Below are 230,686 nucleotides of genomic sequence, written 5' to 3'. Positions count from 1 at the left end.
TGCTCAGTTCGATCACCGGCGTGCTCATTCGCCCGCCGCCTTGACCTTGGCTCCCGCCCGCAGTTCGGAGCTTTTCACCTCGACCCGGCCGCCTGAGAACATGCCCAGCTCCACCTTCACCAGGTGAGTGCCGGAGCCATCGACCAGCTCCACCGCGTAGCCGCCCTCGGCCAGCGCGAGCAGTGCGCTGACCGGCACCGTGAGCACGTTCTCCTTGCGCTCACTGGTGAACGAGACCCGCACCGGCGAGCCGTCCAGGGAGCCCGCGATGCCAGGGTCGTCCAGCCCGACCACCACGTCGATCGTCGGCGTGCCACTCGGCTGGTTCGGATCGGGCTTGTTCACCACGGTACCCACCGAGATCACTTTGCCGCTGCCGTGCTGCCCGTTGGGCAGTGACACGTCCACCTTGGCGTCCACTGAGGCGAGCTTCTGCTTGGTGACGGACAGCTTGACCACGACCCGCCTTCCGGTACCCGTGGCCCCGATCAGCTTGCCCTGCGCTGGTTGTCCCAGCACTCCGTCCACAGTAGCCACACGGATGTCCACAGGTAGAACCACGGCGTCAGCCGGATCGACCACGCCGGTCTGCGTCACCCCGAGCGCCTTCTGCCAGCGCTTGACCGCCGCCGCCGTGGCGTCGGTGAACTTCTCGCCCGGTACACCGTAGAAGTAACCGAGGTCCTTCAGGTTCTGTTCCAACACCTTGACATCCGGACCATTGTCCATTCCGGACTTGAGTGGACGCCAGAACGGTACGTCGCCGCGGAACAGTGGCACCGAGTGGCCGTTGACCGAGTACACGGCCTTGCCCTGTGCGATGGTCTGCCCCGCGTTGGGCAGCCAGGTGAGTACTCCACCGCCCGCGCCCATCACCTGGTAGCCGCCCGCGTATTCCAGCGTTCCGTCCACTGTGTCCTGTTGTACCAACTGCTGTCGTGTCACCTCGGCCGTGGACGCTGGTGCGGGTTTGTTGGCCGTGGCGTCCGTCCCGCCGTTCTGGCCAAAGGCCGCCACGGCGCCTACGCCGATCGAGGTCGCGGCGAGTACGGTGATCCCGGTGATGACCACTCCGCGCTTGTTCACTTCGAGGGCACCTGCATGCCGCACGCCTCAAGCGCCTTCCTGGTCTTCTCGTCATCGGCGTTGAGCATTTGGCCCTGGCCGGAACCCGGGTCGGGCGTGTCCACACCGTGTTCGCGCATGCACTTGGCGAACTTCAACTCCTTTTCCTTGACCTTCGGGTCGTTCGGATCGATGTCCCCGACGGGGGCGTACTTCTTGCAGGCGTCCATCGCCTTGTCCGCGGCTTCGCTGGCGTCCGCGGGCAGCGCGGGCATCATCATTCCGCCACCGCTGCCGGGCTTCGGGTCGGGCACGTCCATGCCGTGCTCGCGCAGGCACTGCGCGAACTTCAGTGCCTTCTTGTCCGGATCGGTGGGCACGTCGGAGTCGGCCGCCTTGCCGGTGCTCGTCACCTTGCTTCCGTTGAGGCTGGCCACCCCGTTGTCCCCGGTGCCGCCGCCGCACCCGGCAAGCAGGCTCAACACGAGCAGCGGCCCGGCGAGCAGCATCGTTGAAGTCCTCATGGCTGACTGTTCTAGTCGGCGCCCGGTTTCTGAGATGTTGCTGTGAACGGAAACCTTTCGGAAACCTGGTTCGGCGCATCCTCGTTGGTCGGGTCGAGGAGAGGAAACCGAATGCGAGTACTCGTCGCCGAGGACGAACACGTCCTCGCCGATCTCGTGGCGTCCGGCCTGCGGTCGGAGGCCATGGCCGTCGACGTCTGCTACGACGGGACAGCAGCGCACGAACGGTTGCTGGTCAACGACTACGACGTGGCTGTGCTGGACAGGGACCTGCCCGGCGTGCACGGAGACGACCTGTGTGCCGAGCTGGTCGCGCGCGGTGCCCGGACGCGGGTGCTCATGCTCACCGCCGCCGCCACGCTCGACGATCGGGTGGGTGGCCTGGACCTGGGTGCGGACGACTATCTGACCAAGCCGTTCGAGTACCCCGAACTGCTGGCGAGAGTGCGCGCGCTGGGCCGCAGGACACAGGCCCCGCTGCCGCCGGTGCTCACCGCTGCCGGGATCGAGCTGGACCCGGCGAACCGGCGCGTCACCCGGGACGGCAGGCGGGTGGGCCTGACCCCCAAGGAGTTCGCGGTGCTGGAGGTGTTGCTGCGGGCGGAGGGCACCGTGGTCAGTGCGGAGCAACTGCTCGCCAGCGCGTGGGACGAGTACGCCGACCCGTTCACCAACGCCGTGAAGGTGGCCATGTCGAAGCTGCGGGCCAAGCTCGGCGAGCCGCAGGTGATCGAGACCGTACCCGGCGCCGGTTACCGGATCTGATCATGGGGCTCACCGTGCGCGCCAGGATCACCGCCCTGTACGGCCTGCTGTTCGTGGTGGGCGGGCTCGTGCTGGTGCTCGTGGTGTACCTACTGGTCAAGGTCAACCTGGTGAGCCAGGTCGCGACGGCCGTGTCGGCGGCCCTGCCGGTCAACGACGATGCGGTGACCCGGACCATCCCGACCGACATCGCGGCGGTCTCGCAGGACATCGCGGTGGTCTCGCAGAACACCGTGCTGACAAAATTGATCATTGTGTCGGTGGTTTCCCTCGTGGTGCTGGCGGTGCTGGCCGTTGCCGTCGGCTGGTGGATATCCGGCCGGGTGCTGCGGCCGTTGCACCGGATCAGCGCCACCGCGCAACGGCTGTCCTCGGAGAACCTGCACGAGCGGATCGCGCTGGGCGGGCCGCCTGACGAACTCACCGAGCTGGCCGAGACCTTCAACGACATGCTGGATCGGCTGGCGGACGCCTTCGAGAGCCAGCGCAGGTTCATCGCCAACGCCTCGCACGAACTCCGCACTCCGCTGTCGATCCAGCGTGCACTTGTCCAGATAGGACTGTCTGAAAAGGACTTTGACAAGGTTTCGATCGTGCGTGAGCAACTGCTCGCCGCGAACCGACGCAGCGAACGGCTGATCGACGGCCTGCTGGTGCTGGCGCGCAGTGATCGCGGACTGGAGAACCGGGAACCTGTTGCCCTGCATGAGGTCGTGGCTCATGAGCTGGCCGCCGCCCCGGTGGGTGCGCTCGAGGTGCGGACGAGCCTCGACGACTGCTGGGTGCTCGGCGATCCGGTGCTGATCTCGCAGCTCGTCAGCAACCTGGTCGGCAACGCCGTGCGGCACAACGTCGACGGTGGACAGATCCGGGTGCACACCCATGCCCGTACCGGACTGCTGATCAGCAACACCGGTCCCGAGGTGGACGCCGCACGGCTGCCCGAACTGTTCGAGCCGTTCCGCCGGGGCGCGGAGCGGACCCGCGGCGCCGAGGGCTCCGGCCTGGGGCTTTCCATCGTGCGATCGATCGTGCGGGCACATGGTGGTGCCGTGCACGCCTACCCGCGACGGGGCGGCGGGTTGGAGGTGTCGGTGACACTGCCTACGGCCGTGCCCGCCCTGTCGTGACGTACGGCTGTACCAAGCTCGGCGTGCGGTGCAACTGCGGGTCCAGTCCGGCATGCAGTGGCCGATCGGCAGACCCGGTCAGCGCGCCAGCAGGTCGTTCAGTTCGTCCTCGAAGAGCAGGGCGGGGTCGAATTCCATGCCAGCGAAGTGTCCGGCGAGTTCGAGCGAAAGGGCGCCGTGCAGGCGGGTCCAGAAGGACAGGGCCCAGTGCAGGGCCGCAGGTGGTGCGGGGTGGTCACCAGCCCATTGGCGGTGATTTTCAAGGTGGGCGTCGAACGGTGTCGCCGAGGTCCGCGGGGACACCGCGGTGTGGACGGTGATCAGCACGGTCATGATCTCGAACGAGATCTTCTTGGTCTCCTCGGGTGCGTGGTAGCCGGGAACGGGCGTGCCGTAGATCAGGAAGTACCGATGTGGGTCGTCGAAGGCCCATGTCCGGATGGCGTGGGCCAGCCCGGACACGTCGGCACCGGAGTCGAAGGCCGCTCGGACGGTGTCGGCGAGGCTTCGGTAGGCGTCGCGGATGAGTGCGGTGATCAGCTCGTCGCGGCTGGCGAAGTAGCGGTACAGCGCGGGGCCGCTCATGCCCATGCACTTGGCGATCGCGTTCAGGGACAGCGCGCACACACCGGTCGTGGCCAGCTGCTCCCACGCGTGTCGCTTGATCTCCGCGTGCACCTGGGCCCGGTAGCGCTCCCGTTGGCTCGTCCCGCCCGTGTCCATCGCCAGTCATCCTCCAGCCGCTACGATGCTCCACTTAAGTTAGAGGCTATCACCTTCCCTATTGACACTCACTGGATGCTGTTATAGGTTTTAACTACTGCGAGAGCCGATAGCTTGGCTCGTCCGCGCTCCGCCTTGGCCCCCAGGAGAAGACAATGCTCACCACGACACCGTCCACCGCAACGCCGCCCCGCAACCGCGCCACCTGGCGGCTCGTCACCATCTCGGCCTGGGCCACGCCAGTCCTGATCGTCGGCCAGTTCGCCATGGTCGCTGTCGTCCCGGTCGCACTCGTGCTGATCGGTGTCCTGCGCGACACCCGCCTCCGGGCACTCCGCTGGTGGGCCGCTGCCCTCGCCGTGGCCTACGCCATTCCGTTGGCCCTCTGGGCGATCGGACCGCACCGCGCGCCGAGCCTGTCCAAGGACATGAACCCCATCTTCGCCGTACTCATCGTCGGCACAGCCATCGCGACCGCGATCGCCAGCCACCTCCTCCGCAGGAAGTCCCGGCCGACCGTCCAGGAGTGAACCGCCGATCTGGTGCCGGTCGGTGTGCCGCCTGGCTCAACCAGTTCCCGGCGGTGCAACGCAAAGCCCGCGTCCCGGACGACTTGGTGTGCCTCGGCACTGCTGGACCTCACACGACAAGCCTCTGTAGCCTTGATGGAGGTGGGCAGAGGGCAAACTGCTGATATGTGCACGGCGTCGGCTATGCAGCTGTCGGTCGTGAAAGATCCCGGGAGTGCTGACAACATGTCTGTCGTCGTCCGACGCGCCGATCTCGTTGCCGAGGCCGAGGAGATCACCAAGCTCCTGGTGGACTACATGACGACGGCCCAGCAACAACTCCTGACAACGTTTGGCATCAAGGACGCACCTACCGATGTTTCCGGCATGCGCGCGTCGCTTCAGGAGTACGGTGATCCGTCCAAAGTGCTGCTTGTAGCGGAGGACTCGAGCGGCACGTTGGTGGGAGTGGCCGGGCTGCGGGTCATCGAGCCCGGCGTTGTAGAAGTGAAGCGGATGTACGTGGTGCCTGAGTGCCGCGGCCTGCATGTCGGCTCGCGTCTGCTCGACTGCCTGCTTGGCGAGGCCGCACGAATGGGGGCGTCGACTGTGCGGCTCGACACCGCCCGGTTCATGGTCGATGCCCAACGTCTGTATCGCTCGCGCGGATTCGCCGAGAGGAAGCCCTACCAGCAGACGGAAATACCGCAGCACCTCCAGCAGTACTGGATCTTCTTTGAACGAGGCATCGGTCCAGCCGAGGAGCGGTGAGCAGCGGGCGCAGCCACTTCGAGCGGTCCAAGCCCGGAACCGGCACGTGGCGCCGCGAACAAGGAACGGACAAGTGGTACGTGTACACCTTCGTCGGCAAGTAGCCGATCCGATCGGGCAAGCCGAAGGTGCATGCCCTGACCCGCAAGACGTCACAGCAGGACCTGAGCTTCGTGCTGCACCGGCTCAACAATGGCCAAACGCGACCTGGCTGCGGCGGCGGCACTTGAACCTCGTCACGTTGAACAGGTACCGCTCGATTTGCTGATTTGGCAACAAAACTCACGGCCCGGTGCTGGTTGTGGTCCACTGCCCGGCATGAACAGCCAGAGTGCCCTTCTCCCGGCCTCGTTGGTCACCACCGGTTGGCTCGCACAACACCTCGGCGAGCCCGATCTGCTCGTGCTCGACGCCTCGGTCCAGATGGTCCCCACCCCGCCGCACCGGGTGCCCATGCGTGAGGCCTACCGCGAGGCGCACCTCCCTGGCGCGGTCTTCGCCGACCTCGTCAACGACCTCAGCGACCCGGACAGCCCGTTGGCCATCACCCGGCCCTCCGCGCACCGAGCCACCACGGTGTTCGGTCAGCTGGGCATCGGTCCGAGGACCCGGGTCGTCGCCTACGACTGCGAGTTCGGCCAGTACGCAGCACGCCTGTGGTGGCTGCTGAAGTCCGCGGGCCACGACGCGGTCGCGGTCCTCGACGGAGGCCTGCGAAAGTGGACCGGGGAGGGCCGTGCGGTCGAGTCGGGCGAGGTGGAGCCGGTCCCTGCCGCGTTCGCAGCGTCCCCCAGGCCCGGGATGTGGGCGGACAAGCAGCAGGTGATGGCGGTCGTTCGCGACGGAGTCCAGGCCACGCTGGTCAACGCGGTTCCAGAGCTCCCTGCCGACACCTCGTTGCTTCCCGAGGAGGCTGTCCGGGTCATGTCCACCACCATCCCGGGCAGTGTCAACGTGCCCTACCCGTCCCTGGCGCAGCCGGGCACGTCGATGCTGCGGGCCTCCGAGGATCGTGCGCAGTTCCTTGCATCGGTGACCAGGGGTAGGCCCGCGATCGTGTACTGCAACTCCGGTTTGAACGCGCCTCTGGTCGGGTTCAGCCTGCTCGCCGCGGGGCATGACGAGGTGATGGTCTACGACGGTTCCCTGGAGGAGTGGCTGGGAGATCCTCACGCCCCAGTCGAGCGCCGCACCATTCCCGGCTGAGAGCCCGCCCAGGCTTACCGGTGCCGCAGCGGCGGGTTCGTTCGGTACTGCGGCGGCGGGGGAGTGCAACTGCTGCTCAGTCCACTGCTTGGATCTCCGCGGAATGATTTGTCATTGGTGTTGCTTCCAGGTCGGCACGGCGAGGTGGTTGCGGGCGGCGATCCCGCGATATCCCTTAGCCGACACGCCCTGCTCAGCGCGGGTGACTGGCGCTGCCGCCGGATGGCTGGCCTACGGATTCCGCCGCGATGTCCTCGCCACCGCGAACGCCGAGGCCGACCTGGCCGTCCGCCGACCAGCTGGCGAGCAGCCGCAGCGAGTCCTGGGTCGGTGAACCGGGCTTGACCGTATAGACGCACAGGGTCTGTTCCGGTTCGCCGGGAAGCTGCAACGCCTCGTAGTCGAAGCTGAGCTCGCCTACGACGGGGTGACGGCAGCGTTTGGTGGCATGGCTGCGCTGGCGGACGTGGTGACTGGCCCACCAGCCGTTGAACTCGGGCACGCGCAGCATGAGCTCGCCAATGAGGTCCGCGAGCCGGTGGTCGTGGCGGTGGCGCCCGGCCTCCATGCGCAGGACGGCCGCGGTGTCGGCTGCGATTCGTTCCCAGTCACTGAACAGCGGCCGGGCCGCGGGGTCGAGGAACAGGAAGTGCGCGAAATTCCTCTTCCTGGCAGGAAGTGCGGAGAAGTCGGTGATCAACGCCCGGGCGAGTTGGTTGCTGGCCAGCACGTCTGTCCTGCGGCCGAGGATGAACGCGGGAACGTGGCCAAGGGTGTCCAGCAGTTGCAGGAGCCCGGGCCGCACCTGCTGAGGACGGCTGACGCCGTTCCTGCGTGGGCTGCCCCCAGCGCACAGGTCATCCAGGTGGGACCGTTCGACCTCGTCGAGCAGCAGCGCGGTGGCGATCGCGTCGAGGATTTCGCGGGAGATGTTGCCTGCCCGCCCCTGCTCCACACGGGTGTAGTACTCCGTGCTGATCCCTGCGCTGCGGGCGAGTTCTTCGCGTCGTAGCCCCGGTACCCGTCGGATACGCCCGTCCGCCACCAGTCCGACGTCTTCCGGACGCAGACGTGCACGTCTGGTGCGCAGGAAGTCGGCGAGTTCGGCATTGCGTTCCACGGTGGACATTCTGCCCGCGAAATCGCTGTGGTGGTCGGCTCAGGGTGGCCCTGGGAGAACCAGGTACAGCGGGGCACGGCCAACGGCCCTGCGATGGTCGGTGACCTGCTGAGGTGGTGGCATCGCACTCGAGCAACTGGAGGAAGCACGATGTCGGAGCGCGTTCTGGTTCCAGCCCTGGCTGGGCGTGTCGGTGTCGTGACCGGCGCGTCCAGCGGGATGGGGGCAGCGACTGCCGAACTGCTCGCCGCCCAGGGCGTCAAGGTCGCTTTGCTGGCCCGCCGCGCGCACGAACTCGACGCGCTCGCCGAGAAGATCACCACCGCAGGTGGCACCGCGTTGAGCGTTCCGCTCGACCTCACCGACGTCGCTGCCGTGCACGCGGCTGCCGCGCAAGTGCGCACGCGGTTGGGGCGGCCCAGCATCGTGTTCAACAACGCCGGGATCATGCTGCCGTCTTCGGTCGAGGGCCTGCACGACCAGCGCTGGCGCCGGCAGATCGACCTGAACGTCACCGCCGCGGTGACCACTGCCGCCGCGTTCGTCACCGACCTGGTGGCCGCCGCAGCGGAAGGTGGCCCGGCCGATCTGATCACTACCTCGTCGGTCGCCGCCAAGAGGATCGTGCCGAGCTTCGCCGTCTACAGCGCCACCAAGGCATTCCTCACCCACTTCACTCACCAACTGCGCGCCGAACTCGGCCCCAGGAACGTGCGCGTGTCCGTGATCGAACCGGGTATCGTGAGCACCGAACTGTGGTCCACCGGCGCCGACCGGACCACGCAAGAATGGTATGCGAAAGCTAGTGAACACATCGAACCGCTGCGCCCGGCTGACATCGCCGAGATCGTCGTCTACACCGTGGGGCTCCCCAAACACGTGAACCTCCAGCAGATCGCCGTCATGCCCACCAGGCAGGCCTGATCATGTTCCGAGAGTGCCGAACACGACGATTGAGTGGACAGGTGACGTAATGCGATTCGTCTTCCTCGGGGCGGGAGCCATCGGTAGCGCGCTCGGCGGCCTGCTGGCACAGCGGGGAAGCGAGGTCCTGTTGATCGCGCGCGGTGATCACGCCCGGTCGGTGATGGCCAACGGAGTGACCGTGCGGTGCCCCGACACGAGGTCGACTGTTCACGTGCCGACGGTGACCGGGCCTGACCAGGTGCGCTTGACCGACCGCGATGTGCTGGTGCTGACCACGAAGACGCATCAGGCCGAGGCGGCCGTCGAGCAGTGGGCCGATGTGCCGGTGCACGACCGTGATGGCACCGTTCTCGGCAGCGCCGCCGAACTGCTGCCGATTTTCACCGCGTTGAACGGGGTCGCCAGCGAGGAGATCGCGCTGCGCTACTTCGAGCGGGTCTTCGCGGTGTGCGTGTGGTTCCCGACGGTGATGACAGAACCCGGAGAGGTCATCGTCCGAACACTGCCACCGCGGGGCATCTTCCACGTTGGTCGTTACGGCGTGTCATCCGATCCCGCTGCTGACACGAAACTCGTGGCAAGCATCGGCGAAGAGTGGGCAGCAGCTGAGTTTCAGGTCATCCGGTCGGAGGACGTGCTGAGGTGGAAGTACCGAAAATTGCTCGCCAACGTGGGCAACGTGTTGCAGGCCCTGCTCGGTGACACCGCCGGCGCGGAGGACCTGCGGCGCGCGGCCGAGGACGAGTGCCGCGAGATCTTCGCAAGTGCCGGGATCGCGTTCGCCGGCGACGAGGAATCGCAGGCCGCCTGGGGCGCCCTGTCCATCGAGCCAGTCCCCGGCGAACCAGCCCAACTCGGCAGCTCCAGCTGGCAGTCGCTCGTCCGCGGACACAGCACGATCGAAACCAGTTACCTCAACGGGGAGATCGCGCTGATCGCCCGCAGGATCGGGCGGTCGGCTCCGCTGAACGCCAAGCTCACCGCTCTGGCTCGCCGCGCGGCCCGTGAAGGACTCCGACCAGGTTCACTTGGTGTCGAGGACCTTCGGGCACACCTGGGGCGTGTCTGACAGTGTTTTGTCCAGGTGATCACGACCGGTGCCGAACTCCCGACGGACGGCGTCGCCTCCGAGTTGTCGAACCACACCTTGCATCCCCGCGTCGGGTGCTACCTCTGGGTCAGTCGCGGGGGGTCGTAGCGTGACGAGTCGAAGGTCCGGGGAGTCAGTCGCGGAGGGTCGAAGCGTGACGGATCAATGGTCTGCGGGGAATCGTGGGTGGCCGACGGGGCGCGTTCGATCGTTGTAGCAGGCGGGAGGTAGGTCCGCTGGACCGATGTGGTCGACGCCGGGGTGTTGTTGGCGGAGGACGAGTGGTCGGCGAAAATGCCCAGGATGGCCGTGGCCGGCAGGACCAGGGAAAGGGTGATGGTCAGGCCAGCCCTCTTCCGCTCGTGCGTCACCTTGATCTCGACCATAGGAAGTCCCCCCGCTCCTAGGAATCCCCAGGGTACCCCGCTCGATGGAACGGGAAACGGCACAAGCTCACGGTTGCTCTGGCCGTCACACTGTTGGCGTAATCATCGGTTCCTCTGCCGGGAGTATCCGGTATGACGATCCCCATCGCGGACCGGTGGCCCGGTTGCCGCCCCGACTCGGGCCAGTACAGGACACGGGGTGACCTAATCCCCGCCTAACGTCGCTGCTGGCAACCGACATCGGCGGAAGGATCGTGATGCCCGAGCAGACCAACGCCGCGCCGGCGGGCTACACCACCGTGGCGCCCTGGGTGGTCACCGAGGACACGGGGGCGTTCCTCGACTTCGTCTCCCAGGCGTTCGGGGGTGAGGAACTGGGGCGGGTGCCGACCGAGGATGGTGCGATCGGCCATGGTGAGATCCGAGTCGGCGATACCGTCGTGTTGGCCTTCGACCGGCACGCGGACTGGCCCGCCATGCCGAGTCTTCTCCGCGTGTTCGTCACTGACGCCGACCAAGCCTTCTCCCAAGCGGTCGCAGCTGGCGGCCATGTCCTCACTCCTCTGGCCAACGACGCCTTCGGACAGCGCGGGGGCCGTATCAGGGACCCCTTCGGCAACATCTGGTGGGTGGTCAGCCACGTTGAGGCCGTCTCTGAGGACGAGATGTGGAAGCGGCTTCAGGACCCCACGTACGCCGAGGTCATGCGCGTGGCTCAGGAGACACTCGACGCCGAACTCAGCGGTCGGCACCAGGGACGCAGCAGTGCTCCTGTCAGGACAACCAGTTGACCGTGCTGGTCGGGGTTGGCTTGACCGCACCGACGATGTGGACTGCCGTGACCTGCGGCTGACCTCTCATTCTCGGACCAGATACCGGTCCAGGCGAACCGCGCGGTTCATTTCGTTGGTGACGATCGCCAAACCCTCGTCGACCCCCATGCCAGGCTTGACCAGCATTTGGGTGGCTCCGGTCGCAATTCCGATGTGCGTGGTCGCGCGGGCCGACAGATCGGTCTCGGAGCAGGATCCGCCGACGAACGCACCGGCGCCGTTGGCATGGCATGCCAACACGGCTTCGACGGCGTGATGAATGGAGCCCAGGTCCGGTGTCTTGACCTGAATGTGATGTACCGCTCCTGCTGCGGCAAAAGCCACGATGTCCTCCAGAGTGTTCGCCCACTCGTCGACGACGAGTTCCACCTGTGATCCTCTGGCGGTCAGCACCTCACGCAGCTGGCACAGCACCTCGATCTGGGCATCTCGCGAGCCGGCGTCCATGGGGTGCTCCACCCGCAGCGTGTGCGGACCCGCTGCCTCCTCCATTCGCACGAGAATGTCGGCGGTCCCGACAACGGAGCCTGCTGCTTCGCTCCCGAGCATTCCGTAGACGTCGAGATGGATGATGGGCACATAGCTCTCGTCGCTCGAAAGTTTCCTGGACCTCTGTCGAATCCAGTGAACGTAATCGACAAGAGCGCGACCCCCAGGGCCGACCAGTGCGGGCCTGTTGATCAGACCGTGCGGCAGCACCGGAACCTGCTTAATGATCATCTTGTCGACATTGTCATACCGGTCGTCGCCGCTCTGGGCGTACAGCGGGACCGCGGTGAGCAGCCCTGGAAGCTGCCATTCGTCCTTGATGACCCGTCCCATGAGGTGGTGGCCGGCCGCATGTGACGCCGCATCCAGCAGGGCTTGCGACACGCCGTACGACGCTGCTCGGCCCAAGCCCGCAATTCCGCTGACGAGTTGCTCAGCGTGAGCCGCCGACCTGCGAAAAGGGGTCACATCCAGCCCGCGAAGCTTCGGAGCCAACTCGGACTCGATCAGGGCGGCTATCTCGGCCGCGTGGAATCGCGGTTCTCGGCCGCCAACTCCGGAGTATTGCACGCTCGCGCAGTCGCCACGCGCGACGTATCCGTCGCTGAGCACGAGCATCACGCATACCGATTCAGCCGGCTCGCGAACGGACTCGTATCCTGCGGTCACTCCCGCGCCCGAGTAGAAATTCCCGTCACGCTGTGCGCCGTATTTGATGGCCACCTGATCATCGAAGAAGAATCCGCCCAGGCCTGGCGATGCGATCGTGTCCTCGATTGTCAGCGGCGACAAGTCGTTCACGTCGTGGTCCTTTGGGTAGAACATGAAGAGGCGATCATGACCCCGCGGTCCGGGAGGTGCGCTTGCCAACGTGCTCGACAGCGAGGTCATCGGTGGGTTGCAGGCGACGTGCGGTGTCGTCTGCGGCAAGGTGCAGGGTTGCCGAGGCGGGTGTCGCGCGATCGAGCAGGGCTTGAGCGCGCAGGAGTAGCGGGCGATCGATCATCTGTCCCGAGACGGCCCTGGCCGCGCCATCCGCAGCGGCGTCGACGACCGCGCGCGCCCATCTGGCCTCACTCTCCGATGGGGCGAGGCTCCCGTGGACAACCGGGACCTGGCGCGGGTGGATGCACAGTTTTCCGGTGAACCCGAGGGCCCGAGCCTCTGCCAGATCGTCGAGCAGGGCTGTCCTGTCGTCGAGTGCCGTCGTAACGCCGTCGATCGGTCCTGGGAGGTTCGCGGCGGCACACGCCAGGACCAGCATGGAGCGCGCGTGACGCAGCGCGCCACGGGCCGTGTGCTCGATGCCCAGTTCAGTCGCGAGGTCGACGCTCCCGAAGGCTGGCCGGACGACCCCGGGCGCGCGACAGACCTCCGCCGCTCCCAGGATTCCGGCCGCAGTCTCGACCAGTGGCAGCACCGGAATGCCGGTCGGCAGCTGCGTGATGTCGGCGGCGGTCTGCGCCTTCGGAAGCATCAGCGCCGGAGCGAGGCCGGCCATGGCGAGCAGGTCGTCCTCGAACCATGGCGTGCCAACACCATTGACGCGGACCACGGCCCGGTTGCCGCCGCGCAGCCATGCCGACACGTGCGCGCGTGCGGCGTCTTTCGCCGTCTCCGCTACCGCGTCCTCGAGATCGAGCACCACAACGTCCGCACTGGACTCGCGGGCCCTGTCGAAGCGATCGGGGCGATCGCCGGGAACGAACAGGAAGCTCCGAGCCGAGACCAGCAGGTCGACGTAGGTCACCATGCTTCACCTCCGCCCGAGAATCATGCATTATCGTCTGGATGATGCATGAACCTGCCCTGGTGTGTCAAAGTCGGGAGCGCGGCGGTCACAATGGGGCGATCATGTCCGCTGGGGCGAGGAGGGCCGCCACCGTGACCACGTCATCGGCAACCAAGCGAGATCAGATCGTCGACGAGCTGCGGCGACTCATCCTCACCGGTGAACTGGCCCGGGGCGCCCGGATGCCGCAGGACGAACTCGCCCAACGGTTCGGCGCGAGCATCACGCCCGTCCGTGAGGCCATGCGCCTTCTGGAGGCCGAAGGTCTCGTCGTCGCCGAACCGCATCGCGGGGTCCGAGTGGCCGCCGTCGACCTCGAGCGCGTCAAGGGCATCTACGTTGTCCGGCGACTCGCCGAGAGCTACGCCATGCGGCGGGCGGCGTCCCGGATCTCGCGGCGTGACCTGGCGGTGGCTCGTGAGTTGCAGGAGCAGATGACCGCGGCAGCCCGGCGCGACGACCGGGCTGCCGTGCGGGAGTTGAACCGCGAGTTCCATTTCCTCTTCTACGACCGCTGCGGCATCCCCGCTCTCAGGGATCAGATCCGGGGAATGTGGCAGGCTTTTCCCTGGGACGTGATGCTCGACTCCGAGGAACGCCTCGCCGCCTCGCACCAGGAACACCTCGAGATCATCGATGCGCTCGACTCCGGCGACGTGGACGCGGTCGCGGAGGCGACCGAGCGCCACATCTGGCACGGGTTCGCCGCGATCACCGAACGGTTGCGCGGCAACGTCTCGCCGGACCCGTTCGACCTCGACGTCGACTGATCCTCTTGTTACGGGTAGCGGACATCTTTGCTTGGGGGTCGCCCGAGTAGCTGTGCGAGGCCCTCCTCGCCGGGACCCCTTCGACTGGGGGCCTGGAGCACCTCCTCAACCATCCCCAGACGAAGAGTGTCACGATCGGAGAGCGATGAGTTCCCTACCGCTGACCGGAATCACCGTCGTCTCGTGCGAGCACGCTGTGGCGGCGCCCTTCGCAACCCGGCAACTCGCCGACCTGGGCGCGCGCGTCATCAAAGTAGAACGCCCCGGCCGCGGTGACTTCGCCCGGGACTACGACGAAACCGTGCGCGGGCTTTCCAGTCATTTCGTCTGGTTGAACCGCTCCAAGGAGAGCATCGCCCTCGACCTCAAACAGCCCCACGGCAAGGAGGTGATGCGGCGGCTCGTCGCCGAGGCAGATGTGTTCGTGCAGAACCTCGGGCCCGGCGCCGCCGAGCGCCTCGGTCTCGGCTCGGCCGAGTTGCGCGCGCGGCACCCGCGACTGATCACGTGCTCGATCTCCGGGTACGGGTCGAGCGGGCCTTACCGTGATGCCAAGGCGTACGACCTGCTGATCCAGGCGGAGGCGGGATTGGTGTCGGTGACGGGCAGCGCCGACGCACCCGCGAAGAGCGGCATCCCGGCGGCGGACATCGGCGCCGGCATGTACGCCTTCTCGGGCATCCTCTCGGCGCTGTACGAGCGAGAGAAGACAGGTGCGGGTACCTCGCTGGAGATCAGCCTGTTCGATTCGCTCGTCGAATGGATGGGCTACCCGCTGTACTACGCCGCATACGGCGGCACACCACCGGCTCGGACCGGAACGAGCCACGCGGCCATCGCGCCGTACGGGACGTTCGCGGCCAAGGACGGTACCGAGATCGTTCTCGCCGTGCAGAACGAGCGAGAGTGGCGATCGTTCTGCGAGCAGGTTCTGGAGCGCCCGGAGTTGACAGCGGACGCGAGGTTCGTCACCGGCAGCCGGCGGGTCACCAACCGTGGCGAGCTGGAGTCCGAGATTGCCGCAGTCCTCGGCCACATCACCGGTGACGAACTGGAACAGCGGCTTGCGGCCGGCAACATCGCGCACGCGCGCCAGCGTGAAGTGCGAGAGGTCATCGAGCACCCGCAGCTGGTTTCCCGCAACCGACTGACCACAGTGGACTCGCCGATGGGAAAGCTGACCGCCATCCTTCCAGCGATCACCGTGCCTGGGCGAAAACCACGCATGGACCCGATCCCGGCCGTGGGCGAGCACACGTCCGCGATCGTGAAGGAACTGGGATTCGGTGCGGACATCCAGCAGCTGACCCGGACCCAGGCAGGCTTCTAGCGTGTGTCCCGTGGATCTGGCTGGTGTGGCTGACAATCCGCGGACATGGACGAGGACTGGCTGAAGCGGCACGGCCTGTCCGAGACAATGCCGTCAGGGCGCGGTGGCACCGGATGTCACCACGCCCTGACGGCGGTGGCCGCGGGGTGAGTCAGGCGGAGGTTCTCAGCCCATCGCCACGGTGTAGTCCATCTCGGCGTACACCTTCAGGACCTGGAACTCCTCGATCGCCTTCAGCCCGCCCAGGTAGCCGTATCCGCTGCCCTTGACGCCGACCTGCTCGAAGTGCTCGGTGAGCAGCCCCCAGGTGTTGATCCACATCCCGCCGGCCCGCACCTGGCGGCCGACCCGGCGAGCCTGAACCGGATCGGCGGTGAAAATCGAGGCGGCCAACCCGTACTGGGTGGCGTTCGCCCTGCGCACGGCGTCGGCCTCGTCCTCGAAGACCTCGAAGGTCTGCACCGGCCCGAAGACCTCCTCCTGGACGATTCGGGCCTCGGTGTCGGTGACCTCCACGAGGCTGGGCCGGTAGAAGGCGCCGGACGAGGACAAGGGACCCTCGGTGACCTGCCCGCCGCGGACCAACACCGTGCCGTACGAGCCGGCCTCCTCGACGAGGGCGTCGACCCGCTCCGCCGAGGCGCGGTCGATGAGCGGACCGAGCTGGGCCGTCTCGTCGTCCCAGGTGCCAAGGCGAACCTGCGAGAGCGCATCGGTGAGCGCCGTGCGGACCTGGTCGGCGATGTCGCGGTGGACCAGGACGCGGGAGCCGGTGCAGCAGAACTGCCCGTTCATGAGAGTGGCCGCGCGGAGCAGGTTGGGGATGGCGATGTCGAGGTCGGCGCTGGGGAAGATGATGATGGGTGTCTTCCCGCCCAGCTCGAGGCCGAGCCGCTTGAGCGTGGCCGCGGCAGCGGCGGCGATCTGGCGGCCCACCGGAGTGCTGCCGGTGTAGCTGATCATGCTGACCTGCTCCGAGGCGACGAGATGGCGGGCCACCTCGCTGCCGGTCTCGGTGAGGATGTTGACCACCCCGGGCGGGATCTCCGCCACCGAGGCAACCACCTGGGCGAACAGCGCGTTGGTCAACGCGGTCTGGGCAGGCAGTTTGATCACGACCGTGCAGCCAGCGGCCAGCGCCGGACCCAGTGCCCGGACAGTCAGGATCACCGGGGAGTTCCATGGCGAGATGATGCCGACCACACCGGCCGGTTCCGGCATCGAGTGGAAGTACTGTCCCGGAGCCACTTCGGCGGCCCGGCCAGCGATCTGCGTGCGTGCACTCGCCGCTGTGTAGCGCAGCCACGTCGCGGCGGCGCTGACCTCCCACATCGTCTCTCGGAGCAGTTTGCCGTTTTCCTGGGAGAGGGTGGCGGCGATCTCGGGAACACGCGCCTCCAGAGCGTCAGCCAGCCGCTCCAGGGCGGTGGCCCGCACATGGTGGACACGGCCCCAGTCGGTCGAGGCGAAGGCGTCCGCGGCAGTGTCAACGGCCGCGCGTGCCTCGGCCTCGCCACCGTCGTAGAAGGTTCCGACCACCGCACCGGTGGAGGGATTGAAGGACTCGCGGATCTGTGTGGATTCCGTCCACTTGCCGCCGATCCAGTGGCGTGCGGGGGCGTTCGTGTTCTTGGACATGGGGGACCTTTCGTCTAGGCGAATTGGTGAGTTCGATCGGCGACGGCTCGCGAGATCACCGGTTGGTTCGGATGGCGCCCGGGAGGACAAGCGCCGAACTCCTCCACCGCGCGGCGCAGCGGGTCGCTGACGGCCGCCATGGGGACGCCAACGTCGAACTGCCGTCGCCATTCGTCAGCCCGTTGAGGTTCGCCAGGCCATCGGCGAGGTTCAGTCGGTTCACGTCCTCCAAGATCCAGCGCCGGAACTGGCGGTGGCAGCCAAGGATCGTCCTGGTACAGCTGGTACCAGGCGGCGGCCAGGAGTTGTGCGGGAGACTGAGTGGATGAACAACCTAGGTGCCGAGCTCCGTGCCTGGCGAGATCGGCTCGACCCCCAGGCGATCGGGCTTACGCACAACTCCCCGCGCCGTGCTCCTGGGCTGCGGCGCGAGGAGTTGGCCGTTCTGGCTGGCATCTCGATCGAGTACGTGGTCCGGCTCGAGCAGGGCCGGGCCACGACCCCGTCGGCGCAGGTGTGCTTGGCACTGGCCCACGCGCTGCAGCTGTCCGACGAGGAGCAGGCCCATCTCATGCGCCTCGCCGGTCACGCGGCGGACCCCAACCGCATACCGCGGCTGATCCCAGGAAGCGTGCACCGGATCATGGACCAGCTCTCCGGGCACCCACTGGCGGTCTATGACGCCACTTGGCAGTTGCTGCACTGGAACCCGCTGTTCGCAGCGACCTTCGGTGACCCCACCGCGCTGTCCGCCGATGACCGGAACATGCTGCTGCGGCAGTTCGAGGACAAGCCGAACCACGCGAAGTTCACACCGGCCGAGCGCTCCGCGTTCGAGGAATCCCTCGTGGCGGACCTGCGCGCCACCACCAGTCGGTACCCGAACGACCAGGATGTGCGGGCGCTGATCGTGCGGTTGAAGCGCAGCGCACGTTTCCGCGAGCTGTGGGCACTGGGCGCGGTGGCCCAGCACCAGAGCGGGCACAAGGTCATCGACCACCCGGAGGTCGGAACTGTCGATCTGGACTCCGACACACTCACCACGCAGGGCTCGAACCTTCGTGTGGTCGTGTACACGCCCCGTCCCGGAACGGATGCCCGGAGCAAGCTCGACCTCCTCGCTGCGATCGGCACCCAGAAACTCGCTCCGCGGGGCAAGTGAGCACTCCACCTTCTGAGTGCCCGTTGCTGAACTGGGCCGGGTGTGGACGTGGTGACGAGACGGGGAACTCCTGGTAGAGCGGACGTTGTCGAAGCGCCGTTCCACCAGGTGTTCCGTTGCTGCCCGACCCCACCTGGCACCAGGGCCGAGGCGGACGTCACGAGAAGCACTGCCGTCGGGTCATCGTGGACGCGATCTTGTACCTGATGGACAACGGCATCAAGTGGCGCGCCCTGCCCGACGGTCTACAAACGGTTCGCGATCTGGGAGAAAGCCGTTGCGACGCAACGGATCCTGGATGGACTGCGGGACCGTGTCCGGCTGGCGGCGGGAAAGCCGTCAGCGCCCTAATGATCAAGTGCTCACGCGCCGAGCGGGCACGACATCCCATCAGCGATCAACCTTCCCGGCCGTCGGCGAGGGCACGATCTTTGAACAGACCTTTGAGGTCTGGGGGAACGAGTGCTCACCCACCGGCTGCTACCGGACCGAGCCTGCCGCACAGCCGGCGCGAAGCACTCATCAGGGGGGACCGCACCGGCACACACCCCGGTCGACCGCCGTAAGCCCGGCTCACAGCACCACCTGATCACCGACACCAGCGGCGTCCCGCTCGCGGTGACGCTGGCCGACGGACATCGCAACGACGTCACCCAACTCCTCCCGCTGGCCGGTGGAGCGAACCTTCCGCTTGGCTCAAGGGTTTCCGGCGGCTGCTGGTTCGAACCGAGCGACGGGCTGACGTCCACCAAGCCATTCTCAACCTGGCCTGCTCGGCCTCGACCTGGCGTCGGACGGCCTGAACCCAACTGTGCAGCGGTGTACACGCTGATCCCCAGATCCCGCGCGACCCGGGTAACCGGCTTGCCGGTCTCGACCACAATGCGCACCGTACCCGCCCGGCACTCCTGATCAAGCCGGCGCCTTGTGCTTCCCACGACCTGATCACCTCTCACTTGGTTCAGGTCTCCACGCTACGAGGGGACGCGCACTCTTGACTTTCGGTGGGTCGGCTCGGACACTTGCCCCGCAACCTTAGTTTGGCCAATGAACGAACGAAGTAGTAGCAGGTCAGCTGCTCATCTCGGGGAGGTGGCCCGCGCATGCGATCGGTGACCGGCTCTCGCCGTGCCGTCGGTGTGGCACTCGGGCGCCGGTGGCCCGTGACCGCACTGCCCGACCCCCTGGCCTCCTCCGTCGACGCCGCAACGAGAGGATCGCAATGGCACGGAAGACAACCCTACGATTAGGGATCGCGGTCACCGCGGCCCTGGCGCTGGTGACGACTGTCGCCAACACCGCGGAAGCCGCCACATACACCGTGACCGCGGGTAACCCCGGCTCCTGGAGCCACGCCGATGACACCCCTGCGGGGCTGTTCACCGACAGCAACGGCCAGTTCTACTACCAGGAATCGCACTCTCTCTACGGCGCGAACGACAGCCGCAAGTGGAGTTTCTACACCGGCAGCAACTTCGACACGGCCAGCCTCGCGTCGATCAGCAACAGCGGCACCAACGCCGACACGACAACGCTGTGCAACAACAGCCCCACTGGCGTGGAAGCCACCTACACATCCGGCTCCGGTTACTCGCAGCGAAACTACTGCGATCTGATGGGCGTGTGGGTCGATCCGGACAGCGGCGCCTGGTACGGCCTGATCCACAACGAGTTCACGCCGAGGCCGTTCGGTGACGGCCTGCACTACGACTCAATCGACTACGCCACATCCCAGGACCAGGGCAACTCCTGGACCATCCAGAGCCACGTCATCACCTCACCGTTCAGCACCGTGCGCAACGACACCGCCCAGTTCCCCAACCAGACGTACTACTACGGCGACGGCGATCCACGCCTGTTCGTGGACAACGCGTCGGGCTACTTCTACGTCTTCTACGGCAGCAGGGTGCTGGACAAGAGCGGCGGCGGCAATATGTGGCTGGAGCATGTGGCTCGTGCGCCCATCTCGCAGAAGATGGCACCGTCGTCGTGGACAAAGTGGTACAATGGCGCGTGGCAGGCCCCCGGGGTCGGCGGGCAGGAAAGCAACATCGTTCCCACCAGCCAGTCCAGCACCGGCTACACCTCCGTCAACTACGACCCCACCCAGTCGGGCACGGTCGCACAGCAGCAGTCCACGGGCACCCTACCCGGCGGTGACTCGCCGCTGGCCCTGATGAACATCGCCTGGGACTCCTACCTGAACATGTACATCGGGACGCCGCAGAACCAGCCCCCCGGCCAGCACCCGCCGCTGCACATCTATGCCACGGACGACCTGTCCACCCAGAAGTGGACCGACATCGGCAGCATCCCGGCCAACAAGCTCAGCGCCTCCTCGTGGTACCGGTGGTTCGTGGACTCCGCCACCCTGACAACCTCCAACACAGTGGGCAAGACGTTCCGCACCTACTGCTCCTTCTTCTGCACCGCCAGTTCCAGCGCCACCTACGTGCCGACCACGATCGTACGGGCGTCGCGGTTCATGGACTCACCGCTCGCGGCACCAGTTGACAGCACCACCTCCTACCAGATCACGGCCGCCAACGGACGACAGTTGGCCCAAGGCAGTGCGGGGAACTTCGCCGCCGCCAGTTCCTCGCAATCCCAGCAGTGGAAGCTGATCCCCACCGGCGACGGCTTCTACACCGTCACCAACAAGGCCACCGGCCAAGCTCTGGGCGTGGCCGGCAGCGGCGCGGCCGGCCGAGCCTGGGGCACTGCCGTCACCGCGGCACCGGTACTCGGCACCGAAGTCCGGCAACAGTGGTCTCTGCGGCCGGTCGTTACTGACTCGGGTACCAGCGGATCGTCCCGTGCCACCGGAACCTACCGCCTGATCAACCGCTACAACGGGTTGGCTCTGAGCGTCACCGGCCAATCCCTGGTGACCACCCCGCAACGCAACTGGGACAACACCAGCAGCGCCTCCGGTGGCGATCGCACCCCCTCGGCGGCGCAGGTGTTGACCTTCACGCGAGTCGCAACGCAGCTTTCCGCATCGAATCGCGCGCAGTGACCCTCATGCCGACCACATGAGCGCGGAGTCCCGGGGTTGGCGCGGCATCCGGCCGCGGCAACCCCGGGCACTCGGCTGGACCCTCCGCTCCAGCGAGGATCCCTTTGCCAGCCAACCGAATCCGGCCCAGTTCGGAAACGTCTGAGAACATCGGCTGGACGAGCCTCAGCAGGTGTTTGAGTTGGTCGGACAGCACGGCAGGAGGCCCGGTAGGTGACACCACGTCATGTTTCCCATGACTGAGCACGATTTCGCAGAGGCTGGCCTTGGAACGCGACGACTGCTCGCACCTTCACGCGCCAGCGGCTACAGTAGCGTCAAACAGTTCAAGCGTTAGTTCGCATGGGTTCGGCTATCGCGCGCGATGTGGGAGGTGATCACGGTGCACCCGGTCTTATGACAGCCCCAGCCTGGGGCGTCACGGAGCCGAAAAGGTGACCGTATGAGCAAGACCGACAAGACCCGACCCTGGTGGGTGCGGATCGCCGACGAACCGATGGTGACCTGTGTACCCGCGCACAATCACAGGTTTGGGCCGTGCACGCTGCCGGATGAGATCACCGCTGACAGTGCGTCCCTGTGGCCGCTGCCGAGCGGCTGTTACTGGCTTGCCACCGACCATTTCCTGTTCGATTGCGGCGGCACCAGCGGAGGCCGGGAGTGGTACCACTTCCGTCGCCAGGAGCGTCGTCGCGACCGTCGCCAGGCGCGACGCGAACTGCGCGCCTACCACGGCCAAAGCTGCAAGAGCCCAAATGGTCAGGATTGACCAGCCCGATGTCTCACGCTGACGCCGAGATCATGGACCGGTTCACGCTGACATCTCCGCGATGAAGCGCAGCAGCCGGGCGTTGACCTCCTCCGGTGACTCGGCTGGCAGTGAGTGCGTGGCGGTGGGCCACAACTCGGCCTGCACACCGGGGATCAGCGCCCGAGCCCGGGTGTAGGCGGCCCGCGGATGGTGCATCACGCTGCGGCCGGCGACCAGGACCAGCGCCGGGATGTCGATCGACCGCAGTTGGGCGTCCGTGGGGTACTCGGGCACCGCCATGGCCATCCGAAAGGTCCGCATCCCGGCGTCGATCACCGCCGCGAGCGGGTCGTCGGGCGGGGCAGGCACGCCGCCGTTGACCCAGGTCTGGAACGACGGCCGGCCCCACCGGGAGACCACCGGCAGGGCCGCCAGCGAGGCGCGGAGCAGCAGCTGCGCGGGGAACCGGCCCAGGGTGGACACCGGGTCGAGCAGGCTGACTGAGGCCAGCCGGCTGGAGTCCCGCGCGGCCAGGTTGGCCGCGAGCCAGCCGCCGATGGAGTGGCCGACCAGGTGCACCCGGTCCAGACCCAGACCGGCCAGCGTCTCGCCCAGCCAGGCGGCCTGGTCGGCTCCGCCGCGCAGCGGGGCCGTCTGCTCGCTGCGGCCCGGTTCGCCCAACGGCTCGACCGTGTACACCGGGTGCCGCGCGGTCAGCCCAGCCAGGTTCGGCTGCCAGATCACGCTGGTGCTGGCCCGGCCGGGTAACAGCACCAGCGGTGCGGCGTCAGCGGATCCGAACCGGTACACCCGGACTGTGCCGAACCCCGTGCGCACGTCACGCGTCTCCGTCGGCTCCGGCAACAGCGCCATGCCGGCCCGGTAGGCCGCGTCGAACTCGGCGCGGGCCGCCGGCGAGACGAACCTGCCCATCCCCATGGGCACCTCCTCCACCTGATTTTGCGATACGATCGGATGGTAAAGATTCACGGGATCGTTTGCAATCCGATCGGCTTGCGAAAGGGGTGTCGTGCCCAAGCAGGTGGACCACGAGCAGCGGCGGCGGGAGATCGCCGCCGCGCTGTGTCGACTGGCCAGTGAGCGCGGCCTGGAGGGGGTCAGCCTCGGCGAGGTGGCCGCCGAGGCCGGTGTGTCCAAGGGGCTGGTCCAGCACTACTTCCGGAACAAGGACCTGATGCTCAGCTACGCCACCGGCTACCTGCGGGAACGCGTCGAGCAGCGGATCGCCGCCCGGACGGCTGACGCGCCAGCGGGGCCGAGGGCGGCGCTGCGTGCGGCGTTGCTCGCGCTGCTGCCGTTGGACCCGGACGGCCGCACGGAATCCCTGGTGGCCAACGCGTTTCTGTTCCGCGCGCTCAAGGACCCGGCCATGGCCGAGCGGTTCCGGGAGGGCCACGCGCTCCTGCGCGACGCCGTCGCCGGCTGGGTCGAGGCCGCGTACCCGACCGGCCACGCCAACCCGGCCCAGGAGGCGGACCTGCTGCTGGCCGTGGTCAGCGGCCTCGCCGACGCCGTGCTGCTGGGCCACCACACGTCGGAGGCGGCCGTGGCCATCCTCGACCGCCAACTCGACCGGCTGGACCGCGCGCCACGGGAGACATAGCCACTCGTTGACCCGGCGACGGCCGGTGCTTGAGGGGCTGACAAGCGAGCACCAGATCGCCGCGTGACCGAGTCGGGCCGGTGGTCCCGGTCAGCGCGTCTTCACCGCGTCGCCGATCGCCTCGTCGAGGATCGAGAGGCCGAGTGAGATCTCGTCCTCGGACGCGGTCAGCGGCGGGGCGATCCGGAACACGCCGCCCATTCCGGGCAGCTGCACGATGTTCATGTGCAGCCCGAGTTCCAGGCAACGACGGGTGACCCGCGCGCCCAACTCGTCCGAACTGCGCTTGGTTTCGCGGTCGACCACCAGTTCCAGCCCGGCCAGCAGGCCCCGGCCCCGGATGTCGCCGGCCACCTCGTGCCGGTGCGCGATCTGCTCCAGGCCGTGCCGGAGCAGGCCGCCGAGGTGCTGCGCACACTCGTCGAGCCGGTCGCGGATCAACACGTCGAGCACGACGTTGCCGACCGCCGCGGGCAGCGGGTCGGAGACGTGCGTGGTGAAGAACAGGAACCCGCGTTCGTGCGCCTCCTGTTCGATCTCGGCGCTGGTCAGCACCGCGGCCAGCGGTAGCCCGGCACCGAGTGTCTTGGACAGTGTGAGGATGTCGGGGACCACGCCGTCGCGCTCGAAGGCGTACCAGGTCCCGGTGCGGCAGAGCCCGGTCTGGGCCTCGTCGAGGATCAGCAGCATGCCGCGCTCCCGGCACTTCTCCAGGAGCGCGGCGAAGTAGCCGGGCGGCGGCTCGATGATGCCGCCGGAACTGAGGATCGGCTCGACGATGCACGCGGCCAGGCTGCCGACCGACTGTGCGTCGATCAGGTCGAACCCGAAGTCGAGCTGGCGCCGCCAGTCCAACCGCCCGTCGGCGTCGGTGAAGTCGGGCCGGTAGCGGTTGGGCGCGGGGAGGGCGAGGTTGCCCGGCGCGGCCGGGCCGTAGCCCTTGCGGCCAGCACTGTAGGTGGCGCCCGCCGCGGCCTGGGTCATGCCGTGCCAGGACCGGGCGAACGAGACGATCTCGTGCTTGCCGGTGACGAGCTTGGCCATCCGGATGGCCGCCTCGTTGGACTCGGCGCCGGTGGTCAGCAGCAGGGCCTTCTCCAGCGGCGCCGGGAGCGTCTCGGCGAGGCGGCGGGCGAGGTCGACGACCGGGCGGCTCAGCATCCCGCTGAACAGGTGGTCGAGCGTGGCTGCCTGGCGCCGCACGGCGGCGACGATCTCCGGGTGCGAGTGTCCGAGGATGGCGCTCATCTGGCCGGAGGTGAAGTCGAGGATCCGGCGGCCGTCCTCGGTGAAGACGAAGCTGCCCTCGGCGCGGGCGATGATCTCGCGGGTGAAGTCGGCGGCGCCCGCGTAGCGCACGAGGTGCCGGTCGGCATCGGCCCAGAAGGCGGCGGAGGTGGTGGCCATGCGCTCGACCGTAGGGTCGTGCGGTGCGGCAGGTCCATCTCACAATTCCGGCTTGTTTGTTCGGTTTTGCCGAACAACGATGGCGGGATGCTGAACCCGTGGCGCCTGGGCCTGCTGAGCCGGCTCGACACGCTGGGCACGATCCGCGCCGTCGCGCAGGACGCGAACATGAGCGCTTCGAGCGTGTCGCAGCAGTTGGCCGTCCTCGAGGCGGAAACCCGCACCCGGCTGTTGGAGCGCACCGGCCGCCGGGTCCGCCTGACACCGGCAGGGCTCCTGCTGGCGCGGCGCGCACGAGCGATCCTCGACCACATGGACACGGTCGAAGCGGAACTGCGCGGCCTCACCGAGGATCCGGTCGGCCTGGTGCGGCTCGGGGCGTTCCAGAGCGCGATCCACACCCTTGCGGTGCCTGTCGTGACGCGGCTGGCAGGCGCCTACCCGCATCTGGAGGTCCAACTGCTGGAACTGGAACCGCACGAGAGCATCCCGGCTCTGCGCGGCGGCGATGCCGACGTCATCATCACCGCCACGGACTTCGTCGAGCTGCCGCTGGGGCCGGACCTCGAGATCGTGCCGCTGGCGACCGACCCGATCGTACTGGTCGCCTCACCGGACCGTCCTGTGCCGCGCGGGCCCGCGGTGTTGTCGGCCTACGCCGGTGAGCCGTGGGCGCTGGACGTGCCGCAGTCGTACATGGCGAACCTGACGCTGCGGCTGTGCCGGGAATCGGGGTTCGAGCCGAGGGTGGCGTGCCGGTTCAGCAACTACCTGATGACGTTGCAGCACGTCGAAGCGGGCCTGTCGATCGCGTTGCTGCCGGACTTGGCGGTGGACCGGCGGTACCGGGTGGTGACGCGGGAGCTGGCGATGCCGGTGAACCGAACGATCGCGGCGGTGGTGCGCCGGGGTTCACCGCTGCGAGCCGCGGTGAACCTGGTGCTCACCGCGTTGCGGCAGCAGCCGGACGCCCCGGCACTGGTGGATCGGCCAGCCCAGGAGGCGGACTGATCCACCGGATTCGGCGGCAGCGGACTTGACCGCCGTCCTCCCGCCGGACAACGCCAGGTACCTCGAAGCGCACCGCGACGCCGACAGGGCTCAGTAGCCGAGCTGGTCGCCGAGCCTTAACCGCAGCCACAGCACCAGACGCTGGTCCGGGTCCGCGAGATCGAACCCGAAGATCTCCTCGGCGCGGGAAAGCCGGTACCGGATCGTGTTCGGGTGCACGGACAGCCGATGTGAGGCGGCCGCGATATCGCTGTTGGCGTCCAGGTAGGCGAGGATGGTGGAGGCATAGGTGGTGCCGTGCTGGAGATCGTGGGCGCGGACCGCCGGCCCGAGCCTGCGGGGCAGCGCCTCCTGCGCGGCCAGGATCTGGGCCAGCGCGGACAGCGTCGCGCTGGCCCAGACCTCGTCGATCGTGGCCACCTGGCACGGGTTCGGGTTACCCAGCCGGTCGGTGAGTGTGCGCAGGACAAGATCCGCGTCGGCGCGTGAGCTCGCGATCGAGCGCAGCCCCTGGACGAGCGAGCCGAGTCCGGCCTGGACCGGCACCCGCAACGCGCTGTGGGCTCGCCGGGCGATGTCGGCGACGAGTTCGCGGTGCGCGTTGGGCAGCAGCGCATAGACCGTTCCATCGATCAACGCGCAGCCGTGCCTGCCGTAGTGGGCCTCGCAGTGCAGGCTCACCAGGTCGGCGAGCCGAGTGGCCGCGTGTGCCGCGAGAACCTCCTCGGCGTCATTGGCGGCGACGGCGAACGCGGCCACCGCGACGGGCAGGTTCGGGTCCAGGCCGAGCTGTGGGGCCACCGCGGTGACGCTGCTCGGGTCGGCGAACAGCCGCCGCAACAGCTCGGCGCGCCTGCGCCGGACGCCGTGGACCGCGGTACGGGCCGCGAGCAGGTGCAGCGAGACGATGTCCGCCACCTCGGAAAGGGCCTGTTCGGCAGCGGAGTCAAGGCAGTCCTCGGCGTTGACGACCCAGATCGAACCCAGTTCCTCGCTCCCCGCGCGGACCGCGACACCGAGCCGAGGAAGACCGCCGGGAACGGCTGGGAACCGGCAGGTGCGCCCTACCTGGGCGAGCACGCGGTACTGCTCGTCGTAGTAGTCCGGGGCCACGGGCACCTGAAGACCGAGGATGCCCTGGCGTCGGCCCTCGTCGATGGCCTGGCCGGGCAAAGTCGAGTACGCGAGGATTCGTCGGTGCGGGTCCTCGATCACGGTGGCACCTCCCACCATCCCCGCGATCGCGTTGGCCAGGGCGAACAGATCGCCGACGGCCGGGGCGCCCCCGGCCTGCGCGCAACGCGCCGTGGAGGCAAGGGCTGAGGAGATCATGGCGTCCAGGTGGTGCCAGGCCACGGCCTCGTCGGCGGCGAGCAGCACGATGCCGGACCGCTGCGCGGCTGCCACCAACTCGGTGACCGGCTCGCCGAAACTCTTCACCACCAGGCAGGCGTATCCGGCCTCGGCCGCCGAACCAACGAGCTCCTTCGCCTGTGCCTCGGCCGACCCCACGCCGACGGCGAGCAGGATCGCGTCCCTGACGGGGGGAAGCGGGGCTCGCCGCTCGAAGATGAGCACGCCAGAGACCGGTACCGGCCTGTCCGGCAGCACGGTCAACGGCCGCAGCATGGACGAGCCCAACGCGTCGAGGACTTGTCCAAGATCGGGTACCGCCGTGTCGAGCATCCTCACCTCTTTGGCCAGACGCACAAAACTTTCGCGGATTCTCTGGACGGGCAACGCATGCACGTGCCCAGTGCGGGCGCGAGGCTGTCAGCATGCGCAGTACAGCAAGCGTGCCGCGGGCAGCCCCAGCGACCGTACCCGCCTCGGCCCAGGCGAGCGCAACCGAAACCGCCACGCGCGCCGCGACCCGTGCGGGTGTCCGGTTCCACCTGGCCGAGGACCTCCCCACGCTCGAGCCGGTATCACGATTCCTCGCCGGTGTGTGGCAGACCCCCGAATCCCAACCACCGTTCGCACCCGATGTGCTGCGGGCCTTCGTGCACGCTGGCGGCGCCGTACACTACGCAAGCGACGGGGACGGCGTCGCCGCCGCAGCCGTACTGCTCTTCTGCTCGCCGAGTTCCCGTGCCGTCTACTCGATGATCGCAGCCGCCCGCACCAGCGATCACGGAGTCGGGTTCGCCCTCAAGCAGGCGCAGCGGGTCTGGGCGCTCGAACGCGGCGCGACCGCCATGGTCTGGACCTTCGACCCACTGGTGAGCCGCAACGCCTACTTCAACCTCGCCAAACTCGGTGCGACCGCCACAGAGTACTCGGTGGACCTCTTCGGTCGGATCGACGACGGCGTCAACGGGCATGACGAGACCGACCGGCTCACCGCCGTCTGGCCGCTGTGCGATCCCCATCCCGTCCGCCTCGCAGGACCCGATCTCGAGAGTGCGGAACTCGACCCACAGCCCGCGCCGGACGGCGCGCCGTTCAGCGCACGCGACGAAAGCGGGCACTGGTGCCGAGTCCCACTGGACATCCTCACCACGCGTCGCCAGGACCAGCCGCTCACCGCCAAATGGCGGGCAGCCGTACGCGATGTCCTGCTCCCGGCCTTCGACGCGGGCTTCACCGCGACCGGGTTCAGCAGGTCCGGCTGGTACCACCTGACCAGGAAGGAACAGTCGTGAAGATCGAACTCATCGAACTCGTCGAGATTCGCCTTCCCCTGGTCCGCCCGTTCCGTACCTCGTGCGCGAGCGATACCGAACGGCACACCTTCCTGCTGCGTGTGGTGACGGACGCCGCCGAGGGCTGGGCGGAATTCGGCGGCGACCCCGAACCGCTGTACAGCGCGGAGTTCGCTGTCGGCGCCGAACGCGTCCTGCTCGATCACCTCGTGCCGAGGGTCACCGCGCTGCACCGGCCGAGTGCCGCCCGGATCGCCGCCGCGTTGTCCCCGGTCAAGGGGCATCACATGGCCAAGGCGCTGCTGGAAACGGCGATCCTCGACGCCGAGTGCCGCGCGCACGCGATGCCGCTGGCGACCTACCTCGGTGCGGTGCGCGACCGCGTCCCCGCCGGGGTGTCCGTGGGGATCACGGACACGATCGCGGAACTGCTGAAATCGGTCTCCGGCTACCTGGAACAGGGATATGTCCGGATCAAACTCAAGATCGAACCGGGCTGGGACGTCGAGCCCGTTCGTGCGGTCCGCCGCGAGTTCGGTGACGAGCTGGCGTTGCAGGTCGACGCGAACACCGCCTACTCGCTCACTGATGCCGAACACCTGCGCGGCCTCGACGAGTTCGGACTCGTCCAGATCGAGCAACCGCTCGGCGAGGACGACCTGCGCGGCCACATCGAGCTTGCGAAGTTGCTGCGCACGCCGATCTGCCTCGACGAATCGATCCGCTCGGCGCGCGAGGCCGCCGCCGCGATCGCACTGGGCGCCTGCCGCATCATCAATATCAAGCCCAGCCGGGTCGGCGGCTACCTCGAGGCCCGGCGGATCCATGACATCTGTGCCGCACATGGGATACCCGTCTGGTGCGGCGGGATGCTCGAGACCGGTATCGGTCGTGCGCAGAACCTCGCACTCGCCGCACTTCCCGGCTTCGTGCTGCCGAGCGACATCTCGGCCTCCAGCCGTTACTACGCCGAGGACCTCACCGACGCGTTCGAGCTCGACAACGGTTGCCTGTCTGTTCCGGACGGGCCAGGTAGCGGCGTGACGGTGCGACCCGCAGCGCTCGGCCGATACGCCGTCTCGACGCGGAAGCTGTACAAGCGGGGCTCGACGCGGTAGCGGCCGCATTCCCAAGCGAGAGGCGAAACCAGTTACGCCGCAAGCAGTAGTCTTCTGGAGGAAGAAATCATGCGAGGTAAGGTGAGTGCTGTCGTGGCCTTGGCGGTCACGGCCTCTCTGGCGGTGGTGCCAGTCGCATCGGCCGCGATACCACGGTGTGACACCAAGCCCATCCAGACAGCACTGGAGGCGCTGAAGAGTGTCGGCGCCTCAGGAATCGCCATGACGGTGAAGAGTCCGCGCTGCGGTGTCTGGAACGGCGGCGTCGGCCTTGCCGACCGCAGGACGGGCCGCAAGGTCCTCGGCGATGAGCACAGCCGTATCGGCAGCGACACCAAGACCTGGACGGCCACGGTCGTGCTCCAGCTCGTCGGTGAAGGCAGGATCAAGCTCGATGGCACCGTCGAGGACTATCTGCCGGGTCTCATCCGCACCGAGCTCTACGACGGGCGCAGGATCACGATCCGGCAGCTCCTGCAACATACCAGTGGCCTGCCCGACTACCTGGACGCGCCGTTCTGGCGCAACGAGGAGGCGCACCGCTGGGATCACATCGAGCCCTTGCAGACGGTCCAGCAGGCGCTGACCCTGCCCCCGCCCGATGACCGGGCTCCGTCCGGCTTCGCCTACGCCAACACCAACTACAACCTGGCCGGACTGATCGTCACGAAGGTCACCGGCCGCGGCATCGACACCGAGATCGACCAGCGGATCATCAAGCGCCTCAATCTTCGCGAGACCTACTGGCCCGGCGACCGGACCACGATCCCCAAGCCGGACCTGCGGAGCTATCTGAAGCGGGCCGGGACCTTGGTGGACAGGACGGAATGGAACACCTCCGAGGCCGACGCCTCGGGTGAGCTGATCTCCACCGGTGCCGACACGACCGCCTTCTGGACCGCGCTGTTGACCGGGAAACTGTTGGCCCCGGCCCAACTCGCCGACATGAAACGGACCGTTGCGGACAACTTCGGCGAGGACTACGGCCTGGGAGTCGAACGCAATCGGCGCGCCCCAGGCCTCGTCACCTGGGGACACAGCGGCAGTATGGCCAGCGGCCACAGGTTCAGGAACGCCGTCACCGATGACGGTCAACGGGCCGTGACCCTGCTGATCGGCACGGACACGTACAACTCGGACAAGGTTGACTCCGTCATCGGCAAGCTCATCCGCGACCTCCGCTGACCGGAATTCTCCTTCGCCACCAGGAGGCGCGGCGGATTGGTGCGGCGGGGGAGAGTTGGGGCTGCCGTGGGGCGGCGTTGCGCGGGGCATTGTGCTCGACCGGGGCCTTTACAGCGTGTCATGCGCCGGATGCATACGAGTGATCCGCAACTTGCGTTGGTGAGCACCCGGTCCGTCGTGGACGCTGAATTGCATGACGCAATACGAGGGCATCACCAGACGTGGACTGCTCGGTCTGGTCGGTGCCGCGGCCGCCGCCGTCCCGCTGGGCAGCGGAGATGCTGGGGCGCAGGCCGCGTCTGGGGAGGTCACCGTGTGCATGACCGTCAACGGGTCGGCCCCCTCGCTGACCGTGGACCCGCGCCCAACCCTGCTGGCCACGCTGGACGGCGCGTCCGTGACCACGATCGAAGGACTGGCCGACGGCGATTTCACTCATCCGCCGACTCCCTGGCTCGGGACTTGTTTGCCAGCATCAAGTCTGGGCGTCGTTTCTTGGTGCTGTCAACGAAGCGGTCGTGGCGTGTATCGGCGAGCATGGTGCTCCGTTCGGCCGGACCGTGGTGCCCAGTGTGGTCGGCTTTCTAGGCAAGCACGTGCCGGTCAGCGGGTAACTGGAGACCGCTCATCCACTGGGAGGATTCAATGCGCTCCCGCGCCCTGACAGCGTTACCTTCCGCCCCCGGCGGTCCCGGTGGCTCGGGCATCGACGAGTACACGCTCAATAACGAGATCCCCGCGGACAGTCCGTCCGAACTGCCGCGCGGTCAACGAGGTGGTCACTGCGAGACCAGGGCGTTGAGTTCGTCGGCGATCAGCAGGTTGGGGTCGAACTTCATGCCGGTGAAGTGGCCGGCGAGTTCGAGCGAGAGCACGCCGTGCAGGCGGGTCCAGAAGGACAGCGCGCGGTGCAGGGTCGCGGCCGCTGCCGGGTGGCCGTTGGCCCACTCGCGATGGGTTTCGAGGTGGGCGTCGAACGGTGTTGGCGGTGTGTCCGCCGACAGCGCACCGCAGGCTTCGAGCAGTACCGTCATGACCTCGAACGTGATGGCGGTGGTGTCGTCGGGCGCGTGGTAGCCGGGGACGGGTGTGCCGTAGATGAGGAAGTACCGCTGCGGGTCGCTCCGAGCCCAGTCCCGGATGACGTGGGCCAGTCCGGCCAGGTCGGCTCCGGAGTCGTACGCCGCCCGGACGGTGTCGGCGAGGCTTCGGTAGGCGTCGCGGATGAGTGCGGTGATCAGCTCGTCGCGGCTGGCGAAGTAGCGGTACAGGGCGGGGCCGCTCATGCCCACCTGTTTGGCGATCGCGTTGAGCGACAGCGCGGGCACCCCCGCCGCGGCGATCTGCTCCCACGCGTGTCTCTTGATCTCCGCGCGCACCTGGGCCCGGTAGCGCTCCCGTGGGCTCTGCCCGCCCGGGTCCGTCATCGGCAACTCCTCCCGGGTCGGCGCGACCACCATGGACTCTAGTTAGAGTCTATCACTATCCCTATTGACTCTCGAGCTCGCAGCGTTATAGCTTCTAACTAGAACGAGGACTACTAACTATCGGTCGCCGAGCTGTCCGTGAGGAGGGGAAGAGTCGTGATCAACACCAACCCGCCCACCATGCCGATCCTGCTGCTGGGCTCCTCGGTGCCACCGCCGGCCGGAGCGCGGTGTCCGGCTACGCCACTCATCCGGTTCGCTGACCTTTCAGGGCAAGGAAAACGATCTCTTCGATCCTGGATCTGGTGACAGAGGACGCAACTCGCCAGAGTGTCACCCAGTGACGTCCTGGCGGCGAGTGAGGAGTGCTGCTGTGGTGGGGGCGTCGACGAGTGATCACAGGCCAGGGGGAATGAGTGAGCGCTGGAGCAGGCGGCTCCGTGTCCAGGCCATGATGGCACCCAACGGGTTCCCGCTGTGGGGCTCCGATGTCGAGCCCGGCTCGGTTCATGTCCCTGACCGCCACTGGGATCGGTGTGCTCACTCCGGCCGGGCGGGTCCCTGATGTGGACACGCGCGGATACAACGCGCTGGTGTGCGGTCTACGTTGCTGACCGGCCGCCGACGATCGGTGTGGCAGCTCACCGCCGGTCCTTGCGGGATCGGTGGCCTCGGCGGGGCGGCACCCGGGCACACGCATGTCGAATGGGTTCGACTCCCATGAAGTTCTGTGAGATCAGCTTACTGGCGAGCGGGGGGCGCGCGACTATTCTGGGGATATTCGATGCATTTCTTCCTTCTCGGGTCGCTGGAGGTAACGGTCGGCGATCGCACGCTGCAGTTGGGTGGGGTCAAACAGCGCCTGGCCCTGGCTCTGCTGCTGTCGCGGGCCAATGAACTGGTACCGGCCAGCCAGCTGATGCTGGCGCTGTGGCCGGACGAGACCCCCATCTCCGCCCGGAAAATCCTGCACAACGCGGTATCGGGGATCCGCAAACTCCTGGCCGTGGCCGACAGTGGACCCGACGCGCCGCAACTACTCACCAAGGCCCCCGGCTACCTGTTGCAGGTCTCGCCGGAGCAGGTCGACCTGATGCGTTTCCAGTTGCTGGTCCAGCAGGGGCAGGGCGAGGTCGCCGCTGGCCAGTGGGCCCAGGCCGCGGAGGTGCTGGGGCAGGCGCTGGGATTGTGGCGCGGGCCGATGCTGTCGGATCTGCTGGAGGCGGGCGCGGACTGGCCGGAGATCGGCCTGGCCAGCACGGTCCGGTTGACCGCGATCGAGGACCGCACCGAGGCCCTCCTGCGTCTGGGCCGGGGCGGGGAGTTGCTGGGGGAGTTGGAGGCGTTGGCGGAGCAGGAACCGTTGCGCGAGCGCTTGTGCGGGCAGTTGATGCGCGTGCTGTACCAGCACGGTAGGCAGGCCGAGGCGCTGGCCGTCTACCGCCGTACCCGTACGGTGCTGGCCGAGCAACTGGGACTGGATCCCAATCCCCAGTTGCAGGAGCTGGAGCGAGCGATCCTCAACCACGACCTGGACACCCCGCCTACCGAGGTGCCCGAGTCGGTCCCCGAACAACGTGAGGTCGCGGCTCTGTCGTCGCGGGAAAGTCTTGAGCTGGAGGAGATCCAGCAGATCAGTACCGTGCTGGTGGTCGCCAGTGCCCCGCCGGGTCAGTCGTTGACCGCCGAGGGCCTCGACCTGGTCCGCGACTACGTCGGTGCCGTCCTGGCCCAGCAGGCGCGGGATCGGGAGGTGGCGTTGCTGGAGGAGCCCGAGGCTGACCTCGGGTCGTTCCTGGCGGAGGTGGGCGCGGGCTGGCAGGACGCCGGTGATGGGGGTGGGTCGGTGCTGTGGTTGGCCTCGACCGGGGTGCGGGAGGTGCGGGAATTCGATACCTGGCGGGCGGTGCGGCTGGCCCGGGGCGTGCACAGCCAGCTGACGGTGGATCGGGGCGGGCTGCCCGGCGGTGGGGGTGTGCCGCCGTTTGAGGTGCGGATCGTGGTCACCACCGGCAACGCCCGCGTCCGCCGTGGCAGCGCGGAGGGCGCACTCGCCTGGCCGTGTCCGGAGCAGGATCTGCTCCGCCGGTGTCTGCGGCTGCTGACCGACGACAGCAGGGCACCAGTGCGGATGTGTGCCACCACCCTGGAGGCGGTGAGCATGCTGGACCGGGCCGAGCACCTGCCGTTCGTGGCACGCCAGGATGAGCTGGGGACCCTGGACTGTCTGCTGGAGGCGACTCGGGCCAAGCGGCAGCCGCACCTGGTCACGGTGTTCGGTCACGCCGGGGTGGGGCGCAGCCGGTTGATCGGGCAGTGGCTCGGCCGCGTCATGGCGGATCCGGGGGTGAGCTGTGTGGTGGTGCGGTCCCAGGCTCCGATCACGCGCAGCTCCCCGACCGCGGAGTTGGCCAGTCTGGTCCGTGCGGCCGCGGGGGTGGAGGCCGGTGCTCGGGCCGCGGTGGTCGATATCAAGGTCGCTGACCTGGTCGAGCGGGTTGTGGACGAGCACCGGTGTTCCTGGGTGCTGGCCCACCTGAGCACGCTGCTCAATCCCGACCGTGGTGGGGACCCGTTGGCGGAGGCCGCGGTGGAGGCGTGCGCGGTGTTGTTCGAGGCGCTGGCGGGGTGGCGTCCGCTGGTGTTGGTGGTGGAGGACCTGCACTGGGCTGATACCGCGGTGGTGGACTTCCTCAACCTGATGGTGACGCGCCTGGGTGGGGTGCCGTTGCTGGTGGTGGCCACCAGTAGGCCGGAGTTGCTTGACCGGCATCCCGTGTGGGGTGCGGGGTGGTCGCGTAGTTGTTCGTTGTGGTTGCAGGGGTTGTCGGATGAGGAGACCCTGCGTGTGCTGTGGAACTCCTACGCGGCCCCCGGGGAGAAGTCTCGTGGGCGCGGTGGGCGGTGGTCGCCGGAGGACCTGCGTGTCATGGTGGCCCCATTGGGGGGTAACCCGTTGTTCGCGGTGGAGTACGGGCGGGTTCTGCGTGAGTCGCCGACCGGGGCGACCGTCGCGGAGATGGCTACCGCGTTGCCGTATTCGGTGCGTTCCAGGTTGGCGTTGTTGTTGAACAGTCTGCCCACTCCGGCGCGGGTGGTGCTCTATGACGTGGCGTTGTTTGAGGGTGGGGCGACCGAGTCGGTGCTTGGGGTGCTCGCGCGGCAGGGTGGTCAGCCCGTGCCTTATCGGTGGCTGCGATATCTGGAGCATCGGGACATCCTGCGGCGCGTTACCGGGTCGGGTGGTCAGGGTGAGGCGGAGTACGTGTTCGTCAGTGCGCACTTGCGCGCGGTGGCACGGGCGCGGGTCCCCGAGGCGGTACTGGCGCGTAAGCGGTGCCTGATCGCGTCACCAGCCAACCAACCCGAAATCCTCACCGGTTAGCCGCCAGTTACCGGGTGGCGGCTCGACGCGCCGCCGCCGCCCGGTAACTGGCGGTCGGATTACCGGGCGCTTGCCCGCCCCGATCTACGCTCGCCCTCGTTTCAAGACCGTTGCCAACCAACAAGGTGGAGCACGCGATGGCGAAATCCGATTTCGACCTTGCCCACCAGTACCGTGGGACCGACGCGCGCTCCCCGGCCGATCCGTGGCGCACCGCGGTGGCCGTCCTCGCCGCACACGCGCGGTCCCGGCCGGATGCGCCCATGCTGACCGCTGTCGCGCCGGACGGTGCCCAGACCACCCTCACCTACGGCGTGGCGGACCTGGCCACCCGTCGGCTGGCCGCGTGGTTGCAGGCGGAGTTCGGGACGGCGCCGAACACGGTGCTCGGCCTGGCGCCGGTCAACGACGTCCCGTCCGTGCTGGCCGTGCTCGCGGCCCTGCGCGCCGGCCACGGCGTGCTGATGCTGGGGCCCGCCGATCCGCCGGAGCGGCACGCGGAACAGGCCGCCGCGCTCGGCGTGCGGGCCGTACTGCGGACCCCGGACGGCGGCACCGGCACGGTCGTCATGCCGCGCTGGGAGGACCTGCCCGAGGCCGTACCGGTCGACCCTCGGATCGATCCGATGACCGACGCGCTGTTCTTCGGCACCTCCGGTTCGACGGCGGCCGCCAAGCTGGTCGCGCAGACCCAGGGCAACCTGGTCGCCAACGCGGCGGGCCTGGGCCGCCTGCACGGGTTGCGCCCCGGTGACCGGGTCCTGGGCTGCCTGCCCATCCACCACGTCAACGGGCTGCACTTCACCGTGCTGGGCACGATGTTCGCCGGCGCTCACACGATCCTCGCCCACTCGTTCACGCCGTTCGGCTACCCGGCTCTGGTGCGGCAGTTCCGGCCGCGCATCGCCAGCGTGGTGCCCAGTGTCCTGGAGGCACTGGTGGAGACCTGGCGGGCCCCGTCGCTGCCCGCGGAGTTCGACTACTTCGTCTCCGCCGCGGCCCCCTTGCAGGCCAGCACGGCGCGCGCGGTGGCTGACCGGCTGGGCGCGCGTGTGCTCCAGGGCTACGGGCTGTCGGAGACCACGAACTTCTCCGCGACGATTCCCCCGAACCTGTCCGAGGACGCCTACCGCGCGCTGCTGCTGGACACCGACATCCCCTCGGTGGGCGTCGCCTTCCCCGGCAATGAGATCGCGGTGCTCGACGAGCACTGCGCGCCGGTCCCCGCCGGTCAGGTCGGCGAGGTGTGCATGCGCGGCCACAACGTGATGTCCCGCTACGCGGGCAATCCCCAGGCCACGGCCGAGGCGTTCCAGGGTGGCTGGTTCCACTCCCAGGACCTCGGGTTTCTCCGCCACGACGAGCGGAGTGGCCGGGACTTCCTGGTCCTCACCGGGCGGTTGAAGAACATCGCCAAGGTCGCCGGGGAAACCGTGTCGCTGGAGGAGATGGACCGGGTGCTGCGTGCCCTGCCCGAGGTGCGCGACGCCGCCTGCATCGCCACCGCGGACCGGTTCTCCGGCGAGCGGATCGTGGCCGCCGTCGTGCTGGCCCCCTGGGCGGACCAGGCGTGTCTGGACGCCCCGCTGCGCGCCCGTTTCTCCCCGGCGGTGCTGCCCAGCCGATTCGTGCTCGTGCCGGAGATTCCGCGCACCTCCACCGGGAAGGTGCTGCGCCCACAGCTGCGAAGCGAACTGGTCGGGATGCCCGACCTGTGATCCACCGCGGGCGGCCGGGGCACCCGGCCGGCCGCCCGCCAGTCGAAGGAGACAGATGCTGATGGCCGAGCGTGCGACGACCCTGGTTGACCCGCGCACCGGGCGCCCCAGGGGCAAGTCGCCGATCAGCGACGAGGTCGATGTGGCTGCCGTGGTGGCCACAGCCCGCGAAACGGCGGTCGCATGGGCCCGGTTGACCCCACGGGAGCGGTCCGGCCGACTGCTGGAGCTGGCGGTCGTCATCGAGCAGCACACCGAGAGCTACACCCGGGCCGAACAGGCGGGTACCGGCAAGCCCGAGGCCGAGGCGCGGGTCGAGGTGGGCAACTGCGTTGATGTACTGCGGTTCTACGCGGGCGCGGCCCGCGCGGAGACCACGCCGGGCTCCGGCCGTCGGATGGCGGGGCTGGAGAGTTGGGTGCGGTGGGAGCCGCTGGGCGTGGTCGCCGCGATCGTGCCGTGGAACTACCCCCTGCTGATGGCGATGTGGCGGCTGGGCCCCGCGCTTGCCGCGGGCAACACCGTGATACTCAAGCCCGCGGAGACCACCCCGGAGTCGGTGCAGCTGCTCGCCGAGCACGCGACGCCGATCCTGGGCCCCGACGTGATCTCGGTGCTGCCCGGCGACCGCGCCACCGGACAGCACCTGGTGAGCAGTGGGATCAACGCGGTGGCCTTCACCGGCAGCCTGCAGGGCGGTCTGGACGTGGTCAGGCGTGCCGGTGTGCGCAGGGTGAGCCTGGAGCTGGGCGGCAACGGCCCCGCGCTGGTCCTGCCCGACGCGCCCGCGGACACCGCGGCCGAGCTGGTGGCGGCCTGCCTCTACAACGCCGGGCAGAGCTGTGCGGCCCCGGCCCGCGTGATCACCCTGCGGAAGAACTACGAGCAGACCGTGCACGCCCTCGCGGCGGCGATGGAGAAGCAACTGGCCGGACGCGACTTCGGGCCCCTGAACAACCCCGACCAGCTCGACCGGTTCGACTCGATCCTGGCCCGCAGCGGCGCCGGTTTCCGTTACGAGTCTGGTTTGCGGCTCGCCGAGGACGAGCAGGACGGGTTCTGGCGTGCCGGGCAGATCCTGGCCGACCTCAGCCCGGACGACCCGGCCGTGGTGGAGGAACTGTTCGGCCCGGTGCTGACCGTGCAGTCCGCCCCCGACCTGGCTGGTGCGGTACGGCTGGCCAACTCGGTGCCGCAGGCGCTGGGGGCCAGCGTGTGGGGGTCGGACGTGGGCACCGTGCTCACCGTGGCTGGCGAGGTCAACGCGGGCGAGGTCTGGGTCAACTGCCACCTCAAGCAGACCGCGGAACTCCCGCACGGCGGCCGCGGCCAGTCCGGGACCGGCACCGACCTGAGTGTGCTGGCGCTGGCGGACTACCAGCGTCCCAAGACCGTCACCGTCCGGGCGGCGTACTGATGGCCGCGCACACCTGGGAAGTCGCCTCGAACCCGGACGAGGTGCACGAGCTGCTCTGCACCAGCGACCGATTCCAGGCGGGCCGGTTCGACTCCCCAGTGCCGACACGCAATCCGGCCACCACAGCCAAGCGGGTGGCCGCCGGGGTCGTGCACCTGCTGCGGGTGCACGACCAGGCAGCGGCCATGTTCACGCTGACCTGGGAACCCGCGTTCGAGGAGCCCTCCGGCGTGTTCCCGGCGGCTCGTCGCCCGGCCTACCTGGGCCGCCTCGCGGTACGCCCCGATCTGGCCGGGACGGGTTCGCTGGCGGGTGCGCAGTGCGTGCGACGAGCACTGTCGCTGGCGCGCGAGCAGGGCGCGGACATGATCCGCGCCGAGGCCAATCCCGACCTCGAAGCCACCGTGGACATGTTGGTGGTATTGGGTTTCACGCGATGTGAGCAGGTGTTCGCCGACGACACGGGCCGCAGGCGTGTCCATCTGTACCAGTGGCTGGGGGACACGCCTGCGGCCTGATCGGTCGGTCAGGGGCGCACGGCCTTGAAGACGGTGCGGCACGGGGTGCTGGTGCGGGAGCAGGACCCCGAGTCGCATTTCAGGTCGGCGCCCCCGAACTCGTGGGTCGCGGGCTCCAGCCCGGCCGAGAGCAGCGCGCTGACGACGGTCTCGTGGTCGTAGTACCAGCTGGTCAGGGTCTGGTCCACGCGCTCAACGCGGTCGCCGCCGTTGTACACGCCGGAGACTCGCAGCATGCCCGAGCGTGCCTCAGGATCCCACGCACCCCGCTTGACCACGACCGCTTCCGGGGTGTCGGTGACGGTGACGTGGTTCCAGTGCAGGAAGTGGGACTGCTCGAACAGGTCGAACACGAACACCCCGCCCGGCGCCAGGGCCGCGTGCACGGCGGCGAAGCACCGCTCCAGCTCCGCGGACGAGGGCAGGTGGTTGAGTGCACCGTCGAGGCTGAAGCAGGCCGATACCTGCTGCGGCAGGGTGAACTCGCGGGCGTCGCTGACCACCAGTCGCAGTCGGCCCTCCTGCTTGGCCTCGCTGTTGCGGGTGCTGGCGATGTCGAGCATCGCCTTGGATCCGTCTACCCCGACCATCTGCCACCCCGCGTCGAGCAGGTAGGAGGTGGTGATCCCGGTGCCACAGCACAGGTCCACCGCGGTGTGCGGGAGCTGGGTGGTCCTCGTGAGGTGCTCGGCCAGTCGCGGGGAGAAGCGGTGCACCCAGCCGGTGTAGCTGCTGTCGAAGAAGGACGCGAATCCCGCGCCGTAGTAGTTGCCCATCTGATTGTCCTCTCTCAGCGGCAGCTGAAGTGGTGAACGGTGCGGTGCCGGTGGGTGTGCCCGGGGTCCAGGCGGACCGAGGGAAACTCCGGGCGGTTGGGGGCGTCCGGCAGCGCACCGGTCTCCAGGCAGATCCCGGCCCGGGGGCGTTGGCTGAAGAAGTCGCCGGTGTACACGCCGACCGCGGGCTGATCGGTGCTCACCCGCATGGTGCGTCCGCTGCCGGGGTGGGACAGCTCCGCTACGCGGGACTCGTCGCCAAGCAGGTAGCAGTTGTCCAGCTTGGTGCCAGCCAGGCTTCGCGCGGTGGTCAAGTCCAACCCCGTCCCGCGTACCTGGGCGGGGGGACCGGGCAGCGGAATGACCTCCTCGTCGAAGCGCACGGCCTCGGTGGCGTCCAACCGCAGCCAGTGCTCGTCGATCGTGCCGCGGCCGGCGAGGTTCCAGAAGGTGTGGTTGGTCAGCCCTACGATGGTGGGCGCCGTGGTGCGCGCGGAGTGCTCGATGGTCAGCGTGCAACCCGGCTCGAACCGGTATGTCGTGGTGACCTCCACCTCGCCGGGATAGCCCTGGTCCCCGTCCGGGCTGGTGAGCGAGAGCCGCACTTCCAGCGCGTCACCGTCCCGCCCCGCCTCCGCCGACCAGACGCGGCGGTCGAACCCGTCGGAGCCGCCGTGGACGTGGTGGCGCCCCTGGTTGCGGTCCAGCTCGTAGCGCAGGCCGTCCAGCTCGAACTCCCCGCCAGACACGCACCGGCAGTAGCGCCCGACGGTGGCGCCAACGTAGGGGTTGCTCGCCTGGTCGAGGTAGGCGGGCAGGTCCGGCAGGCGCACGCACACGTTGTCCACCTGCCCGCCCCGGTCAGGTACCCGGACCTCCACCAGCGTCGCGCCGTAGGTCCATACGGTGACGCCCCACCCCTGGCCAACCTCGAGTGAGTACGACTCGACTTCGGCCGCAGGGCGGCCTTCGCACGCGGGCGCGGTACCGACCGCGGTGCGCTCGATGCGAGGACTTGTGGCCATGGTGACTCCTCTCAGGTGAATCGGCGGCGAAGTTCCGGCACGACCTGCTCGGCGAACAGGGTGACGGTCAGCCAGTCCACCGGCGGGCGGGCGCCGAGCACAAAGTCGGTGACGCCGAGCCGGACGTAGGGCACCAGGGCCTCCACGCACTGTTCGGGTGTGCCGAACACCAGGAACTCCGGCCATACCGGAGAGTCCGGCGGGTAGGAGCGCCGCAGCTCGGCCAGCCGCGCTGGTACCTCCGCGAGGTTCTCGGCCAGCAGCACCCGGAACGTCATCGAGTGCCGGATCTCCTCCGGCGCGCGCCGCACCTCGGCGCAGTGCCCGCGCAGGGACTCGCACCGGGCGCGGTACACCTCCTGCGGGGCGACCAGGCTGTTCCACACGTCGGCGTGCTCGGCGACCACCCGCAGCAGCCGCGGCCCGGCGCCGCCGATCACCAGCGGCACCCTGGCCTGCAACGGTGCCGGTCGCAGGTGGGCGTCGGTGAGCTGGACGTGCTTGCCCTGGAAGGAGAACCGCTCTCCCGACCACAGGCCGCGCAGCACGCGTGCGGTCTCATCCAGCAGTTGCAGGCGCTCTGCCGCCGAGGGCCACGGCAGACCGTACTGTTGGTAGGCTAAGTCCCCACCGCCCGAGCCGATACCCAGTTCCAGACGCCCGCCGCTGACGTGGTCGATGGTCGCGGCCGCCGCGGCGAGCATCGCCGGGTGCCGCCAGGCCACCGCCGAGACCAGCAGCGCGCACCGGACCCGGCTGGTGTGGGCGGCCAGTGCCGAGAGCAGGGTCGTGCTCTCGAAACACGGCCCGTCCGGCCCGCCCATCGGCGGTCGCAGGTGGTCGAACACCGAGCACCAGTCGTAGCCCAGTTCCTCGGCGCCCCGCCACAGCGCCAGGCACTCCTCGAACGCGTGGTTCTGCTGTCCTGAGTGGACACCGAAGCGCAGGCCGCGCTCAGTCGGCGGGGTCATCCGCTGCTCGGGGAGGACGCCGAGCGGACCGCGTCCGCCATGGTCCGGACGCTGCCGAAGGTCTCGGCGGTGACCAGGTCCGGCGGGAACTCCAAGCCGAAGCGCCGTTCCAGGGCGACCAGCAGGGCGACCGAACCCAGCGAGGTCAAGCCGACCTCGCTGAGTGGGGTGTCCACGCCGACGCCCGCGGCGCCGGGCAGTTCCCCGCGCACCAGCTCCATCACCTCTTCAGTGGTGGCGTCCACCGCTCACTCCTCGGGTCGAAGCGGACGCTGGGTTGCACGTCCTTGTCGGGCGGCGCGGTCATGGACCTTGGCCTCCTACTGATGGTGGTTGGAGTCAGCCGGTGACGAGGTCACCGAGGAAGGGGCGGCGGCCGAGTTCGTCAGCCACCGCTGCGGCCAGCAGCGGCGCGAAGACCGAGTGGACCAGTGGGGAGAACTCCTCGCGCGGCACCGTGGCCGTGGGCAGCACGGTCCCGGGCGCGAAGTCGGTGTCCTGGGCGCGGGTCACCGTCAGCACCCGTCGCCCGATGCCGCTCGCGCGCTGGGCCAGGGCCACCGCGCGGGCCCTGGTGGGGCCGGGCTGGGCGATCTGGATGATCGGCATGTCGGTGGGGCGGCAGAAACGCTCCACGTGCCACCACTCCTCGACATCCTGAGCGAAGCTGGGCGCCCCCGCGGCCTCGACGAGCTTGGCGGCCGCGAAGGAAGCGGTCCCGAACCCGGGGCCGGTTCCGAGCAGGAAGCGCACGGGCGCGGCGGCGATCTCCGCCGCGGCAGCCCGGCACACCGGGCGGACCAGTTCCGCGGTGTGGTCCACGGCGCGCCCGGTGTCGGCGAGTTCGCGGGTCAGTTCCCGTGCGGCCGCGCCGTCGATGGCGCCGCGCGCCTGCGCGAGGTGGACGGCAGCCACCAGGAGGGCGAGCAGGTTCGCCTGATGTGTGCGCACCCCGGGGCCGGGGCGCAGGCCGGGGAGTACGGGGATGACCAGGTGCTGCGCGGCCTGCGCCAGTGCGCTGTCGCGGTTGCCGGTCACCGCCAGCGTCGAGGCGCCCAGCGTGGCTGCCGCCGCCAGGGCCTCGACCACGCGTGGGCTGCTGCCGGACACCGAGATCCCGATCACCAGCGTGCGTGGGGTGATCCAGTCGGTGCCGGGGTAGTCGGCCAGCCGCTGGGCGCAGCGGGCTGTGCACCGCAACCGCGCCATGGAGGTGAAGGCCAACTCGGCCGCCATGCAGGCGTGCAGGGAATCGCCGTTGCCCGCCAGGACGACCTGGTCGGCCTCGGCCAGGCTGCTGAGCGCGCCGAACTGCTCGGCCAGGGCGGGCACGAGCTCACGCACGTCCGCGCCGAGCCGCCGCACCTGCTCCTCGATTGCCGCCGTGCCGGTCATGTCGCCTCCCCGTTCACCCGAGCGAGCGTGCGATGGCCGTGTACTCGCTGACGCGGCGCTGGTCGATCTCCCCGCCCCAGCCGCCGCTTTCCAGGCAGGAGCCCACGAACGCGCCGTCCGCGGCGGCCAGCAGGCGGGCGGCGTTGCCGTGGTCGCTGCCGCCGGCCAGGAACACCGGGACCTTCGGGGCCGCCTGCCGGATGGAGGCGATCATCGCCAGGACCGTTTCCTCCTCCGCGTGGCTGACGGCCACCGCGTCCGCACCGGCGGTGGCGGCGGCCCTGGCCACCTCGCCGACGGACCTGGTCCCGCCCAGCCACGAGTAGTGCATCGAGGCCACGTCGGCGACGATCCCGAGATGGCTGGCGTCCAGGGACCGCCGGTAGGACATCACCGCCAACGGGTTGGCCTGCACGATGCCCTGCGGTGTCTGGGTGGCGCCGACCAGGGCACCGACCCGGACGTAGGAGCCGCCGGCGACCGCGGCCACGGCCAGCGAGGCGGTCACCGCGTTGCGCATCATCTGCACACCGACCTGGAAGCCCGGGCCGGTTGCCTTGACGACCTCCGACACGATCAGCGCCATCGCCGCGGTCCTGGCCGGGTCGGACTCGTCGGCGGCGGTGTAGACGCGGTCCACCGTCTGCACCAGGCAGCCGTCCGCGCCGCCCTCGTGCAGCGCCCGCGCGGAGCGCACGGCGGTCTCGGTGATCCGGTCCAGGCTCCCCGCCTCGTGGAAGGGCGTACCGGGCAGCGGCTGTAGGTGGACCATGCCCAGGACCTGCTTGTGCCCGCTGCCCCAGTGGTGCTCAGGCATCGGCGGTTCCCGCCATCGAGCCCAGTGCCACGTGCAGCCGGTCCGCCGCCGCCGACAGCTCGTCCCAGGGCCGGGCGGTGGTCACGCGCGCCACGCCGCCGTTGAAGCAGAAGTTGAGGATGCCCGGGTACACCGCCACGCCGGTTTCCCGCAGCAGGTCGCGGAAGCAGAGGTAGCTGTCGTCCCACTCGGGGAAGGTGATCGCCGCGTTGATCGAGTAGGCGGGCACGGTCACCTCGGCCAGTTGGCCGAGCCGGTGGCAGGTCGCCGCGCGCAGCGTGGACAGCGCGTCCTCGCGCGTGTCCCGCTCCGTCAGGTAGGCGTGGAAGGCCCGGTTCAGCCGATCCGCGGTCAGCCCGTAGCTGGGCTCGAACTCGGCCAACTCGGCGATACCGGCGTCGGACAGGCCGGTGATCCGCCAGCGCTCCATCCTGGCCAGCACCTCGACCACGGTGTAGAGGAACGAGGGTGGCCCGCCGAACATGGTCGAGGCGTGCTCGTAGTACTCGTCGATGAAACCGCGGTCGGCCAGCATCCACCCGGTCTTCATGCCGGGCGCCGACCAGTTCTTCGACAGGCTCGACACCCGCACCACGTTGCGCGCCGCGCGGGCGACCGATCGCAGCCGCTCGGGCCCCAGCCATTCGTGGCACTCGTCGAGCACGATGGTCGTCGTCGGCGAGGCCGTGTTGATCAGCTGCGCGAGTTCCGCCTCGTCGACCAGCGCGCCGGTGGGATTCGCGGCGGTTTGCAGCAGCACCAAGGGGGTTTCCGGGGTCAGCGCGGCGATCAGCGGTTGCAGCGAGGTCCGCCCGGCGGTGCTCGGCAGCGGCACCAGACGCACGTCGCGGCGCCGGGCCACCGCCTCCACCAGCGGCGGGTAGTTGGGGATGCCGCACAGGGCCTGGCCCGCCGCCGCCGTGGTGCCGGAGAGCACGAAGTCCGCGAGCGTGCTGACGGTGAACGTGCCGCCGAGGGTGATCGCCACGTTGCGCTCGTCGTACACCGGGCGTTCCATCAACGCGTTCTCGTAGGCGGCGACGGCCTCGCGCGCGGGGATCCGGCCGCGCGAGTCGGAGTACCCGTACCAGTCTCGCCGCAACGCGAAACGCAAGCACTCCTTGAGGGTCTCGGGCAGCCCCCAGTGCTCCTCGTCGACCGAGCCGCTGGACAGCAGCAGCGCCCGCTGCTCGGCGAGATCGCCGTACAGGTCGTCCCGGAAGAACCAGTTGAACAGTTCCTTGACGAACCGCACGGTCGACCGGGAGGAGAGCACCTCCTCGGCGGTCACCTCCCGCCACAGCCGTGAACGCCGCCACTGCTCGGCCAGTTCGGGGCGCCGCGACCGCGTGCCGAGTTCGTGCTCGACCCGGCCCAGCCAGAGGTCGCGCAGTTCGAGTGGGTCCAGCGGGTTGCGGGCGCGGGCGACCACGTCGAGCAGCCTCGCGTCTACGTCCGGCAAGAACGTGCGCACGTCCTCGGCGACTGGGCGCGCGCACGCTGCCGCGGCACGGGCGTCCGGCTGCACCGTCGAGATGCGCCGCGCTCCTGCGAAATCCTGGAAAAGGCCCATGAATGACTTACCGTTTCTGCACGAGTCCGACGCGATCGCGTCAGCGGATTCGAAGGCGCTTGAGGTGGCGGGGGTTGCGGACCGAGACCAGTCCTGCGGTCCTGCCGTGGAAGTGGCGCGTGTTGTCGATGACCACCATCAGCCCGCGCCGCCAGTGCACGCCGGCCGCGCCGGGCGCGTACATGGCGGCCAGCAGGGCCCCGATGGCCGCGTTGACGGTCTCGGGGTCGTCGTCCTCGTCGTTGATCCAGTCCAGGCGGTCGCCGAGGAAGTCTCGGAAGGAGAACACGGGCTGGCTCGTACCGAGTCGCACGATCGTCTCCCCAGCGGGCAGGTGTGCGTACCGCGTGCGCGAGAGCACCTTCACCTGCTGGGCGGACAGTCGAGCGGCCACGTCGGCCATCGAGATCAGCACCGTCTGCGAGGAGGTTGGGTCGTCCCCGGGGTGGCAGCACATGAGCACGATGTAGCGGGGCTGCTCAGCGGCGATCCGGCCGCTGCCCTCGGAGTGCAACGACAGCGAGTTCTCAGCGAAAGGTTGCAGTGAGACGTCGTTGGTGTGGTGGTGCTTGCCCAGCAGGTTGAGGATCACCCCGTCAGTCACGAACGGCTGCACCGCAGGGTCGGTCTCCTCGGTGGCGGTGCCCAGGCCAGCGCCGAACTCGACGAAGTCGTTGTCGCTGAAGGGTTCGTCCAGCTGTACGGCCGCCACGCCGTGTGTGCTCAGGTCCGTGGCGACCAGGGCCAGCACTTCCTTCGGGCGCGGTGCGCACGCCCGAACCGCACCGCCCAGCGGCGAGGGCAGCACCTCTCCGGCGTCCAGCAACTTGTGCCGCCATGGCACGTGTTCGTGGTGGTCCTGCTCGGTGTAATGGTTGGTCCGCACAATGAACTCCACCCCTCCCGGCATCGGCCGGGAAGCAACTCATGGCGTGCACCCGGGAGTGCGTGGTCGTCAACGGTGCCAGCTGCTTCCTGCGTCCGGCCGGGTCCTGTCGCCGTGCACCGGGGAAAGCCACGAGCTCACGCCGCGAAGAACGGCAGCAGCTGGGAAACTTCCTTTGGTCGTCAAGATTTGACATCGAGACATTAGCTGCCGCGGGGTAACCGAGAGGTAACTGTTGTCCTCGGGGATTAGGTCGTGGGCGAGTGGGATCGCGATTACCGTCCAACGCGGGCGTGCGCTGTAACCTGAAGTCGAGTGCTACTCATTCGAGGTGTGTCGGACAAGCCACCGCGGTGCGAAAACGAAAAGGACGGGTGAGACATGGACGGTCGTGCCGCGTTGACCGAGGCCGCAGTGCGGGATCGCCTGAGCTCATGCCTCGCCGAGCTGCTGCTCATGGAGAGGGTACCGGACGACTTCGACCTGATCTCGAACGGAAGTCTCAACTCCTCCATGTTCCTGGCGCTGCTCGTCGAACTGGAGGAAAGGTTCGACATACAGATCTCAGGCACTGACATGAACCCCGAGAACTTCCAGACCCTGGATCGCATGACCCAGTTCGTCTGCGCGAAGCGAACGGAAAGCTGACGTGGGCGAGCCCTTCTCGGTCACGGGCTGCACCCCGGCCGACTACGCCGACATCGCCGACATCCAGGAGGGACTGTTGGCGGGCGGTCGGGACGGCAACCTGGCGTACCTCAAGTGGAAGTACGGTGCGAACCCCTATCTGGACGACAGGTACACCGTGCTGGCCAGGTCGGGTGGAGCCGGTGGCGGCGACCTGATCGGAATGGTCGGGGTCTTCGGCTCGTGCTGGGAGGCTGGCGGGCAGCGCTTCGTCCTGCCCTGCCTCACCGACACCATCGTGGCCCCCGAGTACCGCAACAGCTCGGCCTTCCACGACATGGTCGACACGGTGCTGGAGCTGCTGCGCCGGGATGGCGTGCCGTGGCTGCTGGACTTCGGCGACCAGGGCACGATCCCCTCGATGCTCGTCCGTGGGTGGCGGATGGTCGGCCCGTGGGCCCAGTCCGCGCTCACCAGGCCGGAGGGCTTCCGGCCTCCCGCCGCGTGGGAGGAGGTCCCGCCGAGCAGCGGCGCCAACTCCGGGGTCCTGCTGCGGGCCACGCCCGGCGCGGACCTCGATGCCATGGTCGCGGTTGCCCGCGGCGTGCCCCAGGACGGGCGCGTGCGAGTCGTGCGCGACAGGGCCTACTTCACTTGGCGCGCGGCCAATCCGCTGGCCCGGTACTACTACCTGGTCGCGGGCGGGGAGGAGCCCCAGGGCTACCTGGTCGCGCACCGCTCCGGGGTCGACACCGACGAGGGCCCCACGCCGACCACGATCGTCGAATGCGAGGCCAGGACCGACGAGGTGTTCGCCGACCTGGTCCTGGCCGCGCACGAACGCCTCCCTGGCAGGCGGGTCGTCATGGGGACCAGGGACGTGTGCCGGGCCGGGCTCGACGTGCTCACCAGTCTGGGAGCCGACATCGTCCAGCCCACGGGACGGTTCACCCGTGACCGCCCGCTGCCCAACCTCATCATCCGGGACACGGGCACGGCCGGTGTCCCTGCGGAGTTGGCGGGGCTGCTCGAACCCGAGGTGTGGGATTTCCGCGGTGTGACCGGCAGGGGATGGCGCTGAGCGCGACCGCGTCCCGACCAATCCGCCACCGGACGACAACGAGGGGTAACTGATGGTTGGCCAGCAAGCGGGCGAATTCTTCGGCGCCACCCTGATCGGGGAGACGCGCACACTGCTCGCGCCCTCGGTGGTGCACCTGATCCAGTGGTACGCCCGCACCACCCCGGACGCCCCGGCGCTGCACTGCGGCGACACCGTGACCACCTACCGCCAGCTGTGGGCGCGCAGCACGGCCGTCGCGCAGCTGCTGCGGGAACTGGACGTGCAGCCCGGCGAGGTCATCGGAGTGGTCGCCCACCGCAACGCCGAGACCGTGGCCGCGATGGTCGCCGTCATGGCGCTCCGCGCGACCTACCTGCCGGTCGACCCGAGCAACCCGGTCGAGCGGGTGCGCGTCATCCTTGAGCAGGCCAAGCCCCGGGTCGTGCTCTGGGACGGGACCGGCGACCCCGGCTGCACACTGGGTTTCCCCTCGGTGGACACCTCGCAGGCACCCGATCTGCCCGAGGGGGCCGACCCCGGCTGGCCGCTGCCCCACCAGGTGCCCGGCCTCGACGACGTGGCCTACATCGTGTTCACCTCCGGCACCGCGGGCGTGCCCAAGGGGGTCATGGTCGAACACCGTTCCCTGGTCAACTACATCGGCTGGGCCGAATCCCTCGCCCTGCCCGGCGCGGGCGGCGCCGCCTGCCCGGTGTTCGGCAGCCTCGGGTTCGACCTCGCCCTCACCACGCTGTGGGTGCCGCTGGGGCACGGGCGCGCCATCGTCATGATCGACAGGTCCTGGGACTACGCCGCGCTGTTCGCCGAGCGCCCCACTCCGTACGACTTCGTCAAGGCCACGCCCAGCCACGTCCGGCTGTTCGAGCGGATGCTGCGGCCCTCCTACCAGTCGGTGATCAAGACGCTCATGATCGGCGGCGAGCCGCTGGAACCGGCCATGCTGGCCACCATGGCCGACCGGCTCAACGGCGTGCAGGTGGTCAATCACTACGGCCCGACGGAAGCCACGATCGGCTGCTGCGCCCACAAGTTCCTGGTGTCCCAGCTGCCCAGGACGCCGACCGTGCCGATCGGCCGCCCGGCGTGGAACACCGCGGCCTACGTCGTGGACGAGGGCGGCAACCCGGTCAAGCGTGGCGAGCCGGGTGAGCTGATCATCAGCGGTTTCGGCATCGCGCGGGGGTACCTCAACGGCGACGGCGGGCGCTTCCTGCACGCGGCCGAGTTCGGCGGAAAGGCATACCAGACCGGCGATATCGTCGAGGTCCTCCCAGAGGGGGTCCTGCTGCACCTCGGGCGCCGGGACAGCCAGCTGAAGATCAACGGGTACCGGTTCGAGCTGGCCGAGCTGTGTGACTACGCGCTGGCGCTGCCGCAGGTGGTCGACGCCGCCTTCGACATCATCCGCGGCGGCACGCTGGACGTGGTGGAGGCGTTCGTGGTGTTCGACGAGCACGCCCCGGCCGCACCGCCCTCGGAGTTGGAGATGCGCTCACGGCTGGCTTCGTTCCTGCCGACCGAGCTGGTGCCCAAGCGGGTGCACGCGGTGCCCGAGATCAAGGTCGACGCCAACGGCAAGCGTGACCTGCGCGCCACCAGGGCGCTGCTCGACGCGTTCGGCGCCAGCTCGCAGTCGGCAGGGGAGCGGCCGTGATGTCGGACCCGGTACCCACCCAACACCGTCCGGCTCCCCGAAGGAAGTGATCGAATGTGCGGCATCACCGGATGGGTGGCCTTCCACCGCGATCTCAGTCGAGAGCAGGGCGCACTGGAGGCGATGACCGGGACCATGGCCAACCGGGGCCCGGACGCCTCGGGGACCTGGGTGGACCGGCAGGGCGGCCACGCCGCCCTCGGGCACCGCCGACTGGCCGTGGTGGACGTCGAGGGCGGTGTCCAACCGATGGCCGTGGACACCCCGACCGGGACCGTGGCGATGGTCTACAGCGGGGAGGTCTACAACTACACCGAGCTGCGCGAGGAACTGCGCAGGCGCGGGCACACCTTCCGTACCGCCAGCGACACCGAGGTCGTGCTGCACGGCTACCTCGAATGGGGACGGGCCGTCGCCGAACACCTCAACGGCATGTACGCCTTCGCCGTGTGGGACGCCCGTGCTGCCGCGCTGGTGATGGTGCGCGACCGCATGGGCGTCAAGCCGCTCTACTACTACCCGACCGACGACGGCGTCCTGTTCGGCTCCGAACCCAAGGCGATCCTGGCCAATCCGTTGGCAGCGCCCGTGGTCGACCTCGACAGCCTGCGCGAGCTGTTCGGGTTCATCAAGAACCCGGGACACGCCGTGTGGGCGGGTATGCGTGAGGTCAAGCCTGGCACCGTGACCACAGTGGACGTCAACGGGATCCACGAGGCCACCTACTGGTCGCTCCCGGTCATCGAGCACGGCGACGGGCAGGACGCCACGGTCGCCCACGTGCGCGAGCTCCTGGAGGACATCGTGGCCCGGCAGTTGGTCTCGGACGTGCCGCGCGGGGCACTGCTGTCCGGCGGGCTGGACTCCAGCGCCATCACGGCGCTGTCCGCCGAGCACCTGGCCGTCGCGGGGGAGAAGCTGCACAGCTTCGCCGTCGACTTCACCGGGCAGGGCGAGAACTTCGCCCCGGACGCCGAACGCCACACCCACGACATGCCGTTCGCGCACGAGGTGGCGGCCCGCGCCGACACGGTGCACACCGACATGGTCCTGGACTCGGGTTCGCTCGCGGTACCCGGGATCCGGCGTGCGGTGATCACCGCGCGGGACGTTCCTGCCGGGACCGGGGACACCGATACCTCGCTGTACCAGTTGTTCCGCGAGATCCAGCAGCACGTCACGGTCGCGCTGTCCGGGGAGAGCGCGGACGAACTGTTCGGCGGCTACCGCTGGCACCACGAGCTCCGCCTCGAGGAGGCCGCGACGTTCCCGTGGATCGCGTTCAGCGGCCACCACCACGGCCGGGACGGCCACGTGCTGCGCCCCGAGCTGCGTGCCGCGCTCGACGTGCAGGGCTACGTCCGCGACCACTACGCCACCGCCGTGGCCGAGGTCGAACACCTGCCCGGCGATGACGAGCAGGCCCGCCGCAGGCGGGTGGTCAACCACCTCGGGCTGACCCGGTTCCTCCGCATGATGCTCGACCGCAAGGACCGGCTGAGCATGGCGGTGGGCCTGGAGGTCCGCGTGCCGTTCTGCGACCACCGCCTGGTCGAGTACGTCTACAACGCGCCGTGGTCGATGAAGACCTTCGACGGCAGGGAGAAGAGCTTGCTGCGGGCCGCGGTCCGGGACGTGGTGCCCGCCTCGGTGGTGCAGCGGGTCAAGAGCGCCTACCCCTCCGTGCAGGCCCCCGACTACCTGGCGGCGGTGCGCGGGCAGGCGGCGCGCCTGCTGCACGAGCGGGACCACCCCGTGTTCGAACTGGTCCACCGGCTATGGCTGCGCGCCGCGGTCGAGGCGGACCCCGGCCAGGTCGACGTCACCACGCGGTCCGGCCTGGAGCGCTGCCTGAACCTGGCCGAGTGGCTGGAGGTCTACCGACCGCGGCTCAGCCTCTCCTGACCACCGCGGCCCGGCAATGTCCGGTCCGAATGGTCGGCGTTGATCGCATTGGCGATTCACCCCAACGGCATTGCACTTTTGTGCACCCATTGTCGGGTAATCACCCAGGAAGGCGTGACAGAGGCCGGTAATCGGCAAGCAATCGGCGAGCTGGATTACCGTGCGATGAGAGCATCGGGAGTCGTCACTGTACATCGATTAACCGGTGTCGTACGATCGATTACAGCCCGGATTTCTGGTGGACTCCCACGGCCCGGAGCAGTTCCTTGTGCTATACGACCAGCGCTCGGTCGAGTCGCCGTTCATTGCCGGAGTCAGGTCCGGAAACACTGAGGAAAAGGATTTGTCGATGGATGCCATGAACCCTGCCATGAAGCACGCGCCGGATGAGGAGAACGAGGTCCAGGACCTCATCGGTTTCCGTGACCCGGCGCAGAACCGGGTCATCCCGGTGGCGCAGTTCCCGGCCGACATCGCCTTCGCGGTCGTCGACCGGCTGGCGTCGGTGGTGCGCGAGGCGCACAAGTCCGCGGAAGCCACCACCGCCGACGACGAGGGCATCGTCCGCGCCCAGACGTTCGAGGAGGGCGACGTCTACATGCTGGCGAGCCCGTTCGACGGGTACTTCGCCGACCGGTACCTGATGGACTTCTACGACGTCGAGGAGCGGGACATCTGTTCCCGGATGCACCTGCACACCGGACTGCGCTTCGTGCGCATGATGACCGGTCCCGGCACCCGCATCCGCGTGTCCAGCCTGTCGCCGTTCATCGTCTCCGACGTGCGCGGGGTGACGCCGTTCTCCCCGGACACCTTCGAGGACGATCTGCCCGGTACTCCGGAGGGGCACCAGCGCACGCGGTACAACCTGATCGTGCCGGAGAACTCCTGGGTGGACATGCAGATCCCGCGCGGGACCTCGCACCAGTTCAACGCGATCGGCCCGAACGCGGTCATCGACTCGGTGCATCCCGAGGAGTCCATCGAGGTGTTTCGCGAGAGCATGCGGAACTACAAGATGATGGCCCAGACCATCTTCCTGGCCGAGGAGAAGCAGGGCGCCGAGACCTGCGCCGCCCTGCCGCAGTGAGCGGAGGCAGAGGGACCCGGGGCCCGGAGCCGTCAAGCGAACGGATGTGCCCGGATTCCGGCCCCGGTCCGGGCGCTCTCGCATGGTCACACCCTGCTCAGCTCGATCCCCAGCGACGAACTTGCGGGTCTTCTCGATACCAGCAGGTCTGCTTCGGTCCCGCCGAGACGGGTGCGGCACCCCTTCGCCTGTGACGGGGGTGGGTGCGGCGCTCCTACCCCGGTGGCCCCGCGCCGCGCCTACCGTGGCCGCATGGATGACTCAGCCGCGAAGCCGCTTGCGGACTTCCTGCGGGCTCGGCGGCAGCAGGTGTCCCCAGAGCAGCACGGTCTCGCGCCCGGACCGGACCGGCAGGTGCCGGGGCTGCGCCGGGACGAGGTGGCGATGCTGGCCGGGATCAGCACCGACTACTACGTCCGCCTGGAGCAGGGGCGCGAGCGGAGCCTCTCGCAATCCGTGCTGGACGGGCTGGCGACCGCGCTGCTGCTGGACCGCACCGCCGCCCGCCACCTGCGCATGCTCGCCACGGGTGAGCCGGCCGACGAGGGGGAACCAGACCCGTCGCGGCTTTCCGCGGTGCGCGTGCTGCTCGGCGCGCTGACGGTACCGGCGCTGCTGGTGAACCGGCGGCTGGACGTCGTGGCCGCGAACACGTTCGGCACACGGCTGCACGCCGGCCTTCAGCACCGCGAGAACTACGCGCGCATGGTGTTCCTGTCCCCGGGCGCGCGGGAGTTCTTCACCGAATGGCCGGAGCTTGCCGAATGCGTCGTCGCCTCCCTGCGCGCCGCCACGGGCACGCCCGGGCTCGCGGACCTGGTCGGCGAACTCGCCGTGGCCAGCGCGGAGTTCAGCACCGCATGGGCCCGGCACGGGCTGTACGAGAAGGCGCTGGACCACAAGCTGTTGCGGCACCCGGTGGCCGGATCGCTGACCTTCGACCAGCACGTGCTGGAACTGCCGCGAACCGGCGGGCACCGGATCTGGGCCTACTACCCGGCCGACGAGGCGACCTCGGCCGCGCTGGGGCGCCTGGCCGGATACGCGGACCATTCCTGAGACGAGAGGACCTCATGTACGCCATCACCGGAGCGAGCGGACGGACCGGCCGGTCCGCCGCGCTGCACCTGCTGGAGCGCGGGCACGCCGTACGTGTCATCGGACGCAGCGCCGAACGGCTCGCCGACCTGGCCGACCGCGGTGCCGAGGTCCGCGAGGCCGATCAGACCGACCCGGACCGAATGACCGCCGCACTGCGCGGCGCGACGGCGGCCTACGCCGTGGTGCAGCCGAACTACCTGCCCGAGCATCCCGATTTCGGCGCGTTCCAGGACGCGGTGTCCGCCTCGCTGGCGCAGGCGGTGGCGGACTCCGGCGTGCCGCGGGTGGTCGGGCTGAGCAGCTGGGGCGGGGCGCACGCCACCGGTGTCGGGCCGGTGGCCGGGCTGCACCGGTTCGAGGAGCGGCTCAGGGCCGTACCGGCTGTGCGGGTGCACCTGCTGCGGCCCGGCTACTTCATGGAGAACCTGCTGGGCTTCGCCGACCAGGTGCGTGCCGAGCGGCGGATCTCCGCCCCTTTCGACCCGGACGTGCCGTTGCCGCTGATCACCACTGGTGACGTCGGCGTCGCGGCGGCTGAGGAACTGGTGAAAGGCGACGGCCCGCCGGTGCGCGAGCTGCACGGCCCGCGGGACGTGCCGATGTCCGAGGTGGTCGCCGTGCTCGGCGCGTTGCTCGGCCAGCCTGTGGCCTACGAGCGGATCGAGGTCGCCGAGTTCCACACGCGGCTGCTCGCGGCGGGCATCGCCGGCAACGTCGCGGCGATGATGGCCGAGGTCCCGGCCGCGATGAACTCCCGGCACCTGCGGACTGAGCAGCCGCGGAGCGCGGAGACGACGACGCCGACCTCGCTCGAGGAGTTCCTCCGCGCGGAATTCCTGCCGCTGCTGGGTGCGATGCCAGCGACCTGACAACTGGTTGCAGAACGACTGGGGCAGTTTGCGGTAGCAGATCAAGAGGCAGGCCAGCCGGGGGAGACCGTGGTGGATGCCGGCACGATGCGGCAGCGCGTGCCGGTTCGCGCGCAGCGTGGCCCGCACCGCCGACGGCCGGGCCTGGGTGTGTTACGAGGGCCCGCCGACCGCGAACGGCATGTCCGGCACGCATCACGTGGAGGCCCGGGTGTTCAAGGACATCCTGCCCCGCTACCGCACGATGAAGGGCTACTCGGTGCCGCGCCGGGCCGGCTGGGACTGCCACGGCCTGCCGGTGGAGCTGGCGGTCGAGAATGAGTTGGGGCTCAACGGCGAGCTGGACATCGAACGGGTCGGGGTGGCCGAGTTCAACGCCCGCTGCCGGGAGTCGGTGCTGCGGCATGTCGGCGAGTTCGAGACGCTGACCGAGCGGATGGGCTATTGGACCGACCTGGCCGACGCGTACACCCGATGTCGCCGGAGTACGTGGACAGCGTCTGGTGGGCGCTGCGGCAGATCCACCTCGCCCGGACGTGACGAAGTGGGCGGCCCCGTGCGCGCGGGGCCGCCTTCACATGCTGGAACCTCAGGCGGTGGAGGGGGCGACGCGGTTGCGGGTGGCCCAGTTGACGGCGGGGCCGATGGCGAGGCCGGCCAGCACGAAGACGCCGCCGAGCAACAGCCAGCCGGGGGTGCCCCACTGGATCAGCAGGAACACCAGCACGGTCGGCGCGACCATCACCGACGCCGCGTAGCCGGTGAAGAAGAAGCCCTGGTACTGGCCCTGGCTGTCGGCGGGCGCGAGCTCGTAGCTGATGGTCCACCCGGCGGCGGAGACGACCATCTCGCCCCAGACGTGCACGACCCCGGCGGCGACCAGCACGATGCCGGCGACCACGGCGTCCCCTGTGGACGATGCCGCGAACAGCACGCAGGCAGCACACAGGATCAGCCCGGCGAGCCGGGAAGCGCGCACCCCGGTGGTCATGTCGTGCACCCTGGTCGCGACGCGGACCTGGAACAGCACCACGCTGATCGTGTTCACCACGAACAGCACCGTGACCATCGCGACGGGCGCGTGGGTGTGGTTGATGATCCACAGCGGCACGATCACCTCCAGCAGCACGGTGTGCAGTGAGAGGAGGCCGCTCAGCGCGGTGAACACGGCGAACGGGGCGTCCCGCAGCACGGCGAGCTTCGGGGCGCCGGCCGGCTTCGGTGGGGCCGGCGGCACGGACGGCAGCCCGCGCAGCACAAGAGCCGAGGCGAAGAAGCTCAACGTGTCCAGCACGAGCACGGCGGAGAAGGCCCACGTGGTGCCGATCTGCAACGCCACACCGGCCAGCAGCGCGCCGACCGCGACACCGAGGTTGTTCACGGACCGGATCACGGCCCGTGTCCGCACCAGCTGATCGCCCTCCAGCAGGCCGGCGATCAGCGCCTGCAGGGCCGCCCGCGATCCGCGTTCGGACACCACGAACACCGAGGCGATCAGCACGAACGCCGGAAAGCCGCGCACCAGCAGGTAGCCGGCGGCGGCCACACCGTTCAGCGCCACCAGTGCCGCGGCGACCTCGCGCGGCCCGCGCCGGTCGGCCAGGTGCCCGAGCGGCACGCCGGCCAGCAGCCCGACCGCGCCAGCGACGGTCAGGCCCAGCGCGAGCGTGGTCGGTGTGAGCCCGCCGACCTGGGTGAAGTACAGAGCCGAGCACGTCATGAACGCGCCGTTGCCGGCGGTCATCAGCAGGCTGGCCAGCGCCAGCCGGCGCGGCGGCCCCGGCGGCACTGGAAATCGTTTCAGCATACCCCGAAAGGTAACAGATTCCGGTAATTGACCGGTCATTCCTGCACAATTCCGTCGGCGACCAAAGAATTACCGTTCTGATTCGGCGAGGAGCTTCCGGCTATGGGGTATCCGAATGGCGGCTCGGGCGGCGTGCCGGCGCGGCCGAATTTCCCCGACATCGAGCTTGAGGTGCTCGACCACTGGCGGGCCGGCGACGTGTTCGCGAAGTCGGTTCGGCTGGATCACCCACGGCCTGCCGGCCGAGCTGGACGCCGAACGGCAGTTGGGAATCACCACCAAGTCCGACATCGATCGGATGGGCATCAAGGAGTTCAACGAGGTCTGCCGCGGCACGGTGATGCGCTACACCGAGAGCGTGCTGTGGGCGTTCAAGACACTGTGGGACAAGGGACTCATCTACCAGGGGCACTCGATAGCCTGGTACTGCGCGCACTGTGAGACGCCCCTGGCCAACAACGAGAGCAACGGCCGGATGTACGGCGGCGACACGCTCCGCGAGGTCGCAGGCATCGCGGTCGTCGTCACCGTGCGGCTGGACACCGGTGAGCTGCTCCGGGTCGCGACCGAGCACCCGTGGGCGCTGCCCGGCATGGTCGCCGTGGCCGTCCACCCCGACGGCGAGTACGAGCTGGAATCCGGCCGGAAGGTGACCGGCGCGCTGCGACTCCACCCTTGTGCAGCAGGCGATCCCGTACCACGACCGCGCCATCGTCGGGCTTGATCGACCGCCGTGCTGGCATCTGACGCGGCCACCTGTCGCTCGCAACTCCCGCGTCAGCTCCGCCGAGCTGACTCCCCGGGCGAACCGCTCAGCGGCCACCAGCCGTACCCGTTCTCGTCGCTGCCGATCCGCGGTGCTTGCAGCCGCCACCCGAGGCATACTCCGACGATCACAGGCTGTCAGCGACCAGCTGAACGACACGAGTTGAAGACCACTAGCCAGGAGGCTCCAGCTGACGACTCACGGCACTGGGCATTCTTCACAGGCGGTATCACCCAATAGAACCGACGATGTTGGAGCAATGCCGTGATTGTCGCCGAATTACCGGGCGGTTGCCGGGCGATGACCGGGCGACCGCAAGGCCGCTGCTAGTGTGGTTCCACACTGAATTATTCCCTTGGTCGGGACTATCGTGGACTCCACTGGGTACGCCCGATTTTGGCCGGTACACCGGACACGGATGACCAGTACCGCCGCGTATGGCCGTCGCGCACCAGCGCCCCGCCGCGCGATCCAGGCCAACCTCGGCGACGAACAGGATGGTGAGATTCTTGGGGCACACTCCGCGAGCGGCAGCCGACGGGCCGGGCGCGCAGGTACGCACCACTTTCAATCCCTCGCCCATCGGTCCGCCCAGCATCGGGCTGATCCGGGCGGCAGTGTACAACTGGGCCTTTGCCCGCCATCACGGCGGGCGGTTCGTGTTGCGCATCGAGGACACCGACCTGGACAGAAGGCAGGCCGAGTACTACCAGCCACTGCTGGACGTCCTGCGTTGGCTTGGCCTGGACTGGGACGAGGGCCCGGAAGTGGGCGGCCCGCACGGGCCGTACCGGCAGAGCCAGCGCCGCGAGATCCACCTCGACGTCGCCCGGCTGTTGCTGGCCGCAGGCGAGCTGTACGAGTCGTTCTCCACACCCGAGGAGATCGAGGAGCGCAACCGCAAGGCGGGCCGGCACCCCCGCCTGGGCTACGACAACGCAGACCGCGACCTCGCCGAGCGGCAGAAGGCCGCCTTCCGCTCCGAGGGGCGCGTGCCGGTGTTGCGGCTGCGCATGCCTTCGACCGAGGCCGTGTTCGACGACCTCGTCCGCGGCCAGATCGTGTTCCGGCCCAACAACACATCCGATCCGGTTATGGTACGTGCCAACGGCGATCCGACGTTCGCACTGGCCAATCCGGTGGACGACGCGTTGATGGGCATCACCCACAGCCTGCGCGGCGATGACCTTCTCGCCTTGATACCCCGACAGTTGGCGGCGTACGCCGCGCTCAGGCGGATCGGTGTCGCCCAGTTCACCCCCCGCTTTGGCCACATCTCCTCGGCGGTCGACGATGAGGGGCGCAGGTTGAGCAGGGCGGTCCCGGCGGCCCACGTGTTGAGCTACCGCGACCAGGGGTTCCTACCCGCCGCGATGGTCAACTACCTGGCCTGCATGGGCTGGTCGCACCCGAGCGCGGGCGAAATCTTCTCGATGGCCGAACTGGTCGAAGCGTTCGCCCCACACCGGATCAGACCCCGACCGGTCAGACTGGACACGAAAAAGGCGCTCTCGATCAACGCCGCCCACCTGCACGCGCTCGACCCGGAACGGTTCGCCGCCGCACTGCTGTCGTTCGCCGCCGGGACCGGCGTGCTGCCCGCGCAACCCACCGCGGACCAGCGAGAACTGCTGCTGCGCGCCGTGCCCCTTGTCCGCGACCGGGTCAAGACTCTGGGCGAGGCGGCCGACGCTATCGCGTTTCTGTTCCAGCCGGACGAATCCTTCGCACCACAGGCCGGCGTGCGGGCGCTCGAACTGGACCGGCCCGCGCTGCGGGCCGCCGCCGACGTGCTGACGGGGCTTGCGGACTGGACGCAGGATGCGCTACAGGTCCAGTTGAAGCAGGGCCTGGGCGAGGACGTCGCTTTCACCCGCTCCGCATTCGCTGCGCTGCGTCTGGCCGTCACCGGGCGCCTGGTGACCCTGCCGCTCTACGAGTCACTGGCGCTGCTGGGCAAGGACAGCAGCCTGCGACGGATCGAGTACACCCTCGCGTCCACCTGGCAGTCAGGAGGAGAGAGACGACATGTTGTAGTAGCGCCGGATGGGTCGCCTTCGACCCGTTGTGGGTGAGCACGCGCTGGACGGCAATTCCGTTGCAAGTGAAGAAGACCTGAGCACGCTGCCGCCTGCCGCCATAAGGATGAGACGGGCACCTGGTTCGCGGCCGGCATCGTGCTGGAGCCCGGTGAGTACGAGGAGCGGGTGGTGGCTGACGGTGCGGACGCGGTGACCGCGTTGCCGGATGGCACCGGATTGTTGTTGCTGGACACCGTTGTCGCCAAGCAGCTCGCCGACGAGGGGTTCGCCCGCGACCTGGTTCGTGTCGTGCGGCAGGCCCGCAAGGCCGCCGGGTTCGACGTGGGCGAGCCAGCTTCGCTGATGGTTGAGCTGGACGGAGAGCACCTAGCGCGGATGCGTGCGCACCGCGACCTGGTGCTGGCCGAGACCTCCGTGGAGCGGCTGGAGTTCGGCCCGGTGCCGGACGGCTTCGCTGGCCGGATCGGCGACGGCGCTGCCGTCCGGGTCGGCCTCACCAAGGTCGGGAGCGCGACCTGACCCGGCTGGAGGTGCTCGTCGGCGAGCAGGCGGCGCGGACGTCGGATGCGATCGCGGTGGTGGACGGGGACCGCGCGGTGACCTACCGCGAGCTCGGCCTCGCCGCCAACCGCACGGCGGACGTGCCGCCGACCGGCTGTTGACGGCCCGGTTTTCCTTACCTGGTAACGGTGTTCGGCCACGCCGGAGTGGCGGTGCAGGTACTTTGCTGTTCCAGCAACAATTATTGTCCCGGTGTTGGGTGCCAGTGCACCCTCGCGGCGTGAGTACCCATGACGTCGTCATCATCGGTGGTGGGCCAGCAGGTCTGGGCGCGGCCGCGACCCTGTCCCGTGCCCGGCGCGACGTGCTTGTCACCGACGCGGGCACTCCCCGCAACGCGGTCGCCGTGCACCCCTTCACTCCAGAACTGGAACGAGAAGTCACTGAGCGGGTACTCGGCGCACGCAGGAACGGCCTGACGCCTTGAGTGCTGCTGAAGGTAGATATCAAGGAGTCCCACGATCCGATCATGAACACGGGAAGGGAAAGTGCCCCGATGACTGAACATCGCCACCAGCTCACCGAAGACGAAGCGGCCGCCATGTTCGAGCCGTCGGGCTGGGACGAGAGGTATGCCGACCAAGAGAAGTTCTGGAGCGGAGACCCAAACCCGCAACTCGTCGCCGAGGCAGCCGAACTGACCCCCGGCAGCGCACTCGACGTCGGCTGCGGCGAGGGCGGTGACGTGATCTGGCTGGCCCGCCAAGGCTGGCGGGTCACCGGCGCGGACTTCTCCGTCAACGGCCTGGCACGTGCCGCCTGGCACACCGAGAAGGCCGGCATCGCCGATCGGGTTGACTGGTGGCGGGTCGATGCGCGGGTCTTCGCGGCGGCCGGTCGGTCATACGACCTGGTGACCAGCCACTACCTCCACGCGCCGGACGGCGGGATGGTGGACGTGACCCGCCGGCTGGCCACTGCCGTCACGCCCGGGGGACATCTGCTCGTCGTTGGCCACGCACCGTCCGAGGAGTTCACCCAGTTGGCCGCGAGCCAGCGCAGGGCCATGTTCCTCGCCGAAGACTTGCTGCCCGGGCTGCCGGAGGACTTCGAAGCTCTCGTGGTCGAACAGCGGCCACGGAAGCTGACCCGTGACGGAACTACTGTCAACGCTCACGACTCCACGCTGCTTGCTCGCCGTCGACCCTGATCCAGGCCGTTCTCTGCGGACCACCTCGCTGACCAGGCGTTGAGGGCAGCGAGGTGGATTTCGGTGCGGCGGCGCCAGCCCCTGGCCGGTTCTGGGCCTACACGTGTTCGGTGAACATGTCGATCAGGCTTTGGGGGACGTTGTCGCCGAACAAACTCTCGATGAGGCGGGTGCCTTCGATGGCGGCTTCGCTGCTGCGGGAGAACATGGCCTGCTCGTATTCGGTGAGGGCGGTCTCGAGGTCGTCGGGGTGTGCGGCGAGGGCTTGGCCGAGTTCGGCGCCGTCGAGCATGGCGAGGTTGGCGCCTTCGCCGTTGGGTGCCGTGAGGTGGGCGGCATCGCCGACCAGGGTCACTCCCGGCACTCGATCCCACCGGTGCCCGATCGGCAGGGCGTAGTGCGGGCGCAGGACCGGCGCGGTGTCGCCGTCGGTGATCAGCGCGGTGAGTTCCGGTGCCCAGCCGTCGAATTCCTGTGCGATTCGTGCGGTGGCCGCGGCGGCGTCGGTGAAGTCGATGGCGGCGAACCAGTCCTGTGACCTGGTGAGCATCACGTAGGTGTGCAGGGTGTCGCCGCTTTCCCGGTGGGCGTTGATTCCCTTGTCCCGCGCGGGGGCGATCAGTGACCCGCCGCCGACCGCTTTCGCGGTGGCGGGGTGGCGGGTGTCGGCCTCGAACAGGTAGGTCTCGACGAACAACGTGCCTGCGTACTCGGGCGTGGCCTCGGACAACAGCGGCCGGACCTTCGACCACGCGCCGTCCGCGCCGACCAGCAGGCTCGTGACGACGGTGCTGCCGTCGGCGAAGCTCACCTCGTGGCGGCCTTCGCCGAGGGCACGGGTGCTGCTGACCTTGTGCCCCCACCGGACGGTGCCGGCCGGGAGCGAGTCGAGCAGGAGCTGTCGCAGTTCGCCGCGCTGCACCTCGGGGCGTCCACCCGTGCCGTCGTCGGCCTTGTCGAACAGAACGGTGCCGTCCGGGTCCAGGATCCGCATTTGCTGGCGGCCTTCCAGGATCAGGCCGCGGAACTCGTCCATCAGGTCCGCCGCCTTGACGGCGAGCTGCCCGTTGTAGTCGTGGATGTCGAGCATCCCGCCCTGTGCTCGTGCCATCGGTGAGGACTCCGCCTCGTAGACCGTGGCCGGGATGCCGTGGACGTGCAGGACGCGGGCGAGCGTCAGTCCGCCGAGTCCGGCGCCAATGATCGTGACGGGAGTGTGCATGGTGGCTCCTTCGGGATCGAGGCCGCCCGGTGAGGTTCGGCCGGCCTCTCTGGTGCGTCGTTCCAATATTGGAACAGTGCTCCATGTTGGAACTGCGCTCCAAACATGTCAAGATGGCAGCATGGCTACGCGGACGCGCCAGTCACAGCGGCGCACAGAGGCGCTCTCCCGTGAGCGCATCGTCGAGGCTGCCGTCGAACTGCTCGACGCGGCCGGTGCGGGCGGGCTGACGGTCCGGGCGCTGACCGAGCGCCTCACCACCGGGCCTGGGGCGATCTACTGGCACGTGGGGAACCGGGGTGAGCTGCTCGACGCCGCGACCGACGCCGTCGTCGCCGCCGCTCTGGCCACCGAGTCCGCCGAGGCTCCGGACACGCCCCAGGACGAGATCCGCGCCGTCGCGCTCGGCCTGTTCGACGCGATCACCGAACACCCGTGGCTCGCCACGCAGCTCGCCATGCAGCTGTCCCGCAGCCCTCTGGGGTCGGTGACGCCGCGGATCTTCGAAAGCATCGGTCAGCAGGTCCGCGCGCTGGGCGTGCCCGAGCGCAACTGGTTCACCGCGACCTCGGCGCTGGTGCACTACATCCTTGGCGCCGCAGGCCAGAACGCCGCGAACGCCCGCGTTCTCGGGCCCGACGTGGACCGCGCCGAGTTCCTCGCCGCCGCGTCGAGGGCATGGGAGGAGCTCGACCCCGAGGACTACCCGTTCACCCGGGCCGTCGCGGACCAGGTGCGCGAGCACGACGACCGCGAGCAGTTCCTCGCCGGGATCGATTTCGTCCTCACCGGCATCACCACTCTCCACCCGCCCACCGGACCGCAGTAGAGGTCACCCGGTCAGTACGAGGCAGCGGCCACGTCGAGCCTTCTCACCCGGCTTCTGGTGCGCCGCAGGAGAAGTCGTACCCGGTGAAGTCGGCGACCGGGACGTATCCGATTCGCTGGTAGAGGGCGTTGCTGGTGGGATTGGCGGGGTCGGTGAACAGCACGACCTCGGTCGCGCCCGCGGCCAGCGCGGCCCGGCTCACCTCGACCGTCACGGCGCCCGCGTAGCCGCGACCCCGCAGGCGGGCCGGGGTGTAGACGGGGTCCACCCGGACCATGCCGCCGACCATCGAGGTCGAGCCCGCCAGGGAGACGGGAGTGCCGTCCGGGGTCTCCCAGAACGTGAAGTGCTTGTCGGCGAAGCGCGAGCCGGCCCAGGAGTCGGCGTCCAGGGAGGGGGCCTCGCCGACGTCGGCGGCGAACTCACCGCACCAGCGGATGAGGTCGTCCTGGTCCCGCGCGTCCAGGACTCGGCCCCGGCCCGCTGGGCGCGGCTCCGGCGGGGTGAGCGTGCCGAGACGGTAGAGGCGGCCCCGCCAGCTGGGTACCGGCGCCGCGCCTGTTCGCCGCTGCCATGCCTCGGCGAAAACGGTGGCGGTGTCGTGGTCCGCGGTGACGCCGGAGAGGGAGTGGCCGAGGTCGGCCAGGCGGGCGGTGAGGGTGTCAGCCTGCTCGGCGGACAGGGGAGTGAGGGTCAGGCGGTGGGACGGACGGCGGTAGAAACTGGCGCGGACCTTGCCCCCTGACTCCAGCCAGCCGAAGACGGTGGCCTCGGCGCCGTGCGTCCGCAGCTTCTCGGTCACCGTCAGCGGCGTGGTGTGCAGGGCGGGGCGTGAACGCAGGAAGTCTCCGGCTCCGGCGAGAAACTCGTGGATGTCTTCGGTGAGGTGCCAGTCATCCGAGCGCATGCTTCATGATCTCTGATCTACCCGACCCGGGGAAGCACTCGCCCAGAGAGCGGGACTGCCGTGCTCGCTGGCGATCTGCTCAGCTGGCTGGCTCGTCGAGCATGCCCGGACCGAACACCTCATACCGGATCCGTTCGGCAGGCAGCCCACGCCTCAGCAAGCCGTCGCGGACGTGCCGCATGAACGGCAGCGGCCCGCACAGATAGGCAGTTGCCCGCTCCGGCAAGGGAATCGCGTCGACCTCGAGCAGGCCGGTGCGCGCCGGGCCGTCGGCGCCGGTCTCGTACCAGGTCTGCTGGCGGAAGCTGCGCAGCGCACCCGTCAGGTGGGCCACCTCGGCCCGCAACGCGTGCCGCTGCGGTGACCGGTCGGCGTGTGCGGCGACCACCTCGCGGGTGGGCTGGCTACGGGCGATCTGGTCGAGCATCGACACCATCGGGGTGATGCCGATCCCGGCGCTGACCAGCACCACCGGGTCATCACCGCCAACCAGGGTGTTCTCGCCCGCCGGCGGGCCCAGCAGCACGACATCGTCGTTGTCCACCCGTTCGTGCAGCCAGGTGGACACAGCACCGCTCGGCGCGTTGCCGGTGCCGCGGACCCGGCGGACGGTAACGCGCAGCGCGCCGCGACCGGGTCCCTGTGACAGCGAGTACTGGCGGATCTGCCGTCGGCCGCCGGGCAGGTCGACCGCGAGGGAAATGTACTGGCCCGGCAGGAAGTCGGGTACCGTGCCGCCGTCATCGGGAACGAAGGTGAACGACACGGCGTCGACGGCCTCGTCCTGGCGCTTGGTCACCCGCCAGCGCCGCCACACCCCAGAAGAATCCACCCCGCTGCGCTCGTACAGGCGCGCCTCGGCGGCGATCAGCTGACAGGCCAGCAGCCAGTACGCTTCCTGCCACGCGGCGACGACCTCGTGGGTCACCGCAGCGCCAAGCACCTTGCGCACGGCGTTGAGCAGGTAGTGCCCCACCAGTGGGTACTGCTCGGCCCGGATGCCCAAGGACACGTGCTTGTGCGAGATGCGCTGACAGAACGGGGCGAACTCGGAACTGCTCTGATCGAGCAGGCTCTCGGCGAACCTGACCACTGCCGAGGCCAGCGCGAGCCGTTGCCGGCCACTGGCCTGGTTACCCTGGTTGAACACGTCCAGTAGCTCGGGATGGGCGGCGAACATCGAGGAGTAGAACTCCGTGGTGATCTCCACGGCGTGCTCCCGGACCGCGGGCAGCGTCGAGCGCAGCACCTTCGCCGAGGCGGCTGACAGCGCAGGGTTCTCCCTGGCAGGCGGGAGGGGAATGGTTGTGCTCACGCCCTTCAGCTTCGGCCCCGCCGCCCATCGCGACCAGGGGATCATGGCGGCACGGGTCCAGGACCTACGTCCCGGCCCGGCAGGACACCAGACCAGTCGACGGCACCCCGCCCCGGATCGCCACAGGGCGGCTGGCCTGCCCGATCTCGGACGAGGCGGAGTTCGGTGACGCGGTGGACCTCGGTGCTCATCCGATTCGCAGGGTCGCGCCGGTCATAGTCGTGTAGAGCGGGTCTTCGGTGAACTCCGGGCCGGTCTCCTCGCCCACGTACAGGTCGATGTGCTTCGGGCCGCCCAGCCCGGGGGTGAAGGCGTCGGTGATGGTCCACGTGGCCGCGCTCAGCCGGGCGCACACGGCCGCGGTGGCGCCCCGGCCGCACCTGGTGAGCCGGACCCGTTTCCCCTGGGGGAGGTCGTCGGCCGCCGCGCTGCGGAACGGCCGCAGCACGTTGCCGTTGGCGTCCCGTGGTGCGCTGTCCAGCCAGAACCCGTTGTCCGAGGACCAGTTCAGGTACTGCCGTCCGCGGTGCGCCCGGTGCCCTCGTCCCGCACGGCGTCCACGAAGTCGGCCGGGAAGCTGCTCAGGCCATCCAGCGATCGGGGTGGTCCGTGGTGGTACGCGGCAACGGCCGTGTACTACACGGTGACCATCCAGCCGCCGGACTCGTTGGCCGCCGCACAGACCGTCACGAGCAGGATCGCGGCGAGCAGGAGTTGGGGTGGCCTCGTGCGCCCGCCCGCCCCGGACCGCCTCATCCGGCAGCCACCGCGTCGGCCGTGGTGAAGGCGTAGCCCATGCCCCGCAGACCGGTGACGAGCTGCTGGGCAGCGTGGACCTGGGCGGCAACGGCCAGTTCGTCCGGCTCACCGACCTGATGCGGTTCGGCGACAGCCCGTGGTCCTGCTGCCTGGTCGAGGACCTGGAACTGGGACTGCGCCTGCACCTGGCCGGGGCGCGGGTCCGGTACGCGACCAACGCCGTGATCACCCAACAGGCGGTGGTCGACCCGAGTCGGCTGGGGCGCCAACGAACCCGTTGGGGCCAAGGGAACCTGCAGTGCCTGCGTTACCTGCCGCGACTTGTCCGGTCGGCCAACGTGCGGGTGCCGGCGCTGCTCGACTTCGCGTACTACCTGCTCGCGCCCTGGCTGGTGGTGCCGCTCGCGGTGCTGGTCGCCGTGCTGCTCGGCACCACTGTGGACGGTTGGTTGACCGGGAACACCTTTGGTGGCCGGGTTTCCAGCTGGTCCGACTCGCCGATGGCGGTGGCACTGTGGTTGACCGCACTGATGTCGCCCGGGGTGTTGTGGGGTGTGGTGCACCGGTTCCGGTTGCGTGACGAGCCGCTGTGGCGAACCGTGCTGGTCGGCCTGGTGTACCCCGGGTTGCTGATGCTGGGGGCGCTGGCCTCGGCGAAGGCGCTGGGGCGGCACCTGGCCGGGCGCGACTCGTGGAGCAAGACCGAGCGCCTCGCGGAGGATCAGGGCCGGAACCCAGCCCACCTCCCACGGGTTCGGCTGCCCGGATCGCAGCTGTGTCTTCGCTGTCGATGCCGGTCGAGCCGTGGTCGGTGAACACCGAGCGCCGGTTCCTGTGCTCGCCGCCCTCCGGCAGGGGGCCTGTGCACAGGTGGGGGCGGCCACGGCGCCCAGTCGGCCCCGTAGGGGCTTGATCTGGCTACAACGGCTGCCTGGTGACCGGAACCGGTCCCCTGACAGGAGACGGCTCCGCGCCAGACGTGCCTTCTTCGGGTTCGCGATGAGCTCCGCTGACTCCCTACTCGTCGGTGCTACGGCGCTCGTGCTGCTGGACTCGGTGGATTGCCGGCTCATCGCAGAAGAGGGTGTAGTCGGGGTCTGTCGGTTTCGAGGTTGCCTGCACGGATTTTCACGCTCGGCTGCACTCCTGTCCGGGCGCGGCGAGACGTGCGCCGGGGAACGAGCTATGCGCCGTCGTTGCCCTCGCGCAGGGAATGGATCATGCTCTGTAGGATCCGGAACGCGCCTGCCTGCTCGGTCTCGGTCATGCCGGCCAGCATTCTGACCTCGACGGACCGGACCGCTACGGTCGCCTTCTCCAGGCTCCGTCGGCCGCGAGGCGTGAGCCGCGTGGGAAGAACCTTCCCGACGGGTGCCTCCGCAGGCCTGGTCACGTGGCCCTCTCGTTCCAGGGCCTGGAGCAGGACGTTCATCGTCTGCCGTGTCACGAACGCGCCCCGCGCGAGCTCGGAGTTCGACAAGCCCGGTCGTTGCGCCAGCAGCTCGAGGCAGGAGTAGTGCGTCACGCTCATCCCGAGCGGCCGCAGCACCTCCTCCATGGCTGCGCGCAGGACGCTCGACGCCTCTTTCAGCAGGTAGCCCAGTGACGTCTTCAGGTCGACGCCGACACCGTCTTGACTCATGTCAGAATTCTGACATAGGTTGACCCGTGTCAGAAGACTGACATGAAAAGAAGGAGCATCATCATGCCCGTCACCGGCCCCGACTTCATCTCGCTCCAAGCCCGCGACCTCGACGCTTCGCGGGCGTTCTACGAGCACTACCTCGGCCTTGTCCGCTCGCAGGCCGGACCTCCGCACGCCGTCGTGTTCGAGACGAAGCCGATCGCGTTCGCGCTCCGCGACGTCGTTCCCGGCACCGATCTCGCATCCGTTGCCCAGCCCGGCATCGGTGCCGCGATCTGGCTCCACGCCACAGACGTCCAGGCCATTCACGATGCTCTCGTCGCCGACGGTCACACCATCGTCTCCGCACCGATCGACGGCCCCTTCGGTCGGACATTCACCTTCGCCGACCCCGACGGCTACCAGGTCACTCTCCACGACCGCGCCTGATAGGCCAAGCGTCACCGGACGATCACCGGCCCCCGCAGACCGCGGTTGCGCCCGAGACTCGAGAATCCGGGCGACGTTTGCTTACCCCGGGGTGATCACCTGTCCGGCTCTTCACACTTGGGGTGGATGGAGTGACGTCGGGCCGGGCGGTCGTGGTTCAGTGACGGCACCGGGCCGGCGCGGCTGCTGGACAGGGTCGAGGGCCGTTCCAAGCAGGCGGTCAGGACCTGGCTGGCCGAACGACCCACGGCTTGGCGTGACAGGGTCGAGGTCGTTGCGGTGGACGGGTTTACCGGCTTCAAGACCGCCACCGCCGAAGAGCTCCCTGACGCGGTCGCGGTGATGGACCCCTTCCACGTCGTGCGGCTGGCCGGTGAGGCGCTCGACCAGTGCTGGCGCCGGATCCAGCAGGGCATCCATGGCCACCGCGGCCGCAAGGACGACCCGCTCCACCGGGCACGGCGGACCCGGCACACCGGCGCCGACCTACTCACCGACAAGCACAAGGACCGCCTCGCCGACCTGTTCGACGCCGAGAGCCACGGCGACACGCACGTCGAAGTCGAGGTGACCTGGGTGGGGGATCCACCAGCAGATGATCGCCGCCTACCGCGAACCTGACCGCAAGCTTGGCAAGGAGGTGATGGAGAAGTTGATCGACTCCCTCAGCGCCGGCGTCCCGGCTGCCCTCACCGAGCTCGTCACGCTCGGCCGGACACTGAACAAGTGCGCCGACGACGTGCTCGCCTACCTCGACCGCCCCGGCACCAGCAATGGACCCACCGAAGCGATCAACGGACGACTCGAACACCTACGCGGCTCCGCTCTCGGCTTCCGCAACCTCACCAACTACTCGCCAGATCCCTGCTCGAGACCGGCGGCTTCAGGCCGCGACCACACCCTCGTCTGCGAAGAGCCGGATTACCCGGAAGAGGTTTACCCCGGAGATCGTGTGCTCTTTTCGGTGCGCCATTGGCTGGGGCTGCAACCGAATCGTTCCCGGAACCAGCGAGAGAAATTGCTCGACGAGGAGAAGGAGAGAAGGGTGGCGACCTCGGTCAGGGAGTAACGTCGGCTGCCCACCATCTGCTCGGCCAGTTCGATCCGTACCGAGTTCAACACCGACGAGAACGTCTCGTTCTCATCGGCGAGGTGCCGGTGGACGGTTCTGCGGTCGACGCCGAGGCTACGGGCTATCTGCTCGACGGAGCATCGGCCGGTTGGCAGCAGAAGCTCGACGAGTTCCCGGACCCGATCCAGGGTCGTCGTTTCCTCTGGGAATCCGAGGGAGTCGAGGAACTGTCGGGCATAGGTGCGAAACTGTGGGTCCGACGTCTTGTTCGGTGTGTCGAGGTCGGTCTCGTAGAAAACGATCCCGTTGAATTCTCGCTCGAACGTGAGTGTGGGGCCGAAAAACTTTCGATGGGTGCTCGGGTCCGCTGGCGCTGGGTGTGTGAAGCAGACGGTGAGCGGCTGCCGCCGGGTGCCGAGGAAGTCGCGCAGCAGCCGGTGGAGTGTGCCCACCGCGAGCTCGGTCGCCTGCCGGGTTTCCGCGGGTTCGCCGAATTCGAAACCAATGCGCACGGTTGTCAGCCCGTTTGTGACTGACATGTGTATTCGCAGGGACTCGTTGTACATGTTTCCGTGGCGGATCAACGTTCTGAGGGCGCCGCGGAGATCCGGCTCCTCGCGGATGACCAGGCTCAGGGGACCGAGGTTGGCCAATCGTCGACGTTCGGCCAGTTTCAGGCCGAAGTCCTGGCACCCGGATGTCACCGCCGACCGCTCGAGGAGCCTGGCGATCGCCACGGCGGGAATCCAGCGATCCGGAAGGACCAGGCTGGCAGGGTCGAGGCCGACTCCTCTCATCAGTCGTGCGGGGTCGATGCCGACCGATTGACTGACCTCGACGTAGCTGTTCAACGCGGCGTAGCGGGCGAGGGCTTTCATGACCATGTCCCGGATTGAATATTCTGCTGTCACCTCAGGATAAGCATCGGAGGTCGACGCTGCCTACTGTCTGTGCTGTACGTGGCTGATAAGCGTCACCCGAGGAAGATCCGAGGAGAACGCCGTGGCAAACGCGGTTCGCTGCTACGAGACCGGTGGCCCGGAGGTCATGCGGTGGGAAGCCGTCGAGGTCGGCGAACCAGGTCCGGGCCAGGTCCGGGTCCGCCACGAGGCGGTCGGGCTGAACTTCGCCGACACGTACTTCCGCTCCGGTCTCTACCCGGTCGAGTTGCCCGCGGGCATGGGCGTGGCAGCGGCCGGCGTGGTCGAGGCCGTGGGACCAGGGGTGACGCATGTGCGGGAGGGCGATCGCGTCACCTACACCGGCAGCCCACTCGGGGCGTACAGCACCGAGCGCGTGATGCCCGCCGCGCCATTGATCGCGCTACCGGACGCGATCGCGTTCGACACCGCCGCCGCGATGACCATGCGCGGTCTCACCGCGGCCTACCTGCTCCGCCGGATCCACCCGCTGAAGCCGGGGGACACCGTTCTGCTGCACGCGGCCGCTGGCGGCGTCGGCCTGATCTTCACGCAGTGGGCGAAACTCCTGGGTATCACGGTGATCGGCACGGTGTCGACGGAGGAGAAGGCCGAGGTAGCGCGTGCCCACGGGTGTGACCACGTGGTGGTCTACCCACGCGAGGACGTGGCCGGACGGGTCCGGGAACTCACCGGTGGTGCCGGTGTGCCGGTCGTGTTCGACAGCATCGGCCGGTCAACCTTCTCGGCTTCCCTCGACTCGCTTGCCCGGCGCGGGCTGCTGGTGTGCTTCGGGACCGCGTCGGGGCTCGTCCCGCCGATCGACGCCATGCAGCTCGCCGTCAAGGGCTCGCTGTTCGTCACCCGCCCGGCCCTCGCCGACTACATCGCCGACCCCGCGGAGCGCGCTGAGCTGGCGGGAGAGCTCTTCGACCATGTCGGGTCGGGCCGGATCAAGATCGGCATCAATCAGCGTTATGCCCTGGCTGATGCTGTGCGGGCTCATCGCGACCTGGAGGCGGGCGGCAGCATCGGCTCCTCCGTCTTCTCGCTCTGACCCGCCACACGGAACCCAACCCGGAGGATGGTCATGACCAATACCGCTGAGTCGGTGGACTCGATGCCCTTCAGGTCGTCAACGATCAGGTTCGAGCCGCTCACCTGCACTATCGGTGCCGAACTGTTCGGCGTGAACCTCGGCGAGGTCGCCCGGGACGACGTGCTGTTCGCCGAACTGAAGGCGCTGCTGCTCAAGTACAAGGTCCTGTTCCTGCGCGACCAGGACATCAGCCGCGCCGAACACGTGGCATTCGCCCGGCGTTTCGGCGAGCTCGAAGACCACCCGGTGGCCAGCAGCGATCCGGATCATCCGGGCCTGGTCCGGATTTACAAGGATCTCGACAGCCCCGCCGAGCACTACGAGAACGCCTATCACTGTGACGCCACCTGGCGGGAGAAGCCGCCGATGGGGTGTGTGCTGCGCTGTGTGGAGACGCCGAGGATCGGTGGCGACACCATCTGGGTGAACATGGTCGAGGCGTACGTGAAGCTGCCAGAGGACATCAAGGCACGGATCGAGGGGCTGCGCGCCAGCCACAGCATCAGGGCCACATTCGGCGCGGCGCTGCCGACGGAACAACGCAACCGGTTGAAGGAATGCTTCCCCGACGCGGAGCACCCGGTCGTGCGCACCCACCCGGAAACCGGGGAAAAGGTCCTCTTCGTCAACGGGTACGCCACGCATCTAGTCAACTTCCACACCCCGAAGAACATCCGCTGTGGCATCGACTACGCCCCTGGCAGCAGTAACCTGCTCAACTACCTGATCAGTCAGGCTTCGATCCCGGAGTACCAGGTCCGCTGGCGGTGGACCCGCAACAGTGTCGCGATCTGGGACAACAGGTCCACGCAGCACTACGCGGTCCAGGACTACTGGCCTGCGGTCCGCAAGATGGAGCGGGCCGGAATCATGGGTGACCGGCCGTTCTGACTCCTCCGGCTCAATCCTTTCCCTCTCGATCGGAGAAAGCCATGAACTTCCTCGACGACTCGCTGTTTCCCGAGAACCAGGAGAAGCTGGTCATCACGGCGGCTCCCTACGGACCGGAATGGGAACCGGCCGACTTCCCCGAAGACCTGCCGCTGACCATGGACGAGCACGTCCAGCAGGCTGTCGACTGCTACAACGCGGGCGCCACGGTGCTGCACATCCACGTCCGGGAGCTTGATGGCAAGGGCTCCAAACGACTGGTGCGGTTCAACGAGCTGCTCGGCCGGCTGCGTGCGGCCGTCCCCGAGATGGTCCTGCAGGTCGGCGGCTCGATCTCCTTCGCACCGGAAGGCGAAGGGGCGGACGCCAAGTGGCTCAGCGACGAGGCCCGCCACCTGCTGGCCGCGCTGGATCCCGCACCGGACCAGGTGACCATCGCCATCAACACCTGCCAGATGAACATCATGGAGCTGATGACGGCGGACGACATCGCGGGCACCTCGTTCACGCGACCGGCCGTGGCGGAGGCATACCACGAGATGTTCGTACCGGCCGGTCCGGCTTGGGTCGAGGAACACCTCAGGCGGCTGCAAGCCGCGGGCATCCAGCCGCATTTCCAACTGGCCAACATCCCGCAGTTGGAAACCGTCGAGCGGCTGATCCGGCGGGGCGTCTACACCGGCCCGCTCATGCTGACGTGGGTCGGCATCGGAGGCGGGTTCGACGGCCCCAGCCCGTACAACATGATGGAGTTCATCCGCCGTGTCCCCGACGGTGCGGTGCTCACGCTGGAAACCCTCATGCGCAGTGTCCTGCCGATCAACACCATGGCGATCGCGATGGGCCTGCACGCCCGCTGCGGCAACGAGGACACGTTGTGGGGCAAGAAGGGCCAGAAGATGACTTCGGTCCAACAGGTCGAGCAGCTGGTACGCATCGCCGGCGAACTCGGCCGCGAGGTGGCCACCGGCAAGGAGGCCTTCGGGATCTACAAGATCGGCCAGCGGTACGCCGACGCCGACGAAACCCTGGCCAAGGTCGGGTTCGCGCCGAACCGTCGACCGGGGCAGGTGGGCTTCACGCACCACGCCTGACGCCACTGTCCTTCGGGGACGATCAGGGTGAAGGTTCGCGCCGAAAACGTCCAAGTCCGTCTGGAAGTTGCCATGGGACCACAAGCTGAGCCTGCCGAAGACCCTGACTCCGTGCCAGGAGGGCGAAGAACCTACCCCTGGGTCGTGTTCGGCCTGACGTTCGCACTGCTGTTGTCGGACTACATGTCACGGCAGGCCCTCAACGCGGTTTTCCCGTTCCTGAAGGAGGAGTGGGCGCTGTCCGACTCCCGGCTCGCCGCCCTCAACAGCGTCGTCGCGTTGGTGGTCGGGCTACTCACCTTTCCGCTGTCCCTGTTGGCGGATCGGTGGGGGCGAGTCAGGAGCCTGGTCCTGATGGCGACCACCTGGAGCATCGCGACCCTTCTCTGCGCCCTCGCCGCTGACTACGGCCAACTGCTTGGCGCGCGTGTCCTCACCGGGGTGGGTGAGGCGGCATACGGCAGTGTGGGCATCGCGGTGGTGCTCGGCATGTTCTCGCCCCACCATCGTGCGTCGCTCAGTGGTGCGTTCATGGCCGGTGGATCCTTCGGCTCGGTGATCGGTGTCGCGCTCGGTGGCGTCATCGCCGTGCAGCTGAGCTGGCGCTGGTCGTTCGCGGCCATGGCGATCTTCGGGCTACTCCTGGCCGTACTGTTCCGGGTGTTCGTCTCCCAGGCGAAGGTGGATCGGTACCAGCGTGGCGATACGACCGCGACCGGCGGTGAAACGACAACGGGTGCTGGATATCGTGCTCCGGTCTCCAGCCTGTTCTCCGTCGCGGCGGTGAACTGCGCCTACATCGGCAGCGGCCTACAGCTGTTCGCCGCTGCGGTCCTACTGGCCTGGACGCCCAGCTTCCTCAATCGCTACTACGCCATGCCTCCGGACCGGGCCGGTGCGGTCGCCGCGGTCCTTGTGTTGGTCATCGGCGCTGGCATGATCTTCTGCGGCCTCGTCACCGACCGGCTCAGCCACGAGCGACCAACGCGCAGGTGGACTACGGCCGTCTCCTACGGTCTTCTCGCGGCGGTGCTGCTCATCGTTGGCTTCAACCTCGATGTGAGTGGGCTCCAGCTCGTTCTGGTCGGAGCAGGCGCGTTCTTCTCGGCCGGCGCGTCCGGCCCGGCGGCCGCCATGGTCGCCAACCTCACCCACGATTCCATCCGGGCCACCGGCTTCGGATCACTCACTCTGGTCAACAGCCTGCTCGGGATGGCCTTGGGGCCCTTCGTCGTCGGCGTGCTGGCCGACCGTCTTGGACTGTTGGCAGCACTGCGTCTGGCGCCGTTGGCCTATGTCGGAGCCATTGTCGCATTGCTGATCGGCAAACGCTGCTACCCCGCGGGACTGGCACGACTCGCGAAGCTGGACCAGCGTCTTTCGACCTGACCGAAGCAGTAGGGCTGGTGCTCACACGTTGTAGGTGTCTTCGAGTACCAGCCGTCCCGGTGTTGATGTTGTCCCTGAATGGGGCGTCAGCAGGTCTTGCGGACGTAACCGGACGCACCCGCCGGGGCGACGCCGTGGTCACGGCGGACGATGCTGAGCGAGCCGCCCCAGCGATCGCACGCGGTGCGCAGGCCCGCGTCGGTGTACTCGATGACGATCACGTGGTCGCCGAACGCGGGGGTGTACTCGCCACACTTGTTCTGGTCGCCGCATTCTTCTGCGACGGCGAAGTCGAGCCCGTTGGCCTGGCGCTGCCCGGCCAGTTCCGAGGTGTTCTTCTGTCCGACGGCCAGGCCCTTCTTGTGCGCGTGGGCGGACAGCACGCGAATGTAGGCTTGGGCGTCGCTGTCGGACAAAAGGCCTTTGGAGCGCGTGAAGCTGTCGTAGTTGTCCGGCTCGATCGCCTGAAAGCCCTTCGTCGCGCAGTCGTCGACCCAGACGTTCACCTTCGCCGCCACGCGCTGCCGCTTGTCCGCGGTCCGCAGGTCGAGCAGACCCTCGCCCCAATCCTCGTCCATCACGACATTGCCGTTCGCGTCGCGCAGCAGGAGGTCGCCCCACTCTCCCTCGGCGCCCGGCTGGGCCTGGAAAGCGTTGACGTAACAGATGTTGTAGAGGCCCGCGGCCGGCTGGGCAGTGTGGTCACGGCTGACCACCCGCACCTGTGATGGCGGCGTGTACGCGCCGCCGATCTGGTAGTCGAAACCGGCCGTGACCGGCGGTGCCGTAACCGTGGCATGTGGCGGTGCCGTACCTGTGGCCGCCGGCGATGCGGACGACGAGCACGCGGTGCCACCGACGAAGACGGCGACCAGGGCGGCGCTGACACGGAACTGGACACGCGAATGGGACATGAATCAAACTCCGGATGATGGTGGGCATGACCCGCCTCGGACCACGAACACGTCCTGGCGACTCAGCCTGAGCTCGCGGCGAAGACCGGAGCGGGGCCGGCGATAGGTCCTGCGCTTCTCAGGACACCTGTGCGCGCTACGCGTGGCCAGAGTCAGCCAGCACGTTGAGGACATGGTCAATTGCTGATTCGGCGTGAGCGGCCGACACCTGGAGTCGCAGTCGCGCCGCACCGCGGGGCACGACCGGGTAAGTCAGCGCGGTGACGAAGACACCCGTGCGGATCATGTTCGCGCTGAGCTCCTGCGCTGCGTGCTCGTCACCGATGACGACAGGAACGATCGGGTGTTTGCCGGGCCAGGTGGGCAGTTGCAGGGCGATGACCCCGGAGCGCAGTTGTTCGACACGTGTGCGCAGGGTGGCGAGGGGCGAGTCATGTCCTGCCAGGACATCGAGGGTGGCGTGTGCCCCGGCGACGACCGACGGTGGCGGGTTGTTGGAGAAGGTGTAGGGGCGGGACATGGACCGCAGCGTCGAGGTCAGCGCGCGTGGCCCCGCGACGAAGCCGCCGATCGCCCCGCCGAGTGCCTTTCCGAGCGTCCCGGTGATCACGTCGATCCGGCCGAGAAGCTGCTGGCTCTCAGCGGTTCCCCGGCCGTGCGGGCCGACGACTCCGTTGCCGTGTGAGTCGTCCACGACCAGCAGGGCGCCGTACTCCTCCGCCAGAGTCCGCAGGGCCCGCAGGGGAGCCTGATCGCCCTCCATGCTGAATATCCCGTCAGTGACGATGACCTTGACGGCGTCCGTCGGGACAGTGGTCAGACCGTGACGGAGGTCGTCGAGCCCGGCGTGATGGTCGTAGAGCACCAGGTGGGCTACCGCTGACCGCTGGGCACGGATGCCGTCGATGATGCTGGCGTGATTGAGGCGATCGGAGAAGACGGCCAGGGGCCGGCGGGCCTGGTTGGCGAGTACGGTCAGGGTGGCGAACACCGCCGCGTTGGCCGCCCAGCACGATGAGTGAAGAACGGCGTCCTCGCAGCCGACCCATGAGGCGAGGCGGCGTTCGAAGTCGCGGTGGAGCACGGTGGTCCCGCTGAGCGCGCGGCCGGCGGCAGTGCCCAGCCCCCAGTCGTCCAGTGCGTCGTGCGCTGCCCGGACCACGGCGGGATGCCGCGCGAGTCCGAGATAATCACAAGATGCCATGTTGATGAGCTCACGGTGACCCATCGAGATGCGGCCCGGCGCGCCGGGCCGCACGCTGAACTCCCGGTCTCCGGACTCCAGCCTCGCATCGAGGGTGCTCACCAGCGGGGGAGGAATCATCCGAAGGCCTTCGCCGCGAACATCGCGTAGACACCGGCGCACCGACGCATGGCGGCCTCGTCGATGTATTCACCTGGACCGTGGGACACGTCGAGTCGCCCGGCGCCGTACCCGAAGGCAGGGACACCCAGCTGTGCGTACCAGCGAGTCTCGAGAATTCCGGGGCACAGCTCGAAGGTCGGTGCGGTTCCTTCGATCTCGGCGACGCTGGCGGCGAGCTTCTGCGCGATGGGGTGAGCCTGGTCGACGCTTCCGGAAGGCTGACGCTGCAAGATCTCGATCGAGGCGCTGGTGCCCGACGCCTCGGCCGCGGAGTTGATGATGGTGGTCAGCCGCTCGATCTCCTCGTCGACGTCCTCCTCGGGATTGAACCGGCGGTCGATGGAGAACCAGGCGGAGCCGGGGACTGCGTTGAAGTTCACGCCGCTTCCGCTGGCTCCACCAACGACCATCATCGATCCCTTGGCGGTTTCGTCCTCCATCGGGAACGCGGTCCGCTTCTTCAGCAGTTCGCCTGCAAGCTCGTTGAGTGGGGCGGCCACGTTGATCATGTGTTGGAACGCGTTGTCGCCGAGATGAGCCTGCCCGACGTGTGCCTCGGTTCCCTTGAGCTCGACCCGCATCGTGAGGGCGCCGCGACTGGCGTGCCAGATCGTGCCGGCTGTCGGTTCTCCGGTGACCATGGCCAATGCGGAGGTGTCGATGAGGCCAGCCCGCTGTAGGTGGCCCGAGCTGGCGTCGCTCCCGGTCTCCTCGTCGCACACGAGGTGGAACACGATCGATCCGTCACCGAGCAGGCCGAGGTCGCGGGCAGCCGCCGCCCCATAAAGCATGGAGACGATCCCGCCCTTCATGTCGGCTGCGCCGCGGCCGAACAATCGTCCGTCGCGCCTCTCGGCCGTGAACTGGGACCGGCTTTGGGCGGGCACGACGTCGAAGTGGCCGTGGAAGTAGATCAATCGTGCGCCGCTGCCGACCCGACCGCGGACGACGCAGGGCTCCTCGAGCTGGTCGTGCGGGGCCAACGGAATGATCTCCGGCGCGAAACCGAAACGCTCCATGACCTCGTGCAGATACGCCGCACATCGACCGAGCCCACGGCCTGGAGGGTTCTCGGTGTCCATGGCCACAAGCTTTTCCAGCAGGGAGGCCATCTCCTCGGCGCGCGGCTCGATCCACTCATGGATACGGGTCGTGAGGTTCATTCGTCTCCTTCGACACTGACGTTGGGCGCTGGGCCAGCGTCACATATATGGTCCACTTTGACAAGTACATGACACGCTGATGGCTCGCGCAAGCCGGCGGCAACCTCGTGCTCCGAGTGGTCGACGTAGCCATGACTGGCTGAGTGGGTCTGGAAAGTGCAGGTCAGGAGCCTGTGTCGGGGTGCGGGATCGCCTGGTGACGTTCGCGGGACGCCGACCGTTGGGGAGACGCTACGATTGGCAACCGGCACGGCTGGGTCACGGTTCGTAAACTATGAGGAACAGATGCAATCAGAGGACGACTCGTTTCCGGCGCAGATGATGGTGGATCGCATGGCCCGTGCGCTCCGCCGTCACCGCGAGCTCAACAACCTGTCCCTCGGTGACCTGAGCAAAGCCACCGGCTTGTCGAAGACGAGCCTGGCGAGGCTGGAGGCCGGTGAGGGAAATCCGTCGCTTGAGACCTTGTGGCGGCTTGGCCGAGCGCTGGGTTTGAGCGTCGGCCAACTGCTGGACGCCGCGGAAACCGGGGAAGCCACCGTCCTGCGCCATGGTGACGGACCCGTGGTCGTCTCGGGTTTCGGGATGCGCGGCCGACTGCTGCACACCGATCACAGCCGGCACCGCACGGAGATCTTCGAACTGGACCTGCCGCCGGGTTCCGAGTTCAGGGGAGAAGCTCACGAGGCGGGCACCAGGGAGGCGGTGTACTGCCTGGAAGGCCAGGTCCGTTGTGGCCCTGCCGAACAGCCCTTGACGCTCGAGGTCGGTGACACCGCCTACTTCGACGGCAACAACGTGCACGTCTACGCGGCCGGTCCGGGAGGCGGTCGTGCCCTGCTGATCATGAGCTACCCCGCCTGACGGACCGCGCGCGAAGGCCTGCCGGTGGCCACCAGCAGGCCCTCGTGCGCCGTGCGCGGTTACGGCGTGGGCAGTGGCAGGCCGGGGAGGTTCTGGTCCTGCGGCACGACACCGTCCACCAGGTAGTCATCGACGACCTTGTTGACCGCCTTGTTGTCTCCCGCGTAGATGCCGTGATCGCCTTCGCCGGTGACGGTGAGCATCCGGGAGTTGCGGAAGGCGGCGTGTGCCCTCCTGGCTCCTTCGACCGGCGTGGCGGGGTCGTTCTCGGACTGGACGATCAGTACCGGCGGAACGCCCTCGCCGTTCATCACCGGCAGCGGCCGGGGCTGGTTTCTCCAGAAGGCACACAGCTGGAAAGGCATCCAGATCGAGCTGTAGAGCGTCACACCGCGGTCGATGTACTCCTGCGATCGCCGGATCAGCGAGTGGCGATCGCCCGTCCACACTCCCTCACCACACAGGGTCGTAACCAGTGTGGCCGCCATGGCGTCGGAGGCGCTGGCAGCGGTCGCCGGTACTTGCGGCGGGCCGGACGACCTCGACTTCGACAACGTGGCTTTGAGCGCCGCGCGGGCATCGACCTTGGCCTGTGCCGACGCGCGGCCATCGGTCAGCGTCCTGGCCCGGACCAGGCTGTCGGCCACCGCGGGGAATTGCTTCTTGGACTTCAGCGCACCGACGATGTAGTTGTCCAGCGCGACCGGTCCGACCTGCGCACCGTCGAGATCGACCGGGCCGCTGCCCAAGGCGGACCGGACCTTCTCGTAGGCCTGGAGGACCTCCTCACCGCTGGAGCCGAAGTGGTACTTGGCGTCGTAGCGCGCCATCCACGGCAGGAAGTCCTGCCGCCAGCGCCGCTCGACCGCAAAGGGCTGCGAGTCGAACGAGTTCTGCCAGGTGCCGGTGAACTCGGTCGAGGAGTCCAGGACGAACCGGCCGGTGCGCTGCGGGAATTGCTGGGCGTAGTGCGCACCCAGCCAGGTACCTGCGGAGTACCCGATCCAGTTGATCTTCTCCCGGCCGAGCAGAACCCGAAGCAGGTCCAGGTCCCTGACGTTCTGGAACGTGGTGATCAACGGGCCTAGGTCTCCGGCGGCCTGTCGGCAGGCCGCCGCGGCATACCTGACCGAGTCCACGATCAGATTCAGGTTGCGCGGGCTGCGGTCGAGCGGGTCCAGCTCGGCGCCGTTGCCGCCGGCCGCGCCGCCACAGGTGACGTTCGTGCTCCGGCCGGTGCCGCGGGTGTCGATGCCGATGATCTCCTGGTGCGCGCGCAACCTGCTCTGACCACGGAGCGAGGCTGGCAACGAACGGCCAGGCCCACCGGGGCCGCCGGGGTTGGTGAGCACCGACGCCGTGGTCGCGCCTGTGGATTGGAGCCTGCTGACCGCGATGGACAGGTCACGGCGCCCGTCTGGACGTTCCCAGTCTCGGGGGGTGCGGAACGTGGCGCACTCGAGGCCTTCGATGTCGGTCTCCGGCGGCAGATCGGCCAGTTCATCCTTGGCGCAGGCATGCCAGATCATCGACTGCCCGGCATAGCGGTCTGGAATGTTCGTGGTGTTCAGCGACACGGCGGCAGGGGTTGCCAACGCCGGCGTCATCCCAGCGAGCAGCCCGCCCGCTACTGCCGGAATTACCGCCGCAAGGCGCGGCTTTTTCATGTATATTTCCGTTCTCGAGCTGTCAAGATAATCTGTGTCCGTGTGGCACGGCAACTCACTCAGTGCTCGTTGGGACTCGGGCTCAGATGAAGGTCCGTGCGGGGCTCCTGTGTCGCGGCCCAGCTCGCGAGCATCCGCAGGGCGTCTTCGGAGGTGGAGCCGACTTCGGCGATATAGGCCAGCATTGTGAGACCGGGGTTTACGCCGAGGTCCATGGATACGAACGTCAATGCGAGATCGCCGACGACGGGATGGTGCAGGCGCTTCGTTCCTGTGCAGTGGAACCGGACGTTGTGTGCCGCCCAGCGGGTCGCGAAGTCATCGCTGCGCGCCAGGAGTTCGCCGATCAGGCTCGAGAGCTGATGGTCATCGGGGTTGCTGCCGACGGCGGAGCGAAGAACCGCGACGGCGTCGTCGGCGGTCTTTTCCCAGTCCGTGTAGAAGCCCCTTCCACGGGGGTCGAGGAACGCGAAGCGCGCGAGGTTGGCCGGCTGCTCGGAACTGCTGAAGATGTCGGCGAACAGCGCGCGTCCGAGCTGGTTGGTCGCCAGCAGATCCATCCGGCGGTTCAGGATCGCGGCCGCGGCCCCCGGCATCGCGCCCAGCAGGAGCTGGTGAGCCGGACGGACAACCTGAGGACTCGCGCTACGTCGCACGGCGGATGTAGCGTTCGCGGCGCGCGCGAGGTCCCTCAGGTATGCGTGTTCGGCTTCGTCGAGCTGCAAGGCACGTGCGACCGAGTCCAGCACGTTCACTGACACTCCCCGGAGGTTGCCGCGTTCGAGGCGGTTGTAGTAATCGGTGCTCACACCCGCCAGCAATGCGACTTCCTCGCGACGCAGGCCTGCCACGCGGCGGTTTCCACCGTAGACCGGAAGGCCCGCGTTCTTCGGTGTGATCCTGGCGCGACGGGAGGTCAGGAAGCTACGCACCTCGTTCTCCGGTCCCATGAGCCGAGACTAGACCGGGAACAACCACTTGAAGGAGGCACTGGCATTACCCCTCAACCTCGGTCGCGTCCGCACAGCCTGCTTGGGCTATGTGCGACCTCTTGTGGCGGGACCAATCCTCGGCGGATCGGGTCGACCCTGCTCAGATCCCCATCGTGGATCCGCCATCGACCTGCCAGTTCGCGCCGCTGACGTATCGCGACAGCGGGCTCGCCAGCATCGCCACGATGCACGCGACGTCCTCAGGCGTTCCGATCCGCCCCACGTCGTTCGGCACGAAGTCGCGAAGTGCGCCCTGTTCGATCTCCTCCCATGTCTCACCCCAACCGAAGTCGTCGCGGGTCGCGCGGAACATGTTCTCCAGCGAGTCCACGCGAATAAGGCCCGCGGTGAGGATGTTCGACGTGACGCCGGTGCCCCGCAGGTGGCGCGAGAGCGAGACCGTCATGTTGAGCATCGCGGCTTTGGTCGCACCGTACTGTGGATACCCCGCAAGGGGCTGGTGGCCAGTTCCCGACCCCATCTGGATGATGCGTCCCCAGCCACGGCGCTTCATGTCGGGCAACAAGGCCTGGATCATTCGCACGGCGGAGAGAACGTTGGACTCGGTCGCACGGATCCAGTGGTCCGTGGTCTCGGTGTCCCATGAGCTGGTCTCGTAGACGCCAGCGTTGTTGACGAGGATGTCCACCGGGCCGACCTCGCGGACTTTCCGCGCGACCTGCGCTGCGCCGGCGTCGGTAGCGAGGTCGCCGGTGACGACGCGCGCGGTTCCACCCTCCGATTCGATCGAGTCGGCGACTGCCTGCGCCTTCGATTCGTCACGGCCATGAACGATCACGGCGGCTCCCTCGCGAGCGAGTGTAGTCGCTACCGCCGCTCCGATCCCTGTGCTCGACCCCGTTACGAGTGCTCGCTTGCCTTTGAGTTGCAAGTCCATCTTCCGCTGCCTTTTCGCTTCTTGGTATCCGATGAGTACTGATCGCCGACACTGCGGCGCTGTGCAAGGGCATGCACCGACGGCGTGCCTCCTGCGGAGCGCGCTGTCACGCTTCGGGGATCGTCCAGTTGCTGTTTTCCGGCGTGACGGCCTCAGGGGCGGGGCCGTTGCGGACGCCCTTGTCGAGGGCGTCGAGGGCCGACAGCTCGTCGGTGCTGAGCGCGATGTCGAAGACGTCGAAGTTTTCGGCGATTCGCTCGGGCTTGACCGACTTCGGGATCGCGGAGCGGCCCTGGTGGAGGTGCCAGGCGAGCATCACCTGCGCAGCGGTCTTGCCGTGGGCCTCGGCGATGCCGAGGATCACCGGTTCGGTGAGCGTGCTCGTGCGGTTCGTGGCACCCCAGCCAATGGTGTCCGGGTAGAAGGTCACCCCGCCAATGGGCGACCAGGCCTGCGTGAGGATGCCGTGCTCGGTGGCAACGTGTCGCGCGTCGCGCTGGGTGAAGTAGGGGTGCAGTTCGATCTGGTTGACGGCCGGCACGATCTCGGTGCGATCGAGCAGAGTCTCGAGGTGTTCCGCGGTGAAGTTGGAAACGCCGATCGAGCGCACCTTGCCGTCGGCGAGCAGCGTTTCCAGCGCCTTGTAGGAAGCGATGGTCCTTTCGAAGGCGACGGGCAGCGGCTGGTGCAGGATCAGCAGGTCGATCTGGTCGACGCCCAGCTTCCCCGCGCTCTTGTCGAACGCGTGGAGGGTCTGCTCGTAGCCGTAGTCGCTGACCCACACCTTCGTCTCGATGAAGACCTCGGACCGGTCGATGCCGGAACGACGGATGGCTTCCCCGACCTCGCGTTCATTGAAGTAGACGGCCGCGGTGTCGATGTGGCGATAGCCGGTGGCAAGCGCGGTTTCCACCGCTGTGACGGTCTCATCCGGTGCGCTCTGGAACACACCGAACCCGAGTGCGGGCAGCGTGACACCGTTGTTCAGGGTGAGCAGGGGTGTAGCGGTCATGGCGATTCTTCTGCCTTCAATTGGGGAGTCGAGGTGAGCTCCTCTCGAGGTGGAGCTCATGTATTCACTGAACACCGCGTCTCGACGCTGCGGGAGGACGGCCTGATCCATGTACTACGAGTGCACCCCACACGGAAGGGGAAACGGTCGTGACGAGGGAGTCTTTGCTGTGAGGGGTACGGGCAGTGCCCCTCAACCATCGCGCGGCCTGCCTATCCTGTGCCCATGGACAACCGGGCCGCGATCAGCGCATTCCTCCGCTCCCGGCGCGACAGGATCGCCCCCGAGCAGGTGGGTTTGCCGGCGTTCGGTCAGCGGCGGGTACCAGGACTTCGCAGGGGTGAGGTCGCGGCGTCAGCCGGGATCAGCGTCGAGTACTACACGCGCATGGAGCGCGGCAACCTCAGTGGTGTCTCCGACGGTGTGCTGGACGCCCTCGCCCACGCTTTGCGGCTCGACGACACTGAGCGCATGTACCTGTACGACCTCGCCCGCGCCGCGGGGCCGCCGTCCGAGGCACGGGCCCGGCAGCGGGTGGTGCGGCCGACGGTGCGGCCAAGCCTGGCACGGATCGTGGAGGGGATGCCGGAGCTGCCGGCGTTCGTGATGAACAGCCGCCTCGACACGCTGGCCGCCAACCCGCTGGGGCTGGCCCTGTACTCGGAGATGTATGCGGACCCGGCCTGCGGGGCCAACGTCGCCCGCTTTGCTTTCTTTCACCCCGCCGCCAGGCGGTTCTACACCGACTGGGAGCGCATGGCCCGCTTCGCCGTGGGTGCGCTGCGCGTCGAAGCCGGGAGGAGGCCCCACGACCGGGACCTGGCGAACCTGATCGGTGACCTGTCCACCCGCAGCGACGCCTTCCGCGCAATGTGGGGATCACACGACGTGTATGTCTTCCGTGACACCACGAAACGCCTCAATCATCCGCTCATCGGCGACATCGAACTCGATCAGGAGACCCTGAGCCTGCCGGACGAAAGCGGACTGAACGTGGTCGTCTACAGCGCGCCACCGGGGACTGCCGCCGAGGAAGGTCTGCGACTGCTCGCCAGTTGGTCCGCCACGATCCGCCAGGAGCAGGACGTGGAATCCACGTGGACCGTCGACCCGACAGCTCGACTGGGGAGCTGATCGATTCCCCTCGGGCGGAGCGGCTCCCAGGCTAGGATCACGCTGGCTGTTGATCGTCGCGGTCGCTGTCATACCGAAGAGGGAGCCATGTGGCGAAGGCTGGCCAGCGCGGTGGCCGGTCTGCTCGTGCTGTTCATCGGTAGTCTCGCCTTCAACGCCGCGTCGGAGCAGAGCCGCTGGCCGGGGCCGCTCGACCTGGTGCGCACCCACCCGTGGGTGGTGCTCCTTCTCCTGATACCGCTGGCGTTGATCGGGCTGTGGCAGGCGCCGCGGCGGGACCGTGCGCGGGGCCGGCCCGCGCCCGCGACGTACCGGCTGCCGCCGCGCAACACCAACTTCACCGGCCGCGACGCCACGTTGCGGGAGTTGCGGCAGCGCCTCACCTCGGTGAACGACATCGCGATGCAGGTCGTGCACGGGCTGGGCGGTGTCGGCAAGACGCAGCTCGCGGTCGAGTACGCCTACCGTTACCGGTCGAAGTACCGGTTCGTCGCGTTCGTGGACGCCGAACACCCTGACCTGGTGGCCTCGCAGTTCGCCTCGCTGGCCAGGGAGCTGGGACTGACGGAGGTGAGCGCCGAGCAGGTCATCCCCTGGGTGTACGGCACATTGCTGGACCGCAGGCCCTGGCTGATCATCTTCGACAACGGGGAGAGACCAGGCACGCTCGCGCACGCGCTGCCCTCGGGTGACCTGGTGCGCAACGGCCACGTCATCGTCACGACCAGGGTGAGCGGCTGGTCGAGCAAGGCCGGCGTCATCGACCTGGACGTGTTCACCAGGCAGGAGTCGGTGGAGCTGCTGATCCGGCGGGTGCCCGGCATGACCACAGTGGTGGCCGACCGGATCGCCGAGCAACTGGGGGACCTGCCGCTGGCGTTGGAGCAGGCGGCCGGGTACATGGACTACAACCACACGGCACCCCAGGAGTACCTGGCTCTGCTGAGGTCGCGGCTGGAGGACATGATCGCGCGGGGCGAGCTGGCCGACCGGCCGGCGGTGGTGGTCGCGACCTTGTGGCAGCTCAGTGTGCGCAGGCTGGAGACCGAGCAGCCGCAAGCGGTGCGGCTGCTGGAGCTGTGTGCCCTGCTGGCGCCGGAGCCGATCCCGCTGGAGCTGTTCACCAGCAGCCCGGACACGCTGATCGAAGCCGCGGCCGACCCGCTGGCGTGGGACATGACGGTCGGCGCTCTGGCTGGTCTGGGTCTGGCCAGGCGCGCGGACTCCTCCCTGGTGCTGCATCGGCTGGTTCAGGCCGCCATCCGGGCCGCGATGCCGCACGAGGTGCACACCGACGCTCGGGTCCGGCTGTGCCATGCGCTGCTGGCGGCCGTGCCGCACGACATCCATGGTGACCCGGATGCGCGACCGCGGTGGCAGGAGCTGCTCGCGCACGTACTGGCGGTGACAAAGGACGATCCACCGGCCGAGTGCGCCGCGGAGACAGCGGTGCTGCTGCGGCTGGCGTCGGCGTTCCTGCTTCAGATCGGGGATCGCGCGGTGGCACTGCCCCTGTGTGAACGTGCCCTCGCGATCGACGAGTCGCTGGCGGGCCGGGATGCCGAGGTCGGCTTCGACCTGATCACCCTGGCGCAGATCCACCGGGAACTCGACGCGCCGGAGAAGGCGCGCCCGCTGGCGGAACGCGCGCTGTGCTTGCACGAGTCCTGCCTGCCGGCGGACAGTCCAGCCATCGCGACGGACCTGGCCACGTTGGCGCGGATACTGCGCCTTCTCGGCGACCATGGGGCGGCGCTGCCGCTGGCCGAACGTGCGTTGCAGATCGACCAGGCGGCGTACGGGCCGGACGACCCGTACGTGAGCTTCGACCTGGTAGCACTGGCAGGTGTCCATCTTGACCTCGGCGACCATGCCACGGCCGTGCCGCTGATCTCGCGAGCGCTGCGGATCCGCGAGGCCAGTTACGCACCGGACCACCTGTACATCGGGTACGCCCTGCTGCTCAAGGCCCAAGCCCTCCACGAGTTGAACGATCCGACCGCGGTCGACCTCGCGCGCCGGGGCGCGCAGATCCTGCACACCCAACTGGGCAGGACCCATCCCAAGACCGATGAGGCATTCGCTCTGGTCAACCGTTTCCTGAACCGCGACAGCCGCCAAGGCCACGGCGATACCGGCTGACTCGGAAACCGAATCTCGGAGGTAATCGCCCGTGGCAGCACCGTGCGGCTGTGGGCGAATACCGCCATCCCCGCCGTGGTCCGACGCCGGGCCGAGATACCGCCTTCCGACTGGGTGGCTCACGGCACCAAACGTGTCATAGGCACCGGCGGGCCAGCCGCGATGTCACCGAGGCCGTGCGCGGCACGGTCGTGCTGCGCACCGATGACCGGACGTTGACGGCGCTCTTGCGACTTCGCGTGCAGGCTTGGGTAGTGAGCGCGGAGCTAGTCGTTCAAGGATGCCAAGTTCGAGCGGACGATTTTCGTGGTGGGATGTTCGTGGCCCAGCACCCGCTCACAGTGGGCGAGGGTGGTTTCGTACAGCAGGACACGCTCACCGCGGCGATCCGCCCGGACGCGGAGCGGATCGCCTACCCGTACGAAGCCTGCGCCCGCGCGGCGACCTGCCCGACCCTGGCGGGCAAGGAGCCGCTGCTCGCCGACCGGTTCACCGGCGAGCGCGTGCCGCTCACCGAGTCCATGACCTGTGACCTCGCGGAGCTCACGGCCGCCAACGAACTGGATGTCATGACGCACTCGACCGAGCTCCGCATCCGGTACGCGGCCGCCCTGACGGAGCTGTTCCGTTCCTGGGAGAGACTCCTGTCACCGGCCGCCCGCGCGGCCACCGCCGATCGTTAGCATGGCAAGCCATGCGCGCCGTATTCCCCGGCTCCTTCGACCCGGCCACGCAGGGACACCTCGACGTGGCGCGCCGGGCCGCGAGCATGTTCGACGAAGTCGTCATGTGCGTCCTGACCAACCCGAAGAAGACCGGCCGGCTCCCCCTCGCCGAACGACTGGCCCTGCTGGCCGACATGACCAGCGACCTGGCCAATGTCACGGTGGACTCCAGTGCCGGCCGGCTACTGGTCGACTACTGCCGCGGGGCGGGTATCGGCGTGATCGTGCGAGGCCTGCGCACCCTGGACGACCTGGAGCACGAGTTGCCGATGGCTCAGACGAACCGTCACCTGAGCGGCATCGAAACGCTCTTCGTCCCGGCCGATCCCGCGCACGCGTACATCTCCTCAACCCTCATCTCGGCGACGACCCAGCGGTAGCGCCCGGTCGAAGATCAGCTCGACGCGAGTTGCGACGCCCTTCGGGACCGGAGGGCGTCCCCCGAACGCACTCACATGCCGCGAAGAGGGCCGTCTCGCAGACCGTCTCAGCCTGAGCGCGGCCGGGTACCGGCCAACCGGTAGCCGCTTCACGTGCGGTTCAGCGTGGTGACCAGGGGTTGGACGGCTTCCACCATGTGGTGGCGGAGCCATTGGGACGCGGGATCGTCATCGAGTCGGCGGTGCCAGCGCATTTCGACCTTGGCCAAGGGCAGTTCCAGGGGCACCTTGTGCCACCGCAGGGGGACCTGTCGTTCAACGAGATGCTCTGCCACGACGCGGGGTCCAAGGCAGATGACGTCCCCCTCCAGGGCGATCAAGGCCGCCACGGCGAAGGAGGGGACGACAGCCACGACGCGGCGAGAGCGGCCCAGTCGTTGCAGTGCCTCGTCCAGCGGCCCGCGCGCGAGTCCTCGGCGGGACGCGGAGATGTGTGGATAAGCGCACAGGTCGTCCACCGTCAGTCGGGAAGCCCTGCCCAGGTCGGAATGCGCCGCCACCACTGCGACGAAGTGGTCGGAGAACAGTGTTTGTGTGCGCAGGTCTGGGGGAGGTGGGTCGGCGACGCCGACGTCGAGATCGAGCGAGCCGTCGCGTAGCTGGTCAGGTTCCTTGGTGTCCTGGGCGACGAACCGCAGTCGGACCTCAGGTGCCTCGACGGCGATTCGATGGGTGAGGCGGGGCGCGAGAACAGGGCTGAGTCCGTCGTTGACACGGATGGCGAAGGTGCGCCGCCACGAACGTGGGTCGCTCCCGGCAGGATCCACCCGGAGTTCGGCCGCGGCATCCAGCAGCGCCTTGACCCTGGCGGCCGACCGCTGGGCGAACGGGGTTGGCACGAGGCCTCGGCCGGCGCGCACCAGGATCTGGTCGTTCATCGCTCGTCTCAGACGGCCCAGCGCCCTGCTGGTGGCCGGGATGGACAGATGAAGACGTGTCGCAGCCGCGGACACGCTACCGGTGTCCATCAACGCGTCAAACACACGCAACAGGTTGAGATCCAACTGTTCGGCCACGGACCGCCCCTTCAGGTTTGCGTCTCACGCAAACTATCTGTGCAAAGTATGCATTGGACATCATGTCAGGTGCGTTCGACACTGAAGTCGTGATCAACGAACCGACGGCCCGGTGCCTACTGGCCACCGCGAGCCCGGCAGTGCCGGTACTGGCGGCCATCGATTGGTGATCGGCGTCCTGGTGTGGGCGACAACCCGGTCGCGTTGTCACAACCCGTCCATACACGAGGGAGAGGCGGTAAAGATGACCGACAGGTACATGGAGAAGCAGACCACGCCTCTTGTCGACGTTGCCGTGGTCGGGTGCGGGCCGGTCGGTCTGACGCTCGCGACCCTGCTGGGCAAGGCCGGGCACTCGGTCGTGGTGCTCGAGCGCTATCCCAGTCTGTACGGCCTTCCCCGCGCCACCAGTTTCGACGGCGAGATCATGCGCGCGCTGCAAGGGCTCGGACTCGCCGACGAGCTGAAGCCCACCCTGCACGTACAGAACGCATACGAGTGGCGCAACGGGGCAGGTGAGCTCCTCATCCGGCAGGTGTGCCGGGAGGTCGGCGCCAGCGGTTGGGCCGAGCTCTGCATGTTCCACCAGCCAGACCTGGAGAAGGCGCTGTACTCGCTGTGCGCGTCACTGCCGAACGTCGACATCTCTTTCGGTACGACGGTCACCAGCCTGGTCCAGGACCGCGACCAGGTCACCCTGAGCACGGCGGACGGTGCAACCCTCTCGGCGCGCTACGTGGTCGGTTGCGACGGCGGTAACAGCTTCGTTCGGGACGCCCTCGGCGTTGTGCAGGAAGACCTCGGTTTCTCCGAGCCCTGGCTGGTCTGTGACTTCGCGCTCCGGCGCCCCGCGGCCGAACTGGGACTGCCCTCGGCGTTGCAGATCGGCGATCCTGATGGACCGACCACCATCATCACCACCGGTGCTCGGCGCCAGCGGTTCTGCTTCATGCTCGAGGATGGCGATGACTTCGAGCGGGAACGTGCGGTGGACACTGTGTGGTCTCGCGTGCACCGCTACCTTTCCCGCGATGACGCGGACATCGTCCGTGTCGCCGCCTACACCTTCCAGTCACTGGTCGCGAGGCGGTGGCGGGACGGCCGGGTCCTGCTCGCGGGGGACGCCGCACACCAGATGCCGCCCTTTCTGGGCCAAGGACTGTGCTCGGGGATACGGGACGCACTCAACATCGCCTTCAAGATGGATCTCGTACTGAGGGGAATCCAGGACAGCGATGTGCTCGACACCTACCAGAGCGAGCGGGAACCGCACGTGCGTGGCGTGATGACCACGAGCATGGAACTCGGTCGCCAGCACACCTTGCGCGACCCCGCGCTCGCCCGAGAGCGCGACAAGACACTGTTGGCGCGCCAAGCCGCACTCCGGGCGCCGGAACGGATTCGCCTGCCAGACCTCGGCCCCGGTCTGTTCGGGTCCGGCGGAGGCCGACTGTCAGTCCAGGGGCGAGTGAGCGACGGCCGAAGGACAGGACTGCTGGACGACCTCGTCGGCGGAGGTTTCCGCCTGCTGGTCGCCGAGCAGGCCCTTCCCAGTTTGGAGCTCGCCTCGCTCAAGGATGCGGGCGTCACGGTCGTCGGCTTCGGCCCCTCCGCCGCAGGAGCTGTCGTGGCCGACCCGGACGGCACTCACCGGCGTTGGCTGTCCGACCTCGGTGCCACCGCTGCTGCCGTGCGTCCCGACAACTACGTCTACGCGGCGGGGCCAGATGCGGGCGAAGTAGCGAGCCAGCTGTTGACGATCCTCGCGCCGTAACGGGAAGAGAAGACCTGAGCAGACCTTCGCCGCACCCAACTCCATGGGCTGGAACGAACTCTGCAGAGCATGATCAAGGAGTGAGCATGGGGAACCTCGATGGCAAGGTCGCACTGGTCACCGGCGGCAGCCGGGGGATCGGGCGAGGTATCGCCGAACGCCTGGCCAGGGACGGCGCTCTGGTCGCCGTGCACTACGGCAGCAACGAGGCGGCGGCCAAGGAGACCGCCGCGACCATCGCCGAGGCCGGTGGCCGCGCGTTCATCGTTGGGGCCGAACTGGGCGTTCCCAGCGACGTGGACACGCTCATGGCCGGGCTGGAGGCCGGACTGCGCGCACACGGGGAGTCGACGATCGACATCCTGGTTCACAACGCGGGGCTCAACATCATGGGGCGACCGATCGAGGTGCTCACCCCGGAGGAGTTCGACCAGATGGTCGCGGTCAACGTCAAAGCACCGTTCTTCCTGACCCAGCGGCTGCTGCCACGGCTGCGCGACGGTGGCCGGATCATCAACATCTCGTCGGTCTCCACGCGTATCGCCTCAGCCCATGGCATCGCTTATCCGATGACCAAGGGCGCGCTCGACGTGTTCAGCCACAGCCTGGCCAAGTACCTCGGTCCCCGTGGCATCACCGTCAATTCGGTCGTCGTCGGTTACACCCACACCGACATGACCGCCCAGGTGTTGGCCGACCCGGCGAACGTGGAGCGCAACATCAGCCTGACCGCCCTCGGCCGGATCGGTCAGGTCCCGGACATCGCCGACGCGGTCGCCTTCCTGGCCTCCGACGACGCGCGCTGGATCACCGGTACCAAGCTCGACGTCACCGGCGGCGTCAACCTCTAGCAACATTCAACGAGCCGCGCCAACCAGGCGTCGACCGGCCCGAGACTGAGCACCCTTGCGCCCGAACCGAAAGCCGCGTGCAGCTGTCCGGCCCACCCCGACGGGGTGAGCCGGACGCAGCCTTCGATGGACGCGATGCCGGTGCCGGTCACCGCCAGATGGAGCGGTGTTCGACGGCGTCGTGGACGCGTGATTGCTTGGTGTTCTGTGCGCGCAGGTTCGGTGTGCGGGCTCCGTCGGCCGGGACCGGGGGCCGCGGGTCACTGGCGCACTCCGAGCGGGACGGCGGGAGCACTCCGTTGATCAGGTAGTTGTCGATCTTGTCGGTGACGCATGCGTTGGAGCCGTAGTGACCATGCTGGCCGCTGTCGCGGACGGAGATCAGCTGGTTGCCCAGTGCCGCGGCCATCGCGGGCCCGCCGTCGTACTGAGTGGCAGGGTCACCGTCGCCCTGGATCACGACTCCGGTGGGGTAGCCGTCCCGTTTCAACGGCACCAGCTTCTCGGGCGGGGTGAAGGACCGGAACGTGCAGTTGGTCGGTGCGGCACCGATGACGCCGCTGCCGTTGCCGTCGACGTACGGGTACTCGACGCGGTACCGGCGCATGTCCTCGTAGTAGGTATCAAGGTTGGTGGGCCAGTCCGCCTCGCAGGTGACCGCGTCGTACACGCCGGAGTCGACCTTGCGGATGCCCTGCCGGTACAGCATCCCGACCGCGGTACTGACATCCGCGGACAGGGCAGTGCCGTTCGAGGCCGCCTGCCGGACCTCCGCCACCACCTCGGCGGTGACGTCCCAGACCGGCCGTGGCTGGGTGCCCTGTGCCAGGAACATGTCCAGGGCGGTGCGGTCGAACTTCCGCGGCCAGTAGGCGGGCCAGTTGGCGGGCCGGTCGCGGTTCAGCGAGACCGGGTGGGTGGCGAGCCTGGCGGCGAGGGCCTCCGTGGTGGCCAGCACCCCGTCCCGCGTCGTGCCCAAGTGGTAGACGTGGTCGCGTTCAGCGACCCAGGTGGCCCACTGCTCGACGTTGAACCGGTTGCCCACCGACTGCTGTTTTCCCTGGTCTCGCCACAGCCAGTCAGGGTGGATCGAGGAGTCCAGCACACTGCGGTTGAGCCCTTGGGGGAACAGGCTGCCGTAGACCGCACCCAGGTAGGTGCCGTAGGAGTACCCCAGGTAGTTGATCTTCTTCTCGCCGAGGGCGCTTCGGATGAGGTCCATGTCCCGCGCGGTGTTGGCCGTGTTGATGAAGGGACGGATGCCGCCACCGGCGCGTCGGCAGGCGTCTTCCCGGGCTTGGGCGTAGGCGGTGAACGCCGCGAGCTGGTCGTCGCTGGGCCGGGAGTCGCGCGGCCGGTTGTCGGGGATCCGTTCGCACTGAAGCCTGCTGGAGCGGCCGACGCCCCGGGGATCGAAGCCGATCAGGTCGAAGTGCGTGGCGAGCGCCGATTTCCGTGCCCCAAGGGGCATGGACAGCCCGCCGCCGCCCGGGCCGCCGGGGTTGAACAGCACAACCCCTTTCCTGCGACTCGGATCGCTTGCCTTGATCCGGCTGACCTCGATGCTGAGCCTGCCGTCGCTGGGTTTGCGGTAGTTCAGCGGCACGGTCACCGTGGCGCACTCCATCTGCCCCCACTGGCCCTGCCACGGATCGACGATGATGCCGTCGCCGGGGTCGGGTTGTTCCGAGGGATCCGGCGGTGGCGGTTCCGGGCACTGGTGCCAGTCGACCCGCTGCCGGTAGAACTCCTCCAGCCCGTTCGGGGTGGCACCGGCCGGCGTCACCCCGAATCCCAGCCCGGCGGTCACCCCGGCCACGAGTACGACCCCCGCGAGGGACCCACGCCTTGCTCTGCGCGCCATACGCGCTCCTTCCACCGAGAACCAGTGAGGTGACGGTATGGACCCCGGTGTTTCACGGGCGTTTCACCGCCGCGTGGCCAAGGTCGGGCGTTATGCCGGTGAAACACCGGTGGCGTTACCGTCGGGGCCGGAGTCGGATTCCGTGAACGGAGATGGCGATGCGTGTGCTGGTCGCGGAGGATGAGGAGAGGCTCGCCGGATACATCGCGGAAGGTCTGCGGGACCAGTCGATGTCGGTCGACCTCGCACACGACGGCACCAGCGCACTGGACAAGCTCCTCACCCGTTGCTACGACGTCGTGGTGCTGGACCGGGACCTTCCCGGCACACACGGCGACGAGATCTGCCGACACCTCATCGAACACGGCGGACACACCCGAGTGCTGATGCTCACCGCGCTGGCCGATGTCGGTGACCGGATCGCCGGGCTGCGCCTCGGCGCCGACGACTACCTCGGCAAACCGTTCGACTTCGACGAACTCGTCGCCAGGCTCCACGCACTCGGCCGTCGATCCCACCCGGCCGTGCCACCGGTACTCCGCCGGCACGGCATCACACTCCACTCGTCCCACCGCGAGGTCTTCCGCGAGGGCAAGCCCATTGCTTTGTCCAACAAGGAATTCGGAGTGCTGTCCAGGCTCATGGCGGCGGACGGGAGGATCGTCAGCGCCGAGGAGCTGTTGCGCGTCGTGTGGGACGAGCACGCCGACCCCTTCACCAACGCCGTGCGGGTGACCATGTGCCGGCTGCGTGCCAAGCTCGGCGAGCCCGGTGTCATCGACACGCTCCCCGGTGTCGGCTACCGGATGGATGGCCCCGAGTGCTGAGCCGTTGCACGCTGCGGTGGCGGCTCACCTTGTTGCACACCGCCGCGTTCCTGATCGTGGCCGCGATAGTGGTCACGATGGTCTACTTCCAGAACCGCCTCGTCATCATGAAGATCGGCTCCACAGGCGCACCCGTCGACCTGATGTTGCCGACCGCAGGAGAGCCGGGGCCGGGCGAGAACGCGCCGCATGGGGCGGCGGAGACAGACGCGATCGCCATACAACAGAACGAGGCGTTGGGGAGCCTGCTCACGCAGTGGATCGTGGCGCTGACCGTGGTGACCGCGCTCGCTGGATTGCTGGCCTGGTGGGTCACCGGGCGGGTGCTCAACCGGGTCCACCGGATGACCTCCCAGGCGCGCCGCATCTCCACGGCGAACCTGCACGAGCGGCTTGCCCTTCAGGGACAAGAAGATGAGATCAAACAACTGGCCGATACCTTCGACGCCTTGCTCTCCCGACTGGAGAACGCGTTCAACGCACAGGCGCGGTTCATCGCCAACGCATCGCACGAGCTACGCACTCCGCTCGCCGTAGCCCGCACGACACTGCAAGTAGGACTCGCCACAACGGACCCGGACCGGGTCAGGCGCGTACGCGAGGAGTTGCTCCACAACAACGACCGCTGCATCGCGTTGATCAACGGTCTGCTCACCCTGGCCCGCGGGCAGCAGGGCGCACACCGGCAAGACCCCGTGGACCTTGTTGACGTGGTGCACGACGTCACCGGTGAACTGGGTGCCACCCGGCCTGCTGACGGGCCGCACGTGCGGATTGACACGCCTACGCGATGCATGGTGTTCGGCGATCCAGTGCTGCTAGCCCAGATGGTGCGCAACCTCGTCGACAACGCCCTGCGGTACAACGCTTCCTGCGGCGAGGTGTTCGTGGAACTCGACGCGGAGGGAAACCTGACAATAAGCAATACCGGCCCGGAGATCGTTGAGGACGAAGTAGATCGCCTGTTCGAGCCGTTCTACCGGGGCGCGACGAGGACCGGACGAACCAGTGGAGCCGGGCTCGGGCTGTCCATCGTCCGCGCCATCGCCCTCGCCTGCGGTGGCACCGCCTCTGCTCGGCCACGGCGCGGTGGGGGTCTCGTCGTCAAGGTGCGAATCCCGGACGCATCGTCCACTTTGGTCACTCCAGCCGACCGGCTACTTGTGGAAACCGGGCTTCCAGGCAAACGGTAAGAGCTGTCTTGTCGGTGCGCGATCAGGTCGCCGAGACAGCCGCCGCCCCAATTGCCAGCACCTGATTCTTGCCGTAACGCTCGTGAAATGCCCGACATGCTTGACTCGCCTCATGATTTCTACAGTGAAGAGTCGAGCATGGCTGGTGGCAGGCATCGGGGCGGCGGTGATGGTCGCGAGCGCGGTGCCCGCGTCGGCCATCAGCGGAGGCGAGGAGGCCACCGAGGTCTATCCGTTCATGGCGTCTCTGCAGCAGCGCGCTGACGGTGAGCACTTCTGCGGCGGCACGCTCATCGATCGGCGGTGGATCGTCACCGCGAGGCACTGCGTGGTGGACGCCATGGGGAACCGCAGGGATCCAAAGACGTTCCGGGTACGGCTGGGAACCAACAACCGCACCACAGGTGGTGAGGTACGCGGTGTGGCACGAATCGAACTACCTCCGGACTCCACCGCAGACGGGCCTGACCTGGCGCTGCTCAAGCTTGACGCTCCGTCCCGACGCACTCCCGCGGCGTTGCCCCGGACAGAACTGAAACCCGGTGATGCGGTTCGGACGATCGGTTGGGGCGATCACGAACTTCCCGAGAACCCGGGCGACCCCTGGCCCGCACGCCCGATCATGCTGCGACAGCTCGACAGCAGCCTCATCAAGCCCGAACACTGCCTCGGCGCCAGTGGTGAGCCGATGGCGCCGAACGAACTGTGCATGGCCTCCCTGCCCGGAAAGGGCAAGTGGCGGCAGACCAGCCGCTCCGGCGACTCCGGCGGCCCACTGCTGACCAAGAAGAACAGGGCCTGGACGGTGCACGGAGTGGATTCCCGTGGCGTACGCGATCAGAACGGCGTCTACGCATCCGTCCACAGCGGACTAACCTGGATCAGGGGCACCCTCCGCAAGGGGTGACCGCACGCGGCGCCCTGCGGGGATACCGGCTCCTCACAACTGGTTTCACAATGAGCGGAGTGTCTGATGGCCACGCCCGCGTACTGCCCGCCGACGACCGCGCGGCGCTGGCCGGGATCGTGTTCGGGGACCGGGATCACCTGGCGCGAACTGCCGCACGAGGTGGCCGGCCCCGTCAGCGATCCCGCGCCGAGCCGGCCAGCCAGCGACGGTGAGTACCGTTCAAAGCCTCGCCAGCGCGCACATGGTTTCGCCGTCGAAGCTGGCGGCGCAGGGCGGGTTCGCTCGGTGCCGCGGTCAGGGGATCAGCACGAGCGTGCCCGGGGCGTGCCCGGAGATCTCGGCCTCGTGCCCACGCCGTTCGCGCGACGGTCCGCGGCCAAGCTCAAAGCGCTGCTCGACGCCGCAGCCGAGTTCCGGGTCGCCCCTGAGGGAAACGACCCGCGCCCCTGGCGGCGCACCTTCGCCAGAGGAAGGCGCAGAAGTGGTTGGCCTTGCGTTCGCACACCGATACCGCGTCGGCGTACCCAGGCACGGAGGTCGGCGTGGTCGTATGCCCGCCAACGCGGCCTACGAGACGCGGCGGCACGCGGTGAGAAGTCGTGTGGGAGGTATTGCTGCACTCCAGAACCTCGACTTCTCGCCTAGTGGCGCGTCGCGCATCGTTGACCTGGTATCCGGTCCGGGCCGAGGCCGCGGTGTCGTGAAAGTGCCGTTCAGGACACTGGATGTCCCGAACGGCACTTTCACGACACGGCCCGCGCCGGCGGGCGCGGCTGAGTGGTCGCCGGCGAGACACGGTCAAGGTCCCGAGGCGAGCCACTAGCCCGTGGGGAGCCCGATGTTCCGCTGTTCAAGCGCGTGGCGAAGCGCCGCGAGCACCGGCATGAGGGTCCTGGCTTGGTCATCGGTGATCGCGGGGGCGAGCAGCGTCTCGAGCTGCTCGCGAAAGGTCTGCTCCGCCGCGGCGACCAAGTCCCGGCCTGCGGGCGTCAGTTCGATGAGCGAGGAGCGTCGGTCCTCGGGGTTGGGCACCCGCCGCACCCAGCGGCGCGCTTCGAGACGATCGATGCCCTTGCTGGTCGCGCCGATGCCAACGGCGAAGGTCGTGGCGATGTCGGCGACACGGGAACGTGGGTGGCGCCCCAGATAGCGCAGGAACTCGAACTGGGAGGCGACGATGCCGTGATCGGCTTTGAGTCGTTCCCCAACAGCGTTGTAGAGCCGGGTCTCGCACCGCACCAGGTGGTCGAAGAGCTGCTCGTTTGCCGAAGTGCATGCCACGGCATACAGTCTAGCAGTGCATGCCTCGGCATGTACTTTTCGCCGAAGATCTGGGAGGTCGGATGAGCGGGGAACAGCGCCGCGCTGTGGACGAGATGCTGCGGCGGGCGCCGCAGGGGTTCGAGCCGATGCCGGTAGAGCAGATGCGGTTGGGCTTCGCCGCGATGATGAACGCCTTCCCCGTTCCGGACGAGGTGGTGCAGACCCCGACCGCGCTCGCCGGTCGGCCGGCGATCCTCGTCGAACCGGAGGCGACCGCACGGCCAGGAACGATCCTGTACTTCCACGGCGGGTCCTTCGCCCTTGGATCGCCGCGGACCGCGATGGTGCTCACGGCGAACCTCGTCCTGCGCACCGGTGTACGAGCGATCTCACTGGACTACCGGCTCGCGCCCGAGCACCCGTTCCCGGCCGCGATCGAGGACTGCCTTGCCGCCTACCGGAGCCTGCTGGACGCCGGGGTCGACCCGGCCTCGGTCGTCTTCGCCGGTGATTCCGCAGGCGGCGGTCTGACCGTGACGGCCTGCCTGGCCGCCCGCGAAGCGGGAGTGCCGATGCCCGCCGGGATCGTGGCGTTCTCGCCCGGCCTGGATCACACCCGATCCGGGTCCACGATGATGACGAAGGAGGGAATCGATCCGTTCTTCACCCGGGAGAGCATGAGGCACACCGGTGCCATGTACCTCGCTGGGCAGGATCCCGATCAGCCCCTGCTCGCCCCCGCTGTGCACGCGGACCTGGCCGGGTTCCCGCCCATCCTGCTCCAGGTGGGCACGAACGAAGTGCTCCTGGATGACGCGGTACGGTTCGCGGAACGCGCCCGTGACGCGAACACCGACGTGATCCTCGACATCACCGCTGACGTCCCGCACGTGTTCCAAGCCTTCACCGGAACCCTCGACGAAGCCGACCAGGCCCTCGACCGGGCCGCCCTCTTCATCAACCAACACCTGGCCCGCTGCTAAGACCGTGTCTCACGTGGGGTGTTTCTTGTGGCAGGTCAGTGCTGCGGTGAGGAAGGCACAGAAGGTTCGTATCGAGACACACACCGATACCGCGTCGGCTTACCCAGACTCGGAGGTCGGCATGGTCGTATGCCTTCGATGCGTGGTGGGTACCGTGACGTCGAACGATGGCAGTGGGTGTCGCCAGGCGCGGCCGCTGGTCAGCACGAACACGATCGCGGTGAACTCCGGGATCAACGGTTCGACCAACGCCCACAATTCATCAGGCGCCAGGAGTCAACCGCGAGACCCGATCATGACAGCACCTGCGCAAGATCTGAGGTGTGCGCGCAATGTGCTTCGTGCCGAACGCGTCGGCCCTTCACCTACCCTGACCAAGCTCTACACGATTGGGCTCGTGCCGTGCGGGCTCACATCGCGCCGATCGCTGGTTACCTTAGGATGGCCGGCATGGCCCAGCTACCGGGATCTAACGAGACAGGTTCGCCAGCTCGATCGCGGTCGGGGGCGAGGTCCGGTACCGGCCCTGGTGAACTGGGTGTGCCCCCGTCGCAGCTGCCACACGCCAGGCGCTTGTGGCTCGCTGTCGTCGCAGCGGGTGTAATCGGCTTGGTAGGTGGAGTCGCCACGTTCCTCGCCGAGGGACTGATCGACTCTCCGGTGTGGGTTGGCATATTTCACAGTCTCACCCTGTGGGCGATGATCACTATCGGAGTCGGTGCCAACCTGAGGAACCAGTGGCGGCTCGCCGCGCTGGCCGGGCTTGTCACACAAATCGGATTGGTGACCAGCTACTATTCGGCCAAATCCGTGCTGGCCGGTCATCCGCTATCCGTCGCCAGCCTGGTGATCTACTCCCTGGTGGCGGTGTTCGCTGGTCCCCTCTGCGGCGCGGCCGGTGCGTGTCTGCGCGATCGTCGCCTCCTGATTCGGGTGTTGAGCCTGGGTGTTGCCAGTGCGCCGTGGATCGCTGACGGGGTACGCGGAATCATGGGTACCGTCGCGACCGGTCTCAACGTGGAAGCCAAGATGGTAGAGGGCGTGTGCTTTATCGCTGTTGGGCTTTTCCTGCCTCTGGTCATCAGTCGCTCGCTGCGGGACTGGCTCAGGAGCTTGGTCGTCGCGGCGGGACTGGTCGGGCTTGTGGTGTTGGTGGACTTGCTCCGCTAACTCCACAGAGCGCGTCTCACGTGGGTGTTGACGGGGTGCTGCGATGATGACGGGCCGTGGGGGACGAACTCTCGCAGCGTCTGGTGCCTGACGAGTTGTGGGCACTGACCAGTGGCTGTGCCTGGCGGGATCTGCCGCCCTCGTTCGGGATCACCGGCCCGACCGCGCTTCGCCGGTTCACCAACTGGACCAAGGCCGGGTACACCTAGGACCGAACCATCGCGGTCAGGGCGCTGTCGCGATGACGTAGTGCGGCGGCCACGAACGAGGTGACCAGTGGTCGGCGGTCCTGCTCGTTCCAGGCGAGCACGAGGCGGCTGGGCGGTGCGTCGGTCACCGGGAGGCAGACCAGACCGGCCGGGGCCGGTTCGACCAGCGAGCGGGGCAGCACGCCGACCATCCGGCTCACCGTGATCATGTGGAGCAGCTGGACCACGTCGGCGACCTCGGGGCCGGTGCCGTCGCCCCCGGGGATGCCTTTCCAGCGTGGCAGCGTCTCACCCTCCAGATCGGACAGTCGCACCGAAGTGCGCCCGGCCAGCCGGTGTCCGGCCGGGACGATGACCACGCGGTCCTCGGCGTGCAGTGTCTCGTGGGCCAGGCCGTCGAGAGGGTCGAACGGTGCGTAGAGCAGGCCGACGTCGGCCCGGCCGTCGCGCAGGAAGTCGGTGCGGTCGGCGGGGCCGCTGAACAGGATGTCCACCTGGCGGGCGTCGGGCTGGTGGGCGTATTCGGCCAGGATCGGTGACAGCAGGCCCGCGTCGCCGCCGGGTTTGAGCACGAGCCGCAGGTGGGTGTGGGGGTCGGCGGCGCGCCGGGCGTTGCGGACGGCGGCGCTGACCGCGTTGAGCGCGTGGCGTCCGTGTTCCTGCAAAGCCCGCCCGGCGGGTGTGAGCGCGACGTGCCGGCTTGAGCGGGTGAACAGCGGGACGCCGAGCCGGGTCTCGATCCGTCGGATCGCCTTCGACAGCGCGGGCTGGGCGATGGAGAGCCGGACGGCCGCCCGGCCGAAATGCAGGTCGTCGGCGACCGCCATGAAGTACTCGAGCTCGCGTGTCTCCAGTTCAACCATGCCTTCAGGTTATCGCTGAAGATCGAACCGGTCTTGGACGCCGAGGGCGTACGCGGCCAAGAATTGAGGCATGATCCACCACACGATGATCGTTTCCTTCGAGCAGCCCCTGCTGGACACCGAGCTTGACCACTACCTCGCGGATATCGAACGGGTCATGCTCGACTCCGGTCTCGCGCAGTCGGTCGTGACCCGGCGCCACCTGCCCATTCCCGGCGAGGAGGCCATCCCGGCGCTGATCGCGACCGCGATCGTGCGGGTCGCCGTGACCGACATCGACACGCTGGCGAAGGCGTTCGCCGCGCCCGGCATGCACGAGGTCATCGACCGCTGGCAGGCGCGGCACCCGTACAAGGTCGCCTGGGCGAACCACGAGCCCCTGGCATGAGCGAGGGCACCCGGAAGGCGGGACTGGTCACCGGCGCCGGCAGCGGGATCGGCCGTGCGGCGGCCATCGAGTTCGCCCGGCAGGGCGCCGCGGTCGCCGTGCTCGACATCGACGAACCCGCGGCGGCCGAGACCACCGAGATGATCAGGAAAGACGGCGGGGAAGCACTGGCCGTCACCGTCGACATCGCCGAGGAACGCTCCGTGCGGGCCGCCGTCGAGCGCACGGTCACCACCTACGGTCGCCTCGATTTCGCCGTGAACAACGCCGGTATGGCCTCCCACCACCGGCGGCTCGACCAGATGCCCCTGGACGAGTTCGAGCGCGTGGTCCACGTCAACCTGGCCGGCACCTTCCTGTGCATGAAACACGAACTGCCCCTGCTCACAGGCGGCGGCGCGATCGTCAACGTCGCTTCCAACGGTGGCCTGTACGCGATCCCGACCGCCCCCGCCTACGTGGCGGCCAAACACGGCATCGTCGGGCTCACCAAGACCGCCGCGGTCGACTACGCGCCGCAGGGCATCCGGGTCAACGCCGTCTGCCCCGGCCCGACCCGTACTCCCGGGTTCGAGAAGGTGGCGGCTGGCACCGAGATGATCGCGCGGCAGGAGGCGAGCACGCCACTGGGCAGGCTGGCCACGCCGGAGGAGGCCGCCGCGGCCGCGGTCTGGCTCTGCTCGGACGCCGCCTCCTACATCACCGGGATCGCGCTGTCGGTCGACGGCGGGCGACGGGCATGAAGGTCGTCGCGGTCGAGGAGCACATGGCAGGAAGCAGACCGTACTGGCACGTCACGTGCATCAAGACCGGTTCGTCGAGGCCTTGAGCTTCCAGGCGTTCGCCGCACTGAGCATGTCCCCGGGCGCACGGGCCTACAACGACCGGCTCCGCGCCCGGGGCGCCGGGCATCCGGGCGCGTTGTAGGGACAGCAGACACCCAGCTCAACCACTTAGCTTCCCGATGGCGTGAGCACGATTCTGCCGAACACCTCGCCCGCGTCCATTTTCTGGTGAGCCAGCACAGCTTGCTCCAACGGCAGCACCTCGTGCACAACCGTGTCCAGCTCGCCGCGACTCGCGGCAGCGATCAGTTCGGCGGTCACGGCGTGCCGGTCGGGTGCGGGCACGGTGTTGGCGCTGAAGGTCGCGAACGACATCGACTTCTGGAATGCCGCGAACATCTCCATGGCGAAGTTCGCCGGCGGCTCGCCCGCGACCGCGCCGACGGCCACCATGCGACCGTTCGGGTTGAGCTTGGCGAAGAACGAAGGCAGGTCCGCGCCGGCGACGATGTCGATGATGACGTCGTAGCCCGCGGGAGCGTCCTCACCTCCATCGCCGGCGCGGTCCAGCACGTGGGTCGCACCAAGCTTGCGCAGGCGGTCGCCACGCTCGGCCGACGAGGTCGTGACCGCCACCGCACTGGCACCACCGCGAGCCGCGAGCTGGACCGTCATGATCCCGATGCCACCGGCCGCGCCGCGCACCAGCACCGACTCGCCGGGAGCGAAGTGGGCATGGCGAAGACCGAAGTGGGCCACCGCTCCGGAGCTGCCGAGCGCTACCGCGTCGACGGCCGACATGGTCGCCGGGAGGGGGAGGAGCGTCGCGGCCGGGGCGATCGCTTGCTCGGCGTAGCCGCCGCCCACGCCGGTGAACGCCCACACGCGCTGACCGACCCATGATGTGTCGACACCCTCGCCGACCGCGGCCACGGTGCCCGCGATCTCGCCGCCGAGGACATGACCTTCGGAGAAGCCGTAGGCGGCCAGAGCACCGCTCCGGATCTTGGTGTCGACGCCGCCGACACCGATCGCCTCGGTGGTGATCAGCACCTGCCCGTCGGCGGGACTCGGGTCAGGAAGGTCGATGACCGCGAGGCCCTCGGGACTTCCGAACGCTTGGACCGCAACTGCCTTCACTGTCGTCTCCCTGTTCTGGGATCGATCGGGACTCGCCGACGGACAGTAACGGACGCTGCCGTCCGTTTAGCTAAAGTGAGAGTAGTGACCGACCGTTTGCCTCACACGCTGCGCTCCGATGCCCGGGACAACCGGGAACGCATCCTCGACGCGGCTCGCGCGGTGTTCGCCGCCGAAGGTCTGACCGTGCCGATGCGGGAGATCGCCCGGCGCGCCGGGGTCGGCCCTGCCACCCTGTACCGGCGTTACCCGACCAAGGAGATGCTGGTCACCGAGGCGTTCACGGACCAGATGCGCGCGTGCCAGTCCATCGTCGACGAGGGGCTCGCCGACCCGGATCCGTGGCACGGCTTCTGCCTGGTGATCGAGAAGATCTGTGAGTTGCACGCCCGCGACCGAGGCTTCACCGCGGCCTTCATGTCGACCTTCCCCCACGCGATGGATTTCGCCGCGATCCGCGCGTACTCACTGACCTCGGTCGCCGAACTTGCCCGCCGCGCCAAGGACGCCGGCCGCCTGCGCCCCGACTTCGTTCTGGACGACCTGATCCTCATGCTCATGGCCAACAGCGGCATCCACGCCAGCTCACCGGCCGCCCGGGTCGCGGCCTCCCGGCGCTTCGCCGCGCTCACGCTCCAGGCGTTCCACACCTCGCCCGCGTCCTCGCCGCTGCCACCAGCGCCACGATTGGTGCCTGGGGTATCGACACACCGACGCAACCCGACAGGCGAAACGGATGGGTGATCGAAGCAAGCCAACTTGGTGCACCCTGGGGCAGTTCGTCGTGGTGTTCGGCTGGGTTGTCGAGACAGTCGCGGCGGCAGAAGCCGATCCAGCGTTCCACAGTGGACACCGCGAGTAGTGCGATCCACGACGTGAACCGGTAGAGCACCAAGTACAACAGACTGTGATGATGCCGGGTTGTCTGCTCGACATTCCGCCTCGTGGTTGCCAGCCTCACACGAGGTTGTGCAGCACGGCTTGGTATGTCAGGTCTACCTTGCCTTCCTCGACGTGGACGATCCGTGCGCGAGGCCGAGCGGTGATTACCGACATCAACCGGTCGTACATCACCGACAAATCCTCAAATCCGCCACCGCGCTCGACCATCTCCTGGGCCTCGACATGCAACGGATCGGCTGCCGCACGGCTGCGCTCAGCGAAGCGCCGCAACATGTTCTCCTTGCTGTCCAGCAACACGATCTCATCGAACGTAGCGTCCACCTCGCGTGCGAGACCTTCGAGCTGTTCGATGAATGGCATCCGGCCCAGGAACTGCGGAACCACTACATCGTGGCCGGACAGCAGGTGGGCACGTGCCGCGGCCAGCGCGATCTCGCGAGCAAGCAGGCCAGTGGCATGAGGATCGTCGCGCCATCGGCCGATCAAGCTCCGAACCCGATCGACATCCAGGTTCAGCGCCAGCGGATGCTCGTCGACATACCGCTGAGCCAGCGTCGACTTGCCGCATCCTGGCGGACCGTTGAGCAGGATCAATCGCGGCACTCCGCGACTCTAGCAACCAGTCCAGCGGCAGGCTGTCGACTCGGATCAGGTTCAGCGCCGTCGATGAGTATCCGCCAGGTGGCTGGCTTGTGGTGTCGCAGGACTTCCTTAACCGTCAATGTTCGGCACCTCGCCAAGATCACTGCTGAGTCTGTCGATGTGCTACTTTCCCTAGAATGCGCGGAGGTCCGATGTACGGTCATGCAACGGTCGCGTTCGCCAAGACGTTCGCGGCGTTCACTTACGTGTTGGTGCTCTCGCTTTTCGGGTCAGAAGTGGCCGCTCATGCGGGCCCGTCGGCGTCCGGCGCTGACAACAGTGCGCTGCCGCACCATCGAAGCCATGAGTGTGCGACCCCGTCGATCGACCGGTTGCAGCAGTGGCTTGCTTCTGGCGAGGGCACCACCGTGCCGGCGAGTGGCAGCCTGCTCGTACGCGAGGGCGACAAGTACGCGGCCAAGGTGAAATTTCTCAACGCCGAGTGGCATGTGATCGTCGTGTGGCTCGGCAATCAGTTCGATGCGCAGGCTGATCTCTCCACATCCTCTGGCTTCTGGCTGACCTACAGCGCGACCGACGATCTCTACGTCCAGTTGCGTCCGGCCTCGCACTGGAGCGGCGGCGACAAGTGGCTCACACTGGTGCCGTCGACCGGTGGGAAGCTCGTGCAGAGGTTCTTCAGCTTCTCGCCAGAGAAGTGGACGTGGCTGCCTGAACTGGGCAAGCCCTCGTACTCGTTCGCTTCGGCGCTGAGTGAGGCGCGCGGCCTGGTCTTCGTCGGCAAGACCCCGAACACGCTCGACTTCCGCGGACTGCCCATTGACGGTTACCAGCCACCGTGTCGCTGAGCGTGCTACAGGCGTAAACCCTTACTGAGTAGCCCACCACGCACCTGGCCCCTGGTCGAAGATCGCGACCAGGGGCCAGGTGCAACGCCGCGGGATCCTTGGTCATCCAGCGCGGCGTCCTCGCTGGCGGCTCAGAAGGCGGTCAGTCCGTTCGGGGTTCCGTTGCCGGTGGGACCGTCGTAGCCGGTCACGGCGGTGCAGAGGTAGTCGCCACCACATTCCTCGTACTGGATGTTGTTGCCGCCTATGACGTCGTTGAGCTGCGCGGCGTGCGCATACAGCCGGGACGCGTTCGGGTACTGGTCGTGGTGGCCGGCCAACGCGATCACCCCGGCTATGAACGGTGCTGAGGCACTCGTCCCGCCGACGACCGTCCAGCCTTGCGAGACAGAGGTCTCGTAGACGGCCGGGCCGGTATGGGGATCGGCCACCGCGGACACGTCGGCGACGGTCCTGCCAGGGCAGTTCGGATCGGTCTGCCACGCCGGTTTGGTCACCCAGGCCGAACATCCGCTGCTCGCGCCCTGCCAGGCCGATTCGGACCAGCCACGCGCGTTGTTCGCCTTGGTGAGTGACGTGCCGCCGACCGCGACGACGCTCGGGTACACCGCCGGTGCGTTGGGGATGGTGAACCCGTTGTCACCGCTCGAAGCGACCATGGCCACACCAGGGTGGTTGTAGTAGGCGGCGAAATCCTTGCTCACGTGGCTTTCGGCGGCGCCGTAGCTGTTCGACACGATGGTGGAACCGAGTTTCACCGAGGTGTTCACCGCGGTGCCCAACGCTTCGAACGAGGCGTCGTCGCCCTCCACCAGCAGGAGCTTGCACTGGGGGCAGGCCGCGGATGCCAGGTCGAGGTCGAGCGCGATCTCCACCTGCCATCCGCCCTGTGCCGGCGGCAGCGGGGCGGTGTCGCCGCGCTGGTTGACTTTACGGAAGCAGCCGTTCGCCGTGGTGCACGGCGGAAGGCCGTAGGTTTTCCGGTACACCGCCAGGTCTTCTTCGGCGGTCGCGGAGTCTCCGGCGTCGATGATGGCGATGGTCTCGGCGGCTCCGCCGGTGGCCGGCAGGTGGTAGGCGGAGCGTAGGTCGGCCGGGCTGTACCCCGCAGGCAGCGCGGTGGCACCGCCCGGCGCCGCCTGACCGCGCACGCCGAGCCCTCCGGACGGTCGATCGTCCACTGTGGCGAAACAGCGGGCGAAGCCCGGTGCGGCGGGGCCGCAGGCATCCCCTGAACGGACCGGCAGTGGTGCCGCGGAGGCGGCCGGGACGAGGGCGGCGGTCGTGGCGAGGGCGGCGGCCAGGACCGCGAACAGGCGGCGAGTGCTGTTCATCTTCTGTCTCCCCACGGTCAATTGCCGGACTTCGCGATGGTGTAGGCGTTGGTGATCGTCTGGCTGATCGCGTTGTCGGCCTTGTCCTGCGCGGTCACCTTCAGCGAGGGCGACTTTCCCGCCGCTTCGGGGAGATTCCGCCACACGGCCGCGTAGTTGCCCAGCGCCCCGGTGACCTTCGCCGGCGTCCAGGTGGCACCGTCGTCGAAGGACACCGAAACCGTTACCGACGTGATCGGCGAGTGCGATCCGGCCCCGCTGTAGGCGACGTGCCCGACGTGCAGGCCGAGCTTCTGGAGCGCGGCTTTCGAGGTCGTGGTGAGATCGGCGTCCAGCCGGTAGTCCACCGTGAGGGTGCCGAAAATCTGGCACGGCTGGGCGGGATTGGCGGCGTGACAGGTGTGTGGACCGGGCAGCGGGGTGTTCCTCGCGCCGGGGTCGTACTTGACGGTCAGCTCGGTCCGCAGCTTGCTCGCCTGCCCGACGCCGGGAATCGCCGTCCGGTCGACGTCCAGCACGCCCCGGAAGGTGGCCGGTGTCTTGGGCACCTCGACCACGGCGCCTTGGACGCCGTCCTGGTCGAACAGCTGCTTGTCGTCCCGGTACAGCGAATAGTGTGTCTGGGGCGAGTAGAACAACGGAACCGCGGTGTGGTCCGGCACGCTGTCCCGCAGCATCGGGATGCCCAGGGCGACCGTGCCGCCGGCGAAGCAGGCCTGACAGCTCTGTTTTCCGGTCCACTGCCCGAGACCGGCGGAGAGCGGGCCGCGGGACCAGTCGGTGGTCGTGGTGGTTCCCGGGCGGTAGGTGTGCGGATCGGCCGTCATCAGCTGGCGTGACGAGCCTTTCATCTCGTACTGCGCCCATTTGGTGGTGTGGCTGGTGCCCAGGTAGTCGGTGAGCACCCCGGGCGCCGGAACGAAGAAACCCGTTCCGCCGAGGCCGTGCCGCAGGATCACCGGGTCCACCGGGCCGTTGTCGATCGCGACGGGCACAGTGTCGGCGGGGTCGGTGTGCAGCACGTCCCGGACCGTGGCGAGTTCGCTTTCCTTGGTGGAGAACGACTGCTGAGCGGGAATGCCCTCGGCGGCGAACGAGAGGTCGACGCGGTAGCGGTCTTCGGCCTTGGGTGCCTTGCCTCCCCATTGCACCACGTAGTGCAGCCGGCCGGAGGTCGGCTTCGCGATCGGAGTGACGTACTCGGGGAGTTGGTATCCCACGACCGTGAGGGCGATTCCACGGTCGGCCGGATCCTCCCGGTAGAAACTGAGTGTGAGCAGGTCTTCGGTGGCGGGCTTCGGCGCGGTCACCTTGACCAGGGTGGTCGCGGTCCGCTCGTCGAGCGTGAGGGTGTGCGTGGTTGGGGAATCGTCGACGACAAACCCTTCCACCGTGGCGGTTCTCGAGGCCTTCACGGTTCCGTCCGCGTCGCGGTCGGTGAACGTCGAGTACGCCGCGTAGTGGCCCGCAGGCACGGCGATCCTGGTGACACCGTCCCTCACCTCGACGGTCTTGCTCGCCTTGGCCGCCGAATCGGTGTTGACCAGGCTCACCATGCCGTTGACCGATTTGCCGTTCAGGTCGGTGAGGGCGATCTCCAGGTAGTGCATCGGATAGCGGGGCTGCGCACCTTGGTCCTGGTCTTGCCGGGGCGCCCCGGCAAGCCTGATCGTGGCGGGCAGGGCGGTGCTCCCGGCCGGGCGCCCGGCGGCGAGGTCCTCGGCGATGCGCTGGTGTAGCGCGGCACCGAACGCGCGCGCGGACTCGAGGTCCAGATACCCCGTCGCGGTGTCCCGGGCGGCCGAAGTCAGGGTGATCCCGGGCAGTGCGGCCGGTGCCGCACCGTCCGGAAAGGACAGTTCGAGCGGTATTTTCCCGGTCTTGCCGACACCTGTCCTGGCGAGTGCCGTCACGTCGAACAACGACCGGTCCAGCTGACCGAGGTAGGGCATGGCGTCGGCCGGGATGACATACCGGTCGCCGCCGTCGGACTGGACGGACTGGACCATCTTGAGCTGCGTGGACGGAGACAGTGCGTAGTTCGTGACGCCGTTGGACTCCGGGAGGACCGTGACCTGGTCACCGGTGATCAGCGTGACCTGCTGTGCCGGCTGAGTTGTTTCGGTGAGCGCCGTGGCCGCAGGACTGTTCGCGCTCGCCGGTGTTGCCGACGCGCAGGACGCTCCCACCACCAGCGCGGCCACCACGGCGCCGCGCCGCGACATTCGTCGGTCGAATCCCCGTGTTCTCACGCCCGGTTCTCCTCTCCCGCCTGACAACATTCGGGAAATGGCTCGGTAAGCTGAGAAATCAGTGCACGACGAAGGTGGACTTCACCCGGCTTCCGGCTCCGTGCGCGCCGAGGCCGTGGCGCGACGACCGCGCCGGGCGGGCTCGCCTCCGGCCGGGACGGCAGAGTCCGTGGTCCTGGTCAGGATCGTGGACTGGACCATTTCCGATGTCAACGGATGACTGGATTTCTGTCTTGACGGGCATTCCTGTCAGACGATCGGTGCGGTCGCGCTCCCGGCGCCCTGGGCCAACTGACCCACACCCCCGATCTGCCGATCGCTGCTGCCGCCGTGCTGACCGAGTGGGCCGTCAGCGGCACCAACAGTTGAAGCATGTCGGGCGTGGTGGTCACCACGACCCGTGTCACCACTTGCGACGTGATGGCGATCAGGCACGTACATCGGGCTGTAGCAGGTACGAAGGTGCAAACTCTTGCCCGGCAGGCGAATACGGGGCGTTGAGCGTGGTTGGATCAATCATGGTTGCACTTCGCCCCCTCGGCTCCTCCGACCTCGCCGTGTCCCCGTTGTGCTTGGGCGGGAACGTGTTCGGCTGGACTGCCGACGAAGCACAATCGTTCGCGGTGCTCGACGCCTACTCCGATGCTGGCGGCAACTTCGTGGACACCGCCGACGCGTACATGTACCACTTCCCCGGCAACGAGGCGGGTCAGTCCGAGACCATCATCGGCAAGTGGCTTGCCGCCCGCGGTAACCGTGACGACATGGTCGTTGCGACCAAGGTCGGCGACCACCCCCGGTACAAGGGCCTCGCACCCGCGAACGTCAAGGCCGCCGCCGAGGAATCCCTGCGGCGGCTGGGTACCGACCGCATCGACCTCTACTACACCCACTTCGACGACGAGTCCGTCCCGGTCGAGGACATCATCACCGCGCTCGACAGCCTCGTGCGGTCCGGCAAGGTCCGCGCCATCGCGGCCTCCAACATCAGCCCCGAGCGGCTCTCCGCCTCGCTGGCCTTCTCCGACCGCGAGGGCCTGGCCCGCTACGTCGCGCTCCAGCCGCACTACAACCTCGTCTCGCGCGGCACCTACGAGGGTGAACGGCAGGAGATCGTGCAGCGCGAAGGGCTGGCCTGCGTCCCCTACTTCGCGCTGGCTTCCGGCTTCCTGACCGGCAAGTACCGCCCTGGCAAAACCGTCGAGAGCGTGCGTGACCTGCCCGGTCTGGCCGGCGGCTACGCCGACACCGAGCGCGGCGCGAAGGCGCTGGCCGCCCTGGGGGAAGTCGCCACGGCCCGCGGCGTGGAGATGGCGACCGTCGCGCTGGCCTGGCTTGCGCAGCAGCCGACGGTAGCCGCGCCGATCGCCTCCGCACGCACAGTCGAGCAGTTGTCGGCACTGGTCGCCCTGCACGACCTGCGCCTGTCCGAGGCCGAACTCCAGACCCTGACGGCCGCCTCGTCCTGACCTGGGGTCGTCAGACGGCTCTGGGTGTGCCAAGAACACTCGGCACACCCAGAGCTTCAGTCCACAACTTGGACCGCTTTGAGGGCCTCGTCGGTCAAGTCGCCACGAGGGCCGACGGCGTTGGCCACGCCCAGGCAGGTGTCATTGCGGAAGATGCCCATTTCGTAGTGCACGGAATCCGCGTCGGCCGTGCGGACAGCAAGCCCGATCTCGTAGTCGCCCGGGTAGGTCACCTCGCCGAGATAGTGGATCTCGTACGACTGCGGGGGCAGGTCCGGCACCGGGCCCGCACCACCCGTTCCGATCGAATGCAGTGTGAACGCGGCAACGGCCTCGTCATACCAAGTGGCCAATGCGACGAAATTTACGTGCTGATTGGAATCGACATCGCCGATCCGGGAGCGCAGCGGAGCCCAGTACGAGTAATGATCGCGCTGCAAGCGCTGTGGGCCGGGGCGGGCCGCCGACGGTCCTGTGTCCGGTAGCTGGAGTTCGGTCAGATCCGCGATCAGCTCCTCGGGAAGCTGAAGCGGCCCCGAGCTGTTGGCCAGCACGACAGTGGCGCCTCCACTGCCCACCTGCTCCTCGCCAGCCACGATCACTTGTTCGAAGGTGAACGACGAGCGTCCGACACGGCGGATACCAGTGTGTACCTGAACGCGGGCCCCGGTAAACCCAGCCTTAACGTGTCGACTGACATGTTGGCCAACAAGCAGAATAGTGTATGGACCGAACCCGCCCGTGGTCATGAGACGCTCAAAGCGGGGTAGCCGCAACCGGATCCGGGCATCCTCAAGCCACCGGGCCATACCGATCGTGCTTGCCGAGCCGTCTCGGCCGAGGTCGGCCTGCCGTACACGGAGGTCGATCTGGGTGGGAAAACCGTGATCGTTCGAGCTCATTCTGCTGACCTCAGGATAAAATCTGGCCGGACGCCGGCCTGGACGTCGGGCACCGCGCAGAGCATAGGCACTTCGGTCGCCGCCGATCCGGGCTTGGCGGTAATGGTCGCGATTATGGTCAGTGCCACCTCCAGTCACTTTCCGGAACGATACGGAGTGCCGATGGCAGCGCCGCGAGAAGCGCCTCGGCCCGCGCGACGATAGCCGGCGCGGCTGAGTCGTCGGTGTGGATGTAGAGGCGTCCCTCGCGGATCGCGTCGAGAACCATGTTCCCGACCGTGTCGATGGACGTGCCGTGGTTGGTCAGGTCCGCCTGGAAACGCTCGAGGGCGCCAGCCATCCTCTCCGAGTGTGCCGGGGCGTGTTCCGGCCGCAACCGTTGGGTGTTGTTGACGAGGTCGGTGGCGACAGGGCCGGGGCACAGCAGGCTGACGCCGATGCCGTGCTGGGCAAGCTTGGCATGCAGCGACTCGGTCAGACCAACGATGGCGTACTTCGACGCGTGGTACAGGAAACCGGCATCGAACATCGCCAGCCCGGCCACGGACGCGGTGTTCACGATGTAGTGGTCGCCACCGTTGCTGATCATGCGTGGGACGAACGTCTGGATGCCGTTGTAGACACCGTTGACGTTGATGTCCATGACCCAGTCCCAGAGGGCGTAGTCCATTGTCGCTGGCGAGACGTTGTCGAACACGCCGGCGTTGTTGACAAGCAGTGAGACCACGCCGAGGTCGGATTCGACTTGGTCCGCGACCCGGGCGTACGCCTCGCGATCGCGGACGTCGAGTACGTAGGTCTCGGTCGTGGTCAGGGGCGAAAGTTCGGCTCTGGCCTGCGCAAGGGCACCTTCGTCGATGTCGACGAGCGCCAGTTTCGCTCCAGCCCGCGCGCAGGCTCGTGCGATGCCGAGCCCGATGCCACGAGCTCCGCCGGTGATGAAGGCGATCCTGCCTGTGAAGGAGTTCAACTGTTCGCGCCTCCTGGTGCCTGCGCACCTGTGGTGTGAGGGTGCTCAGCCCCTGGAGAGGTCACCGATCATGGGACATCCTTTCGATGGCCGCGTCTCGCATCGCGCTGCGCCGAACCTTGCCGTTGTCATCGCGCAGCGGCTTGTCGATGAACTCCACCGAGCGTGGCACCTTGTAACGCACGAGGCGCTCGTCGAGGTGCGCGAGCAGGTCATCACCGGTCAGTCCGGGCTTGCCCTGCACCAGCGCGTGAACCCGCTGGCCGAGGTCTTCATCGGGAAGCCCGACGACAACGCTTGACAGGACCAGTGGGTGGGCGTCGATCGCGGCTTCCACCTCGGCGGGGTAGATGTTCGCTCCGCCAGCGACGATCAGATCCGTGCGACGGTCGCTGATATAGAGGTAGCCGTCGGCGTCAACCCAGCCAAGGTCACCGAGTGACTCCCAGCCGTCCCGTTCCTTGGCTTCCGCGCCGATGTAGCGGTAGGTGGCGGGAGTGCCGGACGGTCGGCGCAGGTAGATCTCGCCGATCTCACCGGTTGGTGCGCGGTTCCCGTCCGCGTCGAACACCGCCATCTCCCCGAGCGCCGGCTTGCCGACCGAGCCCCGATGTTCAAGCCACTCCGGACCGGTGATGATCGTGGCGGCCTGCGACTCCGTCCCGCTGTACATCTCGAAGATCTTGTCGGCGCCGAGCAGGTTGATCCAGGCCTCCTTGAGCCACGGCGGGCAAGGTGAGGCCGTGTGCCACAGCACGCGCAGCGAGGACACGTCATATGTATGAGGGCTCTCCTCGATGAGCCGCAGCATCCGCAGCATCATCGTGGGCACGAGCTGTACCCAGCCGACCCGGTGCTCGGCGATCGCCTCGAGAGCGCGCTTGGCGTCGAACCTGGGCAGAACCACGAGGTGCTGACCCAACAGCAGCCCGGTGAGCGAGACCGTGAGCGGGGCATTGTGGTAGAGCGGGCCAGCGACCAGTTGGCTGTCGTCCGGCCGCATCCGGGCCACGGCGCCGGCCAGCTCCGGCGCCCCCTCGGCCGCGGCACCGGCCACGATCAGTTTCGGTCGCCCGGTACTGCCACCGGAGGTCGGAGCCTTCCACGCCGGCGATACGACCTCCGGCAGCGGCCCGTCGTCCAAGGCCGGGTCGGGCTGGAAACCCACGGCGATGCACGTCCGGTCGGGGTGATCGATCGGGTCGGCGCCGACGACGAGTGCGGAGTTGGCGAGGTCGACGATCGCCTGTCGCTCGGTGGCCGGAAGCCAAGGGGAGACCGGCTGGGGCACCACGCCGAGTTTCCAGCAAGCGAGGACAGTGACATAGAAGTCGATCGAGTTCGGCAGGCCGATGGTGACGAAGTCACCGTAGCCAACCCCGAGGTTGCCGAACGCCCGCGCGAGCCGGTTCGACCGGGCCTCGAGCTCACCCCGCGTGATCATCTCGCCATCGCAGCTGATGGCGGGCTGCCGTGGAGCTTTGGCTGCCAGCCGACCCAAGATCCGCACGTAGGGTTCGGAGGCGGCGGAGAAAATCGCGGCGGCGAGATCCGGCCTAACGTCATCAGTCACAGCACATCAGCCCTTCCGGCAGCTTGGCTCCCCAAGTCGCTCGGATATGTCCATTGGCGCTCGATGGCCGAGTCGCACCGGAATCAACGAGAAGGTGGCAGGGGTAGCGTTGTTTCAGGGAAATTTCGTCACCGTGATCAGTCCGCGCGGGGATCACCCAGGTGATCGGGCCCGACCCGGCGATGCTGGCGTGGCACACGAGCGGGAAGGGAGTGCGCGGATACTCGGTATCGAGCCGCGCAGGTCGATCGCGCCGATGACGACCGCCGCAGTGGTCTCGGCCGATCTGGTGGTGAACGAAGCACGATGGCAGTCTGCCGATCCGTGCCACGGGTCGCCAACGCAGAATGCGGGTGCATACTATGCGCATGCCGCATAGTGACCTCGGGCTGCTGCACGAACTGCGTGCCCTCTCCATCCTGCTCGAGGAGCGAAACGTGACCCGAGCAGCCGTGCGGTTTCACCTGAGCCAGTCGTCGATGAGCCGGACGTTGCAGCGGCTGCGCGCGCTGTTCGCTGACGAGCTCCTGGTGCGATCCGGCGGGGACTACGAGTTGACCCCTCGTGCGCGGGAGATGCAGCGCGAGCTCGCCCAGCTCCTGCCGCGGCTGGAGAGTCTCGTGGCCGGCCGGGGCTTCGATCCCTCCACGGCGACCGGGATCGTGCGAATCGTCGGCACCGACTACACCACCTCGACACTGGGACCGCACCTGCTGCCCCGGCTGCTCCTGGCCGCACCCGAGCTGGAAGTCCACATCGAACCGCGGGACCAGGACTCGTACGCGGACCTCGAACGAGGCCGGGCCGACATCGCTCTGTCCGTGCTCCGCCCAGCCGCCCCGCTGCGGTGGGAGCGATTGTTCACCGACGACGTGGTCTGCGTGGTGGACCGCGATCACCCTGTGCGGGACCGCTTCGCACTGGCCGACTACGTCGCGGCCCGCCACGTGGTTGTCACCCTGATACAACGCGAGCAACCAATGATCGAACGGTGGTTGCAGACACTCGGCCACAGCAGGACGGCCGCGGTGCGGGTGGCGCACTTCAGCTCGGCGTTCACCGCCCTGCCCGGTACGGCTCTCGTGGCGACGATTCCGCGGCGGCTCGCGGAGTTGCGGGCGGCCACTGATCCGCGGGTGCGGTTGGTCGAGGCTCCGGAAGGGTTCGACGCGTTTCCGTACGGGATGGTCTGGCACACACGTCTGGAATCCGATCCGATGCACTCCTGGCTGCGCGACATGATCCGCGCGGCGGCAGCGGACCTGACCTCTTGTCGACCGGAGAGCTGACAGCCGCGCGCACCTGCCTCACAGCAACTTGTCGATCGTGATGGGCAGGTCGTGGACGCGGATCCCGGTCGCGTTGAACACGGCGTTGCCGATCGCCGCGGCGGACGAGACCAGGCCGATCTCGCCCAACCCCCGGGCGCCGAACTCGCTGATGTGCGGGTCCGGGCGGTCCAGCCAGTGCACGTCGATCTCCGGCGTGTCGGCGTGGACCGGGACGAGGTAGTCCGCCATGCTCGCCGCGGCGAACCTGCCATCCGGCTCGATCGGGTCGGCCTCCAGCAGGGCGTGCCCGATGCCCCAGATGATCGCGCCCGTGAGCTGGCCGCGGGCCGCCTTGGCGTTGACGACTCGCCCCACGTCGAACACCGAGGTGAACCGGTTGACCCGCGGCTCACCGGTCAGCCGGTGGACCCGCACCTCGCAGAAGTGGGCACCGAAGCAGTGGAACTTGTACTGGGATGCGCTCTTGTCCGGTGCCGAGGTGCTGACCGCCTCGACGTGCGGCACGCCCATGGTGCGAAGCAGGGTGCGGAAATCGACCGATCTGCCGTTTGCCTCGATCCGGCCCTGTCGATAGCGCACGGTCGCGGGGGCGAGGCCGGCGAATGGGGAGCGCGGGTTGTCCACGGCCGACTGGACGAGTGCCTTGACGGCTGCCCGGCACGCGGCCTGCACCGCCGGCACCGTGCTCGTCGTGACGCTGGACCCGTACGCTCCGACGCCGCCGGGCGGGAGGGCGGAGTCGCCGACCTCCGCCGCGATGGAGCTGACCGGCAGGCCCAACTCGTCCGCCCCGACCACCGCCAGCATGGTGAAGGCGCCGGTGCCGACGTCGGAGGTGGCCGAGGCGACGGCGACGCGACCGTCGTCACGGAACCGTGCCCGCGCCGAGGCGGGCTGGCGCCACGCCGGGTAGAGCGCGCTGGCCATGCCCATGCCGATCAGCCAGTCGCCGTCGGTCTGGGACCGGGGGAGCGCGGTGCGCCGACTCCAGCCGAACCGCTCGGCTCCGACCCGGTAGCACTCGTCGAGGTACTTGCTGGAGAAGGGGTGGCCTTCGACCGGGTCCTCCGTCGCGTAGTTGCGCAGTCGCAGTTCCACCGGATCGACTCCGGTGCGCACGGCGAGCTCGTCCATCGCGGTCTCGAGCGCGAACATGCCGGGCGCCTCGGCGGGTGCCCGCATCGACCAGGTCGGCGGGGTGTCCAATGTGACCAGTCGCTGGTCGATCCGGATGTTCGGCGTGCGGTAGGCCACCGCCGAGGTGTCGCGGCCGGGCATCATCTGCCAGCCTCCGGCCGCCGGCAGCTCCCCGTCGCTGTCGTGGCTGAGCGCGCGGAGCCTGCCGTCGGCCTCGGCGCCGAGCCGGATCGTCTGCCGGACGGCTGCTCGGTGGCCGATGGCGGTGAACACCTGTTCACGGCTCAGCACCAGTTTCACCGGACGCCTGAGCGCGCGGGCGGCGGCGGCACAGAGCAATGCCTCGTTCCACACCGGTGACCGCTGGCCGAAACCGCCACCGGTGTAGCGGCAGATCAGCCGGACCTTGGCCGGCTCGACACCGAGGCGAGCGGCGATCGTCGCGGCGGCCCGCTGCGGCGACTGCGCCCCGCAGTAGACGGTGAGCTGGTCGTCCACCCACACCGCGGTCGTGGCGTGCGGCTCCATCGCGATGTGGTGGTGGGCGTGCTGGCTGACCGAGGTGGTGATGGTGACCGGGCTCGACGCCAGTGCGGCGTCGATGGAGGACACACCCGGGGCGAGCTTCTGCACGAGGCCCTGCGGCACGCCTGGGCCCGCGTCGGCCAGTGAGGTCCGTGACGGCGTGACCGTGTAGTCGGCGGAGACCAGCGCGGCCGCATCCCGGGCTCGTTCGAAGGTGTCGGCCACGACCAGGCCGATGATCTGACCGCGGAACCGCACAGCGGTGTCCTGCAACGCGCTGTAGTTCTCACCGCTCTCACCGCTCGGGGATTTGAGCGGGAGCGGGTGGAACGGCGTGAAGACGGCGATGACCCCTGGTGCGGCTTCGGCGCGGGACACATCCATGCCGCGAACCGTTCCCCGGCCGACGGTTGCCTGGACGAGATAGGCGTAGACCAGGCCTTCGGGGCGGTAGTCGGCGGCGTACGGTGCGCTGCCGGTGACCTTCAGCGGTCCGTCGACGCGATCGATCTCGCGTCCGATGGGGGAGACGGTCATCGGGTCTGCTCCAGTTCCAGCAGAGCGCGGATCAGGGTTCGCTGCATCAGCTCGGGCTTGAAGGCGTTGTGCCGCAACGGACGAGTTCCGTCGACGGCGGCGGTGGCCGCTGCCGCGTAGGTGTTGCTTGTCGCCGGGCGCCCGGCCAGGGCCCGCTCGACCGCCGGTAGCCGCCACGGCCGGGTACCCATGCCGCCGACCGCCACGCGCGCCTCGACGATGGTGTCACCTTCGCGTCGGATCGCCACCGCCGCCGACGAGAGCGCGAACTCGTACGACTGCCGGTCGCGAATCTTCAGGTAGATCGAGCGCTGGGCCCAGTCCAGACGCGGAACCATGACGCCGGTGACCAGTTCGCCGGGTCGCAGGTCGTGCTCGAGGTGGGGGGTGTCGGCGGGCAGCAGGTAGAAGTCGCACAGATTGACAGTGCGTACGCCGTCCCGGCCCTGCAGTTGCACCCGTGCGTCGAGCGCGGCCAGTGCCACGGCGAGGTCGCTGGGATGGGTGGCCACGCACGAGTCGCTGGTGCCCAGCACGGCGTGCATCCGGTTCTCGCCCCTGATCGCCGGGCATCCGCTGCCCGGCTGCCGCTTGTTGCAGGGCATGCTCACGTCGCGGAAGTAGCCGCATCGCGTGCGTTGCAACAGGTTCCCGCCGATGCTGGCCATGTTGCGGAGCTGGCCGGAGGCGCTCAGTTCGAGAGCCTGGCTCAGCATCGGGTAGCCGAGACGGACGCGGGGATCCGCCGCCACGTCAGTCATCCGTTCCAGCGCCCCGATCCGCAGACCGCCGCCCGTCGCGTCGAGCCCGCGCAGCGGTAGGCGATTGATGTCCAGGACGCGGCCGGGGGTCATGACCTCGAGCTTCATCAGATCCACGAGCGTGGTCCCGCCCGCGAGGTAGGCGGTGTCAGAGCCCGAGCGCCGTACGGCCTCGGTGACGGTACCGGGGCGCTCGAACCGGTACTCACGCATCAGCGCATCTCCGTCCGTGCCTGGCGGATCGCGGCCAGGATGCCCGGGTACGCGCTGCACCGGCAGATGTTGCCGGACATCTGCTCGCGGATCTCCGCGTCGGTGCGGGCACCCCCCTCGGCGATGACCGCGGCGGCGGACATGATCTGCCCAGGGGTGCAGAACCCGCACTGGAAGCCGTCGTGTTCGATGAACGCCTGCTGGAGCGGATGCAGGCGATCGCCGTCGGCCAGTCCTTCGATCGTGGTCACGGACGCACCGTCCAGCGTGGCCAGCAGGGTCAGGCAGGAGACGACCCGCCGCCCGTCGACGTGCACGGTGCACGCGCCGCACTGACCGCGGTCGCAGCCCTTCTTGGTACCGGTCAACTGCAGCCGCTCCCGCAACGCGTCCAGCAGCGTCACGCGCGGGTCCACGGTCAGCGACGTGGCCGACCCGTTGACGGTCATGCGCACGGTGACCTCCCCGGACGCGGCCTGCGCCCCAGCAGCTCCGCTGTCCAGCTGGACGGTGGCGGCCGCGGCACCGACCAGACCGAGCATTCCACGTCTGGTGATGCCCTCATACTGCGTCATGAATTCAGCATCCACGGCGGATCAAGTCCTCACCAACGCAAGTTGCGGATCACCCGTATGCGCCCGGCGCATGACGCACGTGCCGCCTTCAACTTTTCGAGCCCCACAGGTCGGTACACCCTGAACAACGGAAATGCCGTCTGTGCTGGAAAATCCGGCACAGACGGCATTCTTCGCCTCGGACTCAGTGCCTGGTGCAGCTGTAGCTCGACGCCTGCGCCGGGTCACCGTGCCCGGTGTAGCGCGAGACCTGCGGCAGTGGGCAGAGATCCCGCGTCGCCGAACCGTCCGGAGTGGCCGCCGTCAGGGTGGCCGGGGCCTTGCCATGCTCGACCCAGTCCACCAGCGCACCGAGCGGGTTGACCGGCTGCGGACCCACGCCGCCACCACAGTGCTCCACACCCGGGGCGAGGAACAGGCGGTAGAAGTCGTTCACCCGCTCCGCGCCGCCCATCCGCCGCTCGACCTGGTCGCGGTAGGCGAGCGTGCCGCCCGGCGGGATCAGCTGGTCGGACGTGCCCACGAAGGTGATCAGCTTGCCGCCGGCGCGGCGGAAGGCCGACAGGTCCGGGTCGGAGGTGCCGATGACCCGGTCGAACTCCCGCACCGACTGGCGGAACAAGTCGGTGTACTCGGCGTAGGTGATCTTCGAGGTGTCGAAGCCGGGCTGCTTCTTCAGGAAGCTCTGCACCCAGCCCACGGCCACCGGGAAACCGGGCGCCGTCAGCTCGCCGTCCGGGCCGGGCTGCGTGCCCGCCAGCCAGATGAAGTCGGCGCCCTTGGGCAGCCCGGCCCACAACTGGTGCCCGCGCTCGTCGGTCGGGCCGTTCCAGATCTTGCGCACGACGTCCGCGTCCGCGGCGGTCACGGTGACCTCTTTGCCTTCGCAGACCACCTTGGTGCCCACGAGCGAGCGCGGGTCGTAGCGGCACGTGTCCGGTCGGTCGATGATGCCGTTGGTGACACCGTCGAGCGGGTCGCAGGCCTGGATCGCGGCCTGCCGGAACGCGCCGAGCACGCAGTTGCTGAGGAAGTGGTGGTCGTTGTTCATCACGACCTGCGGCCACAGGGTCGCGACCGCGAACTGAGTCCAGTTCACCGCGGGAGCGTTGGCCAGGATGCCGTCGAAGTCGTTCGCGTAGTCCTGGGCTTCCGAGTAGCCCTGTCGGCCACCCGTCGAGCAGCCGTTCCAGTACGAGTACGACACCGCGCGGTGGTAGTGCCTCTGGACGAGGTCCTTGCCGATCACGGCCGACTCGTGCACCGAACGGGTCGCGAAGTCGGTCAGCAGCGGCCGGTTGATCTTCCCGTCCGCGGTCAGCGCCCAGCTGGTGTCGAGTCCGGTCAGGACACCGGCGTCGGTCGTCACGCCCGTGTAGCCGTCCTTCACGGCCCGCACCAGCGGCGCGCCGAAGTCACCGGCGGCGTAGGCGCTCCCGCCGACACCCTGTAGCCGGCCGGTCCAGCCGGTCTCCGGCAGCGCGACCGCGACCTTGACGTGGTCGTTCGCGCCCACGTGCGTGAGGGTCACGGTGACCGCGCAGTACGCCGGCACACCGGTGATCTCGGTCGCCGGGGACTGCGGCGTGGCGGGGAACGAGACCGTCCCGCCCGCGTGGCGTTCCGCCCGCACCGATTCGATCTTCGCGCCCTGCGGGGCGGTGACCGGAACCGTCGCGCACGCCGGTTGGGCGGACGGCGCGGCGGCGAGCTGGGGCGACGCGCTCGCGACGGAGGGGATCAGCGCGGCGAGTGGAACGGCCACCGCCAGTATTTTCGTCAGGCGTCTCACGGGTCTACCTTTTTGTTTTTCCGGCATTCCTGGCACCTTCGTCGTTGGTCGTCCGTAACCCGTCAGGCTGGTCGAGGCCGGTGTCGCGGACCGCGCCCCGGGCGGCGATCGGCGTGCTCAACCGGATGGCAGCGCGGCAATCCTCCGTTGGGTCCGTCACGTGTGGGAGGGACCGTAAACGCCGGAAATTGACGATCGGTGGATGTTTCGCAGATGTCCGGTCGGTGCCGTTACTCGAAGGAGCAGCCGGGATTGGGCCTGTCCACGGCGAGTGGCTGCCCCACCGGGCTCTGGTAGAGCACGACGAGCACGACCGGTGTCGTGCCGAGGTTGCGTCCAATGTGGACGTAACCGGGGCCGCTCTCCTCGGAGATGACCTGGCCGGCGTGGTAGACCCCGTCGCTGTCGCAGCTCGCGTCGTTGTGGCTGAGCACGCCCTGCTTGACGTAGCCGGTGACCTGTCCGGGGTGGTAGTGCCAGCCGGTGCTGCCGCCCGGTGCGAGCGTGATCTCCTTCAGCACGTAGTCGGTGCCGCCGATGGCGTGGTCGGAGATGGTGACCGCCGAGATGCCCCGGCCGGGCGTCGCGTTCGCCGTGCCGGGCAGGACGGTGAGGGACAGGCCGGCGGCGGCGATCAGCACGACTGCTGGTTTCCTGTGCATGCGGCGAAATTTATGGTGTCACAGTGGACAGTCGCTGTACGTGGAATCGACGCCGTCGATCGCCCGTACACATCGCGGCGGCACCATGGATCTCATGTCGGACAACACTTCCGGGGACACCCGGGCACTCGCGCTGCCGAACCTGATGCAGGGCGCGATCGAGGCCGCGCGCGAGGAAGCAGACAGACTCGGCCGCCTGCCGGACCATCTCGTCGAGGAACTACGAGACGCGGGCGCCTTCAGCCTGTTCACTCCCGCCGAGTACGGCGGGCTGGAGGTCTCGCTCACCACCGCGCTGACCGTCTACGAGCAGCTCGGCCGGATCGACACCTCGGCCGCCTGGGTCGTGTGGAACGCGAACTTCGGCTTCACCGCGGCGATGCTCGGCGAGCAGGGGGCCGCGAGGATCTGGCCCGGCGGCCCGGAACCGGTGCTGGCGAACGCGGGCCAGCCGGGCAGCGCCGTCGCGGTGACGGGCGGGTACCGGCTGTCCGGCCAGTGGCGCATCGTCAGCGGGATCGAGGCGGCCGAGTGGTTCGTCCCGCTCGGCGTTGTGATGGACGGCGAGCGGCCCACGATGACCGAGGCGGGCAAACCGGACGTGCGCCTGTTCCACGTCCCCCAGGACCAGCTCAGGATCGAGCGCACCTGGAACGTCACCGGCATGCGCGCGACCGGCAGCCACGGCGTCGTGGTGCAGGACGTGTTCGTCCCCGCCGAGCTGACCGCGAACATCGACACGCCGCTGCGCCTGGACCGGCCCACCTACCGCCTCAACCCCATCCTGCTGGTCTTCGCCGGCTGCACCGCCGTCGCACTGGGCACGGTCGAGCAGGCGATCGACGAACTGGTCGCGCTCGCCCCCGGCAAGACCACCCCGTTCGGCGGTCCGCTCGCCGCGCAGCCCCGCGTCCAGGAGTTGCTGGCCCGCCACGAGACCGCGGTGCGGGCGGCCCGCCTGTTCCTGTTCGACGTGGCGCAGCGGATCGACGCAGCGGCCCGGCGCGGCGGGCCGACCACGCTCGACATCCACGCCGACCTGCACTCGGCCATGGCCCACGCGGCCGCAGTCGGCCGGGACGCCCTGGTCGCGATGTACCAGCTGGGCAGCTCCACTTCGCTCTATCTCGGCAACGCGCTCGAGCGGCTCTACCGCGACGGGATGGTGGCACTCCAGCACGTCAACCAGGCACCGGAGTTCTTCGGCGGCTCGGGACGCGTGCGGCTGGGCCTGGAACCCGGTCTGCCGTTGTTCTGATGACCCGGTCACACCTGCCTGAACTGGTGAAACTCCGCACCGGATACTTTCGGTATCGTCGCCTTCGGGAGACCGAGGGTAGGGGTGCCGCACAATGCCGCTGTTCGGACGGGAAACCGAACTCAAGAGCCTGACCGAACTCGTGGACGGACCAGAGGAGTGCGGCGGGATCCTCCTGACCGGGGAGCCCGGCATCGGGAAGTCCGCGCTCGTCGCCGAAGCCGTGTCCGCGGCGTCGGTCGCCGGCCTGCGCGTGCTGACGACCACCGGCGTCGAGGCCGAGCAGAACCTCGCCTATGCCGGGTTGCACCAGCTGCTCTACCCCGTCCGGGCCGGTGTGGACGCGCTGCCGGCACCGCAGAAGGCCGCCCTGCGGACCGCGCTCGGCCTCGCCGACGGTGCCGAGCCCAGCGCCTACCTGGTCGGCCTGGCGGCGCTGACCCTGCTGGCCGAACAGGCCGTGGACCGGCCGCTGCTGCTCGTCGCCGAGGACGTGCACTGGCTCGACCGGGCGAGTGTGGACGTGCTGGCCTTCGTGGCCCGCCGGATCGAGTCCGAGCCCGTCGCCCTGCTCGCGACCCTGCGCGAGGGCGAACGCTCCCCGTTGCAGGACGCCGGACTGTCCCCGATGCCCGTGGCACGGCTGTCCACAGAGGACGCCGCCGGTTTCCTGGACTCCGTCGCCCCCGGGCTCGCCGCGCCGGTCCGGCAGCAGGTGCTGACCGAGGCCGCGGGCAACCCCCTGGCGCTGGCCGAACTGCCGGCCGCCCTGTCCGGTCCGGCCCAGCTCGACCGGGCCCAGCTCGACCCGGTGCTTCCGCTGAGCGACCGGCTCGAACGCGCCTTCACCGCCCGGGTCGTCGGCCTGCCGGCGCCGACGAGGACCGCGTTGCTGGTCGCGGCGCTCAGCCAGACCGGCTCGGTCGCCGAAACGCTGGCGGCCACGGGCCCGCTCCTGGGCGGCACGGTCGAGGTGGAGGTCCTGGCCCCCGCCGTCGAGGCCGGCCTGGTCGAGGTGGCCACGGGATCGGTGACGTTCCGGCACCCGCTGACGCGGTCGGCCATTCCCGCGGCCGCGACCCTCGCCGAGCGCAGGCAGGCCCACCTGGCACTGGCCGAGACGCTGGCCGGGCAACCGGACCGGCGGGCCTGGCACCAGGCCGCCGCGACCACCAGCGCAGACGAGGCGGTGGCCGGGGAACTGGAGCAGGCCGCCGAACGGGCCCGCCGCCGGGGCGGGACCACCGCCGCGATCGCCGCCCTCGAACAGGCCGCCCGCCTGTCCGAGCGGCAGGACCGGCGCGGGGATCGCCTGCTGCGGGCCGCGGAACTGGCGACCGAATGCGGCCGCCGCGACCTGACCGAACGCCTCGTGCGCGAAGCCCAGGCACTGGACCTCACGCCGCGCCAGCGCGCCGCCGCGGCCTGGTTGCTCAGCGGTTTCGAGGACGGCGTGCGCGAGGACATCGCCCGCGTCGCGGAGCTGGGCGAGCTGGCCGCGTCGGTCGCCGGCGACGGGCACACCGAGGTGGCGGCACGGATCCTGTGGAGCACCGCGATGCGCTGCTTCTGGTCCGAACCCGGCGCGCGGACCCGCCGCGCGCTGCTCGCCGTGTCGGACCGCCTGCCGCTGCCGGACGAGGACCCGCGCAAGGTCGCGATCGCCGCGTACGTCGCGCCGTTCGAGCGTGGCGAGACCGTCCTGGCCGGACTGCGCACCCTGGCCCGGTCCGCGGGTGAGAACCCGGAGGTCGACCGCTACCTCGGCAGCGCGGCGTTGCAGGTCGGCGCGTTCGACCTGGCCGCGCGGTTCGCCGCGGCCGCCGTGCCTGGGCTGCGTGCCCAGGGCCTGCTCGGGGTGCTGCCCCGCGCGCTGGCCGTACAGGCGTGGAGCCGGACCCGGCTCGGCGACCTGGCCACCGCGGTGCCGATCGCCGCCGAGGCCGCCAGACTCGCCAAGGAGACACACCAGCCGTTCATGTTCGGGCTGGCCAAAGCCGTCCAGGCCGAGATCGCCGCGCTCCGTGGTGACCACAAGCAGGCCACGGCGCTGGCCGACGAGGCCGAACGCGCCGGGCTCGCGGCGGGCGCGCGGCCCGTCCTGGCCACCGTCCAGCTCACCCGCGGGCTCACGGCCCTGAGCGAAGGCCGCTACGAGGACGCGTTCGCCGACCTGCGCCGCATGCTCGACCCGGCCGACCCCGCCTACCAACTGGCGCTGCGCGCTTACTGCCTCGCGGAGCTGACCGAGGCCGCGGTGCGGTCCGGGCAGACCGAGACGATGCGGGAGATCCTGGCCGAGATGGAACCGCTCGGGACCACCACCTCGTCCCCGGCGCTCCACATAGGACTGCGCTACGCCCGCGCCGTGCTCGCGTCCACTGGGGACGCCGAAGAGCTGTTCCTGGCAGCGCTGCGGGCGGATCTGACCGGGTGGCCCGCCGAACGCGGCCGCGTGCACCTGGCGTTCGGCGAATGGCTGCGGCGGCAGCGGCGGGTCGTGGAGTCGCGCACGCACCTGCGCACCGCCCGGGAGACGTTCGACGCGCTCGGCATGACGGCGTGGGGCGAGCGGGCGCGGCGTGAGCTGCGCGGCGCGGGGGAGTCGAGCCCGAACCGTGGCCCGGACGCGCGGGAGAAGCTGACCCCGCACGAGCTGAGCGTCGCCCAGTTGGCGGCGGAGGGGCTGACGAACCGGGAGATCGGGCAGCGGTTGTACCTGTCGCACCGGACGGTCGGCACGCACCTGCACCGGATCTTCCCCAAACTGGGGATCAGCTCCCGCGCCGACCTGGCCGGAGTCCTCAGCAAGCTCGAGTGACGTACACCGGCAGCGTCAGCCTGGCCACCAGGACCGCCACCTCGTCATAGCGGCTCCGAGGTCGGGTGGACCGCATCCGTCCACTATGGACAAACGGCTCGAGTCCGCCACCGGGCTCGAGCCGTCACGACGGATGTCAGGCGACGGTCGCGTCCAGGGTGACCTCGATGTTGCCGCGCGTGGCCTTCGAGTACGGGCACAGCTGGTGCGCGCCCTGGACCAGCTCGTCGGCGGTGGCCTGGTCGATGCCGGAGGCCTCGAGGTGCAGGGCCGCGCTGAGCCTGAAGTCGTTGGCCTCGGTGTCGTGGTGGAGGGTGATCTCCGCGACGACGGCGAGGTCGTTCGGCTTGACATTCTTCGCCGCAGCGACCCGGCGTACCGCGCCGACAAAGCAGGACGCCCAGCCCGCGGCGAACAGCTGCTCGGGGTTGGTGCCGTTGCCCGCGCCGCCAAACGCCTTCGGCACGGCGAGGGTGACGTCGAGCGCACCGTCGTCGGAGACCGCGTGACCCCCGTTGCGGCCCTCCGCGGTGGAGGAGGCGACCGCGGTGTACGTGACTTCAGACATCGGCTTTCCCTTTGCGTTCCGTGGTGTGTGCCGACCACGGTAGGAACGCCGGGTGTGCCGCGGCGACCGTCGGGCGACGTCACCGGTGTACGTCACCGCGCTGGATCAGACCAGGGAGGCGTCCGCCGCGCTGATCCGCGCGTGCATCCGCCGTAGGCCGGGGCCGGGCTCCAGCCCCAGATCCTCGTCCAGCAACCGGGCGATCCGCTGGTAGGTGGACAACGCGTCGCCCCGGCGGCCTTCGCTGTCCAGCGCCCACATCAGCAGCTCCCACAACCGCTCGCGGTAGGGCTCGGCGGCCGTCGCCAGGGTCAGCTCGCCGATCGCCCCGGCGCAGTTGCCCTGGCCGATGTCCAGGGCCCAGCGCTGCTCCATCGCCGACGCCCGCAGCTGCTCCAGCCAGGTGCGGCGGCCTTCGAAGAACGGGCCGCCCAGCCCGTCGAGCGCGGGCCCACGCCACAGCGCGAGCGCTCCACGCAGCAGCCGCGCCGCCTCGGCGTCCTCGCCGCGGTTACGGGCATCGCGCGCGGCGGCCGTGGTCTGGCGGAACACCGTCACGTCGACCGCGGCGGGGTCGACGAGCAGCTGGTAACCGCGGCCCGCCGACCGGATCTCCGCCTCCGTGACCCGCCCCGCGGCGCCGACCTCGATCAGCAGCCGGCGCAGCCGCGAGATGTAGGTGCGGGTGGTGACGACCGCGCTGCGTGGCGCTTCGGTGCCCCACAACGCACCCACGATCTCCTCGAGCGTGACCTGGCGCCCCTCGCCGAGCAGGAGCAGGGCGAGTACCCCGCGCTGCTGCGGGGATCCCACGTCCAGTTGCTGCCCGCCACTCCACACCCTGATCGGGCCCAGCAACCCGAAACTCATCCCGGCCATTGAGGGTTCCCCGCCCTTTCGCGACGCGCGAGATCGTGAATGTGAGCCTGGGCGATTCCGACCGGCCCCTGTCACCACTGTGTCAGAAGCGCTGGGACAGCGTCGAAGGAATCCGCCGCACCGCGATTCGTAGACCGGACGTCTACGCGTTGTCTACACCGCTGCCCTAGGAATGGTGCGCTGACAGCGAAGTGCGATGTTGGTCGTACTGACCAGGGGTGACGTACGAGCACAGCGTCACGTGACGCTCGCGAGGGCCGTCCCGGCAGATCTACTTTCCGGGAATGCACCGCCGGGCAGCCGTGATTGGACAGCAGAACGTGGTCTCGACCCAGTGCCGGTTCACCATCCTCGGACCGCCCGGACTCAGTTGCGGTGACGCGGAGCTGGATCTGGGCGCGCCGCAACAACAGGCGGTACTGATGCTGCTGCTGTCCCGCAGTGGCAGTTTCGTCCGGAGCGGCGAGCTGCTTGACGGCCTGTGGGGCGATCGTGCCCCGGCCACCGGCGAAGCCGTCATCCGCACCTACATCTCGCGCATCCGGCGCCTGCTCTCCGAGCACGGCCTTGGCTGGGCGATCCGCTCGCAGTCCGGGGGCTACATGCTCGACCCGTCGTTGTTCGAACTCGACGCCACCGAGTTCACGCGGCTGGTCGAGACCGCCCGGCAGGAGCGCGCTGGCGGCGAGGTGCCGGCCGCGGCCAGGTGCCTGCGGGAGGCTCTCGACCTGTGGACGGGCACCGCGCTGGCCGGTGTGCCGGGCGAGGCCGCCGAGCGGGAACGCTCCCGCCTGGAGCGGCTGAAGCTGATCGCCACCCAGGAGTTGCTGCAACTGCGCCTGGAGTTGGGGGAGCACGCCGAGGTGGTGGCCGAGGTGCCCTTGCTCCTCCAGCTGAACCGGCTGGAGGAGCCGTTGTACGAGATCTACCTGCTCGCCCTCTACCGCAGCGGCAGGCGCGCCGAGGCGCTTCAGGTCTACCGGATGGTCTACGACCTACTGGGCAAGGAGTTGGGCGTCAGCCCGGGACCGCGCCTGCGGGCGATCCACGAGAAGATCCTGCGGGCCGAGGCCGACACCGAGGACGAGTTCGTGCCCGCCCCCCGCCCACGGGTTCCGGCACCGGTGGCCAAGGAACCACCGGGTGAGCCGGCCGGCGCGGCACTGGACCGCAACCTCGGTCGGCGGTTCGTCGGGCGGGACGCCGAGCGCGCGGCCTTCGGGGCCATGCTCGAGCGCGGCCACGACGAAGGGCTCGAGGTGCTTTTTGTCCGCGGTCACGCCGGGATCGGCAAGTCGACCCTACTGCGCCGGTTCGCCGAGGACGCTGAGGCTGCGGGGCGCACGGTGTGGCACCTGCACGACCTCACGACCGCGCAACTGCGAGAACGTCTCGACCAGCTCGCCGGCGGGCTCGCGGGGACGTCCGCGGGCCCGGTCGTGCTCCTCGACTCCTGCGAGCGGCACCGCGAACTCGAGCCGTGGCTGCGCGAGGTCTACCTCCGCACGTTGCCGGCGGACGCGATCGTCGTCCTGGCTGGCCGGAGCGGCCCGAGCGTCGCCTGGATCACCGACCCGGCGTGGTCTGGCATGATCGTGACCCGGCAACTGGACGCCCTCAGCCCCGCGGAGTCGGCGGCGCTGGTCCAGGCGCGGGGCGTGGACCCCGGGTTCGTCACGTCCATTGTGGACTTCGCGGCGGGCAACCCGCTCGCGCTGTCGCTGGCCGCCGAGGTCGGCCGGAGCATGTCGCACACCGGGCAGCCCTCGCGGCGCGAGGCCGTGCGGTACGTGGTCGACACGGTGCTGGACCTCCTGGTCGGCGAGGTCCCGACGCCGCGGCACCGGTGGGCGCTGCACGTCTGCGCGCACGCCCGCTACACCACCGAGGACCTTCTCCGCGTCGCGGTACCGGACGGGGATCCCGCGGAACTGTTCGACTGGCTGCGTGCCCAACCGTACGTCGAGACGCCAGGGCACGGCCTGGACATCAACGGGGTGCTGCGGGAGGCGCTGGAGGTCCACCTGCGGTGGCGGGATCCGGTCGGCTACGAGCGGATGCACCGGCGGATCCGGCACTACGTGATGAACACGCTGCTGCGCGACGCAACCGAACCGCGGGCGAGCGTGGCGGTCACGCGGACCATCAGCCACCTGCGGCGCCGGGGCGGGGTGGTGTGCCGCTACGTGTCGGCGACCGGGGACCCGGACGTGCGCGTCACTCGGTGCACCCCGGCCGACCACGATGAGCTCGTCGCCCTGGCGCGCGAGGCCTATGGCGAGTTCACCGCGTCCTCGGTCCGGTTCTGGCTGAACCGCCAGCCGGAGGCGTTCTCCGTGCTGCGGTGCGCCAGGAGCAACCGGTTGCGCGCCTTCATGAGCTGGCTGACCCTCCGCGCGCCGGAGCGGGCGGAACTGGCTGCCGACCCCGTCATCGCGGACGTGTGGAACGAGGTCGGCAGGCGGGGGGACCTGCCGTCCGGCGCGCACCTGGCCGTCGCCCGGCACCTGATCTGCCCCGCCTTCGAGGCCAAGCCGAACCCCATCACCGACCTGTTCCTGGCCCGGATGATGCGGGGCTGGGTCCACGAGTCAGGCCTGGCGGCCTCCTACCTGGTCATCGCGAACCGGCAGCTGTGGTCGCCGCTGATGGACTACCTGGGCCACTACGAACTGGGTCGCTCCCGGTCGGACTACCCGGACGCCGTCTTCGGGCACGACTGGCTCGCCGATCCCCCGTCGCGCTGGCAGGACCACCACCTGGAAGACGAGCTGTGGGCGCCGCGGGGGCCGGACCTGTTCCTCCACGAGGGGCTCGGCGGGCGCTGAGCCGGGTCACAGCGGGTCGTCCCGGCACAGCTCCTCGCGGACCCGGTCGCCGAACGCGGCCGCGACGTGCTGGGCGCCGTAGGAGATCGCGAGGACCCACGCGCTGGACGGGCCGGTGCGGGCGATCTCCGCCGTCACGTCGAGCACCCGAGCCGGAACCCTCCCGCGTCCCGGAGCGCTGTCACGGCCCGGCCGCTGTCGACGCGAAGCTCGGCGCCCCGCCATCTCGCGCGCAGCCGTCGATCGTGGCCGGCAAGCACGATCGCGCCCGGACCCGGGCCCAGCGCGTCCTCCAGTTCGTCGCACAGCGCGGGGGACAGGTGGTTCGTCGGTTCGTCGAGCAACAGCAGTTGCGGTGGATCCGCGACGAGGATCGCGAGGGCCAGCCGCCGTCGCTGGCCCACCGACAGTTCACCGACGGGCTTGTCCGCGTCCCGGTTTCCCAGCAGCCCCAACGATTCCAGCGGCACGGCCGCCGCGCGCGCCGCGCCGAGTGCGGCCGAGTACGTTTCGCGTGCGGTGCGCCCGGGCTCGTCGAGCTCGGTGTCCTGGCTCAGCAGAGCCACGCGCAGTCCCGGATGCCGCCGCACCCCGGCCACGTCGAGCCGTCCCGCCAGGACGTGCAGCAGTGTGGACTTGCCAGCCCCGTTGGGCCCCGTGACCAGAAGTCGTGCGGTGGCGCGGATGTCGAGGCGATCGACGGTGAGCCGCCCGGGAACGTGCACGTCCCGCAGCGACACCAGGATCTCGTCCGGTGCCTGCCCGGCGAGCGCGTCCGGGCGGAACCGCAGCGGTGGCGGGGGAGCGGGCACCTGGCGGCGTTCCAGCTCCTCCAGCCTGCGCGCGGTGTTGCGGACCCGGCGCGAAATCGAGTTCTGCACCCGCCCGGCCCGGTGCCCGTAGCCCATCTTCTCGGTGTCGCGCGGAGCCCGGTTCGGCGCGACCCGGTGCGTCGTCACGCCGAGCGCCTCCCGCAGAACCGCGATTTCCTCCTGTTCCTCGGCGTAACGACGTTTCCAGCGTTCCCGGTCCGCGCGTTTGCGCGCCAGGTAACCGCTGTAGTCGCCGCCGAACCGGACCGGCCCGTCCACCGCGGGATCGAGATCGAGGATGTCCGTGCACACCGCGTCCAGGAAGGCGCGGTCGTGACTGGCCAGCACGACGGTGCCAGGCAGACCGCGCAACTGCTCCTCGAGGAACGCCGCGGCGCTGTCGTCGAGGTGGTTGGTCGGCTCGTCCAGCAGGACCGCGGCGGGCCGGCGGACCAGCAACGCGGCCAGCGCGAGCCGCCCGCGCTGGCCGCCGGACAGTTCGCGCAACGCACGCTCGGGTCCGAGGCCGCCGAGCCCCAGTCCGTCGAGGACGATCTTCGCCCGCCGGTCGGCGTCCCAGGCGTCGTGGAGCTGGGCCTGTTCCAGCCGCTCGGCGTACTCCGCCAGCAGATTCTCGTCGTTGGCGAGCAGGGCACCGAGGCGGTCCAGTTCGGCGAGATCCGCGCGCGCATCGGCCAGGGCCTCGTCGACCACGTCGGCCACTGTCGCCGCAGGGTCGAACGGCATCTCCTGGTGCAGGTAGCCGAGGTCGGCCGGGCGCTCGACGCTGCCGCGGTCCGGCCGGTCCACCCCGGCCAGCACTCGCAGCAGCGTCGACTTCCCGGCGCCGTTCTCGCCGATCAACCCGATCCGGTGCCCCGGCGCCGCGGTCAGCGACACCCCGTCCAGCACGCGCCGGTCACCGAGCACGCGCACGAGGTCGTGCGCGATCAGAGCCGCTTCCATGTCAGCGGCTCACGGGCGCGGCGGTCTCCAGCAGCCTGCCCGCGTCGAGCCGGAGCCAGCGGTCGATCCGGATCTCGCCGAGGAAGCGTTCGTCGTGGCTGACCACGACGAACGCGCCCTGGTAGGCGTTGAGCGCGCTCTCCAGCTGCCCGGCACTGACCAGGTCGAGGTTGTTCGTCGGTTCGTCCAGCAACAGCAGTTGCGGTGCGGGCTCGGCGAACAGGATGCAGGCCAGCGTGGCGCGCAGCCGTTCCCCACCGGACAGGACCGCGACGGGCAGGTGCGCGCGGTCGCCTCGGAACAGGAAGCGGGCCAGCAGGTTCATCCGCTGTGCCGGGGGCATCGCGGGCGCGAACGCCGCCAGGTTCTCCGCGACGGTGCGGTCGTTCTCGAGCAGGTCCAGGCGCTGGGACAGGTAGGCGATCCGGCCGTCGGCGCGCTTGACCTCGCCGCCGTCGGGCTCCAGGTCACCGGTGATCATCCGCAGCAGGGTGGACTTGCCGGAGCCGTTGGCGCCGCTGAGCGCGATGCGTTCCGGTCCGCGGATGGCCAGGTCGACGCCCCCGCCGAACAGGTCCCGCTTGCGCAGGCCTTCGCCGAGGAACAGGGTCCGCCCGGCGGGCACCGCGGTCTGGGGGAGTTCCAGGGTGATCTTCTGGTCCTCGCGCAGCGACCGCTCGGCCTCGTCGAGCTTGGCCTTGGCCGCGCTGACCCGGGCCGCGTGCGTGCCGTCGGCCTTGCCCGCGGACTCCTGGGCGTTGCGCTTGCGGGCGCCGGAGAGGATCTTGGGCAGTCCCGCGTTCGCGAGGTTGCGCTGCGCGTTGCTCGCCCGCTTGGCGGCCCGCTCCCTGGCCTGCTGCATCTCGCGCTTCTCGCGCTTGACCTCCTGCTCGGCGTTGCGGATGTGCTTCTCGGCCACCTCGCGCTCGGCCTGGACGGCCTCCTCGTACTCGGTGAAGTTGCCGCCGTAGTAGTGGACCTCACCGGCGTCGAGCTCGGCGATGCGGTCCATCCGGTCCAGCAGGGCGCGGTCGTGGCTGACCACCAGGAGGCAGCCGGACCAGTCCTCGAGTACGGCGTAGAGCTTGCGGCGGGCCTCGAGGTCGAGGTTGTTGGTGGGTTCGTCGAGCAGCAGCACATCGGGCCGCTTGAGCAGCTGGGCGGCGAGCCCGAGCGAGACGATCTGCCCGCCGGACAGGGTGCTCAGCCTCCGGTCCAGCGTGACCTCGCCCAGGCCGAGCCGGTCCAGCTGGGCGCGGGTGCGCTCCTCGATGTCCCAGTCGGTGCCGATCGTGGTGAAGTGCTCCTCGGCCACGTCACCGGACTCGACGGCTTCGAGCGCGCGCAGGACCGGCTCGATGCCGAGGACCTCGGCCACGGACGGTTCGCCGGTCAGCGGCAGGTCCTGGGGTAGGTAGCCGAGCAGGCCGTCGACGGACACGGTGCCCGCGGTCGGCCGCAGCTCGCCCGCGATGAGCTTGAGCAGGGTCGTCTTGCCTGCGCCGTTCGGGGCGACCAGGCCGGTGCGGCCGTCCGGGACGGTGAGGGACAGCTGGTCGAAGACCGGGGTGTCGTCGGGCCAGGAGAAGGACAGACCGGACACGACGATGCGGGAATCTGGCATGAAAGAGAGACCTCGGAAGATGTGGGGCGCGCCAGTGAGCGGCGCGTGGCTATGGGTGCGACGACATGGCCACCGCGGCGGTACGTGCCGGGGGCCTGCTGACTCCGGGCTCACCCGGAGATGTCGTCTTCACCTGCCACGTCAAGTCTCCCTAAAACGGCTCTCTGCCCTTCGACCATAGCAGTTGCGCCGATCTCGAGGTCAAGGCACCAGCCCGGCAGGCGTGTCGTGCCCAGGTGGTGGATCTCGTAGCCGCGTTCTCGGTCGGGAACAAGCTTCACTGCACTACACAAGTCGGGAATCAGCCAAGAGCTGGCTGGCGGTGGTGGCTGCGGCGCCTCCCACACATGATGCGGATGACCTTGGTGACGGTGTTGATGATCCGCGACGGCTGGACGCTGCTCGACCGGCGCGGCAGCCTTGTGCCGCGCTATAGACCAGTTCTGGTGCTGCGGCGTTCGATCGACACCACGTCGCGCCACGCACCGAGGTGCTGGCCGATGCGTTCGCGACGGCCCACCTCACGAAAGCCGACCCGCTGGTGCAGGGCCAGGCTGGCGGTGTTCTCCGGGAAGATGCCGGACTGCAACGTCCACACCCCGGCGGCCTCGGTGGCCGCGATGTAGGTGTCCAGCAGGGCACGGCCGACGCCGGTGCCGTGGCGATCGGGGTGAACGTAGACGCTGTGTTCGAGCACCCCGGCGTACACACAGCGGCTGGACACCGGCATCGCGGCGATCCACCCCAGCACCTCGCCTCCGGAGTCGAGGGCGACGAATCGGTGCTCCGGCAGGTGGGCCTGGTCCCACTGGGGCCAGGGCGGCGCGGTGGTTTCGAAGCTGGCGTTGCCGGTGTCCAGCCCTGCCTGGTAGACCGACAGCACCTGCTCGGCGTGCTCGGCGAGCATTGCCGTGATGCGCGGCGCGGCGCTCATGGAAGCATCGCCTCGACCTCGGCCGGGGTCTTGCCCATCACGAGGTCGGCGGCGCTGGGGAAGCAGGACACGCAGCGCTGGTTGACCCGATACAGGGTGGCGGTGCCGCGCTTGTCCGACAGCACGAACCGGGCCTCGGCGAGGACCTTGAGGTGGGCGGAGACGGTGGACTGGCCGACCGGGACCCGCTCGACGATCTGGCCGACGGTCATGGGCTCAGGGTGTTCCGCGAGCAGGTTGAGGATCTGCACGCGGGTCGCGTCGGCCAAGGCGCGGAACCAGGCTGCGTAGGTCTCGGCGAGTCGCCGGTCGAGCATGACCGCCCCTTTCATCGTTAATCGACGATAGACGATGAAAGGGGCGGCGGGAAGCGGCCGGTCAGGCGCCGGTGGGGACCAGTTCGGCCAGCAGCCCACGGACCCGGTGGTCGATGTCCTCGCGGATCGGGCGGACGTGCTCGACGTCCTGGCCCGCGGGGTCGGCCAGGTCCCAGTTGAGGTACCGCTTGCCCGGGTAGACCGGGCAGGCGTCGCCGCAGCCCATGGTGATCACCACGTCGGCGGCCCGCACGGCGTCGTCGGTCAGCGGCTTGGGGAACTCCTGCGACAGGTCCAGCCCGAGTTCGGCCATGGCCTCGACCACGGCCGGGTTGATCGTGTCCGCGGGTGCCGACCCGGCAGAGCGGACGGTGACCCGACCGGCCGCGTGGTGGTGCAGCAGGGCGGCGGCCATCTGGGAGCGCCCGGCGTTGTGGACACAGACGAACAGCACCTCGGGCAGCTCGGACACGACGGCTCCTTGGTTCTTGGCGATGGCGCGCAGGCGTTCGGCGGCGAAGCGGGTGGCCAGCACGGGCAGGTGGGTGTGGACGCGGGCGGTGGCGGCGAGCAGGTCGTAGGAGTCGTCGATGACCTCGCGGATGGTCTCCACGGAGAACACTTCGCCCAGGGTGCGGGCGAGGTCGTTCGCGGCGTGGTCCAGCAGGGTGTCGGCGTCGGCGGGTTGGCAGGCTTCGAGGTTGCAGCAGCGGTCGTCAGGCGGAGGGTGCCGTGTCATGACCGGGTCTTTCGGAGACGGTGGCAGTGGACGGTGCGAAGAAGCGGCGTGCCAACAGGGCGGCATAGACCAGGGCGACCAGCACGGGCACCTCGATGAGCGGGCCGACCACGCCCGCGAGGGCTTGGCCGCTGGTGGCGCCGAAGGTCGCGATGGCCACCGCGATGGCGAGCTCGAAGTTGTTGCCCGCGGCGGTGAACGCGAGGGTGGTGGTCCGTTCGTAGGGCAGGCCGATGGCCTTGCCCAGCACGAAGGATCCGGTCCACATGATCGCGAAGTAGACCAGCAGGGGCAGCGCGATGCGGGCCACGTCCAGGGGACGGCTGGTGATCTGGCCACCCTGCAGGGCGAACAGCACCACGATGGTGAACAGCAACCCGTACAGCGCGAGCGGGCCGACGCGGGGCAGGAACCGGGTCTCGTACCAGTCCCGGCCCCTGGCACGCTTGCCCAGGCGGCGGGACAGGTACCCGGCCAGCAGGGGGATGCCCAAGAAGATCAGTACCGAGCGGGCGATGGCCCAGCCGGACACGGCGAGGTCGGCCTGCGGCAGGCCGAGCCATCCGGGCAGCACCGCGAGGTAGAACCAGCCCAGCACCCCGAAGGCGAGGACCTGGAACACCGAGTTCAGCGCGACCAGCACGGCGGCGGCCTCGCGGTCGCCACCGGCGAGGTCGTTCCAGATGATGACCATCGCGATGCACCGGGCCAACCCGACGATGATCAGCCCGGTGCGGTAGTCGGGCAGGTCCGGTAGCAGCAGCCAGGCCAGCGCGAACATCAGCGCCGGGCCCAGCACCCAGTTCAGCAGCAGGGAGGGCAACAGCAGGCGCCGGTCGCGGGTGACGGTGTCCAGCCGGTCGTAGCGGACTTTGGCCAGTACCGGGTACATCATGATCAGCAGGCCGAGCGCGATCGGCAGCGAGATCCCATCCACCTGGACGGCGTCGATCGCCGCGCCCAGGCCGGGGATCACGCGACCCGTGGCAAGGCCCGCCAGCATGGCGGCAAGGATCCAGGCCGGCAGGAACCGGTCCAGCGTGGACAGCTTGCCCACCACGCCACGATCGGTTGCCGTGCTCATGCGGTCACCGGCTCGGCCTGGTCGGGCGCCATGAGCACCGTGGACAGCGTCTGCAACGCAGTGGGCAGCACCCGGTAGTACACCCAGGTCCCGCGCCGCTCACCGTCGATGATTCCGGCCTCGCGCAGCACCTTGAGGTGGTGGGAGATCGTCGGGCCGGTCAGGTCGAAGGCGTCGGTCAGGTCGCACACGCACGCCTCGCCCCCGGCGTGGGAGGCGATCAGCGACAGCAGCCGCAGCCGCACCGGGTCGGCCAGGGCCTTGAACACCCGCGCCAGCTCGACCGACTGGTCCTCGGTCAGGGGCTGGCGCATCAAGGGCGAGCAGCACAGCGACTCGACCGGGACGAGCGGCAACTGTTTAGACATGCATCTAGGTTGACAGACATCTATCTAGAGCGCAATCTGGCAACGCACTGATTCGATGAACGTCTATCCAAGGGTGATGTCATGTCCCGTGTGCAGCTGGCCCTGCGAGTGGCCGACCTGGAAGCCTCGATCGCCTTCTACACCAAGCTGTTCGGCGTCGAACCAGCCAAACGCCGTCCCGGCTACGCCAACTTCGCCGTCACCGAGCCACCGTTGAAGCTGGTACTGCTGGCGGGCGAGCCAGGCCAGGAGACGGTGATGGACCACCTCGGGGTGGAGGTCGAGTCCAGCGAGCAGGTCACCGAGGCCAGCGAGCGGCTGTCCGCCCTCGGGCTGTTCACCGACGTGGAGAACGACACCACCTGCTGCTACGCCGTGCAGGACAAGGTCTGGGTACACGGCCCCGGCAAGGAGCCCTGGGAGGTCTACGTCGTCAAGGCCGACTCGCAGGCGTACGGCACCGACCCTGAATTGACCGCTGCCGGGTGTTCCACCGACACCGAGCAGCAGGCTACGGCCAAGCCCACTGGCTGCTGCGGCTGACGGTGACCTACCGGAGGCTGGTGGTGCCCCCGCCAGCCTCCGCACCCAGCATCGTCGCTCCACAACATCCGCTACTACCGATGTGTGCTCTGGATGTTGATCGTTTACTGATCCGCGGCGTCTTGGGTTTCTTCGCCCGGCCGTTCTTCGAGCACTTTCACGAGGGCCGTGGCGATGAGGGCCACGGGCCGATCATCGTCGTGGGCCAGTTGCTGAAGGATGTCCAGCGCGATGGTCCCCGGCATCTCGGCGAGTGCCTGGGTCAGTCGCATCCGCACCGCCGAGTCCGCGGTGTGTGCGGCGAGTTCGTCAACCAGCGCACTCAGGATCCGGTCTGTCCACTGCGCGTCCCGCGCCAACGTTCCCAAGAGCTCGGCCGCCTCGACATCGTTCGGGCCCTCGACCACCATGCCGACCAGTGCCGGCACAGCACGGGTCACGCCCCGCGCCCCCAGTGCGAGAGCGGCATGTCTGCGGACCGTCGCGTCCGTGTCCCCGAGCGCGTCCGTGAGCATCGCGGTCGCCTCGTCGCCGGGTAGCTCGGCGAGCGCCAGGACCGCGCGCCGCCGGACGTCGACGTCCTCGGAGGCCATGCCGGTTGCCAGGCTCGCCACACCGTCACCGCCGGCCCGCGCGAGGGCCCACCGCAGGGCCCCGGCAACGTTCGGATCGGATTCGGTGAGGACCGCCTCTGCCAGCAGCTCGGCGGGAACCGAGGCATGCTCGGCCGGGGCCAGGACGGCCTGCTGTCGCCGCGCGGCGCTGTGCGAACCCAGTCCGTGCAGGAGTTCGACGATGCGCGCGACGTCCTGCCAGCCGGCGGGTTCGGCCGCATCGACCGTACGGAGCCGTTCGAGGAGCTCTTGCTCCTGGTTCAGTCGTTCTTCGGTCCTTCGGATGAGGTCGCCGACCAGCGCTGCCGGGGTGAATCCGGGATCGTCGAGAGTGCGTGCGATCTGACGCAGTGACAGTCCCAGGGCCCGCAGGCCCTCCACGTGGAAGATCCGCCGGATGTCCTCGGGTGTGTATTCCCGGTAGCCACCCACGGTGCGGCCTGTCGGTCGTACCAGCCCGAGCGAGTCGTAGTGCCTGAGCATCCGGGCGCTCACTCCCGAGCGGCGCGCCACCTCACCGATCAGCACGCAGTTGTCTCCTCCCGGTCCGGACCGAGCGCGACGACCCGCCTCGCTTCATCGACGGCGAGGTCGAATCCGGCATCTGGGTCGCGCAGGAGCCGCTCCGTGGCGCTGGCATGCGCACGCACCGCCGGGTCGTGACGTGCCAGTGCCGTTCGCAGGACCGGCTCGACCACGTCGCCGAGCGCGACGAGGGCGCGGCTCAAGCTCAACCGTACCTCCCGGTCACCGCGGCCGAATTGTGTGGCCAGTTCCGCGGCCAGCGCTTCCTTCTCCCTGTCGGGCACGAGAATGACGGCAGCGCGCCACGCACTCCGCGCGACCTCGTCGTCGGCGTCGTGCAGCAACGACCGCGTGATCGCGGGCCACGCGTTCCTGTCCCCGATCTTGGACAGGGTGTGCAACGCCTGGCTCCGGGCCTGAGCGCGTTCGGAACGAAGCTCCGCGCGCAGTTTCGGAACCGTAATCTCCGACGGGAGACGGGTCAGCGCCCACGTGAGCATGTCACGCACGAAGAAGTCCGGCTCGATCGCGCACCGTGCCACGAGCGCGTCGACGAAACCGGGCTCGGGATGCGTACCGATTGCCAGGGCAGCCTTCAACCGCGTGGACGAGTTCCCGGCGGCCAGTGCGTCGAGCAGTCGCGTGTCCTGTGGATTCCTGTGTGTCGAGTTGATGGGGACCACCTCCGACAGCCAGTGAAGACCTTGTCACAGTGACAAGGTCAAGGTCACGGGCGAGCCGCCGTGGAGATCGGCGTGCTCCACGACGTCCTCATGAACGTCCACGTCCTCGCCGACCCGGCAGGGCGGCTGCTGTGGACCTCGCCGGCATTGCCCGGCTCGGCCCACGACCTGACCGCGGCCCGCACCCACGGCATCATCGACGCCCTCACCACAGCCGACATCCCCTGCTGAGCGGACAAGACCTACCGGTCAACCGCTCGCAAGCCCCCGTCCGGTGCCCTGAGCGAACAAGCCGTTTCGATCCTCAAAGCCTGGCGGCCACCGCGCAGACTCCGCTGCTCCACCACCCGGATCACCGACCCGACCCGAACCGTCCTCGCACTTCACCCCGCCGCCAGATGAGGTTGGTCACCAGCGCGCGCTTTCGTTAAATGGACAATTGGTTGAGGGCGTAGTCGAGCGCGTCGGTGAGGTGTTGGGGTGAGCCTGTGATCGCGGTCATCGTGGTGCCGCCGCACACGGCTGCGGTGATTGCTGATGCGATCTTGCTGGCATCGACACTGTGAGCGACTTCGCCTGCGGATTGCATTTGCTCGATGTCTCGCCGAATGCTGTTATTCCATTGATGAATGATTTGCGATACGACAGCCTTTTCGCCTGGTGTTGCGGCTGCGAGATGGCTTGCCAATATATATTGCGGGCAGGCTTCACCATGGCGATCATGTTGTTTGAGCATCTGATCGCGCCATCTTCTCCATGCTTGCCGTGTGGTCAGCGGACCGGCGCCATCGTGGATTCTTTGCAGGATCCGTTCTGTCTCGTGTTGAGCGACCTCGAGCAATAGTTGCTCTTTCCCGTCCGGGAAGTAGTGAAACAACTGACTCTTGCTGGTTTCGGTACGTGCTCGAATCTCGTCGAGTGTGACCGTGCCGGTACCTTGTTCGAGAAGAAGCTCGATAGCGCCGGACAGGATGCGGGCGCGGGTGTGTTGACCTTTGGCGGTGTTGCCACTGGGCATGGCACCCAGACTAGCAAGACTGGACTTGCGGGTCCATTTTTGTTGGCGGAGGCTGGACATCAGCACGACGCTCAGGCTGCTAGGTGCGGCATCGTTGCGAGTGGAATGGTTGATCGGCCCGGAGGAGGGAGTACGTGATGAGTCGGCGGACTGTTTTGGTGACTGGTGCGACCGGTACCACTGGTTCCAGGGTGCTGGCTGGATTACGTCAACGTGGTGTTGCGGTACGGCCAGCATCTCGACGGGGTGCCCCGGCCTTCGACTGGGGGGACCAGGACACCTGGGTCGATGCCTTGGTTGATATCGATACCCTCTACGTCGTTCCGCCGATCGAAGATTCTCCGACAGGGGTTCCTCGGGGTATGGGTGATATTTCTGGTTTTTGCAAGTACGCCGTGAAGCAGGGTGTTGACAGGTTCGTATTGCTCTCTGCCCGTTCGGGTCGTGCCGGAAACCCTGAGGTGGTTGCCGTGGAAGATGTCGTGAAGGCATTGGGGGTGGAGTGGACGATCCTTCGTCCGTCCGCGTTTCATCAGAACTTCGCGGAAAACTTTCAATTGAATTCCGCGAACCCGCTGCGGCAATCTATTGTCGACGGCAGTCTGGAAGCAATGGACCTGGGTTCGCCGATCGACTTCATCGATGCCGCCGACATCGCCGACGTGGCGGTTGAGACCCTGGTGGGCACCGGTCACCACGGTCAAACCTACGAACTTTCAGGTCCTCGGGCGTTCCCGTTCGCAGAGGCGGTGCGGATCATTGCCCGAACGCTCGATCGTCCGATCCAGTACACTGAATTTCAGCCGACTGCTTGGTTCGAACGACTCCGCGCGACCGGAGTCGATGAAACCGTGATCGGTCTGGTCGAACACGTGCTACACAGCCATGACAGCGGCGTGTTCGCCGGAGAGTTCGACACGGTCGAACGGCTACTGCAACGCCCTCCAAGGTCGTTCGAAGCATACGTCCGGGAGACTGCTGCCCTGGGTGTTTGGGACATGAACCAAGCCGCCAACAAGGCAATGCAGCATCAACGGTGAACGGTTCTGCATCACCGGATCGGAGGGCATCTGCTGGATGCGGGGCATCTCATAAACCGGCTGCGGTGTCGGCGACGTTCGACGAACCCAATCTTGTGTCATGCGCAGGTCTGGTACCGGTGATGCAACTGGTCGAACATGCCGGTCTGGCTGACGCAGTGACCTTCGGACATCTTCTCCCACCGGCTGCATATCGCCCCCAGTCCGCGTAGGTCTGCGTCCCCATTGAGCTAGCGTGCTGGCCCGGCCGATTGGCGGGGCCAGCACGCCGTGCACCTCATCGGCTGGCTGTCCCTGCGCACCGAGCTGATCCTCTCCGCGCTGCGCACCCCCTCGTTCCGCGACCAGCTCGCCGACCGCGAACGGATCGCACGCGATGCGCACACCGCGAGCATCACCGCGACCTTCGACGCCCTCGGGGTCACCCCGCCCGCCGATCCGGCGTTCCTGGCACTCATCGTGCACACGCTGGAGGCGGACCGTGCGCACGGACGTCCGCTACTGCCGAACTGAACCCGATACCCGGGGCGGCTGAAGCCACCGAGAAGAACAAGACTGTTGTTTTCTGACATCGCCAAGCACCCTCGATGCCACTGATCACCGACTCGCGGGGAGACGAGAGGCTTGACCAGTAGCGAGATCGACATCGAGCAGCAGCACCTGGCGACCCTCTACACCTGGGTGGACGCCCTGCGCGAACAGGCGGCGACCCACTTGGCAGCCGCGCGAGACGCTGGCCGGGGCGGGGACGCGGTGGCGTTCTGGCAGGCGGAACTGACCCGCTTGGAGTCCGCCGAGCACGGGCTGTGCTTCGGCCGGCTGGATATGCAGGAGGGCCGCCGTGTCCACGTCGGCAGGCTGGGTCTGTTCCGGGAGGGGGATGACGAGCCGTTGTTGGTCGACTGGCGCGCACCGGTTGCCCGGCCGTTCTACACGGCGACCCCGACCGCCACACACGGCGTCCGGAGGCGGCGACACATCACCACACGTGGGCGGATGGTCGTCGCGCTCAACGACGAACTGCTCGACCTGGACACCGCAGGCGAGGACAACCTGATCGGGGAGGCCGCGTTGCTGGCGGCGCTTGCCGCGGTCCGAACCGGGCGGATGCGCGACATCGTCACGACCCTGCGGGCCGAACAGGACCAGATCATCCGCGACGGGTACCCCGGAGTGCTTGTGGTGCAGGGTGGCCCAGGTACCGGCAAGACCGCGGTCGCCCTGCACCGGCTGGCCTACCTGCTCTACACCCACCCGCACCTGCGCACCCGGGGCGTCCTGGTCGTTGGCCCCAGCCAGATCTTCCTGGACTACATCGGGCAGGTCCTGCCCGGTTTGGGCGAGCACACCGTCGTGACGGCCACCATCGCCGATCTGCGTCCGAACATCCGGGCCAGCCGCGTGGATCCGCCCGCGACCGCCGAGGCCAAGGGCCGGGTGGACATGGCCGATCGGGTAGCGGCCGCGGTGCGCTCGCGGGTGCGGACTCCCGACGAGCCGGTCGAGGTCGAGTTCGAACAGCAGACGCTGCGGCTTGACCCGCACAGCTGCCGCCGCGCCGTGGACACGGCAAGGCGGACTGGGCTTCCGCACAACCAGGCCAGACTCGTCTTTCAACAGCAGGTTGTGGACCTGCTCGCGCAGGGCCTGATCGAGCGCATGGAGCGCGTGGTGCTCACCGAGACCGGCCACGCCCTCGACGGTGGCAGTCCCGACGGACGGCTCAGCGAGGCCGACCTGCGCGCGCTGGCGGCCGCCGGCGTCGTGATCGGCTCCGATGAGCACGAGGACGATCTCAACGGTCCCAGGAGCCTGCTGGATCAGACCGACAGAGCCCGCCTGCGGGACGCACTGCTGGCCGACACCACCGTGCGGAACACGCTCGACGAACTGTGGCCGCCACTGACCCCGCAGGACGTGGTGGCCGACCTGCTCGGCACTTCGTCCGGCGGCTGGAGCGTCGAGGACATCCCGCTGCTGGACGAGGCCGCCGCCGTGATCGGTGACCGTGCTGGCGGGGTGACGTTCGGGCATGTGGTCGTCGACGAGGCGCAGGAACTGTCCGCGATGGCCTGGCGGATGCTGATGCGCCGATGCCCCACCAAGTCGATGATCCTCGTCGGCGACCTCGCCCAGACCGGCGATCCGGCAGGCGCCACGTCCTGGGACGGCGTGCTGCGGCCGCACCTCGACGATCGCTGGCGGCTGGCCCAACTCACCGTCAACTACCGCACTCCGGCGGAGATCATGGCCGCCACCGCCGACCTGGTCGCCGCGCACCATCCCGGACTGCGGCCACCCCGATCGGTCCGCTCCACCAGTCAACCACCGTGGCGTGTGCGTACCACCCACACCGACCTGCCCCAGGTTGTCGCCGAACTCGCCGGAACACACACCGACGGACAGCTCGCGATCATCGCCCTGTCAGTCCACCTTGGTCGGCTGGCGGCGGCCCTGTCCGTCGCCACGCCGACCGACCTCACCGGCACGGTCGTGTTGCTCACGCCCAGCCAGGCCAAAGGACTGGAATTCGACTCGGTGCTGATCGCCGATCCGGCCGCGATTCTCGCCGCACCCCTGGGCCACAACGACCTCTACGTGGCCATGACCCGGGCCACCCAGCGGCTCGGTGTCGTGCATCCCGGCCCGCCACCAGCCGAGTTGGCGGGTATGCGGGAACGCACACCCTGACCTGGCCGGACGGTCCCAACACCTCACCCCTGTGCGAGTAGCGGAACCAGTTGAACAGCTCCATCGCCGACCGCTACTGGCGCCACCGGGAGGGCCGGTACGGCTGGTAGCAGCAGTTCCGGTCAAATCCGAGGAACACTCGCTAATGGTCAGAGTGGCCATGGGTGAGACGGCATCAACACGGCCGGCTGGCCGTGGCGCGCAGCAAGCCGACGGTCACCGTGGCCGCGCGGACACCGGATGTGCGAGACCTTGTACGGTAGTGTTTAGTTTGATGGTGGACGTACAAGGAGGGTGGGGGCTATGCGAGCGATCGGCCTGACCGAGTTCGGCGGACCCGAGGTGCTGCGGGTGATCGAGCTGCCCGATCCGGTGCCCGGCAGCGGTGAGGTGCGCATCCGGGTACACGCCGCCTCGGTCAACCCCACCGACACGGTGCTCCGCTCCGGCACCACGAGCGTGCGGTTCAACGGCCGTCCCGGACCGTACGTGCCGGGTATGGACGCGGCGGGCGTGGTCGACGCGATCGGACCGGACACCGACACCCCGCTCCGACAGGGGGATGCGGTGATCGCGATCGTCCGTCCCTACGGGCCGCGCGGCGGCGCCTACGCCGAGTTTGTCGTGGTGCCCGCGGAGTCGGTGGTGCCGATTCCGTCCGGTGTGGGCTTTCCGGCCGCCTCGACGCTGCTGATGAACGCCCTCACCGCTCGTCTCGGGCTGGACCTGCTCGCGGTGCCGGCCGGTGGCACCGTCGCGGTGACCGGAGCGGCCGGGGCCTTCGGCGGGTACGCGGTGCAGCTGGCCAAGAGCGATGGGCTGCGCGTGCTGGCCGACGCTTCGGCGGCCGACACGCAACTGGTGGCCGATCTGGGCGCCGACGAGGTGGTGCGGCGCGGTGACGACGTCGCCGATCGGTTCCGCGCTCTCGCGCCCGACGGGGTGGACGGCGTGCTCGACGGGGCGATGCTGCACGAGCTGGTCGTCCCGGCGATCCGGGACGGTGGCGGGATCGCCGTCATCCGTGGCTGGGACGGCCCGGTCGACCGTGGTGTCCGGGTGCACCCGGTCTGGGTCAACGAGGTGGCCACCGACCACGCCCGGCTGCTCCGGCTGCGGGACCAGGCCGAGGCGGGCGAGCTGACTCTGCGCGTGGCCGACGTGGTGCCCGCCGACCAGGCGGCCCAGGCGCACCGGCGGCTGGCCGAGGGCGGGGTGCGGGGCCGTCTCGTGCTGGACTTCACCTCCGTGTAGTGCGGTGCCCACCGAGGTCCGCACAGGCGGCACGGTCCCGGGGGAAACCGAGAGTCCCTAGGCCGGTGGCGGCTGGTGGAGGCGGAGTTGCAGCCAGCAGGACAGCCTGTCGTCGGGATGGCCGAGGAGGTCGACGCCAAACAGGTCGTGGACGCGGCGCAGCCGGTACTTCAGTGTGTTGGGATGGATGGTCAGGTGCCGGGCCGCGTCGCCGATGTTGCCCGCGGCGTCCAGCCAGGCGGTCACTGACGCCGCATAGTGCGTGCGGCGGGTGCGGTCGTACTCGAGCATCGCTTCGATTCCTGGGTGGCGCAGACCTGGATGGCGGGCCAGCTCGTCCGACAGGTGGGTGAGGAGCACGCTGGCGTGGACCTCGCCGAGTGTGGCGACTGGGCGGCCGTGGGGATCTGCTGTGGTGACGCGCAGGATGTCGGCTACTTCTGTGCGCAGTGAGGGGACCTCGGATGCGTCGCTGGTGGTGCGGCTCAGGGCGCAGCGGACAGGAGCGTCCAGTGTTCTGCCGAGGGCCGCGACCGCTTGCTCGGCGAGGCGGCGGGCGGTAGCTGGTGGGTCGTTGGGCAGCAGAACGTAGACCGTGCGGTTGATCGTGGCGGTGGCCGCCGAGGCGGACACCGCTGACCAGTGGCGTGCCGCGGCCGTGCTGAGGTTGGCGTCCAGTGGTGGCTCGCCGAGTGCTGGTGCGAAGCCCAGCAGTGTCAGGCGCGGTGGATCGGGTAGGCCGAGGCGGACACGGGCTTCGCTGGAGGTGCCGTCGCCGACCAGCAGGCTGCGCAGCGCGTCTTCTCTGGTCTGACGGTCGAGTTCGGCGGCACCCCAGTGGCGCAGCAGATGTGTGGCGGCGAGCTGGGCGCCGTCGAGGAGGGCGGACTCGCCCGTCCCGTCTATCGGTGCCGCGCCCTCGATCGCCCAGATCGTGCCCAGTGGTCGCTCGCCCGCTCGGATGGCGACGGCCGCGCGGGGCAGTTCGTCCGGGGCGAGGATCGGCAGTCGCACGACGCCCGTCGCTGCCAGGACCTGCCGGTACTGGTGCAGCTGTTCGGGCTGGTCGGGGACGCGGCGGTCCAGGATGCCGCGGCGGCGCAGGTCGTCGATGTGCTGCTCGGGGATCGACGAGTAGGCGAGCACGCGGTTGTCCAGGTCCTCGATCGACACGGAACCGCCGATCACCGCCGCCATGGCGTCCGCGAGGGCGTAGAGCTCCTCGCTGGTGCCGCCGGTGTTTGGCGATTCCGACATCAGCATCGGCGAAGTATAGGCAGTTCCGCCAACGACGAGACGATCTCCGCTCTCCAGAATTGGAGCAATCCACGGAACGGAGGGAGGCCGCGTTGGGAACCGGTGTGTCGTTTCGTCAGCAGCTGCTCAGGCGCAAACCAGTGGACGCGTTCCGCACCGACGCCACGTCCGCACCCGAAGGCAGTGCCCTGCGCCGCACCATGGGTACCTTCCAGCTCACGATGATCGGCATCGGCGGCACGATCGGCACCGGCATCTTCTTCACGCTCAACGCGACCGTACCCAAGGCCGGACCCGCGGTGATCCTGTCGTTCGTCCTCGGCGCGGTCACGGCGGCACTGACCGCGCTGTGCTACGCCGAACTGGCTTCCGCCGTCCCAGTCTCCGGGTCCTCGTACTCCTACGCCTATGCGACGCTCGGCGAGCTCGCCGCGGTCGCCGTGGGCTGGTGTCTGTTGTTGGAGTACGCCGTCTCCGCCGGGGTCATCGCGGTCACCTGGGGCCAGTACCTCAACGAACTGACCGAGCGGTTGTTCGGTGCCCAGATGCCCGCGGCCATCTCCGCACCGCCCGGCGCAGGTGGCTTCATCAACCTGCCCGCCGTGATCCTGGTGGGACTGTGCTGCCTGTTGCTCGTCCGGGGCGCCCGGGAGTCCGCGCTGGTCAACACGGTCATGGTGCTGGTCAAGCTCGGGATCCTCGTGCTGTTCCTCGTGGTCGGCGCGACAGGTTTCAACTCGGACAACCTCCAGCCGTTCGCCCCGATGGGCGTCGCGGGTGTCGGTGCCGCGGCGGCCACCATCTTCTACTCGTTCGTCGGCCTGGACACGGTGTCCACGGCCGGTGAGGAGGTCCGTAACCCGCGCCGGACGCTGCCGCTGGCCATCATGTTCGCGCTGCTGGTGATCACCGCGGTGTACGTGCTGGTGGCGCTGGTCGGCGTCGGCGCGCAGCCGTGGACGGAGTTCGAGGGCCAGCAGGCCGGTCTGTCCGCGATCCTGGAGAAGGTCACCACAGCGGGCTGGCCCGGACCGGTGTTCTCGGCGGGTGTGGTGGTCTCCGTGGTCAGCGTGATCCTGATCATTTTGTACGGGCAGACGCGCATCCTGTACTCGATGGGCCGGGACGGCATCATCCCGCCGGCCTTCTGCCGGATCGATCCGCGCAGGGGCACGCCGGTGACCGGCACCCTCCTGGTGGGCGGATTCGTCGCGCTGATCGCCGCGGTCGTCCCGCTGGAGCAGTTGGCGAACCTGACCAGCATGGGAGCGCTGGTGGCGTTCGCCGTGGTGTCCATCGGCGTGATCATCCTGCGGCGGCGGGAGCCGAACCTGGAGCGTGGCTTCACGGTGCCCGGCTACCCGGTGGTGCCGCTGCTGTCGATCGGCTGCTGCGCCTACCTGGTCCACGAACTCCCGGTCGACACGTACCTGTTGTTCGGCGGCTGGCTGGTGCTGGCGCTGGTCGTGTACGTGCTCTACGGCCGCCACCACTCGCGGCTCGGTGCCTGAGGATGAGCACCGTTCAGGTCCTGCCACGGCGGGGCACGGCGGCCGTCCTGGCCGCAGTGCTCGTGCTGTCCTCCGCCACCGCGGCGTACGCGGCGCCGGACAACTGAGCTCAGGGAGCAAGTATGAGTCGACGAATGTGGCGTTGTTTGCTCGCTCTCGTAGTCGGAATGGCGGTCGTCCTGCCGACGACCGCGGCGGCGACACCAGGGAGTGACTTGGGGAAACGGATGGATGAGGCGTTGGAGCGGGCCGCATCGCAGTTCGGTGATGCCGGTGTCCAGGCCGTGGCGATCCACAATGGCCAGGTGGTGTGGTCCGGCAAGCGGGGCAAGGCGATCCACGACCCGTCGAAGCCGGTCACGGATCAGGCGATGTTCCCGTACTCCAGTCTCAGCAAGCTGATGGTCGCGACGTTCGCGCTGCACCAGGTCGAGAACGGGGTGCTCGACCTGGACAAGCCGATCTCGGCCTACGTCGGTGACGAGGTGGCGGGATCGCGCGTGGTCACGGTCCGCATGCTGCTCACGCACACCGCCGGCTATCCGGACCTGTACGGTGATCCGGCGACAGCACCGTTGTTCCCACCGGGCGATCAGTACGACCCCGATCGTCCGTACACCTTCGCGATGCTGAACGCCGGGATCCGCCAGCCGGTCAACCCTGGCAGGCGCTTCGAGTACTCCAATACCGGCTACATCATTCTGGGACACGTCCTGGCCAAGACCTCCGGTGGCGACCAGGCGCTGGAGCGTGCCTACCGGAATTTCGTCCGGCGGGCGGGCACCGCGCAGGTTCCGATGACCGACGACGTCCTCACCATGGAACGCACACAGCGAGCCTTCGGTCGTCTCGTGCACGGCTACAACCGCCTCGACAACGGAGAACTGGAGGACTTCTCCACCGCGTACGGCGCGAAGGGCATCCCGACCGACCTGTACGGCCTTCCGTTCACCGACGGGGCGTTCGCCGGCACCGCGACCGGCGCGGGTCTGTTGCTCGACTCGCTGTTCGCCCGCGGGAACCTGCTGCGGCCCGACACAGTGCGCATGATGGTCACGCCATCGCCGCAGGCAGGTCGGAGTCAGGACCCGGACCTCGGTACCTATGGGATGGGGACCTACCAGACCAGGGAGGCTGGACGCACCTGGCAGGGCCACGGCGGCACCTACAGCGGATTCTCCTCGATTGCCGCGACCGATGTCGGCCGCGGCATCACGATCGCTGTGGTCGTCAACGAACTGTCACCGCCGCATCCGGCGACGGTGATCTGGAAGGAGCTGGTCAGGACCGCCTCGTCCGGCAGGTCCTGACACTCTCCTGAACGGTCTTGCCGTCGTCGACCCCTGCCCGGCGACGGCAAGACCGTTGAGGCCGCCACCAAGCCCTGTCACCTGAGACCCGGCATGTCCCTGAGCTGCCTGCGCGAGGTGACACCGAGCTTGCGGAAGATGTTGCGCAGATGAGCGTCTACCGTACGCGGACTGAGGAACAGGCGCGTGGCCACCTCCTTCGACGTCGCGCCCGCCGCTACCTGGCGCGCGACGTGCATCTCCTGCATGGTCAGACGGTCGTAAGTGTGCTTGGACCGGCTGCGGGCCACTTCTCCGGTCGCGCGCAGTTCCTCGGCAGCCCGCTGCGCGAACGCCTCCAGTCCGATCTCCGACAGTTGTTCCTGCGCGGTGCGGAGGTGTTCGCGTGCGTCGAGACGGCGGCCCGCGCGGCGTAACCACTCCCCGTACAGCAAGTGCGCCCGTGCGAGGTTCGGCGGCAGTCGGCTGTCCGTCAAGTGCTTGAGTGCCTCCAGATAGTCGTCTTCGGCATCGCTGACCAGTGCCCGTGTACCTGCCAACACGCCAAGGGCGAGGCTGGTTCCGGCGGGCTCCGTGCGCTCGGCCAAGGAGTCCAGCGCCGACCGCGCGACGGCATTCTCACCACACCTGACCGCGGCCTCCACCAACTCGGGCAGCGCGATACCGGTGATGAAAAGGTCGCCGTCCGCCACGGCTCGGGTAGCCGCGTCCAGCGCGCTCGGATACTCGCCCAAGCCGTTGTGGAGCACAGCCTTCGCCCAGTGTGCGTTCGCGGTCAACTGACCGTTGCCCCGGCTCATGGACTCGGTGAACAGGTCAAGCACCTCCTGGCGGCGGCCTCGCATCGCCGCCAGGTGCACTCTCGGATACAGCTGCGGCAGATCGCCGAGGGCGTCCGCGATCGCTTCCTCCTCGGCGATCGCGGCCATCGCCTGCCCGAAGTCGCCGGTGCACACCGCGGCCAGGGCCACCTGCGACAGGCCGAGCCGGATGGTCATCGGGGACCCCGTGTCCCGCCCGTCGCGTATCAGCCAGTCGATGATCGTCCCGTGCAGGTCGAGGTCCCACAGTTCACCCGCGAGCACCGTGGCCAACGCCGGCGCACGAGTCCAGGCAGCATCCTCGCCGGTGAGAACCTCCCGAAGCGCCGGCAGTCCGGCGCGGTGTCCCTCAGTTCTCAACAACACCAGCGCATCGAGCAGATCCGGCGGTCGCGATGCCGCCGGCGCCGAGCGGGCCGCGTCGAGCACCAGCTCCATCACCCCCGCAGCCCTCGCGACGACGAGCCCCATCTCCAGTGCCGCTACCACGCACTCACGCGATCGTTCCGGGTCGCTGGCGGCGAGCCGCTGTCCGGCCCGCAGGATGAGTTGCGGTCCCTTGACCGCACCGTCCGCACCGTGGACGAACGCGATCCGCCCGCGCAGCAGATCGACGGACGCGTGCTGGAGATCATCCAACGTGTCGGTGTCGATGCTGGCCAGCAGGTCCGCCGCCGCGTTGATCTGGCCCGCCTCCAGCGCCGCCCTCGTGGCCGCGAGGGTGCGCTCGGTCTGCTTGCCGGGGTCAAGGGACAGCACCGCCGCACGTTTGAGGAACGCGGCGGACGCCGCTACACCCCCACGCGCCTGCGCCCGCGACGCCGAGGACTCCAGCTCCTCAGCGACCTGTTCGTCCGGCTCGGCGGTGGCTTGGCCACGGTGCCAGGCCCGCCGATCCGGAGCGACGGCCGGGTCGGTGGCATCGGCCAGCGCCCGATGCGCCGCACGGCGCTGGTTCGGCTCGGCCGCACGGTAGGCGGCCGAGCGCGCCAATGGATGGCAGAAGCGCGCACGCGTGTCGAACAGCACCAGCCCGGACGCCTCGGCGGCGGCGCTCGCGGAGGGCACGTCGATGTCCAGCCGCTGCGCGGCCGCCCACAGCAGACGTGGGTCACCGGTAGGCTCGGCGCTCGCGAGAATCAGTAGCAGCCGTGCGTCCGGGGGCAGTTGCGCGATCCTGGCCCGGAAGCACCGCTCGATCCGGCGCGCGACCGGAGACGGGGTCGGCAGTTCGAAGCCGCCGGCTTTCGGCAACTCGATCAAGGCGAGCGGGTTTCCGCGCGCCTCGGCCAGAAGGTGTTCACGTACCCGCTCATCGAGCGTCACGGTCTTCTCCTCGGCCAGCAACGCACGTGCGTGCGCGTCGCTCAGGCCACCGACCATCAGGCCCGGCAGCTCGTCCAGTTCACGGGGAACGTCCTGGTCGCGGACCGCGAACACCATCGCGATCGGCTCAGCCGCGATGCGTCGCGCCAGGAAAGTCAACGCCCTCGCCGAGGCGACGTCCATCCAGTGCGCGTCATCGACGACGCACAGCACCGGACGTTCCGTCGCGGCGGCCGCGAACAGTTCGAGCACGGCAAGGCCGACGCGGAACGGGTCCGGCGCTCCGTCGGCCAGGCCAAACGCGACCAGCAGGGAGTCGCGGTAGGGAACCGACAGCGTGTCCAGGTGCGGGAGCACCGGAAGGCACAACTGGTGCAGTGCCGCGAATGGCAGCTCACCCTCGAACTCCGACATGGACGCGCGGATGACCTGAAACCGTTCCGGCGTCGCGTGTTCGACATGGTCCAGCAGTGCGCTCTTGCCGATGCCCGGCTCGCCGCGCAGGACAAGCACACCGCCCTCACTCTGTTCCGCCCGACGGACGAGGGCAAGGAGGCGATCGATCTCCTCGTGCCGACCGACGAGCGAGCGGCGGGCGGCCATGAACATCTCACGAGCCATGGGCGGATTCTGCCTCCGTAACACACATCTCCCACGCGGACCGGCAGGAGTCAGATGACTGTCGCGACGCGAACAAGGGTGTGCCCACGCAATCACCCGCCCGGTGTGGCGTCAGCATGCCGTGGCGGTCCGGTTGTGCGACGGCTCCTGTTGGTCATCGTATCCGCGAGCATGGGCAGTCGCTGCGAGCGACGGGTGAGGATGATCATGACCACGGGGATGAGCGGGTCGTGGACCAAGGCATGTATCGAGTCTTGCATAGTTAATATTAACTTGTCAATATTCAGGGTATGGTCGGACTGTGGACGACGGACTCGCAGACTTGCTGCATCGTGTGGTGTTCCTGCTGGGAGAGGCGGCGCGGCGGCGCGGCAACGACCCCAGCGCCCTGAGTTATAGCCAGATGCGGCTGCTGGGGACACTGGAGGACATCCAGCCGGTGACCCAGCACCAACTGGCGCAGGCCCTGTCAGTGTCCGACCCCGCGATCAGCCGGGCACTGCGCCCACTGGAGGCAGCCGGGCTCGTGCAGGTCCGCCTCGATCCCGAGCACGGACGGCGACGGCTGGTCAGCATCACCGAGACCGGCCGTAAAGCTTTTCACGACAGCGGGAAGCCGCTCTACGAGGAGCTGCGCAATGGCCTGCTAGAAGCCGGCTTCCCGTACGAGCGGTATCTGCGCGACACCGTCCTGCTGGCCCAGCTTCTCAAGTCCTCTTGAAGCTGCGACTGCCGTTGCGGAGGTGGATCCAGTGCTGTGCGGGATCGTCCGCGCCGCTCCAGTCGTCGCCGTGTCGACGGGTGGGGTCAGCGGTAGGTAGTTGCCACCGGGGACCGACCAACCATTGCAGTGGGGTCGACGATGCGGTCGAAGTCCGCCGCGGTCACGTATCCGGTGGCCAGTGCGGCTTCGCGGAGCGTACGGCCTTCGTCGTGGGCCTTGTGCGCGATCGCGGAAGCCTTGTCATAGCCGATAACCGGGGACAACGCCGTGACCAGCATCAGAGACCGGTTGACATAGCCGTCGATCTGTTCGCGGTTGAGCTCTATACCCTCGACGCAGTACTCGCGCAGTTTCTCGCACGCGTCAGCCAGGATCGTGGCCGAGTGCAGGAAGTTGCTGATGATGACCGGTCGCATGGCGTTGAGTTCGAAGTTTCCCTGTGAGCCGGCGAACGCGATCGCGCCGTCCTCGGCCAGCACCTGGATGCAGACCATCACCATGGCCTCGCACTGGGTCGGGTTCACCTTGCCAGGCATGATCGACGAGCCCGGCTCGTTGGCGGGCAGGACCAGCTCGCCCAGACCACAACGGGGCCCAGATGCCAGCCATCGGATGTCGTTGGCGATCTTCATCAGTGGTACCGCCAACGCCCGCAGCCCGGCTGAGGCGCCGACCATCGCGTTCAGGCCGCCCTGCGCGGCGAACTTGTTCGCGGCAGCGCGGAACGGGAAGCCGGTGGCCTTGGCGATCTCGGCCGCCACCTCCTCGCCGAAACCAGGCGGAGTGTTCAGGCCGGTGCCGACCGCCGTGCCGCCGACGGCCAGCTCGTACAGGCGTTCCGAGGACGTGATGACCTGGTCCGTGGCCTGGGCCAGTTGGGTCGCGTAGCCGGACCATTCCTGCCCGACGGTCAGCGGAACCGCGTCCTCCAGGTGGGTCCGGCCGATCTTGACCACGTCCCGCCACTGCTGGGCCTTGGCCTCGATGGCCTGCGACAGCGCCCGCACGGTGGGCAGCAGGTGCCGGTGGACGGCCTGGACGGCGGCGATGTGCATGGCGGTGGGGAAGGTGTCGTTGGACGACTGGCCCATGTTGACGTGGTCGTTGGGGTGGATGGGGGTCTTGCTGCCCAGTCGGCCGCCGACCAGTTGGATGGCCCGGTTGCTGATCACTTCGTTGGTGTTCATGTTCGACTGGGTGCCAGACCCTGTCTGCCACACGTACAGCGGGAAGTGCTCGTCCAGCTTGCCGCTGATCACCTCCTCGCTGACCCGCTCGATCAGCGCGGCCTGCCAGGCGGGCAGCCGGCCGGCGCGGCCGTTGACGATCGCGGCGGCCTTCTTCACGTACCCGTAGGCGTGGTACACGGCCGTGGGCATCCGGTCGTCGCCGATCGAGAAGTGGATCAGGGACCGCTGCGTCTGCGCGCCCCAGTACCGGTCGGCGGGGACGTCGATGGCGCCCATCGAGTCGGTTTCCCGCCGCGTCCCGGTCTGCGCGAGACCGACCGGCAGGTCGAGGATCCGCGGAGCCTGCGGTGGTGCGTCCTTCGACCGGCTCATCACGCACCGTCCTCGGGATAGACCGGCTGCCACATGGCGTCCTGCACGGCCTGGACCGGGTCGGCCAACCGCCTGGCGGCGACGCCCTCGGCGGCAGCGGCCTGGGCGACGGCGACCGCGGTGATCGCCGTGGACGCGCGCAGGTTCTCCACCGGGGGCAACAGCGATGCGCCTGGCGTGCTGAGGTCCACCTGGCCGGCGACTGCCTCGGCCGCGGCGATCAGCATGCCGCCGGTGACGGTTCGGGCGCCAGCGAGGATGGTGCCCAGGCCGAGGCCGGGATACACCAGCGCGTTGTTGGCCTGCCCGATCTGGTAGGTCACGCCCGCGTACTCGACCGGCGGGATCGGCAGGCCGGTGGCCACCAGCGCCCTTCCACCGGACCAGGCCAGCACGTCGGCGGGCATGGCCTCGATCCGCGAGGTCGGGTTGGACAGCGGCAGGATGATGGGCCGGGGCACGGCCTCACTGACAGCCTGGACGACCTCCTGGGCGAACGCGCCGTGCGCGGTGGAGGTGCCGAGCAGGATCGTCGGCGCGACGCGGCGGACGGCGTCCAGCAGCGAGATCACCTCGCCGCTGGACCAGTCGGCGACCTCGCCCGGGTCGCGGGCATACGGTCGCTGGAATTCCCGCAGGTCGGTCATGTCGCTGGTGAGCAGTCCCTGCTTGTCCACCAACCACACCCGTGCGGTGGCCTGCTCGCGGGTCGCTCCGTCGCGGACCATGGCGTCGCGGATCTGGTCGGCGATGCCCACTCCCGCGGACCCGGCACCGAATACCAGCAGCTTCTGCTCCCGCATCGGGATCCCGGTGACCCTGACCGCGGACAGCACGGCGGCCAGGGTGATCGCGCCAGTGCCCTGGACATCGTCGTTGAAGATTCGGTAGTCCGCGCCGTAGGTTTCCAGGATCCGGCGTGCGTTGCCGGGGCCGAAGTCCTCGAAGTGCAGTAGCGCGTGGGGGAACAGGGTGGACGTGGTCTCCAGATACTGCCTGATGAAGGCGTCGTAGTCGGCACCGCGGACCCGCGCGTGTCGGTTGCCCAGGTACAACGGGTCGTTGAGCAGGCCCTCGTTGTCTGTGCCGACGTCCAGGCAGACCGCGATCACCCGGCGGGGGTCGATGCCGGCCGCGGCGGTGTAGATCGCCAGCTTGCCGACCGCGATCTGGATGCCGCCCACACCCCAGTCACCGATGCCGAGGATCTCCTCCGCATCGCTGCACACGATCAGGTCCACGTCCTCGGGCCCCAACCGCAGCGTGCCGAACGCCTTCGCGATGTCCTGCGGTGCGTCGATCGACAGGAAGATGCCGCGCGGCCTGCGATACTCATGTGAGTACCGCTCAATCGCGTCCCCGATGGTCGGGTCATACACGATGGGGAGCAACTCGGCCAGGTGGTCGGTGAGAACCCGGTAGTACAGCGTCTCGTTGCGGTCGTGCAGCTGCTCCAGGTAGACGTTCTTGGCCAGATCGCCACCCTGCTCCTGGAGCTGCTGGTAGACACGCTGCGCCTGCTGCTCCAGCGTCAGTACCGCGGTGGGCAGGCGCCCGGTCAGCCCCAGGGCCTCGCGCTCGGCCTGGTTGAAGGCCACCCCGTGGTTGGTCATCGGATCGTTCAGGACAGCCGGAATCGCCGGCGTCGGTGTGTTGGTGGCACGCATGTCGTCCTCCTGTCATGGTTTCGCTGTCTGTGCGCTTGCGGTCTGACGTGCGGCGGTGCGGGCAACCGCGGCCGGGGACCTGACGATGGTCATCGGCTTCACCTTCGGTCAGCTACGCGTCAGGAGTCGTCCCATCGGTCGGGCCCGTGAGTACCCGATTTGGAAGCGCCAACGCACTCCTCATGCCCGCCCGCACCGGCGGCATGAACACCCGCCACGAAGCAGCCAGCAGGCGGCCTCGACTCGGAACGCGAGGACAGAAACCCAGGTGGCGCGGCGGCGCCATCGACCAGCTCGTGCTCGCAGCACGCTTCGGACGGGATGCGATGACGGTCGACGCAAGCGGGCGACCGTGAGCGTTATGGACGCGGCGGAGGCGCACTGCGGTCCCGGCTTACCGCGCGGCCAAGCGCGACAAACACCGATAATCACGTTGTCAGGAAAGGTATCCGGACGAGTCTCGCTCGCCGGCCTGGTCTGCGTGCACGCCGGGCGGCGCAGCCGGTTGAGCTACCGCACCCGGATTCACCGCAGCCGCAAGGGAGAGCGGCGCAGCTTCGCCAAGACCGACTACGCCGTCAACCCGCCCAGACCGTCCACGGTGGTCACTGACAAGCGGCGCGCGGCCCCAGCCTCCATACCTGCCCGGCCGCGACACCGACACGATGACGTCGCGCGTGATCACAACGTCAGCCGGGTAGCCGCGCGACGATCAGCTCGAAGCCGTGCGCGAACACGTATGCATGCTGCGCACTGATGGTTGGAACTGGCATGGATCAATCATCTGAAAGCAGTTTTTCCTTGACGGGTGCGGCGCGCGACACCTAGCGTCTTGCGGTGTCATCACGTGGAGCACGTTGATCCGCTCGCGGGTGTCCGGCCCGCCCAGACGGGAGGAGGATCGACCAAACGCGGCCGCAAGCCGCGGTGTCGGCGCTGCCAGGTTGGTTACGGACTCCCCTGTGGTCCCATGTCGCGGTTGTCGACGGTTGGGGCCGAGTCGGGTGATCCGCCTGGTCCTGGCGCCACCCAACCCTGCGTTTCACCTCATGAATGGTGGATGAGTCATGTCTATTTCACGACGGTCGCAACGGCTGGCGACCGGCCTCGGCGTGACCCTGTTAGCCGGTGCCGCGTTCCTCGGAACCAGCGGCACCGCGTCGGCACAAGTGTACGGCGGGAACGTGTCCGTGGGCTGGTCGATCGCCAACGCCCCCGCCGCCGGGCTGACCAACATCACGTTCCCCATCACGGTCAACCCCGATACCGTTCACGACAACGGCACCTACTTCGCCATGCAGTTCGACTTCGCCGACGTCGAACAGGGCGGCTACACCGGCCTGCAGCCCCGGCCGAACCTCAACGGTCGGGAACGACTGCGCGGAGTCTTCTCCAGCTTCCAAGGCGGCACCACCACTACCGACCCGAACTGCTCCCCGGGTGCCGACGGCGGTCCCGGCGTGAGTTGCGGCTACGAGTTCGACGCCGTCTACGGCCACACCTACGCGATCACCGTCAAGCGCCGCTCGGGCACCACGTGGACCGGCGACGCGGTCGATACCGTGACCGGGAAGGCCACTCATATCGGTAGCTGGACACTCCCCTCGGGAAGCGGCAGCCTCAAGCCGAGCCAGGGAGGCTTCGTCGAGTACTACAGCAGCCCGCCGACCTGCTCGCAACTGCAGTGGATCAACGTGGTCTTCGGCGGACCGACCTCCACCGACGCGGGCGGCGTGAGCGGCTCCGCACGAGCGCAGTACGAGTACGGGAACTGCAAGGGGCAGGGCAACTACAAGTCCGTCCAGGTGGGCAGCGGCACGAACATCACCAGGGGCTGGATACGGGAGTAGTGGCCACCTGCACCGACCCGGCCAACCAGCGCTGGGCCGTCGTCTGACCGGTGGTCGTTGAAGTGCCGGGCGTACTTTGTCAGACAGCGGCGGCGTGCCGCTCGTTGTGGATCAGCATCTGGTCAGTGCACTCCGCCCGGACGCTGCGCGCGAACCGCTCGGCGTAGCAGTTCGCGCGAGGCGTCCGCGGCGGAGCCCTGCTGCTCTGTGACGGTGGGAGGCGACGCTCAGACGCGTTTGCGCGTGAGCTGGTAGGGGTTCTCCCACCGATCGAGGTAGAACTGGTTGTTGGCGTCGACGTACGGCGTATTCCGTGGTGAGCCTCGAAGATAGGCGACGGCGATATTGGTGAGTTCGATCCTGCCGCCGCCACGGTGGGTCATGCCTTTCGGCTCCTCGCAGTCGGCCAACCACTCTGCCTGTTCCTCGCCGATCGTGGCGGTGTAGGTTTCCACCCGGCCGGATGCCCGCTCATGGGCAGCCGGGACGTCCCCATACGAAGCGCGGTCGAGTATCTCCGAGATGGCCTGCTCGATCGACTCCGCCTCAATTCCCTCCGACCCGTCGTACGGGGCGTCGACTCGGCCGCGCCAGTAGCCGGCCTGCAGCGTGGCGCGTCGAGCGTGGTCCCGCCAGGCGAGAGTTCCTGGGATGAGTGGATCTTCTACCTGCTCGACCCAGCCGATGAGAAACCCGGAGGGACTGCCGTCGGCCACACGGATCTCCACGACCGTGGGCGTACCGCGCTGCCGTAGGAACAGGTTTCGCTGCTTCAGGTCGTCCTTGGTGCTCTGGTCCAGGTGGTTGATGTCCACAAGCGCGACCCTAGCCCCCGGCGACAGCCCACTCAGGACGTCGCCGGGCGACAGGCCGGTATTTTCGGCCCAATCACAAGCTCCCGCTTGTCAGCAGCCCTTGAAGTGGTTGTCCGAGGACCAGCCGGTATTGGCCCAGGACTGCGCTGCTGCGGGGGTGAAGCCGGGGAACAGCTTCGCCAACTCGGCGAGCAGCCAGTTGGTGAAGCGAGCGGCGCCCTGCGGGCAGGTGTGGATGCCGTCGGTGCTTCGGTCGGCCTTGCCGTCCTTGACCTGCTGATAGGCGCTGCCCCACACCGCACTGGCGTCGAGCACGCTGGCTTTACCCGAGGAACCCGCCGCGACTGCTCGGGCGACCTCGGGGGTGCGGTCCAGGTCGGCCATGTGCGGCTTGTAGAACTCGTCGGGCGTAATCGGGGGTGCGGTGACGAAGACCAGTTTCGCGCCGGCTCCGGTCACCGTGGTCAGCAGCTTGTCGTAGGCGGCTCGCTGTTCCTGCTGGCTGCCCCAGTCGTAGGTGGTGAGCTGGTAGACGACCACGGTGGGTTTGGCGGAGGTGATCTGCTCGGGCAGCGTCTTCCAGTTCTCCTCCGAGAACGGTCCGACGACGTTCCCGCCGCCGTCGGCGGCGATCGACTGGAACCCGGCGCCACTGGCCTTGAACGCGGCGGCCAGGGGCAGCGCCTCGCCCGCCGCCACGGAGTCGCCGAGGAAAAGCACCTTGGACAGTCCCGAGCTGGCCGCCCCCGCGGGCGCGTCGGTCGCGGCGGGTTGGCCGGAACAGGCGGCGGTCAGCAGGAGCAGCCCGGCCAGGCCAAGGACGAGGTTTCGTGTCGTGGTCATGGCTTCAACGGTGCCGCCGCCGTGTCCCGGCGCCTCCGCCGTCGTGTCGCGGTTGTGTCGCAGGAACCCCCCCGCGACCACTGAGCCCGCCCGGCATTGTCCATACTGGACGCATGGTGGCGATTCTGCTCATCGAGGACGACCCCCTGGTCCGGCGCGGACTCCAGCTCGCGCTGTCCAGGCACGGCCACGAGGTCCGTACCGCGGACACCGGCGAGGGCGGACTGCGTGAGTTCCACTCGGCCACACCAGACCTGGTGGTGCTCGACCTGATGCTGCCGGGCATCGACGGATTCGAGGTGTGCCGCCGCATCCGGGCAGCCAGCGAGGTGCCCGTGATCATGCTGACCGCGCGGGGCGACGACTTCGACGTCGTCGGCGGCCTGGCAGCAGGCGCGGACGACTACGTCATCAAGCCGGCACAGCCCACCGTGCTCGACGCGCGGATCCGAGCGGTGCTGCGCCGCAGTACGAGCACCCCGGACGGCGTGCGAACGCACCGCGACCTGCACATCGACACCACGGCGCTGACGGTGTCCTTGCACGGCAAACCGGTGCAACTGACGCCAACCGAGCTGCGGCTGCTGCTGACCCTGTCCCGGGCTCCCGGCCGGGTGTTCAGCCGGCAGCAACTGCTGGAGGAGGTGTGGGAGCACGACTACCTCGGTGACTCCCGGCTGGTCGACAACTGCGTGCAACGGCTGCGGGCGAAGATCGAAGCCAATCCGGCGACCCCGGAGTACGTGCAGACCGTGCGCGGGTTCGGCTACCGGTTCGGACCGGTATGAGCAGGCGGCTGTGGCCGCGGGGGCTGCGCGCCCGGCTGTTGGTCGCCTTCGTACTGGTGACCGTGCTCGGTGCCGTCGCGGCGGCCTGGTCGAGCGCCGGATCGGCGAGCACCGCGCTGGTCACCTCGACTCAGCAGCGGCTCACCGAGACCATCGTCGGCCAGATCGGCGCGATCACCCCGCAGCTGACCTATCCGCCGGACCAAGGCGCGCTCGACCTGCTGCGCGCGGCCGTCGGCACGGACACGCTGGTGACCTACCAGAACCTACGGTCCGTGGACGGCGCTGACCTCGGCTTGGTCACCGATGCGCTGCGCACCGCCGTGCACACCCAGAACCAGCTCGTCACACAGCGGATCACCGTGAACGGCAGGCCGTGGCTGCTGGTCGGCACGCCCATCACGATCACCGCACCGGACGGCACGCGCACCCCGTCCGGCATCGAGGTGTACACCGTGCGCGACCTCACCGATGTCGAGCAGCAGATCGACGGCCTTGCCGGGTCCGCGGTCAGCACCGCCGCGCTGGCGGTACCGCTGGCGGTGCTACTGGCGCTGCTGGCCGCCGGCAGCGTGCTGCGCCCGGTGCGCGAGCTCCGCGACACCGCGCGCCGGTTGGCCGCCGGCGACCTCGACGCGCGGACACCACCCCAGGGCGCCGACGAGTTGGCCGAACTGACCGTCACCCTCAACGAGATGGCCGAGTCGGTGCAGACGTCAATGGTGGCGATGCAGCGGATGCAGGCCGACGCCAGAAGGTTCGCCGCCGACGTCTCCCACGAGCTGCGCACACCGCTGAGCACGCTCACGGCGGTGGTGGAGGTCCTGGCGACCACGGCCGACGGGATGGAGGCGGACGCCAGGGAGTCCGCGCAGATGGCGATCATCGAAACCCACCGGCTCGTCCGGCTCGTCGAGGACCTGATGGAGGTCTCCCGCCTGGACGCCGGTACCGCCTCCCTGCGGGTGGAGGAGGTCGACGTGGTCGGCGTCGTGCGGGACGGCCTGCGTGCCCGTGGCTGGCTGGACCTGGTCGAACTGGTGGCACCGGAGGAGATCCTGCTGCGGTTGGATCGGCGCAGGCTGGACGTCATCGTGGCCAACCTGGTCGGCAACGCGCTGCGGCATGGGGAACCGCCGGTGCGCTTGGACATCTCGGCGTCCCGCGAGCAGGTGTGGATCGAGGTCACCGACAGCGGACCGGGCCTGCCCGAGCACGTTTTGCCGCACGTGTTCGACCGCTTCTACAAGGCCGACTCCGCACGTACCCGCACCCCGGGCAGCGGTCTCGGGCTGGCGATCGCGCTGGAGAACGCCCGCCTGCACGGCGGCGACCTCACCGCGGGCAACTCCAGCGGCGGCGGTGCCCGGTTCGTGCTGCGCCTGCCGCGAGACCTGGAGGACGTGTGAAGCGGATCTGGCTGGCGGTAGTGGTTCTGCTGCTCGCGGGCTGCGGAGTCCAGCCCTCCTGGGTGACCGCCGGGGGAGAGGCCCCGACAGGCGTGGCGCCCGGAGTGACGTTGTACTTCGTCGACGCGCACGAGCAACTCCGGCCGCAGCTGCGGCCAACTGGTCACCTGGGCGCGATCTCCGAGGCGGCGGCCCTGCTGTTGACCGGGCCCGGTAACTCGGACCTGCACACGGAGATCGCGTCCCAAGCGGTGACCCAGGTCGTGGTGACCACCACGCCCGGCGTGATCCAACTGTTGGTGCCATTGACGATCCACGACATGAGCCCGCTGGGCATCGACCAAATCGTGTGTACCGCGCTGGGGGTCCATGTGCAGGGCGGCGGGGCGAGGAACATGAAGGTGCAGGTCCGCTTCACCCAACCCACCCCGGAGTCGGACAAGCAGCGGACCTGCCCCCTGATCAGGTGATCAGCCCAGCACGGCACTGTACTGGTGAACGGCGCCCCTGCCGCACCGCTCGATACCTCACTTTCCGTTTCCTGCCGAGCTGTCCGGCGGGAGGTCGGGCCGTGGCTGGCCGGCACAGGTCAGCCCTGGCGCTGGCAGCACGCCGTCGATCAGGTAACTGCTCACGGCATTGTCCACGCACGGGTTGCCGCGCCTGGCGTACTGGCCGTGGTTGCCGTCGTCGGCCACGGTGATCAACCGGTCGCCGAGCCGCTCGGCCATCGCGGCCCCGCCGGCGTAGGGAGTCTGCACATCAGCCTGTGCCTGGACCACCACCCCGACCGGGTAGTTCGTCCGCTCGATGTGGGTCGCCTTCTCCGGTAGGGCGAACGACCGGAAAGTGCAGGGCGCTGGCATGGCGGTCGTCGCGCCCCAACCGTAGGGGTATCGCTGGCTGAAAAGGGCGGTGTCACGCCGGTAGACGTCCAGATCGGACGGCCAGTCGGTCTCGCACTGGATCGTCTGGTTCACCGGTATGTAGCCGAACACCGTCGAGGTCCCCGGTGCTGACCCCGTCGGCGGCGCGGGCGGGGTGAACACGCCGGTGTCCCTGGTCTTGCGGACCAGTTCGGCCAGCCCCGGCCAGTCCGAGCGCAGTGTGGACTGGAAGCCCATCGTCTGGTCGAAGAGTGTCTGCTGGCCGAAGCCGTTGCTCTCCGGTGTGCTCGGCAGCCGCGTGGAGGTCGTCTCGACCGTGGCGAGCACGTCGGCCTTGGTCCTGCCCAATCCGTACCGGCTGTTGCGCTCGCCGACCCACTCCGCCCATGACTCGACGTTCTGCTGGTTGGCGAGGGCGCTGGCCATGCCCACCTGCCGCCAGTTCGGATCCGGTGGCAGCGAGGAGTCGAGCACGCTGCGGTCGAGGTGGTTGGCGAACATGCTGCCGTACACCGCGCCGAGGTAGGTTCCGTACGAGTAGCCAACGTAGTTGATCGTCCTTTCGCCCAGGGCGCCTCGGATGAGGTCCATGTCCCTGGCGGTGTTGCGGGTGTTGATGGACGGACGAACCTCGCCGCTGGCACGTTGACAGCCCTCCTCGGCCGCCTTCGCCCACGCGACATCGGCGTCGAAGTCGGCCGCCGTCGGCCGTGAGACGATCGGTCGCGAGATCGACGGTTGCTCGCAGGAGAGCTGCGTGGATCGACCGACGCCTCGGGGGTCGAAGCCGATCAGGTCGTAGTACTTGCTCAGCGGCGTGCTGGCGAACCGCTGCTTGGGCCACGACAGCACCTTGCCCGCCGCGTCCGTGTCCATGAGCCCCGAGCCGCCAGGGCCGCCGGGGTTGGACAGCAGCACCCCACGGCGGTGCACCGGATCGGACGCCCGCTGCCGACTGATCGCGATCGTGATCCGCCTGTCCTCGGGACGGGTGTAGTCCAGCGGGGCGCTGATTGACGCGCAGTCGACCGTCGCGTCGAAGTCACAGGGCGCCCATGTCGGCTGTTGGTCGTAGAACAGGCGCAGATCCGCAGACGGTTCCGCTGCGGCCGCCGGCGCGGCAAGGGCGCCGGACGAGGCGAGCAGCAGCGCCGTCACCGCGCCGATGCTGGTACGGGACATTCCTTCTCCTCAATTGTTTGTCGTGCAGACTGAGCTGGCCAAGCAGCGGACCTGCCCTCTGCTCGGGTGATCAGCCCAACTTGGTGATGTCGATGGCAGTCGGGGCCGGGGTAGGCAGCGCCAGCCACAGCACCGCGAGCCCGACCATCACCGCTGCGGAGGCCAGCACCCCACTTCGCCCCCTGGCCCACGTGGCACGGAACCGGATCGGGTCTTCGACCAGGTACTTCGACAGCGTGGCCAGGCCGATCGACACGGCGAACACCGCCACCGTCCGGGGCCACCCGTCCAGTCCGGTCTGCTGCGGGGAGAGCAGCACGAACACCGGCCAGTGCCACAGGTACAGGCTGTAGGAGATCAGCCCCAGCCACCGCAATGGCTGCCAGGTAAGGAGTTTGGCGACCAACACGTGCGGCGCCTGCACACACAGTCCGATCAACAGTGCCGCGGCCAGCGAGTGCGCGAAGAGCCCGCCGGTGAACAGCCACCACGAATTCACACCGTCGACGAACAACCATGCCGTGCCGATGCCGACCGCCAACAACGCCACCACCGCGCCCGCCCATCGGCTGACCGCACGGGCCAGCACGGCACGCACCGTCCGGGTAGCGACCAGGGCGCCGAGCAACAACGAGAACGCCCGGGTGTCGGTGCCGGTGTAGACCCGAGTCGGGTCCGCCGAGCTGACGAGCATGATCATCAACACCAGTGAGGCAGCCGAGGCCAGGGACGCCGCCACCATGACCCGGCGATCCACCTGCCGACCACACCGGGCGATGATCAGCAAGAGCACCGGCCACACCAGGTAGAACTGTTCCTCGACCGCGATGCTCCACAGGTGCTCGAACACCCGGGCTGGCCCGAACCGGTCCCAGTAGCTGGCCGACTCCGCGAGCAGGTGCCAGTTGACCAGGTTCAGCTGCACCCACGGGCCGTCCGCGAGCGTCGTCCGCACCATGTCCGGCGCCCCCACCGCCCACACCAGCACGGTGACACCGACGAGCATGGTCGCCAGCGCGGGCAACAGCCGGCGGATCCGCCTACCCCAGAACGCGATCAGCGACACCGCGCCGGTCACCTCGATCTCCCGCAGCAGCAGATCGGTGATGAGGTAACCGGACAGGGCAAAGAACAGGTCCACCCCGAGGAAACCACCCGACAGGTGGCCGGTGTGGAACAGCAACACCCCGAGGATCGCGACACCTCGCAACCCGTCCAACGCGGGCAGATGTGGCTTGCGCCCACTGGTGGACCGAGCGGCCTGGGTTGGCTGAGCTTGCCTCATGACGCCGACTGTGCGGTGCCCGTGTCGAGGTTCCGTCCACGCCACGTCGCAGTCCTGTCGCAGCCGCGCACCCCCGTCCATCCCTCGGCCTTCGCCTACACACCCTCGGCCCTCACATCAGGGCAGCGCCGGTGTGCCCCCGTGGCAGCGCCGTGTGCGCCCCAGGTGAGCGGTCCGCAGCAGTCTCGGCATGTGGCCGAGAACCAGCTTCGGAAGGGGATTTCCCATGCATGCGAGCGGGAGCCAGAGCCGCACTCCCCCTGGCGAGTTGCCCCCGAGATCGTGGCGATCTCGGCGGCCATGGGCAAGGCATGGATCGCTTTCGCCCACGGGCAGGATCCCGGCTGGGGCGAGTACGACAACGCCGGGACGACCTGGGTGATCAGCACCGAACCAGCCGCACAGCCCTACCCGGAGCGCACATCCGCGACCCTGTGGGCCGACCACGAATTCGCGCCCCTGCCGCTGCGGACATGCCGGCCGGTACGTTCTGGTCCGCATACACCGCGGCGCCTTTCCGTCAGGGTCAGGAGCTACCCTGGAGCGCGCGGGTCAGGCCGTGGGCTTCTTGCAGCAGCAGGGCGCCCAGCTCCGTGCGGCGGTCGTCGCGGAACCGTGACTCCACACCGGTCAGGGTCAGTGCCCAGGCAGGGGAGCCCGAGCGGTCGAAGACCGCCGCCGCCATGCCCCAGCTTCCCTCGACGACAAGGCCGGGATTGACGGCGTAGCCGAGTTCTCGGGTGCGGGCGATGCGTTCCCGGACGGCGCCCGGTGCATGAGCAGGGCCCCAGCGCGCGGTGAGGTCCGTGCGCTGCAAGTAGCTGGTCACCTCACGGTCCGGCAGCATCGCCAGCACGACCAGCCCCGCCGAGACCACACCGAGCGGGAAACGCGCGCCTTTGTGGAGCACGAACGACCGGATGGGGAAGTCGCCGTCCTCACGCAGCAGGCACACCGTCTCGTCACCCCGACGGGCGGAGAAGAAGGCGCTCTCCCCGGTTGCCGCGGCCAGCCTTTGCACGCTGGAGCGGGCCTGCGGGGTGACGTCGTAGCGCCGTGCGGCGACCTCGCCCAGCAGGTAGAGCTCCGGACCGAGGAACCATGCGCCGCTGTGTCGGTCACGGTCGACGTAGCCCTCCTCGGCCAGGGCTGTGAGCAGCCGGTGCGCCGTCGGGCGGGCGAGCGAGGTCGCACGGGCGAGGCTCGACGTGGAGGCACCGGACTCCGGCGAGCGCGACAACGCTCGCAGCAGGGCGGCGATGCGTCCGGAGACGTTGTCTGGGGCAGACACCTGCGACCCCTGTCCACTCAGTGAACGACTGCTGGCTGGTCGTTCGTCGTCCGAGAGCTTCGAGGCCAGCGAAGCCATTGTGCTTGACCAGCCTAGCTCTGCACTCGTTGACTTCGCGGTGTTCGACCAACGGACGTCCTCGGAAGGAGTACCTGTGGTCAGGATGTTCGGCAGCGCTGCCGAGGCGCTGGGCGACCTGCTCGCGGACGGCATGATCGTCGCTGTTGGCGGATTCGGGTTGAGCGGCAATCCGAGCGATCTCATCGAGGCCGTTCGCGATTCCGGAGTGCGGGACCTGACGATCGTGTCCAACAACATGGGGGTCGACGGCAAGGGATTGGGCCTGCTGCTGGGCAACGGCCAGGTGCGCCGAGTAGTGGCGTCGTACGTGGGGGAGAACAAGCTGTTCGCCCAGCAGTACCTCGACGGGGTGCTGGAGGTGGAGTTCGTGCCTCAGGGCACGCTCGCCGAGCGGATGCGCGCCGGTGGCGCCGGCATTCCCGCCTTCTACACCCGCACCGGTGTCGGCACACCGGTCGCCGTGGGCAAGCCGCACGCCGAGTTCGACGGCACGACGTACGTACAGGAGCGCGGTATCGTCGCCGACCTCGCGCTGGTACATGCCCACACGGCCGACCAGGCAGGCAATTTGACCTATCGGTACGCCGCCCGCAACTTCAACCCGCTCGTCGCGACGTGCGGGCGGATCAGTGTGGTGGAGGCGGAGATTGTGGTCGACGGCTACCTCCCGCCCGACCACGTCGCCACGCCCGGCGTCTACGTCGATCGGGTCGTCGCCGCGCGACCCCGGGTCAAGGAGATCGAGCAGCACACCGTGCGACCGAAGCTGGAGGTCTGACCATGGCTTGGACACGGGAGGAGATGGCCGCCGTCGCGGCTCGTGAGCTACGCGATGGCGATTACGTGAACCTGGGGATTGGCATCCCCACGCTGGTTGCCAACCACATGCCCGCCGGCGTCCGGGTCACGCTGCAGAGCGAGAACGGGATCCTGGGACTGGGACCTTTTCCGTTCGACGGTGACGAGGACGCCGACCTGATCAACGCGGGCAAGCAGACCGTCACCGTGGTGCCCGGTGCCAGCTTCTTCGACTCGGCCGCGTCCTTCGCCATGATTCGCGGTGGCCACATCGACGTCGCCGTGCTCGGTGCCCTCCAGGTCGCCGCCAACGGTGACCTGGCGAACTGGATGGTTCCCGGTGCTCTGGTCAAGGGCATGGGTGGCGCGATGGATCTGGTGTCCGGCACCAGACGGATCGTGGTGGTCACCGACCACGTGGCCAAGGACGGCAGTCCCAAGATCGTGGAACGCTGCACCCTGCCGCTGACCGGCGCCGGTGTGGTGGACAGGATTGTCACCGACCTCGCCGTGCTGGACGTCACCCCGGCGGGACTGCGACTCGTCGACCGCGCGCCCGGTGTCCCGGTGAGCGAGATCCAGCGAAAGACCGGTGCGCCAATCGGGATGTGCTGTTGATTCCTTGTGGAATTGGTGGTCGTCGCACTGCCACAGGTCCGCCACGCCAACGCCCCGGCGTACCGCCGGCCCCAGCTCATAAGGCCAGCACCATGGCCTGGCTAGGGGATCGCGGCCGACCGGTACGCGCCGGGGGTCTGCCCCATGGTGCGGGAGAACGTGTCGACGAACGCACTGGTCGTGGCCCATCCGCAGCGGTGCGCGGTCTCGGTGACGGTCGCGCCCTCGGCGAGCTGGACCATCGCGTGGAACATGCGCACGCTGGTCCGCCACTGGGGATAGGTCGTGCCGAACTCGGTGCGGAAGAGCCTGGTCAGGGTCCGTTCGCTTGCGGCGACCTGCCGGGCGAGCCAGGGCAGGGACCGGGGTCGGCGCAGGTCGTCCACGACGAGTTGGCAGGCCCTGGCCAGCCTGGGGTCCTGCGCGGCAGGCAGCGACAGGGGTTGTACGGCCGCGTGGTGCAGACGCTCCTTGAGTACTGCTCGGATTCTTCGTCGCTCGCCCGCGCTGAGGGCGGGATCGGTGCACGCGACCAGCAGTTCGCGCAGCAGTCCGTCGACGGCGAGCACGGCGGGGGCGGGGTCGGCCTGCGGCAGTTCCCGTACCGGGAAGCCGACCGTGTGCACCTCGCTCTGCCCGTAGAAGCGGTGCTCGTGCCAGGTCCCGGCGGGGATCCAGGCGGCGCGGTGGGGTGAGGCGACCCAGTCGCCCTGCTCGGTCTTGATCGCCAGTACCCCAGCGCTCACGTAGACGAGCTGGTGATCGTCGTGCCGGTGCCGGGGGATGACGTCACCGGCTGGGTGCGACTCGGTCTGGGTCGGCGCGATCGGCTGGTGGCGGATTTGCGACACAAGGAGTCAGATTATCGGAAGCGCACCCTGTTCGCGGGGCGCCATCGTGTGGGCATGACACAGGTACGGGAGTCGCCCTGGCGGCGCATGAGGATCTGGGCCAGCGCGCACGCGGTCGACGACTTCTTCCAGGGACTGGTTCCCGCAGCAGTGCCCTACTTCGTCCTCGAACGGCACATCAGCTACGCCGATGCCTCCGGACTGGTCCTCGCCGCGACCGTTGGCAGCGCCCTGCCGCAGTTCGGCATCGGGCTGCTGGTGGACCGGCACCACCTGCCCTGGATCGCGCCGCTCGGTGTGGCCCTCGCCGGGATCGGTGCGGGACTGGCCGGTCTGCTCCCGTCCTACCCGCTGATCTTCCTCGCGCTGGTGCTCTCCGGGCTCGGCGTCGCCCTGTTCCACCCGCCCGCCGGTCGGGCCGCCCGCACCGCCTCGGCAGGCAGCGCCTCCGCCATGAGCTGGTTCGCCGCCGGTGGCAGCATCGGAGCCTTCCTCGCTCCGGCCCTGGTGACCCCAGCGCTCGACGGACTCGGTCTCGGCGCGACCGCGCTGTTCATCCCGCCCGCTGTCCTCATGGGGTTCGTCCTGTTCCGCCACCAACGGCGTTGCCTCGCCCCACCGACGGCCGCCCCGACGCGGGCCGGTGCCGACCGCATGGGCCTGTTCGCGGTCCTGACCTGCGTGGAGGTCATCCGCTCCACCGTGTCGGTCGGTGTGACCACCTTCGTGTCCCTGTACTGGATGAGCCACCTCGGAGCCTCCAGCGCCCTGGGCGGCCTCGCGCTCACCCTTGACCTCGCCGGGGGCGTGCTCGGGACGCTGCTCGGCGGTCGGATCGGCGACCGGGTGGGACTCGTCCGCGCCGTCCAACTCGGCAACGTGCTGCTTCTGCCCGCCCTGATCGCACTGTTGCTCTGCGACAACCGCTTCCTCGCGCTCCCACTGGTACTGCTCGTGGGGGTCATGACCGGGCTGCCGTTCGCGGTCCTGGTGAAACTCGGCCAGGACTACCTGCCGACCCGCCCCGCCACCGCGGCCGGAGTCACGTTCGGCCTGGCCGTCAGCGCGGGCGGCCTGTTCATGCCCCCGCTCGGCCTCATCGCCGACCAGTACGGCCCACGCGGAGCACTCGTCGTACTCGCCTTCTTGCCCGTCTTCGCCATCGCTGCCTCGGCGGCGCTCCGCGAAACCAGGACTGGAGTGACCAGATGACTGTCCAGCCGTCGAACCGCGAATTGCTCACCGACGCCGAGGAACTGCCAGCGGAGACGGTGGCGTTGCGACCTCAACTGCACGCACACCCTGAGGTGGGGCTCACTCTGCCCAAGACTCAGCGGTCAGCGCTCGATGCCCTGGCTGACAGGGGAATGCGGCTGACCTCGGGCAGGATGGCCACCTTATCGGCGGCACGGATCGCGGGTGACAGAGCGGCGCGTCGAGAACGCTCGACGCGCCGCATGGGTGCCCTGAGGAACTGTGCTGGGCGGCCCGCTCTCGGACCAGGACGGCCGCCGCGCGGTTGTTACCAGGGCAGCGGTTCGGCGAAATTCGGTGGGCGGTGCTCGACTTGGGCGGTGAGCGCCTCCACGAGGTCCGGCCCGAAGAAGCTCATCGCCTCGAACCCGAGTGAGGCTTCGAAGGCGGGGGTCGCGGTCCGTAGCCAGTGGTTGAGCGAGCGTTTGGTCCAGCGCAAAGCGTGTTGCGGGCCGGTAGCCATGCGTTCGGCGATGCCGAGTGCGGTGTCGAGCACCTCGCTGGGCGGGACCGCGAGGCTCACCAGGCCGATTCGCTCGGCCACCTCGCCGGTGAGGTCTTCTGAGGCGAGCAGGTAGAGCTTGGCCTTGGCCAGGCCGCACAGCAGGGGCCAGATCATCACGGAGTGATCTCCCGCGGCGATGCCTTGCAGGAGGTGCCCGTCGATCAGGCGCGCGTCGGTCGAGGCGACGCTGATGTCGGCGAGCAGGCCGGTCGCGAGCCCCGATCCCATGGCCTCGCCGTTGATGGCGGAGACGATCGGCTTGTCGCAGTTGACGATGCCGTGCGTGTTGGCCAGGCCCTCGCGAATGAGATTGACGGTGTTGTCGTAGTTGCCGGGGTTGGCGAGCATCTCGTCGATGCCGTCGTTGCCTTCGACCGTCCAGAACCGCTCACCCGTGCCGGTGATGACCGCGACGCGCAACTCTGGGTCGTCGGCGAAATCGCGTCAGATGTAACTGATTTCGGTGTGGCGGCGGGTGAGGGTGGGGGCTGGGTATCCGTCGGGCGCGGCGATCGTGATGAGCAGGATCCCGTTGTCGCGCCGCTCGAGTGTGAGTGTCTGGTACTTGCCCCAGTCGATGGTGGGACGTAGGTCGTCGATGGGCATGGCTGACCTTCTCTCCTGGGTTGGTGTCTTCGGGTGTGCCCGTCAGCGTTGGCTGTGCTGGTGCGAGCCGTGGCGGGGCAACCAGATCTCCTCGGCGCGGATGCTGGCCTCCGGAGTGAAGTAGTCGCCGGTCTTGAGGTCCTCGAGCAAGGTTGCGTGCTCCGGCGTCCAGCCCAGCAGCGCCCGGGTGTGCTCGCTGGAGACGGGCACGTCGAGGGAGAAGAACCTGGCCAGGAACGGGTTCCTGAGATGCTCGGAGGCCTGCTCGAGGGTCAGCGAGATGGTGGGGATGTCGAGGATCCGCGCGATCTGTTCGGCGATGCTCTTGATCGTGATGGTGCTTTCGCCGACGCCGTGCAGCACGCTGCCGGCGGGAGCCTTCTCCAACGCCAACCGGAAGAGGCGGGCGGCATCGGCGCGATGGACCGCTGGCCAACGATTGGCGCCGTCACCGATGTAGGCCGAGACGCCCGCCCTGCGCGCGGCCGCGATGAGAGCCGGAACGAACCCGTAATCACCCGGGCCGTGCACGGTCGGCGCGAGTCGCACGACGCTGGATCGGACCCCCAGATCGGCGAAGCCCAGACAGGCCTGCTCGCCCGCGATACGAAAGGCAGCGACCGAATCGGGATCCGGCGCGTCCTGCTCGGTGCTGACCCGGCCAGCCCTGGTCACCAACGTGCCCGACGTGCTGACCAATGGCTTGCCGGACCCGGTCAGTGCGTGACCAAGCGCCTCGATCGCGGCGCGGTCGCGGCGGATGAGGTCGTCCGGATCGGCGTAGTCGCCGCCGTATGCCATGTGCAGGACGCCGTCAGCGGCTTCGGCGCCGCCGCGCAGGCTGTCGAGGTCGTCCAAGGAGCCGCGGTGTGGTGTGGCGCCCAGCGACTCCAGCCGAGCGGCGGCGGCTTCCGAGCGGGCCAGGCCGGTGACGGTGTGGCCGGCCGCGAGGAGTTCGGCGACGACAGTGGGGCCGGTCTGGCCGGTGCCACCGGTGACAAAGACATGCATGAACACACTCTCCCGGTTAACGCCAGTGACTGGCGCTACGTAGCGCCAGTCACTGACTCTACGCGTAGCGCCAGTCGCTGGCGCAATGTGGTGTCAGTCACTGGCGCAAAGCGGTAGGCTCGGGGCGTGCCACGGAGCGGAGCGGAAGCGCGTCGCCGCCTTCAACAGGCGGCCCTGGAGCTGTATCAGGAACGGGGGTTCGACCAGACCACGGCGGCGGAGATCGCCGCCCGGGCCGGGGTCAACGAGCGCACCTTCTTCCGGCACTTCCCGGACAAGCGCGAGGTGCTCTTCGACGGCGAAGCCGACCTACGCGCTGCTCTGATGCAGTCGGTGGCCGAAGCCCCCGACGGGCTCGAGCCGTTCGAAGTACTGCTGCGCGCCTTCCGGAAATCCGCGAAAAACCTGCAGAACAACCGTCCGTTCTCCGAACCACGGTGGAAAATCATCGCCAAGACACCGGCGCTGCGCGAACGCGAGTTGGCCAAGCACGCGTCGCTCACCGATGCCGTGGCGGAGGCGCTGCGGCAGCGCGGTGTCGGTGACGGGCCCGCCGGCCTGGCCGCCCGGACCGGCTGGGCCGCCTATCAGCACGCGGTCCAAGCCTGGATCGACGACCCCGCGCAGAGTTTGGACGCGCATCTCTCCCAGGCCTTCGACGATCTACGCGCCCTCGCCGCGCCCACCCTGCCGAGGCGGGCGGGCCCCGAACACTGATACAGCCCACCCGCGGTGGTGATGGCGAGCCGGTCAGGTTGTCCGTCGGCGCCACAGGTGTCGTCCCGGCTGGGGAGAATCTTCGACTCCAGTCGACTGCGTTCGCCCGGGGATGGCCCAGAAACTGGAGCAGGCCACGGGAATCGGTTCGGCGAGAGGACACAGCATGAGTACGGACATGGTCGTGATCGGGGCTGGGGTGATCGGTTCGTCGATCGCGCTCGAACTCGCGCGGGCGGGGCACCGGGTGATCGTGCTCGAGCGGGCGCCGGGACCGGGGCAAGGGTCGACGTCGGCCTCGAGTGCGGTGGTGCGGTTCAACTTCTCGACCACCGCCGGAGTGGCGATGGCGTGGGAGGCGCACTTCGACTGGCTCGACTGGGCAGGCCACCTCGGGCACGAGGTCGGCGACCTCGCCACGTTCCGGAAGTGCGGCCTCGTCATGCTGGACGTCGACGCGGCTCCCCGCGCGTCGTGGCTCCCGTTGTTCGACAAGATCGGCGTGCCCTACGAGGAATGGGACAGTGCGACGCTGGCGGAGCGGATCCCGGGTATCGACACCGGCCGCTACTGGCCGCCGAAACGTCTTGACGAGGACGGTTTCTGGAAGGATGCGCAACACTCGCTCGGCGGCGTGTACACACCGGATGCGGGCTACGTCTCGGACCCGGCCCTCGCCGCCGTCAACCTGGCGGCCGCGGCATCCGCTCACGGTGCGGAGTTCCGGTTTCGCAGCACCGTGAGGTCGGTGGAGGAGGCGGGGGGACGGGTGGTGGCGGTGCGGTTGTCGGACGGCAGCCGGATCCCGTGCGATGTGGTCGTGAACGCGGCCGGTCCGTGGTCCGGCGCGGTGAACCGGCTGGCGGGCGTGGGTTCCGACTTCACCATCGGCGTGCGCCCGATGCGGCAGGAGGTCGCGCACGTGCCGGTTGCGGCGGGCTACCGCGGACCCGCGGTGGCGGACATGGACCTGGGCACCTACTTCCGCGGTGAGGTCGGCGGGGATCTGCTCGTCGGCGGAACGGAACCGGAATGCGATCCGCTGCCGTGGATCGACGACCCGGACACCGTCGACATCCATCCGACGACCGCGGTGTTCGAGGCCCAGGTGACGCGGGCGGCGCGGCGGCTGCCGGAGCTGGCGGTGCCGAACCGGGCGCGCGGGGTCGTGGGCGTCTACGACGTGGCCGAGGACTGGAGCCCGATCTACGACCGCACCGAACTCGGCGGCTTCTACGTCGCGATCGGAACCAGCGGCAACCAGTTCAAGAACGCGCCGGTCGTCGGGCAGCTCATGGCGGAACTCATCGGCCGGGTCGAGAACGGCGCCGACCACGACGCGTCGCCGGTGCGGTTGCGCGCGCCGCGCACCGGACTGGAGATCGACCTGGGTGCGTTCTCCCGCAAGCGCAGCCGCAACACCGCGACCTCGGGCACGGTGATGGGCTGAGCCGCTCAGACCAGGCGCCGCATCCGGGCGACCTTGATCCCGAGATGCAGTGCCAGGCGTTGTTCCCCGTCCGCGAGGTCCACGCTGGCGACCTGTTCGATCCGCCGCAGCCGCTGGTAGATGCTCGCCCGGTGCACGGAAAGGACCTCCGCCACCGTGCGGACGTCGCCGGCGCGGTCGAGGAACAGTTCCGCGGTGGCGAACAGGACGGGGTCGGCCTTCAGCAGCCGGCTCACCATCGAGTCCAGCTGGCCCGGGAGCCGGTCGGGCGCAAGGCCGACGAGCAGCCCGTAGACCCCGAGCTTGCCGAACTCCGCTACCGGCCGGAAGAACGGCACGGCATCGGCGACCTGCGCCGCCTGCGCCGCACCCCGGTACGAGGACACCACATCCGCAAGCGCGGGCGCGGGCGGCCCCACTCCCACGACGACGCTGTGCCCCTTGCCCGCCCGGCCGAACAGCCGGGATGCCGTGCCGTACACCGCCATCGGGAGGTCCGGGCAGCGGCGCAGGGCCGGTTCGGTGGTGACGAGCACTCCGTGGGTGGGCCGCACCATGCGGAGGCATTCCCGCGCTGGCAACAACTGGGCCGCCCGGTCCAGCGACACCGACAATGCCAGCCGATCGTCCTCGTCGAGGTCCGCGCCGTCCGCGGGCACCGCGACCACCACGATGCACACGGCGGCCCCGCGGGCGGCGAACAGGCCGCTCTCGGTCAGGCGGGCCGCGGCGGACCTGCGCGTCTCGGGTTCGTCGGAAATGAGGTCACGCAACAGCTCACCGCTGCGCGCGCTCTGCTGGTCAGACAAAACCCGTTCCCGGAACAGGATTTCGCCGGCCTGGTCCGCGAAGGACGAGGCGACGGCCAGGTCGGGGTCGCCGACCGCCCGATCCTGCTCGATGAGCCACAGGCAGCCGAAGTGCATTCCCCGACAGCGCACCGGAATCGCGATCCGGGGGTAGGCACGCAGTTCCGGATTGGCGGGCAGCCGCACCGGACGGGTGGCCTTGGACAGCTCGTAGCCGCGGAGCCAGGCGACGCCCTCCGGCGGGACCTCTCGCGTGAGGACGACCGCCTTCCGCAGTTCGTCGACCTCCCCGCTCTGCGAGCTGTAGGCGAGCAGCCGGAACGCGCTGTCGTCGACGGCGACCGGCCGCCCCAGCCGCCGGGCGAGTGCGTCGACTAGGTGCTGCAATTCGTTGCTCATGGTCCCCGCGCCCCTGGTCAAGGCGCCTCTCGCGAGGCCGGAAGGCTATCATGCTACACCGTAGCCTGATACGGGCAAGGGCGTCTTCTGCATCAACGGCGGAACGCGAGCGCGGAGGTTTGCTGCGCGGCCAGGGCGGCGAGGTAGTACCACGCCATGATCGCCCGGAGCAGCTCGTCGACACTGGAGGTGCGGTACCGGAGGGTGTGGGCGGCGATCCGTTGGGTGCCGGGCGTGACCGCGGCGAGGTCCGCACCCAGCGCGGAGGCGAAGTCGACCTCCAGGTCCAGCTGCTCCGGGACGGGTCGTACGGACAGGTGGGAAACCTCGGCGGTCACCTGGGCCACGACCTCTTCGATCGCGGCACATGCGGTCGCGGGGTGCAGGGAACCAGCCGCCGACCAGCCGATCGCCTCCTTGGTTTCCACCGTCCGGACACCGGGAAAGGCTTCCCGGGCCACCGCGCAGATCTGGTCGTCACCGGTGAGCGCGCCGATCGGTACTGCCCGGTCGGCGGCGTACAACGCGTTGACCTCGGCCTCGGAAACCGCCGCACCGTTGATCCGGACCTGGGTGAAGTTGGCCGAGAACGTGTGGGAGAGGACGCCCGGCGCGCCGGCCGCGGCGTGATAGCCGACGAAGATCGCGACGGCGGCGTCTCGGCTGAGGCCCTGGGCCATGCACGCGGGACGCGGCGCCCCGGTGACGATCCGCGCGCGTGGATCCAGGTCGGCCACCAGGAGGTTGTCCATCGTGCCGTGGCTGTCGCTGACGAGGACCTCGGTCGCGCCGCCCGCGAAAGCGCCGCGGATCGCCGCGTTCGCCTCGGCCGTCATCAACGACTGCGCCCGGGGATAGCCGGAGCCGCCGCGCAGGACCTGATCGAGCGCCGCGATGCCGGCGACCCCCTCGAGATCGACCGAGATGTAGACCAGCACGAACAGTCACCTCCCGGACCGCGCGTCGGCCGGCATGAACCGGGTGAACCAGTCGAGGACGCGCGTGCAGTAGTCGACGGTGGCGGGGAAGGTGCGGATGCCGTGGCCCTCGGCCGGGTAGACGACCAGTGCGGACTCCACGCCGTGATCGAGCAGCGCACGGTGGAACTGGTGTGCTTCGGTGGCGGGAGTGCAGAGGTCCAGCGCGCCGGCGACGTTCAGGCACGGGGTCCGGACGTTCGCGACGTAGGTGAGCGGGCTGCGAGCCTCGTACACGCCACCCGCCTCGGACGGCTCGGCCCGAACCACGTTCGTGACGAACCGCGGGATGTTGGTCGTGTAGTACAGCGAGCGCCAATGGGTGACCGGAGCGACGGGGACCGCCGCCTTGAACCGGCTGTCCTGGGTCACGAGCCACGCGGTCATGTACCCGCCGTAGCTGCCGCCCATCACACCGATTCGCGCTGGGTCCACCGGGCCGGCATCGACGAGGTGGTCGACACCGGCCAGGATGTCGCCGCCGTCGAGTCCGCCGACGTCCCCGAGAACCGGTGCCACGAACTCCGGCCCCCGACCCGAGGATCCGCGCGGATTCGGGCACAGCACGGCGTATCCGTGGCTGGCGAGCAACGCGATGATCGGGTTGCTGCCGAGCCACCGGTCGCGGAACGCCCAGATGGGCCCGCCGTGCAGGTAGACGATCAGCGGATGCGGCCCTGGCCGGTTGGGCGTCACGAACAACCCTTCGATCCGTTCACCGTCCGGCGCCTCCCAGGAGAGCGTGGCGCAGTCGCCGATCTGGGCCCGCAGCGCCTCGGTTCCGGCATGGGTGGCGGTGACCAGTACGGTGCTTGCGCCCGCCAGCCGGTGCACGATCGCGGGCGGTTTCCGGTACTGCTGGACGGCGGCGAGGACGGTTTCGTCGGGTTGGACGTACGCGTCCGGCTCGTGGAGGCCGCCGAGACCGGCTTCGGTCGCCCAGAGCTCGCGGGTCTCGCCGCTCACGAGGTCGTGGACGCCCACGACGCTGGCGAGTCCGCGCATCCCGCTGAAGGCCAGACGGCGGTCGTCCAGCCATTGGGCGGCCGTGACCTGGACCTGTCCGGTGTCGACGGGGCGCGGCTGTCCATTGTGGTCGAACAGCAGCAGCGTCCCGGCGATGATGCCGCGGTCGGAGCAGTCCGCCTCGACCGCGGCGATCCATGCCCCGCCGGGGGAGCCGGTGGGCCGGCCCAGTTGCCGTTCGCTGCGGTAGAGCTCGGTGGCCACGCCGGTGTCCAGGTCGATGACCGACAAGTGCGCGCGGTACCAGTCGCTTTCGGTGGCCCCAGCGGAGACGACGGCGACCGCGCGGTCCGGGCCCGCGTAGCCGACCTCCCAGACGGTGTGGCCGCACGGAACGGGACGCGTCGCGCCCGTTTCGGCCTCGACCAGCCACAGCGACCGTCCTGGGCTCGTGGTCGCGGCGGTGTCGACGGCCGGGAGCCAGTTCGCCGGGCCGGCGGTCCCGGGCCGGTGGCCGGAACCCTCCGCCCCGGCCTTGTCGGCTCCCGGATCGGCCACCCGGACCAGTAGCGAGGCACCGGTGGGTGCCCAGACGCACTGCTCGGCCGCGCCCGGCAAGTGGATCTCGCGGCAACCGTCCGGGCCCTGCACGCACAGGTGGTGCCCGCGTCGCGGGTCCGCGGCGGACAGGTAGGCCAGCCGGGTTCCGTCGCAGGACCAGGTGGCCGCGTGACTGTCCGCCTTGCCGTCACTGACTTGCGCGAGCTCGCCCTCACGGATGCGCACGATGACGCGGCGCAGCGGGTCGTTCAGCGAGTCGCACACGGTCGCCGTGGCGAGGACCTCGGCAGACCCCGGGCGGCCGGACACCTCGGTGAGGTCCGAAGCGCGGAGCTCGCCGGGGGAGTGCATCAGGCGGAAGAACTCGGTGACCCGGCGCCAGGTGGCGCCGAACCGCACGTCGGTGTCCATGACTCTCCTGAGGACGATGGGCAGGGTTCCGCAGCGATCACGGTGTGGTCTCGGGGTGAGCCGGCGACACCGGGATTTCGGCTCCGGACGGTCACTTTGCCGCGAATCTAGCCGCGTGCCGCGAGCCCCGCGCGTGACAGCTGTCGTGTCGCGGACCCCCGCCGGTTGACAGCTGTCAGGGGCCTCGGCGGTGGCGGGCAGCCCATGCTGTGGCGGTCCCGGCGGCCTTGACCGCGAAATACGCTACGACGTAGCCTATTTCGATCCCGCCGCCGAAGATGGAGGCAATCGTGAGTTCAGTTCAGGGTGCGACTCCGGGTCCGCGCCGCCGCGGACCAGCCCGGAGCTTCACCCGTGACCAGGTGGTCCGCGCCGCCCTCGACGAGCTTCGGGACAACGGCATCGACGCGGTGTCGTTCCGAAGCGTGTCGCGCAGGCTGGGCGTGAACCCCATGGCGCTCTACACCTACGTCGCCGACAAGGACGAACTGCTCTCGGCCATGTTCGACCAGGTCTTCAGCGCGATCGGCGATGCGCTCCCGGACGAGGTCGAGGACCCGAGGCAGGGGCTCACCGCGTTCTTCACCGCCGCGTTCCGGCTCATGGTCGAGTACGCGGACCTGTCCCGCCTCGTGCGGCCCACGGCCGTCGGCATGGATCTCGACCTCGCCGAGCGCGTCTACCGCATGCTCGCCGATCTCGGGGTGGACCGGTCGCGCATCGCGGACGTCCACCTCGCTCTCCTCGAACTGACCATCGGCAGCGCGGCCGCCGCGCACGCTCGCGTCCTACCGGCCGAACAGCGCGCCGCCGACCCGGAGCGCCCGCTGCTGTCGGCCGTGCTGCGCCGGGTCGAGGACCTGAACGTGGCGGACCACTTCGCGCGCACCTTCGGACTGCTCCTGGACGCACTCGTGAACGGAGGCGGTTATGCCTGAGTACGGCAGTTTCCCGTTTGGACTGTCGCCTGAGGACGAAGCGCGGGCCGCCCGGCTGCACCGCGACTCGATCGTGATCGACATGACCTACCAGGGCCCGTGTTCCCCGGACGTGTGGACCGAACAGCTGCGTGCCGAACTGCCGGAATCAGCGGATTACGGTACAGCGGCGTCGTTTCTGCTCGAGAAGGCGATCCGCGGCGAGTTTCCCGAGTACCGCGCCCTCTTCGACGCCTCGGGCGCGACGACCGGCCTCACCGGGTGTGTGCTGGAGAATGCGCAGGGCGTCCTCGAAGCCGCGGCGGAAACGGCGCGGACGCTCGCCGCGTTCGACTGGCTGCGCCCGGCCCGGCGCGCGGAGGACATCCGCGAGGCCCACGCCGACGGGGAGCACGCACTGGTCGGCATGTGCCAGCTGAACATGCTGCGCCCGAGCGACATCGACCTGCTCGACGCGGCCGCGGCGCTGGGCGTGGCGCACACCGTCGACTGCGCCTACAACACGGCGACCTTCATTGGCGCCGGGTGCACCGAACGCAACGACCCGGGCCTGAGCGCGTTCGGGAACGCCTTCGTGGACCGGTGCAACGCCATCGGGGTCATCGTCGACACCGCGCATTCGGGCCCCCGCACGACGATCGACGCGTGCGCCCGCTCGGCGGCGCCGGTCCTCGCCACCCACACCTCGGCCGCGGCGCTGTACGCCTGCGATCGCGCGAAGAGCGACGAGGAGTTGCAGGCGATCGCGGCCACCGGCGGGGTGATCGGCGTGGTCGCGGTCCCGTTCTTCCTCACCGACCTCGCCGCCGATCCGGCCCCCACGATCGAACTGACCCTCGACCACATCGACTACCTGGTGCGGCTGGTCGGGGCCGAGCACGTCGGGATCGGCACCGACTGGCCGCTCGCGCTGCCGGCCGAGGTCCTGGAGCGGACGTTCCTGCCGATGGCGTTGTCCACCATGGGTTTCCGGCCGGACCACCAGCTCGACGTCGCGGCCACGCTGGACGGGTTCCGGGACTACCGGGACCTGGTCAACATCACCCGCGGGCTGGTTTCCCGCGGCTATTCCGACCAGCAGATCGAAATGATCCTGGGCGGCAACTTCCTACGCGTTTTCGAGCAGGTCGTCGGCTGAACGACAACGAAGGAGTGCCAGCAATGATCACTGCGGAAGAGTTGCGGGACCGGCTCGGCCGGCTCGTGCGGGAACACAACGTCACCGGCGCCGCGGCCGCCGTCGCGGTGGGCGAGGAGGTCGTGACCGCTCACACGGGCTGCGCCAACACCACGACCTCGCTGCCGGTCCGTCACGACACCTTGTTCGCGGCGGGATCGGTCACGAAGGTCTTCACCGCTTCGCTCGTGATGACCCTGGTGGACGACGGGCTCGTCGAACTGGACGCGCCCGTGCAACGGTACCTGCCGAGTTTCCGGCTGGCCGACCCGGCGGCCTCGAAGCAGATCACGGTGCGGATGCTGCTCAACCACACCGCGGGGATCTCAGGGCATTGCATGTTCGGCCTGCCGCGCAGCCCGGAGGTCGTGGCGCAGCAGGTGGAATTGCTGCGGGACCACCCGTTCACCTCGCCGCCCGGCAAGTTCTGGTCGTACTCGAACGGCGGGATGGTCGTCGCCGGCCGCATCGCCGAGGTGGTGACCGGGCAGACCTGGGACGACGCGCTCGCCGAGCGCATCCTGCGCCCGCTCGGGGCGCACGGCACGACCTACCCGGAGGAGATGATCCTCGGGTCCACCGCGGTGGGCCACCTGGTCGACCCCGTGTCGGGCGAGGTGACCCGCGTGCCCCGGCTGCTGGTCGACTCCGCCAACGGACCGGCCGGCGCCACGCTCTGGTGCGACATCGAGGCGATGATCGGGTTCGGGCAGATGCACCTGCGCGAAGGCCGGTCGGTCGACGGGAAGCAGGTGCTCGACGCGGAATCGGTCGCGCTCATGCAGACCCCGTCGCTCGATCCGCGATGGGGCCTGGACTTCGACAACTGGGGCCTGGGCTGGTACATCCGCGGTACCGGGGCCGGGCGCACGCTGGGCCACACCGGCGGGAACGCCGGGTCGCACTCGATCCTGACGATCGCGCCGGAGCACGGCTGCGCCATCGCGGTGCTCACCAACAGCAGCGCCGGCGCGCTCGTGAACGCCGCCCTGACCCGCGAACTGCTTCAGGACCTCTGCGGCATCTCGGCGGCTCCCGCGCCGGACACGCCCGCCGAGCCGGTCGCCGTCGACCTCGACCGCTATGTCGGCACGTACCAGGCGGAGGGCGGCACGGTGACCGTCACCGTGCGGGACGACCGGCTGAACGTGGTGCAGGACATGGATGCGAGTCTGACCGAGCACCTGGACCTGATCGCGCCCGGCGTGGTGCCGCTGCCGCCGATGACGCTGACCCCGTTCGCCCCGGACGGCCGGTTCCTCAGCGATGTGGGGCTGCCCGTCAGCTTCGTCGACGACGGTTCGTACGTCTACGTCGGCCGGATCTTCCGGCGCGTGTCCGCGGCGTAGCCATGCGTTTTCTCGACGAGTACGGCGTCGACGTCCGATTCGACGAGGCAATCGCCGGGTCCGACGGCTGCCGCCTGTCGGTGAACATGTTCCGGCCCAACGGAATCCGGCCGTCCGCCACGGTGATCGCGTGGACTCCCTTCGGCAACGGACGGTCCACCCCCCTCGGCCCCTCGCCCGTCCCGTCGCTGGGGTCGCCGCGGCACTGCCGTCGCCTCGCCGCGGCGGCACAGGTGACCGTGGTGTCGGTGGACATCCGCGGCCGCGGCGACTCCGACGGGGAATTCGTTCCGTTCGTCCACGAGCAGGCCGACGCCGACGCGGTTGTGACGGCGCTCGCCGGACACCCGTGGTGCGCCGGCCCGGTCGTGGTGATGGGGCAGGGCTACGGCGCCGCCTGCGCGGTCGCCGCGGCCCGGAACGCGACCGGGCTCGTGACGGCGGCGTTCCTGATCAGCCCGCCCGGCGGGCCCGGGGAGGTGTTCCCGGGGCGGGACGGCGTCCGGCGCGCGGACCTGCTGGTCTGGCGCCACCTCATGGCCGGACGGCATCCGCTGCCGACCGGGTTCGCCGACTGGGCCGAGGTGCTGACCCGGCCGTGGCAGGAGCAGGAGCACGGCCTCGGGCACGAAAACCTCGGGTGGGCCGACTTCGGCGCCACGGCCGCCGGGCTGCCCGGCGACGCGCCGCTGCCGGTCCCCGTCACGATCCTGACCGGCTGGTGGGACCCGGCGTGCCGCCCGTCGTGGGCACTGGCCCGCAGCTGCCCGGACGCCGAGCTGGTGGTCGGCCCGTGGACGGCGTACGCGGCGCGGCACCCGTCGCAGCACGTTGGCGGCATCGACTGGGGCCCTGGCAGCGTCGTCGATCCGCTGGAGTTGCAGGTGGATCTGCTCCACCGGGCGAGCGAACCCGCCCGGCGCACCCGCGTGTTCGTTACCGGGGACAACGCCTGGCACGACCTGCCGCGCGCCCCGTCGACCGTCGAGTGGACGCTGCGCCCGTCGTCCTCGCGGGGAGCATGGACGACGGCGGGCGATGGACAGCTCGCCGACACCGCGGGCACGGGCGCGGACGAGTTCACCAGCGACCTGGCGGACCCGGTGCCCGCCCAGCCGAGCCTAGGGCAGGCCGTCAGCCCGAGCGCGCCCGCGCAACTCGATCTGACCTTTGTGGACGGTCGGCACGACGTGCTCGTCTACACGTCCGCGCCACTGCCCGCGCCGCGCCTGGTCCTCGGGGAGCTGACGCTCGAACTGGACGCGGACAGCGATTCGCCCGCCGAGGCGCTCTGGGTGGCGTCGGTCGAGGACGTGTTCCCCGGCGGGACGGCGAGCCTGCACCTGGCGCTCGGCGTGGCGGCCGTCCGGCCCGGCGAGCGAAAGGCGGTGCTGCGGCTGGGTCCGATCGGGCACCGGTTCCTGCCCGGGCACCGGGTGCGGCTGCGGCTCGCCGCCACCTGCGCGCCGCTGTTCCGTCCGGCCGACCACGTCCCCGCGCGGGAGCAGCGCCGCGTGCACCACGCGGGCACCGCGCTGCGGCTTCCGGAGGTCGTGCGATGAGTTCCATCCGGAGAATCCTCTGGGCCAGGCGGATTCCGACCGGCGACGGCGAACTGGTCGCCGACGTCGTCTTCCCGCCCGGACACGACGAGACGACCGGCCCGCTGCCCACCCTGGTCGCGCGCACGCCCTACGGCCGGCAGAGCTTCCTGCACGAGGTCTGGCTGCGGCTGGTCGATCGCGGCTACGTGCTGGTGGCCTGCGACCTGCGCGGCCGGGGCGACTCCGACGGGCGGTTCGCGCCGTGGCAGCGGGACACCGGCGACGGGGTCACGGTCATCGAATGGGCCGCGGCGCAGCCGTGGTCGGACGGACGGGTCGGCACGATCGGCGGCAGCTACGACGGCCTGACCCAGTGGTGGGCGGCCGCGGGCCGGCCGGCGCCGTTGCGGTGCATCGTGCCGATGGCCGTCGGGGTTCGCGGCCGCCCGGGCGGGCGGCCGTTCATGGACACCGGCATTCCCTGGCAGTACTGGATGTGGTGGTTCGCGCTCACCGCGGGGCGGACCCGGCAGGACGTCACCGCGCCGGCGTGGGGACGCCACTGGGCGCACCGTCCATTGCGGACCTTCCACGAGGCGGTCGGCTTTCCCACCGCCGCCTGGCCCGACTACGTCGAGGGCCGCATCGACTGCCTCGGGCCGGGCTGGCGGCTGAGCGAGGAGGAGCTCGCCGCCGTCGACCTGCCCGCCCTGATCGTGCTCGGCTGGTGGGACGACCTGACCACGCTGGAGACCTGGCAGGCCCTGCAAGCCGGCCCGCACGCGTCGAACAAGCACTTGCTCGTCGGGGCGTGGGATCACGTCGGCAACATCGTGCCCCGCGCCCGGCTCGGCGGCGAGGACGTGTCCGCGGGGTCCCTCGACCCGCTCGCGGTGGTCGGTGAGTTCCTGGACCACCACCTCAAAGGCGGCACCGTCCCGGAGCTGCCGCGCGCCAGGATGTGGCACAGCGGGGCTAACCGCTGGGAAGATCTGGCCGGCTATCCGGGCGGCACCGGCGAGCGGGTGCTGCACCTGGCGCTCGACGAGTCCGGCAGCGGTGTCCTGCGGCGGGATGCGCCGGGGCCGGACACCACGGACGAGTGGCTACACGACGCCGCCGACCCCGTCGCGACGTTGACCCCGCTCGACGCCTTCGCCTGGAGTGATCCGCCGCACGACCAGCGCTATCTGGAAGCCCGGCCGGACGTTCGCGTCTACACCTCCGCGCCCCTGACCGCACCGGTGACGGTCAGCGGACGCGTGCGGTTCGAGCTGTCGGTGTCGGCCGACGCCGCCGACGCCGACGTGTTCGCCTGGATCACCGACGTCCACCCCGACGGCCGATCCATGCTCCCCGCCGGGTTCGAGCTCGAAGGGCGGCGGCTCAGTGTCCGCAATGGACCGCGGCCCGAGCCGCTGACCGACGGGGAAGTCGTGTGGGTCGGTGTCGACGCGCAATGGCTGCACCACACCTTCGCCGCCGGGCACCGCATCCGCGTGCTCATCAGCTCGGCCTTCACCCCGACCTGCGCGCCGGCCACCGGCAGCCACGCGCAGTGGGCAGACCAGGAACACGGGCGTCCCTTCGCCGTGCGGGTCCACCACGGGCCCGCGCACCCGAGCACCGTGCACCTTCCGCTCCAGTAGCTCCCGGGCTGTCCCGTCCCGCGCAGCCCACCCATTCATCCGGAGGCAGTCAATGTCGACTCCAGTGGATTCCGGCAGAACGAGAGCGCACCGCATCGCATCGGTCACCGTGCTGTGCGTGGTCGCGCTCACCTACTCGACCCTCGAGGGGATGGTCGCCCCCGCACTGCCGATCCTGCAGCAGGCCGTCGGTGCCTCACCCGCGGCCATCGCCTGGGTGTTCACCGGGCTGCTGCTGTCCGGCACGGTCGCCGCGCCGCTGATCGGCCGCCTCGCCGACGTGTACGGGCCCAAGCGGGTGCTGCTCGCCGTCCTGGCCCTCGTCGCGCTTGGCACGTTGCTCGCCGGTCTCGCCGGCTCGATGGTCGTGCTCGCGCTCGGCCAGGCGTTGCAGGGATTCGGGCTCGGCTTCGTGCCGCTGTCGATCGCGATCCTCAGCGGCACGCGGCGCGGTTCGTCCGGCAAGGGCGGGGTCGGGATGATCATCGGGATGTCCGGGCTCGGCACGGTCGCCGGTGGCCTCCTCGCCGGTCCGCTGCTCACCGTGCTCCCGTACCGGTTCATCTACTGGATCCCGCTCGCAGTGCTGGTCCTGACGGGGCTGCTCGCGGCCCGGGTGCTGACGGCCACCGCGCCGAGCGCCCAGCGCCGGATCGACTGGGCGGGCGCCGTCCTGCTGTGCGGGGGACTGGTGGCGCTGCTGCTGGGCATCACGTTCGTCCCCACCGCGGGCTGGAGTTCCTGGCTGGTCCTGGCCCTGCTCACCGGCGCGGTCGTGCTGCTCGCGGTCTTCCTCCTCGTGGAGCGGCGTACCGCGCAGCCATTGGTCGACCTGCGGGTCGGCGGCCGCTCGATGTTCGTCACGTACGTGATCGGGTTCGCGACCGGCTGGGCGGGCTCGGCGACGTTCGTTTTGTTGCCGCTGATTGTCTCCGCACCCACCGCGTCCGGCTACGGGCTTGGCGAAAGCCCGCTGACCACCGGCGTGCTGCTCACCGTGTTCGGGCTGCTCGGCGCGGCCGCCGCCCCGTTCGCCGCGCCTTTGGAGCGGCTGACCGGTCCGCGGCTCCTGCTGGTGTTGTCGTGCCTCCCGCTTCTCGCGGCCCCGGTCGTGCTCCTCTTCGGACACCCCGACCTCACCCGGCTCGTGATCGCCGCCGGGCTGATCGGGCTCGGTTCCGGGCTCGGCTTCTCGCAGGCGATGAACATCGTCGTGGGCGCCGTGCCGGTGGACCGTCTCGGCAGCGCGAGCAGCACGGTCTACGTGGTGCGCGGCGTCGGCAGCACACTGGGCTCGCAGGTCACGGGCAGCCTGCTCACCCTCATGGTGCTTCCCCAGCTCGGAGTCTCGGCGTGGGGCGGCTTCCTCGCCGCCCTGATCACCGCCGCCGTGGTCGCGGTCGTGGCCACCCTCACCGCGGGCAGCCTGCCGCGGGGAAGGACGAGCCTGCCCGTCCAGAGCCCGGAGCCCGTGCCGAATCCAAGGAGCTGACAGGATGAAACACGTTCCGCCACAACGGGTTGTGGTCGTCGGGGCGGGAGCGGTGGGGCTCTCGTGCGCGTGGTTCCTGCTGGAGCACGGCGCCGAGGTCACCGTCCTGGACCGGTCGGGCGTGGGAGCCGGCGCCTCCTGGGGCAACGCCGGATACCTCACCCCGGCGATGGCGGCACCCCTACCCGAACCCGCGCTCCTGCGTGAGGGCGTGCGAAGCCTGCTCACCCCGGGCTCGCCGGTCACGGTCACCGGACCGGTGTCCGCCGCGACGCTGGCGTTCCTGGCTGGCTTCGCCCGGAACTCGACCAGCGCACGGTGGCGGCGGGGAATGGCCGCGTTGGGTCCGCTGTGCCGGGACAGCCTCCCAGCGTTCGACGAACTCGTCACTGGCGGCGTCGTGGCGGAAACTCACGAGGCAACTATCCGGATCGGATTCGGGGACGGCGAGGACCCCGCCGGTCTCGAACACGAACTGGCCGCCGCCCGCGCGGCCGGGCAAACCGTGCGCTACCAGTCAACCATCAGCCACGAACCGCCGTTTTCCCATCGCATCAAGCAGATCGTGCACCTGGACGGCCAGCGTTTCCTCGCGCCGGGCCGGTTCCTCGACGCGCTGGCCGAGGCCGTGCGCGAGCGGGGCGGCCAGATCCTCGACGGCGCCCAGGCCCGTTCCGTCGGGTTCGGCCCCGCAGGTCTCCAGGTCGACACCTGGACCGGCCCGCCCCACCGCGGTGAGGCCGTCATCTTGGCCACCGGCGCGTGGCTGCCACAGCTGACCAGTCGGCTCGGCGTGCGGATCCCGGTCCAGGCCGGCCGCGGCTATTCGTGCAGCATCCCGCTCGCCCAGCCGATCACCACCCCGATCTACCTCCCCGGCGTCCGGGTCGCCCTGACGCCGTACGGAAACCGCGTCCGTGTCGCGGGAACCATGGAGATCAGCGACCGCGACGCGCCGTTCGACCGCCGCCGCCTCGACGCGATCCTGCGCTCGATCCACCCCCTGATCGACGGGGCCGACTGGGCCGACGTGCAGGACCCGTGGGTCGGCGCCCGTCCCCTGACCCCCGACGGTCTGCCCCTGATCGGCCCGACCGCGGTGGACGGCATCCACATCGCGGGCGGCCACGGCATGTGGGGCCTCACCCTCGGACCCGTCACCGGCAAACTCCTCGCCCGACAGATCATGACCGGCACCGCCCTACCCGAACTCGCCCCCTTCCACCCACTCCGCTCCCCGTGGAGCGGCGCCTTGCGCCTCCGTGCGTGGGGTCGGCCGAGGGCCGCGGCTCCAGGCGAGGTGTCGTTTTCCGGATTGCGTGCCCGCTGAACAGGGGCGATGCGGGGTGCGTGCGGTGGGTAGCGTGGTGGGTTCCCCGGCAGGCAGGCTGGTGCTTGGCCATCACAGCCATCCGGGCAAGCCGCCCCAGTCCTTGTCGGCCTGCCTCCCTGGGGCGCGGACTCCGGGCGATCCCTCCCCGACGCCCGGAGTCCGCGCCGAGGCACGGGTCAGCGAGTGTGGCGGAGCAGGGTCCGCGACGGTGGGTGGCCGTAGGCGCGGCGGTAGTAGTGGGCGAAGTGGCCGGGGTGGAAGAAGCCCCAGCGGGCGGCGATCTCGGTGACGGTGACCCCGGTGGTCGGGTCGGCGGCCACGAGTTCCTGGTGGGCGTGGTGCATGCGGACCTGGCGCAGGTAGCCCATGGGGGTCGTGCTGCGGTGGCGGCGGAAGGCGTACTGCAAGGCGCGGATGCTGACGTGGGTGGCGGCGGCGATGTCGGCGAGGCTGATGTCGCGGTGGGCGTGGTCGTCGATGAAACCGATCGCCCGTCGCAGTGTGGCCGAGTGGGCGTCGTGGCGGTCCTCGATGGTGGGGTCGGTCAGTGCGGTGTGGGGGAAGGTGGCCAGCACCATGGCCGCCAGCAACTGGGTTGCGGTGGAGGCGATCAACGGCGCGCCCCGCAGCGCCGGGGCGGTCGCGACGTGGTCGCGCAGGAAGGTGATGGTGCGCAGCAGTTGCTGGCCCGCAGCCGGGGAGATTGGCCGGTAGCTGGTCAACCGCACCGGGGCCTCGATGCGGCCGGGCGCGGTCCCGGCCACCTGCGACAACAACGCAGGCTCCAGCATGGTGTAGCTGATGTGCGCATGGCTCAGCCGGCCGGCGAAGGGCCGGTCGGGTTGGGCGACCAGGAACACCTCACCCGGGCCATGGCTGTCCTCCACGCCCCCGGTTCCCACATGCGGAAAGGTGCCGGACTCCACTCCGATCAGGCACAGGCTGCCCGGTGGGGTGGCGGCGTAGTCCACCTCGAAGCGCCAGTCGGCCAGATCCAGGCTGACCGGCCCCAACGGGTTCACGATGAGCCGCACTTTGTGCTGGTCTTGGGACCGGACCTTGAACCGCGTCGACGCGTAGCCCGTGCTGACGAATTCCTGGATCTCGTCCAGGTCGGTGCTTTGGAAAACCAGTCCCATGATGGTCCTCGTGCCGTGCTCAGAGGGGTTCGTGGGCCAGGTCCCGGTGGGGCGGGTGGCCGTAGGTGTCGCGGTAGCGGGCGGTGAACCGGGCGGGGGTGGTGAATCCCCAGCGGCGGGCGATGGCCGCGACAGAGTCCCCACGGGTGGGGTCGGCGGTGAGTAGGTCCTGGTGGGCGTGGTGTAGGCGGACCTGGCAGAGGTAGCCCATCGGGGTGGTGCCGCTCCACCGGCCGGCGCGCAGGAAACCGAGCACTCCGCGCGGGAAGGGAGCGGTGTCCAGTGACAGCGAACCGGTGACCCGCAGCTGGTCCGACCGACCGGGAGTAGGGCCTGGTGTGCGGGCACGGCCGCGTTCCCTTCCGCTGCGGCGCCGATGGGTGGGGCATGTGCACAGTGCGACCCCATCCACGACGCCGGGCAACAGTGTCCACAGCTCGGTAGGTCGACACCAGGGCTGTAAGCCCTTACCAGGAATATTCGCCCATACACCCATCCTGTGCCGACCCCACCCAGACCGTCCCCCAAACGACCGTGAGTGTGCGTTCAATGATCATTGGCCCGAGCTTGCGGCGAACCTCACGATCGAGCAGTTCCGGCGCGAAGATCTCCTCGACAGTCCAGAGCCGTGAGGACAGGCCGTGTCGTGAAAGTGCCGTTCAGGACACTGGATGTCCTGAACGGCACTTTCACGACACCGCTTCGACTTTCGGACTAGGCCGGCGAGGTGTCGACACGCGCGTCGTATTCGGCGCGCGCGGCGTCGATGTGTGCCAGGTGCGTGATGCTCCACTCCAACAGGGGGAGGACGGCTGCGCGGAGGGTCGTGCCCATCGGGGTGAGTTCGTAGCTGACGTGGGGCGGCATGACGTTGCGCACGGTCCGGGTCAGGATGCCGTCGCGTTCCAGTGCGCGCAGGGTGACGGTGAGCATGCGCTGGCTGATGCCGTCGACGGTGCGCTTGAGTTCGGTGAATCGGCGTGGCCCTTGGCTGAGATGGCGCACGACCAGCAGCGACCACTTGTCCCCGATGATGTCCAGCACTTCCCGGGTCCGGCACGCGTCGTCCTGCGTCTGCCGCGGATCGTCCGCTGTGGCGGTCATGGTTACCTCCCAGGAACCGGGGCACCGAAAAGTGCCTTATTGCCCGTCTTGTATCGAGCGCACCACAATGATCGTGGTTCCCAAACAGTACCGAGGTATGAATAGTAACCGCCAGTGTTGCGTGTGCGGTCGCATCCGGAAAAGGGAGATCATGTCAACATTTCTGCTGGTCCACGGCGCCTGGCACAGTGGCCAGTGCTGGCAGCGAGTGGTGCCGCTGCTGGAGTCGGCGGGGCATCAGGTGTACGCGCCGTCGCTGACCGGCTACGGCGACAAGGAGCATCTACTCACCCCCGAGGTGGGGCTCGACACCCACGTCGACGACCTCGTCAAGCTGATCAACGACAAGGACCTCACCGAGGTCGTGCTCGTGGGGCACAGCTACGCGGGACTGGTCATCTCGTCCGTGGCCAACCAGATCCCGGACCGGATCGCCCACCTGGTGTATCTCGACGCGATGGTCCCCGAGGACGGCGAGACCGCGGTCGACGTCCAACCCATGACCCAGAACCTGATCGACCTCGCCGCAAGCTCGGGCAGCGGCTGGCGCGTTCCCCCGCTGCCCGAGCAGCCGCCGCCGTTGGGCCTGTTCGGGGTCACCGACCCGACGGATATCGCCTGGCTGCGCACGATGCTCTCGGATCAGCCGGTGCGCTGCCTACGGCAGCCGGTCCACCTGGACAACCCGGCCGTGAACGCGATCGAACGCACGCACATCCACTGCGTCGGCGCGACACCGGCGGGCATCACCCGGCGACCCGTTCCCGCGATCCAGCCCAACGGTTCCGCCGCGCGGATATGGGAGTTGCCGACCGGTCACGACTGCATGATCACCATGCCCACCGAACTCAGCGAACTACTGCTCAAGCTCGGCAGTTGACAGCGTCCGAGCCGTCACCCGTCGCTTGTGGTCTTGGGGGACGAAAGGGCCTGGCTGTGCCCGTCTGGCGGCGTGCCACCCCGCAAGAGCACGAACTACTGCTGGACTACTAGAAGCAGCCGAAGTCCTCGCTGGAGCTTTCGATGTCGCTCCTCGGTGCGATCAGATCCGTGTGCCCCGGCGCGACGCAGTGCGTCTTCCACTCGTGAGCCGAAATCGAATTCCAGGTGACGGTCATGTACAGCGACTGCTGGCAGTTCGTGAAGACCAGCCACATGTTGCCGTTCGAATCCGGCTCGTCATGCGAGTTGCACAGCAGTGCGGTCGCCGGGGGCGCACCGAGAGCGGGAGTCGCCGCCGCGGTGGTCACCATGCTCGCCAGTGCGACAGCCGCCATCCCACTCGCCAACAACATCTTCTTCGACATCAGGTGCTCCAGGGTTGGTCAATTGAACTTGACAGGTCGTCAGGTTGATCGCGCATCGAGATCAGCGCAGACCGGAGTTGGTCCAGTGTTGGTCGTTGAATCCCTCGTTGCACGGCGACAGGAAGACGGCGCCGTCCGCGTGCGCGGCCAGGCAACGGCCCGCGAGATGCCAGTTCTCCCGCACTTCACCGTTTCCTTGATAAGGAGGCCACAACTGGTCCGTGAAGTTGGGGTTGTACGGGTTGGTGAAGACCGAGTTGTCGTCGTGGGCCGCGAGGCACTGCCCGGTCTGCTCGTTGACGTACATGGGCCCGAAGTTCCGTGCGCGCCAGTACTGGTCGCGGTAGTCCTTGTGGCACTCGTACGCGAACACATGGCCGTCGCCGTGAGCTTATAGGAACATGATGAGTCCTCTGTTGAGCAGCAAGAACGGATTTGAGTCGGCTGGCCTCGACGGGGCGGCTGACGCGGGAACGGAAACCAGAACCAGCGACACCAGTACCGACATGAACATGGACAGTGACAGCGAAACCCTGTTTCTCATCAGGCCTTCCTCTCAAGGTGGCGAGTAGTCCCCTTCTCGCGTTGTTGGGTGCCAGGCGCCATGTGCGCACCGGCAACCCGACCGGGTCTCTCCTGGCCGGGAGGACCCCTCGGCGGTGTCGGTACCTGTGTAGGCCGAACGGGTTGTTCAGTGTCGGTGGCAAGACCCTGAACGCTCGAATCTGAACAATGAGGATGATCGAAGGGGGGAGACCGATGCGAGGGCAACGGCCGCTGATGGGGCGGCCAGCCCGTCACCGGCACGGCAGCCACCCCAGCAACCCACCTGGACGCAGCGCTAGCCGATCTGTAGGACCAGCTTGCCGCGTGCGTGTTCCGACGCGGACATTCGGCCGCCAACCGTTCGTGATCGACTGCGTTTCCGCACCAAGTGGCACCGGAAACGCCTGAGCACGCCTGACACCGGCCCGCTGCGAGCGCTGTGGTCGGACCAGTGCGCGTGGCACGAGCTGGTCGTCGTCTCGGACGTCACGCCGGGGCCGACATCGCTTGTGCGGTAAAGGGCTTGGCGGCGTTACCTTTGCCGCTGGCCGCGATGGCCTTGCGCTTGCTCGCTGGACTCTTGTGAGCCGCAGGCTCACAACCGCAGCATCGCCGCCTTCATCGCCAGGCCGAGCCCGTTCCCGCAGCCCCGGTTCCAGCGCGTGCAGCAGCTCGGTGCCGATGCCCGGCAAGCATCGGTCTCTCTTCCCCCCACTCAGAGTCGCAACCCGTCCAGTTCCCGGTCTACCACGGAGTGCCGGCGCACGGTGGCGAAACCCAGGCAGTGGTTGATGTCGGCCAGGTACTGCTTACTGACCTTGAACGCCCTGTTGGCCAGTACGGTGCACCGCAACACCGATCAGATTCCCGCCACTGGCTTGAGGTCCGGTGCGTAGGCCGGGAGCTGGTAGATGGGCCGCCTGGACCAGGTGCCGATAGTCGGTCCATGCGAAGCTCTTGCGCCCGTCCGGACGAGCATCCGGACAGGGCCAGCAGATCAGCCGGGATGGGTGGCTGGGCTTGAAGAAGCACGCCAACGCGGCGACCGATAAGCGACCCAGTACCCGCACGATCGGCGTGTGGCCGCCCCGGGGCTGGTGGCTCCATCCGTGCTGCCATGCTCGGTGCCATCGCTGCACCGATCGCACGCTGACCCGCAACTGCTTGGCGATCACAGCATTGCTGTGCCCGCTGGTGAACATCTCGGCTGCCCGCATCCGGATGCGCTCGCGAAACGCTCGCCGTTGGGCGGTCAGACCGCCAACCTCATGGCTTGGGCATACCGCGACGATCATCGCCTGTCAGCCGCCAAACGGCATCACGCCTACAAGTGTGAAGCTGACCAGTGCCGCGGCGAGAGTGAGGAATGCCAGGTAGTTGCGGGGATTGCGCTCGTATCGAGGTGGCAGGCGGTGACATCCCAGCAGCCAGGCCAGGCTGCGTTCGACGGACCACCGGTGACGGCACAGATCGTCACGCGCACGCACACACCAGGACATACACGATGGCCGCGAATATGCCTCATAAGCGATGTTCGCCGTGCCGCCGCGGAGGGCACGGCTTTAGCGCAGCTTTTCCTTTCCGTCAACCAAAAAGCGGCACCGAGAGCTGCTCCGGGCACGGTGTGCCGAACAACGGTGCGGAGGATGGCTCGGATGTTGACCGTGCCGTAACGGCGGTGTCGACTGGAGTGTGTCGGTGCGCCCGCGCCGAGCAGGCTGGGTCTCAGGGGAGAGACCGTCGCGGGGTCCGCCACCGCCAGCTGACCAACCGGTTCCGAGAATTCTCTTTGTGAACACGTGATCAGGAGGCTGTCAAGTGACGAACGATTCGGGGGATCGGGCGGAGCTGCTTGCCGGGCTGAACGTCTTCGTCGGCGGGCCGATCCAGCACGCCATTCTCGAGGACAGCTTCTTCGTCCCGTTGCAGGAGGCGATCGAGGCGGCGATCGGCACCGTGCGCGACCACGGCGGCGAGGTCTTCTCGGCGCACGTCGTGGAGAAGTTCGGCCTGGACACCGCCGCCTACACGCCCAAGGACGTCTCGGCCCGGGACTTCCAGTGGATGAAGGCCTGTGACGTGTTCGTCCCGGTGCTGCCCGCGCTGCCGGACGGGACGCTGTACCGCACCGACGGCACGCACATCGAGCTGGGCTGGGCGACCGCGCTGGAGCGGCCCGTCGTGCTGATCACCGAGCAGCCGTTCGCGGAGGGGGCCAGCCACCTGCTCAAGGGCCTGAACTGGGTGGGCCGCGTGCAGGCGATCGACTTCACCACCTTCACCGAGAACCCGGCCCTGCTGGTGGACGCCGTGCTCGCCGCGGTTCGCCCGCAGCGGGAGGCCGCCGAGGTCGGCATGACCGCCTGATCGACAGGAAGAACCGCCGTTCCCGCTGTCCGACTCAGATGGAGCACCCATGCCCGACTTCCGCATCCTGGGCCTGCGGACGACAAACCCGGTGATCGTCGGCTCCGGTCTGCTGACCGACCAGACGAGCAACATCCGCAAACTGCTGGCGAGGGGGGCCGGCGCCGTCATCACCAAGACGATCCACCCGAGTCCCCCGCAGGGGCTGGACGAGCGGATCGTGCGGCTGCCCGTCGGCATGCTCAACAGCACCACCTATTCCAAGCGCCCGGTGGGCTACTGGCTGAAGATGCTGCGTGCCTGCGCCGAGGAGGGCCTGCCGGTCATCGCCAACGTGCACGCCGACACACCGGCGGAGCTGGGCGCGCTCGCCCACGAGGTCGAGGCCACCGGCTGCCCCGCGCTGGAGCTCGGCATCTCCTGCATCAACGAGGAGGCCGGCGCGGACGAGGACGCCGACCGGGTGTACGCCTACACCGTCGAGACCCGCCGCCGGGTGGCCATCCCGTTCTCGGTCAAGCTGGCCGTGGGCGAAGGCCTGGCCGGCCGGGTGCACGCCGCGGTCGAGGCGGGCGCGGACGCCATCACCCTCAGCGACACCATCCCGGGCGCGGCGGTCTCCCCGCGGACCGGGGAACTGGAACTGGACGGAGTGTTCGGCTACTCGGGGCCGGGCATCAAACCACTGGTGCTCGCGGCCATCTGGGGACTGCGCAAGCGCGGCTTCGACCTGCCCATCATGGGCAGCGGCGGCGTGGCCTCCGGCCGCGACGTGGTGGACTACCTCCAGGCCGGCGCCGACGTCGTGCAGGTGTACACCGCACTGCACACCGACATGTACGCCACGCTGGACGCCATCGTCACCGGGGCCGAGCACATCCTGGCCGACACCGGGGTACGGGTGAGCAGCTGATGCCGCGCGAACTCGCCGACCTGACCAGCGCCCAGGTCCTCGACCGGGTGGCGGGCGGCACCGTCGTCTGGCCGCTGGGCGCCACCGAGCAGCACGGCCCGCACCTGCCGCTGTCGGTGGACTCGGTGCTCGCCGAGGCCTTCGCAGGGCCGATCGCCGAGGCCTTCCAAGGGTTCACCCTCCCGGTGCAGGCGATCGCCGCCCGGTCGTTGCCGCAGAGCGGCGGCGGGCTGTCCTTCCCCGGCACGGTGCACGTGGGCGGGGACACTCTGGTCCGGTTCCTGCGCGAGGCACTGCAATCGCTGTTCCGCCTGCCGCTGGGCCGGCTGGTCGTGGTCAACGGCCACTTCGAGAACGAGCCGTTCCTGTTCGAGGCGCTCGACCAGGTGCGCCAGGAGGGCCTGATCGGCGACCGGGAGGTCTTCGCCTTCAGCTGGTGGAGCCTGGTGCAGGACTCCTGGCTGGCCACCGAGACCACGGACTTCCCCGGGTGGCACGCCGAGCACGCGGGGGTCACCGAGACCAGCCTGATGCTGCACCTGCGGCCGGACCTGGTGACCGACCTGCGACCCGATCACGACCGCCCGCCACGGGCCGGCGTGTACCTGCACCCGGTGGACGTGGACCAGATCACCGAGCAGGGAGTCCTGTCCTCGACCTCCGGATCGAGTGCCGAGTTGGGCGAGAAGCTGTTCAGCCACGTCATCGAGCAGGCGGTGGCCATGATCCGCGACGGTGCCGGGCTGCTGTCGCGCAAGGCCGGGAAGAAGGAACAATGACACGCAAATTCCACCTCGCCTTCATCTTCGACTTCGCCGCCGACGAGTGGCAGGGACCGTTCGGCAACGGCGGTTCTCCCTGGAACGGCAAGTTCCACACCGAGGTGGCGGTGGCACTGGAACGGGCCTGCTTCGACTTCGTCGTGGTCGAGGACAAGCTCATGGTGCCCGAGAGCTACGGCGGCTCCAGGCAGGCCGCGCTCAGCCAGGCCATGATCGTGCCCAAGCACGACCCGGTGCCGCTGGCGGTGTCCATGGGACTGGCGACCTCGCGGCTGGGTATTGTCACCACACTGTCCACACTGGCCTATCCACCGTTCATGACCGCCCGCCTCGCCTCCACCATGGACAACATGCTCGGCGGCCGGTACGGCTGGAACATCGTCACCAGCGCCGAGGACCTGGCCGCGCAGAACTTCGGGATGAAGAAGCTGCCGCCGCGCCAGGAGCGCTACGAGCGGGCCGAGGAGTACGTCCAGGTCGTCCGGGCGCTGTTCGAGTCCTGGGACAAGGACGCGGTCGTGCTCGACCGGGACAACGGGATCTACGCCGACCACACCAAGGTCCGCCCCATCAACTTCGAGGGCAAGTACTTCAGCGTGCGAGGCCCACTGAACACCGTGCCCTCCCCGCAGCACCGACCCGCGTTCGTCCAGGCCGGCGCCTCCCCGCAGGGACGGGACTTCGCCGCCCGCAACGCCGACTCCATCATCGCCATCGCCAACGGCGTGCAGAGCATGAAGGACTTCCGCGACGACATCCGGCTGCGCGCCGAGAAGGCGGACCGGGACCCCGACGAGATCAAGGTGCTGTTCTGCGTTACCCCCACGCTGGGCGACACCGAGCGCGACGCACAGGACAAGCAGCAGCGGATGGTGTCCTCGACCAGGTTCGTCAAGGACATCCTCGCCCAGATGTCGGCCCTCACCGAGATCGACTTCGCCCAGTTCGACGTGGACAAGCCGCTGCCGCACCGGCTGGAGACCAACGGGGAGAAGGGCACGCTGGACAAGTTCCAGCAGTGGGGCAGCGGGAAGACCCTGCGCGAACTGGTGATCGACGGCGCGGGCGGACTGGTGTCCTCGGTGCCCCTGGTCGGCACCCCCGACCAGGTCGCCGAGCGGATGGGCGAGGTGATGGAGCAGGTTGGCGGGGACGGGTTCATGCTCACCACCCCGTTGCTGCGGATGAACCGCCGCTACATCGCCGAGGTCACCGACGGACTGGTCCCCGCGCTCCAGCGCCGCGGCCTGACCCGGGCGGCCTACACGGCGGGCCACACGCTGCGGGAGAACCTGCTGGAGTTCTGACCCCGTGGGAATTGGAGAGGCAACTGTGCGCAGACCCACCGTGGAACTCCTCGAACTGACCGGTGCCCAGCAGGGCATCTGGCAGGAACTGGCCGACCGGCCGCACAGCCCGGCGTTCAACTCCGCCGAATACGTGGAGCTGACCGGGGACCTGGACCTCGCCGCCTTCCTGCTCGCGGTGGACCAGGTCGTCGAGGAGGCGGAGGCCATGCGGGTGGCCTTCGTGCAGACCCCTGACGGGCCCCGGCAGAAGATCTGCTCACCCGAGGACCAACCGCTGGGGTTCGTCGACCTCAGTGGCTGCGCCGATCCGCACGCCGAGGCGCTGTCCCGGATGCGGGCCGATCTCGACCAGAAGGTGGACCTGATCAACGGCCCCCTGGCCAGTCAGTTGCTGTTCCGGCTCGGCGAGCAGCAGTTCATCTGGTACCAGCGGGTGCACACCCTGCTGGTGGACGGGTTCAGCCTGTCCAAGATGACCAGCCGGGTCACCGACCGGTACGTCGCGCTGACCACCGGCGCCGAGGAGCGCGCCCCGGTGTTCCGGCCGCTGGGGGACCTGCTGGCCAGCGAGGCGGCGTACCGGTCCTCGGACCGCTTCACCGCCGACCGGACCTTCTGGACCCAGCAACTGGCCGCGCAGCCCCGCCCGTTCTCCCTGTCCACCGCTTGGCCTTCCGTTGCCTCGGAAACCTTCCTGCGTGCCTCGGTGGTGCTCCCGCCCGCGCTGATGAGCCTGGTGCGACGGGCCGAACGGGCCCTCGGGGCCAACTGGCCGGTCCTGTTCACCAGCTGCGCTGCCGCGTATCTGAGTGCCGCTCGGGAAGCGGAGGCCGTGGTGCTCGGATTGTTCGCCACCGGGCGGTACGGCACCGACGCGGCCAACGTCCCGGCGATGGTCTCCAACGTGCTGCCGCTGCACCTGGCCGTCCTCCGGACCTGGACCACCGAACGCTATGTGGCCCAGGTGCTGGAATCCATGGTCCGCGTACTCGGGCACCAGCGCTTCCGCCAGGAGGAGATGCGGCACTGCCGGGAACCGGGGGAGGTGTCGGCACCGCTGTACGGACCGCTGGTCAACATCATGCCGTTCCCCCGGGAGTTCGAGTTCGCCGGGGTGCGCGGCCGGACGCACAACCTCAGCACCGGCCCGATCGACGATCTCATGCTGGCCGTGTGGGAGGTCCAGGACTCCTCCGGGGAGACCACCCTCGCGGTGAACGTGGACACCAACCCCGAGCTGTACTCACAGAACGAGACCACTGGGCACGCCGAAGGGATCGCCGCGTTCCTGGAGGCGTTCGTCAGCGCCGACTCCTCGGCCCGGCTGTCCGATGTCCTGGGAATGGTGGTGTGATGGAAGGGTTCGTTTCCTGGCCCGCCGAACTCGCCGAGCGCTACCGCCACGAGGGCTACTGGCGGGGCGAGGTGTTGGGGGATATCCCCCGCCGCACGGCGCGAGGCCACGGCGACCGGATCGCCCTGGTGGACGAGCGCCGGTCGTGGACCTACGCCGAACTGGACGACGAGGCCGACCGGATGGCGGCCGGTCTGCGGCAACTGGGCATCCAGGCGGGGGACCGCATCGTGGTGCAGCTGCCCAACGTCGGCGAATTCGTGGTGCTGTGCCTGGCCGCCTACCGGGCCGGGGTGATCCCCGTACTGGCCCTGCCCGGACACCGCCGCAGCGAGATCGCCTACCTGTGCGAGTTGTCCGGCGCGGTCGGCTACGTCATCCCCAGCCGGCACGGCGGCTTCGACTTCCTCGGCCTGGCAAGAGAAGTCGTAGCCGAGGTGCCGAGGGTCCGGCACGTGCTGGTACTGGGCGATTCCGGCGAGTTCACGGCACTGGCCTCGGTGACCGCGGAACCCGAACCGCTGCCGGCACTGGATCCCGCCGGGGTCGCGATGCTGCTGCTGTCCGGCGGTACCACCGGGCTGCCCAAACTCATCCCGCGCACGCACGACGACTACGCCTACAACGTGCGGGCCAGCGCCGAACTGTGCGCCGTGGACGAGAACACCAGCTACCTCGTGGTGCTCCCGGTCTCGCACAACTTCGCCTGGGGCTGTCCCGGGGTGCTCGGTGTCCTGCGCTCGGGCGGCAAGGTGGTGCTCGCCGGCAACGGCAGCCCCGCCGAGGTCTTCCCGCTGGTGCAACGGGAACAGGTGTCCATGGTGGCCCTGGTGCCACCGCTGCTCGCGCTGTGGTCCGACGCCCGGTACCGGTTCGACGCGGACCTGTCCAGCCTGCGGCTGCTCCAGGTCGGCGGGTCCAAACTGGCCGAACCGCAGGCCAGGGAGGCACTGGGGACCTTCGGGTGCACCCTGCAGCAGGTGTTCGGCATGGCCGAGGGGCTGCTCAACTTCACCCACCTCGACGATCCCGAGGACGTCGTGGTCACCACCCAGGGCAGGCCGCTGTCGCCGGCCGATGAGGTGCTGGTGGCCGACCAGGACCGGAGCGGCCGCGGCGAACTGCTCACCCGTGGCCCGTACACCCTGCGCGGCTACTACCGCGCCGCCGAGCACAACCGCTTCGCCTTCACCCCGGAGGGCTACTACCGGACCGGTGACCTGGTCCGGCTGACCGCCGAGGGCAACCTCGTGGTGGAGGGCCGGATCAAGGATCAGATCAACCGGGGCGGGGAGAAGATCGCCGCGGCGGAGATCGAGGGGCATCTCGCCGAGCACCCGTCGATCCAGGAGGCCGCGGTCGTCGGTGCGGCCGATCCCGTGCTCGGCGAGACGATCTGCGCCTTCGTGCGGGTCAGTGGACCCGCGCCCAGCCTGGCCGAGATCAGAAGGTTCGTGCAGGCCCGCGGAGTGGCCGCGTACAAGGCGCCGGACAGCGTCGAAGTCGTGGACTCCTGGCCGCTGACCAGCGTGGGGAAGATCGACAAGAAGGCGCTCGCCCGCAGCCTGGCCGAACGCGGCCGCTGACCGCCCCCGTCAAGAAACCCGAGGAGGACCATGTCCGTCCAGCGCTACCACGAAAGCGTCGTGCCCACCTCCAACGATCCGCTGCTCGTCATGGCGGCGCTGGCCCGGACGTTCCACGCCGAGGACCACATCGTCTACGAGAACACCAGTGGGTACACCTTCGCCCTGGGGCGCCTCGCGGAGGTCACCGTCGATCGGGACTGCGTGTTGGTGCGGCACAACGGTGTGGAAAGCCGCGAACCGTGGACCGACAGCCCCTATCCGGTGCTGGACCGGGTGCTGGCCGGCCTGCCCGTGGCGGACTGGCGGGCCTACGGTGTCGCCGACTTCGAGCTGAGCTACGTGGGCGGGGACCTGCACGGCACCCTGGGCGACCGGCCGCTGCTGCGGCTGGTGGTCCCGGAGGCGGAGGTGTCGCTGCGGGCCGGGCAGGCCGCCGTACGGGCGGTGGACCGGGAACGGCTCGACCGGATCCTCGGGCTGCTGTCCGGTACGGTGCCCGACCAGGTCGTCGAGAGCATGCCCGTGGCCGTGGAGCAGGAAGGCGTCGCCGAGTACGCCAGGGCGGTCAACCGGGCGATCCGGGACATCAACGAGGGCAAACTGCAGAAGGTGATCCTCTCCCGGGTCGTACCCGTGCCCGCGGCGGTGGACCTGGTGGCCACCTACGTCGAGGGGCGGCGCAACAACACCCCGGTCCGTTCCTTCCTGATCCGGCTGGCCGGGCAGGAGGCCGTGGGGTTCAGCCCGGAGATCGTCGTCGAGGTGGACGCGCAGCGGCAGGTCACGGCCCAACCACTGGCTGGAACCCGTGCGCTGCACCGGGATGCCGAGCAGAACGCCCGGGTGCGGGCGGAACTGCTCGCCGACAGCAAGGAGATCTTCGAGCACGCCATCTCGGTCAAGGTCGCCCACGACGAACTGGCCGCCGTGTGCGGCGCACAGGCGCCGCTGATCGCCGAGTTCATGGCAGTCAAGGAACGCGGCAGCGTGCAGCACCTCGGCTCGGAGGTCCGCGCCGAACTGCCGGAGGACAAGGGGGTGTGGGACGCGTTCGCCGCGCTGTTCCCCGCCGTGACCGTCTCCGGTGTCCCCAAGGACGCCGCCTACCGGTGCATCCGTGAGTACGAGTCAGGTCCCCGGGGCTGGTACGGCGGGGCCGTGCTCGCGGTCGGCCAGGATGGGTCGCTGGACGCGGCCCTGGTGCTGCGGACGGTGTTCCGGGCGAACGACCGGACCTGGCTGTGTGCCGGCGCCGGGATCGTCGCGCAGTCCACGGCCGCGCGGGAGGTCCAGGAGACCAGCGAGAAGCTGCGCAGCGTTGCCCTGCACGTGGTTCCCGCCGTCTCCGACGACCGGCTGGACATGCGCCGCGCCATCGCCGACCACCTCGGCGTGGACCCCGGCGAGGTCGGCGACCACGAGGACCTGATGATGCGCGGCCTGTCGTCGCTGGCCGTGATGACCCTGGCCAACAGTTGGAGCAGCAACGGATCCATCGTCCGCTACACCGACCTGCTGGAACGCCCGACCCTGGCCTACTGGTCCTCGCTGGTGAAGCGGTGACGCGGCATCTCGGGCAGAGGCGCCGACCCTGCCCGAGATGCTCACCTCGACGAGCTGATCAGGAGCAGCGCCATCGCAGTACTAGGGCACCGGCTGGCCCAGCAGCAGGCACACCGGGCTCGGCGTCGACAGCGGCCGTCCGATGGGCGAGAGCCGACCAGTTGCCTGGTCGACGCTGAACGCGGTCACCGAATTTGAATACTGGTTGCTGGCGAACAAGAATCGCCCCGACCGGTCGATGGTGATGTGCCGGGGCCAGTTCCCGCCGCACGGGGTGGTGCCCACGGCGCGCAACCGCCGGCCGTCCGCCTCGATCGCGAACACCGCGACGCTGTTGTGCCCCCGATTGGACACGTACACGAACCGTCCGTCCTGTGAGACAAGGATTTCCGCGGGATAGTTGCGGGCTCCACCGGGCGGCGCGGCGGGCAGGACCTGTCCGGGGGTGAGCAGCCCGCTGGTCGGATCCTGGGCGCAGACGGCGACCGTGGAATCGAGCTCGTCGGCGACGTAGACCGCGGGCGTGGTCGGGTGAAACGCGAGGTGCCGAGGCCCCGCGCCGGATGGCAGCGCCGTGTCGCCGATCGAGCGGAGTCGGCCGGTGCCGAGGTCGAGCGCGTGCACGTGCACCTGGTCGGTGCCGAGGTCGGGCACGTACAGGTATCGGCCGGCGGGGTCGAACGCCACCATGTGCGCGTGCGGTCCGTCCTGCCTGGTCGGATCGGGACCGCTCCCGGTGTACTGGACGAGGTCGGTCCTCGCGCCGAGAGTGCCGTCGGAGTTGATCGGGAACACCGCGGTGCTGCCGGCACCGTAGTTGGCCACCAACAGAAACCTGCCGCTGGGGTGGATGGTGAGGTGGGTCGGCATGGCTCCGCCGGTGGGCTGGCCACCGAGCACTGTCAGGCCACCGCCGGCGCCCACCGCCAGAGCGGTCACGCGACCGCTGTCGGTGTCGTTCACCGCGTAGAGCGTGGTTCCGCGTGCTGCGAGCGTGAGGAAGGCGGGGTTGTCGAGGCCGTTGACCGTACCGGTCGCGGTGAGCGTTCCGGTGTCGCCGAGCCTGGCCAGTCCGATCGCCTTCGTGAAGTTGCCGATGTACGCCGCGACGCCACCCGCGGGCCTGGCTGACACGGCCAGTCCGACCATGCCGAGAAACGGGCGCCGCCCGAACCTGGTGCGGGCGATTTCGGGTCCGGCTGCCATGACCAAGCACCTCTCGGCTCGTCGGGAGCGGGCATCCCACAGTGGCCTAGACCACTTCTGGCACGCAAGGGCGCGCGGTCGTTGCCGTTTGCCGGTAGTCAATCCACGTGCGCGTGGTGCGAGGTAGTTGTACGTCTATGCCTTCGCGGAAGCCAACAAGGACATGAAGGACCTGTTGGGGGCAAGGGAGCGAATCTGGGGGAGAGGACCAGACGCAGCACTACAACCTGTGCCGAACCCACCGGTCGCTTGTTGCAGCGGCACCCTTGCGCGTACTGCCTCGGCCTCTTGAACCCAACCGGATTGAAAGCCTTGCGATACGTCGGGCAGGACCGTCCCGGCGGAGTCATTCACGAGTACCGACATGCCGCTTGACATGTGTGGACGCAGTTTTCGGCACGCACAGGGCCAGTCCCAGCCCGGGAGCCGATGGCAGGCGGTTCCCTTGATCCTCGTGATCGGGCGGAGCCAGGCCGAGGAGATGACGCGAAGGCCCCCTCCCTTGTGGGGGAGGTGCGTTGACGGCAGGAGGCGTCTCCCATGGAGGAGACTTCACTGCATCGCACCATCGGTGAATCGGCACGAGGAAAGTGATGCCAGATTGGGGACTGCCGCTGTATCGTCGCAGGTCAAGAAGTGTCTTCCCCGCGCACGCGGGGATGGTCCCTGCGATCGACGGCGAATGCCCCCTGGATGTCGGTCTTCCCCGCGCACGCGGGGATGGTCCCGGTCATCGCGCTAACAAGGACCCGCACCAGGAGTCTTCCCCGCGCACGCGGGGATGGTCCCGGCCGCCACAACCTCACGTTCGTCAAGGCGGCGTCTTCCCCGCGCACGCGGGGATGGTCCCCACATCGGGTTGTTGTTCGCCCCGATCCTGCGGTCTTCCCCGCGCACGCGGGGATGGTCCTGACCGCGACCGACTTCGCCTCGGTCATCACCTCTGGACGGCGAGGACGCCGCGCACCCGAGTGCACGCGGCGTCCTGGTGAGCCGGCTGGATCGTCAGCGCAGCACGGGGAAGCTGTCCGCGTAGATGCGCGAGGGCGCGTAGTCCACGGTCAGGCCGTTGGCCCAGTTCTGCTCGACGCGGGCCGCCTCGGCGGAGTTCGGCCGGGAGTTGTGGCAGGAGGTGCCGGGGCCGCCACCGGACATCAGCTCGGAGCACGGGCCGCTGTAGTGGTCGGGCAGGCCGAGCGCGTGACCGGTCTCGTGCGCGGTGATGCGGACCTTGTCGTACTGCTTGGCCTGGGTGTAGTCGATGAAGATCGTGCCCCGGCCGTGGCCGTTGGTGTTGGCGTAGGAGCCGCGCGAGTCGTTGCCCTCGGTGTAGCGCAGCGTGGCGCCCGAGCTGCTCTCCTTGAGCTGCACGTTGCGCACGGCCGCGTTCCAGTTCGCCGCACCGGCGCGGATCGCGTCACGGAAGGTGGGCGCGCCGGAGGTGTCGTAGTAGACGGTGGTGGTGCGCAGGGCGCTGGAGTCGGTCGCGGCGACAGCGGTCGGGGCGAGCAGCGGTGTGGCCAGCAGGGCGACGCTGGCAGCGCCGATCGCCAGGGTCCTGAGGGACATGCGGGTTCTCCTCGTCATCGCAGGGTGATGATCCGGTGTCACGGCGTCAGGGCACGCCGTGACTGCGCATTAAAGTAGGCTTGGCCCTGCCTTTGTACATCCCTTCTTTCGTCGTACGTGCGTGACTAACCGCGACGACCGGTCGCTGAGCGCAGCTGGGCGTCGGCCACCGGGAACTGCCGACTCTGGCAGTGGCCCGCCCGTCGCGGTCCACCGCTACTGCCGCCGCGCCAAGACGGCGTTCCGGACTGGTGAGGTCGCGTATTCGAACTGTCGCCAGTGCTTGGAGCTCGTCACTCTCAGTGAAAACCCAGGGTATGTTGGTTCCAGGTGGCCTGCGCCAGAGGCTGGTTCCGGGAGCTCCTAGGATCTGGTGGTGCCGTCGATGAAGGTCATCACCACCAGCGAGCGCCCCGACCTCAAGGGCGGTGCCATGGCGCCCCTGTATGTCGGTTGGCCGACGTTCATCCGCCACGATCCGGTCTCCCGGACCCACCGTCGTGCCGTGGAGAGCTACTTCCCGCGCTTTGACGTGCTGCTCGTAGACGATGCCGAGGTGCTGGCCAGAGCAGTTGCGGTGGCCCTGCGCTGGGACGGCACAACGGACACGCTTCCCGACGGTTACGACGGCGCCGTGGTTACCGCGGTCGCTGAGCACGAAAGCCGCGTGGAACCGGACACCCTGTGCATCGTGGCCGCCACCGTGCGACCCGATCGCACCGGCGGCGGACTGGCCGGGGCAGCACTCACCGCCCTGCGCGATCGTGCCGCGGACGCCGGACTGCGACGAGTGATCGTGCCAGTGCGGCCAACACTCAAGGCGAGCTACCCGTTGACCTCGATGGCGGACTACCTGCGGTGGACCCGCGAGGACGGTCTCCACCTGGATCCCTGGATCCGCACCCACCAACGCCTCGGCGCCACGATCCTGGCTCCGGCCCCGGACTCCATGGTCGTGTCCGGCACCGTCGCGCAGTGGGAGGAGTGGACGGGCATGGCGTTCCCACAAACAGGGCGATACGTCATTCCCGGCGGGCTCGATCTGGTCGAGATCGACCGCGAGCACGACCAGGGGCTCTACAGGGAAACAGATGTCTGGATGCGCCACGCCTAGAGGGGCTTGACTGGTGAGGTCGCGTGTTCAGCCATCGCGGGCACGCCGTGGAGACGACGGCGTGTGATCACCGGGGGCGTGTCGGTTCCAGGTCCCGTCAGAACTTCAAACAGATCGCGGAACGGGACAAGGAGTAGCGACCGATAGCGAACACCTCCACACTCGCTGACGAGGCGGTCGGCTTCGGTGACGCCGGCCTCAGCGAGGGGTTGGGCCAACAGGCGCGGCAGGTCGATTCCCGTGCCGTGGCACAGCAGTCTGCCCACCACGGTGCGGGTTCGTTCCAGCTGTTCGATCGTCGCGGCGAGTTCCCCGTCCAGCACGCGCAGCGCCTGCTCGGGGTGTTCGTCGGCGTTGCCCAGCTGGGCGACCTGGGGGAGGGGCAGGCCGAGGTCGGCCAGTCGCTTGATCCGCAGCAGCCGGACCAAGTGGCCCGTGTCGTAGTCCTAACAAGGCCAACGCGTGCCGGCAATCGACTGCGGAATGAGCGGCCGTTGTCCGAGAGTGGTACGGGTGGGCCTGGCAGGAGAACAGGGTGGCGCGCAGGAGGAGGACGTCACCTCGCTGGGCGTGCTGCCCGCAGGCATGCTCTCAGTCTGGATCGCCGTCCTGGCTTCGGGTTCCTGCTGGTACGCCGCCAGTACCCGCGCGCCGCCGTCGTGGTCACGATGGTCGCGGTCGTCCTGGTCGGGGCCAGCACCGAGCTGCCCGCCGAGCTGCCGGGCAGTATCGCGCGTGCGGTCTACGGGATGGTGTGTGAGTACCTGGTCAACACCGCCAAACACGCGCCGGGCGCCGAGGTCACGGTGACCCTGTACGAGCTGGCCGAATCGGTGGATGTGCGGGTGAGCAACACCGCGGGCGAGCCTACGGCACCGGCGCCGCGATCCGGGTTCGGGTTGTTGGGCATGCGGGAACGGGTACTGCTCTCCGGAGGCAGCCTGTCGGTCGGTCCGACCCCGGCCGGCGGGTTCGCCGTGTCCGCGACCTACCCCAAGGAGAGCAGGTGAGCCATCCGGTCCGCGTTCTCCGACGGCACTCCGACTCACCAGGCCACTGCGCGCAACAAGTTGTCCGTGCTCACCTGCTGACTCAGGGCGAACTCGGGTGTTCTGGGGCAGTGTTCCGAAGTGCTGGGGGCAGGTTCCCCCGATGCGCAATCCTTCCGATGCGTTCTGGACGACTCTGTGCTGCGGCCTGTTCATGAGCTTGCCTCGACGGACCTTGATGGCGATGGAGGTAGTGCGGTGAAACTCCGGATAGTGGCTGCGGTTGTCGCGGCACTGGGTTCGGTTGTCCTCGGTGCTCCCACGGCGGTGGCCGCCGGGCAGCGGCCGGTGTACGCGATCGCGCACCGGGTCGACACCCTGGACGGGGTGCACGCCGCGATCAAGCACGGGGCCAACGCGATCGAGATCGACATGTGCTCCTGGTGGAACCCGAACGAGTGGCGGGCATACCACGACTGCTCCTCGGCCGGGGAGAACCGCCGTGGCCCCAGCGTGGACAGCATGTTCGACCTGATCGTGTCCGAGGCGCGGGCGGGCCGGCGGTTGTCGTTGGTGTGGTTGGACATCAAGGACCCCAACTACTGCGGTGAACAGCCCAACCGTACGTGCGCCGTCGCCGGCCTCCGGGACAAGGCGCAGAAGCTGACCGCGGCGGGCATCCAGGTGCTCTACGGGTTCTTCGAGTACCACCCTGGCAACACCCCGGACGTGGGCGGACGCGGCTGGCAGAGCCTGCAGGGCCGGCTGGGCCCGTTGGAGGGCATCACCACCACCGGATCGCTGTCCACGGTGCAGGGCGTGTACGCCAAGCACGGGTCGGGCCTGCCCAACGGGCACCGGGCGATGGACTACGGCGATTCCGACATCAGGAAGGGCTTCGGCAACTGCACGGAGGCCAGCTACAACACCTGTGCGGAGCTGAAGAAGGCCGCCGGGTACCGCGACTCCGGCTCGCTCGGGGCGACCTTCTCCTGGACCACCGACTACAACGACCCGTGGTACGTGGACAAACTGCTCGGTGAGGCGGGTGTCAACGGCATCATCGCCGGGTGGGCCAAGGACCAGGTGACCGAGTACAACGACACCTGGCAGTGCTCCCAGTCCATCGCGGCCATCCGCGACTGGGTGGGCAAGCACGGCGGCACGCACCGCATGGCCAACCCGGGCGACCGCCTGTTCCGGTAGCTAGCGCAGCCCCAGTTCGGTGTAGGCGAGCAGCGTCTCCAGCAGGCACACCACCAGGAAACCGACGTTCGCCCCGCGCAGGACAACGGAGGCCTGGTACCTGGGCTGCGGGCTCGGGTACCAGGCCACACCGAACTCCGGTGCGCGTTCCAGCAGCCTTGCCCGGAGGAGGTCGTGCCGGAACTCGTACGCGCCACCGACCTGGTGCAGCACGCCCCGTCGATGGGCCTCGGCCAGAAAGCCCATGACGGACAACGGCATCCGGTCGGTGAGCGCCAAATACAGTCTGGCCACGGTGAACCTGCCCCATGCCGAGGCCAGCAGGCCGTACCAGAGCATCGCGGCTCCCGTCACGCCCAGCGCCACGATCCAGCGCTGGGTGGTCATCCAGTCCCCACCCAGCCACACGTAGGTCATGATCACGGGCAGCAGCAGGAACAACGCGGATCGGGCCAGCGGATCACGTTGGTACGGCATCATGGCGCACCAACCGAACCAGGCCGCGGCACGATCGGTACGCAGCAGGACGCGCGGGGTGACGGTGACGGCGGCGTCTCCCGGTTCGCTGAGCAAGGTCAGCGCGACAGAGCCCAGACCGACCACGGCGGAGATCGCGAACCACGGCAGACCGCCGGTCAGGTAGGCGAACAGTCCGAGTCGGTCGGCGATGAACACCAGCAGGTAGTACCCGAGCCCGGTCGCGGTCACGGCCAGCAGCCTCCGCCCACGGCTGTGCGCCGACAGCCGCACGGGTGTCGCATCCTCGCTGGTGAGTGCCTTCCACGCGGTCAGGTACTGCACCACCACCATCACTGCCAGCGATGGCAACGGGGACACCTGCCGGACGAAGTCGGTGGTCGGGCCGAAGAAGTCCCCGAGCATGAGCGCGGCGAAGGTACCCGCGTAGGGAACGGCGAGCGCGATGCCGAGCACCCAGCGCGGTACCGCGTGCCACAACCGCCACCAGGCGATCTGCGTGCTCCCGGTGGCGTCGAGGTGGGTGGCGAGGAAGGCCAGCCAGCGCTTCACCTGGGGAGCCGATCCCTCGAAACGGGCGTCCACGAACCCGTCCAGCAGCTGCGCCTTGACCTCCTCGGAGTTGGCGAACCGCTTCCGGTCGAGCAGTTCCTCCGGTGCGGCTTCGGTGTCGCTGTAGGCCACCCAGGCCAGGTACGCCATCAGCGGGGACTCCAGCACCCTGGTGAGCCGGTGCGGCTGCTTCCGACTGTTGGTCGGGCGCAGCTTCCCGATCAGTAGGTCCCATTTCGTGCCACCGTCGCGGACCGGCGAGGTGGTGCGCGACAGGTACTCCGTCAGGTCGGCCAACGACAGGTGCTGCAACTCCACTGCGGCGGCACCCGACACCACCAGCCCACAGCCCTGGTACTCCGCGGTCCGGCTGGTCAACACCAGTTGCGGCAGCACGGATCTTGCCTTGTTGAGTTGGCGCAGGAACACCGGGCGTGCCGGTTTGGGCAGTTCGTCCAGCCCGTCGAACACCGGCAGTACCCGGCCCGCCAGCACCAGCTTCTCGGCGCGGGTCCGCCCGTCCGGCTCGACCGCACCGAGTTCGCCGCACCTGTCCACGAGTTCGTCGACCAGCCACCGTTGCAGGCCGCGCTCGGCGTTCCAGTTCGCCACCGGTACCACGACAGCCGCCCGGTCATCGGGTGCCCCGCGGACGAACAACCAGGCCGCCACGGACTTTCCGGCACCGGCCGGGCCGAGCACCACGAGCCTGCCCGACGGCACCCGCGTGAACACCTCGGACACGCCCTCGACCGTGCCGTCCAGATCCAGCGGACCCGACCCGCCCGTCGATCCGTGGATGTTCGCCCAGTGATCGCCGAGCCCCTCGGGTGCGGTGGCCAGCCGCACCGGCATCGTGCTTGTCCAGTCCACCAGTGAAAGCTCCTGGTTGGCGTGGCTCCGCTCCTGGTCGACCAGGAGCCGCAGCGCTGCGTTCAGCCGCGCTTGGGTGCCCGCCGCGTCCATCTTCCGGAACGCGCGCAACCGTGCGAAGGACTGCGCCAGCGCGAACCCGAAGCGCACACACCCGGCACCGGCGGCGGCCACCGCGATGACAAGGGCGTCCGGGAACACCGTGGGTGCCGCAGTCCGCACCACGAGCGCGACAGCGAGCACGGCGGCCGAGCCGATCAGCCGGTCCCGGGCGGTGAACAGTCGCCCTTCGAGTTCGGCCTCTCGGTCGTGCAGCGTGAGATGGTCGATCGTCCCCGCCATGATCGCGTGGCCCTCGACGTGCCCGCTGATCTCGTTGTGATACTTGGGTCTGTGTCTGGGCACCGCTGGACATCGGCGCGTGTCCAGCTGTTGTTACGAGTACTCGCCGACTGTGTCGTCTCCACAGGTTCCGTCTATGATCAACTCCTTGTGTCCTGCCGCCCTGCGGACCTCGTACCAGTGACGACCAGCGGAGCGAGCGCACCCGCACCGGCGAAGCACAAGCCGAGGATCAGCCAGCCGTACCCGCTGCCGAGGCACAGGACGGTGAGCAGACCAGGTGCAACGGCGGTGGCCAAACCCCGGCCGAGAGCGAAGAAGCCTTGGTACTGCCCATGTGCACCGTCGGGTGCGAGGGTGAAACTGAGGCCGAACGAACCTCCTGACGTCCAGAGTTCGCCGGCCGTCAGGAGGACGGCGAAGATCAGCAGGAGCGCAACGGCGTGCCACTGCGGCAGGGACCCGGTCGGGGCAACGACGCAGCAGGCCGCGAGCAGGGCCAGTCCGGCACAGCGGCAGAGCCGGGCAGCGGTCGGGTTGTCCTCGGCGCCCTTGCTGGCCCGCGCCTGCAGGAAGATCACCAGGACGGTGTTGACCACGACCAGCACGGATACCAGTACCGGCGGCGCGGTCGTGTGGCCGGTGACCCAGAGCGGGACGGCGAACGAAAGCACCTGGGCGTGCAGCGAAAGCACCCCACAGATGAACGTGATCACCACGTAGCGCCCGTCCCTGAACACCCTGGTCGGGCGGCTACGCGGAGTGGTGGAACCAGCTGGGGTCTCCAGAGGCAAGCCGCGTAACGGCGCGGCCGCGGCGAGGTAGGTGGTGGCGGTGACCAGCAGCAGCACAGTGTAGGCAGCGGTCGTGTCTGCTTGGATGGCCAGTGCGGCGAGGCCGGCCCCGATGGTGACCGCAATGCTGGCGACGATGCGCAGATATACCCGGAACTGGACGCGTTCGCTACCTTCACCGACCGTGGCGACGAGGGCGCCACGCGCCGCTGTGCTGCCTTGTTCGGCAAGCAGGAAAACCGTGATGGCGCAGAAGAAAAAGGGGAACGATCGGACCAGTGCCAGACCGGCGAGAACGATGAACTGGGTCGTCAGCAGCATGGTGTAGAGCCGCCGGGGACCGAAGCGGTCGGCGAGGACGCCCAATGGCAGCGATCCGGCGAAAGTCACCAGCCCAGCCACCGTCAAGCCGAGTGCGACCTCATGCACGCCGAAGCCGGCCACACGAGTGAAGTACAGCGTGCTGGTCGGCAGGTACAGCCCGCTCCCGACGTTCTTGATCAGCCACGAGACCACCAGCCAGCGTTTCGGCCCGGGTGGGGGCAGCAGTTTCACCGGGCTGGCCTCGCCAGGGCGTGCAGCCGGGTGTTGCGGTCTTCGGCCTCCGCGGGATCGGGTGCGGTGAAGCGCACTTCGAGTTGGGTCACTGGGTGGCCTTGTGTGAGCTCGCTCCGGCCAGTGCTGTGCGGTAGATCTGTCGTAGCGCGGTTGCCGGTACCTCGCCGCGATGCTCGATCGCGTAGCCCCGAACCTGGGTCAGGCACTCGCCGAGCACTGACTCGTTCACCTCGACACCGTCCTGCTCCAGCTGGTGCTTGATCACCGCCCGGCCGGAGTGCTTGCCGACCACTAGCCGGCGGGTGCCGCCGACCAGCTCTGGCATGAACGGCTCGAAGGTGTTGGCGTCGCTGAGCATCCCCTTGGTGTGGATACCCGATTCGTGCGCGAACACGTTCATGCCGACTACCGGCTGCCACGGCTGGATCGGGGTGCCGCAGGCCTCTGCGACCAGCTGGGACAGCGCGACCAGCTTGGTGGTATCGATGCCCAGGTCTTTCCCGTGGAACTGGGACAGTGCCAACACCATCTGGGCCAGATCCGGCATTCCGGCTCGCTCACCGATCGCGTTGACCGTGACGTGGAAATACCGGGCACCGGCCTGCAGGCCGCCCAGCGTGTTGGCCACCGCGAGGCCAAAGTCGTTGTGGCAATGGGTCTGCGTGTCGATATCGGCTGCGGCGACCACGGCCGCGACCCGCTCGGCATAGCCGGCCGTGTCCAGGATGCCGATGGTGTCCGACAGCCGCAGCCGGTCCGCTCCCGCCTCAGCGACCTTGCCAGCGTACTCCTGCAGGAAGTTGAGGTTGGTGCGTCCGACGTCCTCGGCGCTGATCGAGACGAAGCAGCCCTGGTCCTTGGCGAACTTGACCATGTCCTGCGCGGTCGACAGCAGCCAGCCGCGGTCTTTTTTCACGCTCTTGTCGAGGTGGATGTTCGAGGTCGGCAAGCCAAGATGAATAGCCTTGAAGCCGAGCGAGATGGTGTATTTCAGGTCGTCCAGTACGCCCCGGTTCCAGCCGATCAGGTTGACCTCGTCGCGGCGTTCCAACATCACCTTCATGGCCTCGACATCCTGGCCGCCCATGGCCGGGATGCCTGCCTCGATCCAGCGCACGCCGGCGTCCACCAACGCGTTGAAGATGGCGATTTTGGTATCCCGAGAGAACGCTACTCCGGGCGCCTGCTCTCCGTCCCGGAGAGTGGTGTCCTCAAGGATAATGTCATCGCGCATGATCGTACTCCGATCTTCTTCTCGACAACGGCCAAAAAGTAGCTGTACCCGGCCAACGGGTGCCCAGAAACAGCTGTCACCCACTCATGCCGGATTGCTCAATTTCTCGTGCTCGCACTAGCGGGACCGATATGCAAGATGTGTTCGAGGCCGACGCAGCGGCGCTCCGCCTCGGCGGTGCGGCCGTGTCGCAGAATGTCCATGGACACGTCCTGCATCGCCTTTACCGCAGCGCGCAGCATGTGGTTCGCATAGATGATCACATTGAACCCGGCCGACTGAAGTTCTTTCGCGTGAATCGAGTTGTACGTGGTGGGCGCCGAGATCAGCACCACCGACGGGTGAATGCGGCGGAACTCGCGAGCGAACTCCAGTACCTCACCCGGGTTCGACTTGCGACTGTGAATCATGATGCCGTCCGCACCGGCCGCAACGTAGGCATCTGCCCTGGTCAGAGCGTCGGCCATGCCGAGGTCCAGGATCAGACTCTCGATCCGCGCAATGATCATGAACTCCGGTGTGCGCTGCGCGGCCTTACCTCGCCTGATCTTGGCGGTAAACTCGCCGACGTCCGTCGAGACCTGCTTGACGGTGGTGCCGAGCAGCGAGTTGCGCTTCAGGCCGGTCTTGTCCTCGATGATCACCGCGGAGACCCCAGCCAGCTCCATGTTCCGCACGAAGAACTCGAAATGCTCGACTTTCCCCCCGGTATCGCCGTCCATAATCAGTGGTTTGGTGGTGACCGCGAAAATGTCGCGGATGTTCGCCAAGCGGGTCTGCGGATCGAGCACCTCGATATCTGGCAGTCCGTGAAGCGTCGAATCGGTCAGCGAACTGGACCACAAGCCGTCGAACTCCTCGACGCCGAGACTGCTTCCAAGCGACACGCTCGCGTTTTCCGCAATAATCGCCGAGATCGGATTGTGTGCCTCAATGATCCGAATGCACTGACGGGTGGCGACCAGTTCGCCAAGACGGGCGCGCCGAATATCGTTGGTCACAGAGTCGATGTGCATGTAGATTTTCCCCCATTCTGCTTGGGTCAAACCAGGCTGCCGCCTACGCAGATTGAGAAGTACCTAATCGCCCAATATAACTTACGGTAACCAGACGACTCCGGTCTGTCAAGACGTAAGTCTGACTTCGCCTGTTTTTAACCTGAATGTCGTTGACTTTGGCCCCTGGTGCTGGATGTCGCCGTGTGGTTGGACGGGGAGCAGGGGTCCCCGGTGCGTGTGATCGAGACGTACGGGTCGTCGTCGAGTTCGCCGAGGTCAGGTCGGGCCCCGGACAGGCTGAGGTACCAGGTTGCGTGCGGTGAACCTGTTGCGGCGCAGGCGTTGCAGGTGACGGTCAGCATGCCTTCACTGGTCTCCACGGCCTTGTAGGTGACGACGTGGAGGGTGGACCGTGCCGGAGAATCCGGAACTGGTTGATCGTGGTGGCCGGGTGGGGCCGACCGCAAGCAGATCCAGCAGCCTGGCTTGCACGGGATGATCGCAGGCTGGTCGGCTTTGTTGGTATCCGGCGGGATCCAAGGTCGCCGGCGTCGGCGTGCCAGTCGTACTCGTAGTGGTGGGCGCCTTCGAGGTCGCGGCCGGCTGATCGCCAGAAGGCCGGAAGACGATGATCGCCAGGGCGCCCACCACGATCACGACCGAGAGCACGAGCGGCGGCAGTCGCCATCGGCGACGCCTCGACGTGACCGGATCCTGGTTGTGATCGGTGAGGTTTTCCACTTCGCGGATGGTGGATGGCGGCGATCACGGTGGGGCCTGCAATTCTGCCGTGATCGCCGCCGCGGGTACTAGGCGAGGTCGACGACCTCGTGTAGGCCCAGCCGGCGGTTGAGCGCACCGGTCGCCCGCGCGACCACGGTGCGCGGCAGCAGGCGCGCGGGCCAAGTCATGGCCCTGGTCACGCCTCGGCCCGGGTAGGACACCGCGCGCCGCCGGGCGTAGTCGTCCAGTGTTCGGGCCGCGACGGTGGCCGGCGCGTCGGCGATGGCCGGGTTGATGGTGGCCGAGGTCCCCTCGAAGAAGCCGGTCGCGATCGCGCCCGGATGCGTGGCCATGACGTGGACGCCGGTGCCGCGCAGTTCCTCGGCCAGCGCCTCGGTGAAGGAGAGCACGAACGCCTTGGTCGCGGCATAGCTGGCTTGGTAGGGCATGGGTTGGAAGGCCGCGGTGGAAGACACGTTGATGATGCCGCCGCGGCCGCGCGCGACCAGTTCGGCCCCGATCGCGTGGGTCAGCGCGAGCAAGCCGTTGACGTTGAGTCCGACCGAGCTCAGTTGCGGCTCGAGCGGGCGGTCGAGGAACGGGCCCGCGCTGCCCGCGCCGGCGTTGTTGAGCAGCAGGTCGATGGTCAGGCCGCGATCGCGCAGCTCCCGCAGGATCCGCTCCGGTCCGTCCGCGGCGGCGAGGTCGGCGGCGATCACCTCGACGTCCGGTCCACCGTGCTGTTCCCGGATCTGCGCGGCGAGCCGCTTCAGGTCGCCCGCCGAGCGGGCCAGCAGGATCACCCGCGCTCCCCTGCGGGCCAACTCCAGCGCGTACGCCCGCCCTAATCCCTTGGACGCACCGGTGACGAGCGCGGTGACGCCGCGATAGCCGTCTCTCACAGGACCCTCCGATAGTTCGAGTCTCGAAGTACCGACGCTAGCACGATCCTTCGAGTCTCGAAGCATCGGTAGGATGGTGGCATGACCGCGCCCGATCTCACCGCGGCGGTCGCCGCGACCTACGACATCTGGATGCGGACCGTCGACCTGACTGGCCCCGCGCTGGCCAGGAACCGCCTGACCCCGGCGACGTTCCAGGTGCTGTGGGCGATCGACCCGGACGAGCCGCCGCCCTCGATGAAGGTGATAGCCGAGCGCCTGTACTGCAACGCCCCGAACCTGACCTTCATGACCAACCAGCTCGTCGACCGAGGCCTGGTGGAGCGCGCCGTGGACCCGGCCGACCGCCGCTCCCGCGTCCTGGTCCTGACCGCCAAGGGCCGCCGGGTCCGCGCCGAGGTGGTACGGGCGACGCTGGAGAAGACCCCGCTGGCGGCGCTGACCGACGGCGAACTGCGACAGCTCATCGCCCTGCTGAACCGCGCCCTCCACCCCGGCTAGCCCCATCTTCCACACGCGAGGTCGGCTGCGCCGGGCAGGTAGGTCTCGGATACGCCCGACCTGCGGTTCTGCCAGGGGGATCAACGGGGGAGGGGCGGGCCCGCTACATCGCGGCGAGCGCGGAAATGCAACTCGGAGCGTTGCCGGTGGCGGCTGACTTCTGTCGGCGTCTGGGCCTAGCCGGGATCAACGACCGAGCCTGCGCGTACGCGATCTGGCGCGCATCACCCACGGACAGGTGATCGAGGCGTTGGTCGCCAACCGGTTGACCTCCCCTCACCTCTGGTCCGGTCATCAGCCCGCCCACCGGGACAGTCCTTACGTTGGCCGGAACTCCACCAGCCGACCACCTTCCTCGTGTGCCGTAGGTGGGTGCTGGCTGTTGTGCGTTGTGATGCCTGGTCGATGAAAGTGATGCTGAAATCGGGCGTGTACCGACATTGCCACAGGTCAGGAAGTATCTTCCTCGCGTGAGCGGGGGTGGTCCCAGCGCGACACCCTGGAGGACGCGAAAGCGATCGTCTTCCTCGCGTGAGCGGGGGTGGTCCGCCGCCCCACACGCCGACCGGCTCGCGCATCCAGTCTTCCCCGCGCACGCGGGGGCGGTCTGCGGTGCAGTCGCATGTCTCTGTCGTCGAGGACGGCGCCCGTCATGAGCAGAAGGGCCCGACCCGCAGCCGTGGTGTCGAGCTGCCGAGTGGTGCGGTCGAACAGCCGTACCCACAGGAGACGCTCGACTTCCTTAATCCTTCTGCTGAGGATGATGTGGCCCCCTGTTGCTGAGCCGCGGTTATGAGAGTTGAGGGCTGGACTGGGCCTTCGACCAGATCGCCACCGTCGGCGTCGGCTCCGGTGAGGGCGCCATCGAGATCGACAACGACATCGCCTCCGGCATCGACCTCGGTCAGAACGTGTTCGACGAACCGGTCAAGGGGTTCGGCCTGGACGTGGAGTTCGACATGTCCCAGAAGGCCGCCATGCTCAAGGACGCGCAGACCTACCTGGAATCGATCAACGTACCGGAGACAGGAGGACCGGGAACCGACATCGGCCAGCCCAACAGCACGACCTTCTCGTTCGAGACCATGCTGACCCACGACGTGCGGATCACCAACCTGGCCCGTAACCTGCGGATCCGCAAGTCACTCATCCAGTGCCCCCTGATGTGGGAGATCCGCAAGTACAACCTGGACGACCCGGTCGCCGACCAACTGGTCAAGGACCACTACCAGGGCACCGGGATCAGCACCAAGAACGACAGCAGCACCGGGCTCGGCCAGATCTTCGCAGCCACCGCGATCCGTGCCCGTAACCACTGCATCAACCAGGGCATCATCTCCGGCCCCATCATGGATCCCGGGAAGGAGTCCGACCTGTGGCCGGTGTGGCAGAACCTGCACAACGACGCCAACTACAACATCAGCACCATCCCGCTGGTGCTCATCGAGGGAGCACACGCGGTGGGTCTGGGTCGGCCAGGCCTGGACTTCAGCGAGGATGACAGCCGCAAGACCCTGGCACGGTACAACGGAACCGGGGACAAGGCCAAGCAGTACGGTCGTCAGCTGATCGGGCTGTACCGGGTGTTCGAGAAGTACAACGCGGCACTGCGCAGAAGGTAAGAGGTATTCGGGATGAGCAGCACAGCAACGCCAGCGGTCGCGTCACGGCGTTGGTGGGTCTGGCCGCTGATGGTCGTGCTCAACGCCGTGCTGGGCTACTTCGGGGTCATCCCGTTCGGCTTCCTGGCTGGCGCCCTGGGCACGGCCGTGGGCTGGGCCGAGCCGGATCCGACGATGAACGATGGCGTGCTGGTGGTGGTCCTGACTGGCGCGGTGCTGTCGATGCTCGTGCTTGCCGTCTTCGCCGCGGTCAACTATCCGCTGGCTCGGATTGGCAGGGCCCCGGCGCGGTGGTACTGGCCACTGAGCGTTCTCGTGTTGCTCATCCCTGTCGTCGTCGTACAGATCTGGCCGCACCTGTGGTCGCTGATTCGGTGGTACTGACCGGCGACCTCGAAATCCGACAACGCAGCAACTAGGGGGAACCTCAATGACCAAGGCCAACAACGGCCTGTCCCGTCGCACCGTGTTGAGATCCGGCGCCGCCGCGGTAGCCGCCGTCGGACTCAGCACCGTGTTCGCGACAACCGCGAGGGCCACGGACAGTAAGCCAAGTGCCAGCACCGCCGCTGACCAGGCACGGGCACGAGTGCTTACCGGAGAACACAGCGCCAACGGCTGGGCCATCGAGAAGGGCGCCGACATCGGCGGCTCGATCTGGACACGGCCAATCCCCGGCAGTCCGGTCACCGCCGCGCTGCGCATCGGTGACGTGGCCGTTGTCCTGGTGCACGTCGTGCGGCGATTCCACTACGAGATCGGCACGCTCAACCGCGGCGAAGTGGTCGGCTACAAGAGCCCGAGCACAGTGACCGGCTACGAGACCAATCACGCCTCCGGAACAGCCGTCGACATCCGCCCTGGCTGGTATCCGCCGGGAGTCAGGGGCGGTTTCCTGCCGCACGAGTTGACCGCGCTGCGGGACGTGCTCGGCGACTGCGAGGGAGTCGTCGGCTGGGGTGGGGACCGCAGCCACCCGGATGAGGGGCACTTCCAGATCGAGGTCGGTCCCGGAGACCCCCGTCTGGCCAAGGTCGCAGCCAAGATCCGAGGGTGGAACAACTCCCCGGGCAAGGGTGCGGGCGTTCTGATCGCGATCTCCTGAACGCCTCGGCCTGCGCTGGTGTCCAGACGACATCAGCGCAGGCCACGAACGTCCCGTGTATGTCGGAAGCGGAGGACTGGACCAGGCCTTGCGGCACGGTGTCTGTCGACCGCAACCTGGCCCTTCGCGCCATCCCGATCGTCCACACTGGCCGGACTGACACATGCCACCACCACCGTGCCCAAGGTGTCGACAAGCAGATGCCGCTTGACTCCGTCCGCCCCCGTCGATGGCTGGCGCACTGACTGTCGATCGCGCCCGCGCTCGGGATGGGGGCACGGCATAGTCGCGTGCGCTCCTGAACAGCGGGACGGCCTCCCGGCTTCGGGTCAGGAACCAACGGGGACAGCCGAGCCCACCCGGCATCGGACAGGTCCGTGGGATACGCCGCACGGTGAGCAACCATCACCACAACCCCAACAACACCTCACGCTCCCAAGGCGCCTACGTACCCGAACACCCCCTTCTCAAGCACCCTCTAGTTATCTGGAGTGTCGGTCCCGAGCCCTGGCGCCAACGTCAACTTCGGATCAGTTCCTCGGCTATCAGCAGTGGATCGCCGAGCACGCCGAGCAGTTCCGGTAGCGCTGACCAGTCTCAGTCTCAGCGGAACGCGGCGACATTGCGGGCGGCCCAGTCGGCGAAGGAACGCGGGGCGCGGCCGAGGACCCGCTGCACGTCCGGGCTGACGCGCTGCTCGGCCGGGCTCGGGGAACCGAGGATGTCCAGGGTGTCATCGGCGAGCTCCGCCGGCATGCTCTGGGCCATGCCGGCCTTGGCCTCCTCGCGGGTGAGCTCGTGAAACCGCACGGGTGAGCCCAGCGCGGCGGCGATGGCCTCGGCCTGCTCGCGCGGCGTGATCACCTCCGGACCGGTCAGTTCATACACCCCGCCGGTGTGCCGGTCATCCAGCAGGCAGGCGGCCGCGACCTCGGCGATGTCCGCCGGGTCGATGATCGGCACCCCGACATCGCCGAAGGGCGCGGCGACGAGCTGCCGCGCGCGGACGGACTCGGCCCACCACAGGGCGTTGGAGGCGAAGCCGCCCGGCCGCAGGATGGCCCAGTCCAGGCCAGACTCCCGCAGCACGTCCTCCAGCGCGCGCATCGCGATCCGCGTCGTGCCGAAGGGCCTGGTCGCCACGCCCTGCGAGGAGAGCAGGACGACCCGGCGGACTCCGCTGGCCGCGGCTTTGCCGATGATGTCGGCCGGGCTGGCTCCGGCGGCGTGCAGGTCGCCGGACAGCAGCAGGAACAACGCCTTCGCCCCGGTCAGCGCGGGCTCGAGGCCGGCGGGTTCGGCCAGGTCGGCCGCCACGTGGCGGACGCCGTCCGGCACGGCCGCGGCGTGCCGCGACACCGCCGTCACCTGCTGGCCCGCCTCGGCCAGCGCCTGCGTCAACGGCCGGCCCACATTCCCGGTAGCCCCGGTCACCACGATCATGAACAGCTCCTTGTTCGATGTCCTCTGTGGGCAGGACGCTAGGAGCTGGGCTAACTCTTGGTAAGGACATACCTTGAGGTAAGCTCATCACGTGACGGGAGGCGTGCAGTTCACACAGGCCGATACGGGGGCGCGGTATGAGGTGTTTCACACCGATTGCCCTGCGCGCGATGTGGTCGACCACGTGACCAGCAGGTGGGGCATCTGGGTGCTGATCTCTTTGCAGAGCAACGACCTCCGGTTCTACGAGCTGCGCGAGAGCATCCAGGGCATCAGCGAGAAGATGCTCGCCCAGACCCTGCGCGCACTGGTCCAGGACGGCCTTGTCTGGCGGCGGGTCGAGCCGACGACGCCACCCCAGGTCACCTACGGGCTGACCGAGTTCGGCCGGGACATCGGCGAGTCGCTGGCGGAGCTGTTCGGCCGGATCACACGGCGGTTGTCACCGCGCAGCGCGGAACAAGGTCGAGAACGTCGACCTGGATCTTGACGTCCCCTATGCCCTGGGTAAGGGCGGTCGCCACCGAGTGGTGCCCTGATCATGCCGCTGAGGACCGTCCGGCGTGTGATTGGAGCGTCCAGCGGGGTGACGCTCGCTGGATCATGGTTCGGTAGCCGTCGCCGGGCCGGCGTCAGCGGTCTGGACTGTGACGGCGCCTTGTAGTGGCAAGGCCCCTATCGGGACACGCTCTGCCGGTCCGGCGGCTGCGAGTACCGCCACGGACCCGGTTGACAGATCAAACACAGGGCACCGAGGGCCAGCCAGAGTACGGGTCAAACCGACTCCGTGGCGACACTCCCACATCCTCACAGCCGGAGTAGTACCGCCGGTCGGTGGCGATCCGGTCGATGGGCAGCGGCGTTCCATCCAGGATCACGAACGCCTTGCGTGCGGCCGAGCGGATGGTGGCTGTGATGTCCGGGGCGAGAGCGGCGAGGATGTCGACGGCTTCGGCCACGTACCGGTACACCGTGGTGGTCCTGCCCCTGAGACCGGCCGCGAGCTGGGTGTAGGTATGTCCGCACCGCAGATGGGCAGATCCAGCCCTGATGGGTAGACAAGCACATGAAGCTCTGGGTGGACAGGTTGCTCTCATCTACCAGGAGCTTCACCTTTTCCCGCGGGCACTCCGTGTGCTGGCAACGCCACCTCACCCGGCCGTCAACCAGGTTGAAGAAGGCTCACTGTGTCATGCGAGGACCAACCGGCGGGATGATCATGAGAACTGTGGTGCCGCGGAACCGGGCCGGCACGCGGTATCGGTGGACAGATGACACTCGCCGAATCATTCTTCAGGTTGATAGCGAGATCAGTCTGTGGTCTGACGCGCGTGGTGACATGAGTCCCGATAGGCTCCGAATTGGAGAAGGTATTGAGGAGGGGGTTATGGCATCTCGAAAAAGGCAGGCTGCCGGATTCTGGCTGGTCAGCGAAAACGTAGGCCGCTGCACTGTAGCAGCGTCCCTGAATAGCCCGGTGGGCGACCCAGCCCGACCAGAAGGCCGATCCGCCCGGACCGGCGCGGGAGGCTGGCGTGGTAAACGGAAACCACGGTCCATCGCGGCTGCCGCGCTGGCGGCGATGCTGCTGCTCACCGGGCCGGCGGCCACTACGGCGACCGCCGCAACGCCATCGCCTGGTGCATCGGGGATCGGTGATCCGATCTGGCCCACCACTGGAAACGGCGGCTATTGCGTCGAACGGCAGTGGTTGTCGTTCGATTTCGCCGCCGATCTCGGTTCCTACAACGCGACGTCCCGGCTGCGTCTACGCGCGTCGCAAACGCTGTCCCAATTCGACCTCGACCTGCTCGGCCCCGAGGTCCGCGCGGTGGAGGTGGACGGCAAGCCGGCCGCCTGGCAGACCACGCCGGAGGGCAAGCTGGTCATCACCCCGCCCACGCCGGTGCGCGAGGGAGCAACGTTCACCACAACCGTGACGGTCTTCAACACCGCACCCGACCTGATCAAGAACCCGCCCACCCCGGAAAACCTCCACAACGGCCTGTTTCACATGGGTGATTTCATCGAGCTGCACAACCAGCCCGCCGGTGCCCGGCGTGTGCTTGCCGTGGACGACCACCCGTCGGCGAAGGCACCCACCAGCGTCGCGATCACGACCTCGGGCGCGGTGAACTCGGTCGCGAACGGGAGGCTCGCGTCCACCACCACCGCGGGCGACCGGACCACCCGCGTGTTCGACGAGCCCCGGCCGCTGGCCACCGAACTGCTCCAGGTCGGCGTCGGGCCGTTCACGGTCACCCACCGACGCGGTCCGGGCGGAATCGACCTGCGCTACGCGCTGCCGTCGACCCAGTCCGCGACGATCCTCCCGCAGCTCGACACAACGTTTCCGGCGGCGATCGAGTTTCTCGAACGGCAGCTCGGGCCGTTCCCCGGCCGAATCGCGGGCACCTACGCAACACCGACCGGCGGAGCGTTGGAGACCCAGGGACTCACCTGGCTGAACTCTGGGCAGCTGACGCCGGAGGGCTTCCCCCGGAACGGGACCGACTCCATCATCGCGCACGAGATCACGCACGAATGGTTCGGTGACTCGGTATCCCCAGCACGGTGGAGCGACCTGTGGCTGAACGAGGGGCACGCCAGGTTCTACGAATGGCAATGGGACGAGGCACACGGCCACAGCACGGTCGATGAGCAGATGCGCGAGGCCTACCGCACGCACCGGAGCTGGCTCGGAAAGTTCGGTCCGATCGCCGCGCCGGATCCGGCGAGCTTCAACAACTCCGAGGGCCGTCCGTTCGCGTCCGGCGCGTACGAAGGCGGGGCACTGGCGTTGTACGCGCTGCGGCAGCACGTTGGCGCCGAGACGTTCCAGCGGATCGAGCGGGCGTGGGTCACCGAGAACCACGACAAGGTCGCCGACACCAGCAAGTTCATCGGCACCGCCTCCCGCGTGGCCGGACAGGACCTCGGCCCGTTCCTGCGCAGTTGGCTCTACGCCGCTGGCACCCTACCGGCCATGCCGGGGCATCTGGACTGGCACGCGGACCCCACGACCTGACGAACCAGCAAGAGCTGGTCACGAAGACAAGATGGCGCCGACCACGCCCACCAGCGAGGTCGGCGCGCCCCTGGTCGGTGCGCGCGAGCCGCCGTAGTAGGCCGCTGAGCTGCTCGAAGACACCCTCGCGCTGCCAGTGCGCGAAACAGGAGTAGACGGTTTGCCACGGCGGGTACTCGTGCGGGAGGTAGCGCCACGGGATGCCGGTGCGGTCCACGTAGAGCACGGCGTCCAGCAAGTCCCGCAACTCCTGCTTGGGCGGACGGCCGATGTCCAGGCCCCTGCGTCGGTGCGCTCGCGCCAGGCGGTCAGCACCGGCTCGACCAAGGCCCACCGGGCATCGGGCAGGTCACTGGGATGGGGTCTGCGCTCGGTCATGCCCCGGCGTACCCGCTCAGGCCGGGCCGCCCACCCCCTCGAGACGGCCCGACAACGCGACCCATCGAGCCACACTCACGCCTGAGAACCATCACAATGAGCATGATTCAGGATCAAACGTCCTCTCGGGAGAAGTTCCGCATCCTGGTCCGGCGCTCCCGGAGGTCAATTGCCGGTACGGCGCACGAAGGATAGCCACTAAAACAATAGATTCAGGGTCGGCGGTGTAACAAGTTGCGAAATAAATCACGGACGCGACCGCGGGTCCATGGACTGCCTGATTGTCTCGGTCGAGGTCACGAGCGCGGCTTCGGTAAGCCGCTCGCGGATTTTTGGTCGGAGCCGGTTAGGTGGCCTCTCTGTAGCCGCCATCCTCCTCGTTAGAGTTGAGCCGTTCACTCAATGGTTCAGCGAAAGGCGTGACGCATACCTTGTTTAACATGTAGCGCATTCCGTCCAGTGTCACACTGGCTCAACTCTCCTCCAGGTTGATTTCCGGTGTGACCGTCTATTTGGGATGCGGTTCAGTAGCAAGTTGGCTTGGAGAGCGGAGCGCTATTTGTTGAGTGGCCTGCATGTAGTGAACGTGGAGACGATCGTGGGCTCGCAGCAGTCCCACGACTGTTCGAGGTGAACTGTCTTCACAACCGTTGAAATCGAAGAGAGAGCGGTGCTCAATGGAATCGATCAAGGATCTTCAGGCGCCTCAGTCGGCTGACGGCGGATGGGGCGGCGGCTGGGGCCAGGGCGACTGGTGGAGCCAGGGCCACGGCCACGGCCACGGCCACGGCGGCTGGAAGTGGTAACAGATCAGGTCCACTGATCAAGTCTGCGGGTGTCGACGCTCTTAGCGGCATTGGCACCCGCAGTTCGGTAAGCGGCTTCGTCCAGGGGTGAGGTCGTGCCGATGGTGTTGTCCCTGCCCCGGCAGGGACAACACCACGGCATCGCGAGGACGACCGCAGGCATCAGCCATCTGGGCAACGGCCGGAACTCGGTTCCGCGGGGCACATCTGGTGAAGTAGATGCCCCACTTGGATCGGTCACGTGCGGGTTCCCCGTCGTGGTGCCCCGGAGTGCAGTTGCCACCCGAGCAGGCTGGCTAGCGCGGAGAGCTACTGGTGGCCGGTTCGCCAGCAGCCAGGGTCGCGTTCAGGTGGGCTTCGGGGCCGATGTCCGGTGTCATGGGGAGGTGAGGACGAGCATGATCTCGCGGCGGTCTACGGCGGTGGTGCGCCACTCCTGGTCCACGGGGTCGGTGATGTACTCGCCGTCCGGTGCGTACAGGCGGGCCCAGCCGTCGTCGGTGAACGCCAGGTAAGTGTGACCGTCGGGCGGGGGAGCACGGTACGGGGTTGGGGTGCGTGCCCGAGGCCGCCCGCGAGCGCATCTGGTCACTGGCCGGAATGCTGGCGTCGTCGGTGGTACCGAGGTAGACGAAGGCAAGGTCCTTGTCACAGTGGGGGTCGTCGTCGACCCAGCCGCCGAAGAGCAGCTCTCCGGTCACGCCTGCGAACGCGTTGGCCACAAAGCCATCCCCAGCACCGGTCTGGCGTGTTCCCACGCTAGGACGTCTCCGGCGGGCGTGAGTTCTGTCGATTGGTTGATTCGCCTTGCCTACGCGCCGTCGGCGAGTAGTTGGTCGAGCAACTGTCAGGGGTTGTCCGCCTCGACCTGCCCGGCGTCCACCGCGGTCTCGAGGCTGCGGGTCAGGGCGGCGGCGGGAATGGTGCGGGTACCGAGTACGACCTCGATCCCGACCTGCCCGCGATGCCGGGTCTCCTCCGAGCCCGGGATCAGGAACCCAGCCTGGAGGTCGGCGAGGCCGATGAGGATGCCCAGGGCGATGCCGACGTTGTGCGCGGAGGCCAGAGCGTCCAGGAGCGGGTTGTAGTCGGAGTAGGCGGCCAACCAGGTCTCGTCGGCGGCCTTACCCAGTGACTCCAGGGCGGTGCGGGCGGCCTCGGCATCGGGCGGCAGGGATCCGGGATGTTGTGGCGGCAGGCACGGCTCTCGCACCTGATCGTACGGACTCGACACTCAGATGATCATCGAGACGGTGCCTGCCTCTCACGCGGCCTGACCAGCCCCTACACGACTTTGCCGGGACCGTGGGGCGGTGGGCGTGCCGTTATCCGGCGTTGCGATGGCGTCGTCAGGCCCACTCACCATCCAGGAGTGGACCACCCCCGTGGTCCGTTCGCCCTCGATGGGTGCCGGTGAATTCGGTTCCGTCACGGTTGCCGCGACGTCCGGTGCCACGGCCGAATGACGCTGTGGGTCAGAGCCAACCGCGTTGGGAGGCCTTCATACCGGCCTCGAATCGACTGCGCGCCCCAAGCCGTTTCATGATCCCGGCCATGGCGCGGCGAACCGTGCGCAGCGACAGGCCGAGGCGGTTGCCGGTGGCCGCGTCGGTCAGGCCCTGGGACACGAGTTGCAGGATCTGCCGGTCCTGGGTGGTCAGGCCGTCGTCGCGGGCACACTCGGCACCGAGCGGACAGGAGCTGGTCCAGATCATCTCGAACAGCGCGACGAGTCCGGTGATGACACCGGGCAACCGGGCGACGGCGGCACCTTTCCGGGGCCCACTGGTGTCCATGGGCACGAGCGCGGTGGTGGCGTCGACGATCAGCATGCGCAGCGGCAGCGCCGGTGCGGTGCGCACCTCACCGCCGAACTCGGTGAGCCGGCGGGCGTAGTCGAGCGTGGTCTCGTCGGTCCGGACGCTGTCGGGGAAGACGGTGCGAATGCTGACACCGCGGACCAGCGCGCTGCGGTCGTTGTGCAGCGCCGCCCCAGCCAGTTCCACGGAGCGCATGGCCGCGGGAGCCAGCGTGCACACTGAGGACTCGGCCTCACTGGACAACCGTTCCAGCCGCTGGTGCACGTTGTCCAGGCCGATGATCGTCTCCACCTTGTCGGACTTCGTGTCCGGCTGCCGCCCGGCGACCTCGGCCACGAGCCGGGAGAACGCCAGTTGACTCTCCCGCATCTGTTGCTGCTGCCGCTGGATGTCCTGCTGCTGCCGCAGTATGAGGGCCTGCAAGGCCGAATGCGGGTCCACCGGGCGCAACGTGCCGGGGCGCTCAACGGACTCTCGCATCAGGGCCAGGTCGACGAGGGTGTCCAGCGCCTCGCGGATCTCGTTCCCGGTGACCCGCAGGTGCTCGGCAAGGCGGGCCGGCCCCCAGTCGGGCTCGACGAGCATCACTCTGTAAACCGATTCCGCCAACGAGTCCAAACCCAGCCCTACGACCACGACCTCACTCCCTTCCGCCAACCGGGTCCCGCAGATCACGATCCCGACCGCACGAACAGATCCATGGCCAGTGCCCCGGCAACGGACACAAGCCAGGGCCGACGCCCCTGCGGTTCGGGCAGTTCAGATCGAGTAAGAGCGGTCCCGCTGCCCGACGCAGGGCCGCATGCGGCTGCCCCGTCTCCTCAGCGACTCCGACCACGCGCAGGACTCTGATCTCGGGCCCGGCATATCCCTCCCTGAGCTGGTTCGACCTCGCTGCCCCTGCATGGGCAACCAGCCGCCATCAGCATGGCGGCGCGTGGTCGCCGCGTGGTCGCGCGGGCGTGGGCCGAGGCCCATACCTGGATCGCTGGCCGCGGCCCGGACGTAAATAAGGGAAGCAATCCGTGGACGAAGGACATGAAGTGCCGCAGGCTGGGGTTGTCAGAAGCTGGGCTCGACAGCACGCTGGCACCAGTCGCGGCCGCCTACCAACACGGTTTTTGTGTCGGCGAGTACGCGGGTGCTGGGGCGTCCATGCCTGGACTGCGCGGGGTGGCCAGGATGTCGAGGGGAACCAGTCTTGGGGGACGGATGGGGCTTCCGTTTGCTGGGGCCGCTGGAGGTCCGGCACGGCGATGTGCTGGTGCCGGTGCCGGCCACCAAGCAGCGGGTGCTGCTCGCGGTGCTGGCGCTCGCGGCCAACGAGCCGGTGACGGTCGACCGGTTGATCACGTGCCTGTGGGGTGACCGACCCCCACCCAGTTCCCGGAACACGCTGCAGAACTACGTGCTGCGGCTGCGCCGCACCCTCACGGTGGACGACGAGCCGTGTCCGCTGGTGACGACGGCGGCCGGGTATCACCTGGAGGCGGACGCCGACGCGATCGACGTGCACCGGTTCCGCACCCTGCTGGGGTCCGCGCGGTCCGAGGTGACGGCCGGCGAGCCGGAGTCGGCCTCGGAGTTGCTGGATGAGGCGCTGCGGTTGTGGCATGGGGACCCGCTGTCGGACATTCCCAGCGAGGTGCTGCACCGCGAGGTGGTTCCCGGGCTGGTCGAGCAGCGGATGTCCGCCCAGGAACAACGCATCGACCTCGCGCTGCGACTGGGCCGGCACCGGGAACTGGTCCCCGACCTGATCGCGCTGACCACCGAACATCCGTTGCGGGAGCGGATGCGGGCCCAGCTGATGCTGGCCCTGTACCGCTGTGGGCGTAGCGCCGAGGCGCTGGATGTCTACCGCCAAGCCAGCACGGTGCTGGCCGAGGAGTTGGGCATCGATCCCGGAACGGAGTTGCAGCGGGTATACCAGGCGGTGTTGACCAACGACCCCGACCTGACGATCACTGACCCCGTACCCGGCGTCGCCGGGCTCCACCCCGTCGTGCCCCGGCAACTGCCGGCCCCCATTGGATTCTTTGTCGGCCGCACCCAGGAACTGCGCCACCTCGACTCCCAGTTGGCGGCCGCGAGCAACTCCGCGCTCATGGTGATCTCAGCGATCGGCGGCACCGCCGGAATCGGCAAAACGACGCTGGCCGTGCACTGGGGACACCACAACGCCGACCGGTTCCCCGACGGGCAGCTGTATGTCAACCTGCGTGGCTTCGACCCCAGCGGCGCACCCGTGCCGTCCGCGGCCGCGGTGCGGGGATTTCTGACCGCGCTGGGCGTGCCCGCCCAGCAGATTCCAGCGGATTCGGACGAGCGGGTCATGCTCTACCGTTCGCAGTTGGCGGACCGGCGGATGCTGGTGGTGCTGGACAACGCCCGCGACGCCGAGCAGGTGCGGCCGCTGCTGCCCGGCGTTCCCGGCTGCGTGGTGTTGGTGACCAGCCGCAACCAGCTGGCCGGTCTGGTCGCCATTGAGGGCGCCGTGCCGCTGACCCTGGACCTGCTCACCCGCGACGATGCCCACGACCTGCTGATCCGCCGCCTGGGCGTCGACTGCGTCGAGCGCGAGCAGTCCGTGGTGGACGAACTGATCGAGCTGTGTGCTCGGCTGCCGTTGGCGGTGAACATCGCCGCCGCGCACGCCGCACTACACCCCACCCGCCCCCTGGCCGCGCTCGTGGATGAGTTGCGCGACGCCCACCGCAGGCTGGACACGCTGAGCACCGGAGAAGCCGCAGCCGACGTCCGCGCCGTGTTCTCCTGGTCCTACCGCAGGCTCACCCCCGAGGCAGCCCGGGTGTTCCGGCTACTGGGGGTACACCCCGGTTCCGACATCGGCCTCGCCGCCGCGGCCAGCCTGACGGCGCTGGACCCAGGTCTCACCCGTCGTCTGCTCGACGAGCTCACCCGGGCGCACCTGGTCACCGAACGCGCCTCCGGCCGCTACACCTTCCATGATCTGCTCCGCGCCTATGCGGCCGACCAGTCCCACATCTGCGACACCGAGTCCGAGCGACAGGCCGCACTGCGGCGGTTGTGCGACTTCTACACCCACACCGCCTACACCGCCGATCGCATCCTGTACTCCCACCGCCCCCCGATCCAGCTCGCCCCACCTGTCCCCGGCGCCCGGCCGGAACCGCTTGCCGACGTGCCGACGGCGCTGGCCTGGCTCGAGGCCGAACACGCCAACCTACTGGCCGCCCAACACACCGCCGCCGGCCATGCCTGGCACCTCACGGTCTGGCAGCTGGCCTGGACCCTCTACAGCTTCCAGGTTCGGCGGGGACGAGACCACGACCGGCTCGCCGTGTGGCAGGCCGCGCTGGAGGCCGCCGCGCACCTGCCCGACCCCGCTCCGCGCATCCTCGCCCACCGGCTCCTCGGCTTCGTCTACTCCACACTGAGGTGTCACGAGGAGGGGATCGGGCACCTGTACCAGGCTCTTGCCCTGGCCGAGGAACACCACGACACCCACCAGCAAGCCCATACTCACCGAGGGCTCGCGTCGTCCTGGGCGCTGCGGGGGGACAATCGGAAAGCCGTGGACCACGCCACCCGGAACCTGGACCTCGTCCGCACCCTCAACGAGCCGGAGTGGGAGGCCGGCGCACTGGGCACGATGGGCTGGTACTTGGCCCAGTTCGGTGACTATGACACTGCCCGTGCGCACTGCCACGCCGCCCTCGCGCTACATCGACAACACCGCAACCTCGACGGCGAGGCGGAAAACCTCTCTAGCTTGGGCTACATCGATCACCACACCGGCCGCCACCGGCAGGCCGTCGATCACTACCAACAGGCCCTCATCGTGTACCGATGCCTCGGCGACATCTCAGAAGTCGCCGGGGAGCTCGACACCCTCGGACACCCCTATGTCGCACTCGGCGAGTACGAGCGGGCCCGCACGGTCTGGCGGGAGGCACTGGAGTTGTATCGGCAGCAGGGCCGCGACCAGGACGCCGACAGGGTGCGGCGACAACTCGACACGCTCAACCATCCCGACGACCAGCAATTGTCTGGACCTCGGTGAAGTCCTGTGTAGACCTGCTAAGGACTCGCACCGAGGCTGGAACGCGGTTGTGGTGGGGGAGGGGACGCGGTGCTGGTTCGACGCGGAACACGACACACCATCACGACGATCCTGCTGATCGCCACCGCCGCCGCACTGACCGGCGCGCGCTCATTCACCGCGATCGGTGAATGAGCCGCCGACCCGC

Annotated in this window: 205 protein-coding genes, 9 pseudogenes and 1 CRISPR repeat array (1 of these 215 only partly in view); of the genes and pseudogenes, 111 read left to right on the top strand and 103 right to left on the bottom strand. The window is 68.7% G+C overall.

The window, feature by feature from the left end; genetic code table 11:
• The 3 genes in view from KALB_RS28160 to KALB_RS28150 are tightly spaced (each overlapping or abutting the next) and all read right to left on the bottom strand, a layout consistent with a single transcriptional unit that may run on beyond the window.
• Positions 1-28, bottom strand: partial view of an ABC transporter ATP-binding protein gene (locus KALB_RS28160; RefSeq protein ID WP_025359029.1) — the 5' portion only. 656 nt of this gene lie to the left of the window's left edge; the window shows 28 of its 684 coding nt (coding positions 1-28); the start codon lies at positions 26-28; the stop codon falls past the left edge of the window.
• Positions 25-1,086: a peptidoglycan-binding protein gene (locus tag KALB_RS28155; protein ID WP_025359028.1), complete on the bottom strand. Its 1,062-nt coding sequence runs from the start codon at positions 1,084-1,086 to the stop codon at positions 25-27. The genes KALB_RS28160 and KALB_RS28155 overlap by 4 nt, the downstream gene beginning before the upstream one ends.
• The gene (locus KALB_RS28150) at positions 1,083-1,589 is read right to left on the bottom strand and encodes a hypothetical protein (protein ID WP_025359027.1); all 507 of its coding nucleotides are present in this window, start codon (positions 1,587-1,589) and stop codon (positions 1,083-1,085) included. The genes KALB_RS28155 and KALB_RS28150 overlap by 4 nt, the downstream gene beginning before the upstream one ends.
• Positions 1,590-1,700: 111 nt before the next feature.
• Between KALB_RS28150 and KALB_RS28145 the strand changes: the two genes are divergently transcribed.
• Entirely contained in the window at positions 1,701-2,354 is a 654-nt protein-coding gene (locus KALB_RS28145; protein ID WP_025359026.1) for a response regulator transcription factor, read from the top strand.
• A 2-nt stretch (positions 2,355-2,356) separates the two neighbouring features.
• A complete protein-coding gene (locus KALB_RS28140) occupies positions 2,357-3,484 on the top strand; it encodes a sensor histidine kinase (protein WP_030107711.1) in 1,128 nt (375 codons plus the stop codon).
• A 78-nt stretch (positions 3,485-3,562) separates the two neighbouring features.
• Here the strand turns inward: KALB_RS28140 and KALB_RS28135 are convergent, their stop codons facing one another.
• Positions 3,563-4,207, bottom strand: a complete 645-nt coding sequence (locus tag KALB_RS28135; RefSeq protein ID WP_025359024.1) for a TetR/AcrR family transcriptional regulator — start codon at positions 4,205-4,207, stop codon at positions 3,563-3,565.
• 155 nt (positions 4,208-4,362) lie between these two features.
• On the opposite strand from KALB_RS28135, the gene KALB_RS28130 reads away from it, so the two are divergent.
• From KALB_RS28130 to KALB_RS28120, 3 genes are all read left to right on the top strand, one after another.
• Positions 4,363-4,737, top strand: coding sequence for a hypothetical protein (locus KALB_RS28130; protein ID WP_025359023.1), 375 nt, complete (start codon positions 4,363-4,365; stop codon positions 4,735-4,737).
• Between the two features lie 183 nt (positions 4,738-4,920).
• On the top strand, positions 4,921-5,487 hold the full coding sequence (locus KALB_RS44335) for a GNAT family N-acetyltransferase (protein ID WP_236650046.1): 567 nt from the start codon (positions 4,921-4,923) through the stop codon (positions 5,485-5,487).
• Positions 5,488-5,805: 318 nt separating this feature from the next.
• Positions 5,806-6,693 carry a sulfurtransferase gene (locus KALB_RS28120; protein ID WP_030107709.1) on the top strand — a complete coding sequence of 296 codons (888 nt, stop codon included), beginning with the start codon at positions 5,806-5,808 and terminating at the stop codon, positions 6,691-6,693.
• 193 nt (positions 6,694-6,886) lie between these two features.
• Here the strand turns inward: KALB_RS28120 and KALB_RS28115 are convergent, their stop codons facing one another.
• Positions 6,887-7,822 carry a helix-turn-helix transcriptional regulator gene (locus KALB_RS28115; protein ID WP_063750687.1) on the bottom strand — a complete coding sequence of 312 codons (936 nt, stop codon included), beginning with the start codon at positions 7,820-7,822 and terminating at the stop codon, positions 6,887-6,889.
• 141 nt (positions 7,823-7,963) lie between these two features.
• Here KALB_RS28115 and KALB_RS28110 point away from each other — a divergent pair, with 141 nt between their 5' ends.
• Together KALB_RS28110 and KALB_RS28105 are read left to right on the top strand one after the other, a co-directional pair.
• Positions 7,964-8,737, top strand: coding sequence for an SDR family oxidoreductase (locus tag KALB_RS28110; protein WP_025359019.1), 774 nt, complete (start codon positions 7,964-7,966; stop codon positions 8,735-8,737).
• 13 nt (positions 8,738-8,750) lie between these two features.
• Complete coding sequence (locus KALB_RS28105) at positions 8,751-9,809, top strand: ketopantoate reductase family protein (RefSeq protein ID WP_148309694.1); 1,059 nt, start codon at positions 8,751-8,753, stop codon at positions 9,807-9,809.
• 98 nt (positions 9,810-9,907) lie between these two features.
• On the opposite strand, the gene KALB_RS28100 is transcribed toward KALB_RS28105, so the two are convergent.
• Positions 9,908-10,216, bottom strand: coding sequence for a hypothetical protein (locus tag KALB_RS28100; RefSeq protein ID WP_025359017.1), 309 nt, complete (start codon positions 10,214-10,216; stop codon positions 9,908-9,910).
• Positions 10,217-10,473: 257 nt separating this feature from the next.
• Between KALB_RS28100 and KALB_RS28095 the strand changes: the two genes are divergently transcribed.
• A complete protein-coding gene (locus KALB_RS28095) occupies positions 10,474-11,007 on the top strand; it encodes a VOC family protein (protein ID WP_025359016.1) in 534 nt (177 codons plus the stop codon).
• A gap of 66 nt (positions 11,008-11,073) precedes the next feature.
• Here the strand turns inward: KALB_RS28095 and KALB_RS28090 are convergent, their stop codons facing one another.
• Positions 11,074-12,339, bottom strand: coding sequence for a methylaspartate ammonia-lyase (locus KALB_RS28090; RefSeq protein WP_201771831.1), 1,266 nt, complete (start codon positions 12,337-12,339; stop codon positions 11,074-11,076).
• A gap of 34 nt (positions 12,340-12,373) precedes the next feature.
• A complete protein-coding gene (locus KALB_RS28085; RefSeq protein ID WP_025359014.1) occupies positions 12,374-13,291 on the bottom strand; it encodes an HpcH/HpaI aldolase/citrate lyase family protein in 918 nt (305 codons plus the stop codon).
• A gap of 131 nt (positions 13,292-13,422) precedes the next feature.
• Between KALB_RS28085 and KALB_RS28080 the strand changes: the two genes are divergently transcribed.
• A complete protein-coding gene (locus tag KALB_RS28080) occupies positions 13,423-14,100 on the top strand; it encodes a GntR family transcriptional regulator (protein WP_025359013.1) in 678 nt (225 codons plus the stop codon).
• Between the two features lie 145 nt (positions 14,101-14,245).
• Entirely contained in the window at positions 14,246-15,430 is a 1,185-nt protein-coding gene (locus KALB_RS28075) for a CaiB/BaiF CoA transferase family protein (RefSeq protein ID WP_025359012.1), read from the top strand.
• Positions 15,431-15,595: 165 nt separating this feature from the next.
• On the opposite strand, the gene KALB_RS28070 is transcribed toward KALB_RS28075, so the two are convergent.
• The gene (locus KALB_RS28070; protein WP_025359011.1) at positions 15,596-17,068 is read right to left on the bottom strand and encodes an aldehyde dehydrogenase family protein; all 1,473 of its coding nucleotides are present in this window, start codon (positions 17,066-17,068) and stop codon (positions 15,596-15,598) included.
• A 325-nt stretch (positions 17,069-17,393) separates the two neighbouring features.
• Here KALB_RS28070 and KALB_RS28065 point away from each other — a divergent pair, with 325 nt between their 5' ends.
• The 5 genes and pseudogenes from KALB_RS28065 (at position 17,394) to KALB_RS46980 (ending at position 22,018) form a co-directional block, all read left to right on the top strand.
• Positions 17,394-18,230, top strand: a complete 837-nt coding sequence (locus tag KALB_RS28065) for a helix-turn-helix transcriptional regulator (RefSeq protein ID WP_025359010.1) — start codon at positions 17,394-17,396, stop codon at positions 18,228-18,230.
• Between the two features lie 116 nt (positions 18,231-18,346).
• On the top strand, positions 18,347-18,796 hold the full coding sequence (locus tag KALB_RS50315) for a transposase (RefSeq protein WP_081789559.1): 450 nt from the start codon (positions 18,347-18,349) through the stop codon (positions 18,794-18,796).
• Positions 18,753-18,899 (top strand): annotated as a pseudogene (locus KALB_RS49490) (IS5/IS1182 family transposase); the annotation flags it as partial. The gene KALB_RS50315 and the pseudogene KALB_RS49490, both read left to right, overlap by 44 nt.
• 553 nt (positions 18,900-19,452) lie before the next feature.
• The gene (locus tag KALB_RS28060; RefSeq protein WP_051912848.1) at positions 19,453-21,249 is read left to right on the top strand and encodes an RICIN domain-containing protein; all 1,797 of its coding nucleotides are present in this window, start codon (positions 19,453-19,455) and stop codon (positions 21,247-21,249) included.
• A 442-nt stretch (positions 21,250-21,691) separates the two neighbouring features.
• Positions 21,692-22,018, top strand: coding sequence for a hypothetical protein (locus KALB_RS46980; RefSeq protein ID WP_148309693.1), 327 nt, complete (start codon positions 21,692-21,694; stop codon positions 22,016-22,018).
• Between the two features lie 42 nt (positions 22,019-22,060).
• On the opposite strand, the gene KALB_RS28055 is transcribed toward KALB_RS46980, so the two are convergent.
• Positions 22,061-22,939 carry an alpha/beta fold hydrolase gene (locus tag KALB_RS28055; RefSeq protein ID WP_025359008.1) on the bottom strand — a complete coding sequence of 293 codons (879 nt, stop codon included), beginning with the start codon at positions 22,937-22,939 and terminating at the stop codon, positions 22,061-22,063.
• Positions 22,940-23,030: 91 nt separating this feature from the next.
• Between KALB_RS28055 and KALB_RS28050 the strand changes: the two genes are divergently transcribed.
• A complete protein-coding gene (locus KALB_RS28050) occupies positions 23,031-23,624 on the top strand; it encodes a TetR/AcrR family transcriptional regulator (protein WP_025359007.1) in 594 nt (197 codons plus the stop codon).
• Between the two features lie 90 nt (positions 23,625-23,714).
• Here KALB_RS28050 and KALB_RS28045 read toward each other — a convergent pair whose 3' ends face one another.
• Positions 23,715-25,031 (bottom strand): aspartate aminotransferase family protein, encoded by a 1,317-nt coding sequence (locus KALB_RS28045; RefSeq protein ID WP_025359006.1) that lies wholly within the window; start codon positions 25,029-25,031, stop codon positions 23,715-23,717.
• Positions 25,032-25,118: 87 nt separating this feature from the next.
• Here KALB_RS28045 and KALB_RS28040 point away from each other — a divergent pair, with 87 nt between their 5' ends.
• Entirely contained in the window at positions 25,119-26,042 is a 924-nt protein-coding gene (locus KALB_RS28040) for a LysR family transcriptional regulator (RefSeq protein WP_025359005.1), read from the top strand.
• 90 nt (positions 26,043-26,132) lie between these two features.
• On the opposite strand, the gene KALB_RS28035 is transcribed toward KALB_RS28040, so the two are convergent.
• Positions 26,133-27,728, bottom strand: a complete 1,596-nt coding sequence (locus tag KALB_RS28035) for a PucR family transcriptional regulator (RefSeq protein ID WP_025359004.1) — start codon at positions 27,726-27,728, stop codon at positions 26,133-26,135.
• A 92-nt stretch (positions 27,729-27,820) separates the two neighbouring features.
• On the opposite strand from KALB_RS28035, the gene KALB_RS28030 reads away from it, so the two are divergent.
• The 3 genes from KALB_RS28030 to KALB_RS28020 all read left to right on the top strand — a co-directional run bounded on the left by KALB_RS28030 (position 27,821) and on the right by KALB_RS28020 (position 30,990).
• Positions 27,821-28,687 carry a hypothetical protein gene (locus KALB_RS28030; protein ID WP_030107704.1) on the top strand — a complete coding sequence of 289 codons (867 nt, stop codon included), beginning with the start codon at positions 27,821-27,823 and terminating at the stop codon, positions 28,685-28,687.
• Positions 28,684-29,805, top strand: a complete 1,122-nt coding sequence (menC, locus tag KALB_RS28025) for an o-succinylbenzoate synthase (RefSeq protein WP_025359002.1) — start codon at positions 28,684-28,686, stop codon at positions 29,803-29,805. The genes KALB_RS28030 and menC overlap by 4 nt, the downstream gene beginning before the upstream one ends.
• A 93-nt stretch (positions 29,806-29,898) precedes the next feature.
• Complete coding sequence (locus KALB_RS28020) at positions 29,899-30,990, top strand: serine hydrolase domain-containing protein (RefSeq protein WP_030107703.1); 1,092 nt, start codon at positions 29,899-29,901, stop codon at positions 30,988-30,990.
• Between the two features lie 779 nt (positions 30,991-31,769).
• Here the strand turns inward: KALB_RS28020 and KALB_RS28015 are convergent.
• The gene (locus KALB_RS28015; protein ID WP_025359000.1) at positions 31,770-32,417 is read right to left on the bottom strand and encodes a TetR/AcrR family transcriptional regulator; all 648 of its coding nucleotides are present in this window, start codon (positions 32,415-32,417) and stop codon (positions 31,770-31,772) included.
• A 784-nt stretch (positions 32,418-33,201) separates the two neighbouring features.
• On the opposite strand from KALB_RS28015, the gene KALB_RS28010 reads away from it, so the two are divergent.
• The 4 genes from KALB_RS28010 (at position 33,202) to KALB_RS48750 (ending at position 39,455) form a co-directional block, all read left to right on the top strand.
• Positions 33,202-35,802: an ATP-binding protein gene (locus KALB_RS28010; protein ID WP_025358999.1), complete on the top strand. Its 2,601-nt coding sequence runs from the start codon at positions 33,202-33,204 to the stop codon at positions 35,800-35,802.
• Positions 35,803-35,939: 137 nt separating this feature from the next.
• Positions 35,940-37,520 (top strand): class I adenylate-forming enzyme family protein, encoded by a 1,581-nt coding sequence (locus KALB_RS28005; protein WP_025358998.1) that lies wholly within the window; start codon positions 35,940-35,942, stop codon positions 37,518-37,520.
• A 61-nt stretch (positions 37,521-37,581) separates the two neighbouring features.
• Positions 37,582-38,937: an aldehyde dehydrogenase family protein gene (locus tag KALB_RS28000; RefSeq protein ID WP_025358997.1), complete on the top strand. Its 1,356-nt coding sequence runs from the start codon at positions 37,582-37,584 to the stop codon at positions 38,935-38,937.
• Positions 38,937-39,455 carry a GNAT family N-acetyltransferase gene (locus KALB_RS48750; RefSeq protein ID WP_025358996.1) on the top strand — a complete coding sequence of 173 codons (519 nt, stop codon included), beginning with the start codon at positions 38,937-38,939 and terminating at the stop codon, positions 39,453-39,455. Before KALB_RS28000 ends, KALB_RS48750 begins: the two co-directional genes overlap by 1 nt.
• Positions 39,456-39,463: 8 nt before the next feature.
• Here the strand turns inward: KALB_RS48750 and KALB_RS44330 are convergent, their stop codons facing one another.
• The 8 genes from KALB_RS44330 to KALB_RS27955 form a co-directional block, all read right to left on the bottom strand.
• Positions 39,464-40,231 carry a class I SAM-dependent methyltransferase gene (locus KALB_RS44330; protein WP_025358995.1) on the bottom strand — a complete coding sequence of 256 codons (768 nt, stop codon included), beginning with the start codon at positions 40,229-40,231 and terminating at the stop codon, positions 39,464-39,466.
• Between the two features lie 14 nt (positions 40,232-40,245).
• A complete protein-coding gene (locus KALB_RS27985) occupies positions 40,246-41,256 on the bottom strand; it encodes an aldose epimerase family protein (RefSeq protein WP_030111729.1) in 1,011 nt (336 codons plus the stop codon).
• A gap of 11 nt (positions 41,257-41,267) precedes the next feature.
• Positions 41,268-42,227, bottom strand: coding sequence for an LLM class flavin-dependent oxidoreductase (locus KALB_RS27980; RefSeq protein WP_025358993.1), 960 nt, complete (start codon positions 42,225-42,227; stop codon positions 41,268-41,270).
• Entirely contained in the window at positions 42,224-42,472 is a 249-nt protein-coding gene (locus tag KALB_RS27975) for a phosphopantetheine-binding protein (RefSeq protein ID WP_025358992.1), read from the bottom strand. Before KALB_RS27975 ends, KALB_RS27980 begins: the two co-directional genes overlap by 4 nt.
• Before the next feature lie 94 nt (positions 42,473-42,566).
• Positions 42,567-43,622, bottom strand: a complete 1,056-nt coding sequence (locus KALB_RS27970; RefSeq protein ID WP_025358991.1) for an SIS domain-containing protein — start codon at positions 43,620-43,622, stop codon at positions 42,567-42,569.
• Positions 43,623-43,635: 13 nt separating this feature from the next.
• Positions 43,636-44,439, bottom strand: coding sequence for a BtpA/SgcQ family protein (locus tag KALB_RS27965; protein ID WP_025358990.1), 804 nt, complete (start codon positions 44,437-44,439; stop codon positions 43,636-43,638).
• Positions 44,432-45,913, bottom strand: coding sequence for a pyridoxal phosphate-dependent aminotransferase (locus KALB_RS27960; protein ID WP_025358989.1), 1,482 nt, complete (start codon positions 45,911-45,913; stop codon positions 44,432-44,434). Before KALB_RS27960 ends, KALB_RS27965 begins: the two co-directional genes overlap by 8 nt.
• 139 nt (positions 45,914-46,052) lie before the next feature.
• Positions 46,053-46,898, bottom strand: coding sequence for a TauD/TfdA family dioxygenase (locus KALB_RS27955; protein ID WP_158510835.1), 846 nt, complete (start codon positions 46,896-46,898; stop codon positions 46,053-46,055).
• A gap of 381 nt (positions 46,899-47,279) precedes the next feature.
• Here KALB_RS27955 and KALB_RS27950 point away from each other — a divergent pair, with 381 nt between their 5' ends.
• From KALB_RS27950 to KALB_RS45805, 8 genes and pseudogenes are all read left to right on the top strand, one after another.
• Entirely contained in the window at positions 47,280-47,546 is a 267-nt protein-coding gene (locus KALB_RS27950) for an acyl carrier protein (RefSeq protein WP_025358987.1), read from the top strand.
• Position 47,547: 1 nt separating this feature from the next.
• Positions 47,548-48,606 (top strand): GNAT family N-acetyltransferase, encoded by a 1,059-nt coding sequence (locus KALB_RS27945; RefSeq protein ID WP_025358986.1) that lies wholly within the window; start codon positions 47,548-47,550, stop codon positions 48,604-48,606.
• A gap of 52 nt (positions 48,607-48,658) precedes the next feature.
• On the top strand, positions 48,659-50,263 hold the full coding sequence (locus tag KALB_RS27940; RefSeq protein ID WP_025358985.1) for an amino acid adenylation domain-containing protein: 1,605 nt from the start codon (positions 48,659-48,661) through the stop codon (positions 50,261-50,263).
• A gap of 54 nt (positions 50,264-50,317) precedes the next feature.
• Entirely contained in the window at positions 50,318-52,168 is a 1,851-nt protein-coding gene (gene asnB / locus KALB_RS27935) for an asparagine synthase (glutamine-hydrolyzing) (RefSeq protein WP_025358984.1), read from the top strand.
• A 370-nt stretch (positions 52,169-52,538) separates the two neighbouring features.
• A complete protein-coding gene (locus KALB_RS27930; protein ID WP_025358983.1) occupies positions 52,539-53,258 on the top strand; it encodes a hypothetical protein in 720 nt (239 codons plus the stop codon).
• Between the two features lie 252 nt (positions 53,259-53,510).
• Positions 53,511-54,317, top strand: coding sequence for a helix-turn-helix domain-containing protein (locus KALB_RS27925; protein ID WP_025358982.1), 807 nt, complete (start codon positions 53,511-53,513; stop codon positions 54,315-54,317).
• 14 nt (positions 54,318-54,331) lie between these two features.
• Positions 54,332-55,228 carry an NmrA family NAD(P)-binding protein gene (locus KALB_RS27920; protein WP_025358981.1) on the top strand — a complete coding sequence of 299 codons (897 nt, stop codon included), beginning with the start codon at positions 54,332-54,334 and terminating at the stop codon, positions 55,226-55,228.
• Between the two features lie 76 nt (positions 55,229-55,304).
• A pseudogene (locus KALB_RS45805) lies at positions 55,305-55,640 on the top strand (class I tRNA ligase family protein); the annotation flags it as partial.
• A 177-nt stretch (positions 55,641-55,817) separates the two neighbouring features.
• Here the strand turns inward: KALB_RS45805 and KALB_RS27915 are convergent.
• The gene (locus KALB_RS27915) at positions 55,818-57,035 is read right to left on the bottom strand and encodes an MFS transporter (RefSeq protein WP_025358980.1); all 1,218 of its coding nucleotides are present in this window, start codon (positions 57,033-57,035) and stop codon (positions 55,818-55,820) included.
• A 115-nt stretch (positions 57,036-57,150) separates the two neighbouring features.
• On the opposite strand from KALB_RS27915, the gene KALB_RS27910 reads away from it, so the two are divergent.
• The 6 genes from KALB_RS27910 (at position 57,151) to KALB_RS27895 (ending at position 61,554) form a co-directional block, all read left to right on the top strand.
• Positions 57,151-57,759, top strand: a complete 609-nt coding sequence (locus tag KALB_RS27910) for a class I tRNA ligase family protein (protein ID WP_081789554.1) — start codon at positions 57,151-57,153, stop codon at positions 57,757-57,759.
• Positions 57,760-58,310: 551 nt separating this feature from the next.
• On the top strand, positions 58,311-59,876 hold the full coding sequence (gene gltX, locus KALB_RS27905; RefSeq protein WP_236650045.1) for a glutamate--tRNA ligase: 1,566 nt from the start codon (positions 58,311-58,313) through the stop codon (positions 59,874-59,876).
• Between the two features lie 135 nt (positions 59,877-60,011).
• Entirely contained in the window at positions 60,012-60,362 is a 351-nt protein-coding gene (locus tag KALB_RS27900; RefSeq protein WP_148309692.1) for a DUF5915 domain-containing protein, read from the top strand.
• Between the two features lie 11 nt (positions 60,363-60,373).
• The gene (locus tag KALB_RS49965) at positions 60,374-60,505 is read left to right on the top strand and encodes a hypothetical protein (RefSeq protein WP_268872224.1); all 132 of its coding nucleotides are present in this window, start codon (positions 60,374-60,376) and stop codon (positions 60,503-60,505) included.
• Between the two features lie 119 nt (positions 60,506-60,624).
• Positions 60,625-60,831: an FAD-dependent oxidoreductase gene (locus tag KALB_RS50310; RefSeq protein ID WP_081789553.1), complete on the top strand. Its 207-nt coding sequence runs from the start codon at positions 60,625-60,627 to the stop codon at positions 60,829-60,831.
• The gene (locus KALB_RS27895; protein WP_025358976.1) at positions 60,832-61,554 is read left to right on the top strand and encodes a class I SAM-dependent methyltransferase; all 723 of its coding nucleotides are present in this window, start codon (positions 60,832-60,834) and stop codon (positions 61,552-61,554) included.
• A 97-nt stretch (positions 61,555-61,651) separates the two neighbouring features.
• On the opposite strand, the gene KALB_RS27890 is transcribed toward KALB_RS27895, so the two are convergent.
• Positions 61,652-62,776 (bottom strand): FAD-dependent oxidoreductase, encoded by a 1,125-nt coding sequence (locus KALB_RS27890; RefSeq protein ID WP_025358975.1) that lies wholly within the window; start codon positions 62,774-62,776, stop codon positions 61,652-61,654.
• Between the two features lie 121 nt (positions 62,777-62,897).
• Here KALB_RS27890 and KALB_RS27885 point away from each other — a divergent pair, with 121 nt between their 5' ends.
• Positions 62,898-63,605, top strand: coding sequence for a TetR/AcrR family transcriptional regulator (locus KALB_RS27885; protein WP_025358974.1), 708 nt, complete (start codon positions 62,898-62,900; stop codon positions 63,603-63,605).
• A gap of 43 nt (positions 63,606-63,648) precedes the next feature.
• Here KALB_RS27885 and KALB_RS27880 read toward each other — a convergent pair whose 3' ends face one another.
• The 3 genes from KALB_RS27880 to KALB_RS48745 form a co-directional block, all read right to left on the bottom strand.
• Positions 63,649-64,512 carry a GNAT family N-acetyltransferase gene (locus tag KALB_RS27880; protein WP_025358973.1) on the bottom strand — a complete coding sequence of 288 codons (864 nt, stop codon included), beginning with the start codon at positions 64,510-64,512 and terminating at the stop codon, positions 63,649-63,651.
• 79 nt (positions 64,513-64,591) lie between these two features.
• A complete protein-coding gene (locus KALB_RS27875) occupies positions 64,592-65,827 on the bottom strand; it encodes a globin domain-containing protein (RefSeq protein ID WP_236650044.1) in 1,236 nt (411 codons plus the stop codon).
• Positions 65,828-66,014: 187 nt separating this feature from the next.
• Complete coding sequence (locus KALB_RS48745; protein WP_051913262.1) at positions 66,015-66,275, bottom strand: hypothetical protein; 261 nt, start codon at positions 66,273-66,275, stop codon at positions 66,015-66,017.
• Positions 66,276-66,657: 382 nt separating this feature from the next.
• Between KALB_RS48745 and KALB_RS27865 the strand changes: the two genes are divergently transcribed.
• Entirely contained in the window at positions 66,658-67,401 is a 744-nt protein-coding gene (locus KALB_RS27865; protein ID WP_201771829.1) for a glycosyltransferase family 2 protein, read from the top strand.
• A 368-nt stretch (positions 67,402-67,769) separates the two neighbouring features.
• Here KALB_RS27865 and KALB_RS27860 read toward each other — a convergent pair whose 3' ends face one another.
• Positions 67,770-68,228: a MarR family winged helix-turn-helix transcriptional regulator gene (locus KALB_RS27860; RefSeq protein ID WP_025358970.1), complete on the bottom strand. Its 459-nt coding sequence runs from the start codon at positions 68,226-68,228 to the stop codon at positions 67,770-67,772.
• Between the two features lie 63 nt (positions 68,229-68,291).
• Between KALB_RS27860 and KALB_RS27855 the strand changes: the two genes are divergently transcribed.
• Both KALB_RS27855 and KALB_RS27850 read left to right on the top strand, forming a co-directional pair.
• On the top strand, positions 68,292-68,660 hold the full coding sequence (locus KALB_RS27855) for a VOC family protein (RefSeq protein ID WP_025358969.1): 369 nt from the start codon (positions 68,292-68,294) through the stop codon (positions 68,658-68,660).
• A gap of 162 nt (positions 68,661-68,822) precedes the next feature.
• A pseudogene (locus KALB_RS27850) lies at positions 68,823-69,569 on the top strand (ISL3 family transposase); the annotation flags it as partial.
• 27 nt (positions 69,570-69,596) lie between these two features.
• Here KALB_RS27850 and KALB_RS27845 read toward each other — a convergent pair.
• Complete coding sequence (locus KALB_RS27845; RefSeq protein WP_201771828.1) at positions 69,597-70,616, bottom strand: AraC family transcriptional regulator; 1,020 nt, start codon at positions 70,614-70,616, stop codon at positions 69,597-69,599.
• A gap of 118 nt (positions 70,617-70,734) precedes the next feature.
• On the opposite strand from KALB_RS27845, the gene KALB_RS27840 reads away from it, so the two are divergent.
• From KALB_RS27840 to KALB_RS27825, 4 genes are all read left to right on the top strand, one after another.
• Positions 70,735-71,709 (top strand): quinone oxidoreductase family protein, encoded by a 975-nt coding sequence (locus KALB_RS27840; protein ID WP_025358966.1) that lies wholly within the window; start codon positions 70,735-70,737, stop codon positions 71,707-71,709.
• Between the two features lie 33 nt (positions 71,710-71,742).
• Positions 71,743-72,642, top strand: a complete 900-nt coding sequence (locus KALB_RS27835; RefSeq protein WP_025358965.1) for a TauD/TfdA dioxygenase family protein — start codon at positions 71,743-71,745, stop codon at positions 72,640-72,642.
• Positions 72,643-72,683: 41 nt separating this feature from the next.
• Positions 72,684-73,736 carry a beta-keto acid cleavage family enzyme gene (locus KALB_RS27830; protein ID WP_025358964.1) on the top strand — a complete coding sequence of 351 codons (1,053 nt, stop codon included), beginning with the start codon at positions 72,684-72,686 and terminating at the stop codon, positions 73,734-73,736.
• A gap of 144 nt (positions 73,737-73,880) precedes the next feature.
• Positions 73,881-75,125: an MFS transporter gene (locus tag KALB_RS27825; protein ID WP_236650043.1), complete on the top strand. Its 1,245-nt coding sequence runs from the start codon at positions 73,881-73,883 to the stop codon at positions 75,123-75,125.
• Between the two features lie 86 nt (positions 75,126-75,211).
• Here KALB_RS27825 and KALB_RS27820 read toward each other — a convergent pair whose 3' ends face one another.
• From KALB_RS27820 to KALB_RS27810, 3 genes are all read right to left on the bottom strand, one after another.
• Positions 75,212-76,039 (bottom strand): endo alpha-1,4 polygalactosaminidase, encoded by an 828-nt coding sequence (locus KALB_RS27820; protein ID WP_025358962.1) that lies wholly within the window; start codon positions 76,037-76,039, stop codon positions 75,212-75,214.
• 136 nt (positions 76,040-76,175) lie between these two features.
• Positions 76,176-77,345, bottom strand: coding sequence for an aminotransferase class I/II-fold pyridoxal phosphate-dependent enzyme (locus KALB_RS27815; protein WP_025358961.1), 1,170 nt, complete (start codon positions 77,343-77,345; stop codon positions 76,176-76,178).
• A gap of 14 nt (positions 77,346-77,359) precedes the next feature.
• Positions 77,360-78,568, bottom strand: a complete 1,209-nt coding sequence (locus KALB_RS27810) for a M20 family metallopeptidase (RefSeq protein WP_025358960.1) — start codon at positions 78,566-78,568, stop codon at positions 77,360-77,362.
• Positions 78,569-78,805: 237 nt separating this feature from the next.
• Between KALB_RS27810 and KALB_RS27805 the strand changes: the two genes are divergently transcribed.
• Complete coding sequence (locus KALB_RS27805; protein WP_148309691.1) at positions 78,806-79,432, top strand: helix-turn-helix domain-containing protein; 627 nt, start codon at positions 78,806-78,808, stop codon at positions 79,430-79,432.
• 59 nt (positions 79,433-79,491) lie between these two features.
• On the opposite strand, the gene KALB_RS27800 is transcribed toward KALB_RS27805, so the two are convergent.
• The 4 genes from KALB_RS27800 to KALB_RS27785 form a co-directional block, all read right to left on the bottom strand.
• Positions 79,492-81,099: an alpha/beta hydrolase gene (locus tag KALB_RS27800; protein WP_025358958.1), complete on the bottom strand. Its 1,608-nt coding sequence runs from the start codon at positions 81,097-81,099 to the stop codon at positions 79,492-79,494.
• A gap of 59 nt (positions 81,100-81,158) precedes the next feature.
• Positions 81,159-82,049 carry a helix-turn-helix domain-containing protein gene (locus tag KALB_RS27795; protein WP_025358957.1) on the bottom strand — a complete coding sequence of 297 codons (891 nt, stop codon included), beginning with the start codon at positions 82,047-82,049 and terminating at the stop codon, positions 81,159-81,161.
• 142 nt (positions 82,050-82,191) lie between these two features.
• Positions 82,192-82,989, bottom strand: coding sequence for an SDR family NAD(P)-dependent oxidoreductase (locus KALB_RS27790; RefSeq protein WP_025358956.1), 798 nt, complete (start codon positions 82,987-82,989; stop codon positions 82,192-82,194).
• A gap of 106 nt (positions 82,990-83,095) precedes the next feature.
• The gene (locus tag KALB_RS27785; protein WP_025358955.1) at positions 83,096-84,001 is read right to left on the bottom strand and encodes an aldo/keto reductase; all 906 of its coding nucleotides are present in this window, start codon (positions 83,999-84,001) and stop codon (positions 83,096-83,098) included.
• A 225-nt stretch (positions 84,002-84,226) separates the two neighbouring features.
• Between KALB_RS27785 and KALB_RS27780 the strand changes: the two genes are divergently transcribed.
• The 4 genes from KALB_RS27780 (at position 84,227) to coaD (ending at position 88,382) form a co-directional block, all read left to right on the top strand.
• Entirely contained in the window at positions 84,227-85,135 is a 909-nt protein-coding gene (locus KALB_RS27780; RefSeq protein ID WP_025358954.1) for a helix-turn-helix domain-containing protein, read from the top strand.
• An 87-nt stretch (positions 85,136-85,222) separates the two neighbouring features.
• Positions 85,223-87,277: an FxSxx-COOH system tetratricopeptide repeat protein gene (gene fxsT / locus KALB_RS27775; protein ID WP_025358953.1), complete on the top strand. Its 2,055-nt coding sequence runs from the start codon at positions 85,223-85,225 to the stop codon at positions 87,275-87,277.
• A gap of 314 nt (positions 87,278-87,591) precedes the next feature.
• Positions 87,592-87,960 (top strand): hypothetical protein, encoded by a 369-nt coding sequence (locus KALB_RS27770; protein WP_025358952.1) that lies wholly within the window; start codon positions 87,592-87,594, stop codon positions 87,958-87,960.
• A gap of 11 nt (positions 87,961-87,971) precedes the next feature.
• Positions 87,972-88,382: a pantetheine-phosphate adenylyltransferase gene (coaD, locus tag KALB_RS27765; RefSeq protein ID WP_025358951.1), complete on the top strand. Its 411-nt coding sequence runs from the start codon at positions 87,972-87,974 to the stop codon at positions 88,380-88,382.
• Positions 88,383-88,531: 149 nt separating this feature from the next.
• Here coaD and KALB_RS27760 read toward each other — a convergent pair whose 3' ends face one another.
• Positions 88,532-89,458 carry a LysR family transcriptional regulator gene (locus KALB_RS27760; RefSeq protein WP_025358950.1) on the bottom strand — a complete coding sequence of 309 codons (927 nt, stop codon included), beginning with the start codon at positions 89,456-89,458 and terminating at the stop codon, positions 88,532-88,534.
• Between the two features lie 259 nt (positions 89,459-89,717).
• On the opposite strand from KALB_RS27760, the gene KALB_RS27755 reads away from it, so the two are divergent.
• Together KALB_RS27755 and KALB_RS27750 are read left to right on the top strand one after the other, a co-directional pair.
• Positions 89,718-91,232, top strand: a complete 1,515-nt coding sequence (locus KALB_RS27755) for a bifunctional 3-(3-hydroxy-phenyl)propionate/3-hydroxycinnamic acid hydroxylase (RefSeq protein ID WP_030110715.1) — start codon at positions 89,718-89,720, stop codon at positions 91,230-91,232.
• Between the two features lie 86 nt (positions 91,233-91,318).
• Positions 91,319-92,083 carry an SDR family oxidoreductase gene (locus KALB_RS27750; protein WP_025358948.1) on the top strand — a complete coding sequence of 255 codons (765 nt, stop codon included), beginning with the start codon at positions 91,319-91,321 and terminating at the stop codon, positions 92,081-92,083.
• A 148-nt stretch (positions 92,084-92,231) separates the two neighbouring features.
• Here KALB_RS27750 and KALB_RS27745 read toward each other — a convergent pair whose 3' ends face one another.
• Complete coding sequence (locus tag KALB_RS27745; RefSeq protein WP_081789550.1) at positions 92,232-93,947, bottom strand: alpha/beta fold hydrolase; 1,716 nt, start codon at positions 93,945-93,947, stop codon at positions 92,232-92,234.
• A gap of 158 nt (positions 93,948-94,105) precedes the next feature.
• Here KALB_RS27745 and KALB_RS27740 point away from each other — a divergent pair, with 158 nt between their 5' ends.
• The 3 genes from KALB_RS27740 to KALB_RS27730 all read left to right on the top strand — a co-directional run bounded on the left by KALB_RS27740 (position 94,106) and on the right by KALB_RS27730 (position 96,874).
• Positions 94,106-94,774, top strand: a complete 669-nt coding sequence (locus tag KALB_RS27740) for a response regulator transcription factor (RefSeq protein WP_025358946.1) — start codon at positions 94,106-94,108, stop codon at positions 94,772-94,774.
• Between the two features lie 29 nt (positions 94,775-94,803).
• A complete protein-coding gene (locus KALB_RS27735; protein WP_148309690.1) occupies positions 94,804-95,967 on the top strand; it encodes a sensor histidine kinase in 1,164 nt (387 codons plus the stop codon).
• A gap of 145 nt (positions 95,968-96,112) precedes the next feature.
• Positions 96,113-96,874 (top strand): S1 family peptidase, encoded by a 762-nt coding sequence (locus tag KALB_RS27730; RefSeq protein WP_025358944.1) that lies wholly within the window; start codon positions 96,113-96,115, stop codon positions 96,872-96,874.
• An 822-nt stretch (positions 96,875-97,696) separates the two neighbouring features.
• Here KALB_RS27730 and KALB_RS27725 read toward each other — a convergent pair.
• Positions 97,697-98,158, bottom strand: a complete 462-nt coding sequence (locus KALB_RS27725) for a MarR family winged helix-turn-helix transcriptional regulator (RefSeq protein WP_025358943.1) — start codon at positions 98,156-98,158, stop codon at positions 97,697-97,699.
• Between the two features lie 62 nt (positions 98,159-98,220).
• On the opposite strand from KALB_RS27725, the gene KALB_RS27720 reads away from it, so the two are divergent.
• Positions 98,221-99,123, top strand: coding sequence for an alpha/beta hydrolase (locus KALB_RS27720; RefSeq protein ID WP_025358942.1), 903 nt, complete (start codon positions 98,221-98,223; stop codon positions 99,121-99,123).
• A 126-nt stretch (positions 99,124-99,249) separates the two neighbouring features.
• Here KALB_RS27720 and KALB_RS48740 read toward each other — a convergent pair.
• A pseudogene (locus tag KALB_RS48740) lies at positions 99,250-99,396 on the bottom strand (IS5/IS1182 family transposase); the annotation flags it as partial.
• Positions 99,397-99,564: 168 nt separating this feature from the next.
• On the opposite strand from KALB_RS48740, the gene KALB_RS27710 reads away from it, so the two are divergent.
• Positions 99,565-100,293: a DUF6518 family protein gene (locus KALB_RS27710; protein WP_338033819.1), complete on the top strand. Its 729-nt coding sequence runs from the start codon at positions 99,565-99,567 to the stop codon at positions 100,291-100,293.
• A gap of 56 nt (positions 100,294-100,349) precedes the next feature.
• A pseudogene (locus tag KALB_RS46970) lies at positions 100,350-100,493 on the top strand (transposase); the annotation flags it as partial.
• A 5-nt stretch (positions 100,494-100,498) separates the two neighbouring features.
• Here KALB_RS46970 and KALB_RS27705 read toward each other — a convergent pair.
• A complete protein-coding gene (locus KALB_RS27705; RefSeq protein ID WP_025358940.1) occupies positions 100,499-101,365 on the bottom strand; it encodes a LysR family transcriptional regulator in 867 nt (288 codons plus the stop codon).
• 70 nt (positions 101,366-101,435) lie between these two features.
• Here KALB_RS27705 and KALB_RS27700 point away from each other — a divergent pair, with 70 nt between their 5' ends.
• Together KALB_RS27700 and KALB_RS27695 are read left to right on the top strand one after the other, a co-directional pair.
• Positions 101,436-101,753 (top strand): hypothetical protein, encoded by a 318-nt coding sequence (locus KALB_RS27700; RefSeq protein ID WP_025358939.1) that lies wholly within the window; start codon positions 101,436-101,438, stop codon positions 101,751-101,753.
• Entirely contained in the window at positions 101,750-102,496 is a 747-nt protein-coding gene (locus tag KALB_RS27695; RefSeq protein WP_025358938.1) for an SDR family NAD(P)-dependent oxidoreductase, read from the top strand. The genes KALB_RS27700 and KALB_RS27695 overlap by 4 nt, the downstream gene beginning before the upstream one ends.
• 210 nt (positions 102,497-102,706) lie before the next feature.
• Here the strand turns inward: KALB_RS27695 and KALB_RS27685 are convergent, their stop codons facing one another.
• Positions 102,707-103,678, bottom strand: a complete 972-nt coding sequence (locus tag KALB_RS27685) for a zinc-dependent alcohol dehydrogenase family protein (protein ID WP_025358937.1) — start codon at positions 103,676-103,678, stop codon at positions 102,707-102,709.
• 84 nt (positions 103,679-103,762) lie between these two features.
• Here KALB_RS27685 and KALB_RS27680 point away from each other — a divergent pair, with 84 nt between their 5' ends.
• Positions 103,763-104,422 carry a TetR/AcrR family transcriptional regulator gene (locus tag KALB_RS27680; protein WP_025358936.1) on the top strand — a complete coding sequence of 220 codons (660 nt, stop codon included), beginning with the start codon at positions 103,763-103,765 and terminating at the stop codon, positions 104,420-104,422.
• Positions 104,423-104,635: 213 nt separating this feature from the next.
• On the opposite strand, the gene KALB_RS27675 is transcribed toward KALB_RS27680, so the two are convergent.
• Positions 104,636-105,184: an AAA family ATPase gene (locus tag KALB_RS27675; protein ID WP_025358935.1), complete on the bottom strand. Its 549-nt coding sequence runs from the start codon at positions 105,182-105,184 to the stop codon at positions 104,636-104,638.
• Between the two features lie 191 nt (positions 105,185-105,375).
• On the opposite strand from KALB_RS27675, the gene KALB_RS27670 reads away from it, so the two are divergent.
• Positions 105,376-106,032, top strand: coding sequence for a hypothetical protein (locus tag KALB_RS27670; protein ID WP_182836222.1), 657 nt, complete (start codon positions 105,376-105,378; stop codon positions 106,030-106,032).
• Positions 106,033-106,163: 131 nt separating this feature from the next.
• On the opposite strand, the gene KALB_RS27665 is transcribed toward KALB_RS27670, so the two are convergent.
• Both KALB_RS27665 and KALB_RS27660 read right to left on the bottom strand, forming a co-directional pair.
• Entirely contained in the window at positions 106,164-107,366 is a 1,203-nt protein-coding gene (locus KALB_RS27665) for a S53 family peptidase (RefSeq protein WP_025358933.1), read from the bottom strand.
• A 17-nt stretch (positions 107,367-107,383) separates the two neighbouring features.
• A complete protein-coding gene (locus KALB_RS27660) occupies positions 107,384-109,618 on the bottom strand; it encodes a hypothetical protein (RefSeq protein WP_148309688.1) in 2,235 nt (744 codons plus the stop codon).
• Positions 109,619-110,136: 518 nt separating this feature from the next.
• Here KALB_RS27660 and KALB_RS27655 point away from each other — a divergent pair.
• Positions 110,137-111,087 carry an aldo/keto reductase gene (locus tag KALB_RS27655; RefSeq protein WP_025358931.1) on the top strand — a complete coding sequence of 317 codons (951 nt, stop codon included), beginning with the start codon at positions 110,137-110,139 and terminating at the stop codon, positions 111,085-111,087.
• Between the two features lie 56 nt (positions 111,088-111,143).
• On the opposite strand, the gene KALB_RS27650 is transcribed toward KALB_RS27655, so the two are convergent.
• The 3 genes from KALB_RS27650 to KALB_RS27640 form a co-directional block, all read right to left on the bottom strand.
• A complete protein-coding gene (locus tag KALB_RS27650; RefSeq protein ID WP_025358930.1) occupies positions 111,144-111,989 on the bottom strand; it encodes a thioesterase family protein in 846 nt (281 codons plus the stop codon).
• A 118-nt stretch (positions 111,990-112,107) separates the two neighbouring features.
• Positions 112,108-112,959 carry an SDR family oxidoreductase gene (locus tag KALB_RS27645; RefSeq protein WP_025358929.1) on the bottom strand — a complete coding sequence of 284 codons (852 nt, stop codon included), beginning with the start codon at positions 112,957-112,959 and terminating at the stop codon, positions 112,108-112,110.
• A gap of 61 nt (positions 112,960-113,020) precedes the next feature.
• Positions 113,021-114,532, bottom strand: a complete 1,512-nt coding sequence (locus tag KALB_RS27640; RefSeq protein ID WP_236650041.1) for an AMP-binding protein — start codon at positions 114,530-114,532, stop codon at positions 113,021-113,023.
• Positions 114,533-114,900: 368 nt separating this feature from the next.
• On the opposite strand from KALB_RS27640, the gene KALB_RS27635 reads away from it, so the two are divergent.
• Positions 114,901-115,821 (top strand): LysR family transcriptional regulator, encoded by a 921-nt coding sequence (locus KALB_RS27635; RefSeq protein WP_030107796.1) that lies wholly within the window; start codon positions 114,901-114,903, stop codon positions 115,819-115,821.
• Between the two features lie 18 nt (positions 115,822-115,839).
• Here the strand turns inward: KALB_RS27635 and KALB_RS27630 are convergent, their stop codons facing one another.
• From KALB_RS27630 to KALB_RS27610, 5 genes are all read right to left on the bottom strand, one after another.
• Positions 115,840-118,023, bottom strand: coding sequence for a xanthine dehydrogenase family protein molybdopterin-binding subunit (locus KALB_RS27630; RefSeq protein WP_030107797.1), 2,184 nt, complete (start codon positions 118,021-118,023; stop codon positions 115,840-115,842).
• A complete protein-coding gene (locus KALB_RS27625; RefSeq protein ID WP_025358925.1) occupies positions 118,020-118,997 on the bottom strand; it encodes an FAD binding domain-containing protein in 978 nt (325 codons plus the stop codon). Before KALB_RS27625 ends, KALB_RS27630 begins: the two co-directional genes overlap by 4 nt.
• Positions 118,997-119,446, bottom strand: coding sequence for a (2Fe-2S)-binding protein (locus KALB_RS27620; protein WP_035966819.1), 450 nt, complete (start codon positions 119,444-119,446; stop codon positions 118,997-118,999). The genes KALB_RS27625 and KALB_RS27620 overlap by 1 nt, the downstream gene beginning before the upstream one ends.
• A 310-nt stretch (positions 119,447-119,756) precedes the next feature.
• Positions 119,757-121,391: a tannase/feruloyl esterase family alpha/beta hydrolase gene (locus tag KALB_RS27615; protein ID WP_201771827.1), complete on the bottom strand. Its 1,635-nt coding sequence runs from the start codon at positions 121,389-121,391 to the stop codon at positions 119,757-119,759.
• A gap of 203 nt (positions 121,392-121,594) precedes the next feature.
• Positions 121,595-122,026 carry a cupin domain-containing protein gene (locus KALB_RS27610; protein ID WP_025358922.1) on the bottom strand — a complete coding sequence of 144 codons (432 nt, stop codon included), beginning with the start codon at positions 122,024-122,026 and terminating at the stop codon, positions 121,595-121,597.
• A 94-nt stretch (positions 122,027-122,120) separates the two neighbouring features.
• Between KALB_RS27610 and KALB_RS27605 the strand changes: the two genes are divergently transcribed.
• On the top strand, positions 122,121-123,284 hold the full coding sequence (locus tag KALB_RS27605) for an acyl-CoA dehydrogenase family protein (protein WP_025358921.1): 1,164 nt from the start codon (positions 122,121-122,123) through the stop codon (positions 123,282-123,284).
• Between the two features lie 94 nt (positions 123,285-123,378).
• Entirely contained in the window at positions 123,379-126,105 is a 2,727-nt protein-coding gene (locus tag KALB_RS27600) for an ATP-binding protein (RefSeq protein ID WP_025358920.1), read from the top strand.
• Between the two features lie 136 nt (positions 126,106-126,241).
• On the opposite strand, the gene KALB_RS27595 is transcribed toward KALB_RS27600, so the two are convergent.
• Positions 126,242-126,673 carry an organic hydroperoxide resistance protein gene (locus KALB_RS27595; protein ID WP_025358919.1) on the bottom strand — a complete coding sequence of 144 codons (432 nt, stop codon included), beginning with the start codon at positions 126,671-126,673 and terminating at the stop codon, positions 126,242-126,244.
• 105 nt (positions 126,674-126,778) lie between these two features.
• Complete coding sequence (locus tag KALB_RS27590) at positions 126,779-127,552, bottom strand: AfsR/SARP family transcriptional regulator (RefSeq protein WP_025358918.1); 774 nt, start codon at positions 127,550-127,552, stop codon at positions 126,779-126,781.
• A 284-nt stretch (positions 127,553-127,836) separates the two neighbouring features.
• Here KALB_RS27590 and KALB_RS49480 point away from each other — a divergent pair, with 284 nt between their 5' ends.
• Positions 127,837-130,380 carry an AfsR/SARP family transcriptional regulator gene (locus KALB_RS49480; protein WP_025358917.1) on the top strand — a complete coding sequence of 848 codons (2,544 nt, stop codon included), beginning with the start codon at positions 127,837-127,839 and terminating at the stop codon, positions 130,378-130,380.
• Positions 130,381-130,386: 6 nt separating this feature from the next.
• On the opposite strand, the gene KALB_RS49960 is transcribed toward KALB_RS49480, so the two are convergent.
• The 8 genes from KALB_RS49960 to KALB_RS27550 form a co-directional block, all read right to left on the bottom strand.
• Positions 130,387-130,518 carry a hypothetical protein gene (locus KALB_RS49960; protein WP_268872223.1) on the bottom strand — a complete coding sequence of 44 codons (132 nt, stop codon included), beginning with the start codon at positions 130,516-130,518 and terminating at the stop codon, positions 130,387-130,389.
• Positions 130,515-132,158, bottom strand: a complete 1,644-nt coding sequence (locus KALB_RS27580; protein WP_025358916.1) for an ABC-F family ATP-binding cassette domain-containing protein — start codon at positions 132,156-132,158, stop codon at positions 130,515-130,517. Before KALB_RS27580 ends, KALB_RS49960 begins: the two co-directional genes overlap by 4 nt.
• A 1-nt stretch (position 132,159) precedes the next feature.
• Positions 132,160-133,782 carry a ribosomal protection-like ABC-F family protein gene (abc-f, locus tag KALB_RS27575; RefSeq protein ID WP_025358915.1) on the bottom strand — a complete coding sequence of 541 codons (1,623 nt, stop codon included), beginning with the start codon at positions 133,780-133,782 and terminating at the stop codon, positions 132,160-132,162.
• 430 nt (positions 133,783-134,212) lie between these two features.
• Positions 134,213-134,716, bottom strand: coding sequence for a GNAT family N-acetyltransferase (locus KALB_RS27570; RefSeq protein WP_025358914.1), 504 nt, complete (start codon positions 134,714-134,716; stop codon positions 134,213-134,215).
• Entirely contained in the window at positions 134,713-135,033 is a 321-nt protein-coding gene (locus tag KALB_RS27565) for an ArsR/SmtB family transcription factor (protein ID WP_030108192.1), read from the bottom strand. Before KALB_RS27565 ends, KALB_RS27570 begins: the two co-directional genes overlap by 4 nt.
• Before the next feature lie 61 nt (positions 135,034-135,094).
• A complete protein-coding gene (locus tag KALB_RS49475) occupies positions 135,095-135,772 on the bottom strand; it encodes an arsenate reductase ArsC (RefSeq protein ID WP_025358912.1) in 678 nt (225 codons plus the stop codon).
• Complete coding sequence (gene arsB, locus KALB_RS27555; protein WP_025358911.1) at positions 135,750-136,856, bottom strand: ACR3 family arsenite efflux transporter; 1,107 nt, start codon at positions 136,854-136,856, stop codon at positions 135,750-135,752. Before arsB ends, KALB_RS49475 begins: the two co-directional genes overlap by 23 nt.
• Positions 136,853-137,224 (bottom strand): ArsR/SmtB family transcription factor, encoded by a 372-nt coding sequence (locus tag KALB_RS27550; protein ID WP_025358910.1) that lies wholly within the window; start codon positions 137,222-137,224, stop codon positions 136,853-136,855. The genes arsB and KALB_RS27550 overlap by 4 nt, the downstream gene beginning before the upstream one ends.
• Positions 137,225-137,305: 81 nt before the next feature.
• On the opposite strand from KALB_RS27550, the gene KALB_RS27545 reads away from it, so the two are divergent.
• The gene (locus KALB_RS27545) at positions 137,306-137,767 is read left to right on the top strand and encodes an ArsI/CadI family heavy metal resistance metalloenzyme (protein ID WP_025358909.1); all 462 of its coding nucleotides are present in this window, start codon (positions 137,306-137,308) and stop codon (positions 137,765-137,767) included.
• 104 nt (positions 137,768-137,871) lie between these two features.
• Here KALB_RS27545 and KALB_RS27540 read toward each other — a convergent pair whose 3' ends face one another.
• Positions 137,872-138,909, bottom strand: coding sequence for a HEAT repeat domain-containing protein (locus tag KALB_RS27540; protein WP_025358908.1), 1,038 nt, complete (start codon positions 138,907-138,909; stop codon positions 137,872-137,874).
• Positions 138,903-139,589 (bottom strand): HEAT repeat domain-containing protein, encoded by a 687-nt coding sequence (locus KALB_RS27535; RefSeq protein ID WP_201771826.1) that lies wholly within the window; start codon positions 139,587-139,589, stop codon positions 138,903-138,905. The genes KALB_RS27540 and KALB_RS27535 overlap by 7 nt, the downstream gene beginning before the upstream one ends.
• A gap of 90 nt (positions 139,590-139,679) precedes the next feature.
• On the opposite strand from KALB_RS27535, the pseudogene KALB_RS45780 reads away from it, so the two are divergent.
• Positions 139,680-139,991: pseudogene (locus KALB_RS45780) on the top strand (transposase family protein); the annotation flags it as partial.
• Positions 139,992-140,016: 25 nt separating this feature from the next.
• Here the strand turns inward: KALB_RS45780 and KALB_RS47805 are convergent.
• Complete coding sequence (locus KALB_RS47805; RefSeq protein WP_236650394.1) at positions 140,017-140,667, bottom strand: TetR/AcrR family transcriptional regulator; 651 nt, start codon at positions 140,665-140,667, stop codon at positions 140,017-140,019.
• 98 nt (positions 140,668-140,765) lie between these two features.
• On the opposite strand from KALB_RS47805, the gene KALB_RS47800 reads away from it, so the two are divergent.
• The 4 genes from KALB_RS47800 to KALB_RS27510 all read left to right on the top strand — a co-directional run bounded on the left by KALB_RS47800 (position 140,766) and on the right by KALB_RS27510 (position 145,592).
• Positions 140,766-141,647, top strand: a complete 882-nt coding sequence (locus KALB_RS47800) for a Rossmann-fold NAD(P)-binding domain-containing protein (RefSeq protein WP_158510832.1) — start codon at positions 140,766-140,768, stop codon at positions 141,645-141,647.
• A 270-nt stretch (positions 141,648-141,917) separates the two neighbouring features.
• Entirely contained in the window at positions 141,918-142,160 is a 243-nt protein-coding gene (locus KALB_RS27520) for a hypothetical protein (RefSeq protein ID WP_025358905.1), read from the top strand.
• 111 nt (positions 142,161-142,271) lie between these two features.
• Positions 142,272-144,338: a HelD family protein gene (locus tag KALB_RS27515; RefSeq protein ID WP_025358904.1), complete on the top strand. Its 2,067-nt coding sequence runs from the start codon at positions 142,272-142,274 to the stop codon at positions 144,336-144,338.
• A gap of 303 nt (positions 144,339-144,641) precedes the next feature.
• Positions 144,642-145,592: a quinone oxidoreductase family protein gene (locus KALB_RS27510; protein ID WP_025358903.1), complete on the top strand. Its 951-nt coding sequence runs from the start codon at positions 144,642-144,644 to the stop codon at positions 145,590-145,592.
• A gap of 57 nt (positions 145,593-145,649) precedes the next feature.
• Here KALB_RS27510 and KALB_RS27505 read toward each other — a convergent pair whose 3' ends face one another.
• Positions 145,650-146,855 carry a PucR family transcriptional regulator gene (locus KALB_RS27505; protein WP_025358902.1) on the bottom strand — a complete coding sequence of 402 codons (1,206 nt, stop codon included), beginning with the start codon at positions 146,853-146,855 and terminating at the stop codon, positions 145,650-145,652.
• Between the two features lie 98 nt (positions 146,856-146,953).
• Here KALB_RS27505 and KALB_RS27500 point away from each other — a divergent pair, with 98 nt between their 5' ends.
• Together KALB_RS27500 and KALB_RS27495 are read left to right on the top strand one after the other, a co-directional pair.
• Positions 146,954-148,360: an APC family permease gene (locus tag KALB_RS27500; protein ID WP_236650040.1), complete on the top strand. Its 1,407-nt coding sequence runs from the start codon at positions 146,954-146,956 to the stop codon at positions 148,358-148,360.
• Positions 148,361-148,527: 167 nt separating this feature from the next.
• Positions 148,528-149,670: a serine hydrolase domain-containing protein gene (locus KALB_RS27495; RefSeq protein WP_158510831.1), complete on the top strand. Its 1,143-nt coding sequence runs from the start codon at positions 148,528-148,530 to the stop codon at positions 149,668-149,670.
• Positions 149,671-149,747: 77 nt separating this feature from the next.
• Here KALB_RS27495 and KALB_RS27490 read toward each other — a convergent pair whose 3' ends face one another.
• Positions 149,748-152,438: an ATP-binding protein gene (locus KALB_RS27490; protein ID WP_236650039.1), complete on the bottom strand. Its 2,691-nt coding sequence runs from the start codon at positions 152,436-152,438 to the stop codon at positions 149,748-149,750.
• Between the two features lie 301 nt (positions 152,439-152,739).
• Between KALB_RS27490 and KALB_RS27485 the strand changes: the two genes are divergently transcribed.
• Positions 152,740-153,159: a MarR family winged helix-turn-helix transcriptional regulator gene (locus KALB_RS27485; RefSeq protein WP_025358899.1), complete on the top strand. Its 420-nt coding sequence runs from the start codon at positions 152,740-152,742 to the stop codon at positions 153,157-153,159.
• 86 nt (positions 153,160-153,245) lie between these two features.
• Here KALB_RS27485 and fumC read toward each other — a convergent pair whose 3' ends face one another.
• Complete coding sequence (fumC, locus tag KALB_RS27480) at positions 153,246-154,724, bottom strand: class II fumarate hydratase (protein WP_025358898.1); 1,479 nt, start codon at positions 154,722-154,724, stop codon at positions 153,246-153,248.
• The gene (locus KALB_RS27475) at positions 154,724-156,391 is read right to left on the bottom strand and encodes an NAD-dependent malic enzyme (RefSeq protein WP_025358897.1); all 1,668 of its coding nucleotides are present in this window, start codon (positions 156,389-156,391) and stop codon (positions 154,724-154,726) included. Before KALB_RS27475 ends, fumC begins: the two co-directional genes overlap by 1 nt.
• 1,067 nt (positions 156,392-157,458) lie before the next feature.
• On the opposite strand from KALB_RS27475, the gene KALB_RS27470 reads away from it, so the two are divergent.
• Complete coding sequence (locus tag KALB_RS27470; RefSeq protein WP_148309686.1) at positions 157,459-158,241, top strand: hypothetical protein; 783 nt, start codon at positions 157,459-157,461, stop codon at positions 158,239-158,241.
• Between the two features lie 227 nt (positions 158,242-158,468).
• Here KALB_RS27470 and KALB_RS47795 read toward each other — a convergent pair whose 3' ends face one another.
• Entirely contained in the window at positions 158,469-159,056 is a 588-nt protein-coding gene (locus KALB_RS47795) for a hypothetical protein (protein ID WP_025358895.1), read from the bottom strand.
• 90 nt (positions 159,057-159,146) lie between these two features.
• A complete protein-coding gene (locus KALB_RS27460) occupies positions 159,147-159,899 on the bottom strand; it encodes an SGNH/GDSL hydrolase family protein (RefSeq protein WP_025358894.1) in 753 nt (250 codons plus the stop codon).
• A 113-nt stretch (positions 159,900-160,012) separates the two neighbouring features.
• Between KALB_RS27460 and KALB_RS27455 the strand changes: the two genes are divergently transcribed.
• The 3 genes from KALB_RS27455 to KALB_RS27445 are packed head-to-tail and all read left to right on the top strand — an operon-like array spanning position 160,013 to position 162,566.
• Positions 160,013-160,687, top strand: coding sequence for a response regulator transcription factor (locus KALB_RS27455; protein WP_025358893.1), 675 nt, complete (start codon positions 160,013-160,015; stop codon positions 160,685-160,687).
• Positions 160,684-162,096, top strand: a complete 1,413-nt coding sequence (locus KALB_RS27450) for a sensor histidine kinase (RefSeq protein ID WP_025358892.1) — start codon at positions 160,684-160,686, stop codon at positions 162,094-162,096. Before KALB_RS27455 ends, KALB_RS27450 begins: the two co-directional genes overlap by 4 nt.
• Positions 162,093-162,566 (top strand): hypothetical protein, encoded by a 474-nt coding sequence (locus KALB_RS27445; RefSeq protein ID WP_025358891.1) that lies wholly within the window; start codon positions 162,093-162,095, stop codon positions 162,564-162,566. Before KALB_RS27450 ends, KALB_RS27445 begins: the two co-directional genes overlap by 4 nt.
• Before the next feature lie 57 nt (positions 162,567-162,623).
• On the opposite strand, the gene KALB_RS27440 is transcribed toward KALB_RS27445, so the two are convergent.
• From KALB_RS27440 to KALB_RS27430, 3 genes are all read right to left on the bottom strand, one after another.
• Positions 162,624-164,165: an alpha/beta fold hydrolase gene (locus KALB_RS27440; RefSeq protein WP_025358890.1), complete on the bottom strand. Its 1,542-nt coding sequence runs from the start codon at positions 164,163-164,165 to the stop codon at positions 162,624-162,626.
• A 70-nt stretch (positions 164,166-164,235) separates the two neighbouring features.
• Complete coding sequence (locus KALB_RS27435) at positions 164,236-165,450, bottom strand: acyltransferase family protein (RefSeq protein WP_025358889.1); 1,215 nt, start codon at positions 165,448-165,450, stop codon at positions 164,236-164,238.
• A gap of 526 nt (positions 165,451-165,976) precedes the next feature.
• On the bottom strand, positions 165,977-166,741 hold the full coding sequence (locus tag KALB_RS27430) for an IclR family transcriptional regulator (RefSeq protein ID WP_025358888.1): 765 nt from the start codon (positions 166,739-166,741) through the stop codon (positions 165,977-165,979).
• A gap of 163 nt (positions 166,742-166,904) precedes the next feature.
• On the opposite strand from KALB_RS27430, the gene KALB_RS27425 reads away from it, so the two are divergent.
• Together KALB_RS27425 and KALB_RS27420 are read left to right on the top strand one after the other, a co-directional pair.
• The gene (locus tag KALB_RS27425; RefSeq protein ID WP_035966477.1) at positions 166,905-167,600 is read left to right on the top strand and encodes a CoA transferase subunit A; all 696 of its coding nucleotides are present in this window, start codon (positions 166,905-166,907) and stop codon (positions 167,598-167,600) included.
• A gap of 2 nt (positions 167,601-167,602) precedes the next feature.
• Complete coding sequence (locus tag KALB_RS27420; protein ID WP_025358886.1) at positions 167,603-168,238, top strand: CoA transferase subunit B; 636 nt, start codon at positions 167,603-167,605, stop codon at positions 168,236-168,238.
• A gap of 101 nt (positions 168,239-168,339) precedes the next feature.
• Here KALB_RS27420 and KALB_RS27415 read toward each other — a convergent pair whose 3' ends face one another.
• Entirely contained in the window at positions 168,340-169,089 is a 750-nt protein-coding gene (locus KALB_RS27415) for an AraC family transcriptional regulator (RefSeq protein ID WP_025358885.1), read from the bottom strand.
• 54 nt (positions 169,090-169,143) lie between these two features.
• Between KALB_RS27415 and KALB_RS27410 the strand changes: the two genes are divergently transcribed.
• Entirely contained in the window at positions 169,144-170,301 is a 1,158-nt protein-coding gene (locus tag KALB_RS27410) for an MFS transporter (protein WP_030107666.1), read from the top strand.
• 310 nt (positions 170,302-170,611) lie between these two features.
• On the opposite strand, the pseudogene KALB_RS27405 reads toward KALB_RS27410, so the two are convergent.
• The 3 genes and pseudogenes from KALB_RS27405 to KALB_RS27400 form a co-directional block, all read right to left on the bottom strand.
• Positions 170,612-171,277 (bottom strand): annotated as a pseudogene (locus tag KALB_RS27405) (enoyl-CoA hydratase-related protein); the annotation flags it as partial.
• Between the two features lie 15 nt (positions 171,278-171,292).
• Complete coding sequence (locus KALB_RS48730) at positions 171,293-171,454, bottom strand: hypothetical protein (protein WP_201771824.1); 162 nt, start codon at positions 171,452-171,454, stop codon at positions 171,293-171,295.
• 42 nt (positions 171,455-171,496) lie between these two features.
• Positions 171,497-172,465 carry an SDR family oxidoreductase gene (locus KALB_RS27400; protein ID WP_025358883.1) on the bottom strand — a complete coding sequence of 323 codons (969 nt, stop codon included), beginning with the start codon at positions 172,463-172,465 and terminating at the stop codon, positions 171,497-171,499.
• Positions 172,466-172,591: 126 nt separating this feature from the next.
• Here KALB_RS27400 and KALB_RS27395 point away from each other — a divergent pair, with 126 nt between their 5' ends.
• Entirely contained in the window at positions 172,592-173,182 is a 591-nt protein-coding gene (locus tag KALB_RS27395) for a TetR family transcriptional regulator (RefSeq protein ID WP_025358882.1), read from the top strand.
• 166 nt (positions 173,183-173,348) lie between these two features.
• A complete protein-coding gene (locus tag KALB_RS27390) occupies positions 173,349-174,632 on the top strand; it encodes an NAD(P)/FAD-dependent oxidoreductase (RefSeq protein ID WP_025358881.1) in 1,284 nt (427 codons plus the stop codon).
• A 5-nt stretch (positions 174,633-174,637) separates the two neighbouring features.
• Here KALB_RS27390 and KALB_RS27385 read toward each other — a convergent pair whose 3' ends face one another.
• The 3 genes from KALB_RS27385 to KALB_RS27375 form a co-directional block, all read right to left on the bottom strand.
• Entirely contained in the window at positions 174,638-175,840 is a 1,203-nt protein-coding gene (locus KALB_RS27385; RefSeq protein WP_025358880.1) for a PucR family transcriptional regulator, read from the bottom strand.
• 92 nt (positions 175,841-175,932) lie between these two features.
• A complete protein-coding gene (locus tag KALB_RS27380; protein WP_025358879.1) occupies positions 175,933-176,778 on the bottom strand; it encodes a M55 family metallopeptidase in 846 nt (281 codons plus the stop codon).
• 6 nt (positions 176,779-176,784) lie between these two features.
• Positions 176,785-178,755, bottom strand: coding sequence for a S9 family peptidase (locus KALB_RS27375; RefSeq protein WP_025358878.1), 1,971 nt, complete (start codon positions 178,753-178,755; stop codon positions 176,785-176,787).
• Between the two features lie 290 nt (positions 178,756-179,045).
• Here KALB_RS27375 and KALB_RS44315 point away from each other — a divergent pair, with 290 nt between their 5' ends.
• From KALB_RS44315 to KALB_RS27340, 7 genes are all read left to right on the top strand, one after another.
• Positions 179,046-179,693 (top strand): TetR/AcrR family transcriptional regulator, encoded by a 648-nt coding sequence (locus tag KALB_RS44315; RefSeq protein WP_025358877.1) that lies wholly within the window; start codon positions 179,046-179,048, stop codon positions 179,691-179,693.
• Complete coding sequence (locus KALB_RS44310; protein ID WP_025358876.1) at positions 179,686-180,831, top strand: dipeptidase; 1,146 nt, start codon at positions 179,686-179,688, stop codon at positions 180,829-180,831. The genes KALB_RS44315 and KALB_RS44310 overlap by 8 nt, the downstream gene beginning before the upstream one ends.
• Positions 180,832-180,854: 23 nt before the next feature.
• Positions 180,855-182,219 carry a serine hydrolase gene (locus tag KALB_RS27360; protein ID WP_025358875.1) on the top strand — a complete coding sequence of 455 codons (1,365 nt, stop codon included), beginning with the start codon at positions 180,855-180,857 and terminating at the stop codon, positions 182,217-182,219.
• Positions 182,220-182,221: 2 nt separating this feature from the next.
• Positions 182,222-183,781, top strand: coding sequence for a CocE/NonD family hydrolase (locus tag KALB_RS27355; protein ID WP_025358874.1), 1,560 nt, complete (start codon positions 182,222-182,224; stop codon positions 183,779-183,781).
• On the top strand, positions 183,778-185,412 hold the full coding sequence (locus KALB_RS27350; protein ID WP_025358873.1) for a CocE/NonD family hydrolase: 1,635 nt from the start codon (positions 183,778-183,780) through the stop codon (positions 185,410-185,412). The genes KALB_RS27355 and KALB_RS27350 overlap by 4 nt, the downstream gene beginning before the upstream one ends.
• A 64-nt stretch (positions 185,413-185,476) precedes the next feature.
• Entirely contained in the window at positions 185,477-186,904 is a 1,428-nt protein-coding gene (locus KALB_RS27345) for an MFS transporter (RefSeq protein WP_158510830.1), read from the top strand.
• A gap of 4 nt (positions 186,905-186,908) precedes the next feature.
• Entirely contained in the window at positions 186,909-188,234 is a 1,326-nt protein-coding gene (locus KALB_RS27340) for an NAD(P)/FAD-dependent oxidoreductase (protein ID WP_025358871.1), read from the top strand.
• A 179-nt stretch (positions 188,235-188,413) separates the two neighbouring features.
• Here KALB_RS27340 and KALB_RS27335 read toward each other — a convergent pair whose 3' ends face one another.
• The 3 genes from KALB_RS27335 to KALB_RS27325 all read right to left on the bottom strand — a co-directional run bounded on the left by KALB_RS27335 (position 188,414) and on the right by KALB_RS27325 (position 190,480).
• Positions 188,414-189,376 carry a helix-turn-helix transcriptional regulator gene (locus KALB_RS27335; protein ID WP_042220841.1) on the bottom strand — a complete coding sequence of 321 codons (963 nt, stop codon included), beginning with the start codon at positions 189,374-189,376 and terminating at the stop codon, positions 188,414-188,416.
• Positions 189,377-189,395: 19 nt separating this feature from the next.
• Positions 189,396-189,872, bottom strand: coding sequence for a helix-turn-helix domain-containing protein (locus KALB_RS49955; protein ID WP_081789542.1), 477 nt, complete (start codon positions 189,870-189,872; stop codon positions 189,396-189,398).
• 218 nt (positions 189,873-190,090) lie between these two features.
• Positions 190,091-190,480 (bottom strand): winged helix-turn-helix transcriptional regulator, encoded by a 390-nt coding sequence (locus KALB_RS27325; RefSeq protein ID WP_025358868.1) that lies wholly within the window; start codon positions 190,478-190,480, stop codon positions 190,091-190,093.
• 151 nt (positions 190,481-190,631) lie between these two features.
• Here KALB_RS27325 and KALB_RS27320 point away from each other — a divergent pair, with 151 nt between their 5' ends.
• Entirely contained in the window at positions 190,632-191,360 is a 729-nt protein-coding gene (locus KALB_RS27320) for an alpha/beta fold hydrolase (RefSeq protein ID WP_025358867.1), read from the top strand.
• Between the two features lie 109 nt (positions 191,361-191,469).
• Here KALB_RS27320 and KALB_RS27315 read toward each other — a convergent pair whose 3' ends face one another.
• The 4 genes from KALB_RS27315 to KALB_RS50305 all read right to left on the bottom strand — a co-directional run bounded on the left by KALB_RS27315 (position 191,470) and on the right by KALB_RS50305 (position 193,628).
• The gene (locus KALB_RS27315) at positions 191,470-191,787 is read right to left on the bottom strand and encodes a hypothetical protein (protein WP_025358866.1); all 318 of its coding nucleotides are present in this window, start codon (positions 191,785-191,787) and stop codon (positions 191,470-191,472) included.
• Between the two features lie 61 nt (positions 191,788-191,848).
• Positions 191,849-192,160 carry a ricin-type beta-trefoil lectin domain protein gene (locus tag KALB_RS27310; RefSeq protein ID WP_025358865.1) on the bottom strand — a complete coding sequence of 104 codons (312 nt, stop codon included), beginning with the start codon at positions 192,158-192,160 and terminating at the stop codon, positions 191,849-191,851.
• 888 nt (positions 192,161-193,048) lie between these two features.
• On the bottom strand, positions 193,049-193,189 hold the full coding sequence (locus KALB_RS47790; RefSeq protein WP_158510828.1) for a hypothetical protein: 141 nt from the start codon (positions 193,187-193,189) through the stop codon (positions 193,049-193,051).
• Positions 193,143-193,628 carry a helix-turn-helix domain-containing protein gene (locus tag KALB_RS50305; RefSeq protein WP_201771823.1) on the bottom strand — a complete coding sequence of 162 codons (486 nt, stop codon included), beginning with the start codon at positions 193,626-193,628 and terminating at the stop codon, positions 193,143-193,145. The genes KALB_RS47790 and KALB_RS50305 overlap by 47 nt, the downstream gene beginning before the upstream one ends.
• A gap of 523 nt (positions 193,629-194,151) precedes the next feature.
• On the opposite strand from KALB_RS50305, the gene KALB_RS27305 reads away from it, so the two are divergent.
• Genes KALB_RS27305 through KALB_RS27275 form a run of 7 tightly spaced genes read left to right on the top strand, consistent with a single transcriptional unit; the run spans position 194,152 to position 202,211 of the window.
• Positions 194,152-194,700: a TIR domain-containing protein gene (locus KALB_RS27305; RefSeq protein ID WP_201771822.1), complete on the top strand. Its 549-nt coding sequence runs from the start codon at positions 194,152-194,154 to the stop codon at positions 194,698-194,700.
• Positions 194,701-194,749: 49 nt separating this feature from the next.
• The gene (locus KALB_RS27300; RefSeq protein WP_025358863.1) at positions 194,750-195,613 is read left to right on the top strand and encodes a beta/alpha barrel domain-containing protein; all 864 of its coding nucleotides are present in this window, start codon (positions 194,750-194,752) and stop codon (positions 195,611-195,613) included.
• Entirely contained in the window at positions 195,613-196,392 is a 780-nt protein-coding gene (locus KALB_RS27295; RefSeq protein WP_025358862.1) for a creatininase family protein, read from the top strand. Before KALB_RS27300 ends, KALB_RS27295 begins: the two co-directional genes overlap by 1 nt.
• A complete protein-coding gene (locus KALB_RS27290; RefSeq protein WP_025358861.1) occupies positions 196,389-197,702 on the top strand; it encodes an NtaA/DmoA family FMN-dependent monooxygenase in 1,314 nt (437 codons plus the stop codon). Before KALB_RS27295 ends, KALB_RS27290 begins: the two co-directional genes overlap by 4 nt.
• 25 nt (positions 197,703-197,727) lie before the next feature.
• On the top strand, positions 197,728-199,059 hold the full coding sequence (locus KALB_RS27285) for a condensation domain-containing protein (RefSeq protein WP_025358860.1): 1,332 nt from the start codon (positions 197,728-197,730) through the stop codon (positions 199,057-199,059).
• Positions 199,059-200,645 (top strand): (2,3-dihydroxybenzoyl)adenylate synthase, encoded by a 1,587-nt coding sequence (locus KALB_RS27280; protein WP_201771821.1) that lies wholly within the window; start codon positions 199,059-199,061, stop codon positions 200,643-200,645. The genes KALB_RS27285 and KALB_RS27280 overlap by 1 nt, the downstream gene beginning before the upstream one ends.
• Before the next feature lie 30 nt (positions 200,646-200,675).
• Positions 200,676-202,211 carry a salicylate synthase gene (locus tag KALB_RS27275; RefSeq protein ID WP_025358858.1) on the top strand — a complete coding sequence of 512 codons (1,536 nt, stop codon included), beginning with the start codon at positions 200,676-200,678 and terminating at the stop codon, positions 202,209-202,211.
• An 81-nt stretch (positions 202,212-202,292) separates the two neighbouring features.
• Here the strand turns inward: KALB_RS27275 and KALB_RS27270 are convergent, their stop codons facing one another.
• A complete protein-coding gene (locus KALB_RS27270; RefSeq protein ID WP_025358857.1) occupies positions 202,293-203,417 on the bottom strand; it encodes a lactonase family protein in 1,125 nt (374 codons plus the stop codon).
• Between the two features lie 638 nt (positions 203,418-204,055).
• Positions 204,056-204,328: direct repeats of the CRISPR family, unit length 29 nt; unit sequence GTCTTCCCCGCGCACGCGGGGATGGTCCC.
• A gap of 94 nt (positions 204,329-204,422) precedes the next feature.
• Positions 204,423-204,986, bottom strand: coding sequence for a snapalysin family zinc-dependent metalloprotease (locus KALB_RS27265; RefSeq protein WP_025358856.1), 564 nt, complete (start codon positions 204,984-204,986; stop codon positions 204,423-204,425).
• A 373-nt stretch (positions 204,987-205,359) separates the two neighbouring features.
• Between KALB_RS27265 and KALB_RS27260 the strand changes: the two genes are divergently transcribed.
• Entirely contained in the window at positions 205,360-206,100 is a 741-nt protein-coding gene (locus tag KALB_RS27260; protein WP_148309685.1) for a hypothetical protein, read from the top strand.
• Here KALB_RS27260 and KALB_RS44305 read toward each other — a convergent pair.
• Positions 206,097-206,528, bottom strand: coding sequence for a MerR family transcriptional regulator (locus KALB_RS44305; protein ID WP_025358854.1), 432 nt, complete (start codon positions 206,526-206,528; stop codon positions 206,097-206,099). The two genes, KALB_RS27260 and KALB_RS44305, sit on opposite strands and share 4 nt — an antisense overlap.
• A 240-nt stretch (positions 206,529-206,768) precedes the next feature.
• Between KALB_RS44305 and KALB_RS27250 the strand changes: the two genes are divergently transcribed.
• Entirely contained in the window at positions 206,769-207,110 is a 342-nt protein-coding gene (locus tag KALB_RS27250) for a sensor histidine kinase (RefSeq protein WP_148309684.1), read from the top strand.
• A 252-nt stretch (positions 207,111-207,362) separates the two neighbouring features.
• A complete protein-coding gene (locus KALB_RS27245) occupies positions 207,363-208,295 on the top strand; it encodes a PI-PLC domain-containing protein (protein WP_025358852.1) in 933 nt (310 codons plus the stop codon).
• Here KALB_RS27245 and KALB_RS27240 read toward each other — a convergent pair whose 3' ends face one another.
• The 5 genes from KALB_RS27240 to KALB_RS27215 form a co-directional block, all read right to left on the bottom strand.
• A complete protein-coding gene (locus KALB_RS27240; RefSeq protein WP_025358851.1) occupies positions 208,296-210,602 on the bottom strand; it encodes an NACHT domain-containing protein in 2,307 nt (768 codons plus the stop codon). It lies immediately after the preceding gene.
• Positions 210,603-210,679: 77 nt separating this feature from the next.
• Positions 210,680-211,888, bottom strand: a complete 1,209-nt coding sequence (locus KALB_RS27235) for an MFS transporter (RefSeq protein ID WP_025358850.1) — start codon at positions 211,886-211,888, stop codon at positions 210,680-210,682.
• Between the two features lie 88 nt (positions 211,889-211,976).
• Complete coding sequence (locus KALB_RS27230) at positions 211,977-213,125, bottom strand: hydroxymethylglutaryl-CoA lyase-like TIM-barrel protein (protein ID WP_042220837.1); 1,149 nt, start codon at positions 213,123-213,125, stop codon at positions 211,977-211,979.
• A 98-nt stretch (positions 213,126-213,223) separates the two neighbouring features.
• The gene (gene aepX, locus KALB_RS27225) at positions 213,224-214,141 is read right to left on the bottom strand and encodes a phosphoenolpyruvate mutase (RefSeq protein ID WP_030110637.1); all 918 of its coding nucleotides are present in this window, start codon (positions 214,139-214,141) and stop codon (positions 213,224-213,226) included.
• Between the two features lie 791 nt (positions 214,142-214,932).
• The gene (locus tag KALB_RS27215; protein ID WP_030110636.1) at positions 214,933-215,748 is read right to left on the bottom strand and encodes an SDR family NAD(P)-dependent oxidoreductase; all 816 of its coding nucleotides are present in this window, start codon (positions 215,746-215,748) and stop codon (positions 214,933-214,935) included.
• Between the two features lie 81 nt (positions 215,749-215,829).
• Between KALB_RS27215 and KALB_RS27210 the strand changes: the two genes are divergently transcribed.
• Complete coding sequence (locus tag KALB_RS27210) at positions 215,830-216,249, top strand: MarR family winged helix-turn-helix transcriptional regulator (RefSeq protein ID WP_025358845.1); 420 nt, start codon at positions 215,830-215,832, stop codon at positions 216,247-216,249.
• A 450-nt stretch (positions 216,250-216,699) separates the two neighbouring features.
• On the opposite strand, the gene KALB_RS50300 is transcribed toward KALB_RS27210, so the two are convergent.
• A complete protein-coding gene (locus KALB_RS50300) occupies positions 216,700-216,996 on the bottom strand; it encodes a hypothetical protein (RefSeq protein ID WP_420811837.1) in 297 nt (98 codons plus the stop codon).
• 164 nt (positions 216,997-217,160) lie between these two features.
• Here KALB_RS50300 and KALB_RS27205 point away from each other — a divergent pair, with 164 nt between their 5' ends.
• From KALB_RS27205 to KALB_RS27195, 3 genes are read left to right on the top strand one after another with little or no spacing between them, the layout of a single operon-like run.
• A complete protein-coding gene (locus KALB_RS27205; RefSeq protein WP_025358844.1) occupies positions 217,161-217,871 on the top strand; it encodes a hypothetical protein in 711 nt (236 codons plus the stop codon).
• 12 nt (positions 217,872-217,883) lie between these two features.
• On the top strand, positions 217,884-218,255 hold the full coding sequence (locus KALB_RS27200; RefSeq protein ID WP_158510826.1) for a hypothetical protein: 372 nt from the start codon (positions 217,884-217,886) through the stop codon (positions 218,253-218,255).
• Between the two features lie 46 nt (positions 218,256-218,301).
• Entirely contained in the window at positions 218,302-218,976 is a 675-nt protein-coding gene (locus tag KALB_RS27195; protein ID WP_025358842.1) for a M15 family metallopeptidase, read from the top strand.
• 603 nt (positions 218,977-219,579) lie between these two features.
• On the opposite strand, the gene KALB_RS27190 is transcribed toward KALB_RS27195, so the two are convergent.
• Positions 219,580-220,419: an SDR family oxidoreductase gene (locus tag KALB_RS27190; RefSeq protein WP_025358841.1), complete on the bottom strand. Its 840-nt coding sequence runs from the start codon at positions 220,417-220,419 to the stop codon at positions 219,580-219,582.
• Between the two features lie 184 nt (positions 220,420-220,603).
• Here KALB_RS27190 and KALB_RS27185 point away from each other — a divergent pair, with 184 nt between their 5' ends.
• Positions 220,604-220,909, top strand: a complete 306-nt coding sequence (locus KALB_RS27185; RefSeq protein WP_236650036.1) for a winged helix-turn-helix transcriptional regulator — start codon at positions 220,604-220,606, stop codon at positions 220,907-220,909.
• Between the two features lie 322 nt (positions 220,910-221,231).
• Here KALB_RS27185 and KALB_RS27180 read toward each other — a convergent pair.
• A pseudogene (locus KALB_RS27180) lies at positions 221,232-221,456 on the bottom strand (helix-turn-helix domain-containing protein); the annotation flags it as partial.
• Between the two features lie 545 nt (positions 221,457-222,001).
• Between KALB_RS27180 and KALB_RS27175 the strand changes: the two are divergent.
• Entirely contained in the window at positions 222,002-223,447 is a 1,446-nt protein-coding gene (locus KALB_RS27175) for a M1 family metallopeptidase (protein WP_030110635.1), read from the top strand.
• A gap of 118 nt (positions 223,448-223,565) precedes the next feature.
• Here the strand turns inward: KALB_RS27175 and KALB_RS50295 are convergent.
• From KALB_RS50295 to KALB_RS27165, 4 genes and pseudogenes are all read right to left on the bottom strand, one after another.
• Positions 223,566-223,781 (bottom strand): annotated as a pseudogene (locus KALB_RS50295) (transposase); the annotation flags it as partial.
• A gap of 1,226 nt (positions 223,782-225,007) precedes the next feature.
• Positions 225,008-225,223 (bottom strand): hypothetical protein, encoded by a 216-nt coding sequence (locus KALB_RS46945; RefSeq protein WP_148309682.1) that lies wholly within the window; start codon positions 225,221-225,223, stop codon positions 225,008-225,010.
• Positions 225,224-225,478: 255 nt separating this feature from the next.
• Positions 225,479-225,865 (bottom strand): hypothetical protein, encoded by a 387-nt coding sequence (locus tag KALB_RS27170; protein WP_025358837.1) that lies wholly within the window; start codon positions 225,863-225,865, stop codon positions 225,479-225,481.
• Between the two features lie 241 nt (positions 225,866-226,106).
• Positions 226,107-227,036: a LuxR C-terminal-related transcriptional regulator gene (locus tag KALB_RS27165; protein ID WP_081789536.1), complete on the bottom strand. Its 930-nt coding sequence runs from the start codon at positions 227,034-227,036 to the stop codon at positions 226,107-226,109.
• A 616-nt stretch (positions 227,037-227,652) separates the two neighbouring features.
• On the opposite strand from KALB_RS27165, the gene KALB_RS27160 reads away from it, so the two are divergent.
• Positions 227,653-230,499 (top strand): AfsR/SARP family transcriptional regulator, encoded by a 2,847-nt coding sequence (locus tag KALB_RS27160; RefSeq protein ID WP_063751901.1) that lies wholly within the window; start codon positions 227,653-227,655, stop codon positions 230,497-230,499.
• Positions 230,500-230,686: the final 187 nt, after the last annotated feature.

The sequence above is a fragment of the Kutzneria viridogrisea DSM 43870 genome, assembly GCF_000525635.1.
GTDB lineage: Bacteria > Actinomycetota > Actinomycetes > Mycobacteriales > Pseudonocardiaceae > Kutzneria > Kutzneria viridogrisea.
The sequence above is the reverse complement of the archived record's forward strand: the minus strand, read 5'-3'. Positions and strand labels throughout refer to the sequence as shown.

Coding starts and splice junctions, on each gene's coding strand:
- KALB_RS27740 (WP_025358946.1), top strand. CDS start 94,106: ATGCGTGTGCTGGTCGCGGAGGATGAGGAGAGGCTCGCCGGATACATC.
- KALB_RS28065 (WP_025359010.1), top strand. CDS start 17,394: ATGAACAACCTAGGTGCCGAGCTCCGTGCCTGGCGAGATCGGCTCGAC.
- KALB_RS27655 (WP_025358931.1), top strand. CDS start 110,137: ATGGTTGCACTTCGCCCCCTCGGCTCCTCCGACCTCGCCGTGTCCCCG.
- KALB_RS28040 (WP_025359005.1), top strand. CDS start 25,119: ATGCTGAACCCGTGGCGCCTGGGCCTGCTGAGCCGGCTCGACACGCTG.
- KALB_RS44330 (WP_025358995.1), bottom strand. CDS start 40,231: ATGGGCAACTACTACGGCGCGGGATTCGCGTCCTTCTTCGACAGCAGC.
- KALB_RS27470 (WP_148309686.1), top strand. CDS start 157,459: ATGTCTATTTCACGACGGTCGCAACGGCTGGCGACCGGCCTCGGCGTG.
- KALB_RS27455 (WP_025358893.1), top strand. CDS start 160,013: ATGGTGGCGATTCTGCTCATCGAGGACGACCCCCTGGTCCGGCGCGGA.
- KALB_RS27320 (WP_025358867.1), top strand. CDS start 190,632: ATGTCAACATTTCTGCTGGTCCACGGCGCCTGGCACAGTGGCCAGTGC.
- KALB_RS28140 (WP_030107711.1), top strand. CDS start 2,357: ATGGGGCTCACCGTGCGCGCCAGGATCACCGCCCTGTACGGCCTGCTG.
- KALB_RS28120 (WP_030107709.1), top strand. CDS start 5,806: ATGAACAGCCAGAGTGCCCTTCTCCCGGCCTCGTTGGTCACCACCGGT.
- fxsT (WP_025358953.1), top strand. CDS start 85,223: ATGTGGCGAAGGCTGGCCAGCGCGGTGGCCGGTCTGCTCGTGCTGTTC.
- KALB_RS27855 (WP_025358969.1), top strand. CDS start 68,292: ATGCCCGTCACCGGCCCCGACTTCATCTCGCTCCAAGCCCGCGACCTC.
- KALB_RS27510 (WP_025358903.1), top strand. CDS start 144,642: ATGCGAGCGATCGGCCTGACCGAGTTCGGCGGACCCGAGGTGCTGCGG.
- KALB_RS27695 (WP_025358938.1), top strand. CDS start 101,750: ATGAGCGAGGGCACCCGGAAGGCGGGACTGGTCACCGGCGCCGGCAGC.
- KALB_RS28000 (WP_025358997.1), top strand. CDS start 37,582: ATGGCCGAGCGTGCGACGACCCTGGTTGACCCGCGCACCGGGCGCCCC.
- KALB_RS27920 (WP_025358981.1), top strand. CDS start 54,332: ATGTACGCCATCACCGGAGCGAGCGGACGGACCGGCCGGTCCGCCGCG.
- KALB_RS28030 (WP_030107704.1), top strand. CDS start 27,821: ATGCGCAGTACAGCAAGCGTGCCGCGGGCAGCCCCAGCGACCGTACCC.
- KALB_RS28055 (WP_025359008.1), bottom strand. CDS start 22,939: ATGGGGATGGGCAGGTTCGTCTCGCCGGCGGCCCGCGCCGAGTTCGAC.
- coaD (WP_025358951.1), top strand. CDS start 87,972: ATGCGCGCCGTATTCCCCGGCTCCTTCGACCCGGCCACGCAGGGACAC.
- KALB_RS27350 (WP_025358873.1), top strand. CDS start 183,778: ATGAGTTCCATCCGGAGAATCCTCTGGGCCAGGCGGATTCCGACCGGC.
- KALB_RS27880 (WP_025358973.1), bottom strand. CDS start 64,512: ATGCGCTCGGATGACTGGCACCTCACCGAAGACATCCACGAGTTTCTC.
- KALB_RS27335 (WP_042220841.1), bottom strand. CDS start 189,376: ATGGGACTGGTTTTCCAAAGCACCGACCTGGACGAGATCCAGGAATTC.
- KALB_RS27355 (WP_025358874.1), top strand. CDS start 182,222: ATGCGTTTTCTCGACGAGTACGGCGTCGACGTCCGATTCGACGAGGCA.
- KALB_RS27390 (WP_025358881.1), top strand. CDS start 173,349: ATGAGTACGGACATGGTCGTGATCGGGGCTGGGGTGATCGGTTCGTCG.
- KALB_RS27175 (WP_030110635.1), top strand. CDS start 222,002: ATGCTGCTGCTCACCGGGCCGGCGGCCACTACGGCGACCGCCGCAACG.
- KALB_RS27670 (WP_182836222.1), top strand. CDS start 105,376: ATGTACGGTCATGCAACGGTCGCGTTCGCCAAGACGTTCGCGGCGTTC.
- KALB_RS27190 (WP_025358841.1), bottom strand. CDS start 220,419: ATGATCGTGGTGACCGGGGCTACCGGGAATGTGGGCCGGCCGTTGACG.
- KALB_RS28005 (WP_025358998.1), top strand. CDS start 35,940: ATGGCGAAATCCGATTTCGACCTTGCCCACCAGTACCGTGGGACCGAC.
- KALB_RS28035 (WP_025359004.1), bottom strand. CDS start 27,728: ATGCTCGACACGGCGGTACCCGATCTTGGACAAGTCCTCGACGCGTTG.
- KALB_RS27250 (WP_148309684.1), top strand. CDS start 206,769: ATGGTCGCGGTCGTCCTGGTCGGGGCCAGCACCGAGCTGCCCGCCGAG.
- KALB_RS49475 (WP_025358912.1), bottom strand. CDS start 135,772: ATGACACGGCACCCTCCGCCTGACGACCGCTGCTGCAACCTCGAAGCC.
- KALB_RS27435 (WP_025358889.1), bottom strand. CDS start 165,450: ATGAGGCAAGCTCAGCCAACCCAGGCCGCTCGGTCCACCAGTGGGCGC.
- KALB_RS27750 (WP_025358948.1), top strand. CDS start 91,319: ATGGGGAACCTCGATGGCAAGGTCGCACTGGTCACCGGCGGCAGCCGG.
- KALB_RS27925 (WP_025358982.1), top strand. CDS start 53,511: ATGGATGACTCAGCCGCGAAGCCGCTTGCGGACTTCCTGCGGGCTCGG.
- KALB_RS28135 (WP_025359024.1), bottom strand. CDS start 4,207: ATGGACACGGGCGGGACGAGCCAACGGGAGCGCTACCGGGCCCAGGTG.
- KALB_RS27700 (WP_025358939.1), top strand. CDS start 101,436: ATGATCCACCACACGATGATCGTTTCCTTCGAGCAGCCCCTGCTGGAC.
- KALB_RS27845 (WP_201771828.1), bottom strand. CDS start 70,616: ATGGTCATGAAAGCCCTCGCCCGCTACGCCGCGTTGAACAGCTACGTC.
- KALB_RS27265 (WP_025358856.1), bottom strand. CDS start 204,986: ATGTCCCTCAGGACCCTGGCGATCGGCGCTGCCAGCGTCGCCCTGCTG.
- KALB_RS27755 (WP_030110715.1), top strand. CDS start 89,718: ATGGAGAAGCAGACCACGCCTCTTGTCGACGTTGCCGTGGTCGGGTGC.
- KALB_RS46980 (WP_148309693.1), top strand. CDS start 21,692: ATGAGCAAGACCGACAAGACCCGACCCTGGTGGGTGCGGATCGCCGAC.
- KALB_RS28115 (WP_063750687.1), bottom strand. CDS start 7,822: ATGTCCACCGTGGAACGCAATGCCGAACTCGCCGACTTCCTGCGCACC.
- KALB_RS27930 (WP_025358983.1), top strand. CDS start 52,539: ATGAAGCACGCGCCGGATGAGGAGAACGAGGTCCAGGACCTCATCGGT.
- KALB_RS27785 (WP_025358955.1), bottom strand. CDS start 84,001: ATGACCGCTACACCCCTGCTCACCCTGAACAACGGTGTCACGCTGCCC.
- KALB_RS27650 (WP_025358930.1), bottom strand. CDS start 111,989: ATGAGCTCGAACGATCACGGTTTTCCCACCCAGATCGACCTCCGTGTA.
- KALB_RS27830 (WP_025358964.1), top strand. CDS start 72,684: ATGAACTTCCTCGACGACTCGCTGTTTCCCGAGAACCAGGAGAAGCTG.
- KALB_RS27780 (WP_025358954.1), top strand. CDS start 84,227: ATGGACAACCGGGCCGCGATCAGCGCATTCCTCCGCTCCCGGCGCGAC.
- KALB_RS27290 (WP_025358861.1), top strand. CDS start 196,389: ATGACACGCAAATTCCACCTCGCCTTCATCTTCGACTTCGCCGCCGAC.
- KALB_RS27300 (WP_025358863.1), top strand. CDS start 194,750: ATGCCCGACTTCCGCATCCTGGGCCTGCGGACGACAAACCCGGTGATC.
- KALB_RS28150 (WP_025359027.1), bottom strand. CDS start 1,589: ATGAGGACTTCAACGATGCTGCTCGCCGGGCCGCTGCTCGTGTTGAGC.
- KALB_RS27965 (WP_025358990.1), bottom strand. CDS start 44,439: ATGCCTGAGCACCACTGGGGCAGCGGGCACAAGCAGGTCCTGGGCATG.
- KALB_RS27595 (WP_025358919.1), bottom strand. CDS start 126,673: ATGTCTGAAGTCACGTACACCGCGGTCGCCTCCTCCACCGCGGAGGGC.
- KALB_RS28130 (WP_025359023.1), top strand. CDS start 4,363: ATGCTCACCACGACACCGTCCACCGCAACGCCGCCCCGCAACCGCGCC.
- KALB_RS27210 (WP_025358845.1), top strand. CDS start 215,830: ATGACCGCGCCCGATCTCACCGCGGCGGTCGCCGCGACCTACGACATC.
- KALB_RS27860 (WP_025358970.1), bottom strand. CDS start 68,228: ATGAGTCAAGACGGTGTCGGCGTCGACCTGAAGACGTCACTGGGCTAC.
- KALB_RS49955 (WP_081789542.1), bottom strand. CDS start 189,872: ATGGGTGTATGGGCGAATATTCCTGGTAAGGGCTTACAGCCCTGGTGT.
- aepX (WP_030110637.1), bottom strand. CDS start 214,141: ATGCACATCGACTCTGTGACCAACGATATTCGGCGCGCCCGTCTTGGC.
- arsB (WP_025358911.1), bottom strand. CDS start 136,856: ATGAGCACGGCAACCGATCGTGGCGTGGTGGGCAAGCTGTCCACGCTG.
- KALB_RS27475 (WP_025358897.1), bottom strand. CDS start 156,391: ATGCGTGCCACCAACACACCGACGCCGGCGATTCCGGCTGTCCTGAAC.
- KALB_RS28070 (WP_025359011.1), bottom strand. CDS start 17,068: ATGTCCAAGAACACGAACGCCCCCGCACGCCACTGGATCGGCGGCAAG.
- KALB_RS27605 (WP_025358921.1), top strand. CDS start 122,121: ATGTCGGACAACACTTCCGGGGACACCCGGGCACTCGCGCTGCCGAAC.
- KALB_RS27545 (WP_025358909.1), top strand. CDS start 137,306: ATGTCCCGTGTGCAGCTGGCCCTGCGAGTGGCCGACCTGGAAGCCTCG.
- KALB_RS27425 (WP_035966477.1), top strand. CDS start 166,905: ATGTTCGGCAGCGCTGCCGAGGCGCTGGGCGACCTGCTCGCGGACGGC.
- KALB_RS28095 (WP_025359016.1), top strand. CDS start 10,474: ATGCCCGAGCAGACCAACGCCGCGCCGGCGGGCTACACCACCGTGGCG.
- fumC (WP_025358898.1), bottom strand. CDS start 154,724: ATGAGCCGGTCGAAGGACGCACCACCGCAGGCTCCGCGGATCCTCGAC.
- KALB_RS27910 (WP_081789554.1), top strand. CDS start 57,151: ATGGCGGCTCGGGCGGCGTGCCGGCGCGGCCGAATTTCCCCGACATCG.
- KALB_RS27770 (WP_025358952.1), top strand. CDS start 87,592: ATGTTCGTGGCCCAGCACCCGCTCACAGTGGGCGAGGGTGGTTTCGTA.
- KALB_RS27790 (WP_025358956.1), bottom strand. CDS start 82,989: ATGGACTTGCAACTCAAAGGCAAGCGAGCACTCGTAACGGGGTCGAGC.
- KALB_RS27325 (WP_025358868.1), bottom strand. CDS start 190,480: ATGACCGCCACAGCGGACGATCCGCGGCAGACGCAGGACGACGCGTGC.
- KALB_RS27550 (WP_025358910.1), bottom strand. CDS start 137,224: ATGTCTAAACAGTTGCCGCTCGTCCCGGTCGAGTCGCTGTGCTGCTCG.
- KALB_RS27835 (WP_025358965.1), top strand. CDS start 71,743: ATGACCAATACCGCTGAGTCGGTGGACTCGATGCCCTTCAGGTCGTCA.
- KALB_RS27450 (WP_025358892.1), top strand. CDS start 160,684: ATGAGCAGGCGGCTGTGGCCGCGGGGGCTGCGCGCCCGGCTGTTGGTC.
- KALB_RS28100 (WP_025359017.1), bottom strand. CDS start 10,216: ATGGTCGAGATCAAGGTGACGCACGAGCGGAAGAGGGCTGGCCTGACC.
- abc-f (WP_025358915.1), bottom strand. CDS start 133,782: ATGCCAGATTCCCGCATCGTCGTGTCCGGTCTGTCCTTCTCCTGGCCC.
- KALB_RS28060 (WP_051912848.1), top strand. CDS start 19,453: ATGGCACGGAAGACAACCCTACGATTAGGGATCGCGGTCACCGCGGCC.
- KALB_RS48730 (WP_201771824.1), bottom strand. CDS start 171,454: ATGCCCATCGACGACCTACGTCCCACCATCGACTGGGGCAAGTACCAG.
- KALB_RS27340 (WP_025358871.1), top strand. CDS start 186,909: ATGAAACACGTTCCGCCACAACGGGTTGTGGTCGTCGGGGCGGGAGCG.
- KALB_RS27915 (WP_025358980.1), bottom strand. CDS start 57,035: ATGCTGAAACGATTTCCAGTGCCGCCGGGGCCGCCGCGCCGGCTGGCG.
- KALB_RS27360 (WP_025358875.1), top strand. CDS start 180,855: ATGATCACTGCGGAAGAGTTGCGGGACCGGCTCGGCCGGCTCGTGCGG.
- KALB_RS47805 (WP_236650394.1), bottom strand. CDS start 140,667: ATGTCCAGCCTCCGCCAACAAAAATGGACCCGCAAGTCCAGTCTTGCT.
- KALB_RS27950 (WP_025358987.1), top strand. CDS start 47,280: ATGGACGGTCGTGCCGCGTTGACCGAGGCCGCAGTGCGGGATCGCCTG.
- KALB_RS27600 (WP_025358920.1), top strand. CDS start 123,379: ATGCCGCTGTTCGGACGGGAAACCGAACTCAAGAGCCTGACCGAACTC.
- KALB_RS27505 (WP_025358902.1), bottom strand. CDS start 146,855: ATGCTGATGTCGGAATCGCCAAACACCGGCGGCACCAGCGAGGAGCTC.
- KALB_RS50305 (WP_201771823.1), bottom strand. CDS start 193,628: ATGATCGTCGCGGTATGCCCAAGCCATGAGGTTGGCGGTCTGACCGCC.
- KALB_RS27490 (WP_236650039.1), bottom strand. CDS start 152,438: ATGGCTCGTGAGATGTTCATGGCCGCCCGCCGCTCGCTCGTCGGTCGG.
- KALB_RS27200 (WP_158510826.1), top strand. CDS start 217,884: ATGAGCAGCACAGCAACGCCAGCGGTCGCGTCACGGCGTTGGTGGGTC.
- KALB_RS27610 (WP_025358922.1), bottom strand. CDS start 122,026: ATGCACAGGAAACCAGCAGTCGTGCTGATCGCCGCCGCCGGCCTGTCC.
- KALB_RS27615 (WP_201771827.1), bottom strand. CDS start 121,391: ATGCCGGAAAAACAAAAAGGTAGACCCGTGAGACGCCTGACGAAAATA.
- KALB_RS27375 (WP_025358878.1), bottom strand. CDS start 178,755: ATGGACACCGACGTGCGGTTCGGCGCCACCTGGCGCCGGGTCACCGAG.
- KALB_RS49480 (WP_025358917.1), top strand. CDS start 127,837: ATGCACCGCCGGGCAGCCGTGATTGGACAGCAGAACGTGGTCTCGACC.
- KALB_RS27440 (WP_025358890.1), bottom strand. CDS start 164,165: ATGTCCCGTACCAGCATCGGCGCGGTGACGGCGCTGCTGCTCGCCTCG.
- KALB_RS44335 (WP_236650046.1), top strand. CDS start 4,921: ATGCAGCTGTCGGTCGTGAAAGATCCCGGGAGTGCTGACAACATGTCT.
- KALB_RS27195 (WP_025358842.1), top strand. CDS start 218,302: ATGACCAAGGCCAACAACGGCCTGTCCCGTCGCACCGTGTTGAGATCC.
- KALB_RS28075 (WP_025359012.1), top strand. CDS start 14,246: ATGAGTTCCCTACCGCTGACCGGAATCACCGTCGTCTCGTGCGAGCAC.
- KALB_RS28145 (WP_025359026.1), top strand. CDS start 1,701: ATGCGAGTACTCGTCGCCGAGGACGAACACGTCCTCGCCGATCTCGTG.
- asnB (WP_025358984.1), top strand. CDS start 50,318: ATGTGCGGCATCACCGGATGGGTGGCCTTCCACCGCGATCTCAGTCGA.
- KALB_RS27400 (WP_025358883.1), bottom strand. CDS start 172,465: ATGCATGTCTTTGTCACCGGTGGCACCGGCCAGACCGGCCCCACTGTC.
- KALB_RS27630 (WP_030107797.1), bottom strand. CDS start 118,023: ATGACCGTCTCCCCCATCGGACGCGAGATCGATCGCGTCGACGGACCG.
- KALB_RS28010 (WP_025358999.1), top strand. CDS start 33,202: ATGCATTTCTTCCTTCTCGGGTCGCTGGAGGTAACGGTCGGCGATCGC.
- KALB_RS27580 (WP_025358916.1), bottom strand. CDS start 132,158: ATGGAAGCGGCTCTGATCGCGCACGACCTCGTGCGCGTGCTCGGTGAC.
- KALB_RS27275 (WP_025358858.1), top strand. CDS start 200,676: ATGTCCGTCCAGCGCTACCACGAAAGCGTCGTGCCCACCTCCAACGAT.
- KALB_RS27410 (WP_030107666.1), top strand. CDS start 169,144: ATGACACAGGTACGGGAGTCGCCCTGGCGGCGCATGAGGATCTGGGCC.
- KALB_RS28015 (WP_025359000.1), bottom strand. CDS start 32,417: ATGACGGACCCGGGCGGGCAGAGCCCACGGGAGCGCTACCGGGCCCAG.
- KALB_RS28085 (WP_025359014.1), bottom strand. CDS start 13,291: ATGGTGACCTACGTCGACCTGCTGGTCTCGGCTCGGAGCTTCCTGTTC.
- KALB_RS27720 (WP_025358942.1), top strand. CDS start 98,221: ATGAGCGGGGAACAGCGCCGCGCTGTGGACGAGATGCTGCGGCGGGCG.
- KALB_RS28110 (WP_025359019.1), top strand. CDS start 7,964: ATGTCGGAGCGCGTTCTGGTTCCAGCCCTGGCTGGGCGTGTCGGTGTC.
- KALB_RS27745 (WP_081789550.1), bottom strand. CDS start 93,947: ATGGCGCGCAGAGCAAGGCGTGGGTCCCTCGCGGGGGTCGTACTCGTG.
- KALB_RS27565 (WP_030108192.1), bottom strand. CDS start 135,033: ATGCTCGACCGGCGACTCGCCGAGACCTACGCAGCCTGGTTCCGCGCC.
- KALB_RS27420 (WP_025358886.1), top strand. CDS start 167,603: ATGGCTTGGACACGGGAGGAGATGGCCGCCGTCGCGGCTCGTGAGCTA.
- KALB_RS44310 (WP_025358876.1), top strand. CDS start 179,686: ATGCCTGAGTACGGCAGTTTCCCGTTTGGACTGTCGCCTGAGGACGAA.
- KALB_RS28045 (WP_025359006.1), bottom strand. CDS start 25,031: ATGGCCACCACCTCCGCCGCCTTCTGGGCCGATGCCGACCGGCACCTC.
- KALB_RS27620 (WP_035966819.1), bottom strand. CDS start 119,446: ATGACCGTCAACGGGTCGGCCACGTCGCTGACCGTGGACCCGCGCGTG.
- KALB_RS27495 (WP_158510831.1), top strand. CDS start 148,528: ATGGCGGTCGTCCTGCCGACGACCGCGGCGGCGACACCAGGGAGTGAC.
- KALB_RS27665 (WP_025358933.1), bottom strand. CDS start 107,366: ATGAACAGCACTCGCCGCCTGTTCGCGGTCCTGGCCGCCGCCCTCGCC.
- KALB_RS27885 (WP_025358974.1), top strand. CDS start 62,898: ATGGCTACGCGGACGCGCCAGTCACAGCGGCGCACAGAGGCGCTCTCC.
- KALB_RS27800 (WP_025358958.1), bottom strand. CDS start 81,099: ATGAAAAAGCCGCGCCTTGCGGCGGTAATTCCGGCAGTAGCGGGCGGG.
- KALB_RS27315 (WP_025358866.1), bottom strand. CDS start 191,787: ATGTCGAAGAAGATGTTGTTGGCGAGTGGGATGGCGGCTGTCGCACTG.
- KALB_RS27590 (WP_025358918.1), bottom strand. CDS start 127,552: ATGGCCGGGATGAGTTTCGGGTTGCTGGGCCCGATCAGGGTGTGGAGT.
- KALB_RS27810 (WP_025358960.1), bottom strand. CDS start 78,568: ATGAACCTCACGACCCGTATCCATGAGTGGATCGAGCCGCGCGCCGAG.
- KALB_RS27165 (WP_081789536.1), bottom strand. CDS start 227,036: ATGCTCGTCGAGCCCGACTGGGGGCCGGCCCGCCTTGCCGAGCACCTG.
- KALB_RS27980 (WP_025358993.1), bottom strand. CDS start 42,227: ATGACCCCGCCGACTGAGCGCGGCCTGCGCTTCGGTGTCCACTCAGGA.
- KALB_RS27635 (WP_030107796.1), top strand. CDS start 114,901: ATGCCGCATAGTGACCTCGGGCTGCTGCACGAACTGCGTGCCCTCTCC.
- KALB_RS27230 (WP_042220837.1), bottom strand. CDS start 213,125: ATGCGCGATGACATTATCCTTGAGGACACCACTCTCCGGGACGGAGAG.
- KALB_RS27295 (WP_025358862.1), top strand. CDS start 195,613: ATGCCGCGCGAACTCGCCGACCTGACCAGCGCCCAGGTCCTCGACCGG.
- KALB_RS27625 (WP_025358925.1), bottom strand. CDS start 118,997: ATGCGTGAGTACCGGTTCGAGCGCCCCGGTACCGTCACCGAGGCCGTA.
- KALB_RS27795 (WP_025358957.1), bottom strand. CDS start 82,049: ATGGGACCGGAGAACGAGGTGCGTAGCTTCCTGACCTCCCGTCGCGCC.
- KALB_RS27940 (WP_025358985.1), top strand. CDS start 48,659: ATGGTTGGCCAGCAAGCGGGCGAATTCTTCGGCGCCACCCTGATCGGG.
- KALB_RS27985 (WP_030111729.1), bottom strand. CDS start 41,256: ATGGCCACAAGTCCTCGCATCGAGCGCACCGCGGTCGGTACCGCGCCC.
- KALB_RS27710 (WP_338033819.1), top strand. CDS start 99,565: ATGGCCGGCATGGCCCAGCTACCGGGATCTAACGAGACAGGTTCGCCA.
- KALB_RS27705 (WP_025358940.1), bottom strand. CDS start 101,365: ATGGTTGAACTGGAGACACGCGAGCTCGAGTACTTCATGGCGGTCGCC.
- KALB_RS27970 (WP_025358991.1), bottom strand. CDS start 43,622: ATGACCGGCACGGCGGCAATCGAGGAGCAGGTGCGGCGGCTCGGCGCG.
- KALB_RS27570 (WP_025358914.1), bottom strand. CDS start 134,716: ATGAGCGCCGCGCCGCGCATCACGGCAATGCTCGCCGAGCACGCCGAG.
- KALB_RS27270 (WP_025358857.1), bottom strand. CDS start 203,417: ATGGCAGCCGGACCCGAAATCGCCCGCACCAGGTTCGGGCGGCGCCCG.
- KALB_RS27385 (WP_025358880.1), bottom strand. CDS start 175,840: ATGAGCAACGAATTGCAGCACCTAGTCGACGCACTCGCCCGGCGGCTG.
- KALB_RS27890 (WP_025358975.1), bottom strand. CDS start 62,776: ATGCACACTCCCGTCACGATCATTGGCGCCGGACTCGGCGGACTGACG.
- KALB_RS48750 (WP_025358996.1), top strand. CDS start 38,937: ATGGCCGCGCACACCTGGGAAGTCGCCTCGAACCCGGACGAGGTGCAC.
- KALB_RS27820 (WP_025358962.1), bottom strand. CDS start 76,039: ATGTCCCATTCGCGTGTCCAGTTCCGTGTCAGCGCCGCCCTGGTCGCC.
- KALB_RS27280 (WP_201771821.1), top strand. CDS start 199,059: ATGGAAGGGTTCGTTTCCTGGCCCGCCGAACTCGCCGAGCGCTACCGC.
- KALB_RS27460 (WP_025358894.1), bottom strand. CDS start 159,899: ATGACCACGACACGAAACCTCGTCCTTGGCCTGGCCGGGCTGCTCCTG.